Source organism: Novibacillus thermophilus, from assembly GCF_002005165.1.
GTDB lineage: Bacteria > Bacillota > Bacilli > Thermoactinomycetales > Novibacillaceae > Novibacillus > Novibacillus thermophilus.
The window spans coordinates 288,358-519,043 of the sequence record NZ_CP019699.1; the positions used below are offsets into that span (position 1 = coordinate 288,358).

At 50.1% G+C, this 230,686-nt stretch carries 198 protein-coding genes, 6 tRNA genes, 3 rRNA genes, 14 pseudogenes and 4 riboswitches (2 of these 225 running past the window's edge); of the genes and pseudogenes, 167 read left to right on the plus strand and 54 right to left on the minus strand.

Annotated features, from left to right (window positions below):
- A protein-coding gene (locus tag B0W44_RS01600; protein WP_077718491.1) for an aminopeptidase crosses the window boundary here: on the plus strand, positions 1-665 show its 3' portion. Its footprint begins 289 nt before the window's first position; only the last 665 of its 954 coding nucleotides appear in the window; its start codon lies beyond the left edge, outside the window; it ends in the stop codon at positions 663-665.
- Between the two features lie 177 nt (positions 666-842).
- Here B0W44_RS01600 and B0W44_RS01605 read toward each other — a convergent pair whose 3' ends face one another.
- Positions 843-1,697, minus strand: a complete 855-nt coding sequence (locus tag B0W44_RS01605) for a YihY/virulence factor BrkB family protein (protein WP_228441379.1) — start codon at positions 1,695-1,697, stop codon at positions 843-845.
- A 113-nt stretch (positions 1,698-1,810) separates the two neighbouring features.
- Between B0W44_RS01605 and uvsE the strand changes: the two genes are divergently transcribed.
- From uvsE to B0W44_RS01630, 5 genes are all read left to right on the plus strand, one after another.
- A complete protein-coding gene (uvsE, locus tag B0W44_RS01610; protein ID WP_077718492.1) occupies positions 1,811-2,773 on the plus strand; it encodes a UV DNA damage repair endonuclease UvsE in 963 nt (320 codons plus the stop codon).
- A gap of 83 nt (positions 2,774-2,856) precedes the next feature.
- A riboswitch (cobalamin riboswitch) is annotated at positions 2,857-3,057 on the plus strand.
- A gap of 157 nt (positions 3,058-3,214) precedes the next feature.
- Positions 3,215-3,586, plus strand: a complete 372-nt coding sequence (gene nrdI / locus B0W44_RS01615; protein ID WP_077718493.1) for a class Ib ribonucleoside-diphosphate reductase assembly flavoprotein NrdI — start codon at positions 3,215-3,217, stop codon at positions 3,584-3,586.
- An 8-nt stretch (positions 3,587-3,594) separates the two neighbouring features.
- Positions 3,595-5,646, plus strand: coding sequence for a class 1b ribonucleoside-diphosphate reductase subunit alpha (gene nrdE, locus B0W44_RS01620; protein WP_237087442.1), 2,052 nt, complete (start codon positions 3,595-3,597; stop codon positions 5,644-5,646).
- A gap of 32 nt (positions 5,647-5,678) precedes the next feature.
- Positions 5,679-6,641 carry a class 1b ribonucleoside-diphosphate reductase subunit beta gene (gene nrdF, locus B0W44_RS01625; protein ID WP_077721201.1) on the plus strand — a complete coding sequence of 321 codons (963 nt, stop codon included), beginning with the start codon at positions 5,679-5,681 and terminating at the stop codon, positions 6,639-6,641.
- A 60-nt stretch (positions 6,642-6,701) separates the two neighbouring features.
- Positions 6,702-7,649 (plus strand): NAD-dependent epimerase/dehydratase family protein, encoded by a 948-nt coding sequence (locus tag B0W44_RS01630; RefSeq protein WP_228441385.1) that lies wholly within the window; start codon positions 6,702-6,704, stop codon positions 7,647-7,649.
- A 58-nt stretch (positions 7,650-7,707) separates the two neighbouring features.
- Here the strand turns inward: B0W44_RS01630 and B0W44_RS01635 are convergent, their stop codons facing one another.
- Positions 7,708-8,532 carry a glycerophosphodiester phosphodiesterase gene (locus B0W44_RS01635; RefSeq protein WP_077721202.1) on the minus strand — a complete coding sequence of 275 codons (825 nt, stop codon included), beginning with the start codon at positions 8,530-8,532 and terminating at the stop codon, positions 7,708-7,710.
- A gap of 190 nt (positions 8,533-8,722) precedes the next feature.
- Between B0W44_RS01635 and B0W44_RS01640 the strand changes: the two genes are divergently transcribed.
- Positions 8,723-9,808 carry a DNA polymerase IV gene (locus B0W44_RS01640; protein ID WP_228441388.1) on the plus strand — a complete coding sequence of 362 codons (1,086 nt, stop codon included), beginning with the start codon at positions 8,723-8,725 and terminating at the stop codon, positions 9,806-9,808.
- A gap of 87 nt (positions 9,809-9,895) precedes the next feature.
- Here B0W44_RS01640 and B0W44_RS01645 read toward each other — a convergent pair whose 3' ends face one another.
- Entirely contained in the window at positions 9,896-11,191 is a 1,296-nt protein-coding gene (locus B0W44_RS01645; protein ID WP_149026900.1) for a Glu/Leu/Phe/Val family dehydrogenase, read from the minus strand.
- Between the two features lie 204 nt (positions 11,192-11,395).
- Between B0W44_RS01645 and B0W44_RS01650 the strand changes: the two genes are divergently transcribed.
- A complete protein-coding gene (locus B0W44_RS01650; protein ID WP_077718498.1) occupies positions 11,396-11,830 on the plus strand; it encodes a BrxA/BrxB family bacilliredoxin in 435 nt (144 codons plus the stop codon).
- 27 nt (positions 11,831-11,857) lie between these two features.
- Here the strand turns inward: B0W44_RS01650 and B0W44_RS01655 are convergent, their stop codons facing one another.
- The gene (locus B0W44_RS01655; RefSeq protein WP_077718499.1) at positions 11,858-12,727 is read right to left on the minus strand and encodes an alpha/beta fold hydrolase; all 870 of its coding nucleotides are present in this window, start codon (positions 12,725-12,727) and stop codon (positions 11,858-11,860) included.
- Between the two features lie 140 nt (positions 12,728-12,867).
- Between B0W44_RS01655 and B0W44_RS01660 the strand changes: the two genes are divergently transcribed.
- From B0W44_RS01660 to B0W44_RS01760, 21 genes are all read left to right on the plus strand, one after another.
- Entirely contained in the window at positions 12,868-13,782 is a 915-nt protein-coding gene (locus B0W44_RS01660) for an ABC transporter ATP-binding protein (RefSeq protein WP_077718500.1), read from the plus strand.
- Positions 13,782-14,879: an ABC transporter permease gene (locus B0W44_RS01665; protein WP_077718501.1), complete on the plus strand. Its 1,098-nt coding sequence runs from the start codon at positions 13,782-13,784 to the stop codon at positions 14,877-14,879. Before B0W44_RS01660 ends, B0W44_RS01665 begins: the two co-directional genes overlap by 1 nt.
- 2 nt (positions 14,880-14,881) lie before the next feature.
- Positions 14,882-15,244: a holo-ACP synthase gene (gene acpS / locus B0W44_RS01670; protein ID WP_335582663.1), complete on the plus strand. Its 363-nt coding sequence runs from the start codon at positions 14,882-14,884 to the stop codon at positions 15,242-15,244.
- A 57-nt stretch (positions 15,245-15,301) separates the two neighbouring features.
- Complete coding sequence (locus B0W44_RS01675) at positions 15,302-16,885, plus strand: NAD(P)H-hydrate dehydratase (protein WP_077718503.1); 1,584 nt, start codon at positions 15,302-15,304, stop codon at positions 16,883-16,885.
- A 25-nt stretch (positions 16,886-16,910) separates the two neighbouring features.
- A complete protein-coding gene (locus B0W44_RS01680; RefSeq protein ID WP_077718504.1) occupies positions 16,911-17,942 on the plus strand; it encodes an outer membrane lipoprotein-sorting protein in 1,032 nt (343 codons plus the stop codon).
- A 272-nt stretch (positions 17,943-18,214) separates the two neighbouring features.
- Positions 18,215-19,363, plus strand: coding sequence for an alanine racemase (alr, locus tag B0W44_RS01685; RefSeq protein ID WP_077718505.1), 1,149 nt, complete (start codon positions 18,215-18,217; stop codon positions 19,361-19,363).
- A gap of 202 nt (positions 19,364-19,565) precedes the next feature.
- Entirely contained in the window at positions 19,566-19,817 is a 252-nt protein-coding gene (locus tag B0W44_RS01690) for a CopG family ribbon-helix-helix protein (RefSeq protein WP_077721204.1), read from the plus strand.
- 4 nt (positions 19,818-19,821) lie between these two features.
- Positions 19,822-20,172: a type II toxin-antitoxin system PemK/MazF family toxin gene (locus tag B0W44_RS01695; RefSeq protein WP_077721203.1), complete on the plus strand. Its 351-nt coding sequence runs from the start codon at positions 19,822-19,824 to the stop codon at positions 20,170-20,172.
- Positions 20,173-20,253: 81 nt separating this feature from the next.
- The gene (locus B0W44_RS01700; RefSeq protein ID WP_077718506.1) at positions 20,254-22,398 is read left to right on the plus strand and encodes a Tex family protein; all 2,145 of its coding nucleotides are present in this window, start codon (positions 20,254-20,256) and stop codon (positions 22,396-22,398) included.
- Between the two features lie 61 nt (positions 22,399-22,459).
- The gene (locus B0W44_RS01705; RefSeq protein ID WP_077718507.1) at positions 22,460-22,933 is read left to right on the plus strand and encodes a SprT family protein; all 474 of its coding nucleotides are present in this window, start codon (positions 22,460-22,462) and stop codon (positions 22,931-22,933) included.
- 104 nt (positions 22,934-23,037) lie between these two features.
- Positions 23,038-23,112, plus strand: a tRNA-Asn gene (locus B0W44_RS01710).
- Positions 23,113-23,120: 8 nt separating this feature from the next.
- A tRNA-Ser gene (locus tag B0W44_RS01715) sits at positions 23,121-23,213 on the plus strand.
- A gap of 18 nt (positions 23,214-23,231) precedes the next feature.
- Positions 23,232-23,307 (plus strand) — tRNA-Lys (locus B0W44_RS01720).
- A 5-nt stretch (positions 23,308-23,312) separates the two neighbouring features.
- Positions 23,313-23,399, plus strand: a tRNA-Leu gene (locus tag B0W44_RS01725).
- A 16-nt stretch (positions 23,400-23,415) separates the two neighbouring features.
- A tRNA-Pro gene (locus B0W44_RS01730) sits at positions 23,416-23,492 on the plus strand.
- 122 nt (positions 23,493-23,614) lie between these two features.
- Positions 23,615-23,688: transfer RNA gene (locus tag B0W44_RS01735), tRNA-Gly, on the plus strand.
- A 96-nt stretch (positions 23,689-23,784) separates the two neighbouring features.
- Positions 23,785-24,249: a tRNA (adenosine(37)-N6)-threonylcarbamoyltransferase complex ATPase subunit type 1 TsaE gene (gene tsaE / locus B0W44_RS01740; protein WP_077718508.1), complete on the plus strand. Its 465-nt coding sequence runs from the start codon at positions 23,785-23,787 to the stop codon at positions 24,247-24,249.
- A complete protein-coding gene (tsaB, locus tag B0W44_RS01745; RefSeq protein WP_077718509.1) occupies positions 24,246-24,947 on the plus strand; it encodes a tRNA (adenosine(37)-N6)-threonylcarbamoyltransferase complex dimerization subunit type 1 TsaB in 702 nt (233 codons plus the stop codon). Before tsaE ends, tsaB begins: the two co-directional genes overlap by 4 nt.
- Positions 24,948-24,994: 47 nt before the next feature.
- On the plus strand, positions 24,995-25,420 hold the full coding sequence (gene rimI, locus B0W44_RS01750) for a ribosomal protein S18-alanine N-acetyltransferase (RefSeq protein WP_077721205.1): 426 nt from the start codon (positions 24,995-24,997) through the stop codon (positions 25,418-25,420).
- Positions 25,417-26,406 (plus strand): tRNA (adenosine(37)-N6)-threonylcarbamoyltransferase complex transferase subunit TsaD, encoded by a 990-nt coding sequence (tsaD, locus tag B0W44_RS01755; RefSeq protein ID WP_228441391.1) that lies wholly within the window; start codon positions 25,417-25,419, stop codon positions 26,404-26,406. Before rimI ends, tsaD begins: the two co-directional genes overlap by 4 nt.
- Positions 26,407-26,681: 275 nt before the next feature.
- A complete protein-coding gene (locus B0W44_RS01760) occupies positions 26,682-28,934 on the plus strand; it encodes a hypothetical protein (RefSeq protein ID WP_149026902.1) in 2,253 nt (750 codons plus the stop codon).
- Here B0W44_RS01760 and B0W44_RS01765 read toward each other — a convergent pair.
- Positions 28,919-30,838 carry an ABC-F family ATP-binding cassette domain-containing protein gene (locus B0W44_RS01765; RefSeq protein ID WP_077718512.1) on the minus strand — a complete coding sequence of 640 codons (1,920 nt, stop codon included), beginning with the start codon at positions 30,836-30,838 and terminating at the stop codon, positions 28,919-28,921. The genes B0W44_RS01760 and B0W44_RS01765 overlap by 16 nt on opposite strands.
- A gap of 159 nt (positions 30,839-30,997) precedes the next feature.
- On the opposite strand from B0W44_RS01765, the gene B0W44_RS01770 reads away from it, so the two are divergent.
- From B0W44_RS01770 to groL, 6 genes are all read left to right on the plus strand, one after another.
- Positions 30,998-31,609, plus strand: a complete 612-nt coding sequence (locus tag B0W44_RS01770) for a 5-formyltetrahydrofolate cyclo-ligase (RefSeq protein WP_077718513.1) — start codon at positions 30,998-31,000, stop codon at positions 31,607-31,609.
- Between the two features lie 103 nt (positions 31,610-31,712).
- Positions 31,713-32,396, plus strand: coding sequence for a redox-sensing transcriptional repressor Rex (locus B0W44_RS01775; protein WP_077718514.1), 684 nt, complete (start codon positions 31,713-31,715; stop codon positions 32,394-32,396).
- Positions 32,397-32,402: 6 nt separating this feature from the next.
- Positions 32,403-32,582, plus strand: coding sequence for a twin-arginine translocase TatA/TatE family subunit (tatA, locus tag B0W44_RS01780; protein WP_169835366.1), 180 nt, complete (start codon positions 32,403-32,405; stop codon positions 32,580-32,582).
- Between the two features lie 26 nt (positions 32,583-32,608).
- On the plus strand, positions 32,609-33,352 hold the full coding sequence (gene tatC / locus B0W44_RS01785) for a twin-arginine translocase subunit TatC (RefSeq protein WP_077718515.1): 744 nt from the start codon (positions 32,609-32,611) through the stop codon (positions 33,350-33,352).
- Between the two features lie 143 nt (positions 33,353-33,495).
- On the plus strand, positions 33,496-33,777 hold the full coding sequence (gene groES / locus B0W44_RS01790) for a co-chaperone GroES (protein WP_077718516.1): 282 nt from the start codon (positions 33,496-33,498) through the stop codon (positions 33,775-33,777).
- Positions 33,778-33,820: 43 nt separating this feature from the next.
- Positions 33,821-35,452, plus strand: a complete 1,632-nt coding sequence (gene groL / locus B0W44_RS01795) for a chaperonin GroEL (RefSeq protein ID WP_077718517.1) — start codon at positions 33,821-33,823, stop codon at positions 35,450-35,452.
- A 71-nt stretch (positions 35,453-35,523) separates the two neighbouring features.
- Here groL and B0W44_RS01800 read toward each other — a convergent pair whose 3' ends face one another.
- Complete coding sequence (locus B0W44_RS01800) at positions 35,524-37,452, minus strand: ABC transporter permease (RefSeq protein ID WP_077718518.1); 1,929 nt, start codon at positions 37,450-37,452, stop codon at positions 35,524-35,526.
- Positions 37,439-38,206, minus strand: a complete 768-nt coding sequence (locus B0W44_RS01805) for an ABC transporter ATP-binding protein (RefSeq protein WP_077718519.1) — start codon at positions 38,204-38,206, stop codon at positions 37,439-37,441. The genes B0W44_RS01800 and B0W44_RS01805 overlap by 14 nt, the downstream gene beginning before the upstream one ends.
- 207 nt (positions 38,207-38,413) lie before the next feature.
- On the opposite strand from B0W44_RS01805, the gene B0W44_RS01810 reads away from it, so the two are divergent.
- The 11 genes from B0W44_RS01810 to rrf all read left to right on the plus strand — a co-directional run bounded on the left by B0W44_RS01810 (position 38,414) and on the right by rrf (position 54,593).
- Positions 38,414-39,085, plus strand: a complete 672-nt coding sequence (locus B0W44_RS01810; protein ID WP_077718520.1) for a response regulator transcription factor — start codon at positions 38,414-38,416, stop codon at positions 39,083-39,085.
- Positions 39,082-40,107: a sensor histidine kinase gene (locus tag B0W44_RS01815; protein ID WP_077718521.1), complete on the plus strand. Its 1,026-nt coding sequence runs from the start codon at positions 39,082-39,084 to the stop codon at positions 40,105-40,107. The genes B0W44_RS01810 and B0W44_RS01815 overlap by 4 nt, the downstream gene beginning before the upstream one ends.
- 278 nt (positions 40,108-40,385) lie before the next feature.
- Positions 40,386-41,363, plus strand: coding sequence for an AAA family ATPase (locus B0W44_RS01820; protein ID WP_149026903.1), 978 nt, complete (start codon positions 40,386-40,388; stop codon positions 41,361-41,363).
- A gap of 1 nt (position 41,364) precedes the next feature.
- Positions 41,365-42,597 carry a DUF58 domain-containing protein gene (locus B0W44_RS01825; RefSeq protein ID WP_077718522.1) on the plus strand — a complete coding sequence of 411 codons (1,233 nt, stop codon included), beginning with the start codon at positions 41,365-41,367 and terminating at the stop codon, positions 42,595-42,597.
- A complete protein-coding gene (locus B0W44_RS01830; protein ID WP_077718523.1) occupies positions 42,590-44,770 on the plus strand; it encodes a transglutaminaseTgpA domain-containing protein in 2,181 nt (726 codons plus the stop codon). Before B0W44_RS01825 ends, B0W44_RS01830 begins: the two co-directional genes overlap by 8 nt.
- A 155-nt stretch (positions 44,771-44,925) precedes the next feature.
- Positions 44,926-46,464 carry a glutamine-hydrolyzing GMP synthase gene (guaA, locus tag B0W44_RS01835; protein ID WP_077718524.1) on the plus strand — a complete coding sequence of 513 codons (1,539 nt, stop codon included), beginning with the start codon at positions 44,926-44,928 and terminating at the stop codon, positions 46,462-46,464.
- 91 nt (positions 46,465-46,555) lie between these two features.
- Positions 46,556-46,657: riboswitch (purine riboswitch) on the plus strand.
- Between the two features lie 147 nt (positions 46,658-46,804).
- Positions 46,805-48,073 (plus strand): NCS2 family permease, encoded by a 1,269-nt coding sequence (locus B0W44_RS01840; protein ID WP_077721208.1) that lies wholly within the window; start codon positions 46,805-46,807, stop codon positions 48,071-48,073.
- Positions 48,074-48,205: 132 nt separating this feature from the next.
- Entirely contained in the window at positions 48,206-49,396 is a 1,191-nt protein-coding gene (locus tag B0W44_RS01845; RefSeq protein ID WP_077718525.1) for a peptidase MA family metallohydrolase, read from the plus strand.
- Between the two features lie 298 nt (positions 49,397-49,694).
- Positions 49,695-51,253 (plus strand): 16S ribosomal RNA (locus tag B0W44_RS01850).
- A gap of 157 nt (positions 51,254-51,410) precedes the next feature.
- Positions 51,411-54,442: ribosomal RNA gene (locus B0W44_RS01855) — 23S ribosomal RNA — on the plus strand.
- Positions 54,443-54,476: 34 nt separating this feature from the next.
- Positions 54,477-54,593: ribosomal RNA gene (rrf, locus tag B0W44_RS01860) — 5S ribosomal RNA — on the plus strand.
- Together the 16S, 23S and 5S rRNA genes form the textbook arrangement of a ribosomal RNA operon.
- Before the next feature lie 34 nt (positions 54,594-54,627).
- On the opposite strand, the gene tenA is transcribed toward rrf, so the two are convergent.
- Positions 54,628-55,329 (minus strand): thiaminase II, encoded by a 702-nt coding sequence (gene tenA / locus B0W44_RS01865; RefSeq protein ID WP_077718526.1) that lies wholly within the window; start codon positions 55,327-55,329, stop codon positions 54,628-54,630.
- Positions 55,330-55,426: 97 nt separating this feature from the next.
- A riboswitch (TPP riboswitch) is annotated at positions 55,427-55,532 on the minus strand.
- A 145-nt stretch (positions 55,533-55,677) separates the two neighbouring features.
- On the opposite strand from tenA, the gene B0W44_RS01870 reads away from it, so the two are divergent.
- Positions 55,678-56,703, plus strand: a complete 1,026-nt coding sequence (locus B0W44_RS01870; RefSeq protein WP_077718527.1) for a ThiF family adenylyltransferase — start codon at positions 55,678-55,680, stop codon at positions 56,701-56,703.
- A gap of 70 nt (positions 56,704-56,773) precedes the next feature.
- Here B0W44_RS01870 and B0W44_RS01875 read toward each other — a convergent pair whose 3' ends face one another.
- On the minus strand, positions 56,774-58,405 hold the full coding sequence (locus tag B0W44_RS01875; protein ID WP_077718528.1) for a thiamine pyrophosphate-binding protein: 1,632 nt from the start codon (positions 58,403-58,405) through the stop codon (positions 56,774-56,776).
- Positions 58,406-58,509: 104 nt separating this feature from the next.
- Positions 58,510-58,612, plus strand: a riboswitch (purine riboswitch).
- A gap of 136 nt (positions 58,613-58,748) precedes the next feature.
- Between B0W44_RS01875 and purE the strand changes: the two genes are divergently transcribed.
- The 11 genes and pseudogenes from purE to purD all read left to right on the plus strand — a co-directional run bounded on the left by purE (position 58,749) and on the right by purD (position 70,656).
- Positions 58,749-59,261, plus strand: a complete 513-nt coding sequence (purE, locus tag B0W44_RS01880; RefSeq protein ID WP_237087426.1) for a 5-(carboxyamino)imidazole ribonucleotide mutase — start codon at positions 58,749-58,751, stop codon at positions 59,259-59,261.
- 184 nt (positions 59,262-59,445) lie between these two features.
- Positions 59,446-60,744 carry an adenylosuccinate lyase gene (gene purB, locus B0W44_RS01885; protein ID WP_077718529.1) on the plus strand — a complete coding sequence of 433 codons (1,299 nt, stop codon included), beginning with the start codon at positions 59,446-59,448 and terminating at the stop codon, positions 60,742-60,744.
- Positions 60,745-60,762: 18 nt separating this feature from the next.
- A complete protein-coding gene (gene purC, locus B0W44_RS01890) occupies positions 60,763-61,482 on the plus strand; it encodes a phosphoribosylaminoimidazolesuccinocarboxamide synthase (protein ID WP_077718530.1) in 720 nt (239 codons plus the stop codon).
- Positions 61,475-61,729 carry a phosphoribosylformylglycinamidine synthase subunit PurS gene (gene purS / locus B0W44_RS01895; RefSeq protein WP_077718531.1) on the plus strand — a complete coding sequence of 85 codons (255 nt, stop codon included), beginning with the start codon at positions 61,475-61,477 and terminating at the stop codon, positions 61,727-61,729. Before purC ends, purS begins: the two co-directional genes overlap by 8 nt.
- On the plus strand, positions 61,726-62,406 hold the full coding sequence (purQ, locus tag B0W44_RS01900) for a phosphoribosylformylglycinamidine synthase subunit PurQ (RefSeq protein ID WP_077718532.1): 681 nt from the start codon (positions 61,726-61,728) through the stop codon (positions 62,404-62,406). The genes purS and purQ overlap by 4 nt, the downstream gene beginning before the upstream one ends.
- Positions 62,399-64,651: a phosphoribosylformylglycinamidine synthase subunit PurL gene (gene purL / locus B0W44_RS01905; protein WP_228441393.1), complete on the plus strand. Its 2,253-nt coding sequence runs from the start codon at positions 62,399-62,401 to the stop codon at positions 64,649-64,651. Before purQ ends, purL begins: the two co-directional genes overlap by 8 nt.
- Complete coding sequence (purF, locus tag B0W44_RS01910) at positions 64,621-66,033, plus strand: amidophosphoribosyltransferase (RefSeq protein WP_077718533.1); 1,413 nt, start codon at positions 64,621-64,623, stop codon at positions 66,031-66,033. Before purL ends, purF begins: the two co-directional genes overlap by 31 nt.
- 158 nt (positions 66,034-66,191) lie before the next feature.
- Positions 66,192-67,234 (plus strand): annotated as a pseudogene (gene purM / locus B0W44_RS01915) (phosphoribosylformylglycinamidine cyclo-ligase).
- On the plus strand, positions 67,231-67,833 hold the full coding sequence (purN, locus tag B0W44_RS01920; RefSeq protein ID WP_077718534.1) for a phosphoribosylglycinamide formyltransferase: 603 nt from the start codon (positions 67,231-67,233) through the stop codon (positions 67,831-67,833). Before purM ends, purN begins: the two are co-directional and overlap by 4 nt.
- A pseudogene (gene purH, locus B0W44_RS01925) lies at positions 67,830-69,364 on the plus strand (bifunctional phosphoribosylaminoimidazolecarboxamide formyltransferase/IMP cyclohydrolase). The gene purN and the pseudogene purH overlap by 4 nt, the downstream one beginning before the upstream one ends.
- Positions 69,365-69,378: 14 nt before the next feature.
- A complete protein-coding gene (gene purD, locus B0W44_RS01930) occupies positions 69,379-70,656 on the plus strand; it encodes a phosphoribosylamine--glycine ligase (RefSeq protein WP_077718535.1) in 1,278 nt (425 codons plus the stop codon).
- A gap of 84 nt (positions 70,657-70,740) precedes the next feature.
- Here purD and B0W44_RS18855 read toward each other — a convergent pair whose 3' ends face one another.
- Positions 70,741-70,875 (minus strand): hypothetical protein, encoded by a 135-nt coding sequence (locus tag B0W44_RS18855; RefSeq protein WP_257788058.1) that lies wholly within the window; start codon positions 70,873-70,875, stop codon positions 70,741-70,743.
- Positions 70,876-70,881: 6 nt separating this feature from the next.
- A complete protein-coding gene (locus B0W44_RS01935; RefSeq protein ID WP_077718536.1) occupies positions 70,882-71,151 on the minus strand; it encodes a YgaP family membrane protein in 270 nt (89 codons plus the stop codon).
- A gap of 219 nt (positions 71,152-71,370) precedes the next feature.
- Between B0W44_RS01935 and B0W44_RS01940 the strand changes: the two genes are divergently transcribed.
- The 7 genes and pseudogenes from B0W44_RS01940 to B0W44_RS01970 all read left to right on the plus strand — a co-directional run bounded on the left by B0W44_RS01940 (position 71,371) and on the right by B0W44_RS01970 (position 80,140).
- Positions 71,371-72,384: a DUF3048 domain-containing protein gene (locus tag B0W44_RS01940; RefSeq protein ID WP_077718537.1), complete on the plus strand. Its 1,014-nt coding sequence runs from the start codon at positions 71,371-71,373 to the stop codon at positions 72,382-72,384.
- A 50-nt stretch (positions 72,385-72,434) separates the two neighbouring features.
- Positions 72,435-72,776 (plus strand): YerC/YecD family TrpR-related protein, encoded by a 342-nt coding sequence (locus tag B0W44_RS01945; RefSeq protein WP_077718538.1) that lies wholly within the window; start codon positions 72,435-72,437, stop codon positions 72,774-72,776.
- Positions 72,777-72,877: 101 nt separating this feature from the next.
- Complete coding sequence (gene proS, locus B0W44_RS01950) at positions 72,878-74,329, plus strand: proline--tRNA ligase (protein WP_077718539.1); 1,452 nt, start codon at positions 72,878-72,880, stop codon at positions 74,327-74,329.
- A 321-nt stretch (positions 74,330-74,650) separates the two neighbouring features.
- A pseudogene (pcrB, locus tag B0W44_RS01955) lies at positions 74,651-75,342 on the plus strand (heptaprenylglyceryl phosphate synthase).
- 65 nt (positions 75,343-75,407) lie between these two features.
- The gene (gene pcrA, locus B0W44_RS01960; protein ID WP_077718540.1) at positions 75,408-77,603 is read left to right on the plus strand and encodes a DNA helicase PcrA; all 2,196 of its coding nucleotides are present in this window, start codon (positions 75,408-75,410) and stop codon (positions 77,601-77,603) included.
- Between the two features lie 41 nt (positions 77,604-77,644).
- A complete protein-coding gene (ligA, locus tag B0W44_RS01965) occupies positions 77,645-79,663 on the plus strand; it encodes an NAD-dependent DNA ligase LigA (protein WP_077718541.1) in 2,019 nt (672 codons plus the stop codon).
- Between the two features lie 102 nt (positions 79,664-79,765).
- Positions 79,766-80,140, plus strand: coding sequence for a hypothetical protein (locus B0W44_RS01970; RefSeq protein ID WP_077718542.1), 375 nt, complete (start codon positions 79,766-79,768; stop codon positions 80,138-80,140).
- A gap of 203 nt (positions 80,141-80,343) precedes the next feature.
- Here the strand turns inward: B0W44_RS01970 and B0W44_RS01975 are convergent, their stop codons facing one another.
- Both B0W44_RS01975 and B0W44_RS01980 read right to left on the minus strand, forming a co-directional pair.
- On the minus strand, positions 80,344-81,213 hold the full coding sequence (locus B0W44_RS01975) for a cation diffusion facilitator family transporter (RefSeq protein WP_077718543.1): 870 nt from the start codon (positions 81,211-81,213) through the stop codon (positions 80,344-80,346).
- 285 nt (positions 81,214-81,498) lie between these two features.
- Positions 81,499-82,292: pseudogene (locus tag B0W44_RS01980) on the minus strand (TIGR00266 family protein).
- A 224-nt stretch (positions 82,293-82,516) separates the two neighbouring features.
- Between B0W44_RS01980 and B0W44_RS01985 the strand changes: the two are divergent.
- Positions 82,517-83,629 (plus strand): GntR family transcriptional regulator, encoded by a 1,113-nt coding sequence (locus B0W44_RS01985; RefSeq protein ID WP_077718544.1) that lies wholly within the window; start codon positions 82,517-82,519, stop codon positions 83,627-83,629.
- A gap of 49 nt (positions 83,630-83,678) precedes the next feature.
- Here the strand turns inward: B0W44_RS01985 and B0W44_RS01990 are convergent, their stop codons facing one another.
- Positions 83,679-84,590 carry an ArsR/SmtB family transcription factor gene (locus tag B0W44_RS01990; RefSeq protein WP_077718545.1) on the minus strand — a complete coding sequence of 304 codons (912 nt, stop codon included), beginning with the start codon at positions 84,588-84,590 and terminating at the stop codon, positions 83,679-83,681.
- 220 nt (positions 84,591-84,810) lie between these two features.
- Between B0W44_RS01990 and arfA the strand changes: the two genes are divergently transcribed.
- The 13 genes from arfA (at position 84,811) to B0W44_RS02050 (ending at position 98,253) form a co-directional block, all read left to right on the plus strand.
- A complete protein-coding gene (arfA, locus tag B0W44_RS01995) occupies positions 84,811-86,319 on the plus strand; it encodes an arabinosylfuranosidase ArfA (protein WP_077718546.1) in 1,509 nt (502 codons plus the stop codon).
- Between the two features lie 45 nt (positions 86,320-86,364).
- The gene (locus B0W44_RS02000; protein WP_077718547.1) at positions 86,365-86,616 is read left to right on the plus strand and encodes an ABC transporter permease family protein; all 252 of its coding nucleotides are present in this window, start codon (positions 86,365-86,367) and stop codon (positions 86,614-86,616) included.
- A gap of 23 nt (positions 86,617-86,639) precedes the next feature.
- Entirely contained in the window at positions 86,640-86,909 is a 270-nt protein-coding gene (locus tag B0W44_RS02005) for a carbohydrate ABC transporter permease (RefSeq protein ID WP_169835367.1), read from the plus strand.
- Positions 86,910-87,084: 175 nt separating this feature from the next.
- Entirely contained in the window at positions 87,085-88,776 is a 1,692-nt protein-coding gene (gene araB / locus B0W44_RS02010) for a ribulokinase (protein ID WP_179947363.1), read from the plus strand.
- Positions 88,770-89,477, plus strand: coding sequence for an L-ribulose-5-phosphate 4-epimerase (araD, locus tag B0W44_RS02015; RefSeq protein ID WP_077718550.1), 708 nt, complete (start codon positions 88,770-88,772; stop codon positions 89,475-89,477). The genes araB and araD overlap by 7 nt, the downstream gene beginning before the upstream one ends.
- Positions 89,478-89,610: 133 nt before the next feature.
- Positions 89,611-91,095: an L-arabinose isomerase gene (araA, locus tag B0W44_RS02020; RefSeq protein WP_077718551.1), complete on the plus strand. Its 1,485-nt coding sequence runs from the start codon at positions 89,611-89,613 to the stop codon at positions 91,093-91,095.
- Between the two features lie 34 nt (positions 91,096-91,129).
- Positions 91,130-91,297: a beta-L-arabinofuranosidase domain-containing protein gene (locus B0W44_RS19170; RefSeq protein WP_149026905.1), complete on the plus strand. Its 168-nt coding sequence runs from the start codon at positions 91,130-91,132 to the stop codon at positions 91,295-91,297.
- 595 nt (positions 91,298-91,892) lie between these two features.
- Positions 91,893-93,206: an ABC transporter substrate-binding protein gene (locus B0W44_RS02025; RefSeq protein ID WP_077718552.1), complete on the plus strand. Its 1,314-nt coding sequence runs from the start codon at positions 91,893-91,895 to the stop codon at positions 93,204-93,206.
- Between the two features lie 336 nt (positions 93,207-93,542).
- Positions 93,543-94,466: a carbohydrate ABC transporter permease gene (locus tag B0W44_RS02030; RefSeq protein WP_149026906.1), complete on the plus strand. Its 924-nt coding sequence runs from the start codon at positions 93,543-93,545 to the stop codon at positions 94,464-94,466.
- Entirely contained in the window at positions 94,467-95,306 is an 840-nt protein-coding gene (locus B0W44_RS02035; protein WP_077718553.1) for a carbohydrate ABC transporter permease, read from the plus strand. It begins immediately after the preceding gene.
- Positions 95,307-95,691: 385 nt separating this feature from the next.
- Positions 95,692-96,330 (plus strand): YesL family protein, encoded by a 639-nt coding sequence (locus B0W44_RS02040; RefSeq protein ID WP_077718554.1) that lies wholly within the window; start codon positions 95,692-95,694, stop codon positions 96,328-96,330.
- Between the two features lie 230 nt (positions 96,331-96,560).
- Positions 96,561-96,734 (plus strand): hypothetical protein, encoded by a 174-nt coding sequence (locus B0W44_RS17955; RefSeq protein ID WP_169835368.1) that lies wholly within the window; start codon positions 96,561-96,563, stop codon positions 96,732-96,734.
- A gap of 16 nt (positions 96,735-96,750) precedes the next feature.
- Entirely contained in the window at positions 96,751-98,253 is a 1,503-nt protein-coding gene (locus tag B0W44_RS02050) for an alpha-N-arabinofuranosidase (protein ID WP_077718556.1), read from the plus strand.
- A gap of 194 nt (positions 98,254-98,447) precedes the next feature.
- Here the strand turns inward: B0W44_RS02050 and B0W44_RS02055 are convergent.
- Both B0W44_RS02055 and B0W44_RS02060 read right to left on the minus strand, forming a co-directional pair.
- Positions 98,448-99,493: pseudogene (locus B0W44_RS02055) on the minus strand (M42 family metallopeptidase).
- A gap of 240 nt (positions 99,494-99,733) precedes the next feature.
- Positions 99,734-101,278 carry a glycine betaine uptake BCCT transporter gene (locus tag B0W44_RS02060; RefSeq protein WP_077721212.1) on the minus strand — a complete coding sequence of 515 codons (1,545 nt, stop codon included), beginning with the start codon at positions 101,276-101,278 and terminating at the stop codon, positions 99,734-99,736.
- A 200-nt stretch (positions 101,279-101,478) separates the two neighbouring features.
- Here B0W44_RS02060 and gatC point away from each other — a divergent pair, with 200 nt between their 5' ends.
- Genes gatC through gatB form a run of 3 tightly spaced genes read left to right on the plus strand, consistent with a single transcriptional unit; the run spans position 101,479 to position 104,713 of the window.
- Positions 101,479-101,769 carry an Asp-tRNA(Asn)/Glu-tRNA(Gln) amidotransferase subunit GatC gene (gene gatC / locus B0W44_RS02065; protein ID WP_077718557.1) on the plus strand — a complete coding sequence of 97 codons (291 nt, stop codon included), beginning with the start codon at positions 101,479-101,481 and terminating at the stop codon, positions 101,767-101,769.
- A gap of 38 nt (positions 101,770-101,807) precedes the next feature.
- Complete coding sequence (gene gatA / locus B0W44_RS02070) at positions 101,808-103,283, plus strand: Asp-tRNA(Asn)/Glu-tRNA(Gln) amidotransferase subunit GatA (RefSeq protein ID WP_077718558.1); 1,476 nt, start codon at positions 101,808-101,810, stop codon at positions 103,281-103,283.
- Entirely contained in the window at positions 103,280-104,713 is a 1,434-nt protein-coding gene (gene gatB / locus B0W44_RS02075; protein WP_077718559.1) for an Asp-tRNA(Asn)/Glu-tRNA(Gln) amidotransferase subunit GatB, read from the plus strand. Before gatA ends, gatB begins: the two co-directional genes overlap by 4 nt.
- Before the next feature lie 297 nt (positions 104,714-105,010).
- Here gatB and B0W44_RS02080 read toward each other — a convergent pair.
- The 5 genes and pseudogenes from B0W44_RS02080 to B0W44_RS02095 form a co-directional block, all read right to left on the minus strand.
- A pseudogene (locus tag B0W44_RS02080) lies at positions 105,011-105,887 on the minus strand (metal ABC transporter permease).
- A complete protein-coding gene (locus tag B0W44_RS02085) occupies positions 105,884-106,936 on the minus strand; it encodes a metal ABC transporter permease (protein WP_418304066.1) in 1,053 nt (350 codons plus the stop codon). The pseudogene B0W44_RS02080 and the gene B0W44_RS02085 overlap by 4 nt, the downstream one beginning before the upstream one ends.
- Before the next feature lie 50 nt (positions 106,937-106,986).
- On the minus strand, positions 106,987-107,175 hold the full coding sequence (locus B0W44_RS18735) for a metal ABC transporter permease (RefSeq protein ID WP_237087428.1): 189 nt from the start codon (positions 107,173-107,175) through the stop codon (positions 106,987-106,989).
- A gap of 41 nt (positions 107,176-107,216) precedes the next feature.
- Positions 107,217-107,972 carry a metal ABC transporter ATP-binding protein gene (locus B0W44_RS02090; RefSeq protein WP_077718560.1) on the minus strand — a complete coding sequence of 252 codons (756 nt, stop codon included), beginning with the start codon at positions 107,970-107,972 and terminating at the stop codon, positions 107,217-107,219.
- A gap of 29 nt (positions 107,973-108,001) precedes the next feature.
- Complete coding sequence (locus tag B0W44_RS02095; protein ID WP_077718561.1) at positions 108,002-108,958, minus strand: metal ABC transporter solute-binding protein, Zn/Mn family; 957 nt, start codon at positions 108,956-108,958, stop codon at positions 108,002-108,004.
- 339 nt (positions 108,959-109,297) lie between these two features.
- On the opposite strand from B0W44_RS02095, the gene B0W44_RS02100 reads away from it, so the two are divergent.
- The 4 genes from B0W44_RS02100 to rlmD all read left to right on the plus strand — a co-directional run bounded on the left by B0W44_RS02100 (position 109,298) and on the right by rlmD (position 112,961).
- On the plus strand, positions 109,298-109,591 hold the full coding sequence (locus B0W44_RS02100) for a hypothetical protein (RefSeq protein WP_077718562.1): 294 nt from the start codon (positions 109,298-109,300) through the stop codon (positions 109,589-109,591).
- Positions 109,592-109,709: 118 nt separating this feature from the next.
- Positions 109,710-110,681, plus strand: coding sequence for an ROK family protein (locus B0W44_RS02105; protein ID WP_077718563.1), 972 nt, complete (start codon positions 109,710-109,712; stop codon positions 110,679-110,681).
- Positions 110,682-110,685: 4 nt separating this feature from the next.
- Positions 110,686-111,579, plus strand: coding sequence for a diacylglycerol kinase (locus B0W44_RS02110; RefSeq protein ID WP_077718564.1), 894 nt, complete (start codon positions 110,686-110,688; stop codon positions 111,577-111,579).
- Entirely contained in the window at positions 111,576-112,961 is a 1,386-nt protein-coding gene (gene rlmD / locus B0W44_RS02115; protein WP_077718565.1) for a 23S rRNA (uracil(1939)-C(5))-methyltransferase RlmD, read from the plus strand. Before B0W44_RS02110 ends, rlmD begins: the two co-directional genes overlap by 4 nt.
- On the opposite strand, the gene B0W44_RS02120 is transcribed toward rlmD, so the two are convergent.
- From B0W44_RS02120 to B0W44_RS02130, 3 genes are all read right to left on the minus strand, one after another.
- Positions 112,932-113,261, minus strand: a complete 330-nt coding sequence (locus B0W44_RS02120) for a hypothetical protein (RefSeq protein ID WP_077718566.1) — start codon at positions 113,259-113,261, stop codon at positions 112,932-112,934. The genes rlmD and B0W44_RS02120 overlap by 30 nt on opposite strands.
- A gap of 598 nt (positions 113,262-113,859) precedes the next feature.
- The gene (locus tag B0W44_RS02125) at positions 113,860-115,182 is read right to left on the minus strand and encodes an IS1380 family transposase (protein ID WP_077718401.1); all 1,323 of its coding nucleotides are present in this window, start codon (positions 115,180-115,182) and stop codon (positions 113,860-113,862) included.
- A 146-nt stretch (positions 115,183-115,328) separates the two neighbouring features.
- Entirely contained in the window at positions 115,329-115,835 is a 507-nt protein-coding gene (locus B0W44_RS02130) for a recombinase family protein (RefSeq protein ID WP_169835369.1), read from the minus strand.
- Between the two features lie 150 nt (positions 115,836-115,985).
- On the opposite strand from B0W44_RS02130, the gene B0W44_RS02135 reads away from it, so the two are divergent.
- A complete protein-coding gene (locus tag B0W44_RS02135) occupies positions 115,986-117,212 on the plus strand; it encodes an IS256 family transposase (protein WP_077718568.1) in 1,227 nt (408 codons plus the stop codon).
- An 841-nt stretch (positions 117,213-118,053) separates the two neighbouring features.
- On the opposite strand, the gene B0W44_RS02145 is transcribed toward B0W44_RS02135, so the two are convergent.
- A complete protein-coding gene (locus B0W44_RS02145) occupies positions 118,054-119,193 on the minus strand; it encodes an IS4 family transposase (protein ID WP_077718569.1) in 1,140 nt (379 codons plus the stop codon).
- A gap of 136 nt (positions 119,194-119,329) precedes the next feature.
- Between B0W44_RS02145 and B0W44_RS02150 the strand changes: the two genes are divergently transcribed.
- A complete protein-coding gene (locus tag B0W44_RS02150; protein ID WP_228441396.1) occupies positions 119,330-119,587 on the plus strand; it encodes a VanZ family protein in 258 nt (85 codons plus the stop codon).
- Between the two features lie 197 nt (positions 119,588-119,784).
- Here the strand turns inward: B0W44_RS02150 and B0W44_RS02155 are convergent, their stop codons facing one another.
- Together B0W44_RS02155 and B0W44_RS02160 are read right to left on the minus strand one after the other, a co-directional pair.
- Entirely contained in the window at positions 119,785-120,165 is a 381-nt protein-coding gene (locus B0W44_RS02155; protein WP_077721213.1) for a PH domain-containing protein, read from the minus strand.
- A 596-nt stretch (positions 120,166-120,761) separates the two neighbouring features.
- Complete coding sequence (locus B0W44_RS02160; protein ID WP_077718571.1) at positions 120,762-121,172, minus strand: DUF1259 domain-containing protein; 411 nt, start codon at positions 121,170-121,172, stop codon at positions 120,762-120,764.
- A 224-nt stretch (positions 121,173-121,396) separates the two neighbouring features.
- Here B0W44_RS02160 and B0W44_RS02165 point away from each other — a divergent pair, with 224 nt between their 5' ends.
- A complete protein-coding gene (locus tag B0W44_RS02165; RefSeq protein ID WP_077718572.1) occupies positions 121,397-121,582 on the plus strand; it encodes a hypothetical protein in 186 nt (61 codons plus the stop codon).
- On the opposite strand, the gene B0W44_RS02170 is transcribed toward B0W44_RS02165, so the two are convergent.
- Positions 121,567-122,430: a DMT family transporter gene (locus B0W44_RS02170; protein ID WP_149026907.1), complete on the minus strand. Its 864-nt coding sequence runs from the start codon at positions 122,428-122,430 to the stop codon at positions 121,567-121,569. The genes B0W44_RS02165 and B0W44_RS02170 overlap by 16 nt on opposite strands.
- Before the next feature lie 165 nt (positions 122,431-122,595).
- On the opposite strand from B0W44_RS02170, the gene B0W44_RS02175 reads away from it, so the two are divergent.
- The 7 genes from B0W44_RS02175 (at position 122,596) to B0W44_RS02200 (ending at position 128,072) form a co-directional block, all read left to right on the plus strand.
- Positions 122,596-123,381, plus strand: a complete 786-nt coding sequence (locus B0W44_RS02175; RefSeq protein WP_077718573.1) for a 2OG-Fe dioxygenase family protein — start codon at positions 122,596-122,598, stop codon at positions 123,379-123,381.
- A gap of 56 nt (positions 123,382-123,437) precedes the next feature.
- Positions 123,438-123,839 (plus strand): host-nuclease inhibitor Gam family protein, encoded by a 402-nt coding sequence (locus B0W44_RS02180; RefSeq protein WP_077718574.1) that lies wholly within the window; start codon positions 123,438-123,440, stop codon positions 123,837-123,839.
- 261 nt (positions 123,840-124,100) lie between these two features.
- On the plus strand, positions 124,101-124,970 hold the full coding sequence (locus B0W44_RS02185; protein WP_335582643.1) for a DUF418 domain-containing protein: 870 nt from the start codon (positions 124,101-124,103) through the stop codon (positions 124,968-124,970).
- Positions 124,949-125,287, plus strand: coding sequence for a DUF418 domain-containing protein (locus B0W44_RS19015; protein ID WP_335582644.1), 339 nt, complete (start codon positions 124,949-124,951; stop codon positions 125,285-125,287). The genes B0W44_RS02185 and B0W44_RS19015 overlap by 22 nt, the downstream gene beginning before the upstream one ends.
- Complete coding sequence (locus tag B0W44_RS02190; RefSeq protein WP_077718575.1) at positions 125,253-126,377, plus strand: sensor histidine kinase; 1,125 nt, start codon at positions 125,253-125,255, stop codon at positions 126,375-126,377. Before B0W44_RS19015 ends, B0W44_RS02190 begins: the two co-directional genes overlap by 35 nt.
- Positions 126,374-126,979, plus strand: a complete 606-nt coding sequence (locus tag B0W44_RS02195) for a response regulator transcription factor (RefSeq protein ID WP_077718576.1) — start codon at positions 126,374-126,376, stop codon at positions 126,977-126,979. The genes B0W44_RS02190 and B0W44_RS02195 overlap by 4 nt, the downstream gene beginning before the upstream one ends.
- Positions 126,980-127,109: 130 nt before the next feature.
- Positions 127,110-128,072 (plus strand): SPL family radical SAM protein, encoded by a 963-nt coding sequence (locus B0W44_RS02200; RefSeq protein WP_169835370.1) that lies wholly within the window; start codon positions 127,110-127,112, stop codon positions 128,070-128,072.
- 8 nt (positions 128,073-128,080) lie between these two features.
- Here the strand turns inward: B0W44_RS02200 and B0W44_RS02205 are convergent, their stop codons facing one another.
- Positions 128,081-128,353, minus strand: a complete 273-nt coding sequence (locus B0W44_RS02205; RefSeq protein ID WP_077718577.1) for an acylphosphatase — start codon at positions 128,351-128,353, stop codon at positions 128,081-128,083.
- 322 nt (positions 128,354-128,675) lie between these two features.
- On the opposite strand from B0W44_RS02205, the gene B0W44_RS02210 reads away from it, so the two are divergent.
- The 4 genes from B0W44_RS02210 to B0W44_RS02225 are packed head-to-tail and all read left to right on the plus strand — an operon-like array spanning position 128,676 to position 132,871.
- Positions 128,676-129,419 (plus strand): hypothetical protein, encoded by a 744-nt coding sequence (locus tag B0W44_RS02210; RefSeq protein ID WP_077718578.1) that lies wholly within the window; start codon positions 128,676-128,678, stop codon positions 129,417-129,419.
- A 26-nt stretch (positions 129,420-129,445) separates the two neighbouring features.
- Positions 129,446-130,711, plus strand: a complete 1,266-nt coding sequence (locus tag B0W44_RS17960; RefSeq protein ID WP_169835371.1) for an ATP-binding cassette domain-containing protein — start codon at positions 129,446-129,448, stop codon at positions 130,709-130,711.
- Positions 130,708-131,607 carry an ABC transporter ATP-binding protein gene (locus B0W44_RS02220; protein WP_077718579.1) on the plus strand — a complete coding sequence of 300 codons (900 nt, stop codon included), beginning with the start codon at positions 130,708-130,710 and terminating at the stop codon, positions 131,605-131,607. Before B0W44_RS17960 ends, B0W44_RS02220 begins: the two co-directional genes overlap by 4 nt.
- The gene (locus B0W44_RS02225) at positions 131,600-132,871 is read left to right on the plus strand and encodes an ABC transporter permease (protein ID WP_077718580.1); all 1,272 of its coding nucleotides are present in this window, start codon (positions 131,600-131,602) and stop codon (positions 132,869-132,871) included. The genes B0W44_RS02220 and B0W44_RS02225 overlap by 8 nt, the downstream gene beginning before the upstream one ends.
- 232 nt (positions 132,872-133,103) lie before the next feature.
- Here the strand turns inward: B0W44_RS02225 and B0W44_RS02230 are convergent, their stop codons facing one another.
- The 4 genes from B0W44_RS02230 to B0W44_RS02245 form a co-directional block, all read right to left on the minus strand.
- Positions 133,104-133,460, minus strand: coding sequence for a DUF5665 domain-containing protein (locus B0W44_RS02230; protein WP_077718581.1), 357 nt, complete (start codon positions 133,458-133,460; stop codon positions 133,104-133,106).
- A 107-nt stretch (positions 133,461-133,567) separates the two neighbouring features.
- On the minus strand, positions 133,568-133,966 hold the full coding sequence (locus B0W44_RS02235) for a globin domain-containing protein (protein WP_077721216.1): 399 nt from the start codon (positions 133,964-133,966) through the stop codon (positions 133,568-133,570).
- Between the two features lie 115 nt (positions 133,967-134,081).
- Positions 134,082-134,945 (minus strand): 2-oxoacid:ferredoxin oxidoreductase subunit beta, encoded by an 864-nt coding sequence (locus tag B0W44_RS02240; protein ID WP_077718582.1) that lies wholly within the window; start codon positions 134,943-134,945, stop codon positions 134,082-134,084.
- A complete protein-coding gene (locus tag B0W44_RS02245) occupies positions 134,911-136,680 on the minus strand; it encodes a 2-oxoacid:acceptor oxidoreductase subunit alpha (RefSeq protein WP_077718583.1) in 1,770 nt (589 codons plus the stop codon). The genes B0W44_RS02240 and B0W44_RS02245 overlap by 35 nt, the downstream gene beginning before the upstream one ends.
- Before the next feature lie 134 nt (positions 136,681-136,814).
- Between B0W44_RS02245 and B0W44_RS02250 the strand changes: the two are divergent.
- The 6 genes and pseudogenes from B0W44_RS02250 to mnmA all read left to right on the plus strand — a co-directional run bounded on the left by B0W44_RS02250 (position 136,815) and on the right by mnmA (position 143,553).
- A pseudogene (locus tag B0W44_RS02250) lies at positions 136,815-137,704 on the plus strand (LysR family transcriptional regulator).
- A gap of 74 nt (positions 137,705-137,778) precedes the next feature.
- On the plus strand, positions 137,779-139,584 hold the full coding sequence (gene pepF / locus B0W44_RS02255; RefSeq protein ID WP_077718584.1) for an oligoendopeptidase F: 1,806 nt from the start codon (positions 137,779-137,781) through the stop codon (positions 139,582-139,584).
- Positions 139,585-139,705: 121 nt separating this feature from the next.
- Positions 139,706-140,569, plus strand: coding sequence for a LysM peptidoglycan-binding domain-containing protein (locus B0W44_RS02260; RefSeq protein ID WP_169835372.1), 864 nt, complete (start codon positions 139,706-139,708; stop codon positions 140,567-140,569).
- Between the two features lie 140 nt (positions 140,570-140,709).
- Complete coding sequence (locus B0W44_RS02265; RefSeq protein ID WP_077718586.1) at positions 140,710-141,594, plus strand: DNA-3-methyladenine glycosylase family protein; 885 nt, start codon at positions 140,710-140,712, stop codon at positions 141,592-141,594.
- 116 nt (positions 141,595-141,710) lie between these two features.
- Positions 141,711-142,253, plus strand: coding sequence for a cysteine hydrolase family protein (locus tag B0W44_RS02270; protein WP_169835373.1), 543 nt, complete (start codon positions 141,711-141,713; stop codon positions 142,251-142,253).
- 184 nt (positions 142,254-142,437) lie between these two features.
- The gene (gene mnmA, locus B0W44_RS02275) at positions 142,438-143,553 is read left to right on the plus strand and encodes a tRNA 2-thiouridine(34) synthase MnmA (RefSeq protein ID WP_228441399.1); all 1,116 of its coding nucleotides are present in this window, start codon (positions 142,438-142,440) and stop codon (positions 143,551-143,553) included.
- 62 nt (positions 143,554-143,615) lie between these two features.
- On the opposite strand, the gene B0W44_RS02280 is transcribed toward mnmA, so the two are convergent.
- From B0W44_RS02280 to B0W44_RS02290, 3 genes are all read right to left on the minus strand, one after another.
- Positions 143,616-144,371, minus strand: coding sequence for a FixH family protein (locus B0W44_RS02280; protein WP_077718589.1), 756 nt, complete (start codon positions 144,369-144,371; stop codon positions 143,616-143,618).
- Between the two features lie 11 nt (positions 144,372-144,382).
- Positions 144,383-144,976, minus strand: coding sequence for a DeoR family transcriptional regulator (locus B0W44_RS02285; RefSeq protein ID WP_077718590.1), 594 nt, complete (start codon positions 144,974-144,976; stop codon positions 144,383-144,385).
- Positions 144,977-145,294: 318 nt separating this feature from the next.
- Positions 145,295-145,486 carry a hypothetical protein gene (locus B0W44_RS02290; protein WP_077718591.1) on the minus strand — a complete coding sequence of 64 codons (192 nt, stop codon included), beginning with the start codon at positions 145,484-145,486 and terminating at the stop codon, positions 145,295-145,297.
- A gap of 183 nt (positions 145,487-145,669) precedes the next feature.
- On the opposite strand from B0W44_RS02290, the gene B0W44_RS02295 reads away from it, so the two are divergent.
- Entirely contained in the window at positions 145,670-147,277 is a 1,608-nt protein-coding gene (locus B0W44_RS02295) for an ATP-binding protein (protein ID WP_169835374.1), read from the plus strand.
- Here the strand turns inward: B0W44_RS02295 and B0W44_RS02300 are convergent.
- The 4 genes from B0W44_RS02300 to hemE are packed head-to-tail and all read right to left on the minus strand — an operon-like array spanning position 147,274 to position 151,905.
- Positions 147,274-148,419 carry a trans-sulfuration enzyme family protein gene (locus B0W44_RS02300; protein ID WP_077718593.1) on the minus strand — a complete coding sequence of 382 codons (1,146 nt, stop codon included), beginning with the start codon at positions 148,417-148,419 and terminating at the stop codon, positions 147,274-147,276. The two genes, B0W44_RS02295 and B0W44_RS02300, sit on opposite strands and share 4 nt — an antisense overlap.
- A 34-nt stretch (positions 148,420-148,453) precedes the next feature.
- Positions 148,454-149,860: a protoporphyrinogen oxidase gene (gene hemY, locus B0W44_RS02305; RefSeq protein ID WP_077718594.1), complete on the minus strand. Its 1,407-nt coding sequence runs from the start codon at positions 149,858-149,860 to the stop codon at positions 148,454-148,456.
- A complete protein-coding gene (hemH, locus tag B0W44_RS02310) occupies positions 149,857-150,807 on the minus strand; it encodes a ferrochelatase (RefSeq protein WP_077718595.1) in 951 nt (316 codons plus the stop codon). The genes hemY and hemH overlap by 4 nt, the downstream gene beginning before the upstream one ends.
- A 48-nt stretch (positions 150,808-150,855) precedes the next feature.
- Positions 150,856-151,905: a uroporphyrinogen decarboxylase gene (gene hemE, locus B0W44_RS02315; RefSeq protein WP_077718596.1), complete on the minus strand. Its 1,050-nt coding sequence runs from the start codon at positions 151,903-151,905 to the stop codon at positions 150,856-150,858.
- Positions 151,906-152,112: 207 nt separating this feature from the next.
- Here hemE and B0W44_RS17965 point away from each other — a divergent pair, with 207 nt between their 5' ends.
- Positions 152,113-152,256, plus strand: coding sequence for a hypothetical protein (locus tag B0W44_RS17965; RefSeq protein ID WP_169835375.1), 144 nt, complete (start codon positions 152,113-152,115; stop codon positions 152,254-152,256).
- A 41-nt stretch (positions 152,257-152,297) separates the two neighbouring features.
- Here the strand turns inward: B0W44_RS17965 and B0W44_RS02320 are convergent, their stop codons facing one another.
- Positions 152,298-153,197, minus strand: coding sequence for a mechanosensitive ion channel family protein (locus B0W44_RS02320; protein ID WP_228441631.1), 900 nt, complete (start codon positions 153,195-153,197; stop codon positions 152,298-152,300).
- Between the two features lie 155 nt (positions 153,198-153,352).
- Here B0W44_RS02320 and B0W44_RS02325 point away from each other — a divergent pair, with 155 nt between their 5' ends.
- Both B0W44_RS02325 and mutY read left to right on the plus strand, forming a co-directional pair.
- Positions 153,353-154,723: a hypothetical protein gene (locus B0W44_RS02325; protein ID WP_169835376.1), complete on the plus strand. Its 1,371-nt coding sequence runs from the start codon at positions 153,353-153,355 to the stop codon at positions 154,721-154,723.
- A 40-nt stretch (positions 154,724-154,763) separates the two neighbouring features.
- Complete coding sequence (gene mutY, locus B0W44_RS02330; protein WP_077718599.1) at positions 154,764-155,831, plus strand: A/G-specific adenine glycosylase; 1,068 nt, start codon at positions 154,764-154,766, stop codon at positions 155,829-155,831.
- A gap of 71 nt (positions 155,832-155,902) precedes the next feature.
- On the opposite strand, the gene B0W44_RS02335 is transcribed toward mutY, so the two are convergent.
- Positions 155,903-156,961: an AzlC family ABC transporter permease gene (locus B0W44_RS02335; RefSeq protein WP_149026909.1), complete on the minus strand. Its 1,059-nt coding sequence runs from the start codon at positions 156,959-156,961 to the stop codon at positions 155,903-155,905.
- Positions 156,962-157,207: 246 nt separating this feature from the next.
- Here B0W44_RS02335 and B0W44_RS02340 point away from each other — a divergent pair, with 246 nt between their 5' ends.
- The 8 genes and pseudogenes from B0W44_RS02340 to B0W44_RS02370 form a co-directional block, all read left to right on the plus strand.
- Entirely contained in the window at positions 157,208-157,657 is a 450-nt protein-coding gene (locus B0W44_RS02340) for a GNAT family N-acetyltransferase (protein ID WP_077718601.1), read from the plus strand.
- A gap of 47 nt (positions 157,658-157,704) precedes the next feature.
- Positions 157,705-157,899 (plus strand): hypothetical protein, encoded by a 195-nt coding sequence (locus B0W44_RS17970; RefSeq protein WP_169835377.1) that lies wholly within the window; start codon positions 157,705-157,707, stop codon positions 157,897-157,899.
- A 139-nt stretch (positions 157,900-158,038) separates the two neighbouring features.
- Positions 158,039-159,154 carry a glutamate 5-kinase gene (gene proB / locus B0W44_RS02345; protein ID WP_169835378.1) on the plus strand — a complete coding sequence of 372 codons (1,116 nt, stop codon included), beginning with the start codon at positions 158,039-158,041 and terminating at the stop codon, positions 159,152-159,154.
- 17 nt (positions 159,155-159,171) lie between these two features.
- Positions 159,172-160,437: a glutamate-5-semialdehyde dehydrogenase gene (locus B0W44_RS02350; protein WP_077718603.1), complete on the plus strand. Its 1,266-nt coding sequence runs from the start codon at positions 159,172-159,174 to the stop codon at positions 160,435-160,437.
- Complete coding sequence (gene proC / locus B0W44_RS02355; protein WP_077718604.1) at positions 160,431-161,270, plus strand: pyrroline-5-carboxylate reductase; 840 nt, start codon at positions 160,431-160,433, stop codon at positions 161,268-161,270. Before B0W44_RS02350 ends, proC begins: the two co-directional genes overlap by 7 nt.
- Positions 161,271-161,421: 151 nt before the next feature.
- Entirely contained in the window at positions 161,422-161,946 is a 525-nt protein-coding gene (gene lepB, locus B0W44_RS02360) for a signal peptidase I (RefSeq protein ID WP_077718605.1), read from the plus strand.
- A 289-nt stretch (positions 161,947-162,235) separates the two neighbouring features.
- The gene (codY, locus tag B0W44_RS02365; RefSeq protein WP_077718606.1) at positions 162,236-163,012 is read left to right on the plus strand and encodes a GTP-sensing pleiotropic transcriptional regulator CodY; all 777 of its coding nucleotides are present in this window, start codon (positions 162,236-162,238) and stop codon (positions 163,010-163,012) included.
- A 187-nt stretch (positions 163,013-163,199) separates the two neighbouring features.
- Positions 163,200-163,847, plus strand: a pseudogene (locus B0W44_RS02370) (IclR family transcriptional regulator); the annotation flags it as partial.
- A gap of 442 nt (positions 163,848-164,289) precedes the next feature.
- Here B0W44_RS02370 and B0W44_RS02375 read toward each other — a convergent pair.
- Positions 164,290-165,633, minus strand: a complete 1,344-nt coding sequence (locus B0W44_RS02375) for an ISLre2 family transposase (RefSeq protein ID WP_077718608.1) — start codon at positions 165,631-165,633, stop codon at positions 164,290-164,292.
- 420 nt (positions 165,634-166,053) lie between these two features.
- On the opposite strand from B0W44_RS02375, the gene B0W44_RS02380 reads away from it, so the two are divergent.
- From B0W44_RS02380 to B0W44_RS02405, 6 genes and pseudogenes are all read left to right on the plus strand, one after another.
- Positions 166,054-166,518, plus strand: a complete 465-nt coding sequence (locus tag B0W44_RS02380; protein ID WP_077718609.1) for a RidA family protein — start codon at positions 166,054-166,056, stop codon at positions 166,516-166,518.
- Positions 166,519-166,568: 50 nt separating this feature from the next.
- Positions 166,569-168,032 carry a sodium:solute symporter family protein gene (locus tag B0W44_RS02385; RefSeq protein ID WP_077718610.1) on the plus strand — a complete coding sequence of 488 codons (1,464 nt, stop codon included), beginning with the start codon at positions 166,569-166,571 and terminating at the stop codon, positions 168,030-168,032.
- A 19-nt stretch (positions 168,033-168,051) separates the two neighbouring features.
- A complete protein-coding gene (locus B0W44_RS02390; protein WP_077718611.1) occupies positions 168,052-169,143 on the plus strand; it encodes an alanine racemase in 1,092 nt (363 codons plus the stop codon).
- Positions 169,144-169,201: 58 nt separating this feature from the next.
- Positions 169,202-170,809 carry an N-acyl-D-amino-acid deacylase family protein gene (locus B0W44_RS02395; RefSeq protein WP_077718612.1) on the plus strand — a complete coding sequence of 536 codons (1,608 nt, stop codon included), beginning with the start codon at positions 169,202-169,204 and terminating at the stop codon, positions 170,807-170,809.
- An 83-nt stretch (positions 170,810-170,892) separates the two neighbouring features.
- Positions 170,893-171,815, plus strand: a pseudogene (locus tag B0W44_RS02400) (sugar kinase).
- Positions 171,816-171,827: 12 nt separating this feature from the next.
- The gene (locus B0W44_RS02405; RefSeq protein ID WP_077718613.1) at positions 171,828-172,457 is read left to right on the plus strand and encodes a bifunctional 4-hydroxy-2-oxoglutarate aldolase/2-dehydro-3-deoxy-phosphogluconate aldolase; all 630 of its coding nucleotides are present in this window, start codon (positions 171,828-171,830) and stop codon (positions 172,455-172,457) included.
- On the opposite strand, the gene B0W44_RS02410 is transcribed toward B0W44_RS02405, so the two are convergent.
- From B0W44_RS02410 to B0W44_RS02425, 4 genes are all read right to left on the minus strand, one after another.
- Complete coding sequence (locus B0W44_RS02410) at positions 172,454-173,356, minus strand: AEC family transporter (RefSeq protein WP_228441402.1); 903 nt, start codon at positions 173,354-173,356, stop codon at positions 172,454-172,456. The two genes, B0W44_RS02405 and B0W44_RS02410, sit on opposite strands and share 4 nt — an antisense overlap.
- 183 nt (positions 173,357-173,539) lie before the next feature.
- Positions 173,540-174,532: a Gfo/Idh/MocA family protein gene (locus B0W44_RS02415; protein WP_077718615.1), complete on the minus strand. Its 993-nt coding sequence runs from the start codon at positions 174,530-174,532 to the stop codon at positions 173,540-173,542.
- Between the two features lie 41 nt (positions 174,533-174,573).
- Positions 174,574-175,743, minus strand: a complete 1,170-nt coding sequence (locus tag B0W44_RS02420) for a dihydrodipicolinate synthase family protein (RefSeq protein ID WP_077718616.1) — start codon at positions 175,741-175,743, stop codon at positions 174,574-174,576.
- Between the two features lie 14 nt (positions 175,744-175,757).
- The gene (locus B0W44_RS02425) at positions 175,758-176,909 is read right to left on the minus strand and encodes a Gfo/Idh/MocA family protein (RefSeq protein ID WP_077718617.1); all 1,152 of its coding nucleotides are present in this window, start codon (positions 176,907-176,909) and stop codon (positions 175,758-175,760) included.
- Between the two features lie 132 nt (positions 176,910-177,041).
- On the opposite strand from B0W44_RS02425, the gene B0W44_RS02430 reads away from it, so the two are divergent.
- The 7 genes and pseudogenes from B0W44_RS02430 (at position 177,042) to B0W44_RS02455 (ending at position 185,788) form a co-directional block, all read left to right on the plus strand.
- Positions 177,042-177,893, plus strand: a complete 852-nt coding sequence (locus B0W44_RS02430) for an AraC family transcriptional regulator (RefSeq protein ID WP_228441405.1) — start codon at positions 177,042-177,044, stop codon at positions 177,891-177,893.
- A 164-nt stretch (positions 177,894-178,057) separates the two neighbouring features.
- Entirely contained in the window at positions 178,058-179,704 is a 1,647-nt protein-coding gene (locus B0W44_RS02435; protein ID WP_169835379.1) for a sensor histidine kinase, read from the plus strand.
- Positions 179,705-179,708: 4 nt separating this feature from the next.
- Positions 179,709-181,271 (plus strand): response regulator transcription factor, encoded by a 1,563-nt coding sequence (locus B0W44_RS02440; RefSeq protein ID WP_169835380.1) that lies wholly within the window; start codon positions 179,709-179,711, stop codon positions 181,269-181,271.
- A 176-nt stretch (positions 181,272-181,447) separates the two neighbouring features.
- Complete coding sequence (locus B0W44_RS02445; protein ID WP_077718620.1) at positions 181,448-182,755, plus strand: ABC transporter substrate-binding protein; 1,308 nt, start codon at positions 181,448-181,450, stop codon at positions 182,753-182,755.
- A gap of 260 nt (positions 182,756-183,015) precedes the next feature.
- Positions 183,016-185,177: pseudogene (locus B0W44_RS02450) on the plus strand (rhamnogalacturonan lyase); the annotation flags it as partial.
- Positions 185,178-185,201: 24 nt separating this feature from the next.
- Complete coding sequence (locus B0W44_RS19175; RefSeq protein ID WP_418304083.1) at positions 185,202-185,450, plus strand: FIMAH domain-containing protein; 249 nt, start codon at positions 185,202-185,204, stop codon at positions 185,448-185,450.
- A gap of 26 nt (positions 185,451-185,476) precedes the next feature.
- Positions 185,477-185,788 carry an L-rhamnose mutarotase gene (locus B0W44_RS02455; RefSeq protein ID WP_077718621.1) on the plus strand — a complete coding sequence of 104 codons (312 nt, stop codon included), beginning with the start codon at positions 185,477-185,479 and terminating at the stop codon, positions 185,786-185,788.
- A gap of 59 nt (positions 185,789-185,847) precedes the next feature.
- Here the strand turns inward: B0W44_RS02455 and B0W44_RS02460 are convergent, their stop codons facing one another.
- Positions 185,848-187,101, minus strand: a complete 1,254-nt coding sequence (locus tag B0W44_RS02460; RefSeq protein WP_169835381.1) for an SGNH/GDSL hydrolase family protein — start codon at positions 187,099-187,101, stop codon at positions 185,848-185,850.
- A gap of 341 nt (positions 187,102-187,442) precedes the next feature.
- On the opposite strand from B0W44_RS02460, the pseudogene B0W44_RS02465 reads away from it, so the two are divergent.
- From B0W44_RS02465 to B0W44_RS19020, 26 genes and pseudogenes are all read left to right on the plus strand, one after another.
- A pseudogene (locus B0W44_RS02465) lies at positions 187,443-188,581 on the plus strand (IS4 family transposase).
- Positions 188,582-188,826: 245 nt separating this feature from the next.
- A complete protein-coding gene (locus B0W44_RS02470) occupies positions 188,827-190,842 on the plus strand; it encodes a beta-galactosidase (RefSeq protein ID WP_077718623.1) in 2,016 nt (671 codons plus the stop codon).
- 120 nt (positions 190,843-190,962) lie between these two features.
- Positions 190,963-192,267, plus strand: coding sequence for an ABC transporter substrate-binding protein (locus tag B0W44_RS02475; protein WP_077718624.1), 1,305 nt, complete (start codon positions 190,963-190,965; stop codon positions 192,265-192,267).
- Between the two features lie 68 nt (positions 192,268-192,335).
- Complete coding sequence (locus B0W44_RS02480) at positions 192,336-193,265, plus strand: carbohydrate ABC transporter permease (RefSeq protein WP_228441408.1); 930 nt, start codon at positions 192,336-192,338, stop codon at positions 193,263-193,265.
- Positions 193,265-194,098 (plus strand): carbohydrate ABC transporter permease, encoded by an 834-nt coding sequence (locus B0W44_RS02485; RefSeq protein ID WP_077718625.1) that lies wholly within the window; start codon positions 193,265-193,267, stop codon positions 194,096-194,098. The genes B0W44_RS02480 and B0W44_RS02485 overlap by 1 nt, the downstream gene beginning before the upstream one ends.
- A 249-nt stretch (positions 194,099-194,347) precedes the next feature.
- Positions 194,348-195,625: an ABC transporter substrate-binding protein gene (locus B0W44_RS02490; RefSeq protein WP_077718626.1), complete on the plus strand. Its 1,278-nt coding sequence runs from the start codon at positions 194,348-194,350 to the stop codon at positions 195,623-195,625.
- Positions 195,626-195,704: 79 nt separating this feature from the next.
- Complete coding sequence (locus tag B0W44_RS02495) at positions 195,705-196,643, plus strand: carbohydrate ABC transporter permease (RefSeq protein WP_077718627.1); 939 nt, start codon at positions 195,705-195,707, stop codon at positions 196,641-196,643.
- 94 nt (positions 196,644-196,737) lie between these two features.
- Positions 196,738-197,514 (plus strand): carbohydrate ABC transporter permease, encoded by a 777-nt coding sequence (locus tag B0W44_RS02500; protein WP_077721219.1) that lies wholly within the window; start codon positions 196,738-196,740, stop codon positions 197,512-197,514.
- A 21-nt stretch (positions 197,515-197,535) separates the two neighbouring features.
- On the plus strand, positions 197,536-198,828 hold the full coding sequence (locus B0W44_RS02505; RefSeq protein ID WP_077718628.1) for a Gfo/Idh/MocA family protein: 1,293 nt from the start codon (positions 197,536-197,538) through the stop codon (positions 198,826-198,828).
- A gap of 60 nt (positions 198,829-198,888) precedes the next feature.
- Positions 198,889-199,041 carry a hypothetical protein gene (locus B0W44_RS17975; protein ID WP_169835382.1) on the plus strand — a complete coding sequence of 51 codons (153 nt, stop codon included), beginning with the start codon at positions 198,889-198,891 and terminating at the stop codon, positions 199,039-199,041.
- 17 nt (positions 199,042-199,058) lie between these two features.
- Positions 199,059-200,636 (plus strand): sensor histidine kinase, encoded by a 1,578-nt coding sequence (locus B0W44_RS02510; protein ID WP_169835383.1) that lies wholly within the window; start codon positions 199,059-199,061, stop codon positions 200,634-200,636.
- Positions 200,637-200,650: 14 nt separating this feature from the next.
- Positions 200,651-201,229 carry a response regulator gene (locus B0W44_RS02515; RefSeq protein ID WP_169835384.1) on the plus strand — a complete coding sequence of 193 codons (579 nt, stop codon included), beginning with the start codon at positions 200,651-200,653 and terminating at the stop codon, positions 201,227-201,229.
- The gene (locus tag B0W44_RS02520) at positions 201,195-202,253 is read left to right on the plus strand and encodes a helix-turn-helix domain-containing protein (RefSeq protein WP_237087429.1); all 1,059 of its coding nucleotides are present in this window, start codon (positions 201,195-201,197) and stop codon (positions 202,251-202,253) included. Before B0W44_RS02515 ends, B0W44_RS02520 begins: the two co-directional genes overlap by 35 nt.
- A 171-nt stretch (positions 202,254-202,424) precedes the next feature.
- Positions 202,425-203,321, plus strand: coding sequence for a glycoside hydrolase family 43 protein (locus B0W44_RS02525; protein ID WP_077718632.1), 897 nt, complete (start codon positions 202,425-202,427; stop codon positions 203,319-203,321).
- Between the two features lie 20 nt (positions 203,322-203,341).
- Positions 203,342-205,405 carry a glycoside hydrolase family 65 gene (locus tag B0W44_RS02530; RefSeq protein ID WP_077718633.1) on the plus strand — a complete coding sequence of 688 codons (2,064 nt, stop codon included), beginning with the start codon at positions 203,342-203,344 and terminating at the stop codon, positions 205,403-205,405.
- A gap of 148 nt (positions 205,406-205,553) precedes the next feature.
- A complete protein-coding gene (locus B0W44_RS02535; RefSeq protein ID WP_077718634.1) occupies positions 205,554-206,840 on the plus strand; it encodes an ABC transporter substrate-binding protein in 1,287 nt (428 codons plus the stop codon).
- A 41-nt stretch (positions 206,841-206,881) separates the two neighbouring features.
- Positions 206,882-207,778, plus strand: a complete 897-nt coding sequence (locus B0W44_RS02540) for a carbohydrate ABC transporter permease (RefSeq protein WP_228441411.1) — start codon at positions 206,882-206,884, stop codon at positions 207,776-207,778.
- Positions 207,772-208,614, plus strand: coding sequence for a carbohydrate ABC transporter permease (locus B0W44_RS02545; protein ID WP_418304084.1), 843 nt, complete (start codon positions 207,772-207,774; stop codon positions 208,612-208,614). Before B0W44_RS02540 ends, B0W44_RS02545 begins: the two co-directional genes overlap by 7 nt.
- Before the next feature lie 122 nt (positions 208,615-208,736).
- Positions 208,737-209,810, plus strand: a complete 1,074-nt coding sequence (locus B0W44_RS02550) for a mandelate racemase/muconate lactonizing enzyme family protein (RefSeq protein ID WP_269466621.1) — start codon at positions 208,737-208,739, stop codon at positions 209,808-209,810.
- Complete coding sequence (locus B0W44_RS18965; protein WP_269466622.1) at positions 209,768-209,902, plus strand: hypothetical protein; 135 nt, start codon at positions 209,768-209,770, stop codon at positions 209,900-209,902. The genes B0W44_RS02550 and B0W44_RS18965 overlap by 43 nt, the downstream gene beginning before the upstream one ends.
- Before the next feature lie 37 nt (positions 209,903-209,939).
- Positions 209,940-210,760 (plus strand): annotated as a pseudogene (locus B0W44_RS02555) (sugar phosphate isomerase/epimerase family protein).
- Between the two features lie 82 nt (positions 210,761-210,842).
- A pseudogene (locus tag B0W44_RS02560) lies at positions 210,843-212,027 on the plus strand (Gfo/Idh/MocA family protein); the annotation flags it as partial.
- Between the two features lie 18 nt (positions 212,028-212,045).
- Positions 212,046-212,843, plus strand: coding sequence for a 5-deoxy-glucuronate isomerase (iolB, locus tag B0W44_RS02565; protein ID WP_077718636.1), 798 nt, complete (start codon positions 212,046-212,048; stop codon positions 212,841-212,843).
- A gap of 89 nt (positions 212,844-212,932) precedes the next feature.
- Entirely contained in the window at positions 212,933-214,435 is a 1,503-nt protein-coding gene (locus B0W44_RS02570; protein ID WP_077718637.1) for a UxaA family hydrolase, read from the plus strand.
- Positions 214,436-214,444: 9 nt separating this feature from the next.
- Positions 214,445-215,989: a tagaturonate reductase gene (locus B0W44_RS02575; RefSeq protein ID WP_169835386.1), complete on the plus strand. Its 1,545-nt coding sequence runs from the start codon at positions 214,445-214,447 to the stop codon at positions 215,987-215,989.
- Positions 215,977-216,276, plus strand: coding sequence for a hypothetical protein (locus B0W44_RS19020; protein WP_077718638.1), 300 nt, complete (start codon positions 215,977-215,979; stop codon positions 216,274-216,276). The genes B0W44_RS02575 and B0W44_RS19020 overlap by 13 nt, the downstream gene beginning before the upstream one ends.
- Here the strand turns inward: B0W44_RS19020 and B0W44_RS02585 are convergent.
- Positions 216,238-217,485, minus strand: coding sequence for an ROK family protein (locus B0W44_RS02585; RefSeq protein ID WP_149026910.1), 1,248 nt, complete (start codon positions 217,483-217,485; stop codon positions 216,238-216,240). The genes B0W44_RS19020 and B0W44_RS02585 overlap by 39 nt on opposite strands.
- A 298-nt stretch (positions 217,486-217,783) precedes the next feature.
- Here B0W44_RS02585 and B0W44_RS02590 point away from each other — a divergent pair, with 298 nt between their 5' ends.
- The 9 genes from B0W44_RS02590 (at position 217,784) to B0W44_RS02630 (ending at position 226,078) form a co-directional block, all read left to right on the plus strand.
- Positions 217,784-219,109, plus strand: a complete 1,326-nt coding sequence (locus tag B0W44_RS02590) for an ABC transporter substrate-binding protein (RefSeq protein WP_077718640.1) — start codon at positions 217,784-217,786, stop codon at positions 219,107-219,109.
- Between the two features lie 67 nt (positions 219,110-219,176).
- On the plus strand, positions 219,177-220,106 hold the full coding sequence (locus tag B0W44_RS02595; RefSeq protein WP_077718641.1) for a carbohydrate ABC transporter permease: 930 nt from the start codon (positions 219,177-219,179) through the stop codon (positions 220,104-220,106).
- Positions 220,107-220,141: 35 nt separating this feature from the next.
- Positions 220,142-220,936, plus strand: coding sequence for a carbohydrate ABC transporter permease (locus tag B0W44_RS02600; protein ID WP_169835387.1), 795 nt, complete (start codon positions 220,142-220,144; stop codon positions 220,934-220,936).
- 27 nt (positions 220,937-220,963) lie between these two features.
- Positions 220,964-221,503 carry a hypothetical protein gene (locus B0W44_RS02605; RefSeq protein WP_077718643.1) on the plus strand — a complete coding sequence of 180 codons (540 nt, stop codon included), beginning with the start codon at positions 220,964-220,966 and terminating at the stop codon, positions 221,501-221,503.
- Positions 221,504-221,517: 14 nt separating this feature from the next.
- A complete protein-coding gene (locus B0W44_RS02610; protein ID WP_228441416.1) occupies positions 221,518-222,312 on the plus strand; it encodes an SDR family NAD(P)-dependent oxidoreductase in 795 nt (264 codons plus the stop codon).
- Positions 222,313-222,328: 16 nt separating this feature from the next.
- Positions 222,329-223,477: a galactonate dehydratase gene (gene dgoD, locus B0W44_RS02615; protein ID WP_077718645.1), complete on the plus strand. Its 1,149-nt coding sequence runs from the start codon at positions 222,329-222,331 to the stop codon at positions 223,475-223,477.
- Between the two features lie 37 nt (positions 223,478-223,514).
- Positions 223,515-224,501 carry a sugar kinase gene (locus B0W44_RS02620; RefSeq protein WP_228441422.1) on the plus strand — a complete coding sequence of 329 codons (987 nt, stop codon included), beginning with the start codon at positions 223,515-223,517 and terminating at the stop codon, positions 224,499-224,501.
- 47 nt (positions 224,502-224,548) lie between these two features.
- Positions 224,549-225,427 carry an SMP-30/gluconolactonase/LRE family protein gene (locus tag B0W44_RS02625; RefSeq protein WP_179947365.1) on the plus strand — a complete coding sequence of 293 codons (879 nt, stop codon included), beginning with the start codon at positions 224,549-224,551 and terminating at the stop codon, positions 225,425-225,427.
- Between the two features lie 12 nt (positions 225,428-225,439).
- Positions 225,440-226,078, plus strand: a complete 639-nt coding sequence (locus B0W44_RS02630) for a bifunctional 4-hydroxy-2-oxoglutarate aldolase/2-dehydro-3-deoxy-phosphogluconate aldolase (RefSeq protein ID WP_077718647.1) — start codon at positions 225,440-225,442, stop codon at positions 226,076-226,078.
- A gap of 460 nt (positions 226,079-226,538) precedes the next feature.
- Here B0W44_RS02630 and B0W44_RS02635 read toward each other — a convergent pair whose 3' ends face one another.
- The 5 genes from B0W44_RS02635 to B0W44_RS02655 form a co-directional block, all read right to left on the minus strand.
- Positions 226,539-227,084, minus strand: coding sequence for a hypothetical protein (locus B0W44_RS02635; RefSeq protein ID WP_077718648.1), 546 nt, complete (start codon positions 227,082-227,084; stop codon positions 226,539-226,541).
- An 11-nt stretch (positions 227,085-227,095) separates the two neighbouring features.
- Complete coding sequence (locus B0W44_RS02640; RefSeq protein ID WP_169835388.1) at positions 227,096-227,611, minus strand: stage II sporulation protein M; 516 nt, start codon at positions 227,609-227,611, stop codon at positions 227,096-227,098.
- On the minus strand, positions 227,598-228,302 hold the full coding sequence (locus B0W44_RS02645; RefSeq protein ID WP_077718650.1) for an ABC transporter ATP-binding protein: 705 nt from the start codon (positions 228,300-228,302) through the stop codon (positions 227,598-227,600). Before B0W44_RS02645 ends, B0W44_RS02640 begins: the two co-directional genes overlap by 14 nt.
- A gap of 120 nt (positions 228,303-228,422) precedes the next feature.
- The gene (locus tag B0W44_RS02650; RefSeq protein ID WP_169835389.1) at positions 228,423-229,745 is read right to left on the minus strand and encodes a hypothetical protein; all 1,323 of its coding nucleotides are present in this window, start codon (positions 229,743-229,745) and stop codon (positions 228,423-228,425) included.
- A gap of 213 nt (positions 229,746-229,958) precedes the next feature.
- Positions 229,959-230,150, minus strand: a complete 192-nt coding sequence (locus tag B0W44_RS02655; protein ID WP_077718652.1) for a hypothetical protein — start codon at positions 230,148-230,150, stop codon at positions 229,959-229,961.
- A gap of 225 nt (positions 230,151-230,375) precedes the next feature.
- On the opposite strand from B0W44_RS02655, the pseudogene B0W44_RS02660 reads away from it, so the two are divergent.
- Positions 230,376-230,686 (plus strand): annotated as a pseudogene (locus B0W44_RS02660) (ISNCY family transposase); its annotated part runs 911 nt beyond the window's last position; the annotation flags it as partial.

Here is a 230,686-nt window from a genome sequence, read left to right on the forward strand (position 1 = left end):
AACGAGCAGTGAAAGCAGGGGCACGAGTGGCGACAATGCCGGGTTTGACCCTTGATATGCTCAGTGAAGGTGCGATCACTGCTGATTACGATGAAGTGCAGTCGCTGACGGAACGCGTCTCTGCTATTCTCGATGCTGGGAAGACAGTTGTCATAGAAAAAAATGGCGAAAGGCTAACTTTTGCGATCGATGGGCAGCGTGCTATGAGCAGTACGGGGATGTTTACGCAAAAAGGGCAGTCTGGCAACTTGCCGTCTGGGGAAAGCTATATTGCACCAGTTGAAGGGACAGCAGAGGGTACGGTGATCATTGACCAATCGATCGCTGGGATCGGAGTTGTACCGGAACCTGTCAAACTAAAAGTGATGGACGGTCGGCTTGTGGAAGCGAGTGGTCTTACGGGAGAACGGTTGCTGCAAATGCTCGGTGACGCAGACGGTCGACTGTTATGCGAGTTTGGAATTGGAACGAATAAGTGTGCGCGAGTGACGGGTAACGTATTGGAAGATGAAAAAGTGTACGGCACGGTCCACATTGCCTTTGGCAGCAACTCTACATTCGGTGGGACGATTGATGCCGGCGTGCATATTGATTGTGTTGTCGGCGAACCGAATGTGTGGGTCGATGGGGTGCGTGTAATTGATCGCGGAAAGTGGGTAAGGTGAATGGATCCTGCTATACTTTAAAATCGCGTAGGAGGGGGAGCCATCCTCTTCCTACGCGATTTTGTTTAACTAATAGATACAACTTCTTACGGAATATATTTTGAACCGCCGTATTTACCGAACGGTACGTACGGTGGTGGGAGAGATCGGGGGATAGCTGCCCCCTCCTACTCGATTTCATTGCTCTGTTTTGCGTTCACGTTTTAAGAAGTGGAGGGTGGCGTTGATCTCGCCGCCGACGAGCAAAATCAGGCCGGTTAAGTAAAACCAGAGCATCAAGACGATCGCGCCGGCTAAACCGCCGTACGTTGCCGAGTAGTGACCGAATTCGTTTACGAAAAAAGAGAAAGCGTACGATACAAGCTGCCAGCTCACCGTTGCGAAAAGGGCGCCGGCTGCAATGTCCCTCAAGTCGAGCCGTTTGTTCGGAGCGGCATAGTAAAGGAACACGAGGACCGAAAACAGAATTGTAAAACTGATCCCCCACCGCAGCACATTCCACACCGACCAGAAGGCTTCAGTCATGTGGAACAGTGAAAAGAAGAGGAGACCGATGGCTTGACCGAACACGGGAAGGATGAGCGCCACCAGCAAAATGCCGATGAGGGCAAACGTCAACACGATCGCCGTACCGCGCGCTTTCCAGAGTGGGCGGCTTTCTTCGACGTCGTACGCTTCGTTTAAAGCGCGTATGAGGGCGTTGGTCGCGTGAGAAGCCGACCAGATGGTGGCAACCATCCCGAAAGAGAGTAAACTTCCCCTTTCCACGTCCAACACATCCCGCACGTTTCCTTCAATGACGTCCATGGAGGCGCTGGGAACGTAACGGCTGAGGAGGGCTAACACTTCTTCGGAGGAGACGAAGTACCCGAAGAGCGCCATGGCAAAGATTAAGAAGGGAAACAGGGACAACAAGAAGTAGAAAGCGAGCTGGGCTGACAAATCCGGCAGGCGGTTGTCCAGTATTCGCTGGATCAGTTGTTTCAGAAACAATCGCGCCGACGCAATGTTGGGTTTTCCTTTCACCATCATGTTGGACACTTCCTCAACTAAGTGCATTTAAGATTAGTATGGTCCGCGGTGTGGATGACAAAAGCTTTCACTGCACACATTAAAAAGTATGACGAGAAGCGAGAGGGGATTGTGTGAACATACGATTCGGTTTCGTCGCCATGGCGCTGTCGTTACAAAATGCATCGCCGTCCCAGACGATGACGGTCACCCATTTCAAAAAGTTGGTCGACCGCGAGGCGGCTTTACGGAAAATAACCCGCATCGCTTCGTCCAATTTAACGAATACGTTGCGCATCCTTCGCCACGCCCATGCGTCCGGGATACACGTGTACCGTTTTTCTTCAAGGCTGATCCCCCTCTTCGGACACGATTTAACGAAGGAGTGGGATTTTTTTCGCTACTTGCATAAAGACTTTGAACAACTGGGTGATTTTATTCGCGAAAAACAGATGCGAACGAGCTTTCACCCGGAACATTTTACCCTCATCAATTCGCCCCGTGAAGACGTCGTGAACCATTCCATTGAGGACCTCAAGCGGTATGCCCAAATGTTGGAGGCGATGGGCTTGGACTCCCGCGCTAAAATCGTCCTCCACGTAGGCGGAGGCTACCAAAATAAAACCCGTTCCCTGGAGCGGTTTAAACGCCACTGGTCTCGCGTTCCGAACAACGTGAAGGAGCGGCTGACCCTTGAAAATGACGACAAGACGTACACCGCCGTCGAGACGTTGAACCTCTGCCAGTCACTCGGCGTCCCCATGGTGCTGGACATCCACCACCACCGTTGCCATCATGATGGGACGGATTTGCGGGACTTGGTTCAACCCATTTTTAAAACGTGGCGAGGGACGGGCCTCGTTCCGAAGATCCACGTCTCATCTCCGAAAGACGAAACGGATTTCCGCCGTCACGCAGCGTTTATCGACCCGGATGACCTCATTCCTTTTCTGGACATCGTACGGGAATTCGACCAGGATATTGATGTCATGATTGAAGCGAAACAAAAAGACGAAGCGCTGTTCCAGCTCGTGCAAGAGCTGACGAAGCGCCCCGGTTTTCGACGCATCGACGGCGGGACGGTCAGCTACTGCTGAATCTCTTGCCGGACATTGTCATTTTTTCTTGCGATTTAACACAATATATAGTATGATTATCCAAGAAAGGCTTCTACATATTGAATATAGGAGCGCATGCGGGTGTCTGCTTATAACAGCAGATGAAAAGGGAATCCGGTGAAATTCCGGAACTGCCCCCGCAACTGTGAGTGCGAGCGAAACCTCCGGACCACTGCACATGACGGTGACCGCTGCTTGTGTGGGAAGGGGAGGGAGTAGGATGAAGCACGAGTCAGGAGACCTGCCCGAATGCGATGCTTTTCCGACCTTCGGGGATGGAGCGTCGGTGGCGACACGAGGTGGTTAGCTGCTTTCGGTAGAGCGCCGTGGCAGTTCTGACCCGACATGGTGATCGATTGGTCGCTTGAAGCTCCATCCGGGAAGGATGGAGTTTTTCATTGGGAGAAAGGAGTGTGAAACATGCTCATTGCGTACGATTCTCGCACGGGAAACGTGCGCCGGTTTGTCCGAAAACTGGACGCTGAGAGCGTACAGATTGATGACGGGCTCACCGTCCGTCAACCGTTTGTCGTGGTGACGTACACGACGGGGTTTGGGGAAGTCCCGAAGAAGGTGGACGATTTCCTTAAGGTTAACGGCGAGCATTTAGTGGGCGTGGCGGCCAGCGGCAACCGCAATTGGGGTCAGTCGTTTGCCCGGAGCGCCGATGTGATTGCCGAGAGGTACGGCGTCCCCGTCATATGCAAATTCGAGTTGTCGGGTACGGAACAGGACGTAAAGCAATTTATGGAAAGGGTGGAGGAGCTTTGGCCAGCCGGCACGTTGAGTTGAACAACGAAATGATGATGTTAAAAGACGACTTTTTTCAACTGGACAAAGACCGAGAAGCGGTGGAAGTGTTCATGAAAGAAGTCGATGAGAAGATGATGACCTTCCATTCGCTCAAAGAAAAAATCGACTTCATGATCGAACAAGACTACTATTACAACGTTTACGAGGACTACAGCTTCGATCAGATCGCCCAGGTGTTTGAGACAGCCTACGCTTACGGTTTTACGTTTCAGTCGTACATGGCCGCTTCGAAATTTTACAACGACTACGCTTTGAAAACCGACGATCAAGCCCACTACCTTGAGTATTACGAAGACCGCGTGGCGATCACGGCCCTCTATCTCGGCGGCGGTGACTTGGACAAGGCGATGCGGCTCGTCCGCTCCATGATGGAACAGCGCTACCAGCCGGCGACACCGACGTTCATGAACGCCGGAAAGAAGCGGCGCGGGGAAATGGTCAGCTGTTTTCTCCTAGAGATGGATGACAGTCTCAACTCGATCTCGTTCAACATCGGCACGTCGATGCAACTGTCGAAAATTGGCGGCGGCGTGGCGTTGAACCTGTCTAAGTTGCGGGCGCGAAACGAAGCGATCAAAGGGGTGAAAGGGGCGGCGAGTGGCGTCATCCCGGTGGTGAAACTGTTGGAAGATGCCTTCTCTTACGCGGACCAGCTCGGGCAGCGAAAAGGGGCGGGCGCCGCCTACTTGAACATATTTCACTGGGACGTCGTGGAATTTTTAGATACGAAAAAAATTAATGCCGACGAAAAAATACGCATCAAGTCCCTGTCCATCGGCTTGATTGTACCGAGCAAATTTTTCGAACTGGCTGAAAAGGGCGAGCCGTTTTACGTCTTCGCACCGTATTCCGTCTACAAAGCGTACGGCAAGCATCTAGACGACATGGATATGGACGACATGTACGAGGCCCTCGTGCAAAACGAAAACGTCCAGAAGAAACGCCTCGATGCGAGGGAGATGCTGACAAAAATTGCCGTGACGCAAATGCAGTCGGGATACCCTTACCTCGTGTTCAAAGATAACGCCAACAGAGTCCACGCGTTAAAGGACATCGCCGATATCAAGATGTCGAATTTGTGTACGGAGATTTTTCAGTTGCAGGAGACGTCAACGATTAACGACTACGGTGAAGCAGACGTCATCCGCCGAGACATTAGCTGCAATCTCGGCTCCCTTAACATCGTCAACGTGATGGAATCCGGAAAAATACGCGAATCGGTGCACGAAGGGATGGAGGCCTTGACGGCGGTCTCCGACAAAACGCGCATCACCAACGCACCGAGTGTGCGAAGGGCCAACGAGGAGCTTCACTCCGTCGGATTGGGAGCCATGAATTTGAACGGATTTCTCGCAAAGAACCACATCATGTACGAAAGCGAAGAAGCGAAAGATTTCGTGCGCACCTTTTTCATGATGGTCAACTTCTACTCGCTGGAAAAAAGCAATGAATTGGCCCGGGAGCGCCGGACGACGTTCAAGGACTTTCACAAGAGTGAATACGCCAAAGGGACGTATTTCGAGCAGTACTTGAAGGAAGACTTCAGGCCGCGAACGGAAAAAGTAAAGCGGCTGTTTAACGGCATATACATTCCGGGGATCGCCGATTGGCAGGAGCTCAAAGAAAAAGTGCAGCGAGACGGGCTGTATCACGCGTACCGGCTTGCCATCGCGCCGACGCAAAGCATCAGCTATATACAGAATGCCACGTCCAGCGTGTTGCCCATCGTCGATCACATCGAAAACCGCACGTACGAAAAATCGACCACTTACTATCCGATGCCGTTTTTGTCGAAGCAGAATTACTACTATTACAAATCGGCGTACCACATCGACCAGTTTAAACTCATCGACCTGATTGCGGAAATTCAGCGCCATGTCGACCAGGGAATCAGCACCATTCTGTACGTCAACAGCAACATTTCCACGCGGGAATTGGTGCGCTATTACGTGTACGCCCACAAAAAAGGACTGAAGAGCCTCTACTACACGCGCAACAAACATATTGACGTCGCGGAGTGCACGAGCTGCGCCGTCTAACGAAAACGTTAAGAAAAGGGGAATGGAAAATGGTGGAAGCCGTCAACTGGAACACGCCGGCAGACGGGTTCAGCGAAGCCTTTTTGAAACAAAATATTGCCCAGTTTTGGACCGAAGAAGAAATCGGGGTGTCGCGGGACATTTCGACGTGGGTCACATTAAGTGAAGCAGAACGCGACGTGTACAAAAACGTCCTCGGTGGACTAACGCTTCTCGATACGGAGCAGGGGGGTGAAGGGATGCCGCTCATCCTCCTGCACGTCGACAACTTGCAGCAAAAAGCGGTTTTGTCGTTCATGGGGGCGATGGAACAAATTCACGCCAAAAGTTACAGCCACATCTTTACGACCCTGTGTTCGGAGGAGGAAATTCGGCGCATTTTTGACTGGGTGAAAACACACCCCCTGTTGCAGCGAAAAGCGACCCTCATTCAGCAGCACTACCGGAATTTGTTGAACCCGGATGTTTCGAAAAAGGCATTGTACATGGCGATGGCAGCCAGTGTGTTTTTGGAGAGTTTTCTGTTTTACAGCGGCTTTTTCTACCCGTTGTACCTTGCGGGACAAGGAAAGCTGACGGCGTCTGGTGAAATCATCAATCTGATCATTCGCGACGAGTCCATCCACGGTCTGTACGTGGGAACGATCGCCCAGGGCGTTTACAGCGAGCTGGATGAAAAAGAACAGCGCGCAGCCGACGACGAGCTGTATACCCTGTTGAACGACTTGTACGAGAACGAGATTCGCTACACTGAGGACCTTTACAGCCCGATCGACCTAGTCGACGACGTGAAAGCGTTCGTCCGTTACAATGCGAACAAGGCCCTCATGAATTTGGGGCGCGACCCGCACTTTGCCGAGGAAGACGTGAATCCCATCGTGCTGAACGGACTGAAGACCGATACGAAAAACCACGACTTTTTTAGTGTGAAAGGAAACGGCTACGTCATGGCACTCAACGTGGAGCCGCTCAGGGATGAGGACTTTGTGTTTTAAGACGATGAACTGGACGATCGAGACGTGTTACAATAGGGCCAGACAAACAAGACGGGTTAGGTGAAGCGATTGAAAATATTAGTGACAGGCGGGGCCGGATTTATCGGCTCCAACGTGGTGGACGCCTACATTCGGGAAGGGCACGACGTCGTCGTTGTCGACAACCTCAGTTCCGGAAAAAAGGAGAATGTCCATCCCGACGCTGCGTTTTACTTGATGGATATTCGCTCAGACGACCTTCGCAAAGTGTTTGACATAGAACGACCGGACGTCGTCAATCACCATGCGGCACAAAAATCGGTGCCGAAGTCGGTGGAAGACCCGGTGTTCGATGCCGAGCTGAATGTGGTCGGCTTGCTGAACGTGTTGAACCAGTGCGTCGCCTTTGACGTGAAAAAGGTGATTTTCATCTCCTCCGGGGGAGCCCTCGCCGGAGACGCCGATGTCATTCCGACAGACGAAGAGCACGTTTCAGACATGATTTCGCCTTACGCCATTTCCAAATACGTCGGCGAAAAGTACTTGCACTTTTACGCCGTGACGTACGGTTTGACCTACGTGTCACTGCGTTACGCCAACGTGTACGGTCCGCGCCAAGTGGCAGAAGGGGAGAGCGGTGTCGTTCCGATTTTCATGGAGAACTTTTTTCAAAATCGACCTTCTGAACTGTATGCGTACGCGGATCAGCCGCGGGGTACGACGCGCGACTATGTGTACGTCGACGATGTGGCCCGGGCCAACGTCCTCGCTTTGACAAAGGGCCGCAACGTGCCGATTAACATCGGCACCGGTGTGGAAATGCACATCGAAGACATCTACCGGCAAATGCAAGAAGTGCTGGGGCACGACTTGCCGCTCATTCGCAAAAAGGAACGTGTCGGGGACGTGCGCAGAAGCTGCCTCGACTGTACCCGGGCGAAAGACGTCCTGGGCTGGGAAGCCGAGGTCAGCTTTAAGGAAGGCATAAGGCGTCTCTATCGGTACATGTCGAAAACGAACAGCCCGTGAGTGAAAAGGAGGGGTCTGTCACAAAGACAGATGAAATTTGTGACAGACCCCTTTATTTTTAACGAGGATGAACGTAGTCTGGATAATCCGTGACAATCCCGTCCACACGGATGGATTTTAACCGGTCGGCTTCTGCTCGGTCACGTACCGTCCACGGTGTCGTTTTCATACCGAAACGATGGATGCGCTTCACAAGGGACCGGTCCACCATGTCCTTGTTCGGGTTGACGTAATCGGCGTACTTCGCAAAGTTCCTTAATTCTTTGTCGCTTATCCCTTCATCTCGGTAGCTGATCAGCACCCCGACGGGTACGGAAGGCAACAGTCTGTGGAATTTTTTGACTGAGTCGTGGTTAAACGATTGGACGATGATTTTCCCGTTTCTCGGTTTGTGCAAGTTGCGCTTTTTTAATGCTTTGGCCACTTTGCGCTCAATCCCGGGGTACAGCTCGGGATTTTTTATTTCTATCAAAATGCCGATTTTCCCGCGGTAGCGGTCTAACGCTTCTTCCAAAGTGGGGATGCGCTCTCCGGCAAAGGCAGGATCAAACCAGCTTCCCGCATCGAGGCGCCGAAGTTCTTTAAAAGTTAAATCACCGACCCGGCCAGTGCCGTCCGTCGTCCTGTCCACGGTGACATCGTGAATGAGGACGAGCTTGCCGTCTTTGCTCATTTGGACGTCGAGTTCAAAGTAGTCGGCTTTCATCTGTAAAGCCTTGTCAAAAGCGGCCATGGTGTTCTCCGGGGCATAGCCAGACGCGCCGCGGTGCGCGATGTTCATCACTTTGTGCGGAGGTCCTCCAGCAGCGGCACTGTTTGCGAACGGGGCGACGAGAACGGACAACAACAGGACAGTCACGACTAAAAGACGTTTGAGATTCAGACCCTTCACCAACCACGCCTCCTTTTGGTTCGTGTATTGAAATTTTAATCTGTGGTTATTAATTACTTATTAAGACTGTTTAAAAAATATGTTAAGTCCCTTTGTCTGGCAGGAGGCGTTGGTGAAGGAGGGTGCAATTTAGTGTCGAATGTTATAATAGTAAGGGAACATACATTCTTATACCCGTACAGTGAAAAACGACGGTGGTGGAAAAGCGATGTCCCTCAAGATCGCGCACGTTGACTGCGACTGTTTTTTTGCCGCGGTCGAAATGTTGGACAACCCGAAATTGCGGGGCAAGCCGGTTATCGTTGGAGGCAAGGGCGGACGGGGCGTGGTTGCGACTTGCTCGTACGAAGCTCGCAAGTTTGGCGTCCACTCGGCCATGCCGATGTTCATGGCGCGGCAAAAGTGTCCTCACGGCATTTTTGTCACGCCGAGGCGTGAGCGGTATAAAGAAGTTTCCCGCGCCATTTTTCGCATTTTTCGGCTGTTTACACCCCTGGTCGAACCGGTATCAATCGATGAAGCGTACATGGATTTGTCTCATTACGGGAGCGGGATTGTGGAGGCGGCGCGCAAAATCAAGGAACGAGTCAAAGAGGAGACAGGGATTACCATATCCGTCGGAGTTGCCCCGAACAAATTTCTGGCGAAGCTGGCCAGCGATTTGGAGAAACCGGACGGATTCACGGTCATTCGCAAAGAACAGGCCCAAGACGTGTTGCGCGATCTCCCGGTCAACAAGCTGCGCGGGGTCGGCCCGAGAACAGAGGCGAAGATGCACCGGCTCGGCTGCTACAAAATTTCCGACTTGTACCGGTACGACCTAGCCGAGATGAAGCGCATGTTCGGGAAGCACGGGGAAGTCTTGTACCACTACGCCCGCGGCGAAGATCACCGCACCATTGAAACGCGACGGGAGGCGAAGTCGGTCAGCCGGGAGAAAACGCTCGCCTACGACACGTCTGATCTGGAGGAACTCGCGAACTATTTGCGTGAATTTGCGCACGACGTCGGGAAGTGGTTGCACGAACGAGGGTACTTTGCCCGGACGGTGACAGTGAAAATAAAAGACAGGCGTTTTCGGGAACATTCCAAAAGTGTCACACTTCAGACGTTCACGCAGGATGAAACAGTCATCTGGCGGACCGCTCTCGAATTGCTTCACCAGTTTGAACTCGATGAGGATGTCAGACTGATCGGACTAGGGGTTTCCAACCTGGAGTTACACCCGACTGTTCAACTTAGTTTTTTCGACGGGGAGCTTTTCTAACCTAGAAGAACGTCGTGGTTCCTCTAAGTTAGAAAACAGAAGCAAGCCGTTTCCTCCAACGAACATCACAATTTCATGGAAAGGATCTTACGGGGTCATGAGTGAGGTGGCTTTACTCGCGGTGCTGACAGCCGTTTCATCCACCCAGCCGCGCGCAATCATAGCTTCGATAATGTGTTGGAGGGAGACGATGAAGGCCCCTGTGCGCAAGTCCGTGTCGTACTCTTTTGCTGCTTTGACGACCTTGCGGTAGGCAGTCACCATCATGTCCCGAAGTTTTTCGTTCACTTCTTCCTCTTTCCAGTAGTAGTTCATCAAATTTTGTACCCATTCAAAGTAGGACACGGTGACGCCGCCGGCGTTAGCGAGAATGTCTGGAATGACGAGGACGTCGTTTTCTGACAGTATGCGATCAGCTTCTGGGGTCGTCGGACCGTTTGCCGCTTCGGCGACGATAGTGGCTTTTACGCGGGGAGCATTTTGAGACGTAATGCTGTTTTCCATCGCAGCTGGAATGAGAATGTCGACGTCCAGCTCGAGTAGCTCTTCCAGCTCGATCGTGTATGGAGCTGGGTACTGTCTGACAGTGCCGCTGTCTTTGCACTGTTCCAGCGGTTCGAGCTCTAAACCGTCAGGATCGTAGACAGCCCCTTGCGAATCGCTGACTGCCACAATGCGACACCCGAGTTCGTGCAGCAGTTTGGCCGCAATTCTGCCTGCATTTCCAAAACCTTGTACGGCCACTGTCGCATTTTCCATCGGCTTGTTGAGGTCGTTCATCGCTTCGACGATGGTGTAGACGCAGCCGCGTGCGGTCGCTTCGTTCCTCCCTTCGGACCCGCCGAGAATTAACGGTTTGCCTGTAATGACAGAAGGAGAAAACGCACCGTTTAAACGGCTGAACGAATCTACCATCCACCCCATCACCTGCGGGTTGGTGTAGACGTCAGGGGCGGGAATGTCTTTGTCCGGACCGATGAGGCTGGAAATGGCTTCAATGTAACCTCGACTCACCCGCTGCAATTCGGCCTTGCTCAATTCCCGCGGGTCGCAAATGACGCCGCCTTTCCCCCCGCCAAACGGGAGCCCGATCACACTGCACTTGAACGTCATCCACATCGACAGCGCTTTGACCTCGTCCATCGTGACGTCGGGGTGGAAGCGGATGCCGCCCTTCGTCGGTCCCAGGGCGTCGTTATGTTGTGAGCGAAACCCTTCAAACACTCGTATCGAGCCGTCGTCCATTTTTACCGGAAACGAAACAGAGAGCACCCTCGCGGGCTTTTTCAGAATGTTGACAATGCCGTCGTCTACTCCGAGCAATTGGGCTGCACGATCAATCTGCTGTTTGACAATGTCGTATGGGTTCGTGTTTTCTAACATAGCATCCCGCCTTACGTTCATTTTTGTGAAGTATCAAAAAAAAATTATAAAAAGATTATAATATGATGCTGGCAACTTTTCAATTTACAATTAAGTTACAATGAATCGCCGAAAGGTTTCCTTCCTCTTTATATCGCGTTTGTGAAACGTTATAATAAACGAAGAGCAATGTCTCATATCGTTATGGCGAAGGAGGGACAGCATATGTCGATGTTTTATCACCAATACATGGAAGACATGGTAAAACCGATGCGCGAAGAGCTCACGTCCATCGGATTTAAAGAATTGAGAACGCCAGAGGAAGTCGAAGACGCTCTGGAAAACAATAAAGGCACAACGGTTGTCTTCGTCAATTCCGTTTGCGGTTGCGCTGCTGGACTCGCCCGTCCGGCGATGGCCTATTCCCTCAAGCACAAAGTGACACCAGATCATCTGGTGACTGTATTTGCAGGACAGGACAAAGAGGCGACAGCCAAGGCCCGCGAATACTTCACCGGGTACCCGCCGTCGTCACCGTCCATCGCCTTGCTTAAAGACGGCAAAATCCAGTGGATGATGGAACGCCACCAAATTGAGGGTCGCGAGCCCCAAGAAATCGTGAACGATCTCACGGCCGCCTACGATAAATACTGTAGTTGATTGAAGCTGTCCGATGCCCGGACAGCTTTATTGTCGGCGGGAGGGTGCATGACCGATCGCGGAATCGCCACTCGGAACCGGAATGTGGAGAAACGGGGCGAGGCGCTCCACGACGTCGAGTGGTTTTTCTTCCATCGGGAGGTGCCCGGTCTCTTCTATAATTTCTAAACGGGCGTTCGGGAGGTCCCGCAAGAGGCGCTTGCCGATGTTTAAAGGAACGATGCGGTCGTGGCGCCCCCACAGGAGCAGCGTCGGTTGGCGAATGTCACGCAATTCCATGCTGGACAAGTCGTCTTCACGCGAACGCCCAAACTGGAAGAGAGCGCGGTGAAAATCCCGTTCCTTTAACGGTGTGATGTAACCGTCGTACAGCTCTTCCACGTTCATGTTGCTCAGGTTGTAGTACACGCTTCGCAGCTGCTTGTCGATGCGCTGGGGTGTAAGTAGAAGAGGGAGTACGCAGTACGCGAAAGGCAGGCGAAAAAAGATTTTCTGCCACCGCTTGGCCGACCGCAAGTAGCCGGAAGGAGCAATGAGCACGAGGCGCTGAACCGTTTCCGGAGCGCGCTTGGCCAAGCGCAAAGCGACTTGTCCCCCCATGGAATGGGCCATGACGGTTACTTGACGAATGCCTTCCGCTTGAACGAATGCGTGAAGAGTTTGGGCAAACCCCTCTAAAGTGTAGTGGTAGCTTCTGTCTTTGGCGCTGCGCCCAAATCCCGGCAAGTCGACGGCGTAGACCGTAAAATGGGGGCTTAAGTACGGGAACATGTAGCGCCAAGTAAAAGTGGACGCGAGAAACCCGTGTACCAGCAAGATCACGCGGTCGGCTCTTCCGGCGCGCTGGACAAAGAGCTGTGTGTCAGGCAGTCGGTACATGTGCTCTCGAATGCCCATTCGATCACCCCTTCCTCATATTCTATACGTTACCGTTTCCTGTGGGTGAAACATTAAACCGATCTCTCTCGTGTGTCAAATGGCCTTTGAGTGGCCATAACGTTAAGATAGAGGTGTTGTTAGAAGCGAGGTGAGAGCGCTTGATACGCGTTCGACACATATCGAAACGCTACCGCGATACGGTAGCGGTGGACGATGTCAGTCTCGATGTGCGAGAAGGGGAAGTGTTTGGCTTACTCGGGCCAAATGGTGCCGGCAAAACGACGACCATGGAAATGGTGGAAGGTCTGCGCCCACCTGATACCGGGGAAATTGTCATTGACGGATTGGACGTCGTTCGTGAGCGGCAGCGCGTGAAAAAGGTTATCGGGATTCAGCTGCAAGCGACGGCCTTGTTTGAGCGGTTGACGGTGAGGGAGATGTTGCGCTTGTACGCCAGTTTTTACGGCGAGACACAGCCCACCCAAGACATTTTAAGCCGCTTCCACTTGGAAGAAAAAGCAGAAGACTGGGTGAAACATTTGTCGGGAGGGCAGAAACAGCGCCTCGCGATCGGCCTTGCCGTCATTCACGATCCGAAAGTACTGTTTTTGGACGAACCGACGACCGGTTTAGATCCACAGGCGCGCCGAGGACTGTGGGACATTATTCATACGTTACAGCAATCAGGGAAGACGATCGTTTTGTCGACCCACTACATGGAGGAAGCGGAAGCCCTGTGTGATCGGATTGCGATTATGGATGCCGGTAAAGTGATTGCCCTCGACACCCCTTCTGGCTTGATCCGGAGACTGGATTCTGACAGTGTCGTTGAATTTGTGGTGCCAGACGGCCTTGACGTGTCTCGCTTTCAGTCACTTGCCGGTGTAAAACGGGTGAAGAAAGTGGACGATGGAAAAGGGGTCCAGCTGTTAACGGATGCGTTACAACAGACGCTGAAAGAACTGATTGACCTTTCCGAGCATGGGACGTTTAAAATAAATGGATTGCGCACACGGACAGCCACTTTGGAAGACGTTTTTTTACACCTGACGGGAAAGAGGTTGAAGGATTGATGAAAGGATTTTGGCAGTTGACTTTAACACAGGTGCGGTTGTACGTGCGCAACAGGCAGGCGCTGTTCTGGTCATTTTTTTTCCCGGTCTTCATGATGATGTTGTTGGGCGGCGTCTTGGGAGATGGGAACGGATTCAGCCTTTCCCTCACCGTGGCAGACGACGATCAAAGCAGAGAATCCCGAAGCTTTCTGGCTGAGCTTTCGGAATTGGAGGGGATCGAGGTCCGGCAGGTGGATAGGGCAGGCGGGATGACAGCGCTGGAACAGGGCGATGCGGACATGCTGCTCGTCATTCCGTCCGGTTTCGGTGAAAAAGTTGAACACGGTACAGGTGTTTCAATGAAACTGTATCACGATAAAGAAAACCCCCAGGTGGCCGAAATCGGCAAAACGCTCGTCCACCAGTTCATAGACCGTTGGAACAAGCAGTTGACAGAATTTACACCGCTCATTTCAGTGGAAGACGTCAGTGTGCAAAGTGTGGACATCTCCTACACCGATTTTTTAGTGCCGGGCATTCTCGCGCTGCTGATCATGAACAACAGTCTGAACGGTGTGACGGCGACGATTTCGTCGTGGCGTGAACGCGGCATACTGCGCAGGCTACAGGGAACACCTCTCAGAAGTGCGACGTTCGTCGCCAGCCAGATTGCAGCGCGCTTCCTTTTTAACAGTGCGCAGATCGTCCTCGTGTTGCTCGTAGCGTTGTTCGTCTTCGGTGTGCGCAATAACGGGTCGTGGCTGCTGCTCATGGCCTATGTAATACTCGGAACCTTTACATTTATGGCGATTGGGTTCATCATCGCCAGCGTGGCGAAAAACCCGGAGAGCGCGTCTCCCCTTGCGGGATTGCTGTCTTTTTTTATGATGTTTTTAGGCGGCATTTTTTTTCCCATTCGCGATTTGCCTGTTTGGCTAGCACCGCTCATTCACGTGCTTCCGATCTCGTATTTGGCCGAAGCGCTTCGCGGGATAATGAATGCCAGTGCCGGATGGACGGATCTGTGGCGGGAAGGGCTCGTCCTGTTGGGTTGGTTGATCGGATCGTTTGTCGTGTCTGCGTGGACGTTTAAGTGGGAGGAGGAGAGAGGTTGATTGTGGGAATTGGGCTGGACATCGTGGAAGTGAGCCGCTTCGGCAGTGAAGCGCATCCCCGTCTGGAGGAGAGGATTTTGACCCCGGGAGAACGGGGGCGTGTGCCTGTCAGTGAACGGCGCCGACGAGAGTATGTCGCCGGCCGTTTTGCCGTCAAAGAAGCGACGGCTAAAGCGGCGGGGTGCGGAATCGGAAAAACTGTCGGCTGGCAGGATATCGAGGTGTTGACGGACAGGGCCGGGCGCCCCGCCGTGACTATCTCACCGGAAGTTTTGGCACTCCTCGGGTGGGAAGACGTGTCTATTCACTGCAGTATTACCCATTCTCAACGTCTAGTGGCTGCACAGGTCATCGTCGAGCGGTAGACATAAAGGGGACAAGGCGGACATACATATATAACGCAGGTCGAGGAGGGAAACTGTGTGTATGTGGTAAAGGCACAGGAGATGCGCGAGTTGGATCGCCAAACGATTGAGGATTTGGGCATTCCGTCGACCGTGTTGATGGAAGTGGCCGGTCGTGCCGTGGCGCAAGAAGTGAAGCGACGCAGAAGGGGGAGCTGTAAAGTAACGGTGCTTGCCGGTCACGGCAACAACGGGGGAGATGGTCTCGTTGCAGCACGTCACTTGGCTGAAGCGGGGTACGATACCCACGTCTGGCTTGTCGGGAAAGTAGAGCGGTTCAGTGACGATGCCAGACGTTTCTGGGAAGTCTGTCAACGCCTGTCTATCCCGACCCGTGTTTTTTCCGAAGATCAGCAAGAGGCGTTACAGCGTTCTCTCGACGAAGCGGACGTGGTCGTTGACAGTTTGCTGGGGATCGGTCTGAGCGGAAATGTGCGACCTCCCATGAAGGAGGTCATCCGCATGGTTAATCGTTCCGCCGTTCCCCTCGTCGTCGCCGCCGATGTACCAAGTGGCGTGAATACGGATAACGGAGCTGTGATGGGAGAAGCGATGCGGGCCCATTGTACAGTCACCTTCGCTTTTCCGAAGTGGTGTCACTACTTAGCTCCGGCTGCAGAGTTGGCAGGAGATTGTGTCGTAGCCGATATCGGCATACCGCAATCACTGGCCGCCCAGTACCCCGTCGCTTCCCGCGTCACTGACATGGCGCACTGGGCACAACACGTCGAGCGCCGCCCCGCTTTTTCGCACAAAGGATCGTTCGGTCACGTGCTCGTTGTCGGCGGTAAAGGAGGAATGTCCGGAGCACCTGCCCTCGCCTCCCGGGCAGCTTTAAAAGCCGGGGCGGGGTTGGTGACCACTGCTGTTCCCCGCGGCATTCAATCTGTCGTTGCCGGTTACACACCTGAAACGTTAACGTTAGGTTTCGGTAAAGGGAGTGACGACCGTTGGACGGCGGATTCAGTCATGCCACTCGTCGAACGCGTGAATGATTACGACTCGCTCGCTATCGGACCGGGTTTGGGGCGTTTTCACGGGGATGTCGAGTGGTTGCGAACGCTGTTGAGCGCTGTCGAATCTCCGGTCGTGCTGGATGCCGACGCTTTAAACATTTTGGCTGCCGATTTGCGGCTGTTGGACGATTGCCAAGCTCCTGTCATTTTGACGCCGCATCCGGGTGAGATGGCTCGTCTGTTACAGCGGGAAGTGCCGGATGTTGAACGACACCGTCCGGAAATCGCACGCGAGCTGGCCAGGGAGACAGGCGCCGTTGTCGTGTTAAAAGGGCGTTTTACGATTACCGCCTTTCCTGACGGGCGGCAATTCGTCAATACAACCGGAACGCCGGCCATGGCAAAAGCTGGATCTGGCGATGTACTGACAGGCATGATTGCGGCGAACATCGCTCAAGGAATGTCCCTGGATGTCGCAGTGCCCCTTGCTGTCAGTTTACACGGCTGTGCCGGAGAGGTGGCAGCAGAACGCGATTCGGAGTTCAGCGTCTTGGCTACGGACATCGTAGACCACATCGGAACGGCCTTCAGTGTGGCGAGATCCAACGAACCTCCAGGCTTTACCGACACATTTCCCGGGAAATAGACAATTTCCATAAGGGGATGATCACATGCCTCGGAGCGGGTGGACGATCACTCTCGTGGTTACGTTGGTGATCGTTTTGGTCGGGTGCGGGATGAAAAGTGAAGAAGATATTGTCGAGGATTTGCGTGCCCAATCTAATGAAAACAGCTACCGCTCTCATGCTACGATGAGTGTTCAGTCAGGATCAGAACAGCATCAATACGACATTGAGGTGTGGTACCAGCCACCGCACTATTACAGAGTCGCTTTGAAAAACGCTGCACAAGACGTGACACAGATTATTTTGCGCAACGATGAAGGGGTGTTTGTCCTGACACCTCAAGACGACAAACACTTCCGTTTCCAAAGTAATTGGCCAGATGCACACGGTCAGCCGTATTTATACCAGACCCTCGTGCAAAGTATCGTAGAAGATGACAACCGAGAATTTGAAAAGGCGGATGACAGCTACATTTTCAATGTCGCTGCCAATTACAAGCAAAATCAAGCGCTAAAACGTCAACAGATTCAGTTAAATAAAGATTACGAGCCCGAACGGATGGCGATATTGGACGCGGATGGAGAACCGCTAGTTGAAGTGGAGTTCGATAAGTTCGAAATGGGGGCAAATTTCGACAGCGATGCTTTCGATATGGAGCGCAATATGAAAGACTGGGGTGAAGAGACAGCTGAAGCATTGGCAACAGATGGAGAAGAAGAGACATCAGAAAAAAATGACGTCGGAGGGTTGACGCCATCGTACATTCCAGAAGGAACGCAGTTGGAAAGTGAGTTTAAAGTGGCAGGGGATAAGGGAGAAGGTGTATTGTTTCGCTATGGTGGCGACAAACCGTTCACACTGCTGCAACAGCCGGCAACCCAGACCGTCCCAGCCACGGCAGCTGCAGTGGGGGAACCAGTTCACCTCAGTTACGCCGTCGGTGTTCTTCTGGAGTTGGGAGATCAGAAGCAATTGAATTGGACTTACGACGGTGTCGATTTTCAGCTGAAGGGCGCCTTAACGGAAGAAGAACTCGTGCAAGTGGCAGAGTCCATCGAGAATCAATCGACGAAATAAACACGTCTCATCAAGGGTATGGCCGTTGTCGCCTCCCTTATTTTTTTGCACATTTGACAACTTCCCGCCTCCGTTCTAAGCTGAAAGCACAACCGTGTTACTTAAGGGGAAAGGACGACCGTCCTTTCCCTGAAAAAGTCGTACCTGTCGGACACACCCTTGCTGGTACGCCTAACCTTTCTGTTCGTTTTGTGGGCAAAAAGTTCGGGGCTGTCCCCTCTTGTGAGACTTTAACGACATGTGTTCGTGAAACTAGTAAAAGAGGTAAGACCATGCTAGATTCGTTTTATCGTGACACAGTTGCGGAAATTGACTTAGATGCTGTCGCTCACAATGTCCGCGCATTTCGCGCCTGGCTGCCTCCCCGTACAGCTATCATGGCCACCGTGAAAGCGAACGGATACGGGCACGGAGCGGAGCCGGTGGCACGGGAAGCGCTTGACAACGGTGCGACTTTCCTCGGTGTTGCCACGCTGGACGAGGCAATCGAACTGCAGGACGCAGGGATCCGCGCTCCCATCCTCGTCATGGGATACATCCCAGTACGGGGTTTGGCCGAGGCGATTGCGAGAAAGATCCGCATCACTGTCTACGATCCTGATCACGCGGCCCAAGTTAAAGAAGCATCGGCCGCCGTTGGGAAGCGGGCCGTCGTACACCTGAAAGCCGACACGGGAATGGGGAGGTTGGGGGTCCGGTTACATGAAGTTCCACCGTTAGTTGAACAGTTGCTAGATACTAGGTTCTTCGAGCTGGAAGGGTTGTTTACGCATTTTGCGCGCGCCGACGAGAGAGATAAACAGTACACCCATTGGCAGGCGAACAACCTTAAAATGATTTTACAAAAGTGTAAGCGTATGGGGGCGTCTTTTTCACTCGTCCATTGCGGGAACAGTGCTGCTGCCATAGATTTGCCCCAGTACGGCTTCAACATGGTGCGGATTGGCATTAGCTTGTACGGGCTTTACCCGTCTGCCGAAGTGAAGCGACAAAACGTGGCGTTAAAACCCGTCATGTCGCTCAAGACGAAAATCGTCCACGTAAAGCGCGTTCAAGCGGGAACGGGTATCAGCTACGGATCGACCTACCGTACGAAAAAGGAAGAAACGATCGCGACGTTACCCATCGGCTACGCCGATGGATACAACCGCCTTCTCTCTAACCGCGGCCAGGCCCTCGTCCAGGGGAAGCGCGTGCCCATCGTCGGACGAATATGTATGGATCAGACGATGCTCGCCTTGCCAGACGGATTGAAGGCCCGCGTCGGGGATGAAGTCGTTTTGTACGGCAAGCAGGGAGGCGAAGAGTTGCCCGTCGACGAAGTCGCGAAATGGTTAGGAACGATCAACTACGAAGTGACGTGTATGGTGAATCGCAGGGTCCCCGCGTCTACATGCGAAACGGCCGCCCGGTCGAGGTGAGAGTCGATACGGCAAAAAAATTGTGAGAAAATGACGGGATTAGCAGGATTTTTTCAAAAAGTGGCGAATAGAATGGTGGTGATGCGTTCAATTCCGTATATTTTTGCAAGTGATCCGACATAATGGTAGTATTGATAGGGGAAATTTGAACGGTGATGGTTGTTGGGGGTGTGAGTTTCCATTGTCAGAAACAAAGCGTATTATGATCAGTTTGCCGCAGCACCTTCTTCACGAAGTCGACGGAATGGTAGAAGCGGAGCAGTCCAGCCGAAGTGATTTTATACGTCGTGCGATGAAGCAGTATTTACAAGAGTTGAAAAAGCGCCACATTCGCGAAACGATGCAGCGCGGATACGTGGAAATGGCTAAAATTAACCTGAATATCGCTGCGGAAGCGTTTCAAGCGGAGGAAGAAGCGGACCTTACCCTAAACCGTCTGGTTAGCGGGGTGTAACGTGTTGATGGTGAAGCGCGGCGACGTTTACTTTGCGGATTTGTCACCGGTCATCGGTTCTGAACAAGGTGGAATCCGCCCCGTACTCATTATTCAAAACGATATCGGCAATCGGTTCAGCCCTACTGTCATCGTTGCCGCGATAACGGCACAAATTCAAAAGGCCAAGCTTCCGACGCACGTGGAGATCGACGCGAAACTGCACGGGTTTGACCGTGATTCGGTTGTCCTGCTGGAGCAGATTCGCACGATTGACAAACAAAGGTTGACCGACAAAATCACTCACTTAGATGAAGATATCATGGAGGAAGTCGATGAAGCCTTGCAAATCAGTCTGGGCCTCATCGATTTTTAACAGCATAGGGAGGTTCCCCCTTGCTTTTTTTGTGTACCTTACCCGTTAAAACGGGTGTATTTGTTCAGTTGGAGGCAAAAGATGGAGCTAGATTTCACTCAACTCATTGCAAAAGAACTCAGCATTCAATACCGGCAAGTTGACGCCGCGATTCGCCTGTTAAAAGACGGGAATACGATTCCGTTTATTGCCCGGTACCGGAAGGAAGCGACCGGTGAACTGGACGAGGAGACCCTGCGCGCCGTGGACGAGCGCTGGCGGTATTTAGAGCAACTAAGTGAGCGGAAACGAGAAGTCATCCGGCTAATCGACGAACAGGACAAATTGACGGATGAGCTCAGGGAGCAGATTGAGAAAGCGACCAAACTGCAAGAAGTAGAAGACTTGTACCGCCCGTACCGCCCGAAACGCAAGACGCGTGCCTCTGTCGCAAAAGAAAGAGGATTAGAACCTCTCGCCCGGCATATGGCAAAAGAGAACGACCTCAAACGCCTTCTGCGTGAAGCGCAAGCGTTCGTCTCCGAAGAAAACGGCGTTCCGACGCCAGAGGATGCGATCCAAGGGGCGAGCGACATCTTGGCAGAAGACATTGCCGACCGTGCCGACATTCGACAATGGGTTCGGCGCACTGCTTGGGCAGAAGGCGTGATCCGTACGGAAGCGCGGGACGCATCCGTAGAGTCCGTCTATGAAATGTACTACGATTACGAGGAAGCAGTGAAATCGATTCGTCCGCACCGCGTCCTCGCCATTAACCGCGGGGAAAGGGAAGAGATCTTGCGCGTGAATATGCGATTCCCTGAGAAACGCATTCTGTCGTACATAGGCGATCAAGTCTTTGGTCAAGGTGTTAAAGGCACAGTGTGGGAAGACATTGTCCGTGACAGTTACAAGCGGTTAATCGCTCCAGCCGTTGAGCGGGATATTCGCAAGTCGTTGACAGAAAAAGCGGAAGAGCAGGCGATTCGTATTTTTTCTGAAAATTTGCGCCACTTACTCCTGCAACCTCCGATTCGCCACCACGTCGTGATGGGAGTGGACCCGGCGTACCGAACGGGATGTAAACTGGCAGTCGTGGACGACACGGGGAAGCTCTTGCACGTCGAGGTGTGTTATCCGACACCCCCGCAGAACAAAATCAGTGAAGCGAAAGACATTTTCCACCGCTTAATCGAGCAGTACGGTATCAGTTTAATCGCCATCGGCAACGGAACCGCCTCTCGGGAGACGGAGAGGTTCGTGGCCGAAGTCATCCGCGAGTCCGACCGGGAATTGTATTACGTCATCGTCAGTGAAGCGGGGGCAAGTGTGTATTCTGCATCTAAACTGGCAAAGGAAGAATTTCCTGACCTGGACGTGGCCGAACGAAGCGCCGTCTCAATCGCCAGGCGCCTGCAAGATCCGTTGGCAGAACTGGTCAAAATAGAACCGAAAGCGGTTGGCGTCGGACAGTATCAACACGACGTCAGTCAAAAGAGATTGAGTGAAAGCTTGAAAGGAGTCGTCGAGTCGGCTGTCAACCACGTCGGTGTCGATGTGAATACAGCCTCTCCTGCGCTTTTGCAGTACGTTTCAGGCATATCGCCTTCCGTTGCCCAAAATATCGTCAAATATCGAGAGACGGACGGAAAATTTAAGAGCCGTCACGAGTTAAAAGCCGTCCCGCGCCTCGGTGAAAAGACGTACGAACAGTGTGTCGGGTTTTTGCGCATCTACGGTGGCGACCATCCGTTGGACAAGACGCCCATTCACCCGGAATCGTACGATCTCGTTGAATCTTTACTGGAATACCTCGGGGCTGACTATGAACTCATCGGCTCGGAACTGCTGAATGAACAACTGCGGCAGTTGGACTACTCGAAGGTAGCCGAGGTGTTGCAATGCGGGGTTCCGACGCTCAAAGACATTGTAGAGGCGCTGGAGCGCCCTGGCCGCGACCCGCGGGAGGATTTGCCTAAACCGATTTTGCAATCAGATGTGCTGAAGTTGGAAGATCTGCAAGAAGGGATGAAACTCAAGGGAACTGTGCGAAACGTCGTCGACTTTGGCGCTTTTGTCGATATCGGGTTGAAAAACGACGCCTTGGTGCACATCTCCAAAATGCGGGAGTACTTTGTCCGCCATCCGCTGGATGTGGTATCAGTGGGTGATGTTGTGGACGTGTGGGTGCTCGATGTGGACACCCGCAGAGAGCGAGTCTCCTTGAGCATGATTCCGTTGTCTTAGAAAAAAACGTCCAGTTTGGTTTGTGTTGTGGACGTTTCAGACGGTGTCGGAGGTTTTGACTGTGGACCAAGAGAGTTTGCAAAAGTGGGTCGAACGAATTTCCGAAGAAGATTTCGGCCTTCCGTTTCGCCATGAGGTGCGTTACAACCATCGCTTGCGGACGACGGGCGGCCGTTACTTTCCCCACGACCACTCCATTGAGTTAAACCCGAAGTACTGGGAGCACGGAAAAGAGGAAATGTTGGGCATTGTGCGGCATGAGCTGTGCCATTACCACTTGCATTTAGCTGGAAGAGGTTACCGGCACCGGGACAAAGATTTTCAAGCCTTGCTAACAAAAGTAGGGGGATCGCGTTACTGCCGCCCATTGCCGGGAACCCAAAAGCAGAGGGCGGCCAAATACGTCCTCGTTTGCCGTTCTTGTCAAACGAAGTACTTTCGCAAGAAAAAGATGAATCCCGACCGGTACCGATGTGGCAAGTGTCATGGCAAATTGCGTCTACACGTCTTGACCAACTGTGAGGGAATGTGGTAAATTAACATCACCCGTCTCAATAGATGGGAGCACACGTTTCCCAGTCATTTACTCTTGCACGTATCCCATTAAAGCTGTATACTAAAAGATGTGTCTCATTTCGTTCCTCCGTAGCTCAATGGTAGAGCGGTCGGCTGTTAACCGATAGGTTGTAGGTTCGAGTCCTACCGGAGGAGCCATCTTATGCGGAGAGATACCCAAGAGGCCGAAGGGGACGGTTTGCTAAACCGTTAGGGGGCCCTATGGCCCCGCGAGGGTTCGAATCCCTCTCTCTCCGCCACGAAGCTGGAAATTTTTTGAGCCATTAGCTCAGTCGGTAGAGCACCTGACTTTTAATCAGGGTGTCGCAGGTTCGATTCCTGCATGGCTCACCATTTTTGCGGTCGTGGTGGAATAGGCAGACACGCTATCTTGAGGGGGTAGTGGCCGAGAGGCCGTGCGAGTTCGAGTCTCGCCGACCGCACCATCACACTTGCTACTCTCGGGATGTGGCTCAGCTTGGCAGAGCGCCTCGTTCGGGACGAGGAGGTCGCAGGTTCAAATCCTGTCATCCCGACCAGACCGGTGTGGGGACCGTACCAGTGTTTGGGGTGATTGAGACATCTCTCGTCACTCCCTGGGCGTACGTCCTCCACACAACCATCACGAGGGCGAGGCACGGTAATGGCCCGCCTGTACCATGCGGGTGTAGTTCAATGGTAGAACACCAGCCTTCCAAGCTGGATACGTGGGTTCGATTCCCATCACCCGCTCCATAAACCAACGCGCGGATGTTGTATTCCGCGCGTTTGTTTTATGTTTGCCACGCCTTTGGCATGATGGATATAATAAGACGAACGGGTGGGAAACACATGGTGGAACTGACGTTTGACAGCAAGTCTGTAGAGGATACTAACCGGTTGGCCGAACAGGTGGCGCGTATCGTTCAACCGGGTGACGTCTTGGCGTTGAAAGGGGATCTCGGTGCAGGGAAAACGACGTTTACGCAAGCTTTTGCCCGGGCACTGGGTGTTCAAGAGCGTGTCAACAGTCCGACCTTTACACTCATCAAAGAGTACCGCGGGCGGATCCCCCTTTACCACATGGATTTGTACCGTTTGAACGGTGAGGAGGAAGCAGCAGCCCTCGGGCTGGAAGAGTATTTTGACGGCGAGGGCGTCTGCATCGTTGAGTGGGCCGATCGCCTCGGAGAGGCGTTGCCGAAAGATGTGGTTCACATTACGATGGAGGAGACATCCCCGCACACAAGGCGCATCCGGGTATGGGGGACAGACGGGCCAGGATGTGACCGGGTGAAGGAGTTGTTGGAGGCTTGAAATGGTTAGCAATGGATACGAGTACGTCGGTCCTCGCCGTGGCCGTCACGGACGAAGAGACCGTGTTGGGCGATACAGTGCTCCATTTAAAGCGCCATCACGCCGAGCGTCTGTTGCCTACGATTGACCGCATGCTTTCGGACACGAACGTTTCCTTGCGGGATATTGGGGGAATTGCGGTCACTCGGGGACCGGGCTCCTATACCGGCGTGCGCATCGGCGTAACGACGGCGAAAATGTTGGCGTGGTCGTTAAAACTGCCCCTTGTCGGCATCTCCAGCCTCGCGGCTCTGGCGGTCAACGGCCGTCGCTTTTCTGGCAGTCTCATTCCGATGTGGGATGCACGGCGCGAACGGGTGTACACGGGCCATTATCGCTTCGACAAGAATGAAAACATAACTGCCGTGCATCAAGACCGAGTGGTTCCTGTGAAGGACTGGGTCAAGCGTTTGACGGAGACAGAAGGGCCGTTTCTCTTTTTAGGAGACGGAGCCGTCCAGTACCGCGACATCATAGTCAACGTGTTAAAAGAACGGGCGTTTTTTGCCACACTGGAAGAAAATGTCGTTCGCCCGTCGTCTGTCGGTCGTTTAGCGATGGAACAGTGGAGCCGCGGGGGAAGTGACGACGTTGCTCGCTTTGTCCCTGAGTATTTACAAGTAACGGAGGCAGAGGCCAAGTGGGAGATTCAAAAATAGGTGGTCAGAACCTGCTGCTGGAAGGAAAATCCGTCGAGTTCCGCCCCATGGCGGAAGGGGACATTCCGGCCATCTCCGAAATAGAAACGCTGTCCTTCACAACGCCGTGGACGGAGGAGGCGTTTCGCCGGGAATTGAAACACAATCCGTTTGCCTACTACACCGTTGCTACACACAGGGAGCGCGTCATGGCTTATTGCGGTGTGTGGCTGGTTGTCGACGAGGCGCACGTGACAAACGTCGCTGTGCATCCAAAGTTCCGGGGAAAAGGGATCGGGAAACAGCTGTTGACGTACGTCATGGCCTTTGTAAAGGGAAACGGGGCGGACAGAATGACCCTGGAAGTGCGCCCGTCAAACAGAGTCGCCCGCCGTTTGTACGAGAGCCTCGGTTTTGTTCACGAAGGCACCCGGCCCAACTACTATCCGGACAATGACGAAGATGCGTGGATCATGTGGGTGAATTTAAAATGAAGACCATATTGGCCATTGAAACGAGTTGTGATGAGACGGCTGTCGCTCTAGTTCGCGACGGGAAGGAATTGCTCTCCAATGTCGTGTCCTCCCAAGTAGAGATTCACCGCCGGTTCGGTGGGGTCGTGCCCGAAGTCGCTTCAAGGCGTCACGTCGAACAAATGACGTTCTTGCTGGAAGAAGCTTTGCAGCAGGCTCAAATTAAAGCGGAAGAAGTGGATGCGGTCGCAGTGACGCAGGGACCGGGATTGGTTGGCGCATTGCTCATCGGCGTCACGGCAGCCAAAACGCTAGCCTACTCTCTCGGTGTACCCGTCATTCCCGTCCACCATGTAGCCGGGCACATTTACGCCAATCAACTCGTGGGAGAGATGCAGTTTCCCCTTGTCTCCCTCGTCGTTTCGGGTGGACACACTGAACTCATTTTGATGGAGGATCATTACGATTTCGAAAGGTTGGGACAAACACGGGACGACGCGGCCGGAGAAGCGTACGACAAAGTTGCGCGGCTGCTTGAACTGTCGTATCCCGGAGGGCCGGTCATCGATCAGCTGGCTCAAAAAGGGAAGGTCACTTACAACTTCCCTAGGGCGTGGTTAGAGCCGGGGTCCCTCGACTTCAGTTTCAGCGGCTTGAAGACAGCGGTCAAGAACGCCATCCAATCAGAACAAGAGGTCGTCGTTGAAGATGTGGCTGCCAGTTTCCAAACGGCGGTTCTTGACGTGCTGGTGGAAAAAACGCGCCGAGCGGTGGAACAGACCGGTGTCCGGCAGCTGATCGTCGCCGGTGGCGTATCGGCGAACACGGAGCTGCGCCGGCGGTTGCAGTCGTACGCCCGAGAGACGGGTGTCACATTGTCCCTTCCCCCCCTTGAATTGTGCACAGACAACGCGGCGATGATCGCAGCTGCCGCCTATTATGCAGAACAAAAAGGCATAAAGGCCGGCCTGGATTTAAACGCAGATCCGAGTCTGCCCCTTGAATGAATGCTCTGTAAAAAGTGGATGGTCTCCCTTTCCATCCCGACACCGTTGTTCAAAAACAGGTTACGGCTTAGTTTAAGCCGTTTTTTTGTGGGTAATTGTGATCCACAGCCTCCCTAAAGCTGTGGATCATGTGGAAAGTAGCGATGGAATCAGTCGGGAAAAGGATTAATTTTTCCACAAAAACAGACACGGTGATCCCCTTCTGGCTGTGGATAATGTGGATAAAACGGTGGATAACTGAAAAAACACGATTATTTTTGTGGATAAGGTTGTGGATGACGAGATTGGGATATAAAGGGGTGAAAATGGGGATTGTAAATAACGCAGAACGAGATGAGAGAGGCGGGAACCTGGTGCGTCGCATCGTGCTGTTATTCAGTGTCTTTTTGGCTATATCCTCCTTTTTTCCAACCGCATACGCGCAACATCATTCCCGCCCACAATCCGTGACCGTGATCTCGATTCCCGGTCTTTCTTTTGCTCATTTGGAACATGCAGACCTCATCCCCCATTTTAAACGTTTGGTGGATGAGGGGAGCATTGGGGCAATGAATTTACGCACAGCTGGTTCTGATACACTGGCGAACAGCTACGCCACGTTAGCGGCCGGCCGGCGCGTGACGGTTCCACAGCCGGAACCTTTTTACCAACTGAACGAAACGTTTCAGGGGCGTCCAGTGTCAGCGTGGATAAGTGAACGCATCGGAATCACCCCGCGTTCAGGGACGGTCTTTCCGAACCTCGTTCCGTTTGCCGAGAAAAATCAAGTAGGCGCCATGCACGTTCAACAGATCGTGCTCGGCGAGGTGTTGAGACAGGCAGGCCTTGGCACTGCCGTTTGGGGAAACGCCGATTGGGGTGAAGAACAGGTACGGTTTGCTCCGTTTTTGTCCATGAACCGTGATGGGCACACCGTGGAAGCTGCAGTCGACGACCGAGTGCTCGTCACGGCGAAAGGTTTTCCTTTCGGGGTGAAGACGAATTACGCTTACGTACTGGATGAGGTGAGGCATTCTGCCGCAGAGCTTCGCGTTGTGGAGTTAGGGGATTTGTACCGCTTGCAGCGAGAAGCTGCAAAGATGACGGAACAACGCGCGAAGGCCGTGGAGCAGGAGATCCTCCACGAGGTTGACCGATTTCTGCAACAATTTTTGGCGACGTTGTCGCCGGGGGACGTCGTCTGGATTATCTCCCCTTACACCCAACAGTCTCACCCCAAGTACAAGTCCCAGCTGGCCCCGGCGATCTGCTATCGGGAGGGCCAGGATGGAGGGATCCTGTATTCCCCTACGACACGCCGCGTCGGGATTATCGCCAATATCGATTTTGCTCCGACGGTGCTCGAAACGTTCCAGATTCCAAAACCTGCTTGGATGGACGGTCGGCCAATCACTGTGACAGACGGGGAGGAGAAGGACGCATTCTGGGAGACGCTGGAACAAGTGGAGACCGTGTTTCATCTCCGGCCTTACGTCATATACGCTTATGCCCTGTACCAGGTCGTGGCGTTCATCATAGCTCTCGGACTGCTCCTGGGCAAAAAGACCAGGGGGACAGGATTAGTGCAAATTGCGCTGTTGGCCAGCATTGTGACTCCTTTTTTGTTTTTAGTTCTGGCTGCCGTGTCGCCGTTCTCGTACCGGCTGTTTCTAGTTCTCTGGGTCTTTACAGCTTTGCTGATGGCACTCTCGTTAAAAAGGCTTCCGACGGTTCCCCTTTTTTTTATGCTCGGATTGGTCGGGTTTGCCCCGGTCATCGTGGACGGTCTTCTTGGCGGTCACTTGATTCGCCAGTCCTTTCTCGGCTACGACCCGATTATCGGGGCCCGTTATTACGGCATCGGAAATGAGTACATGGGCGTTGTCATCGGTGCTGTCTTATTAATGGTTGCAGCTTGGCTAGAGTGGAAACGTCCGACGGGGCGCTGGGTGAAGATCGGGACGGCTTTTTTGTTCGTTTTTTTGGTCCTTTACTTTGCTGCCCCCTTTTGGGGGACGAACGCAGGAGGGGCTTTGGCGGCTTCCGCCGGGTTCGGGGTAGCGTATGCCCGCTTTTTTCACTCGCGGATGGATTGGCGTTTTTGGCTCGCTTTTGCCGCGTTGGGCGTAGCGGGTGTCAGTCTGTTGTTCATCATGAATGTGGTGTTAGACGTATCGGCCCCGTCTCACATCGGACAGGCGTTCGGACACTTGCTGAAAGGAGATATCGCACAAATCGTCGACATCGCTTCCCGCAAATTGGCGACGAACGTTCGGTTGATCAAAGGTTCGCTGTGGGGGCGGGTGTTTTTTGTTTCCCTTTTGGCCATGGCCGTGCTCATTATTCAACCCCTTCGCGGGATACGTTGGCTGAAGACGCGTTATCCTTACATGTTCCACGGTTTTACCGCTATTCTCGTCTCGGCCCTCAGCGCGCTCGTCTTCAACGATTCAGGCATTGTCTCCGCAGCGACGGCTATCGCCTACGTCGTCATCCCGCTGTTGTTGATTGTTTGCCGGGAGTGGATGCCCCCCTACGAAAGGTCCTGATCCTCAGCCAGTTCGCTCCAGCGGTTCAGTTCCTCGTCCAACTGCCGCCTCAGCTCTTCCAACTCCCGCTGCAGGCGGGACGATTTTCGGTAATCCATGTAAACGTCGGGTTGAGCGAGGCGTTGTTCTCTTTCGGCCACATCGTTTTCTAGCTGCTCGATAAGCTGTTCGCTTTCAGCCAGCAGCTGTTCTCGCTGGCGATTTTTGTGACGTTGACGCACTACCTCGCTGTGTGAGCGTTTTGGGGTTTGGGTTTTCGTATCGGGTTTTGCTTGGGCGGTCAGCGCCGCTTTTTTGGCAGCGTAGTCGTTGTAGTTTCCGATGTAGGTGGAAAAGCCGTCGGTTGACAGTTCGAAGACGCGCGTTGCCACCTTGTTGATAAAGTAGCGGTCGTGGGAAATGAAGAGGAGTGTGCCCTCGAACTGAAGCAACGCCTTTTCCAGCTGCTCTTTGTGGTATATATCCAAGTGGTTGGTCGGTTCGTCTAAGAGGAGCAAGTTGCTTTTGCGCAACGCTAATTCCGCGAGGCAAAGGCGCGCTCTTTCTCCTCCCGACAGTTGTTCGACGCGTTTAAAGACGTCGTCGCCCGTAAACAGATACTGTCCGAGCACGGATCGGATCGTGTGTTCCGTTTCTCGCGGGTAGCGGTCCCACAGTTCGTCCAGCACTGTTTTGTGCGGGTGAAGGTGCCTCTGCTCTTGATCGTAGTACCCGATGGACACGTTGGTTCCAAGCTGGACGGTTCCGGAAAGGGGAGGCAACAGCCCGGCCACAGTCTTTAACAGCGTCGTCTTCCCGATGCCGTTCGGTCCGACGAGTGCCACGCGGTCCTTTCGTTTCAACCGGGCTTGCAGTTTGCGGCATAACGGCTTTTCACGCGTGTACCCGATGGTCACATTCTCTAGGGTCAACACGTCTTGCCCGCTCACCGAGCGAACGTCGAAGTGAATCGCCGCACACTTGCGTCCGGTTTGCGGGGGCTTAATCCGCTCCATTTTATCCAGCATTTTTTGCCGGGCCTGGGCCCGTTTTGACGTAGAGGCCCGGGCGATGTTTTTTTGAATGAAAGATTCCATCCTTTGTATTTCTTCCTGTTGGGCGGCGTACGCCTTTTCCAGGCGAGCCTGCTCGGCGTCTCTCTGTCGGACGAAGCGGGTGTAGTTCCCGCTGTAGACAGTCAGCGATTCGCGGTCGAGTTCCCAAATGGTGTTCACGAGGGCGTCTAAGAAAGAACGGTCGTGGGAGACGATGAGCAGGGCGCCCGGATACGTTTGCAAGAAGTTTTCCAACCATTCTAGTGTGGCGATGTCCAGGTAGTTCGTCGGCTCGTCGAGCATGAGTAGGTCAGGTTGCTTGAGGAGCAGTTTCGCCAGGGAGAGTCGCGTTTTTTGACCGCCGCTGAGTTGTGACACATACGTCTTGTGCGGCGGGTACTCTTTCAGCCCAAGGCCGCTTAACACGCTGCGGATACGGGCTTCATAACTGTATCCTCCGGCTTTTTCAAACGTTTCCTGTCTTTCGGCGTACCGTTCCATCACGCGGGCATAAAGCTTTTCATTGGCGAGAACACTTGTATCGCTCAACTGTCGTTCCAGTTCGCGCAGCTCGCGCTGCATCTTTTGGATGTGGGAAAATACGGTCAAACACTCGTCCCACAGTGTGCGATCGCTGGACAGGTCGGTCTCTTGGGAGAGATAACCGAAGCTCGCTCCTTTTGTCCAGTGGACGGTGCCGCCGTCCTGTTCCCGTTCACCTGCCAGCAATTGAAGCAAGGTCGACTTGCCGGCGCCGTTCACACCGACGAGGCCGATGCGTTCACCTCTCTGTATGCGAAAGTCGATGTCGTCGAAAACGGTCTCCGCTCCGTACGATTTCGTCAATCCTTTGCCTTGCAGTAACAGCATCGTGATTCGCTCCTCTGTTTCTTTCGTATAGTCTACAGGATCGTCAAAGCGGGAACAACCGGAGTTCGCAAAAGGGCATCCACTTTGGCACGCGGTAGCAGTAGACAGGGAATCGAGGTACAATCGAATTAAATGGCAGGTTAAGAGGGTGAATGTGACGTGGATAAGCGGGAATTGCGCCAGGCGTATCTGTCCAGACGCCGCGAGATGTCGCTCGATGCGGTAAAGCGTTCGTCGCTGGCCATCTGCAAGGACATCTCGTCGACAGCGTGGTTTCAACGGTCTAAACGGTTGCTCATGTACATGCCCATTCGCCGGGAGGTCGACTTACGTCCTTTAATGGACGTAGCGTGGAGAAAGGGGAAGACCGTGTATTTGCCGAAAGCTGACCCAGTCACGCATGCGATGGACGCGTACGCTGTCCACAGTCTGGACGAACTGAAGGCAGGGGCGTACGGGATTTTGGAACCGCCGGCAGATGCAACGAAAGAAGCCGACCTTGAAAAACTGGATTGCGTGTTCATCCCGGGAGTCGTCTTCGACCGGCAAGGCTATCGCATCGGCTACGGCGGCGGATATTACGACCGGTTTTTGCCGAGATTGACGTCATCGACACTGCTGATCGGAGTGGCGTACGCTTGGCAAGTGGTCGAACGCATTCCGCGCGATGCGTACGACGAGCCCCTCCACGTACTGGTGACGGAAAAGGAAGTCCTGACGTTCTCACTCCCAACGTTCACGAAACATTCACGCCGCACACGTCCTGAATAGGGTACAATGTAGACAGGGCACGCTTACTTGCGACGAACTAGGCTCAAGTGTATCATTAACTAGCAGAGAGGTTTTATATAGAGATTGTGTTTGGAGGGACCTCATGGCAGAGCAAAAATTGCCCCCGGTCACGGCTAAGCGACTTCCCCTGTACTACCGTTACTTGGAGAAACTGCACGCCGTCGGGAAAGGTCGAGTGTCGTCTGCCGAGTTGAGTGAAGCGTTGCAAATAGATTCTGCTACAATTCGCCGAGACTTCTCCTATCTCGGAGAACTGGGCAAAAAAGGCTACGGCTACAATGTCCAGTACTTGTTACAGTTTTTACGTGAGTTTCTCAAGCAAGACGAAGTGGCTAATGTCGTGTTGATCGGGGTCGGCAATTTGGGGACCGCCCTTTTGCGCTACAATTTTTACCGTAGTCACAACACGAAGATCGTGGCCGGTTTCGACATTGACCCGAATAAAATAGGAACGTACGTCGACGGAATTCCCATCTATCCGCTAAACCGGCTAAAAGAAGTGGCACTGTTGCACGACGTAGACGTCGCGATTTTAACCGTTCCGGTGAACGCCGCCAAGACAGTGTTCGACGAAGTCGTCAGTGCAGGTATTCACGGCATTCTCAACTTCACACCCGTCCGCCTGACGGTGCCGCCGCACGTGCGTGTCCATCATATCGATCTGACGACAGAACTGCAAACGCTGATTTACTTTTTAAAGAACTTTCCTCCCGAAGATGAAAGTTCGGAGCAAGAGCCGTTAGAAAACGACGCAAACAGGAGGTGAGGCGGGATGGGGATTACATCAATTGGTTTGCCCGGATTGATCTTAATCCTTGTCGTCCTGCTGTTACTGTTCGGGCCGAATAAATTGCCGGAATTGGGCCGGGCCATCGGGAATACACTGAAAGAGTTTAAAAAAGCGACAAAAGACTTGACGTCAGACGATGGGGATACCAAAAAAAACCGGTAGAAGATGTGAAGTGAGGGTAACCGCATATGACAGAGCAATCGTCTGAGCAACATATCCTTCAACACCTGGAAGAACTGCGCCGGCGTCTCATCTGGGTGTTGCTCTTTTTTGTGGTCGCCATCATTGTCGGCTTTATTTTTGCCGAACCGATTGTCCAACATTTAAAAAACGACCCAGCTGCCCGGGACATTCCGTGGAACGTCTTTGCATTAGGGGATGCGCTCCGCGTCTACTTGCAATTTGCTTTTGTCATCGCCCTCGTGATGACGACCCCGTTTTTTATGTTTCAATTTTGGAAATTCGTCAAACCGGGTTTAAAACCGCATGAACAAAGGGCAACCTTAGTGTATATCCCGTTTGCCTGTATGCTTTTTGTCGTGGGAATCCTGTTTGCATATTACGTCATCTTCCCGTTCGTCGTTCAGTTTATTTCGTCCTTCTCTGAACGATTGGGAGCACAGGAAATGTACGGCATCAGCCAGTATTTTGGGTTTATGTTCCGCCTGGTTCTCCCGACTGGCATCGTCTTTGAACTGCCGGTCATCGTCATGTTTTTGACCCGTATTCGCATCTTGACCCCCGGTCTGTTGCGGAAGTTTCGCCGTTACGCTTACGTCCTGCTCGTCGTCGTCGCGGCGATGATCACACCGCCGGACTTCGTGTCCAACATTCTCGTTGCCATCCCGCTCATCTTGCTGTACGAAGCGAGCATTTGGTTGTCGAACAGGGTGTACCGCAAAGTAGCGGCGGAAGATGCTTCATTCCGTTAGAGCACAACAAGAAAATTAAAAAAAAAGTAGGCAAACGACTTGCATTAGGATCACAAAATGAATATTATAAAAAGTGATGTTAGCACTCGACTTAAGAGAGTGCTAACAAACTTGACGACTCGACGAAAGAGGAGGGTTTTACCGTGATCAAACCATTGGGTGACCGTGTGGTTTTGGAGGCCATCGAGAAGGAGGAAACGACCGCTAGCGGTATCGTTCTTCCCGACACTGCCAAAGAGAAACCACAGGAAGGAAAAGTTGTCGCCGTCGGCTCCGGCCGTTACGAAAACGGGGAAAAAGTCGCACTGGAAGTAAAAGAAGGCGACCGCGTCATTTTCTCCAAGTACGCCGGTACCGAAGTGAAGGTCGGAGACAAGGAGTACCTGATTTTGCGGGAAAGCGATATTTTGGCTATCGTGGACTAAATGAAATCGACCATCACTACATATTAAGGAGGTCAACCTAAAGATGGCAAAAGAGATCAAGTTCAGTGAAGAAGCCCGTCGTGCCATGATGCGCGGCGTTGATGCGTTGGCAAATGCGGTAAAAGTGACGCTCGGGCCAAAGGGACGCAACGTTGTGCTGGAGAAAAAATTTGGTTCTCCGCTAATTACGAACGACGGTGTTACCATTGCCAAGGAAATTGAACTGGAAGACGCTTTTGAGAACATGGGCGCCCAATTGGTAAAAGAAGTGGCGACGAAGACGAACGACGTCGCCGGTGACGGGACGACGACGGCTACTGTCCTCGCGCAAGCCATGATTCGCGAGGGTTTGAAAAACGTGGCAGCTGGAGCAAACCCGATGGTCATCCGCAAAGGGATTGAGAAAGCGACGGCTGCAGCAGTCGAAGAACTGAAGGAAATCTCTAAACCCATCGGCGGTAAAGAATCCATCGCCCAAGCTGCTTCCATCTCCGCAGGAGACGAAGAGATCGGTCAACTCATTGCTGAAGCGATGGAGAAAGTCGGTAACGACGGCGTGATCACTGTCGAAGAATCCAAAGGGTTCGAGACAGAACTGGAAGTTGTCGAAGGGATGCAATTTGACCGCGGGTACATTTCCCCGTACATGGTCACGGACAACGACAAGATGGAAGCTGTACTCGAAGAGCCGTACATCTTAATCACGGACAAGAAAATCAGCAATATTCAAGACGTACTCCCGCTGTTGGAGAAAGTCGTCCAACAGGGCAAACCGCTCTTAATCATCGCAGAAGACATGGAAGGGGAAGCGCTGGCCACCCTCGTCGTCAACAAGTTGCGTGGAACGTTTACCGCTGTGGCCGTTAAAGCGCCAGGGTTCGGCGATCGGCGCAAGGCCATGCTGGAAGACATTGCCATTCTGACCGGCGGTCAAGTCATCACAGAAGACCTCGGCCTTGAACTGAAAGCGACAGAAGTATCGCAGTTGGGCCGTGCACGCCAAGTGCGTGTCACGAAGGAAGAAACGATTATCGTAGACGGAGAGGGCGAAAAGTCGGCTATCGGGTCCCGCATTACCCAAATCCGTCAACAGTTGGAAGAAACGACTTCTGAATTCGATAAAGAAAAGCTGCAAGAGCGTTTGGCCAAATTGGCTGGCGGAGTGGCTGTCATCAAAGTCGGTGCTGCTACTGAAACCGAACTGAAGGAGAAGAAATTGCGCATCGAAGACGCCCTCAACTCCACTCGGGCGGCTGTAGAAGAAGGACTCGTGTCCGGTGGTGGAACGGCGTTCGTCAACGTCATTCCGGCTGTCGAAAGTGTAGAGGCGACAGGGGATGAGGCGACAGGTGTCAACATTGTCAAACGGGCGCTGGAAGAGCCGGTTCGCCAAATCGCCCAAAACGCCGGTCTCGAAGGGTCTGTCATCGTCGAACGGCTGAAGAAAGAAGACAAAGGAATCGGATTTAACGCCGCCACCAGCGAGTGGGTCAACATGGTGGATGCCGGGATCGTCGATCCGACGAAAGTGTCCCGCTCTGCTCTGCAAAACGCTGCCTCCGTTTCCGCAATGTTCTTGACGACGGAATCGGTCATTGCCGACAAACCTGAAGAAGAAAAAGAAGCTCCAGGCGGCGGTGCAGGCGGCATGGGCGGCATGGACGGCATGATGTAAGCTAACACGGCGTCATTATAGAGGTCCTCCATTCATTGAATGGAGGACCTCTTCTTTTCATTTTATCCTTTTTAATTTCCACTTACAATTCGATGATACGTGTTCACAGTCAATGCGTAATAAATTGTGTAGATGATAATAAAAACAGAAATTGCAGTCAGAATGGGAACCGTGAGGTTGACTCCAATGAGATCCGAAATAAAATTGCTCGTAAAGTACAGTATTACAGAACTGTGCATTACGCCTACGGTTAGTGGCAATCCGAACACGAATAATGACTGCTTTTTCACTGATCTGCGTATGTCCTTTTTACTGACACCGATTTTTCGGAGGATTTCATAGTGTCCTGTCGCTTCATTCGCTTCGGTCAACTGTTTGAAGTAAATGATACTTCCGGTCGCCGCTAAAAACACAAGCCCCAAAAATCCGTAAATAAAGAGAGTCAGGGCGTTTCCTTCTTTTCCTTTCTTGTACTCCGTATAAAACGATGAAGAAACCTGAAAATCGTTGCCAACCAGTTTATTCACTTTTTCCGACGTGGCTTGTGCCGTCGTTTCATTTTCCACTTCGTAAACGTTATAAGTGAGTGGTGCCTCTTGTCTTTCTATCTCAGCAAACACGTCATGGCTGACCACGACATAGAAATCGGGATAATCGAAGGGGAGCACGTTTCCTTCAACCATATGGTCAAGTTGTAGTTGACGGCTTCCTCGATCCAATAGCAGCGTCACGCTTTCCCCTTGAAACGTCGCCTCCGTGTATTCCGTAAACCTTGGTTGGATCACGGCTGCTTCATCCCCGGTAAGTGAGACCGTTTCATCCCGGTTTAAAGCCTTCGCTGCTTGATTAAAAGTACTTTCTGAGATTAATTTTACAGGATTTATGTCGTAATCCAGTGGAAATGAGAGTGTTCCTTCTACTTGAAGAACGGGTATCTCCAGTTGGGCTTTGATCGGATGTTCATCGTCTGCTTCGATTACATTTTTCACCTGCGAATCAAATTCTGGGCCTCTTGACAAAAACGAATAGCTGAACGGGACAGCTTCCTTAGCGCTCTTTTCATTGCTGTAGTATCCACCGTAAGTTGCACCGAAAAAACTGATCGTTGCAGCACTCAACAATGCTATAACTGTAAAGGTACGGGCATTTCCTCTAATGCGATACAGTAACTGGGATGTTTCAATTAATTTTGTTCCTCTGTAATAGCGTGACTTGTTTCTTTGCGATAACTTCAGTAAATAGACCGTGACGGATCGGAAAAACAAATGGGTTCCGATAACGAGAGCCAAAAAGGCAACACCGTCATTTCTCAATAAATATTCCGTCGTCCAGTCGTCAGGAAGTGGCCGCAATATGAGCCAGTAACTCCCGACAAGCAATACAACGCCGATGACAGCGGAAATAGGTGAAACCTTTGGAATGGGCTCTCCTTTTTTCTCAGCGTGGAATAGTTCGATTAGTTTAAAACGATAAATCAAGCGATAACCTTGAACGGAAGTAAACAAAATAATGACCATAAAGACAATGACTGTCTGAATAATCGCCATAGCCGATATTCCGAAATCCACCTCAGTAGTGGAACCCATGAGTTTGACCAAAATCATTGCAAACAATTTGGACAGCAAGGTGCCCAGAATAATCCCAATGACTAATGCGATGATGCCCATCATCAAGTTTTCGTAAAACAACATTTTTGCAATCGTTTTCTTGCGTAAACCTAGTATGGCGTACAATCCGACTTCTTTCTTCCTTTTCCTTGTGAAGAATGAGTTGGAGTACAAAACAAAGACCGCTACGAATAAAATGAGGATAACCGATGATACCCCAAACATGAACCGCATCGTATCCGACAATTCAATGCTTTCCTGAATGTTTTCACTGTGTTGTAGGGCAGCAAACGTGTAATAAATCACCATGCTGAAGACGAGCGTCACAAAGTAGACGAAATAATGGTTGAAGTTACCCTTTATATTTTTCTTTGCTAAACTAAATAACGTCATGTGCACCACCCCCTAGCGCGGATAACACATCCAACACCTTGTTGAAAAAGGCTTTGCGGGATCTTTCCCCTTTCACAAGTTCTGTGAAGATGTTGCCGTCTTTAATAAAAAGGACGCGATTACAGTAACTGGCCGCATAAGCATCGTGGGTGACCATTAAAATGGTCGCCTTGTCATGTTCATTCAGATCCTTTAAACATTCTAACAAGTCTGTTGCGGACTTTGAGTCCAATGCACCTGTCGGTTCGTCTGCCAATATTAAGCTTGGGTTTGAGATAATCGCGCGCGATGCTGCCGTACGTTGCTTTTGTCCCCCGGAAATTTGATACGGATACTTTTTTAAAATGTCGCGAATCCCAAACGTATCTGCCACTTCATCGACCCTTCGTTCCAATTCTTTGACGTTCATCTTGGCCAGTGCTAACGGCAAGATCACATTTTCTTCCACAGTTAAGGTGTCTAATAAATGATAGTCTTGGAACAAGAAACCCAGTTTGTCACGGCGAAAGGCAGACAGTTGTTCCTCCGTCATCTTGGTCACATTGATTCCGTCAATGACGATGTCACCCGAAGTTGGCTCGTCAATCGTTGCCAAAATATTTAGTAACGTTGTTTTACCGGCACCTGAGGGGCCCATAATGCCGACGAATTCACCTTCCATGACAGTTAAGTCGATATCCTCCAAGGCTGAAAAGACATTCCCCTTTGAACCGTAGACTTTTTTTATTTGTTTTGCTTCGACGACCGTTTTCATGTATAAATCCTCCGTTTCGTGCTGATTTGTTTTACGGCTTTATTGTACAATAGGGACCCTTAATATAAACTTACAGCTTGATCGTACAACCTTACATTTTTGTCACATGGACAAAAAGAGACCTGTAAACGTGCTGTCGTTTTGTTTGTTAAGTCGGGATTCAATTAAAATAATGATGAAGCACGATGAATGTCTGGAGGGAAGAGGATGAAAGTGATGATTGTGGAAGATGATGTGACCATTCGCAATATGGTAGGGGAAGCATTAGAAAAATGGGGATTTGAAACCGTTAAGGTCGAAGACTTTGACCAAATCATGCAGGTATTTCTTCACCATGAACCGCACCTTGTCATCATGGATATCAATCTGCCATCGTTTGACGGATTTTACTGGTGTCACAAAATTAGAGAAGTGTCCAAGGTCCCCATGATCTTTCTCTCTTCCCGTGATACACCGATGGACATCGTCATGTCGATGAACATGGGGGGAGATGATTATATACAAAAACCTTTTCACACAGATGTGTTGATCGCGAAAATAAAGGCGCTCCTTCGCAGAACGTATTCTTACATGGAAACACAGTTTAAGACGATCGAACACGATGGGATTGTGTTAAACCTTGAGGACGGAGTGGCCTTACATGGAGATCGAAAATCGGAACTCACGAAAACAGAATTTCTGATTTTGAAAATTCTCATGCAAAACAAAGGGACGATCGTCAGCCGAAAGAAAATGATGCGCACCCTTTGGAAGGACGAAAATTTCGTGGACGAAAATACACTGACGGTAAATATTGCTCGCCTGCGTAAAAAGCTTGCCGAACTCGGAAAGGAACACTTTATAACGACTAAGAAAGGACAGGGTTACATTATCCAATGAGTTTCTTACAGTATCTGAAAGATCAACGTTCCTTTTTCTTGTTATACGTGATAGTGATGTGCTTCGTTTCTTTGATGATGATGGTGAGTGCAGATTCCAGATACGCTGTCAACGATATCGTATATGTCAATGTCGTGATCTTTATGATTGTAGCACTTTACGTCATCGTCCAATACTATTTCAACAAGGATTTTTATCGCGCACTTCATGAGTTGGTTGAAAGTCGCCATGAAGAATTTCTCGCAACGCTACCTAAACCGCGAAACAACGAACAGCAGATATATCTTGACTTATTAAAGAAAGTAAATGGCGTGTACGGCGATCAACTACAAAAGTTGTATAACGAAAAACGGGACCATCAAGATTTTATTACCTCTTGGATTCATGAAGTCAAGGTTCCGATTGCGGCTGCCCGCCTGCTTATGGAAAACAGTCGTGGTAGAACGGTTGAATCCCTTGTGGACAAGTTTGAAGATGAGTTGGATAAAATCGAACATTACGTGGAACAGGCCCTTTACTATTCTCGCATTGATTCGTTTTCCAAAGATTACTTTATTACCGAAGTCGCGTTGGATCAAATCGTTAAGAACAGTGTCAAGAAACACGCCAAATCCTTTATTAACAAACAAATTCGCTTTCATATGGACGATGGAAAGCAGGTTGTCCACACCGACAGTAAATGGCTTGGTTTTATCATAGACCAAATTTTTTCGAATTCCTTAAAATATACAGATGAAGGCGGGGAAATCTCCGTACAATTTGAGGCCGATCGAAAAGAAAAGAGGCTTTTGATTGAAGATACAGGCATTGGAATTAAGCCGGAAGATATCAGCCGCGTATTTGAAAAAGGATTTACAGGGTCTATTGGAAGAAGTCATGCCAAATCTACTGGGATCGGCCTCTACCTTGCAAAACAGTTGGCCCTAAAACTAGGACACGATCTTTCCATTCAATCGGAAGAAGGCAAATATACGAGGGTCATTATCCACTTTCCGAAAATCAGGAATTATTATCATCTATAAGTGTCTTTTTCTATATGGAAAAAGTTATGACGAGAACAGGCTTTGAGCAGTTGAAGGAGAGAATGCAACTAGATTTGAAGGAGTGTTCCCTTATTCAGAAATATAGGTGTTGTCGTACATTTCAGATGGTATAATAGGAAAAAAGATTGGCATGTATACTTCCAAGGCTATCCCAGCCAGAGGAGAGTCGCCTTGTCTTTCGTTCAAGCGGGTGTGAGGGTCTATCCGTTGCGTTATATATTGAGGCAGAGTGCTATTAGGGAGGAATAAATCTACACATGCCCAAAGCTGAGATGTCATCCGGTCGGTTTGACGAGTACAATGGAAAAATCGCTAAAGTTATAGACAATGTGGAAAAAGTGATGATCGGCAAGTCTGAGATCATCCAATTGAGCATCGTGTCCATTCTTTGCGGAGGACATACCTTGCTAGAGGACGTTCCAGGGGTGGGCAAGACGATGTTAGTGAAAGCGTTAGCTAAGTCGTTAGGCTGCTCGTTTAAACGAATTCAATTCACTCCCGATTTGTTGCCGTCCGATGTGACGGGAATGTCTGTCTATAACCAGAAAACGATGCAATTCGAATACAGGCCGGGTCCGATTATGGGCAATGTCGTACTCGCCGATGAAATCAACCGTACCTCTCCTAAGACGCAAGCAGCTTTGTTAGAGGCCATGGAAGAAGGAAATGTCACGATTGACGGCGAGACACACTCTTTACCGACCCCCTTTTTTGTCATGGCGACGCAAAACCCGATTGAGTACGAAGGGACCTTCCCTCTGCCAGAAGCCCAACTGGACCGTTTTCTCATAAAATTGCGCCTTGGTTACCCGCAGCTAGAGGAAGAAGTTGAAATGCTGTCGCGGCTGCAAGTTCATCACCCGATTGAAAGTGTCAAAGCTGTGATCAGCTCCGAAGAGCTCAAAGATTTACAGCAAAGCGTTCGGAACATTTATGTGGAAGATTCGATCCGCCGTTACATCGTGCGCCTGACGGAGGCGACGCGTACGCACCCCAAGGTTTACCTCGGGGCGAGCCCCCGCGGGTCTATCGCTTTGTTTCGCGCGGCGCAGGCTTTGGCACTCGTGCGCGGCCGTCAGTTTGTCGTTCCAGACGATGTAAAAGATTTAGCGGCAGCAACACTGGGACACCGCGTCATTCTCAAATCGGATGCCCGACTCGGCGGATTGACAGTGGAAGAGGTCTTGCAAGATGTGTTGAATCAAACGCCCGTCCCCGTTTTTCGGAGGTCGTGACATGAAACGAGTGTGGTCACATCCTCGTCCGTTTGGCTTGCCCGGAGTCTTGTTGTTGCTCGGGGCAGCTTTTATCTTTGGTAAAGTACAGGGAGGATTCGTCTCCTGGTTTCTCTTCTACGCCTTTTTGACCGTCGTTCTCTATGAAATCGCCGTCTTTTTGTTTGGACTGTACCGGGTGAACGTGACGCGGGAATTCTCTCGAACGCGTTTGAACGCCGGCGAAGAACTGGAGGTGCGCATTCGCGTTCGGCGCCCTGGCAGGTTTCCCTTCGCTTGGCTGTGGGTGGATGATCACGTGCCGGAAACGGTAAAGGCGCTTCCCCGAGCGGGGGGAAAGTTGTTGGTTTCGTGGTTTAATAGCGAGATCGTCTACACGTACACGTGTGGCCCCTTGCCGCGGGGACGGCACCGGTGGCAACGCGTCACGGCACAGGCCGGAGACGTGTATGGATTGGTGCGCCGTGAAAAAAAGTTGGACGTGACGGGTGACGTCCTCGTATACCCGACAGTGCGGGACATCACGGCTTGGCACACGTTGAACGAACAACACACGGGAACAGATTTCTCACAAAACCGCATCACTGAAGAGGCCACGTCTGTCATCGGAGTGCGGGACTACGTCCACGGCGACCGTTTGAGTCGCATCCACTGGAAGGCCTCAGCTAAGGGAAACGGCTTGAAAACGAAAGAATTTGAGTTTGAAACATCACATCACCTGATGTTTTTTTTGGACAGGTGTACGGCGCATTACGGAGCTGAACAGCACCCGCAGTTTGAGCGGGCGGTCAGTTTAGTCGCGTCATTGAGCCGGTATGCCCTGAATCGCACGTATGCTACAGGTCTCGTCTCGTATGGAAAAGAAAAATTTGTAATGCCGCCTGCACGGTATCCCCACACATTGCCGAAGATCTACGAACACCTGGCAGAAGTGAGAGCGGACGGCCGATTTCCATTTGACAAGGTGCTGTTGTGGGAAACGGTCGACTTGCCTTACGGAACGACGGTTGTCGGTGTCACACCTTTGCTGCACCGCCCTTTAGTCGAAGCGGTCTATCACCTTCGCGAACGGCGGGTAAAAGTAGAGCTGTTCTGGGTCTTTTCACCGTCACAACTGTCGGGAAGTGAGCAGTCTTACGTGCGTTCTCTCGGACTGCTCGGAGTTTCCGTTTATCGGATTGACCGGGAACGGTTTGAAGACATTTTGCGGGAGGGGGGTGCCACCGGTGCGTAAATCGATCCGCACGCTGCTGTACAGTGCGTTCGTTTTCGCCCTGTTTTTTGAATGGATGGCTCCCTTACTGACGACGACAGATACGGGGCGGATCGACATTTTTTTGACGGGGTTTGCGATTTTACTCGTGATGGATATTCTGCGTTTGCCCCTTTGGGCAAAAGTCGTCGTCACACCGCTAATTCTTGTATATATCGTTCACCACACCTTCTTTTCTCCCCACGGGGTATCCCTCGTCAGTCCTGACTGGTGGCTCATCGTCTGGCGAGAGTTGAAGGAAGATGCCCACCTCTTGTTTTCCGGCGAGTGGATGAACATGACTCCTCCGGTCCGAACGGCATGTTTTCTTCTTTTCATTTGGCTCATGGAAACGGTCATGTTCCAATACGTCGTGGCAAAGGGGCGTCTGTTGTGGATTTTACTGCTCACTGTATTCTACATCGCCGCAGTGGACAGTTTGACGCCGTACGACGGGAGAGCTGCCATCGTGCGCGTGTTTTGCTACGGGTTGATCGTGTTAGGTATCAGCCACCTGGATCATCTGGTCAGCCGTGTGCGCATCCCGGAGCGACCCCTCTACTGTTGGCGATGGTTGAGCGTTGTGTTAATCTTTGTTCTGATTGCTGCGAGTGTCGGCATTGTAGCGCCGAAGACGGAAGCGAGCTGGCCGGATCCCGTTTCATTTATCATCCGTCACAGTGATCAGGCCGACGATACTACCGGCGGTGTTCGCAAGGTCGGGTACGGCGAGGACGATTCGCGGTTGGGGGGACCGTTCGAAGAAGACAACACAATCGTCTTTCGTTCGTTGGTCGACGAGCCATACTACTGGCGCGGTGAAGCGAAAGATGTCTACGACGGACAGGGGTGGCACCGGAGAGAAATTGGGGAGCAGGTCATAGCAGTAGCTCGAGCAGGGTCGGACAGCGTCGGGCAGTTGTTTCACGATTTAGAGACGAAACAGATTGAACAGCTAACGACATTTGACCGTGGTGCCCATCATGTTCTGTTCACTGCAGGTGAGCTGGATCGCGTGGTGTCCGTTGACGGGATAGAAGAGCTCAAAGCGATTGAAGGTGCGGCCGGTTACCGTACCGTCGGGCATACCGCGCTTGAACGGTACCACATTGAAGTTCAGCAGCCGATTGTAAGTGAACAGCGCTTGCGGGAGACGTCAAACGAGTACCCTGACGAGGTGAAAGAAACGTATTTGCAACTGCCACCTTCTCTACCCGATCGGGTGAAAACACTGGCTCAAGAAATTGTAAAGGGCGAAGACCGTGTGTATGACCAGGTGAAAGCAGTAGAGAGTTTTTTGAAATTCGGCTGGGATTTTGCGTACGAAACAGAGGACGTGCCAGTACCCTCGCCAAGAGATGATTTCGTCGACCACTTCCTGTTTGAATCGCGGCGCGGTTACTGCGATCACTTCTCTACGTCCATGGTCATCATGTTGCGGGTGAACGGCATTCCGGCCCGCTGGGTGAAAGGCTTTGCTCCAGGTGATCAGCGTTTTGACGCTGAAGCGGGACAATACGACGTGACCGTTCGGAACAGTGACGCCCATTCGTGGGTGGAGGTGTACTTTTCAGGGGTGGGATGGCTGCCGTTTGAACCGACTCCTGGGTTCAGCAACCCGACGGAAGTGGCTGTGGAAGCAGGAGAGGCCGACGTCCCTGAGAGGGAGGTGACAGAGCCGACGATCCCCCAGGTTGACAACCTCGATCTCGGCGTAGAAGTAGAAGGGGACGCGGGCGCAGAGAGAGTGAATGAACGAGAGTGGACCATTGATTGGGCCTGGGTGGCAGGAGGTGTTGTCACAGTCCTTGTGGTGTTCCTCGCTGCGTTGTGGCTCGTCGTTCCCCGGTTGTGGGAATGGCAGTTCAACCGGCTGCAGCGTGTCGCCGAACGGGAGCGGGAAGGCAGCATGCTGACTTTTTACGAAAACCTTTTGAGTCTGTTAGAGAAGCGGTACGGTCGGCGTCAACCGCATCAGACCGTGCGGGAATACGTTCAACGGTTTCCGTACATGGGTGGGTCGAGTGAGGCGCTGGTGGAGTTAACGAAATATTATGAACGCATGCGCTACGGTATCCGGCCATTTAGTCATGACACGTGGCGCGCTGTTCGCAAGCAGTTAAAGCGGCTGAAGAAAGACATGCGGCTTCGTTAGTGAAACAGAAATGGATGGAGGGTGCTAACTACCCAAGAATCCGAGCGTCTTCAGTCGTGGGAGTCTCAACTTGTATTGGCACTCGGTTTTCGCGCTGGTATAATAGTTGCATTAATGACTTTGAGTATCTTGTACAAAAATCGGAAGGAGACACTATGCAGCAGCCGAACGAACGCATTGTCGTCCTCGACTTCGGGGGACAGTACAACCAGTTGATCGCCCGGCGCATACGGGACTTGGGCGTCTACAGTGAACTGTTGTCCTATCGAACGACGGCAGAGCAGTTGAAGGAGCATTTGCCGAAAGGGATTATATTTTCCGGCGGGCCGGCCAGTGTCTTTCGCGAAGACGCGCCCCAATGTGACCCGGCCATTTTTGAATTGGGCGTCCCGGTGCTGGGGATATGCTACGGTATGCAACTCATGGCGCAGCACTACAAAGCTAAAGTCGACAGGGCGCCAAAGCGGGAATACGGAAAAGCTGAGATCGAACGGACGTCCGACTGTACGCTGTTTCGCAGTTTACAGCGAAGGCAGACCGTGTGGATGAGCCACCGCGACGTCGTGATAGAGCCACCGGAAGGCTTTCAAGTGGACGCTCGGACAGAGTCGGCCCCTGTGGCGGCAATGAGTGATGAAAAGAGAAAACTGTACGCTGTACAGTTTCATCCGGAAGTGCGCCACACCGTTTACGGAAATGAGATGTTGCACAAATTCGTGTACGACATTTGCGGCTGCAGCGGCAACTGGAATATGAAGACGTTTGTTGACGATACCGTAGCCGAACTGAGACGACACGTCGGTGATCGCAAAGTGTTGTGCGCGCTGAGCGGGGGAGTCGATTCATCCGTCGTCGCCGCTCTCGTGCACAGAGCGATTGGAGACCAGTTGACGTGCATGTTTGTCGATCACGGCCTGTTGAGAAAAGGGGAAGCAGACAGTGTCATGGACACGTTCGCCGACCAATTTGACATGAACGTGGTGAAAGTAGATGCTCGGGCCCGGTTTATGAACAAGCTGAAAGGTGTTACAGACCCGGAAGAGAAACGGAAAGTCATCGGAAGCGAATTTATTCGCGTCTTTGAAGAAGAGGTCGCTCGATTTGGAGACCATGACTTTTTAGCGCAAGGAACGCTGTACACGGACGTGATCGAAAGCGGCACGGACACGGCGGAGACGATTAAATCGCACCACAACGTGGGCGGTTTGCCGGAAGATATGCAGTTTCAACTCATTGAGCCCTTGAACTCACTGTTTAAGGACGAAGTGCGCCGAGTTGGGGAAGAACTCGGTCTTCCAGAGACGATCGTGTGGCGTCAACCGTTTCCCGGCCCTGGACTTGGCATTCGCGTCCTCGGCGAAGTGACAGAGGAGAAATTGGCCATTGTGCGTGAATCGGATGCCATCTTGCGCGAGGAGGTCAAAAGGGCAGGGCTGGATCGCGATATTTGGCAGTATTTCACTGTGCTGCCCGATTTTCGAAGTGTCGGCGTCATGGGCGATTCGCGAACGTACGACTACACGGTCGGAATCCGGGCGGTGCATTCCGTCGACGGGATGACCGCAGATTGGGCCCGTATTCCGTTTGATGTGTTGGAACGCATCTCTAACCGGATTGTCAATGAAGTCGACGGTGTGAACCGGGTGGTGTACGACATTACGTCCAAACCGCCTGCGACCATTGAGTGGGAGTGATATTTACGAACGTTATATTTAATTTCTTAAAAAACGTTCGGATATTGTATTGACAATATGGGAGGAATGACGTTAAACTAAGGCTGTCATCATAAAACTTAATTTGTCGTTTCGTATAGTGCCGGTAATAGGGACCGGCAGTTTCTACCAGGCAACCGTAAATTGCTTGACTACGAAACACGTACCACCCCGTAGCTGGGCGGGGTGTAAGCCGTGATTTTTATGGTCGTAGTAAAGCCTGGAGGGAGTCCAGGCTTTTGTCATTTTTAGGGGAGGGATCGTGGTGTCCACAAATTCAAAAGTCGCGCGTTTTTTCCGTTTTCAGGAACACAACACGAAGATGCGCACGGAAGTTGTCGCAGGTGTGACGACATTTTTGACGATGGCGTATATTTTAATTGTCAATCCGGCTATTTTAGGGTATGACGGCGGGATGGATTTCGGCGCCGTCTTTGTCGCGACAGCCGTAGCGGCAGCCATCGGCACATTGCTGATGGGACTCTTTGCCAATTATCCCATTGCCCTCGCACCGGGGATGGGATTGAACGCTTACTTCACGTATACTGTCGTGTTGGGAATGGGAGTTCCGTGGCAGACCGCCCTCGGCGCTGTCTTTATTTCCGGTGTCGCATTTTTGATTTTGACGATGACCAAAATTAGGGAAACGATTATTAATGCCATTCCTTCAGGAATGAAGCACGCGGTATCAGCGGGGATCGGTCTGTTTATCGCCTTTGTGGGTTTGAAAAATGTCGGGATTATCGTCTCCAACGAATCAACGTATGTCGCCATTGCACCGGACTTGACAGACCCCAATATTTTGCTCACCGTGTTCGGACTGCTCGTGACCGTGTTGCTCATGGTGCGCAACGTAAAGGGTGCCATCTTTTACGGAATGATTTTGACGGCAGTTGTCGGAATGATTTTCGGAGTCGTCGATGTTCCGAAAGGGGTTGTTCAAACACCGCCGAGTCTCGCGCCGACGTTTATGCAGTTGGACGTGTGGGCGGCGTTGGAGATGGGGGTTTTCTCGATCATTTTTGCCTTTTTCTTTGTCGATTTGTTTGATACCGCCGGCACTCTCGTCGGGGTAGCCAATCAAGCCAAGCTACTTAAAAACAACAAACTGCCGCGGGCCGGTCGTGCCCTCATGGCCGACTCCATTGCCACCGTATCCGGTGCCGGTCTAGGGACGTCGACAGTGACGTCGTACGTCGAGTCGGCAGCAGGTGTCGCCGCTGGGGGGCGCACGGGAATGACGGCGGTTGTGACGGCTGGCTTGTTCGCCCTCTCGGTCTTTTTCTTTCCTATTGTCGAAACGTTTGCTGCCGTATCGGCGATCACGTCACCGGCCCTTATCATCGTGGGGGTTCTCATGGCGAAGAGCTTGCGGCAAATTGAGTGGGATGCGTTGGATGAAGCTGTTCCGGCATTCCTCACCATTGCGTTTATGCCGTTCGCGTTTAGCATTGCCACAGGCATCGCCATCGGGTTTATCGTCTATCCCCTCGCTAAAATGTTCAAAGGAAAGTGGCGGCACGTGCATCCGATCGTGTACGTGTTGGGGATCATTTTTATCTTGCGGTTTATATTTTTGGGAAGTATTTAAAAAAAGATGGTCCGTACAGGCCTTCGTTGACGATAGTATCTTTTTTTCAGCCCTCCTCTGTCAGGAGGGTTGTTTGCATGTTTTAGTCCGTTAGGTTCACACTATGGGATGTGAACCGAGGAGGAATCGACTTTGGAGAAGAAGGCTGCCAATGGAGTCAAAACAATGGGTGTTGTCCTTTGCGCTGTCGTATGGTGGTCAGTCATCGCGATGGGCACGGCAGCGGCACAACCGGACACTGCGCGTAGCGGTAGCGGACCAGAAATTGAACAGGAGATTCGACAGACCATCCGGATGCAAGCAGGGGCCGTTAACGCTGGAGACTGGGAACGGTTTAAGGAGTTGCTGTGGGAAAACGACCGTACTTACATTCAAGAGCGAAAACGGTGGTTTGAAGATGCTGTTTCCCACATTGACCGCGGAACGTTCCAGATGGAGGTAGAGTCTGTCGCTCCGTACAAGCCGGGGCTTCTGCTCGTCAACGTTCGCCAACATTACAAATTAGACGGTGTGCGCCATTCTGTGCGCCTTCCGTTGATTTATCAGCAAACCGCGAGGGGCTGGAAAGACGCGGATCTCTTATTTGATACGATGACGCGGAAGAACGTCACCGTGAAATTTTCTGATCGACTTCTGTCGGAGAAGGCCAAGGTGGCTTTAAATGTTGGGGAGAAAGCGTTAGAAGCGTTTAACGAACGGTTGCAGTGGGAGCCGGACGCACCGATTCAGATTAAGCTTTACCACGATATAGAAGTGTTTCGCCAATCGGTCAAACCGTCTCTACCGAAATGGGTAGTCGGATGGAATGAACGGGGACAAGCCATCAAATTCGTCGGTTCGCTGACAGCAGACAGTAATGACGAAACGTTCGCTTCCGGCATTGTGCACGAAATATCGCACCGAGTCATAAGTGACATGTCGCACGATAACGCTGCTTACTGGCTACAGGAAGGCTTGGCTGAGTACTACCAAAGACATTTGTTACCAGGATTGCACCTGGAAGGAGATGCTCAGCTAAAAAAACCGCGCTGGACCCTTCAGCAGTTGGAGGAGTTAAACTTGGAATCATTGTCGGCTCGGGAAGCAAGCCTGTACTATGCCCACAGCTATGACGTGGTGCGTTTTTTTATGAGAGAGTACGGGGAAAAGGACTTAGTTGAGTGGTGTGCAGCCTTAAAAATGTACCCAGACATTGATCAAGAGAGTGCGATCAAAAGGAGAGAACTTAACTTGCGTACGCGTGAAGCTTTTGAAAAAGCGACTAATCAGCCGTTTCGCGAATTTGCCAGAGCATGGATCAACCAGTACGAAAACTTGAAGTAATTGTTATAAACTTCCTCTTGCGATTAAGATAACCGCATGTTATATTATGTCTCGCCGTGAAAAAACGGCATTGCTTTTTGAACCGCGCAGGTGCGAATGGAAAGAAATAGCGTATTGACAGCAAACGCCCTGCGTGATAAGATGTAGGATGTCGCCTTTCAGGCGAGAGCGCGAATGTTCCTTGAAAACTGAACGAACAAGCCAACGTCCAAGAGCTTGGAACAGCTTGTTTCGTACAAGGAGCCTGTTTGGCTTCTGAAGGAAAGTGTTACGCAGCTGAGCTGCGGACAGACCATTTTTAATGGAGAGTTTGATCCTGGCTCAGGACGAACGCTGGCGGCGTGCCTAATACATGCAAGTCGTGCGGGTGAAGCCGACCACCCCTTCGGGGGCGGATGGCGGAACCAGCGGCGGACGGGTGAGTAACACGTGGGCAACCTGCCTGCAAGACCGGGATAACTGCGGGAAACCGGAGCTAATACCGGATAAGAGGCTTTTCCGCATGGGGGAGCCTTAAAAGGCGGCGGAAGTCGTCGCTTGCAGATGGGCTCGCGGCGCATTAGCTAGTTGGTGAGGTAAGGGCTCACCAAGGCGACGATGCGTAGCCGACCTGAGAGGGTGACCGGCCACACTGGGACTGAGACACGGCCCAGACTCCTACGGGAGGCAGCAGTAGGGAATTTTCGGCAATGGGGGAACCCTGACCGAGCAACGCCGCGTGAGCGAGGACGGCCTTCGGGTTGTAAAGCTCTGTCATGTGGGAAGAACGGCTAGGAGAGGGCATGCTCTTAGCGTGACGGTACCACAGGAGGAAGCCCCGGCTAACTACGTGCCAGCAGCCGCGGTAACACGTAGGGGGCGAGCGTTGTCCGGAATTATTGGGCGTAAAGGGCGCGCAGGCGGTCTCTTAAGTCTGATGTGAAAGGCCACGGCTCAACCGTGGGATGGCATTGGAAACTGGGGGACTTGAGTGCAGGAGAGGGGAGCGGAATTCCCGGTGTAGCGGTGAAATGCGTAGAGATCGGGAGGAACACCAGTGGCGAAGGCGGCTCTCTGGCCTGTAACTGACGCTGAGGCGCGAAAGCGTGGGGAGCGAACAGGATTAGATACCCTGGTAGTCCACGCCGTAAACGATGAGTGCTAGGTGTTAGGGGCGTCACGCCCTTAGTGCCGAAGTAAACACATTAAGCACTCCGCCTGGGGAGTACGGCCGCAAGGCTGAAACTCAAAGGAATTGACGGGGGCCCGCACAAGCGGTGGAGCATGTGGTTTAATTCGAAGCAACGCGAAGAACCTTACCAGGGCTTGACATCCTCTGACCCCTCTAGAGATAGAGGTTTCCCTTCGGGGACAGAGAGACAGGTGGTGCATGGTTGTCGTCAGCTCGTGTCGTGAGATGTTGGGTTAAGTCCCGCAACGAGCGCAACCCTTGAGCTTAGTTGCCAGCATTGAGTTGGGCACTCTAAGCTGACTGCCAGTGACAAGCTGGAGGAAGGTGGGGATGACGTCAAATCATCATGCCCCTTATGTCCTGGGCGACACACGTGCTACAATGGCTGGTACAGAGGGCAGCGAAGCGGTGACGCGGAGCCAATCCCTAAAAAGCCAGTCTCAGTTCGGATCGCAGGCTGCAACTCGCCTGCGTGAAGGAGGAATCGCTAGTAATCGCGGATCAGCATGCCGCGGTGAATACGTTCCCGGGCCTTGTACACACCGCCCGTCACACCACGAGAGTCTGTAACACCCGAAGTCGGTGAGGCAACCGTAAGGAGCCAGCCGCCGAAGGTGGGACAGATGATTGGGGTGAAGTCGTAACAAGGTAGCCGTATCGGAAGGTGCGGCTGGATCACCTCCTTTCTACGGAGTAAAAAAAAGGCGTTCGGCTTGTTCGTTTAGTTTTGAGGGAGACATTCTCAGAAGAGAATGGTCTCTGCCGTCCCGTGGAGGGGCGGATGTGTTCCTTGAAAACTGGATCGGAAGCATTCACCGGGATGACGAGAGTCATGTCGAGAACGATTAAGCAAGAAAGGGCGCACGGTGGATGCCTAGGCGCCAGGAGCCGACGAAGGACGGGGCGAACACCGAAATGCCTCGGGGAGCCGTAAGCAGGCGTAGATCCGGGGATGTCCGAATGGGGGAACCCGCTCTCTTTCATAGGAGAGCATCCGTTGCTGAATGCATAGGCAGCGGAGGGCAACCAGGGGAACTGAAACATCTTAGTACCCTGAGGAAAAGAAAGCAAGGCGGGCCCTGCGAAAGGGAACCTTTCGTGGGTGCTCAAAGCGATTTCCTGAGTAGCGGCGAGCGAAACGGAAACAGCCCAAACCCGGCACTCAACTGAGATCCACAAGACGCATTTATCATATGCGTAGTGGGTTTGAGTTGAGTGTCGGGGTTGTGGGGCGTCTCATAAGGAGTGAGAAACGGACGGGATAGCCGAAGCGGCCTGGAACGGCCCATCAGAGAAGGTAAGAATCCTGTAGGCGAAATTCTGTCCGCTCCGAGACGGACCCCGAGTACCGCGGGGCACGGGGAACCCCGTGGGAAGCAGGGAGGCCCACCTCCCAAGGCTAAATACTCCCTGGCGACCGATAGCGCACCAGTACCGTGAGGGAAAGGTGAAAAGCACCCCGGGAGGGGAGTGAAAGAGAACCTGAAACCGTGTGCCTACAAGCAGTCGGAGTCCGGGTAATCTGGATGACGGCGTACCTTTTGTAGAATGGACCGGCGAGTGACGATGCGTAGCGAGGTTAAGCGGGAGACGCGGAGCCGTAGCGAAAGCGAGTCTGAAGAGGGCGATTTTAGTTGCGCGTCGTCGACCCGAAACCGAGTGATCTACCCATGTCCAGGGTGAAGGTCGGGTAACACCGACTGGAGGCCCGCACCCACGTCTGTTGAAAAAGGCGGGGATGAGGGGTGGGTAGGGGTGAAATGCCAATCGAACTCGGAGATAGCTGGTTCTCCCCGAAATAGCTTTAGGGCTAGCCTCAGGGGAAGAATCGCGGAGGTAGAGCACTGATTGCGTGAGGGGCCCTCGACGGGTTACCGATCGCAGTCAAACTCCGAATGCCGTTGATTCGGTTCCTGGGAGTCAGACGTCGGGTGCTAAGATTCGACGTCGAGAGGGGAACAACCCAGACCATCAGCTAAGGTCCCGAAGTATCCGTTAAGTGGGAAAGGATGTGGCGTTGCCGAGACAACCAGGATGTTGGCTTAGAAGCAGCCATCATTGAAAGAGTGCGTAAAAGCTCACTGGTCAAGTGACGTCGCGCCGAAAATGTACCGGGGCTAAACGGATCACCGAAGCTATGGGCGGGACACCGTGGTAGGGGAGCGTACCCAGTGCAGCGAAGGATTTCCGGGAGGGAATGTGGAGCGCTGGGTAGTGAGAATGCCGGTATGAGTAACGATAAGAGGGGTGAGAATCCCCTCCGCCGAAAGCCTAAGGGTTCCTGAGGAAGGTTCGTCCGCTCAGGGTAAGTCGGGACCTAAGCCGAGGCTGAAGAGCGTAGGCGATGGAGAACAGGTGGAGATTCCTGTACCACCGCGTTCCGATTGAGCGAAGGGGGACGCAGGAGGGCAGGGGAGCAGGCGGATGGATGTGCCTGTCCAAGCGGTGAGAGAGCAGCGCGAGGCAAATCCCGCGTTGCGAGGATCTTGAGCCGTGATGGGGAGTGAAACTTAGAGTAGCGAAGTCCCTGCACCCACACTGACAAGAAAAGCCTCTAGCGAGGAGCGCGGTGCCCGTACCGCAAACCGACACAGGTAGGCGAGGAGAGGATCCTAAGGCGCACGGGAGAACTCTCGTTAAGGAACTCGGCAAAATGGCCCCGTAACTTTGGGAGAAGGGGTGCCCCGTTAGGGTGGCCGAGAGGTTGCCTGAGGGGGCCGCAGTGAAGAGGTCCAAGCGACTGTTTAGCAAAAACACAGGTCTCTGCGAAGCCGCAAGGCGACGTATAGGGGCTGACGCCTGCCCGGTGCTGGAAGGTTAAGGGGAGGACTTAGCGGAAGCGAAGGTCTGAACCGAAGCCCCAGTAAACGGCGGCCGTAACTATAACGGTCCTAAGGTAGCGAAATTCCTTGTCGGGTAAGTTCCGACCCGCACGAAAGGCGTAACGACTTGGACACTGTCTCAACGAGAGGCCCGGTGAAATTGTAGTATGCGTGAAGATGCGCATTACCCACGACAAGACGGAAAGACCCCGTGGAGCTTGACTGCAGCCTGATAGTGGATTTGGCGATGATGTGTACAGGATAGGTGGGAGCCAGAGAAATCGGTTCGCCAGGATCGAGGGAGGCGCCGGTGGGATACCACCCTCATCATGGTTAAATCCTAACCGACCGCCGTGAGCCGGTGGCGGGACATTGTCAGGTGGGCAGTTTGACTGGGGCGGTCGCCTCCTAAAAGGTAACGGAGGCGCTCGAAGGTTCCCTCAGCGCGGTTGGACATCGCGTGAGGAGTGTAAAGGCAGAAGGGAGCTTGACTGCGAGACTGACAGGTCGAGCAGGGACGAAAGTCGGACTTAGTGATCCGGTGGTTCTGAGTGGAAGGGCCATCGCTCAACGGATAAAAGCTACCCCGGGGATAACAGGCTTATCTCCCCCAAGAGTCCACATCGACGGGGAGGTTTGGCACCTCGATGTCGGCTCATCGCATCCTGGGGCTGAAGCAGGTCCCAAGGGTTGGGCTGTTCGCCCATTAAAGCGGTACGCGAGCTGGGTTCAGAACGTCGTGAGACAGTTCGGTCCCTATCTGTCGTGGGCGCAGGAAATCTGAAGAGGAGCCGTCCTTAGTACGAGAGGACCGGGACGGACACACCGCTGGTGGACCAGTTGTTCTGCCAAGGGCATCGCTGGGTAGCCACGTGTGGCCGGGATAAGCGCTGAAAGCATCTAAGCGTGAAGCCCCCCTCAAGATGAGATTTCCCACCAGGCACTCAGGTGCTTGGGTAAGACCCCTTGGAGAAGACGAGGTGGATCGGTCCGAGGTGTAAGCGTGGTAACACGTTGAGCTGACGGATACGAATCGGTCGAGGGCTTAATCGAGAGAATGCTTCCGACCAGTTTTGAGGGAATGCTGTCTGGTGGCCATAGCGGAGGGGACACACGCGTACCCATGCCGAACACGACCGTTAAGCCCTCCAGCGCCGATGGTACTCGGGGCGAGAGCCCCTGGGAGAGTAGGTCGCTGCCAGGCGAAACGAATGGCGGGAGCCGTAAGGCCCCGCCATTTAGTTTTGTTGAACGCCTTCTACTTTATCTGTCGGCCACATTGTGATGTTTTCCGCCATGTCCCAAAACATGTACTCAAATCGGCTTGTGTTCACGACGATGTCTTCTAATGTCGCTAATTCGTGTTCAGGTTTCCCGTCGGCCACTTCATTCATTAAGTCCTTGCAGTCATTTGCCAGTTGTGTGAACGCTTCGGAGGAATACGTCTGCACCCAGTTTCCGTAAAATTCGTGCTCTAAAGCACCGCGCCATTGCGCTAACGCTTGACCGACATAATTGTAACTCCAAGCACAGGTGAGAACGGCGGCAATGACGTTCTCAATTCCCCCCTTTTGCGACACATTCAGCATATAACTCGTATAGGCTATCGTCGTGGCCGATGGTTCGGTTGCTTCTAATTCTTCAGGGGAAATATTAAATTTCTTGGCGTATTGGCGGTGAAGCTCCATTTCAAAATTTAACGTCTCGTGCAACAAGTTGGCAAAGGTCGTCATCGTTTGCAAATCGTGGGCTTTTGCACTTCCCAGGGCAAAGACGCGGGAGTATTCAATCAAATAAACGTAATCTTGTTTCATAAAGTGTTTGAACTTTTCCCGTTCCAGCCAACCTTCCCCGATTCCTCTGACAAACGGGTGTTCTACATATGCCTTCCAGATCGGCCGCACTTTTTTCCACAGGCGGTCTGTAAATAAAACGGTCATGCTTCATTCACCTCTAGCTCAATTTTGATCGCAAACTGAAACTGTACACGAAAGACCCCACCCGCAGGAAAGGATGGGGTATAGGCTTACACATCAATAAGTGCATATACCACTTCCCTCCGCTAGTACGAACTAGATCAGGTTCTAAGGGTCAAGAGTGCGCTCTTTCTCAGCATCGAATCGATGCACCCCTAGTGGCTAAAATTATCAATTTTTTGTATCCTATTAGAACATATTATTTAAAGAAAGGCAAATGTTCTTAATTATTTACCGGCAAGAAATGTTTCGTTGTGTTAGTATTTAAAATGGAACAAAATGCCGTCAACAGTGGCTAGAGGGTGTTTTAAAATGCATGAACGATATTCAAGGCTTGCCCTTTTCACCCCGATTGGCAAGAAAGGGGTCGAGCACTTGCGCCGCTCTTCGGTGCTCGTCGTCGGTGCTGGCGCCTTAGGGGGACCGGTGTTGGAAATTCTTGTACGGGCAGGAGTCGGAAACATCCGTCTCGTCGACCGCGATTACGTCGACTGGTCCAATTTACAGCGACAAACGCTATTTAACGAACAAGATGCGCGCCGTATGCAACCAAAAGCGATTGCGGCTTACCACTACCTTTCTGCCGTCAACCGCGACGTCCATATCGAACCACTCGTCTCTGACGTGACGAAGGATAACGTGCGCGACTTCATTCAAGGCATGGATGTCATCATTGACGCAACAGACAACTTTGAAACGCGTTTTTTACTCAATGATGCGGCGTGCGAGGCGGGGATCCCTTGGATTTACGGCGCGGTAATCGGCGCTTACGGCGCTTCGTTAACAGTGATGCCCGGACAAACTCCGTGCCTTGTCTGTTTGTTCGGTGAAGAGACTCCACAGCAAAGGGAGACGTGCGATACGACGGGGGTCATCGCCCCCGCATCCCAAATGGTCGCATCCCATCAAGCGGCGGAAGCACTTAAACTGTTGACACACAACGAAGCCTCTGTCCGCGATACGTTTGTTGCGTTTGATCTGTGGAAAAACGAGCATGTGGAAATGAAAGTGTCACACAAGCGGAAGCCCTCATGCCCCGCGTGTGGGGATCATCCTTCATACCCTTACCTGTCGGGGCAAAAAGGAGCGAGCACCTCCGTCCTGTGTGGCCGCGACACCGTCCAGATCCGGTTGCGCAATGTGCGGGAATGGGATTTAGTGTCCATGGCTGCACGTGTTCGTTCGCTGGACAACGAGACGGTGTACAATACCCATCTCCTTTCTTTTCAAGTCGAAGGCCACAGAATTGTGGCGTTTAAAGACGGACGAGTCCTCGTACATCATACGAAAGACACGGCGACGGCACGCCGTTTGTGCGCGAAATACTTAGGGATGTAAATCGACGTGATTAAATGGTACGGCGTATTGAACGACGCTAGGGAAAGGGCAAGGGGTTCTTCCTTGGGAACTACTGAACGGCCTGTTTAAAATAGGTGAACGGTGGCATCGCGTCCGATGTGTGGACGTCCACTACGGCCGGTTCGCCGCATGTAAACGCCGTTTCCAACGCAGGTGAGAGCTCGTCTGCAGTCTCAACGTGAATGCCTTTGGCGCCGAACGCTTGAGCGAGATCGGCGAAATTCGGGTTGATGAGCTCGGTGCCGAAAGGTTGCATGCCTTGCGCATTCATGCTGTTTTTCTCCATGGAGAGGGAACGGTTGTTCATGACAATGACGGAGACAGGAGTGCGGTAGGTGACAGCAGTAGCCAATTCCATCATCGTCATGGCAAAACTGCCGTCACCGACGCATGCGACGACCTGGCGCTCTGGAAAGGTGAGTTTCGCCGCAATGGCGGCAGGGAGGGCAAACCCCATCGTTCGCCATTTTCCAGAGAAGAGAATGTCTTGCTGTGTGGCCCGGAAAACGCGGTTAAACCAAACCGTGTGGTCACCAGTGTCGACTGCGACGATGGCGCGATCGTCCACTGTTTCATCGAGGGCGGCTATGACGCGCTGTGGTGCAACGGGGTGGGCGTCGTTCTGGCGCTCCCTGTCCAGGAACGCGTCGAAGTGTGCTCTCGCTTCGTGAATGTGTCCTTGCCAAGAGGACTTCGGTCCTTGCGGCAGTTGCTGTTGGATGAGGGGGAGAATCTCGGCGGCATCGCCGACAAGGCCGCAGACCACTTCCGGATGGGCCTCAATACTGGCAGGCGCAGTGTCAATGTGAATCACTTGGGTGTCTTTTGGGACGAACCCCTCCGGCCACCAGTTGGCACCGACGGCGAGCACGCAGTCCGACTGCTGCAACAGATTTCGGCTCGCTTCACTTCCACCTTCTCCAATGCCGCCTACATTTAGAGGGTGTGAGTGCGGGACGGTGCCTTTCGCCCCCAACGTTTCGACGATGCCAGCCCCCATCGCCTCCGCCAATTCGGCGATCGCTCTGGATGCGCCCCTTGCGCCGGTGCCGATGAGTATCATCGGGGCTTCCGCAGCGGACAAAAGGTTGACAGCTTGCTCCAGTTGTTCGAGATTTTGGTATCGACTCGTTTTTAACACACCCGTCGGCTGGTGCGGTTCCCGTGAACAGGGGACATTCCACACATCCACCGGTACGGATATGTGGGCGACCCCTCGCTTGGAGTGAGCTTCGATGACCGCCTTTTGCAACACCTCCACAGTGGCATCGGGATGCAGGAGCTGGGCCGAGTAAACGGCGAGGGGGGCGATCATTTGCTGCTGTTCAATGTACTGTTTCGCCTCAGTCCCGACTTTTTTCAAAGCGATTTGTCCCGTCAGGACGAGCAAAGGGACGCGGTCGGCTGTTGCGTCGACTATGCCGTTTAGCATGTTCACGAGGCCAGGTCCGCTCGTGCCGAGGCATACGGCCATTTCTCGGGAGCACTTTCCTTCCGCAGACGCCATGAAGGCGGCCCCTGATTCGTGGCGGGCGGCGATGTACTGGACGGCCGTTTGCTGTCCGACAGCGTGTAGAAACGGCAAAACCGCATCCCCCGCAACACCGTAAATTCGACGAATCCCCCATAAGGACAACTGCCTTAAGATAATGTCAGAAACAGTTGGACTCGCACTCTGCATGATGTATAGACCTCCTAAAAGCGAACTTTTATATAAAATAATATAAAAATGTTCGTATTTAGCGTTGACAATAGGCTAGCTGTCTTGTTAGACTTAATGTGCACAGTGGAAAATCGAATATTTCTCGTATATCTTTGGGAATATGGCCCAAAAGTCTCTACCCGGGAACCGTACAATTTCCGGACTACGAGAAAAATCGTTTTTTCTGCCTAAACCTTTTGCGTGAAGGGTAACCCCAGGCGGCTGATTTTTCCGTGGTCATTCAATCGTCTGGGTTTTTTCATGTCTTATTGTGTTCGGAAACGTATGTCTTAACCATTCATAAAAGAAGGGAGCTGATGTTGTGGCCAAAGTGCTGATTGTCATGGGAAGCGATTCAGACCTTCCGGTGATGAAGAAAGCAGTCGACGCCCTCAAAGTGTGCGGCGTCGAAGCAGAAGTGCGCATATCTTCTGCCCATCGAACGCCGGACAAAACGGCAAAACTGGCTCGCGAGGCGGAACAGAAGGGGTTTCAAGTCATAATCGCCGGAGCGGGTATGGCGGCCCACTTGCCCGGAGTCGTGGCGGCTTACACGTCCCTTCCGGTTATCGGCGTACCGCTAGAGGGCGGAGCGTTGAAGGGCATTGACGCGCTGTACGCCGTGGTGCAAATGCCGAAGGGCGTACCGGTGGCGACTGTTGCGGTCAATGGCGCGTACAACGCCGGACTGCTGGCGGCGCAAATGTTGGCTGTTCACGACGAAGGTGTGCGGGAAAGAATGAAAAAAGTGCGCATGGACATGGCACAACAAGGGGAAGCAAAAGATGAAAAGCTACAGCAAGTGGGAGTGGAAGCGTATTTAAACAGCCGGTAGACGTCGCCTGTATCGAAAACTGTCTGCGGGGTTTAGACAGGTGCAATTGGTGTCATTCCGGCGTGCTGCTTATCATTGTGACGCGATGTCGGCAGTTTCCCTCTGCAAGTTGCAAACGTTGTGGGCGGCAGCAAAAGCCGCATCATTTAGGATAAACATTTGGTTCAGTAAAGGAGTTTCACCGATGATTGAACGTTACACCCGCCCGGAAATGGGGGCGATTTGGACAGAGGAAAACCGCTACCGCGCCTGGCTGGAGGTGGAAATTCTCGCCTGTGAGGCGTGGTCCAAACTAGGTGTCATCCCTGCAGAAGACGTAAAAGCTATCCGCCACAATGCTAAAATCAACGTCGGGCGCATTCACGAAATCGAGCAGGAGACGCGCCACGACGTCGTCGCCTTTACCCGGGCCGTCGCAGAAACGCTCGGACCGGAATCGAAATGGGTGCATTACGGTCTCACATCGACAGACGTCGTCGACACGGCGTTGTCGTATTTGCTTAAACAGGCCAACGCCATTCTGCTCAACGACTTAGACCACTTGATACACGTGTTAAAACAGAAAGCGCTGGAACATAAAGAGACGATTATGATGGGACGCACTCACGGCGTCCACGCCGAACCGACGACGTTCGGTTTGAAAATGGCGCTGTGGTACGCCGAAATGCAGCGGAACCGGGAGCGGTTCGTCCGGGCGGCGGAAACTGTGCGCTACGGGAAAATTTCTGGTGCCGTCGGGACGTACGCTAACATCGACCCATACGTGGAACAGTACGTCTGCGAAAGGCTGGGGCTCGAGCCATCTCCTATCTCCACCCAGACGCTGCAGCGGGACCGTCACGCCGAGTATGTGGCGACCCTTGCCTTGATTGCCACATCACTGGAGAAGTTCGCCGTCGAAATACGCGGGCTGCAAAAAACAGAACTGCGCGAAGTAGAAGAAGCGTTCGGCAAGGGGCAAAAAGGCTCTTCGGCGATGCCGCACAAGCGCAACCCGGTCGGGTCGGAAAACATCACCGGACTGTCCCGCGTCATCCGGGGCCACATGATGTCGGCTTACGAGAACGTGCCTCTGTGGCACGAGCGGGACATTTCCCATTCGTCCGTGGAGCGCGTCATCTTGCCCGACGCGACCATCTTGCTCAACTACATGCTGCGGCGCTTCGCCGGCATCGTGGAGCATCTGCGCGTCCTCCCGGACAATATGCAGCGCAACATGGAGCGGACGTACGGGTTGATTTTTTCGCAGCGCGTGTTGTTGACCCTGATCGATAAAGGGATGAAACGGGAGGCAGCTTACGACCTGGTGCAAAAGCGAGCGATGCAAGCGTGGGAAGAAGCGACCCCGTTTCGCGAGCTGATTGAAAGCGACGAACAGATTCGGAGTGTTCTCAGTCCTGATGACATTGAGGATTGCTTTGATGTCCGGTACCATTTGAAACACGTCGATACGATATTTAAACGGCTGGGCTTGACAGACTGACGAACGGAGGGAGAACCAATGGAGAAAGGTCAGTTGTTGTACGAAGGAAAGGCCAAAAAAATTTACGCCACTGATGATGAGCACGTCGTCTGGGTGGAGTACAAAGACGACGCCACGGCCTTTGACGGGAAGAAGAAAGGGCGGATCGGCGGGAAAGGCGAGTTGAACAACCGCATTAGCGGCATTTTCTTCAACTATTTAGCGGAAAAGGGTATTTCGACTCACTATGTGAAGGAGATCTCGCCTACCGAACAGTTGGTCCATCGCGTCACTATTCTCCCTATCGAGGTCGTCGTGCGCAATATCGCGGCCGGTTCCCTCGCCAAGCGGCTGGGGATGGAGGAAGGGACAGCGTTAAGCCACGCCGTCGTGGAGACGTATTACAAAGACGACGCTCTTGGCGATCCCCTCATCAACGATTCACACATTTCCGTGCTGGAGTTGGCGACGCCGGAACAAGTCCGCCAAATGAAAGAGATGGCTTTAGACGTGAACGAACACCTGAAGCAGTATTTACGAGCGCGGAACGTCCTCCTCGTCGACTTTAAACTGGAGTTCGGTGTCACGTCATCCGGTGAACTCCTCCTTGCCGATGAGATTTCTCCCGACACGTGCCGCTTTTGGGATGCGGACACGAAAGAAAAACTGGACAAAGACCGTTTCCGCCGGGACATGGGCAATGTGAGGGAAGCGTACGAGGAGATGTTGAGGCGGTTAGGAGGGCCAGCCCGTGTTTAAGGCTTCTGTTCGTGTCACGTTGAGGCAAAGCGTCCACGACCCCCAGGGAAACGCTGTCAAGCGTTCTTTGCACGCCTTGGGGTTTGACGGAGTAAAGGATGTCCGCGTCGGCAAACTGTTGGAACTAGAAGTGGATGTCCCCAACCGCGCGCAAGCGGAGGAACAGGTGGTCGCCATGTGTGAAAGGCTGCTGGCCAACCCGGTCATTGAAACGTACACCGTTTCGGTAGAGGAGGCGGACGCATGAAATTGGCGGTTCCGGTTTTTCCCGGTTCAAACTGTGACATCGACTGTGTCCGCGCGGTAGAAGACAGTTTCCCGGCAGACGTGACACACGTTTGGCACACCGAAACGAATTTAGACGCTTACGACGCCATCATTATCCCAGGGGGATTTTCTTACGGCGATTACTTGCGGCCGGGTGCGATGGCCCGCTTTTCTCCCATTTCGCCGTCCATTTACAAGGCAGCCGAAAGCGGTAAGCTCGTCATCGGCATTTGCAACGGATTTCAAGTGTTGTTAGAGATGGGACTGCTCCCGGGAGCGATGCGCCGCAACGACCATCTTCAATTCCGTTGCGAAACAGTGCCATTGAAAGTGGAGAACGGGAAGACACCGTTTACGCTGGATTACGAGCCGGGAGAAATCATCCGCCTCCCGATCGCCCACGGTGAAGGTAACTACTACTGCGATGAGGCCACGTATGCCCGGTTGAAAGAGGAAAGCCGCATCGTCTTCACGTATGTCGGGAGCAATCCGAACGGCTCAGTGGGAAACATTGCCGGCATCGTCAACGAAGGGTGGAATGTGTTTGGATTGATGCCTCACCCGGAGCGGGCTGTCCACGTGTGGATGGGATCAGAAGACGGACGGAGAGTGTGGACGTCGATGTACCGGTATTGGAGGGAGAAAATCTGTGCCTAAGCGCGAACCGTCTGCAGCAGAGATCGCCGACCAAAAACTGTATCGGGAGATGGGGTTGTCAGATGAGGAGTACGCACGCATTTGTGAAGATTTAGGGCGCAGGCCCAATTACGTGGAAACCGGGATTTACAGTGTAATGTGGTCGGAACACTGCAGTTACAAAAATTCAAAGCCGCTGTTGCGCCTTTTGCCGACGGAAGGTCCACGGGTGATACAAGGTCCGGGCGAAGGAGCCGGTGTTGTGGACATTGGTGATGGGCAAGCGGTTGTGTTCAAAATCGAAAGTCACAATCACCCGTCAGCTATTGAACCTTACCAGGGGGCGGCCACTGGTGTAGGCGGCATTATCCGCGATGTCTTCTCCATGGGGGCAAGACCGGCCGCCTTGCTCAATTCGCTCCGCTTTGGCTCTCTCAGCGACCGCCGCGTCCGCTACTTATTTGAGCAGGTCGTTAAGGGAATTGCCGGTTACGGAAACTGCATCGGCATTCCAACCGTCGGCGGTGAAGTTGTGTTCGACGATGCTTATCGCGGAAATCCCCTCGTCAACGCCATGTGTGTGGGCGTGACGGAGCACGAGCACATTCAAAAGGGAGTGGCGGAAGGGATCGGTAACGCCGTCATTTACGTCGGGGCGAGCACAGGCCGCGACGGCATTCACGGGGCGACCTTCGCCTCTGAAGCGTTGGACGAGGATGCGGAAGGGAGACGCCCTGCCGTACAAGTCGGGGACCCGTTTACAGAAAAATTACTCCTCGAAGGCTGTCTTGAACTGATTGAGAAGGGATTGATCGTCGGCATTCAAGATATGGGTGCGGCAGGCCTTACAAGTTCCAGTGTGGAGATGGCCTGTAAAGCGGGAAACGGGGTGGAGCTTAACTTAGACCTTGTGCCACAGCGTGAGACAGGCATGACCCCCTATGAAATGATGCTGTCTGAATCGCAGGAACGGATGCTCCTCGTCGTGGAGAAAGGGCGAGAAGACGAAGTGCGTGCCGTGTTGGACAAATGGGAGCTCAACATGGCGGTCATTGGCCGCGTGACGGGTAACGGGCGGTTGCGCTTGTACCACAAAGGAAAAGAAGTGTGTGATGTCCCCGTGCATACGCTGGTGGACGGGGCACCGGTTTACGTCCGTCAAGGTTCAGTTCCTGCGTATTACAAGGAAAACAGAGACGTCAACGTTAACCGAACGCTGGAAACGGACAACTGGGAAATGGCTCTGAAACAGCTGTTGCAGTCGCCGACCATTGCCAGTAAGCGCTGGGTGTACCGGCAGTACGATTACATGGTGCAGGCGAATACGGCAGTGCAGCCGGGTTCGGATGCAGCGGTCATCCGCCTGCGAGGCACGGGCAAGGCGCTGGCGATGACGACGGACGGTAACGGGCGGTATGTCTACCTCGACCCCCGGGTTGGCGGAGCCATCGCTGTCGCGGAAGCGGCGCGCAATGTCGTGTGCGCTGGCGCCGAACCTTTGGCACTCACAAACTGCCTGAATTTCGGCAGTCCGGAACATCCGGAAATATACTGGCAGCTGGAAGAAAGTATCAACGGGATGCGGGACGCGTGCCTAGCACTGCAGACACCGGTTATTGGCGGCAATGTGAGTCTGTACAATGAAACGGAAGGAAAGGCTATTTTCCCGACCCCTATTGTCGGTATGGTCGGTTTGGTTCACGATGTGTCACACACGACACAACAGGCTTTCCGCCGTCCCGGGGACGCGGTATTGCTTCTCGGGGAGACGTTTGCCGAACTAGGCGGCAGCGAATGGCAGCACATTCGGGAAGGGAAACCTTCCGGGCGCCCGCCGCAGATCGACTTGGAGAAAGAGAGGCGTGTTCAACAAGTGACGTTGCGCGCCATTCAGCGCCATCTCGTCCGTTCGGCTCACGATTTGGCAGAAGGCGGATTAGCCGTGGCTCTCAGTGAAGCGTGTATCGGAAACGGTTTGGGTGCCGACATCTCTCTCGAATCGTCGCTGTCAGTTACGGAGTGTCTCTTTAGTGAAAGCCAGTCCCGCATCTTGTTGAGTGTCGATGGCCACAAAGTGGATGAGGTGATCGCCTTGTGTGCAGAATGGGACGTACCCGTCGCGCGTATCGGAACAGTAACGGAACGCGGCAAGCCGCTCACGATAACAGTGAACGGTCAGACGGCAGTGACGGAAGATGTGCGTACTCTCACCGATGTGTGGGAAGGAGCGATCCCGTGTCAGATGAATCGGTCTTTGACGAGTTAAACGAAGAGTGCGGCGTTTTCGGGGTGTTTGGTCATCCGGACGCCGTCAATTTGACGTATTACGGACTGCATGCCCTGCAGCACCGTGGCCAGGAAAGTGCCGGTATTGTCAGTTCCGAGGGCGGGACGTTTACGTCGCACCGCGGTATGGGCTTGGTGACAGAAGTGTTTAACAGAGCAACATTGGAAAAGCTGTCCGGCGACACTGCCATTGGCCACGTGCGTTATTCGACGACGGGTGAGAGTTTGCTGTCGAACGCCCAACCGCTGGTGTTCAAATACCGGGAAGGCGATATCGCCCTGGCCACGAACGGGAATTTAGTCAACGCCATGCCGATCAAACACCAACTGGAACGAATGGGCTCCATTTTTCAAACGACGAGTGACACGGAAGTGATCGCCCACTTAATCGCCCGTTCCGGTTACAGCGACTTGCGTGAAGCGGTGAAAGAAGCGTTGCGCATGGTGAAAGGCGCGTACGCTTTCCTCATCATGACGAACGACCAATTGATCGCGGCCCTCGATCCCCACGGCATTCGCCCCCTTGTCATGGGCAGGTTAGGTGACAGTTACGTATTCGCTTCCGAGTCGTGTGCCTTTGACGCCATTGGAGCCGAGTACGAACGGGAAGTGGAACCGGGGGAAATGATTGTCATCGATCGAGATGGAATTCAGACGGACAGCATAACGGGTCAGACTCGGCGGGCTGTCTGCTCGTTCGAGTACATTTACTTTGCCCGTCCGGACAGTGACGTTGGCGGACTGAATGTGCACGCCGTCCGCAAGCGCCTCGGCAAGCAACTGTTCGAAGAAGCGCCAGCGGATGCCGATGTGGTGACTGGTGTCCCGGACTCGAGCATTTCCGCTGCCATCGGTTATGCAGAGGCGGCCGGGTTTCCGTACGAGCTCGGCTTGATAAAGAACCGCTACATCGGAAGGACGTTTATCCAGCCGAACCAGCAGCTGCGGGAACAAGGGGTGAAGATGAAACTGAGTGCCGTTAGACGAGTGGTGGAAGGAAAACGGGTGGTGATGATTGACGACTCGATCGTCCGGGGCACGACGAGCCGACGCATAGTACGCTTGCTGCGGGAGGCGGGAGCGGCGGAAGTTCACGTGCGCATCAGTTCCCCGCCTGTCAAAAACCCTTGTTTTTACGGCATCGACACGGCCGATCGCAATGGACTCATTGCCGCGAGCCACTCGGTGGAGGAGATTCGTGAAGCGATTCAAGCGGACAGTCTCGCCTTTTTGTCCATCTCCGGTTTACTGAAAGCCATCGGGCAAGGGGGAGGCGGGCCACATCACGGCATGTGCCTGGCCTGTTTCGACGGCGTCTACCCGACAGAGATTTACGAAGATGCGCTTGTGAAACAGGGGTAAATACCGCAATTATTTCAGGTGAAGTCGTTTATGCCACTAAAAGGGCATCAGAAAAAGTGATGAACACTGTGTGACGCCCTGCGGGAGGAGCACCCTCCCGGCACCCTTTTTCCCCACATGAACTTACGACAACTACCGCCGGAAAAGGAGCGAGGACGATGAGTGAAGCTTACCGGGAAGCCGGGGTGAACCTCGGGGCCGGGTATGAAACGGTTGAACGCATTAAAAGCCATGTAGCGAGCACGAAACGTCCCGAAGTGCTGAACGGTCTCGGCGCCTTCGGGGGCGTGATCGCTCTTCCATCGGGGTACCGTGAACCTGTACTCGTTGCCAGCACGGACGGGGTCGGGACGAAGTTGAAACTGGCCTTCGCTTTAGACCGGCACGACACGATCGGGATCGACTGTGTGGCGATGTGTGTGAACGACGTCGTCGTCCAAGGGGCGGAACCGTTGTTTTTTCTGGACTATTTGGCGACAGGGAAATTGGACCCCGACCAGGCGGAGTCCGTCGTGAAAGGGGTAGCCCACGGCTGTCGTCTTGCAGGATGCGCCCTCATCGGAGGGGAAACGGCTGAAATGCCCGGCATGTACGCGGATGGCGAATACGACGTCGCAGGTTTTTGTGTCGGTGTTGTGGAGCAGAGTAAGATTGTCACCGGCGAAAAGGTGCGAGCAGGGGATGTGTTGATCGGACTCGCTTCGTCTGGTTTACACAGTAACGGATTTTCCCTCGTCCGCCAACTGCTCGTTGACCCACACCCTGAACGGCTGGAACAGCCGGTTCCGTGGGAGGATCGAACGTGGGGAGATGTTTTACTGACTCCTACCCGCATTTACGTTCCGACCGTGCTCTCTCTCATCCAACAGTTTACGATCCACGGCATGGCGCACATTACCGGGGGTGGCTTATACGAAAATGTGCCGCGCATGCTGCCTGCAGGGACAGGGGCGCACATCCATTGGGGAGCTGGCCGATACCGGAGGTTTTCACGGCGATTCGGCGGGAAGGGAACCTGTCGGCGGAAGAAATGGCCTCAACGTTCAACGTGGGCATCGGGTTTGTGTTGGCCGTACCGGAGGAAGACGCCGACGCTGTGATACAAAGCGCCAACGCACTCGGTGAACGGGCCTACCGCATTGGAACCGTCGTGGCTTGTAACGGCGCCCCTCGAGTCGAAATAAAGGGGGAGTGGGTGTGACGATTGCCGTATTTGCTTCCGGGAGCGGGACGAACTTTGAACGTCTCGTACAAGTCAGCCGGGAGGAACGGTGGCTCGTTCCGATTGTCGTACTCATATGCGACCAACCCGGTGCACACGTACTAAAACGAGCCGACCGTCTCGGTGTCCCGTCTTATGTCTTTTCACCTAAGGCGTTTGAAACAAAAGCCGCTTACGAACAGGCTGTCTACGATGTGTTGCGCCGACACGACGTGACGTGGATCGTCTTAGCCGGCTACATGCGCCTCGTCGGTCCGACGTTGTTGGACGCTTATCCAAATCGTATCGTCAACATACACCCCTCCCTTTTACCTGCGTTTCCGGGCAAAAATGCCGTTGGACAGGCACTGGCCCACGGCGTAAAAGTGACCGGTGTGACGGTGCACTTTGTCGATGAAGGGATGGACACCGGGTCGATTATTGCTCAGCGGGCAGTGGACGTGAGCGAGACAGAAGATGAACACTCTTTGACAGCGAAAATACAGGCAGTCGAGCACGAGCTCTACCCGCATATCGTGCGTCAATTGACGGAAGAAGAGACAACGAAGTCGGATATAGTAGAAAGGGCGGTAACATGAGAAAGAGAGCGATCGTCAGCGTATCAGATAAAACGGGTTTGACTGATCTCGTACGGGAACTGGTGGCGATGGAATGGGAGATCGTCTCCACTGGCGGGACGCGCCGCACGCTTCGGCAAGCAGGGCTGCCGGTCACCACCATTTCCGATGTGACCGGTTTCCCAGAAATTTTGGACGGCCGCGTTAAAACGTTGCACCCGAACATCCACAGCGGTATTTTGGCCCGCCGCGACAACAGCGAGCACGTAAAACAGCTGGAGGAACTCAGGATCGATCCGTTCGACTTAGTCATCGTCAATTTGTACCCGTTTCAGGAGACAGTGGCGAGACCTGACGTCACGTGGGACGAGGCCGTCGAACAGATCGATATCGGGGGTCCGAGCATGCTGCGGGCGGCAGCCAAAAACCACCATGATGTGACGGTCATTGTCGATCCTCACGATTACCGAAAGCTCTTAGAGCAGTTGCGGGAACGGGGAGAGACGACGCATGAATGGAGGAGAGAACTGGCGGCCAAAGCGTTTCGCCATACCGCTGCGTACGACAGCCTCATCGCCGACTACTTGACGAAGGCAACCTCGTCGGACGATTATCCCGAGCGTTTAACCGTCACGTACGAGCGGGTACAAACGCTCCGTTACGGCGAAAATCCGCACCAGCGGGCAGCGTTTTACCGTCTGCCCAACACGCAGACCGGGTTGCCGGCCGCTGAACAGCTAAACGGCAAAGCGTTGTCATACAACAACATTAACGACGCCAATGCGGCATGGGAACTGGTGAGCGAGTTTTCTGTGCCGGCAGTCGTCGCCGTTAAGCATATGAATCCGTGCGGTGTCGGATTGGGGAACGATGTGTTGGAGGCCTTTGAAAAGGCGTATGCTGCCGATCCCGTCTCCATCTTCGGCGGGATCGTAGCCGCGAACCGGGTCGTGGACGAAGCGACCGCTGAGAAGATGCACGGGATCTTTCTGGAAATCGTCCTGGCCCCTGATTTTACGCCTGGGGCTCTCCGCATTCTCAAACAAAAGAAAAATGTGCGGTTACTGCGCATGCACGGGGAGTGTGAACGGGTCCCATACGGCAAGTTGCAATCGGTACAAGGCGGCTTGCTCGTGCAGGAAGCGGATGTCCACGACCTGACGAAGGAACAGTGCCGGGTGGCAACGAAAAAATCCCCGAGTGACAGCGAGTGGGAACAGTTGCTGTTCGCCTGGAAAGTGGTCAAACACGTCAAGTCCAACGCCATCGCCGTCGTGAAAGACAACCAGACAGTCGGCATCGGTGCCGGGCAAATGAACCGGGTCGGCGCTGCTAAAATCGCCCTCGAACAGGCGGGAGACAGAGCGCGGGGAGCCGTGTTGGCGTCCGACGCTTTCTTCCCGATGCCGGATACGATGGAAACAGCGGCGGCGGCTGGGATAGCAGCTGTCATTCAGCCGGGGGGTCAAAGCGCGATCAGGATTCCATCGAGGTGTGTGACTCGAGCGGTATGAGTATGGTGATGACGGGCGTGCGCCATTTCAAACATTAAGGGGGAGCAGGTTCATGCGTGTGTTAGTTGTAGGAGGAGGCGGGCGAGAACACGCCCTCTGCTGGAAATTGAAGCAAAGCCCGCGAGTGGAGGAGATTTTTTGTGCACCTGGTAACGGGGGCATTGCAGACATCGCCACTTGCGTCGACATCGACGCGGACGACTTTGCCGCCTTGGCCCAACTTGTGGAAAAAGAAGGCATCGGCTACACGGTCGTCGGTCCGGAACAGCCCCTCATCGACGGCATCGTGGACGACTTTCGCGACCGGGGACTGGCGATATTCGGACCAAACCGAAAAGCGGCACAAGTGGAGGGCAGCAAATCGTTTGCGAAAGATTTAATGGCTAAGTACGACATCCCGACTGCCGCTTACCGCACCTTTTCCGACTTTACGTCGGCACGCAAATACGTGCACGAAGTCGGTGCCCCCATCGTCATAAAAGCGGACGGACTGGCAGCGGGAAAAGGCGTGACCGTTGCCAAGACGTTAGAGGAGGCGGAAGCGGCACTCGAACGCGTCATGAAAAACCGGGTGTTCGGGGGAGCGGGAGGTGAGGTCGTCATTGAGGAGTGCTTGAGCGGTGAAGAACTGTCGCTGATGGCGTTTGTCTCCGGTCGCACCGTACTGCCTATGGTCGTGGCACAAGACCACAAGCCCGCGTACGACGGAGACAACGGGCCGAACACCGGCGGAATGGGAGCGTATTCCCCGGTGCCGCAGATCGGTTCTGACGTCGTGCAACAGGCGGTACGGGACATTTTGCAGCCGATGGCGGACGCCATGGCAGCGGAAGGTCTCGACTACCGCGGCGTGTTGTACGCCGGATTAATGGTGACGGCGGAAGGACCGAAAGTGATTGAGTTTAACGCCCGGTTCGGCGATCCGGAGACGCAAGTCGTACTGCCGCGTTTGAGGAGCGACTTGCTGGAAGTTTTGAGCGCGACGAGCGAAGGGAGACTGGACCGAGTCGAATTGGAATGGGAGGAACAGTCCGCCTTGTGTGTCGTTCTGGCTTCGGGGGGGTATCCCGGTTCGTACGAGAAAGGTTTTCCGATCAGCGGGCTTTCACCAGACATTGAAGCGGACGTCAAGGTGTTTCACGCCGGCACGCGGACGAGGAGAGGACAATTTGTCACGGATGGCGGGCGGGTGCTAGGCGTCACAGCTCTCGGCACCGATCTGGTGGAAGCCCGCGAAAAAGCTTACGCCGCCGTCGATGGCATCCACTTTTCCGGACGGCATTACCGCCGCGATATTGGTCACAAGGCAATCGTAATGCAGCATCTATAACGACTCAAAAAGGACATTTCCGGTTTTCTTGGCCTTGCGTCGGAAATGTCCTTAACCTTTACCCTCCTTGCGATCCTCGTCCACTCACTTTGGCTCTCCCGGTTCTTTTTTCCTTGTCTTGGTCACGACGATCAAACTCACGACGATGATGCCGACGGCAAGGGCGATGACGTAGCCGTAGTCGATGAGAAATTCGCCGATGATGGAGTTAACCCCCATGTGGCATCATGTCCTTTCCGGACTTGTGTCCACGGGTCGAAGTTTCGTTCCAACGTCGTTTCCTGTCCCCTTATCCAAAGTGTTTTTCCCCCTTAAGTGGAGAATCGGACAGAAACGAGTCACGCCTTCCGCTACACGCAAGGCGCACAACATCGCCATGCCCACGGGGAGTCCCCTTCTCGGATACTTGACCATACGGGACGTGGCCCAGGCTAATCCAGCGAGTCCGCACGTGATTCGCATGATGGCATCCATCGTTCCAACGTTTTTCTGCAACGTGTGCACCTCCTTCTGCAATAGCGTGCCTCAAAACGGTGCTTCTATTCGCGCGCCTGAACGGCACACGCCTCTGGCGCGTGTCCCAATTTTTTTTCGTTTGCCTCTGCTATCTATTTGCTAAAATAGATAAAAGACAGCCAGGACGGCAGGAAAATGAATTACTGAACGCGAAGTGGTTCAGACACAATCCATTTATGAGAAGAAGGTTAGATATTAATGAAGCGATTTGTCGTATTGTGGGTCACGATCGGCTTGCTAGCTTCCGGATGCAATTCCGATGAGCAGCCAACGAAAAACGTAAGCGACCCCCAAGCTGTGGAAGATGGGGCGGACAGCGAGGGGCGTACCATGCCGTTGACTGGTTTGACGGCAGATGGGGACATTTCCCATCCAGTTGTGATGGTGATGGTCAACAACCACCCGAAGGCTCGCCCCCAAACGGGCTTAGACCGGGCCGACATCGTGTTTGAAGTGCTGGCGGAAGGGGAAATTACCCGCTTTGCCGCCTTTTACCACTCCGAGACTGAAGGAACCGTCGGCCCGGTGCGCAGCGTGCGGCCGTATTACTTAGATTTGGCGGAGGGGTTGAACGCCGTCGTCGCCCATGCCGGCGGGAGTCCGGCGGCAAAGGAACGCTACAGCCAGTCCGGGTTTCCGAGTTTGGACGGCATAGCGGAAGACGGCAAGTACTTTACGCGGGAAGATTTTCGCCAAGCGCCGCACAACCTGTACACGAGTGTGGAACAGCTGTTACAAGGTGCATCTGAACAGGGGTTTGCGGACAGGGGTCCGCTCCCACAACTGACGTTTTCAGCAGCGGAAGACGTGGGCGGGGGTGCGACGGCAAATGACATTGACATCGTGTACGGTCCCCTTTACGCAGTTCGCTATACGTACGATACGGCTGCAGGTCATTACACCCGGTGGACGCAAGGGGAAATGCACGTCGACTTGGAAACGGAACAACCGCTAACGATGCACAACGTCCTCGCCATTAAAGCGTCCCACCGCGTATTGGACGAGCAGGGACGGCGTGAAGTCGGTTTGACTGGGAGCGGCGAGGGTTGGTTGTTTCAAAAGGGGACCGTCCGGGAAATACAGTGGAAGTACGTGGACGGATTTCCCCGTCCGTATGCAGATGGACAGGAACTGCCACTCGTCCCCGGCAAGACGTGGGTCAACGTCGTCCCCGAAGACGCTGATGTTCGCTATGGAGACGAGGAGGAATAATCTTTTACCGTGTCGAAGTAAAGGAGTAAAGTGAACAGGAGGAACTCATCATGCCATTGGAAAAATGGAAAGACCGCGAGATTGACCAACTGTTTGCTGCCGTTTTGGAACTGAAGACCATGGACGACTGCTATAAATTTTTTGACGATTTGTGCACGGTCAACGAAATCAAATCAATGGCACAAAGGCTAGAAGTGGCCCGGTTGTTGAGGTTAGGGTACACGTACAGCAAAATTGAAGCAGAAACAGGAGCGAGTACGGCTACGATTTCCCGCGTGAAGCGCTGTTTGAAATACGGCACGGACGGATACGTCTTGGCTCTCGACCGGCTGAAGCAAAAGGGGACAGTAGAGGGCAACGAGGCGAAACAGAGGGACGAGTCAGCGCCTTGATGAATTTGGGCCGCTGTTTCGTTATAATGGGGAGGCGTAAACCGATTACGGTGTAACGTCACGTGATTCAGAACAAATGAACGCAAGTTGGAGGCTGGGTTATGGCGAAGGGAAACGACCAATACGTGCAAAACATTACACCGCAAAGTGAGGACTTTTCCCGGTGGTATATCGACGTCATCCAAAAAGCGGATCTGATGGACTACGCTCCGGTGCGCGGCTGTATCGTGTTTAAGCCGGACGGGTATGAGCTGTGGGAAGCGTGCCAAAGGGAGCTTGATCGGAGGTTTAAAGAAACGGGTCACCGCAATGCGTATTTCCCTCTATTCATCCCGGAAAGTTTTTTTGAGAAAGAAAAGGAACACGTCGAGGGGTTTAATCCCGAGTTGCCGTGGGTGACGGAAGCCGGCGGCGAGAAGTTGGAAGAGCGGCTAGCCGTCCGTCCTACATCTGAGACGGTCATCGGGCACATGTACGCGCGCTGGATTCAATCGTACCGGGACTTGCCCGTGAAAATCAACCAGTGGGCGAACGTCGTGCGCTGGGAAAAGCGAACGTTGCCGTTTTTAAGGACGAGTGAATTTCTGTGGCAGGAAGGACATACGGCCCATGCCACGGCCGAGGAAGCAGAGAGCGAGACGCGCATGATCCTCGATTTGTATACGGACTTTGTGGAAGGCGTGCTCGCCATTCCGGTGTACCGAGGACAGAAGACACCTTCAGAAAAATTTGCAGGAGCCGTACATACGTACTCCATCGAAGCGATGATGAAAGACGGGAAGGCGCTGCAAGCCGGCACGTCCCACTACATGGGACAGAACTTTGCCAAAGGCTTTGACATCCAGTATTTGGATAGAGACAACACCTTGAAACACGTCTTCACCACGTCGTGGGGCGTGAGTACGCGCATTCTCGGTGCGATCATTATGGTGCACGGCGATGACAGAGGACTGGCTCTCCCGCCGTTGATCGCACCGAAGCAAGTGGTGATCATACCCATCGGCCCGAAAAAAGAGCGGGACCGTGTCGTGGCACACGCAGCTGCACTACATCAGCAGCTGGCAGATCGCAACATACGCGTCACGATGGATGACCGGGAAGATTTGAGTCCGGGTTGGAAGTTTAACGAGTATGAAATGCGCGGCATCCCAGTCCGCCTGGAAATCGGCCCCCGGGATATGGAAAAGGGACAGGTCGTGCTCGTGCGCCGCGATACCGGGGAAAAACTGTTCGTCCCAGAGGGAGAATTGACTGAAAGGCTTCCCCGTCTGTTGGAGGAGATACAGCACAACATGTTTGACAAAGCGAAAAAATTTCGGGACGACCATTCCCACGTCGCACACAGCATGGAGGAGCTGACACACATCGTCCGCGACCAGAAAGGGTTTGCCCTTGCAGGATGGTGTGGCGACGAGGTGTGTGAAAAAGCGGTCAAAGAACAGGCCGGGGCCACGAGCCGCAACATTCCGTTCGATCCGCCGGAGACGCTGTCGACTTGTGTTTCTTGCGGGAAATCAGCTGCACACTCCGTATGGTTTGCCAAAGCGTACTGACTGACAATATGAAAGGGTGAGCGTGCTCATCCTTTTTTTGTGCGATTTTATCGATAAGGCTTTTTATGGCACAGTGTCGAACTACAGGTAAAGCATTGCTCGTACAGGTAACCTTGCCCGCACGAAATTCTAGCTGATTCTATCGGTGTCTTGGGAGGGAAAGACACTTTCTACGAACCGGGATCACGACGCCGTGCCACTCGGCAGTTTGTGTCGTGCACTGTGGCCCTACCCAACTGAAAGGGAGGCATGAAATTGGGGAGCTGTTCCGCTATAATTGGGAAAGGAGACGAAAGGCTAGTAGAAAAGGGCGAAACGAAGATGTTGATCGACATGCTGCCCACGTGGCGTCACGTTTTTAAACTGGATCCGCAAAAGGAACTGTCCGATGAAGACTTGCACGAACTCTGTCAGTCTGGGACAGATGCGGTGATGGTGGGGGGGACGGACGGCGTCACTTTTGACAACACGGTCGAGCTGTTGGGGCGCATTCGGCGTTACGAGCTTCCGTGTGTACAGGAGGTATCGAGTCGGGAAGCCGTTGTGCCCGGGTTTGACGGGTATTTGGTTCCCGTCGTTTTGAACGCGTCTGACACCCAGTGGGTCGTCGGTGCCCAACACGAAGCGGTCAAGGCGTTCGGGGGATGATCCCTTGGACGGACGTCGTCGCCGAAGGGTATGTGGTCCTCAATCCCCACGCGAAGGTTGCCAAGTTGACCGGAAGCCGCACAGATTTGACTGGGGAAGACATCACGGCGTTTGCGGAGATGGCGGAACATCTGCTCCGCTTGCCGATCTTATATGTGGAATACAGCGGAATGTACGGAGATACCAAAATGGTGCAGGCTGCTCGTAAAGGGATAAGCAACACACAGCTCATTTACGGAGGGGGCATTCGCCACCCGGAGCAAGCGCGGGAAATGGCGGCAATCGCCGATACGGTTGTCGTCGGCAACATTTTGTACGAGAACTTAGGTCAAGCCCTTCGAACAGTGACAGCTGTTAAAAACTAGTCATTCCTTGTGCGTACGTCTCATTTTGTTACAATAGAACTAACGTTCGGTTAGGAGTGACGGCGATGGACCTCAAACAGCAGGCAGATCAATTGCTTGACAGTTTAAACGAAGCACAGCGGGAAGCCGTGGAGACGACGGACGGACCGCTGCTTATCGTCGCCGGAGCGGGAAGTGGGAAGACGCGAGTCTTGACACACCGAGTGGCGTATTTGCTTCAGCGCAAAAACGTGACGCCTTGGAACATTTTGGCGATTACGTTTACGAACAAAGCGGCACGGGAGATGAAAGAGCGCATCACCCAGATGGTCGGACCGGAAGCGGAGGATATATGGATTTTCACCTTTCACTCGATGTGTGTGCGTATCCTGCGCCGGGATCTCGACCAAATCGGCTACTCGCGCAATTTTACGATTTTGGACGGCGCCGATCAGTTGACGGTCGTGAAACAAATTTTGAACGAACAAAACCTCGACTCGAAAAAATTTGATCCCCGCGCCATTGCGGCGCACATTAGCCAGGCGAAAAACCGCCTTGTGAAAGCAGATGAGTACGGGAGAAAAGCGGGGGACGTCTTTCAACAAGTCGTATCCGAAGTGTACGCGGCATACGAAGAGAAACTGCGTGCCAACCAATCCCTCGATTTTGACGACTTGATCGTGAAAACGATCGATTTGTTTCAACAAGTGCCAGACGTTCTCCATTTCTACCAGAGAAAATTTCAATACATTCACGTCGATGAGTACCAGGACACGAACAACGCCCAGTACCGCCTCGTTAAACTGTTGGCTGATCATCATCACAACATTTGTGTCGTCGGGGACAGCGATCAGTCCATCTACGGGTGGCGCGGTGCGGACATTTCAAATATCCTCGACTTTGAACGAGATTATCCTGAGGCGAAAGTAGTCAAACTAGAACAGAACTACCGCTCCACGGAGACGATTTTGGAAGCGGCCAACCACGTGATCGCGTACAACAAACAACGGAAGGCGAAGCGCCTGTGGACGAACCTCGGCAAAGGGGAGCCGATTGAACGTTTTGCCGGCAGCAGTGAACACGACGAAGCGTACTATGTGGTGGACAGGATAGTCGAAGGGCACAAACAGGGAAGGCCGTACCGCGACTTTGCCATTTTGTACCGCACGAATGCCCAGTCGCGGGTGATGGAAGAAGTACTCGTCAAGGCGAACATCCCGTACCAAATAGTAGGCGGCATCCGATTTTACGAACGCAAGGAGATTAAAGACTTGCTCGCCTACTTGCGCCTGGTGGCCAACCCCCACGACGACTTGAGTTTGACCCGCATCATTAACGTCCCAAAACGCGGGCTGGGAAAGACAACTGTGGACAGACTGTCTCGGTACGCGGCACAGAACGGGATGTCCCTCTATCAAGCGATGGGGGAAGGAGAGCACATCGGGTTGCAGAAGCGCTTTGTCCAGACGTTGGAATCGTTTCGGTGCATGATCGGGGAACTGGCGGCGAAGGTTGATGAGTTGACAGTGACAGAGCTCACTGAAGAAGTGTTGGAACGGACGGGATACCGCTTGGAACTTGTGCGGGAAGGGACCATCGAATCGGCTACTCGACTGGAAAACGTGGACGAGTTCATTTCCGTCACGCAAAACTTTGAACAGCGCAGTGACGACAAGTCGCTCGTTGCGTTCCTCACGGAGTTGGCCCTCATTGCCGACATTGACACACTGGATGTAGACCATCCAGAAAAGAAAGGGGAAGACACCGTCACGCTGATGACACTCCACAGTGCGAAAGGGCTGGAATTCCCGCACGTTTTTCTCATCGGCATGGAAGAAGGCATCTTTCCCCACTCTCGCGCCTTGACAGAGGAAGCAGAGATGGAAGAGGAAAGGCGACTCGCTTACGTCGGCATCACCCGTGCCAAAGAACGCCTCTCCCTCACCCGCGCCCATTCGCGGACACTGTACGGAAGAACGATGATGAATCCTCCCTCCCGGTTTCTAAAAGAAATTCCGGAAGACTACATTCGCGACGTGGACAAAACTTCAGCTCAGACGAACAGGTCAAAACCGCTGTTGAAACCGCGGAGGCTGCATCAGCCGACGGCTTCTCCCGGGGACTGGCAGGTGGGGGACAGAGTGAGACACCGCACATTTGGGCAAGGGACGGTTGTCAAAGTGTCGGGAGACGGTGACGATGTCGAGTTGGATATCGCCTTTTCGGCACCGAAGGGCGTCAAGCGATTCCTCGCTCGCTTCGCCCCGATTGAAAAAGTGTGACGACGCGATACGACTTACAGTGAGAAAGGCAGGAAAGCAAGGTGAACAGATCCGAAGCAGAAAAAAGGATCGTCCAGCTGCGAGAAACGATCGAGGAGCACAATTACCGCTACCACGTATTAGACGATCCCGTCATTTCGGATGCGGAATACGATCAACTGATGCGCGAATTGGAGCGATTGGAGAAGGCTTTTCCCGATCTCGTAACCGAGGACTCCCCGACCCAACGGGTCGGCGGTGAGCCTCTCCCGTACTTCGAGAAAGTGGAGCACGACACCCCGATGCTCAGTCTCGGCAACGCCTTCGACGAACAGGAACTGCGGGACTTTGACCGGCGGGTGAAGCGGGCGGCCGGGGTAAGCGGCGACATGGCCTACACGTGCGAACTGAAAATTGACGGGCTGGCAATTTCACTTCGATACACAAACGGACGGCTGACACTGGGGGCTACGCGTGGTGACGGTACGACGGGTGAAGATATAACCCAAAACTTAAAGACGATTCCGGCCATACCGCTGCGCTTGAAGGAACCTGTAGACATCGAAGTGCGGGGGGAAGCGTACTTGCCAAAAAAGGAGTTCGTCCGCCTGAACGAAGCGCGGGAAAAAGCGGGCGTATCCCTGTTCGCCAATCCGCGTAACGCCGCCGCCGGTTCACTGCGCCAACTGGACCCGAAGATTGCGGCCGAACGGGCCCTCAGTGTGTTCATGTACAGTGTGGGAGATACGACCGGACACGGTATCGGCACCCAATGGGAAATGCTCGACTATTTGGTTCGCCTCGGATTTAAAGTCAACCCCGAACGGAGGCGAGTGGAGTCCATTGACGGAGTCATCGCGTACGTGGAAAGTTGGCGGGAACGGCGTGCCGAACTCGATTACGACATCGACGGCATTGTGGTGAAAGTGGACGATTTCTCGATACAGGAACAGCTGGGGACGACGGCGAAGAGTCCGCGCTGGGCCATCGCCTACAAGTTTCCTGCGGAAGAAGCGGTGACGATTGTCCGAGCCATTGAAGTGAACGTCGGTCGGACAGGGGCCGTGACACCGACGGCTGTGTTGGAACCGGTGACGTTGGCGGGGACGACTGTACAGCGCGCGTCTTTGCACAACGAAGACCTCATCCGGGAGAAAGACATCCGTATCGGGGACCACGTCGTCGTGAAAAAAGCAGGGGATATCATTCCGGAAGTGATCAAATCGATCCCCGAACGGCGGACAGGCGAAGAAATAGTGTACCACATGCCCGATGAATGTCCGGAATGCGGCAGTGAACTCGTCCACCTGGAAGAAGAAGTAGCCCTCCGGTGCATCAACCCCGAATGTCCGGCCCAGACCCGGGAAGGCATTATCCACTTCGTCTCCCGGGATGCGATGAATATCGATGGACTGGGAGAAAAAGTGGTCACCCAACTGTTTAACGAAGGCCTTGTCCGCAGCGTGGCCGATCTGTACTACCTTCAGCGGGATGAGCTGTTACAGTTGGAGCGCATGGCAGAGAAGTCGGTAGATAATCTTTTGGCGGCTATAGAGAAAAGCAAAGAAAATTCAGTGGAGAAACTGATTTTCGGTCTGGGCATCCGCTTTGTCGGGGCTAAGGCGGCCCGCATTCTCGCCCAGGAATTCGGCGACCTCGACACACTAGAGCAGGCCGATTACGAGCAAGTGCTGGCCGTGGAAGGCATCGGCCCGAAGATCGCCGACAGCATCATCACGTATTTTCAACAGCCGGAAGTGAAACAGACGTTGGCAAAGTTGCGTAAAGCCGGTGTGAACTTCACATACAGAGGACCGCGTTCGGAACAGGCGGTGTCAGACAGTCCGTTTAGCGGAAAGACCGTCGTCCTGACCGGAACTTTGCAAAACTGGTCGCGCAAAGAAGCCTCCGCCAAAATCGAAGCCCTCGGCGGCAATGTCACCGGCAGCGTCAGCAAACGAACAGACCTCGTCATCGCCGGGGAAAAAGCTGGTTCTAAATTGGCCAAAGCGCAAAAACTGGGGATTGAAGTGTGGGATGAGGAAAAGTTGATGGACGTGTTGAAGGAGTTGGAGGCGTAAATAAACTGAACGGACGTGCGGCGAGCAGGCGGAATGGTTTTAATCCATCCGCGGTTGTAATAAAATAATGACAGTGCGAGTGGCGAGGGGGGAAAAAGGGGATTGGGAATTATCATTGTGTCACTGCTCATCGCCGTCATCAGCTCTGTTTTGCTGTTTGTGGGGACTTTTGCCGTCCTGGCTGTTTCGCCGGCCGAATTGTGGGCGCATCCCGTGAGAACGTTACACGCTGTCGGTGAAATGGACCTTGGCACAGCCCAACTGCACGTTACACTTTTGTGCACGACGTTTGTCGTGCTTTTCCTTCTGGCAGCCGCCGTCCTCGTCGTCCACGTCGTAAAAAAAGGTGATCAAGACCGTAAAGAATGGTTAGAAAACGTGTTAAACGTATCATTTTATGTGACATTTCTCGTGTTTTTAGGGAACGGCATCTGGTACGTGTACCACTTGTTTACCAACTTTAATACGTTGTTTTAGTTTAGGGCTAAGCCCTGCTGTAGCACGTCACGGCCGTTGTACTCCCGTGCCGGTAAATACTCGTTGCCACTTGTAGAAGTTAAAAGGGATGTTGTCCCGAGATCATCGTTCCACGGCTTTTGCTGGCGCTGTGATGTCACATGACGGTCAGTGTTGGGCAAGTCGTTTTGAAAAGCCGTGCCGACCGGCCGTTATCGGGACGGCTATTTGTCTTTCCGCTCCGACTCCGGTTCAATGTGGATGAGCACTTGAGCTTTTGGAAAGACACGTCGAATGTCCGCTTCAATCCGGTCACACAGGTTGTGGGCTTCATCGACGCTTTTGTCTGAAGGGACGACGAGGTGAAGGTCGACGTGTTCTTCAGCGCCTGAACGGCGGGTACGCAAATTGTGATATTCAATGTACTCATCGGCGTAATGTTGGATAATCCGGTTGATTTGTTCCCGCTCTTTCCCTGTCAAGCTGGCATCCAAAAGGGGCATAAACGACTCTTTTCCCAGTTGAACTGCTTCTTTCATAATAAACAGGGCGATCCCGATGGCGATGAGTGGATCGAGAAAGTAGAATCCAGTAAAACTGACGAGAGTTAAACTGGCCGCGACACCGAGCGAGGTGTAAACGTCCGTCATTAAATGCAAGGCGTTGGATTTCATCGCGACAGATTTCGTCTCTTCCCCGACACGCCGGATTTTGCGCCCCACGAGCCAATTGACCAAGGCGCCGATCAGCATGACAGAAATTCCGAGGAACGGCATGCGGATGGGCTCCGGATGGAGAATTTTTTCTGCCGACTCTACGATAATCCAGATCCCGGCTACAAAGATGAGCAACGTTTCAATCGTTCCAGAGACGTTTTCGATTTTGCCGTGTCCGTAGGGGTGTGTCCGGTCCGGGGGCTGGTGGGATGTTCGCACAGAAACGTAGGCGATGACGGACGCCATGAGGTCGAGTCCGGAATGAATCGCCTCGGACAGAATGGCGACAGAGCCCGTTAACAGACCGACGACGATTTTTAACAGCACCACAAAGGTGTTACTGATAATGGACAGCGAGGCCACACGGGCTGGCCGCATCCCACTCACCTCGGACGGACAGTTGTTGAGAAAGGAAAAAATGATGCCGTGACCACATAATGTTGCACAGGCGAAACAAATCGGAAGAACCGCCCCGTACATCGGGCGGTTCTATTATGTCACATTTGGCCATCCATTTCATATGCATAAGCGACCCCTCGTTTCACAGCATTCCCATTATACTTCTTTCAAACGGAATTGCAAAGTGCTGATACGGGGGTTTTTTGGAGAAAGTTCGGTTTTTGGCTAAGTCAGCTTCGGTGATGGAAAGGTGTGAAGGGTCGCCTACCGCCCGCCAAGTTTATCAAACACAGTGCCTAACACGCTGCCTTCCCCTTTGTCACTTCCTCCGGGCACTTCCGGCATCGCGCTGAAGACGCGGCTGGCCAGTCGGCTGAAGGGGAGGACTGTACCCACACGCTGCCAGGGCCTCTTAATGTGGCAAAAAACAGACCTTCTCCGCCGAACAAGGCCGTCTTGATCCCAGATACCATCTCGATGCCGTAGTCAACCTCGCGGGTCAGCGCGACCAGACATCCCGTATCCACTCGGATCATCTCACCAGGGCCTAAATCCAATCGTTTCGTCGTTCCACCGACATGTATGAACGCCAGGCCATCCTCTTCTAATTTTTGCATAATAAACCCTTCGCCGCCGAAAAACCCTGTTCCCAGTTTGCGTTGAAAATCGATGCCGATGGACACGCCCTTGGCTGCACACAAAAAGGCATCTTTCTGACAGATCACTTTGCCTCCCAACTCAGACAAATCCATCGGAATAATTTTTCCCGGATACGGTGCGGCGAATGACACATGCTTTTTTCCCGTTCCGCGGTTGGTGAACGTCGTCATAAATAAGCTTTCACCAGTTAACAACCGTTTGCCCGAACTGAGAAGTTTACCCATAAAGCCCTTTTCTTTAGAGGATCCGTCGCCGAAGATCGTTTCCATCTCGATCCCGTCTTCCATCATCATGAGTGATCCGGCTTCAGCGACAGTCGTCTCTCCGGGGTCCAGTTCGATTTCAACGAACTGCATGTCATCGCCCACGATGCTGTAGTCAATGTCGTGGGTATTCAATTGTACCAACTCCTGTCTTCGCTAATCTTTTTATTTAGATATTAACATAGAAACGAGGCAGACGAGTTCTACGGTAGGTGTAATCTTTTACTTGAAGGCGCCGAGCGGCATTTTTTAGAGAAGCGCTCAAAGAGGTTAACATGACAAGTGAATTTTAATCATTTATAATAAGGATAATTATACGTACAAGTTAATGTAACCTTAATGTGTGAAGGATGGATGGCATGCGGGCAGACGCCAAGTACAAAGTCGTTAAAAACACGATCAAAACGTGGATTTTACAAGGGAAAGTAAAGCCAGGAGAGAAAATTTATTCGGAAAATGAATTAATGAAAATATTTGAAGTGAGCCGTCATACGGTGCGGAGGGCCGTCGGGGATTTAGTCCACGAAGGCTGGCTGTACCGGGAACAAGGATCTGGAACGTATTGTACTCACCGCTTTAAAAAAATAAAACACGGCGGCTCCGAGAAAAATATCGGTGTCATTACGACGTATATTTCGGAGTACATTTTCCCGTCCATTATTCGTGGAATCGAATCGCACTTGTCCGAGGAAGGGTACTCCCTCATCGTCGCCAGTACGGACAATGACATCGAAAAGGAAAAACAGTGCCTGGAGAACATGTTGAGCCGAAATATCGACGGCCTCATTGTCGAACCGACAAAGAGTGCCAGTGACAACCCGAATCTCAATTACTACTTAAACTTGGAGCAAAACGAAATTCCGTACTTAATGATTAACCAGTTTTATCAGAGCATCAGTCCGCCGCACATCATATTGGACGATGAGCACGGGGGATATATCGCGACAGAACATTTAATCAAGCTGGGGCACAAACGGTTACTCGGTTTGTTTAAAAACGATGACTTGCAAGGCGTGAACAGAATGAAAGGTTTCTTTCGCGCCATCCGGGAGCATCACCTGCCCTTTTTTTCTGACATGGTCATTACGTATACGACGGAAAACCGGGACGAAAAAACGGTCGATGAAGTGCGGGCGTTGCTCCGGTCGCCGAACAGGCCGACGGGCATTGTCTGTTACAATGACGAAATTGCTCTCAACGTGTTGCATGTGACGCGGGAGCTTGGATTGAAAGTTCCGGAAGATCTGTCCATTGTGGGGTACGATGATTCCCATTTGACCGAAGCGACGGAAGTGAAATTGACTTCCGTCACCCATCCCAAAATGGACATGGGGATTCAAGCGGCCAAATGGATCGTGTCCCAAATAGAAGACGGAGGCGACGAGACGTTCAGCCACTCAAAGGTGTACACGCCGGAACTCGTCATCCGGCACTCGACGCGAGAGATGGGTGAAGTGGTTCATACGAAATAGAAGGAGCACGTGGAGGCACTTCTTTCGCTGCTTCGAAGGAAGTGCCGTTTCAGTTCCGTTTCGTATAATACAGGCGGAAGCGCAAATCTTGGTCGTAGTTTCCGAAATTCGAACCGAACAGCGTGAGCCCTCCGATGTGTTCGGCGTCTTCCAAAACGGCGATGCGGAATGTCCACTGTTGTTTTTCCACGTCTACTTGATCCAACGTAACATCCGAAATTTTTTCCCCGTCTAGAAAACATCCGTCTTTCTTCACTCTTAATATTTTCATTAACCCGTATTGGTTGATGTTGATATCCCACCAATCCGGCGTGTAGCGACCCCGGTAACCTCCGAAATCCCCGGGGCTCGTCCACTTCCCTAAGTACACGCCGTTGAAAAAAAACGAGATGTCTGACGGCCAGTTGCTGTTGGAAAAGGGAGCTTCCGAAGATAATTCCATCGAAATTTCCAACTCTTCAGCAATCTCTGATCGCAACAAGTAATTAGGAACTTTGTATTCGAGAAACCCCTGTCCAAGCCACAAAATTTTCGCATCCACTCTTTCAGGCAACATAAAGCAGCGGGGGTCGTCAAACGTGCCGATGACTTTATCAGCTGTGGCCAAACCGCAGGTCGGCTTTACGTCAAAATCCGAATAGTGGCCGACAGGAACATCGGTTTGATGGTATTTTCGCGTGTCGCGGGTCAGGTCTGGAAACAAGATTTCAATCTTGTGCGCGTTTAAAAAACACATTTTCTGCCTGCCGCCTTTTCCAGGTCTCAACTCAGTCCGAATGATGTTAGCTCCCTCTAGCTTTCTGATGTGCATCGTCATAATCGCGCTGCTCAGTCCGAGTGTTTGGGCCAGCTCTTTGACATTCATGGGCCGTCTGGCGAGTAAATGGATGACGTCAAGCCGGACTTTGCTGGCCAACGCTTCAAAGACAGGCAGGCTGCGCTCGGATATGTCGATTTCCAACGACCATTCCTCCATTATCAATAATTAACATAAATATTAACATAGTGCTTCTTGAATAAACAATATTTAAGTGGGAGACGATTGACAACATTGCATAAAAAAACTAAAATGACTATGTAAATAAAATAATTAATAATTAATATATATATTAATGTTAGGAGGTGAAAGACGCGCAAGAGACGCTTTAAGCCGTTAAAAACGATAGGAGAGGAGAATCGTGATGGGGAAACGCAAAGCGACAATGACGGTTGACAAGCAGTACCAGATTGCTCCGGTTGATGACCGGATCTACGGGTCGTTCATTGAGCATTTGGGGAGGGCCGTGTACGGAGGCATATACGAACCGGGGCATCCTACAGCTGACGAACGGGGATTTCGCCAAGATGTGATGGAACTGGTGCGCAAACTCGATGTGCCGATCGTACGGTATCCCGGCGGGAATTTCGTCTCGGGTTACGATTGGGAGGACGGAGTAGGACCGGTGGACAGACGCCCCCGCAAACTGGATCTCGCGTGGAAAAGCGTTGAGACGAATGAAGTAGGGACGAATGAATTTATGGAGTGGTGTCGGGCCGTTGGGACGGAAGCGATGATGGCCGTCAACTTGGGAACGCGGGGAATCGACGCCGCAAGGCATTTGGTCGAATACTGCAACCACCCGGAGGGAACGTACTGGAGCGACCTCAGGGTTTCTCACGGGTACAAAGAACCGCACAATATTAAAACGTGGTGTTTAGGCAATGAGATGGACGGTCCGTGGCAAATCGGCCACAAAACCGCAGAAGAATACGGACGCATCGCGTGCGAGGCGGCTAAAGTCATGAAGTGGGTCGACCCGGACATTGAACTGGTAGCGTGCGGCAGTTCCAACTCGCAAATGCCGACTTTCCCGGAGTGGGAGGCGACGGTACTCGACCACACGTATGAATACGTGGACTACCTTTCATTACATACTTACTACGGAAACCGAAGTGGCGACACTGCGAACTACTTGGCCAAATCGCTGGACATGGACGCCTTTATCCGTTCAGTAATTGCGACGTGCGACTACGTAAAAGCGAAAAAACGAAGCAAGAAAACGATCCACCTTTCGTTTGACGAATGGAACGTGTGGTACCACTCCAATCAACAAGATCAGGCGATTGAGCCTTGGTCCGTGGCGCCTCCGCTCTTGGAAGACCGGTACACGTTTGAAGACGCCCTGTTGGTCGGGTGCATGTTGACGACGCTGCTCAAACACGCTGACCGTGTGAAAATTGCGTGTCTGGCCCAGCTCGTCAACGTAATCGCACCGATCATGACTGAAAACGGCGGTCCGGCGTGGAGGCAGACCATTTTCTACCCGTACATGCACGCCTCCCTTTACGGGCGCGGAACAGCCCTCCGCCCGGTCGTAAACTCCCCCGTGTACGACAGCGAGGATTTTACAGATGTCCCTTACCTCGAATCGGCGGCCGTCTATGACGAAGAACGGGAAGAACTGACGATTTTCGCCGTCAACCGGGACCTGGAAGGCAGTCTGTTGTTGGAGTGTGACGCGAGGAGTTTTGACGCCTACGGCCTAACCGAACACATTGTGCTGGAACATGACGACGTCAAGGCGGTGAATACAGCGAAAGAAGAACCGGTGAAACCGCACAACCGCGGTGTGTCGGAAGTGAACGACGGTATATTGACAGCCCATCTTCCGAAACTGTCCTGGAACGTGATTAGACTTAAGAAAACTTAACACGTCGTGTCGGGCATCTCAAGGTGCCCGATACAACTTGCAAAATTGGCAGAATTTATTGCAGTAAGTTTAACGGGAGTACTGGAAAAGGAGGAAACTTCAACTTTGCTGACGGCATTGTTCAGCATTCTGGCGCTGATTGCATTGTTTCCTTTGTTCTGCTGGCTTTTGGCATCGTTTAAGCCTTCGACTGAATTGGTGCGATTCAGTCTCAATCTGACGCTGCAGCCGGAACTGCTGAGCTTGGACAACTATATTTACCTTTTTACAGCAGTATCTATCTCAGATGGTACGTGAACAGCCTTTTCATTACGCTGATTGTGACAGTACTGTGCTTGTTTTTCTCATCGATGGTCGGATATGCCCTCGCTGTCTATCAGTTCCGGGGGCGAAACCTCGTGTTTGTCGCAGTGCTCTTTATCTTAATGGTTCCCTTTGAAATACTGATGTTACCGCTATTTAGGTTGATGACCGCTTTAAACTTAATTGACACGTATGCGGCCGTCGTCTTGCCCTCAGTTATCGCGCCGATCGCTGTTTTCCAGTGTTACTTCATATCCGGCCTCACTGTCGGCGGGGTAAAAGGTTAAATGAAAATAAACAATAAAAAACCTGTTGAAAAAATATAGAAGGATGCTACAATAATAGTGAAGTCATACGTACAAGTTGCAATTAAATGACAGTGAAAGAAAGGGCACGCTTAAATAACTGTCTATCACTGCCGTTTATGAAAGCGATTAAGTGATGGATGCAAGGAGGATGTACATGGCGACATACACTGTTGGCGTCGATTTTGGGACCCAGTCCGGCCGGGCCGTCCTCGTCGAAGTAGGGACGGGAAGTGAAGTCGCGACCGCGGTAAAAGCTTATCCCCATGGCGTCATCGATGATGTGCTGCCGGACGGTGTCACCCAACTGGAAGAGGACTGGGCCCTGCAGCACCCGGCTGACTACTTGGAAGTCTTACAGAAGACCATTCCTGAACTGCTCCAGCAATCGGGTGTGTCTAAGGACGACGTCATCGGGATCGGCATTGATTTTACGTCGTGTACGATGCTACCAGTTGATGCCGACGGCACCCCCCTCTGCATGACAGAAGCCTTCCGGCACAACCCCCACAGCTACGTCAAACTGTGGAAACACCACGCCGCCCAGGACGAGGCCAACCGCCTCAACGCCATTGCAGAAGAAAGGGGCGAGGCCTTTTTAAAGCGCTACGGGGGTAAGATTTCATCGGAATGGCTCATACCGAAAATCTGGCAGATCTTAAACGAGGCCCCCGACGTATACGAAGCGTCGGCCCACATGCTCGAGGCCGGGGATTGGGTCGTCTCCCAACTGACTGGCGTCATCAAGCGGAACAGTTGTGCGACGGGGTACAAAGCGATCTGGCACAAACGAGAAGGTTACCCTTCCCGGGAATTCTTTAAGGCCCTGGACCCGCGGCTGGAACATGTCGTGGAGGAGAAATTGAGCGAAACGATTTACCCCATCGGCACAAAGGCTGGAGAAATCACGGAGGAGGCGGCGAAGCTTACCGGCTTGAATCCGGGGACCGCTGTCGCCGTCGCCAACGTCGATGCCCACGTCTCCGTACCGGCCGTCGGTATCACCGAACCGGGGAAACTGCTCATGATCATGGGCACGTCCACCTGTCACGTCTTACTCGGGGAAGACGAAAAAGTCGTCCCCGGGATGTGCGGTGTCGTCGAAGACGGCGTCATCCCCGGTTACTTCGGCTATGAGGCGGGCCAGGCGTGCGTCGGGGATCACTTCGAGTGGCTGATTAAAAACGCCGTTCCTGAGCGTTACATGCAAGAAGCTGAAGCCAAAGGCATCGGGATCCATCAGCTGTTGACAGAAAAAGCGAGTCGTCTCAGCGCCGGTGAAAGCGGTTTGCTCGCCTTGGACTGGTGGAACGGCAACCGTTCCACGCTGGTCGACGCCGACTTGACGGGCCTGCTCATCGGAGCGACGCTCTGGACCAGGCCGGAAGACATTTACCGCGCCCTCATGGAGGCCACCGCCTACGGCACGCGCATGATTGTGGAAACCTTTCGGGAGGCCGGCGTTCCCGTCAACGAGGTGTACGCCTGCGGGGGCATCGCCGAAAAAAATCCGCTGATGATGCAGATTTACGCCGATGTTTTGAACATGGAGATCAAAATCTCCGCCTCTCCCCAGGCGCCGGCGTTAGGGGCTGCCATGTTCGGCGCTGTGGCGGCCGGCAAAGAGAGGGGCGGCTACGACAGCATTACCGAGGCCGCCCAGGACATGGCGAAACTGAAAGACGAAGTCTTCCGGCCACAACCGGAGCACGTACCTGTTTACGACCAGTTGTACCGGGAATACGCGACGCTGTACGACTACTTCGGGCGCGGGAGCAACGACGTGATGAAGACATTGAAGCGCCTTAAACGGGAAGCTTCAGAACAGAAGGTGAACGAACCGTGTTAGAACAGTTGAAAGCGGAAGTGTTAGAAGCGAACCTGTCCCTTCCGAAGTATCGGCTCGTGACCTTTACGTGGGGAAACGTAAGTGGAATCGACCGGGAAACAGGATACGTGGTGATTAAACCGAGTGGCGTCGAGTACGGCGAGATGACGGCAGAAGACCTCGTAGTCGTCGACCTTGATGGAACGGTCGTCGAAGGAGACTTGCGGCCGTCTTCCGATACGCCCACCCATTTAGCCTTGTACCGTGCGTTTCCTGACATTGGCGGAATTGTGCATACCCATTCGCCGTGGGCTACCAGTTGGGCCCAAGCTGGCCTTCCGCTCCCTGCTCTGGGGACGACTCATGCCGACTATTTTTACGGAGAGATTCCGTGTACCCGGGAGTTGACGGAAAGGGAAGTTGAGACAAACTACGAGTTGGAGACCGGGCGTGTGATCGTCGAGACGTATCAGAAAAACGGGTTGGACCCGACGGCGATGCCGGGTGTCCTCGTGAAAAACCACGCACCGTTCTGCTGGGGAGAGGACGCCCAGCAGGCGGTGCACCATGCGGTCGTTCTGGAAGAAGCGGCTAAAATGGCGTTCATCACGTATCAGCTGAACCCGGACGTCCGCCCCATCAGCCAGTGTTTGCTGGATAAACACTATTTGCGCAAGCATGGGGCAAATGCCTACTACGGACAAAAGGAAAAGAGGGGCTGATTGGCGGTTTTGGAGGAAGTTGTGCTGGTCAGACGTACGTGCCATTTTTTAGTCTATTTACTTGTACGACCAAGATAGGTATATTTATAGTTTTTAAACCTATTAATCCGAACAACCTAGAGGAGGAACTTGTGTGATAGCGTTAAAGCCGTATGAATTTTGGTTTGTGACAGGAAGTCAGCACTTGTACGGGGAAGAAACCCTTCAGGAAGTTGAGGCCCATGCCAGACAGGTGATCGACGGGCTCAATGCCGACTCGTCCATCCCTTTTCCCATCGCATTCAAGCCTGTGTTAACGGAGCCAGATGCGATATTGAGGCTTTGCCTCGATGCAAACCGCGATGAAAAGTGTGCTGGCATCGTCACCTGGATGCACACATTCTCTCCGGCCAAAATGTGGATCGCCGGCCTCTCTGCGCTACAAAAACCGCTGCTTCATCTCCACACCCAGTTTAACCGGGACATTCCGTGGAGCAGTATCGATATGGATTTTATGAATTTAAACCAGTCCGCCCACGGAGACCGCGAGTACGGATTCATCGGAAGCCGCATGAATGTCAGGCGCAAAGTGGTCGTTGGCCATTGGAAGAGTAAGGCTGTCCGGGAGCGGATTGGAGGCTGGATGCGTGTGGCCGTTGCCTATGTGGAAGGCAAACAGTTGAAAGTGGCCCGTTTTGGTGACAACATGCGGGAAGTGGCCGTCACAGAAGGGGACAAAGTCGAGGCTCAAATTCAGTTCGGCTGGTCGATTAACGGCTACGGAGTCGGGGACCTCGTACAGAGGATCAACGACATTCAAGAAGCGGAAGTCAATGCGTTACTGGACGAGTATGCTGAACAGTACGACATTGCACCGGAAGGGCTTAAAGAAGGTGCAGTGCGCGACTCCGTACGCGAACAAGCCAGGATCGAACTCGGTTTGAAAGCTTTTCTGCAGGAAGGGGGGTTTACAGCTTTTACGACCACGTTTGAAGATTTGCACGGCATGAAGCAGCTGCCGGGGCTTGCCGTCCAGCGTTTAATGGCGGAAGGGTACGGTTTTGGCGGCGAGGGCGACTGGAAAACAGCAGCGCTCGTCCGCATGATGAAAATACTGGCGGACAACGAAGGCACGTCCTTCATGGAAGATTACACGTACCACTTTGAACCGGACAACGAGCTCGTACTCGGCTCGCACATGCTGGAGGTATGCCCGACTGTCGCGGCCACGAAGCCGAGGGTGGAAGTGCATCCCCTCTCAATAGGTGGCAAAGAAGATCCGGCCCGCCTCGTCTTTGACGGGAAAAGTGGTGCGGCGTTAAATGCATCCCTCGTCGACATGGGGAACCGCTTTAGATTGCTCGTTAACGAGGTCGATGCCGTTCAGCCTGAGTGCGCCATGCCGAAGCTCCCGGTGGCGCGCGTGTTGTGGAAACCGGCGCCCTCCCTCAGCGAGGCGGCTGAGTGTTGGATTGTGGCGGGTGGGGCCCACCACACGTGTTTCTCGTACAGGGTGACTACTGAGCAGCTTATCGACTGGGCGGACATGGCTGGCATCGAATGTGTCGTCATTGACAAAGACACACGTCGGCACGCATTTCGCAACGAGCTTAAGTGGAATGAGGTGGTCTATGGGTAAAAGGTGCAGGATCGGGTAGAAAATAAGATTTTAAATGGAGAAACCTACCCGCTATACAAGAAACATTTATTACGTAGAACAAGATCAACTGTACGTTAATTTATTTATTGCCTCTCAATTAGAGATCGGAAATGGGGACATTAAAGTGATACAAAATACCTCCTTTCCGGAATCTGATAAGACAGACGACGTTACGTTTTGAGCAATCGAACGACGAGATGCTCACCGTTCGTATACGCGTCCCGTACTGGGTACAGCAACTGCCGTAGTAAACGGGCAAGATGTATACACAAGAGGAGATAGCGGCTATCTGACGATCAGAAAAGACAGTGGAGGGGGTGGTTGTATAAGTAAAACAATGAATCTACATCTGTACCAATCTATGGATAAATCCCGATAAGGGCGTTATTATGTACGGACTAGTTGTGTTGGCTGGAGTACTGCTGAAACTGATATAGTGGCAAACTATCAGGATGTAGGGTGACAACACGTTAATTGACGTTCCAGTCCTTGTGACAAACGAGGGAAGATCGAACTGCGGTAAAAAATACAGACTGACACGTAATCGGTCAGCACGGGAACATTTGCGTGACTCTTGTACCATTTATGTGTTGCACCACCGGTACACCTAATATTTTTTGGGAATTTGAGTAGAAATTTGTACGTATAATTTTATAGCCGTAAAAACTTTCTTTGAGCTTGAAAGGAAAATATTGATAATATATAATAAAAAAAGAAAATGTTATACGTACAAGTATCGTACGAAAATTGTTCGGAAAAATGATGGAGGTGCAGTTATGGGGAGGACGCTTCTGACTTTTGCTGCTATAACTATGTTGGTATTTTTACTGGGGGCTTGTGGTGGTTCTAATGAAGCTGATAAAACAGAAGAAGGGGGAGCTGAAGGAACTGAATTAACATTTTGGACTTTTGCAGGCACTCACGCAGACTTTTTTGAAAACGCTGCAGAAAGATGGAATCAAGAAAATCCTGAAAAACAGATCAATCTAAAAGTGGAAACGTACCCATTTGATCAAATGCATAATAATTTACTGATGGCTTTACAATCTGGAGAGGGTGCACCTGATATAGTTGATATAGAAATAGCCAAATTTTCGAACTTCCTAAAAGGTGAAGTTCAGTTGGTTCCGCTTAATGATATCATTGAACCGGAAATAGATAGTTTTATTCCTGAAAGACTAAGAATTTATGAGAAAGATGGGAACTATTATGGCGCTCCCACACATTTAGGTGCTACAGTGGTTTATTACAATAAAGAAATTATGGATGAAGCTGGAGTTGATATTGATTCAATTGCAACTTGGGATGACTATGTCGAAGCAGGAAAGAAAGTAGTAGAAACTACTGGGAAGCCAATGACTACAGTAGCGATTAACTGGTATTCTATATGGCCGTTTATTGTACAAAAGGGTTCTGACTTTTTTGACGAGAACGGAAATTTGACATTGGATAATGATACAAATATTGACACCTTAAGTTTTATTAATGATTGGGTGAACAAATATGGGATCGCAGAAGTCGCTCCTGGCGGTAATTACCATAATGAAGAGTTCTATGGATTTATGAATAATGGCGGTCAGGCGTCACTAATAATTCCATTATTTTATATGAAGGATTTTACCGAATACATGCCAGACCTCAAAGGCAAAATGGAAATACGATTAATGCCAGCTTGGGAAGATTCTGACAATGTCTCGGCGCCTATGGGTGGAACAGGTACAGCGATAACGAACCAAAGTGAAAGTGTAGAACTTGCAAAAGAATTTCTGTACTTTTCTAAATTGTCTAAAGATGGCAATATTCGACTATGGACAGAGCTAGGATTTGACCCGTACCGTTGGGATGCTTTGGAAGATCCGATTATGGAAGAAGATAATGAATACTATGAATATTTTCATGATGGGATTTTTGACATTTTACTTGAGGCGGAAGATCGTATAGGTAGTGTGAATATAACAGAATTTACACCTGATGTTTTATCAGAAATTGAATCTAATGTCATGCATAATGTAATTAGGGAAAATGCACAAGATCCAGAAGAAGCTTTAAAACAAACGGCCGATAATGTTAAAGAAATTATGGGGCAGTAGTTGAGAAACGGGGTAGACTTAGGCTCTGCCCCTCCTCTAAGTTTTTAAAATAGTGACGTTTTGTTGATTTTTGAATATGTGTCTTAGCAATATATAGAAATTAGAAGAATTCCCAAGTACGTGTCTTCTCGGGAATTTGCGGCGTCAGCATTATACACAAGTTGCTAACATTGAAAAAATACTCGGATGGAATTTTAACAGATCTCGGAAGACTGTGCAAATCACGCATGGCCTTGCATTGTATTCCGAATATTCCGAACATATAGTTACTTAGAAATTATACATATGTGTGGATAAACCGATTTTAATCGACAAAAGCGCATTGGGGGGAAGACGGTGACGTTTGAAACTGAAAGCAAAAAGAATTCATTTACATTATTATCCATACTGAATTCAAAAAAAGTAGCACCGTATGTTTTTGTTCTACCGTTTATCGTATCATTTTTACTTCTTACTTTATACCCAGCCATTCAAGCTTTTGTTATGAGTTTCCAAAAAATCCTACCTGGGCAAATAGAATTTATAGGATTGTCGAATTATGAAAGTGTATTTAATCCGACCTTTTTTGTTGCATTAAAAAACACATTAGTATACACCGTCTTAACAATAACAATATTAACGGTAATCCCAATAATACTGGCCGTTTTTCTAGACTCTAAGTTAATAAAATTTAGGACCTTTTATAGGTCAGCTTTATTTATTCCGGCTCTTACTTCAACTATTGTAGCAGGGATAATATTCAGATTAGTATTTGCGGATTCAGATAAGGCTATCGCGAATCAAATAGTAAGCTTTCTAGGTTTTGAACCATTTAATTGGTTAAGTACTGGCTGGTCAGGTATGTTTATTATGGTACTGATAGCTTCTTGGCGTTGGATGGGAGTAAATATTATGTACTTTTTAGCAGGTTTGCAAAACATACCTCATGAGCTCTACGAATCAGCGGAAATAGATGGTTCAAATTCCTTTCAAAAGTTTATGCATATAACTCTTCCTCAATTAAAACCAATTATTACTTTTGTAGTAACGATAAGTATAATTGGCGGTTTTAGGGTTTTTGAAGAAAGTTACGTATTGTGGGAAGCAAATTCACCTGGCGATATAGGCCTAACCTTAGTCGTTTACTTGTATAGAGAAGGAATACAAAAAAACAATTTAGGTTTTGGAGCTGCTGTAGGAGTTATTGTCCTGATATTAATATTTGTTGTAAGTTTAGTTTACCTCATTATGTCTGGTTCATTTAAGAGGGGGGATAAATAAATGAACAAATCTCGCAACATTGTTACATCATCGGCGATCAATATATTATTAATTATTGCTTGTGTGTTATCATTATTTCCGCTTATTAGCCTTTTGATATCTTCCTTCCAACCATCAACAGAATTAATGAGAAACGGTATCTCTTTTTCAATTGATTGGGATCAACTGTCTTTAGATAATTATTTATACATATTTACTCAAGAGACTCAATATTGGAAGTGGTACGGGAACAGCTTGATTATTACCTTTTTAACCATTATTTTATCGTTGTTTTTCTCATCCATGGTTGGTTACGCTTTAGCTGTATATAATTTTAGAGGTAAAATTTTAATATTTATACTTGTATTATTAATTAATATGATACCATTTGAAGTGATGATGCTCCCCTTATATCAACTAATGATAGATTTAAAGTTAATTAATACTTATACTGGTGTAATATTGCCTTCTATAGTTTCTGCATTTTCAGTTTTCTTCTTCAGACAGTATTGTCTTGGATTACCTTCTGAGTTAATAGATGCTGCTAGAATGGATGGATGTACTGAATATGGTATATTCTTTAAAATCATGGCACCTTTAATGTTACCAGCGTTTTCTGCAATGGCAATCTTCCAAGGGCTGAGTAGCTGGAATAATTTTCTTTGGCCGTTAGTAGTTATTAGATCAAATGACCTTTTTACGCTCCCGATTGGACTGGCAACATTATTAACGCCATATGGAAATAATTATGATATCTTAATTTCTGGTTCTATTATGACCGTAGTTCCTGTAATGATATTATATGTCGCTTTTCAAAAGTATTTTGTTGCAGGTCTGACAACAGGAAGCATTAAAGGATAAAGTAGTATAAATGAATTTCATATGTGTTAGCTCTTGTGTGGTCAGGGAATTAGTCCGAAAAAAGAGGTGTCTCCCAAAACTTGAAATAGTTAGCCGTGACACAAACGGTGACTGACATTCGTCCAGCTTTGCATACAGACCAAAGACACTGTGGCGATCGATGCCAGCGTATTGATTGAACACGTGATCGGGCGACGAAAACCAAAAACTGTGTTTAGCGTGTAGAACATGAGTCATAAAAGAGAAAGAGCAAGGCACACCCTATCTGGGAAAGCTTACAAACAGTTGGAGAAGTAACTAAAAATATTGTTTATTTAAAGGGGAAAGAAAGTACCCCATTACAAAAAAGCAGGATTACAAAGCCTGCTTAGGCATTATTTTATTCATGCTTCAAGGTGATTCAATGAATGAGCAACATATTGTAAATAAAATAAATAATATTTTTATCTGGACAACGAGATTAGCTTTTTTAAATTTATTATGGCTTGTTTTTATGATTTTTGGATTGGTGGTTTTCGGGGTGTTCCCAGCTACGGTAGCTTCATTGAGTGTATGTATGTATTGGATTAATGGAAAAACTGACTTACCAATTTGGAAAACCTTTAAAAGGGAATTTTTACATAATTTCTATATATCTAATGGTGCAGGATGGTTACTTTTGTTGGCTGGGTCTATTCTTTTTATAAATTACCAACATTTCGACAAAATTAGCGGTGTATTTTATTTTTTTTCTATATTTTCATTTTACTTCGTAATAATAATTTATATTGCTTTATGGATATGGGTGTTTCCATTAATGTCTCATTACAATAATAAATTAACAAAACACTTTTTTAATTCTCTTATATTGGGCTTTGGAAAAATTAAAACTACGTTATTAATTATTTTATTATTATTTTTAGTTATATATATTTCATTATCAATTCCAGGAATGATTCCATTCTTTTCTTTTAGTATTGGAAGTTATTTTTGGGCTTGGTTCTCCTTAAAAGTATTTAATGAGATTGATGAGGAAAACCCTTAAAATTCCATTTGTATGCAACCATACTAAGGGTTCTACATATATATTTAACCGTTACAAGATATCTCTTTACAGACTTTATATGGGGCGGCGGATAAGCTGATTAGCCACGCGATTTGCTAGCTACCCAAGCTGCGAAAGGGGGATGTGCCTTTTATGCAGGATCGTGAAATACGGAGAAGGACGAATGCGGTTGGTATTTTTTCGGTTTGTTCGTGTTTGTCGGCTCGATTGTGAACTTTCTTGTGGTCGACAAGCATTCAATACGGGATTTTAAGCTGGATCAGTTTCTGGAGTTGGTTCAGTGTCTTTCCATGGCCGTGGTACGGTTCGCCATATTTTTGACGGCTTTTGTCACGTATTTGGCGAGAAACAAAGCCGTCAGGCTGTCACAAGAAATTTCATAGGAAAGAGGGATGTAAAATGGGAGAACATACCATTGTCGTGAATGCGGACATTGAGCAAGCAACGATTAGCCGTTACATTTACGGTCATTTCGCAGAGCATTTGGGCAGAGGGATTTATGAAGGGATCTGGGTTGGAGAAAACTCTTCTATCCCAAACACGAAAGGGATACGCAACGATGTCCTCACTGCGTTAAAGCGGCTTGACATACCTGTCATAAGGTGGCCAGGGGGTTGTTTTGCAGACGAATACCATTGGAAAGATGGGGTGGGACCCCGGGAAAAAAGAAAGCGCATGGTTAACACACATTGGGGCGGCGTGGTAGAGAACAACCATTTCGGGACCCACGAGTTTATGCTGTTGTGCGAATTGCTGGGGGCTGAGCCGTACATTTGTGGAAATCTCGGGAGCGGGACAGTCCAAGAGATGTCGGAATGGATTGAGTATCTGACATTCGATGGCGAGTCACCCATGGCTAATTGGAGGAAAGCCAACGGGCGAGAACGGCCCTGGCAGCTGAAGTACTTTGGTGTAGGGAATGAGAATTGGGGCTGTGGCGGCAACATGCGGCCGGAGTTTTATGCCGATCTGTATCGAAGGTATCAAACGTATGTGAGAAATTACGGCGATCAAAAGATTTACAAAATCGCCTGTGGTGCAAATGTCGATGACTTCAGGTGGACTGAAGTGTTGATGCGGGAAGCGGGTCAGTTCATGGACGGTCTGAGCCTGCACTATTACACAGTACCAGGTGTTTGGGAAGAGAAAGGGCCAGCGACAGGGTTTACGAAAGACGAGTGGTTCATTACAATGCGGAAAGCATTGTACATGGATGAATTGATCAAGAGGCACAGCACGATTATGGACCAGTATGACCCGGTTAAACGAGTCGGCCTGGTGATTGACGAGTGGGGAGCTTGGTACGATGTAGAACCCGGTACGAATCCCGGTTTTCTCTTTCAGCAAAACACCATCCGGGATGCTTTAGTGGCCGGTGTCACATTAAACATCTTCCACGATCATTGTGAGCGGGTACATATGGCGAACATCGCACAAATGATCAATGTATTACAGGCCATGATTTTAACTAAAGGTGCAAAGATGATTGTGACCCCTACTTACCACGTGTTTGAAATGTTCAAAGTACACCAAGACGCCAAAAAGTTAGCCGTCACTTCGCAGGTCCAGCCTATCGATACCGGGGATTACGAGCTCCCGCAAATCAGTGTTTCAGCCTCCAGAGATCGTGAGGGGAACATCCATGTAAGTCTATGTAACTTGGATTGCGATTCAGGCGCAAACGTTCACATCGCATTGCGGGGAACGGAACAACTTGGTCACATAACAGGGCGAATTTTGACGGGGAAGGACATAGATGCCCACAATACGTTTGAAAATCCAAATGTCGTCACCCCAGAGGTGTTTGAGGATTTCAAAATTGAAAGCCACCGTCTCGACGTCTTTCTCCCGTCCAAGTCTGTCGCTGTAATAACTGTTGAACCCTGGAGCAAGGGGGCTTAATTATCTCGTGGAAAACGTCAGATCCTGGTTTGGTCACGGATACGGGCAAAATTAAGAGCCCAGAGGCAGGTTCTGAGAGTAAGCATCAAAAGTAGCGAAACTGGCACAGGCCGATAACTGACGACTGGGACATCGTACGGCGTTTACCGTACGATGTCTCTCTTGTAGAAACAGATTCTCATCCCGATGAAACCTTAAAGCGGCTCCGACTGGACGTAGTGGTACAGCAGGCGGTACGTGTTGTCCAGCGCTTCTTCATGGGTCCGCTCGTAGGCGTGGGATGCGTCAACACCGGGCCCGATAAGTCCGTGGATGAGATCGTACCCCGCTTTCACAGCGGCGCTCGCATCTGAAGAATAGTGGGGGTAAAGATCGACTTGGTAGTAAATGTCGTACGTTTTAGCCAAGTGAACCAATTTTTGTCTTAAGTCGTAATGGTACGGGCCGCTTGCGTCTTTGGCGCAAATGGAGACACAGTATTCGTCTGTTGCCTGTCCGTCCCCGATGGCCCCATGTCCACAGCTAAAAACTCCCGTGTGTGTTCTGGTATGGCCGCATTGGCACCGAAACCGACTTCTTCAAATGTGCTGAACATGACGTAGGTCGTACACGGGAGAGGCAGATTTTCCCTCACAACGCTGCGAACGAGTTCCATGAGCACGGCTGCGCTCGCTTTGTCGTCCAGATGTCGCCCTTTAACAAAGCCGGTATCTGTTTTTTCGGCGCGGGGAGCAAACGACACGAAGTCGCCGACGTTAATCCCGAGGGCGCGGACGTCATCGGCCGTTTCGACTTTGTGGTCGAGGCGTACTTCCATATTGTCTGTTGACCTTTTTTGCTTTTTGGCGTCGTCATATACGTGAACGGATGTGTGGGTGGCGAGAATCGTTCCGGTGATCATCTTTCCGTTCTGTGTCTCGACGGTGCAGTATTCACCGTCCACTGAGTGCCAAGAGAATCCGCCAATCTTGGAAAGCTTCAGCCGTCCGTTGTCTTTAATCTCTTTCACCATCGCTCCCAATGTATCGACGTGAGCTGTTAACACACGTCCGACAGATGGATCGCTTCCCGGAAGGATGACGGTCAGTCCGCCCTTGTTCGTCCGCTCATACGTCACATTCAAGTCAGACATGTGACGTTCGATGTACTGAATGGCGCGCTCTGCTCGGCCAGTTGGACTGGGTGTGTTTAATAAATCCAACAAGGTAGCGATAATTTCGTGTACAGGCGTTTTTACCATACGGACTTCTGACCTCCTTTCGTGGACAAATAACTTGACTCCATTATAAATGACCTTTGAAATTTTTAAAAATTACTTTCACATTTTTGAACATTCACTTTAGAGACGACATCACCTGACTTTCATTCCATAGTAAAGGATGCAGTGGGCCTGAGGAATCTTTAAAGGGGCGGTGTTGTCAGAATGGTCGTCAAAACGTTTATATGCGCCCGGAGACAGTTTTCTTCAGATGCCCGGAAGTTAACGATCACTGTTCTGAATGTTTTCCTCGATAAGTTCTTCCAATTTTTGAATGCGTAACTTCTCTCTCTGCCGCTCTTTCGCCACTTCTGATTTCAACGTGCGGTTGAGGGAGACGACCATGAGCAACATCACGATGGAGAACGGCAGGGCTGCGATGAAGGAAGCGGTTTGCAACCCTTCCAGGCCGCCGCTCAACAACAGTACGGCGGCAATTCCTGAGATGAGCAGTCCCCAAATAATTTTAACGTACGTTTTAGGCTGGAGAGTACCGCCCTTCGACGTGATCGTTCCCAGCACAAAGGTGGCGGAATCCGCTGAAGTCACAAAGAAGGTGATAATCAAAGCCGTTGCCAGAATACTGAGGGCCGTACCGAGAGGAAATTGTTGGAGAGTCACAAAAAGGGCGGCCTCCATGTTCTCGTTGACGACGTTGGCGAGATTGACGCCTTTTTCCATCTGCAAATGCAATCCGGAACCGCCGAATACGGCGAACCAAAGTGCGCCGAGCAAAGTCGGCATGACCATGACGGTTAGGACGAATTCTCGAATGGTCCGCCCTTTGGAAATACGGGCGATAAATGTTCCGACAAACGGTGCCCACGCAATCCACCAAGCCCAGTAAAAGAGGGTCCACGTTCCAATCCAGTCACTGCCCGTAAACGGGGTTAACCTGAAGCTCATCGTGACAATATTGCCGATGTAACTGCCCAGTGTCGTCGTCAACGTGTCCATCAGAAAGATGGTTGGACCGGCCATCAGTACGAACAGGAGTAACAGACTGGCAAGACTTAAGTTCACGTTGCTCAGCATTTTGATCCCCCGGTCTAACCCTGATACGGCGGAGATCATGAATAGCGCAGTGACGGCGACAATGATGGCGAGCTGCGTTCCCGCACTGTTCGGCAAGCCAGTCAGGTGTGTCAGTCCCCCGTTGATCTGCATGGCACCGAGTCCCAAAGATGTGGCAACGCCTGCTGCCGTTGCGATGGCCGCTAACACGTCGATTATTTTTCCGATCGGGCCGTTCACGCCATCTCCGATTAAAGGACGGAATGTGGCGCTGATCAAGCCAGCTCCCTCTTTGCGGAACTGTGTGTAGGCAAGTGCCATCCCGACGACGGCGTAGACCGCCCACGGGTGCAGGCCCCAGTGGAAAAAGGTGTAACGCAATCCAGTCCGCGCTGCTTCGACTGTTTCCGGTGTCACACCTTCCGGGGGATCGGTATAGTGCATGATCGGCTCGGCAACCCCCCAAAACACGAGGCCGATTCCCATTCCGGCAGAGAACAGCATGGCCAACCATGAAACGTACGAGTAATCTGGATCGTCGTCCTTTTTCCCCAATTTGATTCTTCCGTAGGGACCGAATGCGGCATATAGGGAAAACACGAGAAAAATGAAAGTGACCACTAAGTAAAACCAGCCGAACGTTTCCGTGATGTACGAGAAGGCAGTCGATGTCGTCGCGCCCAACCTTGTGGGAGATACAATCCCCCAGATGACAAACAGACTGACGATGATGACGGATAAATAAAAAACGATACCGACTTTTCTCGATCGTCTCTTCACGCTTATCTCCCTTTCATCCGAGGCAGAGTCTTCTCACCTGTAGTATGTCAATTTAATCAAAAAAAATGGACGGGGTTTGTGTCAAAAAACTGACCGGCCAAGTTGAAACTGGCTTCACAGTGTCGAATCGTTTATTATTATGGACAGGGTGTTTTTACAATGGAGGTGGGAATGTGAGTATTTCAAAAGAAGAGGTGCGGCACGTGGCCGAACTGGCTCGTTTGTCGCTCACTGAGGAAGAAACTGAGACGTTCAGCCTTCAGTTGAGTGACATTCTCGATTTTGCCGGGAAATTAAACGAATTGGATACAGAAGAGGTAGAGCCGACCAGTCATGTGCTGCCGATACAGAACGTCTTGCGAGAGGACGAAGTACGCCCTTCATGGCCCCGTGAAAAGGTTTTGTCCAATGCTCCCGATGTCGAGGCCGGGCAGTTTAAAGTGCCAGCCATTCTGGAGGAGTAGTCTCGTGTGCTTGTAGGAAAGGAGGAGAAAGAACGCGCATGTCATTGTTGAGTTTGCCACTCAAGGAGTTACATAAGCGATTGAGGTCAGGCGACCTCACTGCCGCAGATTTGGTAGACGAATCGCTCAATCGGATTAAAGAAGTTGACGGAGAGATTGAAGCCTTTCTGCTCGTGGACGAAGAAGGGGCACGCAAGAGAGCGAGTCAGCTGGACGAGCAGTTAGCCAAGACTGGTGAGCTTGGGATGCTCGCTGCCCTTCCGGCCGGCATCAAGGACAACATTTGCACGGAGGGGATTCGCACGACGTGTGCCAGCCAGCTGCTCGCCAACTACGAACCGATTTACAACGCGACGGTCATGGACAAGCTACGGGAGGCGCAGGCCATTCCCGTAGGTAAGCTAAACATGGACGAATTTGCCATGGGCTCCTCGACGGAAAACTCCGGCTTTAAGCGAACGTACAACCCGTGGGATAAAAAACGAGTACCAGGCGGGTCAAGCGGCGGTTCCGCCGCGTCTGTCGCCGCGGGAGAAGTGTATTTCAGCTTGGGATCGGATACGGGGGGGTCCATTCGCCAGCCCGCCGCGTTTTGCGGTGTAGTCGGACTGAAACCGACGTACGGTCTTGTCTCTCGCTTCGGACTCGTGGCGTTTGCCTCTTCCCTCGACCAGATCGGACCGCTGACGAAGAATGTGGAGGACAGTGCTTACGTGTTGCAAGCCATCGCTGGGCATGATCCGCACGATTCCACATCGGTCCACGTCGACATCCCCGACTATGTATCGGCACTGACAGGCGAGGTCAAAGGTCTCAAAATCGGCGTGCCCAAAGAACTCCTCGGCGAAGGCATTGATTCCGGTGTCAAAGAAAGAGTCAGGGCCGCGCTGCGAGAACTGGAACGTCTGGGGGCCGTGTGGGAAGAAGTGTCTATGCCACATGTCGATTACGCGGTGGCCAGTTTCTACCTCATCGCTACGGCGGAGGCGTCGTCAAACTTGGCTCGCTTCGACGGCGTACGGTACGGTGTCCGGGCGGACAAGGTCGAAAATCTCATCGATCTGTACAGAGAAACGCGCGGTCAAGGATTTGGCCCCGAAGTAAAGCGGCGCATCATGCTCGGAACGTACGCCCTCAGTTCCGGTTACTACGACGCGTACTACAAAAAAGCGCAAAAAGTGCGGACATTGATTAAACAAGACTTCGACCGCGTGTTCGAAAAGTATGACGTCATCATCGGGCCGACGACCCCGACGCCGGCGTTTAAAGTGGGAGAAAAAATTGCTGATCCGCTCACCATCTATATGGAAGACTACTGTACGATCCCGGCCAATTTAGCAGGTTTACCGGCCATTAGTGTACCGTGTGGATTTGTCGACGATTTGCCTGTAGGATTGCAAATTATCGGTAAAGCGTTCGACGAGTCGACTGTATTGCGCGTCGCCCATGCGTATGAACAGCAGACAGACCATCATACGAAGCGGCCGGTGCTAACAGGAGGGGAAGCGCAATGAACCGATACGAAACCGTCATCGGACTAGAAGTGCACGTCGAACTGTCCACGAAATCGAAAATCTTTTGCGGGTGTTCCACCGAGTTTGGCGCCCCTCCTAACACCCATACGTGTCCCGTCTGTTTGGGTCACCCAGGGGTGCTTCCGGTGTTAAACCGCCAGGCTGTCGAGTACGCCATGAAAGCGGCAATGGCGTTGAACTGTGACATTGCCACCCACAGCCAATTCGACCGCAAAAACTACTTTTACCCGGACAACCCGAAAGCTTACCAAATTTCGCAGTCTGATCAGCCCATCGGTGAGAACGGCTGGATTGAAATCGAAGTGGACGGGGAGAAGAAGCGCATCGGCATTACGAGGGTGCACCTGGAAGAAGATGCGGGAAAACTGATGCACGCAGAAGGGGGATCGGCGTCCCTCGTCGACTTAAACCGTGCCGGGTTGCCGCTCATCGAAATTGTATCCGAACCGGATATGCGTTCACCGGCGGAAGCGCGGGCTTACTTGGAAAAACTGAAAGCGATCATCCAGTACACAGGTGTGTCCGACGTCAAAATGGAAGAAGGATCGTTGCGCTGCGATGCCAACATCAGTTTGCGGAAGCGGGGTGACACGACGTTCGGGGCGAAGACTGAGATCAAAAACATGAACTCGTTTCGTGCCGTGCAACGCGGTTTGGAGTTTGAGGAGAAACGTCAGGCCCGCGTTTTGGACCAGGGGGGGACACTCGTTCAGGAGACGCGCCGGTATAACGAGGCGGACGGGACGACGATCTCCATGCGCTCTAAAGAAGAAGCCCACGATTACCGCTATTTCCCGGAACCGGATCTCGTCAGGCTCACTATTGACGATGCGTGGAAAGAACAGGTAAAAGCGTCCATTCCGGAACTGCCGGATTCAAGGCAAAAGCGTTACGTCGAGCAGTATGGATTGCCCCGTTACGATGCCGGCGTCATTACGGCGTCGAAGTCGCTGGCTGACTTCTTCGAAGACTGCCTCGAACATACAGAGAACGTCAAAGCTGTCGCCAACTGGATCATGGGGGATCTGTCGGCGCACTTAAACGCCAACGACCTCGACGTGACGGACGTGCCGCTCACACCGGAAGGACTGGGTAAAATGATTGCCCTGATCGACAACGGGACGATCAGCAGCAAGATTGCCAAAAAAGTGTTCAAAGACATGTTGGAAAACGGCGGTGACCCGGAACAGATCGTCAAAGAGAAGGGGCTTGTCCAGATTAGTGACGAAGGGAAGTTGAGAGAAATTGTGGCCGATGTGATTGCCAACAACCCGAAGTCAGTGGAAGACTTCAAGAACGGAAAAGACCGGGCCATCGGATTTCTCGTCGGCCAAGTGATGAAAACGACGAAAGGGCAGGCTAATCCGCAAATGGTCAACGAGCTCATCCGCGAAAAACTGAAGAAATAGCACTGAGAGCCTCACCTCCAAGCCGAGTTTTGGCAAAAGGGTGGGGCCAATTTCGACTTCAAGGGGAATTGACTCGGGGCGAACAGTTCGACATCTTCGGCCGGGAACTGTACCGACAGGATGACGCGTTTCTCCGAATGCACCGCCTCAATTATCTCCAGATTAGCCCTTGTGCCCCAGCAATGAATGAAAATTGTGCGACTTGAAAAGGCGGGATGTGTGAACACATCCCCCTTCGTTACGAATGACGCGACATGTGCTGGTGCGGTTAACATCGCCGGATGGCATTCATTTCGATCACGACGGTGTCGAGCTACGGCGCAAGCGCCACTGTCTAAAGAGAATGCCGTGCTTCGGAGAAAGGAACAAGGCGATGGCAAATAAGAGGCCAGCGACGCTCACCATCGCTCCGGAGATGGAGACGTTCAGCCATACAGCAGCCTGATAGCCGATGACGGCTGACAGAGTACCGGTGACAGCACTTCCAAACAGCATCCGGTTTAGGCGGTCGGTCAACAGGTAGGCCGTCGCTCCCGGTACGATGAGCATCCCGACGACTAAAATGGCGCCGACGCTGCTGAAGGCGGATACGGTCGTGAGGGAGACCATCCCCATCAACAAATAGTGCATCGCCACAGCCGAGATTCCAAGGGCAGAAGCCATCGCCGGATCAAAGGCACACAACTTCAACTCTTTGTAAAACATTGTCAACAGGAGCAAGTTCAAAAGGAGAACACCGCCCACGAGCCAAACGGCCGACGGCAGTTCCACCCCCCGATTACAGTTGTATTGAACGGGACAAAGGCAATTTCTCCGTACAGGACGTGTTGCACATCCAGGTGGACGTTTTTGGCGTAAAGTGAAACGAGGACCACCCGAGGGCGAACAACGCCGTAAAGACGATACCAATGGCAGCATCCGCCTGCACCCCCCGGTTGTTCAAACTTTGAACGAGAAAAGCGGTGAAGAGACCGACGATGACAGCACCTATGAGCATGGCGACCCCGTCTAACGTCCGGGTAACTAAAAAAGCGCCGACAATTCCGAGTAATACCGTGTGGCTGATCGCGTCCGACAGCATCGCCATCCGGCGCAAAATGAGAAAAGAACCGACGATGCCACATGAGATGCCGACAAGGGAGGCCGTCAACACAATCCATGCTCCGTGGCTCATTTGCTCACCGCTCCTTTCTCGTAGATGACATTTCCGACGTGTGGTTCTCCGCTAAAAGACGCTTCCAACCGCGGTGTCAAACCGTGCGTCTCCATCAACTCCTCCAACTCTTTTACGACAGAGGACGGAAGGGCGGCCACGAGTCCACGGGGATCGTCCCGCGCCACCCGCCATCCGGAAAAGCGGTGATCGTACATGAGAAGCAGTTGTTCCATCCGCTCTTCTTTCACGATCTGGTAGGCGCGGTTCAACCCTTGCCGGGTAAAACCGTACATATGCTCGCTTTGCGTTATCAAGTTGAGGCGTTCTGCTTGACGGGTCACTCGATTTAATTTGTGACGGGACCAGCCGGTCAACGTCCGGAGCACATCTTCTGTGACCGTTGATTGTCTCTGGTCTTCCATGTGTCGGGCCATGCCCTCTAGTAAAGTGCGCAGACGGTCTTCACGGCGCACTTTTAGCTGTCTCAGGGCAGTGACGACGAGTCCGCGCCGCGTGCCAAACAGAAGAGAGGCGACAAAGGCACAGGTCGCACTCAACACGATGAGCGGACCCGTCGCCAGCCCCTCGCCTAACGTGCTGACAAGCGTGCCGACTATCCCGCTGATTCCACCGAACAGTCCGGCGAGGACGGCGAGAACCCCGAGGCGCTCCGTCCAGTATCTGGCGGCGATTGCCGGTGTAATAAGCATGGCCGCCATCAGGACGACGCCAACGGCTTGCAGACCGACAACGACGGCACACGTGACGAGGATCATGAGGAAAGCTTCGATGACCCCCATCGGGAAACCGATCCCTCGCCCAAATCCTGGGTCAAAGCTCAGCAGCTTAAACTCTTTAAAAAAGAGGAACGAAGCGGAAAGCAACAGCAGCGAGACGGCGATCAGAACGTGGACGTCGCGGTCGACGAGGGAAGCCGCCTGTCCGAGCATATAGGCGTCGAGGCCGCTGTGGTTCCCGTACGGGCCGTTTTGAATGAGCGTCATCAAGACCACGCCGAATCCGAAAAAGACGCTGAGTACAATGCCGAGGGCGGCATCTTGTTTCATGCGGGACTTTCGTGTCATAAACTGTATCGCCCATGCCCCGAAGAGAGCTGTTACGGCCGCCCGAACATCGACAGCCCGACGGATTTCACCCCTGTCAATAAAAAGGCGAAACATATGCCAGGTAAGGCAGCGTGGGACATAGCATCTCCGAGCAGGCTCTGCTTGCGCAGGACGACAAAGCTGCCGAGCACGCCACTCGAAATCCCTAACAGCATCGTGCCGGCAAGCACCCAGCGCACGTTGGCGCTTCCGAAGATGCTAAGGATCAGCTCCATCCCCATCACCCTCCTTTTGCGACAGACTCCGTCTGTTTTGTCACGAACGTCAACCGGCCCCCGTACGTTTTTTGCAAGTTGTCGGGTGTAAAGGTGACGTCTGTCGGGCCGATGGCTATCTTGCGCATGTTGAGAAGCAGAACCCAGTCGAAGTATTCAGAGACTGTTTGCAGGTCGTGGTGTACGACGACGACCGTCTTTCCTTCCCCGTTCAGCGTTTTTAATATGTTGAGAATCGCCGCTTCTGTAGCCGCGTCGACTCCGGAGAACGGCTCATCCATAAAGTACAGGTCCGCTTCCTGTGCCAATGCCCGCGCGAGGAACACCCGCTGTTGCTGACCGCCGGACAACTGGCTGATCTGCCGCCCGGCGTAATCAGCCATCCCGACTTTGTCCAGGCATTCCATTGCTATCGCTTTATCCCGTTTTCCCGGCCGTTTTACCCAGCCGACATGGCCGTAGCGGCCCATCAACACGACATCCAAAGCGTTCGTCGGAAAATCCCAGTCAACGGATTCCCGTTGCGGGACGTACCCAATCCGTCGCCTCACGCGGCGGTACGGCTGACCGAACAGCTTCACGTCTCCGGCTGTTTTCGGCACCAGGCCGAGGATACTCTTTAACAGCGTGCTTTTGCCTGCGCCGTTCGGCCCGACGACAGCCAGCAATGTGCTGTCAGGTACAGAAAACGTGACGTCTTTTAACACGGGTTTATTGTGATAAGCGACCGTTAAGTGTTGAACGTCTAGCGGTTGCTCCATATCGCTTCCCCCTTGTCATGATAGATCTGTTATTTCAGCGCATCGACAATTGTGTCCACGTTATGTTTGATCATGCCGATATACGTCCCTTCTTCTGTTCCTTCCTCGCCCATAGCGTCGGAAAACAGCTCACCGCCGATGGTGAGGTCGTGACCCTTGGCTGCTGCTCCTTCCACGACAGCTTGAATCGCCTTTTCCGAGACACTCGATTCGATAAACACCGCTTTAATATTGTGTTCCGTGACCAGATCGACAATCGCGTTCACATCGTTGACACTGTACTCTGCGTCCGTGCTGATGCCTTGTAATCCTCGGACCTCCATGCCGTAAGCATTTCCGAAGTAGCCAAAAGCGTCATGGGCGGTAACAAGCATGCGGCTTTCCTCCGGAATTTCTGCAATGCGTTCCTGTATATACTCGTGTAAGTCCTGGATTTCCCTTAAATACGCCGCAGCATTTTCAGCGTAACGGTCAGCGTGATCCGGGTCTATCTCTCTCAAACGACTTTCGATCACTTTCACGGCTTCCTGCCACAACTTCAGATCAAACCAGACGTGGGGATCGTAAATCCCGTCCTCTACTTCGAGCAGTTGTTCCTCGGGTATCTGTTCCGTTACGGCGATGACCGGTTTGGACTGTGCCATGTTGACAAACATGTCGTTCATGTTGCCTTCCAAGTTGAGGCCGTTATAAAAGATGATGTCGGCCTCTTCCAGTTTGGAAATGTCGCCTTGAGACGTCCGGTACACGTGGGGGTCCGTTCCAGGTCCCATGATCGCTTGCACTTTGACTCGATCGCCGCCGATATGTTGCACGGCGTCGGCAATTTGGCCGATGGTAGTCGTCACGCGAACTTTGTCCTCTGATTCGCTGGCATCTCCCATGTCTGTTTCTCCAGTTCCATCACCTGTGCCAGCCGATGAGCTGCATCCGATTAAAGCAATTGAAAGGGCGATGGTCAGTAAGAAAAGTTTCCACCCATTCATGTTATGTTCGCCTCCAAGATAAATTTGTTTGATTAGGGAACCTTTGTTTCCTTAGTGCAACTTTATGCTCTAAGAGAACGCATGATCCAAAAAAACCATACGTGTTCACCTATTTTTTGTGGACTAAGGTTAAAATGTTTCCTTAGTACAACTTTGTTTATCATGATAATACGCTTTCGTTGTTTTGTAAATACATTTTTGGGTTCGATTGAACTTGATTGTCAAAAAAGGTATGATAAAGGCGACCTTGTAACGTCTGTCCAGGTTGTGCTGTCTATTGTGAAGAGATAGTGTGGGGGTTCTTGCGACACGCTTTTTCAGATGGAGTGAGGTGTTGGAATGGCGGTTTTTTACGGGTTGATCTCAGGCTTTTTCATAGTGCTCGGCATTTTTCGTCTGCAGGAAGCGCCAGCTGCAGCTATACATAACTTTTTGATCGGTCTCTATTTCTTTATGACGTTATATGCTCTGATCGGAAAACCGTTCCCGAGGCGCGCGCACATGGCTTTAGCTGTTGGACTGTTAGGGGATGCGGGGTTACAGTTTTACGTTCAGGACGTACTGAGCGGTGTCATCAGTCTGTTATTCGCGTACTTTGCGTACATAGACCGCAATCGCTTTGCGTCAAGTTAAATGAGAGTGGCGTTTACACCGTCTTCATCCTACTGTTGACACCCAGAGCGGCATTCCCAGAAAATCAGGGCGCATATGATAAAATGTAGGTGTGAGATGAATGTGTAGGAGGAGCGCCATGTCGAAGAGTGTTACATATATTGCCGGGGTGGACCTGGGAGGGACAAAAATTGCAACGGCCTTGTTGACGACGGAGGGGCACATCGTGGAACGGAAGCGACTGGATACGCTCGCAGAAGAAGGTCCCGATGCAGTAATCGAGCGCATGGCCCAATCCGTTAGAGACGTCCAAAAAGGCCGCCCCATTTTAGGTGTGGGGGTTGGAACACCCGGTCCGCTTGACAGTAAAAAGGGAGTCGTCTTGCACGGGCCGAATCTCGCCGGATGGACGAACGTCCCTTTGCGAGATCGCCTCCAAAATCTGCTGCAAACAGAAGTGAAGGTGGAAAACGACGCCAATGCAGCAGCTTGGGGAGAATACGTTTTCGGCGCAGGGAAAGGCACGAAGAACATGGTGTACATAACGATCAGTACAGGTATTGGCTCGGGCCTCGTGTTAAACGGAGAACTGTTTGTCGGGAGCAACTCGTTTGCCGGTGAGCTGGGCCATACGATAATCGATCCGTCCGGTCCAAAGTGTGGTTGTGGAAATGTCGGGTGTTGGGAAGCGTGTGCTTCAGGGACAGCCATTGGGCGTTACGCCCGTGAAAGCGCACAAGCGGGACAGACTAAAATGGCGGAACTGGCGGCAGAAGAAGGTGTGCCGGTGAGCGCCAAACATGTATTTGCAGCAGCTCAATTGGGCGATACTGCGGCACAGGCGATTGTCGACAAAACGGTGCACTACCTCGGCATTGGGCTGGCGAATACGGTCCATTCTTACAATCCGGAACGGATCGTCATCGGAGGCGGGGTGAGCAACGTCGGCGACTTTCTGTTTGACGCCCTGCGGGAAAAAACGGATTCCCTTGTCATGCCTCCCTACCGTAAGACGTATGAAATTGTACCGGCACAGCTCGGAGGCGATGTCGGTATATTAGGGGCTGCGGCGCTGTTTTTGGGGAAAACGAGCGGAACAGGCGTTAGGTGATCGTATGAAAGCGCGTCTCATCTACAATCCGACAGCCGGAAGGGAAGAAATCCGCCGACAATTGCCTGACGTTCTTGAAATCCTCGAGGATGCGGGGTTAGAAACGTCTTGCCGCGCGACGAAAAAGTCCGGTGATGCGGTAGAGGCGGCGCGCCAGGCAGCGTCCAGCGGTTACGACGTCGTCATCGCGGCGGGAGGCGACGGTACTGTTTACGAAGTGGTCAACGGGTTGGCAGGTTTGCCAAGGCGACCGAAGCTGGGCATCATTCCAGCAGGTACGACGAACGACTTCGCCCGCGCCAGCGGCGTCCCCCGCCAAATACACGAAGCGTGTCGAGTGATCGCCGCCGGCCACAGCAGGCCGATCGACGTCGGGAAACTGAACGACAAGTACTTTATCAACATTGCCGGCGGAGGATGGATGACCGACGTCACGTACGATGTCCCGAGTAAGCTGAAAACAGTTATCGGACAGCTGGCCTACTACGCCAAAGGACTGGAAAAATTGCCGTCCATCCAGCCGATTCGGGTGAGGATGGAAACAAACGATCAGGTGCTGGAAGAGACGGTCATGCTCTTTCTCATCGCCAACAGCCCGTCGGTCGGAGGGTTTGAGAAGCTCGCGCCGACTGCCGATTTGGGTGACGGCCTGTTCGATGTAATCGTCGTGAAAAAGACCAACTTGGCTGAATTTATTCGCCTTGCCGGTCTGGCCCTTCGCGGCGAGCATTTACACGATCCTCGCATCATCTACTTCAAGACAAACCGTCTCCGCCTAAGCTCCCCGGACAGAGTGTTGTTAAATCTGGACGGGGAGCTGGGTGGGGAACTGCCTTGTGAGTTTGAAGTACTATCGCACCACATTCAACTATTGATCCCCGAAGGAAATTCTACATGAGCCGACGAAAACCACCTGTCTGTTTACATCAAGAGATCACGCTGACCCTTACGGGACAGAGCCACACCGGTGACGGTGTGGGCAAATATGAAGGATTTGCCGTGTTCGTACCCGGTGGCATCGCGGGGGAGACGGTTCGCGCCAAAGTGACGAAAGTCAAGCCGACTTACGCCCATGCCCGCATCGTTCGCATTTTGAAAGAAAGTCCGGACCGGGTGACACCGCCGTGTCCGATTTTCGACCGTTGCGGCGGCTGTCAATTGCAACACCTGGCGTACGACGGCCAGTTAAAGATGAAAACCCGCCTCGTGCGGGACAACCTCGAGCGCATCGGTCAATTGAAAGAGGTCTCGGTCCGTCCAGTCATGGGCATGCGTGATCCGTGGCGCTATCGCAACAAAGCGCAAGTCCCGTTCGGCGAGGGCGAGGGAGGACTTGTGGCCGGTTTTTACGAACAGGGAACCCACGACATTATCGACATGGAATCGTGCCTCATCCAGCGCGAAGAAAGTGATGAAGTGGTGCGCACGGTGAAGGACATTGTCCGGGAACTCGGCATTCCCCCTTACCGGGAAAAAGACCACACAGGTGTCTTGCGCCACGTCGTCACAAAGGTGGGGGCCAATACTGGCCAGCTGATGATAGTCCTCGTCACGAACGGACCAGATCTGCCGCATCGGGACGAGCTCGTGAAGCGGTTCGTCGACCGCTTTCCCCAACTCCAATCGGTCATCCAGAACGTGAACAGCAAGCGGACGAATGTCATCATGGGGGAAGACAGCCGCACTTTGTGGGGAGAGGACACGATAATTGATACGATCGGCGATATCGCCTTTGCCATTTCCCCCCGTTCGTTTTATCAAGTTAACCCTGAGCAGACGGAAGTCCTGTACAGAGAAGTGCTCAAGGCCGCAGATCTGAAAGGCGGCGAGACCGTCGTTGACGCCTACTGCGGCATCGGGACGATCTCCCTCTTTTTGGCCCGGCACGCCCGCCGAGTGCTCGGCGTGGAAGTCGTCGATGAAGCCATTGCCGACGCAAAGCGCAACGCGAGGCTGAACGGCATCGAAAACGTGCATTTCGCCGTCGGCAAAGCGGAAGACGTCATGCCGTGGTGGTACGCCCAGGGCGTGCGTCCGGATGTCATCGTCGTCGACCCGCCGCGCAAAGGCTGTGATGAACGATTACTCGACACCATTGCGGACATGAAACCCGAACGTACAGTTTACGTTTCGTGCAATCCGAGCACACTGGCCCGGGATCTGCGCATTTTAGCCGATCACGGCTTCACTGTAGAATACGTTCAACCCGTCGACATGTTTCCGCACACGGTACACGTGGAGTGCTGTGTGTTACTCGAAAAAAATAGAAGATATGTATGAGTTCGAGAATCGGTAAAAGATTCTCGGACTTCCATCTTCTTTGATTTCAATACGTTCTATGAATTTGTGTAAGAATTCAGGTGTAAGTGTCGGATTTGCAATAAATTCTTCTAATTCTTTGTTCAGAGCATCAATGTTTAAAGCAGATGAACTTTCATTTAATGCTTCTTCAATTGACTGCTTTTTCGTGGTTAATTCTGTTAGCTTTTGGTTGTTATCTTCAATTAACAATTGATACTCTTCATCTCTTATCTCTTTTCTTACTTTCATCCGCAGAGCTTCGATCTTTTCGTTCTTCAAAGCCTCTAATTCCTTTTCAATCTTTGAAATAGTGCTTTATCCTTCTTGATGACTCTATTGACCTCTTTTTCAAGAATGGATAGATAATTGTCTTCATTGAGGCGTTGAAATAGGCTTTTTATTTCTAACGTCAGTAAATCCATTAATCCTGCTTCTTTAAAGTGATGGTCAGTACATAGAATGCCTTTATGCTTATTATAGTTACCACATACATATCCCTTTCAATTGTCTTTGTAGTGCATGCTTCTACCACAATCGGCACAGAAAGCTATATTGGTAAATAGATGTTTTTTAGCGTATGGTCTTTTTCGTTTACGTTGTTGTACTAATTGTTGAACCGTTTCAAAATTTTGTCTTGAAATAAAAGCTTCATCCTGAATTATTCATAACCGCGTCTCAAATGTTTTAAAAAACCAGTTTCAAGCCTGATTTTTGTAAGTTTTTGGTTTCCCTAGATGTTTTCTCAAATATATTACCTAATCTACTGGAAAAACAGCAGGAAGTCATACGCTAGCTTTCATAATCGGCTGTAAAAGGGCACACTGATCCTGTGGTCAATGTGAATGCTATGAGATTGACTTTTCTAATATCATCTCATTCAACCAAACCGTGGGAGGTGATGGATGGTTCGTAAAGTCTGCCAATAAGCCTTTTGATACAGACAACTGCTGCACAGTTTAAATGTCAGATATCTGCCTGAACGAACCAGCTTTCCCGCGATCTTAAGCAACTTCAAACGGATGTTGTCGATACGATTTTTGTTCATCGTTCTAGGTAGACACAGTCGACGAAACCAGTTGTTGAAGTTATAGGCGAGCACCATGAGTTGCAGCTTTGTGGCGTTGCTGTAAAACGATGGACTGCTCATCTGATCGAAAGCAAAGCCGTTCTTGGCTTCTTTGATAAAGTTTTCCATCGTGCCACGGTTCGCATAAAGCTTGACGATGTTTTTGGGTGAGAGCCCCATGTTGGTCACGATGAAGGTGTAGGTGAAGAAAAGCTCACCTTCCGGTTTCTCCATCTTGACCACCACACGACGCGGCTTATCCCAAGCACGTGCCTGGTAGTCAAATGATGTGTAAAACACCTTGGCTTCTGTCGTGTTCAGATCAAACTGTTTCCAGAGTTCATCTTCAAATGGCTGTGCTTTTTGTTTCAACACGTTGTTTGCTTTTAAGCGGATCACATAGTGGACATCATGTGTTTCCGCCAATTGATAGAGAGCCGGGATGGCAAAACCGCTGTCCCCGCGTATGCATAGCGTTGCCCATGGACTTTGCTTCCGATATCGCTTGATTTCAGGGCCGACAAAGCGGACGACTTGCCGGGATGTGTACACATGACCAGCGCGCAGTTCTGCTTTGAGACAATCTCCAGTCAGTCCATCAAACATCATCAGGGGATGGTAACCCTGGGCTTGATAATGCGTGTTAAAGGCGGATCCATGCTGTTCACCATAGGTGGCCAAGTTGGTCGAGTCCAGATCCATCATGATGTTTTCCTTGGGTTGGATGATATCGACTCGTTTTTGCATCAGTGAATTGACCGATTGCAACTGCTTCATCGTTTCCTTATCCAATTTCTGATTTAGCCGGGAAATGGTCGGTTGAGAAGCCAGGACTTCTTTACCCAAAATGGTGGTCAACACAGGTTCATGACGTAATTCATCGGCATGATCATCCGCATGATACCCGGCAATGTGCTGATAGATCTTTTGGATGATGACGTCATCGTTAAAATGGATGTGATGACGGTTTGGATCATTCACATTGAGGTGATCCGTGATCGCTTGACTGAGCCCGATTTTTTCATCAAATTCTTTATACAGTAACCAACCGGCATCTGAGGTCAGGTTTCCACCTTCAAAATTGACTTTCACACTTTTGTTGAAATGCATGGTCTGCTCGTTTACACTATGCATAAGGGAGCCTCCTTGGTTTGTATTGGTTTTGGTCACTTTTACAATACCAAAGGTTGGGCTCCATTTCTATTTTTCACCCATTGGGTGAAAAGGTGGAATGCTTTTAATGGCCTGGTATGACGCGCTTTTTGATATTTTAAGTTCAGCTATATGAATAATTCAGGTTCATGTGTGTTTTCGACTATGATTTGTTCACTTTTATCTACCTTTTTACGTCTTTTTGTAGTTACACTGGCAGTTGTTTCTCTATTTTGAACTAAATCGCCAGTATAATGTGGTTTTGATAAGATAATCCTTATTGTTGAATCGTGCCAATAGACACCACTATTTTTCCTACCTACGGTTTGACCAGGTGTAGGAATTCCTTCTTTAGATAATTCGTTTGCGATTTTTCCAAAGCCTTTGCCCGCAATATAGTCTCTAAATATCCGCTTTACGACATCAACTGTAAAGTCATCACGAACAAATAATTTTCCACTTACGACATGATAGCCAAACGGGGGGATTGAACCTTTAAAATTCCCTTGCTGTGCAGAGATTCGAAGGGAGTGTTTAACCCGTTCACTAATACGTTGGGATTCCTGTTCATACAACCAAGCGTAAATTCCAAACATATGTGATTCACCTTTAGTTGTATCAATAGCATTGTCCAACGTAATTATGTCGAATTCATTTTGTTCTGCAAGAAGTTAAGTCCTTATAATTGTGTAAAATGGATTCCTTAAAAATAAAGGAGCCAATTTCAAAATCCTCGGTTAGAATGGAGTTGTCGGAAATACCATTCTGGAGAGGAGAATTTTGAAATGGCTCAATACCAGATTACCGTAGATCAAGAACTTTTGCAGCAACTTTTTTTAGGACATTCAAAAGACGCTGGTGTAGCGAAATTACTGGAATCGGTATTAAACCAAATTCTCCAAGCGCAGGTGACCGAACAGCTGGCAGCTGAACGCTATGAACGCACGGATTCCCGTCAAGGCTATCGCAATGGATCCTATCCTCATCAATTAACCACTCGGGTGGGGACCATTACGTTACGTGTTCCACGGATTCGAAACGGTCAGTTCTCCACTGAACTGTTTGCCCGTTACCAACGGAGCGAGCAAGCTTTGGTGTTGGCTTTGATGGAAATGGTCGTGAATGGGGTTTCCACACGTAAAGTGACTCAGATTACCGAAGAGCTTTGCGGCACTCATTTTTCCAAGTCCACCGTTTCAGACCTGTGCAAAAGGCTTGATCCTATTGTGGAGGCTTGGAATTATCGTCCGCTTTCAGACCGCCGGTTCCCGTTTGTGCTGGTGGATGCCTTGTACCTCAAAGTCCGTGAGGATGGCCGGGTACGGTCCAGAGGAGTGATGATAGGAATCGGTGTCAACACAGACGGTTACCGGGAAGTCTTGGGGATCATGACCGGTGACACGGAATCGGAAGCCAGCTGGAGCGAATTTTTCAGTTGGTTAAAACAACGTGGTCTTGGTGGTGTCGATTTGATCACCTCTGATGACCATGGCGGTTTAGTCCGTGCCATTCGTCACCATTTCCAAGGGGTCACCTGGCAACGCTGTCAAACCCATTTGATGCGTAATATTCTGGATGCCACACCAAAAGCGCTGAGAGACGAAGTTCATCGCCATGTCCGTGGCATCCTGGATGCAGCGGATATCGAAACAGCCAGAATGCTTTTGAACGAAACGCTGAAAGTCTTTGAAGAGAAAGCGCCTAAAGCCATGCGTATTTTGGAAAACGGGTTTGATGATGCCACCGCCGTTTTGGCTTTCCCTGAGAAGTACCGTAAGCGACTGCGTACCACCAACAGCGTCGAGCGGTTGAACGAAGAAATCCGCAGACGGGAACGTGTGATTCGCATTTTTCCCAACCGCCAATCGGTGATTCGTCTGTTGGGGGCCTTACTCATGGAACAGGATGAGAAGTGGGCCAGTGGTCGGAAATACCTCGATATGGAAGATTACTTCACCTGGCGCAAAAGCCATTCAGCAAAAACACATAGTAAGGTGACACGCATCATGTAGGCAGCTTATCTAACCGAGGAGCTTTTTACACACAATTTTGGACTTGATCCATGGGTTTTATTTGGTCTATACTCATTTATTATACTATTTAATTTACTATTTCAACGTATCATCATTCGATTCACTGATTATTACATAAATGAAGACACATTTAACAGATATGTTTTTACTCCAATGGACTCGAATGGATATTTTTAATTTTTTGAAGTTTAATTCGAATATCATTCCGTTTAAAAATACGATTGAATACCTAACTGGATCTGATCGTTTCATACAATTGGCAGTATCCTTGGGTTCTTACTTTTAAAGATAATAAAAAGTGTCATAACTTTACCGAAAGAAAGTTTCTTCCGAAGGATTACAAATTGATTCTTTTAAAAGTCCATTTGGAGAGGATTTATAGATAGATTAAAAAACGGGGAGTTAGCGTTTATGAAAATTGTAATGAAATTAGGATTAACAATTGCATTATGCTTTTATCTGTTAATCCTTTCAAAGTTAATTCTGTTCAAATACCTTACGATTCCAGACATCATCGGTCACTTTACATTCAGTTACGAGGGCCCGTACTGGAATAGCCACAATTTTATTCCGTTTAAGACGATTACGTATTATTTGTTTTTGGCGAATGATATAAATTTCAATATACGGGTTGAAAATCTAACTGGAAATATTATTGGGTTTCACTACTGTTGCATAAAACTTGGCAATTACTTGATTGAATATTCAGTTATCCATATTTCATCTAATAGGGCTAAAAAGACAAATACCGCATAAAAGGTGGTGCTGCCCATTTGGTAATATTATACAGTTAGTCCTAGAGTGACAACGACAAACACGCTTATGTCGAGAGTTTTCTCTTTCGCCTCATCGAACGAAATTGGATGCGGTGAAACCATTTTTCATAGGATTTCCAAAGAAAAGATTTTAACCATCGTTTTAATTGCAAGATGGACTGCTTCGCTTTGGTCTCCATTTGCACGAGAACAAGCAGACAGTAGGCGATGAGTGCCATGAAAATCTGGTTTTGGATGGCTTCCTCACTCGTTCCGAAAAAGGTTTTGATTCGCACGTGTTGCTTAAGCCACTTGAAAAACAGCTCGATCGCCCAACGCGAACGATAGATGTCACCGATTTCTTCGGCGCTCAGGTCAAAACGATTGGTCACAAGGCGAATGACATTGCCTTTCGAATCAACGGTTTCAATGAGCCGGAATACATTTTCCGTTCGTTTCTGAGGGGTACCGATGACGACCATCGAATCTGACATAATGGGGCTTTCTTCCGCGACGGAAAACGTTTCAAGGGTGCGGATCACCGCGTTTTTCTTCAGACGCGAAGCGAAGAAAATCCCTTTATCACAATAGCGGTCAAATCTCTCGTAGTCGACATAACCGCGATCAAAAACGTACATCGCTTCTTTTTCGTCTATGAGAACCTCCAATTGGGTACGGTCGTGGATGTTAGCCGGTGTAACGATGGCCTTTTCCGGATAGACCGTTCCTTTGTCCATAAAGACAAGGCGTAAGTGTAATTTGACACCGGCCTTCGTCTTGCGAAAAGTGGCCCATTTATAGCGGCTTAAACTTAAAGGAATGGTGCTGGAGTCAATGATTTTGACCGGTAGATCCACCCGTTTCTTGCCTTGTTTGTGCCGATGGATTTGCTGAACGAGATGAAGAAACACATTGGCCATCAGCGATGGATCCACTTCCCTATTCTTTCGAGACAATTGGGAAGCGCTAATCCCATCGAGTCCGAGTGCCTGCCCCAAATCTTCATCGAGTACGGCATCCGAAATTGCGCGTAAACTCTCTTCTTCCTGAAGATGTGCATACAGGAAAAGCATCAGATAAGCCTTTGTCGTGAGCTTCTTGGTGTATTTGTCCTGATTGGTGGCGGCAACTTGTTTTTCAAAATGGGAAAAATTAATGGGTGCCACCCATTTACCAAATGATGAAATCAGTGTATTCTTGTCCATAACGGTATCCTTTACGTTGGATTTGGACAGGAACCACCCTGTACATCCATTGTAAAGGATTTTTTTGTCAGTTGGACAACCGAAATGTGAACATTGAGGGTATTATGAATCATCGGATTTAATTAATGCAACACCAGTGATTGGGTTTGTTCCATTTGGATTTATTCTTCCTTTATTGTCAAGCAAGTTTCATAGTTTTAAAGAGGTTACGATTGCAACGTTTTGTTTAAGTATGACATTCGAACTACTTCAACTTATTTTTAGATTTGGAAGTTTTGATGTCGATGATTTGATTTTAAATACCATTGGCGGAATGATAGGGTATATACCCATAAAACTTGCGAGCATGTACATAAAACATAGACGGGGAAAACAAAAGAGTGTAATGGATTAAATTTGAAGGTTTAGGTGAATTCCACTACTCTTGTTACAGGTTGACTACATTCAGCACTCTACGCATGTAGAGTGTGTCGCGCTACTATCCCTTATATAAAAGGATTTTTGCTCAGGAACTAACATCCTTCCACAGCAAATGTCATCACGATGCCATGCTGTTTTGGTTGCATTGACGAAAGCGGGTCATTTTGGGAATCACTGTCCGCATACGGTAGCCAGTATTTTTTGTATATCGTATATGCTCTTGTCTTTTCTAAACTGCCTACTTATTGTGGGAGTTGATGCACTGGATATCCAAATTTTTAATTCTGCATCTAAATCAAAGTGTCCGGCAGTTTCCACACTGAAGTGAGAGATGCTTTTGTAAGGAATGGAATGGTACTCAACTTTTTTGCCTGTTAGCCCTTGTTTATCAACTAATATAAGGCGTTTGTCAGTGAAGACAATTAAATCTCTTACCAATTTAAAAGCAACATCAACTTCTTCACCTTGTGCTAAGAGTTGGCCTATCTCCTTTGTTACCTCTTCTTGATTAGCGGTTGAAGCATTTCCCATCAGTCCGCTTAACAAACCCATATGAATTCCTCCCTTCTGTTGTTCCAACCATTCTCGGACGATCTGCTCGCGTTCTTCCTTTGATGCCGATAGGATGTCGTCGAAGAAAAGGGACTGGTACGGGTCCTCTTTGACACCCTCGGCGAATCGTTGTAAAAGCCCAAGGTCGATGTCCGCAAGAACAGGGTATTTTTTGGTTAGATCACCTGCCTGCTTGTCTGTCGGTGACTTTATACAAATAATACCACGTACTAACGCATTTCGATACATATGTAACGTAAGGAAAGTGTCTAAAGAAGTCTCGGACGTACTCGGCTTTGTTTATCCTGACTACGATACGGAGTTCAATCTATCAGGTGAAGGGCGCAAAAAAATTTTCTTACGCCCTTCACGATTGGGTGGGCCATCAGATTAGCTCAGACATAAGGATTGTACAGCGCGATCGTTTATTCGTGTGGTTTGGAAGCCTGCTGTTTCTTGGATGATGGTGAGTCTTATTCGGTTTGAACAGACTGCGCCGTGTGGAAGGCTACGATGATAAAAAAAGTTTGATGTTTTGTGCATAGTAGGTATAAGCCAACAGCAGATCAGGCAGACCTTTCGTCGGCAGACGCTGATTATTCACCGAGCACTCTTAAAGCTTGTCGTACTTTTCGCGCGAACGTAATGGGGTTTTCAACAGATTCGAAGTGGATGTAGAATAACCGCGGATTTTCAAACAGCCAGTGGTTGTGCAGAGCAGTCACGAGGATGCCGTTTTTGCGGAGGGCCGAGATAAAGGGGTTGATTTCTCGCTGCAAAATGACGGTTTCGCCTAAATTGAGCGCTCGGCCCCGCTGGTCAATATTTTCAAATGTAAAAAAGGTCGGGTTCACGAGGAGTGAACGGGTTCTGCGGCCGAGAATAGTGGGACGGATATTTCTGAATTTCTGAATAAAGCAGACGCCGTTTACAACACTGGGTGTTCCGTTTACAATTCTAGCAAATTCCCGACATAAGCGGTCAAGTGACGTATGTTGTCTACTCATGACGACACCTTCCTCTAAAAATAGTCTCATTTACATCGTTATATGACGGTGGACGTGTGACAGGAACGTTAAAAGTCTATGAAACGCAAAATGTGCCCTTGCTGATTGTCGGTATATAAACTCCCTTTTTCGTGACAAACCTTTCTGAATTCCGGGCGTTCCGTGATGTTTTCGTCGATTTATGCTAAGATAATGAGTGGAATCACACAGAAAGGAATATCCGCATGAGCTTTGAATACATCCGACATCACTTTTACGTGCCGGCGCGGCAAAACATGAAGGTGCTGGTGGAAGGGAAGATGGGGGTCATTAAAGACGCCATCGGGCCGTACATCATGGTTTTGTTTGAAGGGGAACAAGAGTTAACCCCCTGCCACCCGAGGTTACATGTCGATTACTTGGAAGGGTGAGACAGCACGCCCAACCCGACAAGTAACAACCCGACCCCGAGCCAGGCAAAGGGGGACAGCACCTCGCCTACGAGTACAATTCCGAGAACGGCGGCTGTCAGGGGCTCTCCCAGTGCAAGGGTAACGGCGTTAGCCGCCGGTACGCCTGTTAACCCTTTAGAGAAGAGGAGGTAGGCGAGGGCTGTGGCACACAGCCCGAGATGTAGTGCGACGGCCCATCCAGCTGTCTCTGCCAGCCAATGCAAGGGATACATAAACAGCACAGGGGACAAAAACAAGGCGGCCAGACTGAAGACGAGGGCTGTCACCGCTTCCGGGGCATGGCCATTGATGAGCTGTTTACTGACGAAGGTGTAAACGGCGAACGACAGGCCGGCACCGACGGCCATCGCCACGCCAGTTGGCGTGACGAGATGAGCGTCGTGCGGGTGTGTGAACAGAACGACGCACCCGCCAATGGCCAAGGATGTGGAGATCCACCACTTGTGTTCAGGTTTTTTTCCGCCGAATATGTACTCGAGTAACCCGGCCAAAACAGGGGCACTCCCAATGGCGACAACCGTTCCGACGGCCACCCCCGTCGTAGCTACTGCTGAGAAGAAAAGCGGCTGATACGCTGCCATACTGGCAGCTGCTATCGCCGTTGGAGCCACAGGCCAACCCTTGCCCTTTCTCAACTTTCCCCGCATAAGTACGAATAAAAGGAGGGCGCCTCCGCCGATGGCCAGGCGCATCGCCCCGACTGCCATCGGATGGGCGCTTTCGGGAGCAAACGCTTGCGCTGTTCCGGTCGTTCCCCACAGGACTGCAGCCAACAAAACGAGGAAACTCGACGCTCGTCGTGTCACGTTACCTTTTCCCACGCTTTCTACTAAGCGGACGATTTTCATACTGTATAGGTTAATATACCATAATTCTTCAGGGGAAGGAGTAAAAGAACTCGACACTGTCTTTTTAAGATACATACTGCCTTGCCCTTTGGAGTATGATGGTTTGATGGGAGAGGAAGTGCGTTGAACAGCCGTTATCAAGATGTACTTAGGCAAGAAGGATACGTCAAGTTCCAGTTGGCAGACGTCTTTACGGACATTCATCTGGAAGCAGAGCTGAAAGCGATAGGTGAAGCATTCGACCAATTGCCTGTTGATGCGTATGCCCCGGAATTCAATCGATACCGCCGGTATTCCCGGGCGGTTATACTGCCGAGAACCGGACAGGTGGAGTGGTTGCCGAATACGGTGGATGCCGCGGGCCAACCGGTGCAAGAATACTTCCAGGGGCCGTACAACCCGGAATATGCCGGATCGTATCGCCGCTTTCCGCCGCTCAGTGAGAAGATCAAAGCGAATCGACTGGTGGAGCGCATCATACAGTTTGACTTTTGTCAAACATTTTGGGATGAGCGGGATATTTTGCTCCCGGTTCATGTCGGGGTGCATTTCGTCAAGCTCAAAGTGGAAACGGATGAAGACGAAGCCGTGTCCTCACCTAACTGTCTGCATCAGGACGGTGAACCTTTCACCTTTGTCCATTTGATAAGGCGGAAAAACGTCACCGGCGGAGTGAATACGATCGCAGAGCCAGCCTGTGCGGGGAGATTGCCACATGAGATAAAAGCGGAAAGTGTACGAGCCTCCTTTACGTTGAAGGATTCCTTGGAGTCATACGGCGTGTGTGATCAGAAAGTCAGTCACTACGTCAGTCCCGTGAAGAAAGGTTCTGAGGATGCAGCCGGGGAACGGTCCGCGATCTTAATTGACTTTCAGCCGACGGTCGTCGCTCCCCTTGAACAGTCATAAACGAGCCCCATCTGCCATAACATGAATTAGATATTCAGGCGGATGGGGGGAGCGCGATGGAGCAGCCAGTTGACGGGGCTTTTTCAGTGACGGAAGACATGGTGGAACGTTACGTCAAGCTCAATCGGGAAATGAAGGCGATAGAAAAAGAGTTGGCGAAACTGAAAAGACATTTTAACCATTACTTCGACCACACTGCCGGGGTAAAGGAAAAAGGTGAGTTAATCCTCGGCAGTTTTAAGCTGCAGAGACAAGTGCGTCGGTCAGAACGGTACGTGGACGAGAAGACGGTTGAAAGATTAGAAGCCCTCAATTTGACGGACTGCATTCAAGTTGTCAAGCGCCCAGATGTAGAAAAAATAAAGGCAGCCATCTCCCTTGGAATACTGCCTGCTTCAGAACTTGAGGGGTGCAAGGAAGAGAAGGTCCAAACCGCCATTTATGTGCGGGAAGTGTGATGGAGGTTTCCCACATTTACGCGCTAGCGAGCTGATCGAACCGCGCTGTCAAAGCCTGAACGATGTCCTTAGAGATCCCTTTATCCAAGAAACGTGTCACAGACTTTGATTTTCGAATGTTTTGTTTGGAGCCGTCAGGCTCCTTTTTTGTGCAAAACGTGACAACTGTCATGTCGATTCCTTGACCGTTGTGAATATGCAAGGTGCTTAAGTCGGGGGTAAAATGCAACGTGACCAAACACGATGAAACGAGGGATTGACGTGAAAGTACAGCACGGACGCATCCGAATACTTGATATATTGCGGGGATTTGCCATTTTGGGTACCCTTGGAACGAACATTTGGCTGTTTGCCAACTTGGGAGATCTGTCGTACGTCCTTACGTTGGACCGTCCGGCTTGGTGGACCTCGCTGGACGAGTTCATCCGGGTATTTGTCCTGTTTTTCGTAAATGGAAAATTTCTCAGCATATTAGCTATCCTGTTCGGCGTCGGGTTAGAATTAAAGTACCGGCAATCGCTGCGGAAAGGATCAGTTTGGCCGGGCTTGTACATCTGGACGTCACTGATTTTGTTGGCGGAAGGCTTTATTCACTTCACACTGGTGATGGAATATGACATTTTAATGAGTTATGCCGTGACAGCGATCATCGTTTCATTTATTGTTAAACGTGGGGACAAAGCGATTCAACGGGTCATGGCTGCCGTTTTAGTCGCACACGTTTCGATCGTCGTGCTTCTTTTTGGCGCGATGATCGCTGCTCACCTTGCCGGGGCCAATCTTTCCCTCGGCGATATGAGCGAAGTGGTGACGCTGTACAAAGACGGTACGTGGATGGAGCAGGTCCATTACCGCTTGTCCGATTTCTGGATTTTGCGCAGCGAGGTCATTTTTGTCATTCCGCTGAATGTGTTTTTATTCCTGTTCGGGATTCGCCTGATGCGCGCCGGTGCGTTTTCTCCAGAGGAAAGGGGAAGACGCATCCGCCGGAAAATGCTGAACGTTGGACTCGTTCTCGGTCTTCCCCTTAATTTACTCATATTGGTTCCCGGGGGATGTTTGATCTGCCAATTCGGTATTTGTTTGCACCGCTCATGGCGGTCGGTTACATGGCCTTCATCGCTAAGCTAGTCGAGTGGAATCCGTCCTTCAAGTTGTGGGCTTCCGTGGAGCGGATCGGCAAGATGGCCCTCAGCTGTTATATACTGCAAAATGTGTTGGCATCTTTTCTCTTTTACGGTTGGGGCCTTGGACTCGGAGGAAAGGTCGATGCACTCACAACCGTCTTGGTTTGGCTCGCCATGAGTGTATGTCAACTGGGAATTGCTTCACTTTGGCTGCGATATTTCCGTTTCGGCCCGATGGAATGGCTCCGCCGCTATATCGCTTCCCTGCCAGCTGGAGGAAGGATGCATGATTCAAAAGCTGTACCCAAAAGACCAGATTGAAAAATATTTGCTCATTGATGTTGTAACGATCGCGATCTTTACTTATTTAGTGTTCGTCAAGTACAACACGTTCGGCTTTTTCGGAAGCTTCGTTTTGTACGCCATGTTTTTGGGCGTTTTTTACGTCAACTTATGGTATCGGGATTGGCGGTTGCTCTTTTCTTCCTTTGTCGCGTTCGGAGTTTTAACTGTATTAGGCATTTTTTACCATCATGGGTTGCTCACTTTTGCCTTTTTACAAGCCGATTTATTGGGCCGTTCCCGTTCAAAGAAGATGATCGGAATCGGGATGCTCGGCATTCTCGCCATGTACATGACGACGTACTACGGACGTGAGGGACATCCGTTTGCGTTCGTTTACACGGCTTACTTGCCGGTCCTCATTGTCATGCTATTACTCCCCGTCATTGTCTACATCAGACAGCAATCGTTATCACTGGAGCACGCCCTGGACGAAGCGCATGATAAACTGGAGCGGTACATTCAAGAGGAGGAACGGAACCGGATCGCACGTGATTTACATGACACATTGGGCCAAACGCTGACGATGATCAAGATGAAGAGTGAACTGGCGATGCGGTTAATGGATAAACAGCAGTCTGAACTGGCGAAAAAGGAGATGAAGGAGGTCATGGACGCTTCCCGTTTCGCCCTGAAACAAGTCAGGGAAATGGTATCGTCGATGCGGTATGTATCGATCGCGGAAGAAATTCGGCAAGCGGAAGAGTTGTTTCAGATGGCGGGAATAAAGCTTGTGATTCGAGGGATGAACGAGGTCCCGTCAAGTCTTTCCAGGGTTGCGGAAACGATGATCGCCTTATCGTTGAGGGAAGCTTTGACAAACGTCATCAAGCACAGCCAGGCGAAAAACTGTGCTGTCGAGATACTTGAAAGGGACGGAGTGTATGAAATCAAAGTTGTCGATGACGGAATGGGGATCGGGAAGGGGATAGAGGCCGGGAATGGAATCGAATCCATTCGTGAGCGAATGCGCTTAGTTCAGGGATCAGCTGTCATCACCGAATCTTCTGGTGGCGGCGTCACGGTGACGCTCAGCATACCGACTGGTGAAAGGAGAAATGTGCCATGATCCGTGTCGTGATTGCTGAGGATCAGCAAATGTTGCGAGGGGCGTTAACGTCGCTGTTGCAGCTGGAAGATGACATCGACGTCGTGGCCCAGGTGTCTAACGGAGAAGACGCCCTTGATGCCATTGAACGACATCAACCGGATATCAGCATCCTCGACATTGAAATTCCCGGGATGACGGGTCTCGACGTGGCTGAACAGATCAGACAACGCGGTATAGGGACAAAGATTATGATCGTCACGACATTTGCACGTCCCGGATATTTGCAAAAAGCGATGGACCTCAAGGTGGATGGATATGTGTTAAAAGATGAACCGATCGATGAATTTGTAGGAGCCATTCGAAAAATCATGAACGGAGGGCGTGTCGTTAGCCCTGATCTGATTGAGGCGCTCTTCAACCGGGAGGAGAATCCGTTGACGGAACGCGAACAAGAAGTGCTGCGCCTGGCGAAAGAGGGGAAAACGACGAGGCAAATGGCCAAAACCCTTTATTTGTCTTACGGAACGGTGCGCAACTACTTGTCTTCTGCCATCCAGAAGCTAGAGGCCGAATCTCGCCATCACGCCGTCTTAATAGCAGAAGAGAAAGGGTGGATCTGATGCGCGTTTGGGGTGGAAACTGTCTTTCGCCCCTTTATTTTGTAGCGCCTGTCTGCTATAGTAGTTATAAGGGGAACATATGTTCTATCCGAAAATCATGTTCTTTTTCCAGGTGAAAGGAGCCAAGAGAGTGGGCAAGAGGACATACGAAGTCATCATTGCAAAGCAGATGATGAACCGTGTGAAAGCTCCACAGATGCCGTTTAGCTATTCGATTAACCCGTACCGCGGGTGCGCACACGGATGCAGTTTTTGCTATGCGCGGACAACGCACACGTTCCTGGGCTTTCACGCAGACGACACGTTTCAACACCACATTCTCGTCAAATCAAATGCCGCAGAGGCTTTGGAGACACAGCTTGCCAAGCTGGCTGTGAAGTACCAAGGCAACGTACGTGCAGTCGCCCGGCATGTCGGCCTCGTCGCTGTCGGGACGGCCACCGATCCTTACCAGCCCATCGAAGGGAAGGCGAAATTGACCCGCGACTGTTTGCGGGTGCTGGCGAAATACCGCATCCCGACGTCCATCACGACACGGTCTCCTCTCATCTTGCGCGATCTCGACATATTGTGTGAAATGAATATAGCGGCGATCCATATCAGCGTCAATACGCTCAAGCCGGATGTTATTCAGCGACTGGAACCGGCTACGTCACCGCCGCGAAAGCGGTTGGACGTCGTTCGACAGCTGGCGGAAAGCGGTTTGCCCGCCGGTGTTTTCATCGCTCCGATCCTTCCGTATTTGACGGACGACATGGATGATCTGGAAGAATTAATCAAAGCGGCGAAAGAGCATCGGGCGCAGTTTGCAGTACCGTCTGTTTTGCGACTGTCGTCCGGAGTGAAGGTGTGGTATTTTCAAGCGGTACAACAACACTACCCCCATCTCCTCGCCGACTACGCAAAGCTGTACGCGTCCAAATATCCGGACGGGGACTACACGAACGCTCTATTGAAAGGCGTCCATCGTTTGCTCGAAAAGTACGGCTTGCCTTCGCTGTCGTCCGAGTTCCGTGTGGGGGACCGACAGTTCGCGCGCGGTGAAGACTCAAGGAGGCCGAAAGAAGGGGAGCAGCTCGCCTTTTCGTTTTAGTGCCGTTATCAATACTTCACTTGAAATGACGAATATCTGTTCATCCCATCGATCTCTTCCACGTGAATTCTTTTGACTTTGGAAGCGGGGCTGCCCTGTTTCACGGCGGCGGAAAGCCTATCCAGAGAAGCAGGATCACCCTGAGCGACAATCTCTACCGTGCCGTCCTGCACGTTTCGGACCCACCCTTTAACCCCGAGCTTGTTCGCTTGCCGAAGGGTGTAATAGCGGAACCCCACCCCTTGCACTTTCCCGTACACTTTGATTCTAACCGTTTTCACCGCAGTCACTCCTTCGTTCACGAAGTGGATGTCGACTCTTTTTTCATCAGCATCTGACTAAGTGAAACGTATCACAACAGGGAGGCTCTGGCAATCCCGGTTCAAGAACCTGACGGAGCCACGAGGTCGATCATGCATGAATTAATTTTGTATCACTGTGACAGGGGAACCGTATTTTTGATTTGTGAAGTGGGGCAGCCTCGCCTCTGATGTTAAAAAAAAGGGGTTGCAAAAGGGGAAGGAGTGTTATACTGTATATATTAACATTAACACGTAAACACTTTTGAAAGCATCATTCGCTTTTGTCCAAGGAGGATGGGCCGTGTCTGATCAACAGTTCATGTGGCAGCTGGTGAAGTTTGAGTTAACTGGAACGCCGTTCAAGCAGCTGCTGTTGCGGATGTTAACCGTTGTCGTAATGGGCGCAGCGTTTGAACTGATACTGTTAGTCTTGGTGGAAGACAATCCTGATGGTTATGGCGCGATCATATTTGATGTCGTTTTACTCAGTATCGTGTTGTATTATCCACTGCTGTTGCGCTTACCTCCTTTCCGTTCTGCCGATTTGAAAAGCGGCTTGTACGCTGCTCCGTTTTACGTCTATGCTACGCGGCTGCCGATTCCCCAACGTGTACTGATGAGGAGCCGGTTTGTCCTCTCCTTCGTGTATACAGTTGGAGCGACAGTGATAGCCATTGTCTTAGCCTACGTATACCCCGGCACGGTTCGTTCGCTTTTTACACCGGGGGAATTTGGGGCGTTTCTCACAATGTGGGGCCTAGTGGCAGCGGCTGCTTCCGGTTTGATCGTAGCGGGTGAAGTGGGGGGCACTTACACGAAAAAGGAGATTTTTGGTTACAGCACTGTCTTTTTGTTCGTCGTCATTGTCGCACTGTTCGGTTTGAAGTGGTTCACAGGCGATATTTTCGTCGGCTTAACGATTGAACTGTCGAAAAACGCTCCGCTAAAGGGAATGGCTGGCACATTCGGACTGGCTGTTGTCTTGAATGGGATATGGTACCTGGAAGCGAAAAGGTACGCGCGAAAGGTGGACTACCATGTGTAAGTTACCAGATGAAGGGGGCGGAGACGGTGAAATTGCCCATCGACCTCTCGGAAGACTCCCGCGAACCGATGTACCATCAGATTGAAGCGCAGATTAAAGCGCTGATCGTGTCCGGCTATTTGAAACCCGGAAGCCCGCTGCCGTCTATCCGCTCGCTGGCCAAAGATTTGTCGTGCAGTGTGATCACTACGGGACGTGCCTACAACAATTTAGAGCAGCAAGGCTATATCAAATCGGCACAAGGGAAAGGGACGTTCGTCGCCGACATGGATTCCGCTAAGATCGCTGAAGCGAAACGCGCGACGGTGATGCGGACGTTGGAACGGGCTGTGCAGACGGCATTGCAACACGACTACAGGGCACAGGACATCCAAAACATGGTTGCCGACATATTGAGAAAAAGGGGAGGTCGCACAGTGAAGGCGATTGAACTGGCAAACGTCAGAAAAACGATGGACACGTTTACGATCGGTCCTGTCAATGTGAGTATCGATGCCGGAAGTGTCATAGGAATCGTCGGTAACAACGGAGCGGGAAAATCGTCTCTGTTTCGTTTGATGGTGGGGCTCGTGAAGTGTGAAGCTGGTGACATCCGCCTCGTCGGATACGACGTGAAGAAAGACGCTGTCCAATTAAAGCGTGAAACTGCCTACGTCTCCCAAACGGTCAAAGAGCAGGGCAGTTTTACGTTAAACGATTTGGCCAGATTGCACCGGATCGCCTATGGCGACTGGTCGACCACCGAGTTTCAGAGGTACGTGAACATCTTTCAATTGCCATTAAATCAACGTTTGGATACTCTGTCCATCGGTATGCAAAAAAAAGCAATGCTCGCTCTCCAATTGAGCAGGGGCTCCCGTCTGTTACTCTTGGATGAGCCGTATGCGGGGCTCGATTTGACGGGGCAGCACATCCTCGATGAGGAAATTGTGGCTTATATGGAGCGGGGAGAAGGACAGACCGTCGTCTTTACCTCCCACTCGGGAGATGAAATTAAACGGATGGCCGATTACATCTGGCTTATTCGCGACGGGCAACATGCGGGGTTTTACGAGAAAGACAGCTTACAGCGCAGGTGGGGCAGAGTGTGGCTCAGTGAACCGCTTCCCCACGGACAGGATGTTCCCGGTGTCGTACGCGCGGAAGCATCCGGCACTGAGCTTGTCACTGACCGCCTAGGAGACACACTGGCTGCCCTTAACTCTAGCGTCGCCCACTGGCAGTCGATGGATTTGAGAGATATCGTGGCCGAACTGCTGCGGCAGCAGGGGAAGGGAGGAGTTAAGTTATGAGTTTATCTATACAAGAAGTGTCCAAGCGCTTCGGAACGAAGACGGTTGTAGACCGCCTGTCTCTGTCAGTCGGACGCGGCCAGATGTTTGGTCTGCTCGGAGCAAACGGCGCGGGAAAAACGACGACATTCCGCATGATTCTCGGTTTGATGAAGCCAAGTGAAGGGTCGATTCGCTGGTCTGGAAAGACCTTAGACTACTCAAACTGCGATGTTGTCGGGTACCTTCCAGAAGAGCGAGGCCTGTATCCAAAACTGACGGCAGAAAAGCAGATCGTTCTTCTGGGGCGGTTGCGCGGCATGAAGCGGCGCGACGTTCTGCAGGAAATGCACAAGTGGCTGGAATACTTTGGTATTCCCGAATACGCCAACAAAAAAATTGAAGAGTTGTCTAAAGGAAACCAGCAAAAGATTCAATTTATCGCCGCTGTGATTCATCGGCCCGAACTCATCATTTTAGATGAACCGTTCAGCGGCCTGGACCCCGTCAATGTAGAAATACTGAAACAAGCCGTTTTGCAGTTGAAAGAAAAAGGGGCGACGATACTGTTTTCCAGTCACCGCATGGAACACGTGGAAGAACTGTGTGAAAAGTTGTGCATTTTGGATCACGGGCGTCCCGTTGTGTTGGGAGAGCTACAGAAAATTAAGCGGCAGTATCGAAAGAAACACGTGGTGATTGAAGCAGATTTCGACCTCGGTTTTCTCCAGGGAATACCTGGTGTCATTCGTTTGAAACAGCGGACGTCTGGGGCGCGAATTCAAGTTGAAGATGAAGCGGTCGCCAAACGACTTTTTCACGAAGTGGCAAAAAAAGGATTTGTGCGGAAGTTTGTCGTGGAAGAGCCGACGCTGAACGACATTTTTATTGAAAAGGTAGGGAACAAGGATGCGTAAATACTGGACGATCGTCGGACACACGTTCTCCAAGTACACAGGAAACAAGTCGTTTTTTATCTCAACCGTGATCAGCATCGTGTTTATCGTGGGACTCATCAACGCAGATGTGATGATGTCTTGGTTTAAAGGGAACGACGGGCAACAGGAAGTTGCGGTTATTGACGACAGTGGGCTTGAACTGTATGAAGCGCTGCATGAAGCGTTGGCAGTACAGCATCAGAATGTGGCGTTAGAACCGTTCACAGGAACGGCAACAGAAGCGATCGCAAGTGTAAAAGAGGGAGAGGTCGGTGCATTTTTACACTTGGAGGCGTCTCAGAACGGTTTGCCGGAAGGGACTTTCCACGTGGCAGAGAGCGATGCGTTCGAACTTGCCCGACACATAGAGCAGGCGCTGCAAACAGTAAAAGAAACGGTCGCCTTAGAGAAGCTCGGAGTGTCTCCGGAGGTGCGAAAGTCAGTCAGCGAACCCGTTACTTTCCAGACACAAACTTATGACGAAGCCAATGGGATGTCCGAAGAGGCGCGGGAACAGACGCGTTGGCTCGTATATGCGCTGTTGTTTGTTCTCTATCTCGGGATTTTAACGTACGGGAACATGATTGCCTTGGAAGTGGCAACAGAAAAGTCCTCCCGCGTTATGGAACTGCTCGTTTCAAGTGTCTCGCCTGTTACGCAAATGTTCGGCAAAATTACGGGAATAGCCTTGCTCGGACTATTCCAATTTGGATTGATCGGGGGAGCAGGCGCCGTGTCCGTTTGGTATCGCCTCCAAAAGGACAGCGAAAGCGAATGGAGCGGGGTCATCGGTGCTCTCGGATTAGAACGCGTTCCGGTATCGACAATTGTGTACGTGGTCGTGTTCTTTTTGCTCGGTTACCTGCTCTACGCCACATTGTCTGCAACGCTCGGATGTCTGGTCAGCCGGTCGGAAGACGTCAACCAGGCCATTACACCCGTGATCTACCTTCTGATTACAGCTTTTTTCATCTCAATGTTCGGACTTTCGTCACCGGATTCGCCGTTCATCACCGCGATGTCGTTTATACCGTTCTTTACTCCGATGATCATGTTTTTGCGAGTCGGTATGACGGAGGTGCCGGCGTGGGAAGTGGGGCTCTCCCTTTTATTCCTGATCGGATTTATCGTGGCCTGCGCCGTATTCGGTGCACGTGTGTACCGGGGCGGCGTGATGTTGTACGGTAAGTACAGTTCCTGGAAGGACATCCGCAAGGCGTTTGTCATGAGTCAGGACACGTGATGTCCAGGGGCATTCTGTCGCGTAGCGAGACTCACGAAGAAGTGAAAATAGGGGGGATGGTATAACGTAATCGTTTCTGGGAATACTAGAGATGACCCCCTCAGGCGGTGGAATTCCGCCTGTTTCCCCATCCGGTTAGTCCCGGATTACGCCTCAAGAACCCCCATTGGACACCTCGTTTTGTCCAACCTGCCAGACGGTAGGTTCTTTTTTTGTTGACCCCTTTTTGAGATTAGTAGCGGTATATGTCACCGCGGTATTCGTCTATAATTTTTATCAGTTCGGCTATGTGTTCCCCGATAAACGGGAGCGAGACGAAGTTTTGTAAAATGAAGAAGAGGACGGCCAACACGATCGCAGTCCCGACAGTGAGCCCGAGGCCGCGGGCCACTCCGGCGATAAAATTGAGCCAGAGCAATCGGCGGGGATTGTTGATCGACATGAGGACGTCCCGCAAATTGTAGGCGTTCATCATCTTCTCAATGAACGTGATCCGCTCGTTGACCTTTTCAATTTCCGAAATTTTATCCCGGTGCACCACCGTCATGTGAGGCTTCTTTGGGCAGATGTTACCCGTTCGGTTCGGCATGTACAACAACCCCTCATCGATAGGGAATCTCAGTTCAGTATAAGAAAGGTCGACGTTCATTATGAGTAGGAATGTTGCAATGTGAACCACGGGGTGATCGCTGTGTTTTAACGGCTTGTGTCATCCGGTTGGTTGACCATGTGCCGGGCAACTTGTGAGAGACGGGCGAAGATAAAGTCCCGCACCGGGCCTTGGAGTCGAATGTCGTCCATTGCCCTGGACATGCAAGCTAACCAAGCTTTGGCTCTTCTGGGCGTAATCGGAAACGGAAGATGGCGCTTGCGCAACATCGGATGCCCGTGAACCTGACTGTACAGATGGGGCCCCCCAAGAAACTGGGTTAAAAACATGTACTGTTTTTCTCTCACTTCTGTAAAGTCGTCCGGGAAGATAGGGGAGAGGTCCGGGTCCTGGGCGACGCGCGCGTAAAAAGCGTTGACGAGATTGCGTACGGTCTCTGCTCCGCCAATCAGTTCGTACGGGGTTTGGTCTGGATCTGTTTGCATGTTTGACACCCTTTCCTCCTGTATCATAACATGAGCGTTCACGCGAACAAAGGCAATGTGAAACAAACAGGCCCCGTCTACTTTCCGCGGGGCCTGTTGTGTAAAGGACACCGTATTAGGCAAATTCGGCGACCAGTTCTTGGAACCGCTCTTCGCCGAGTTCTAATTCCTGTTTCACAATAGGTTTATGATTGGCGTTCGGGAGAAGCTCCGTGTACGACGGGCGCTGTTCCTGGTAAATAATACTAGTACACAGCTCGTTCGTGGACATCACTTTTTGCATCGCCATCTCTCGGCTGCTCGGATCGTAATCCGGGTCATCTTCCAGGCTCACAATGTTCTCTTTAAACCAGTCGTACGTGTTAATCTTGTTGTACGTGACACACGGGCTGAAGACGTTAATCATCGAAAACCCTTTGTGCTGAATGCCGGCTTCAATGAGTTTCGTCAGTTCTTTCGTGCTGCCGGAAAAACCTTGTGCCAAGAATGTCACACCAGAAGCGAGGGCCAGTTGCAGCGGAGAAATTTCGCGCTCCAGTGAACCGTCTGGGGTGCTCTTCGTCTTAAAACCTTGCGTACTTCGCGGTGACGTTTGGCCCTTGGTCAGACCGTACACTTGATTGTCCATGACAATGTACGTAATGTCGATGTTGCGGCGCATGGCGTGAATGGTGTGATTCGTGCCGATGGCGAAACCGTCGCCGTCCCCTCCTGCCGCAATGACCGTCAGGTCGCGGTTGGCCATTTTAATTCCTTGGGCTGCGAGTAGTGCGCGACCGTGTACACCGTGGAATCCGTACGCTTTCAAGTAGCCGGAAATGCGTCCCGAACACCCAATTCCGGAGACGATGGCCATCTGTGACGGATCGAGATCGAGATTGGCAGCCGCACGCTGCAAAGCGGCGAGAACGGAGAAATCGCCGCACCCGGGACACCAATTCGGTTTAACGGACGTACGAAAGTCTTTGACTGTTGCCATGAGCCATCAACTCCTTCACGTGCTCGGTAATTTCAGACGGGTAATACGGGTCTCCGTTAAATTTCGTCTGACTGTAAATGGTGCTTATGTCTCCAACGTACTGTCTTAACTGGGCTGCCAGTTGGCCGGTTGCATTGTTCTCGACGACGAGGACGCGCTCGTAGCGGGAGAGGACGTCTTTGACTGACTGGGTCGGAAACGGGGCGAGCACCCGAATGTGTAGGTGACTCGTGGGAATGCCGTCTGCCGCCAGTTGTTCTCGCGCTTCTTCGATCGGCCCGCGGGTGGAACCGAATCCGACGATGAGCCATTCGGCGTCGTCTTTCTCGCGAGTGATGAGGCTGTTAGGAAGTTGCACGTTCTCCAGTTTTCGCATCCGTTTTTTCATCATCTTTTCTCGGTTGGCGGTTCCTTCGAGCGGACGTCCGATTTCATTGTGTTCGACTCCGGTCACGTAGTGAATCCCGCCCTTTTGTCCCGGCATGGCCCGGGGGGAAATGCCGTCCGGTGAATCGGCGTAGCGGGGGAAGTACCCATTCTCATCAGTCAGTGCGGCCACTTCTTCGTCAGATAGCAGCTTGCCGCGGCTGATTTTGACCTGGCTGTAATCGAGTTGTTCGACGGTTTGCAGTGCCAGGGAAAGGGCCAGGTCGGTCATGAGTATCACTGGACACTGATATTGTTCGGCGTAGTTAAATGCGTGTACCGTGTCGTAGAAACATTCCTCTGCAGTACTCGGCGCGAGAACGATGCGCGGAATTTCACCGTGCGATCCGTAAAGAACTGTATTCAAGTCGCTCTGTTCATTTTTAGTCGGCAACCCGGTACTCGGTCCGCCCCGCTGGGTATCGACGATGACTAGAGGGGTTTCCGTCATGCCGGACAAACCGATGGCTTCCATCATGAGGGACAGTCCGGGCCCTGACGTCGCGGTCATGGCGCGGGCTCCTGCGTAAGAGGCGCCGATGGCGGTGATGACAGCCGCAATTTCATCTTCCGTCTGCAACACGACGCCGCCGATTTCCGGCAACCTTTTGACTAAACTTTCCATGATATCCGAGGCCGGTGTGATGGGATAAGCGGGCATGACACGGCATCCGGCAGCCATGGCACCGAGGGAAATGGCGTCGTTCCCCATCATTAACAACCGGGACTTGCCGTCGGCAGGGGCGAGTGTGAAGTCTGTTTTCGGATTGAGTTGTTCTTTCGCACTTTCGGCTCCTTTGCGGATGGCTTCAAGGTTCGCTTGTACGATTTTGTCCCCTTTGCGGGCGAACTGCTTCTTGATCATGTCGGTGAAGATGGATGGGTCGATGCCGAGTATCGCTGTCGTCGCTCCGATGGCGACCATGTTTTTCATGATGCGCGATCCCAGTTCTTCGGCGATTTCTGTCAGCGGAATGTGTAGCAGTTGAACATCGTTGCGGTCGACCGACGGTTTGAACTTGCTGTCTCCGAGGATGAGGCCGCCCGGCTTTAGTTCGCGGGCATTCAGGTCGATCGTCTCCTGGTCAAAGGCGACGAGCATGTCGAGCGCGTCGGCGTTGGACAGGCGAGGCTTCGTGCTGATCCGAACTTTGTAGTTGCTGTGACCCCCTTTTATGCGCGAAGAGAAGTGGCGGTAGCCGTAAATAAAATAGCCTTGACGGTTGAGCGCTTTAGAGAGGATGGACCCAGTCGGGTCGATGCCTTCCCCTTGCTGCCCTCCAACCATCCAAGACAACTGGTGTAACATTCCATCAACACTCCTTGGTGAGTACATGTAAACGTTATTACTATTATAGTACGTGACAAAAATCAATACGTCTAATATAATGTTTAGATAATAATGATCTCATTTTGAGATTGATAGAAAGGGAGCGACAGGGGTTGGAACTGAGGCAATTGGAATACTTTATTGAAGTGGCCAAACGGGAGCATTTTACCCAGACGGCCAAGGAACTACATGTGGCCCAGTCTGCATTGAGCCGGCAGATTGCCCAGTTGGAAGAAGAACTCGGTGCCGCGCTCTTTGAACGGGAGGGGCGGAATGTCCGGTTGACGCGAGTAGGGAAACTGTTTCTCACCCGTGCCGAAAACGCTTTAGGCGAGATTGAAAGGGGAAGGCGGGAAGTGCGCGCTTTTCTCGATCCCGAAATGGGGGAAGTGCGCATCGGGTTTCCCCACAGCTTAGCGATACAACTCATTCCGAATTTGATTGCTTCTTTCCGACGCCGACATCCGGGAACGCGCTTTTCCCTTCGTCAAGGACCGGCTGTTGAAGTGACAGACTGTATTGAGAGGGGAGAGCTGGACTTGGCCCTCGTCTCACCCCCGCCCAGAAGCACCCCGTTCATTGCCTCTGAAACACTGTTTACGGAAGAATTGTTGGCGATTGTCCCCCTGAACACCCCCTCGCGGTGAAAAAATCCATCCAGTTAAACGAGTTGGCGGACGAACCCTTTATTCTGCTGAAGTCCGGTTACACGCTGCGGTCAATCAGTTGGGAGGCGTGCCGGGCCGCGGGGTTTGAACCTCAGATTGCGTTTGAAGGAGAGGAGACAGACACGGTTCGCGGTCTGGTGGCCGCTGGGCTCGGGGTCAGCTTATTGCCGGAAATTGCCCTCGTCGAGAGGGCGTCAGAATTACAACCTGTCTCGGTAAAGGTGACTGAACCGAAAATTACGCGAAAGTTCAGTGTAATTTACAATAAACAGAGCGAACTTACACCAGCTGCCCGACTGTTTCGGGAGTTTCTCATTGAAGTTTTAAGAAAATGACCCCGGACGTTTTGTTGGATAAGGCGACAGTGGTAAGATATACAGAGACAGTTAATAGATGAGGAGTGACGTAGATGGGCGAATCAGATCAAGGATTGCTTGAACGGCACGAGGTACCGGAAGAATACCGCTGGCGCCTGGAGGACATTTACGCTTCCGAAGCGGCGTGGCAGCAGGACTACGACGAAGTCAAGAGTCAGTTACCCGACTTAGAGGCCTTTCAAGGTAAGCTGGGATCAAGTGCAGAAACGTTGCTTGCGGCTCTCAAGTTAAGAGATGAGATCAGTCAGAAAACGGGTCTTTTGTACGCTTACGCCAAAATGCGCAAAGACGAAAACACAGCGAACGCGAAATACCAGGCGCTAGACGACAAAGCGAGAGGGCTCTTGATCGACGTTCGGGGGGTTACTTCGTACATCGTGCCGGAATTGTTGGCGATCCCGGGGGAGAGAGTGGAGCAGTTTATTAAGGAAAAAGAAGAACTCGGCCTATACCGCCACTATTTGGAAGACGTCCTCAGACAGAAGGATCACGTGTTGTCCCTCGAAGAAGAGCGGCTGTTGGCCCGTTTAGGGGAAGTGGCCCAGGCTCCGTCCTACATATTCGGCATGATTAACGACGCCGACATCCAGTTCCCGAAAATTCGAGACGAACAGGGTCGAGAAGTTCAATTGACGAAAGGTCGATACCGGCAGTTTATCGAGAGCCCCGATCGCCGCGTGCGGCGGGAAGCGTTCGAAGCGATGCACCAAACGTACAAAAGGCAGGAAAATACGTTGGCCGCGACGTTACAGGCGAGTGTGAAAAAAGACGTCTTTTACGCTCGCGCGCGCAAATACGAGTCTGCCCGGCAGGCAGCCCTCGATGCTGACAACATTCCTCTCTCTGTTTACGACAACTTGTTGAAATCCGTGAATGACCACGTCCACTTGTTACACCGGTACGTCGCCTTGCGCCAAAAGCTCCTCGGGTTGGATGAGATTCACATGTACGACTTGTACACCCCGATGGTGCCGGACATGAACGTCAAAGTGACGTATGAAGAAGCGAAAGAGACGATCAAAAAAGCACTGCAGCCGCTGGGTGAGGACTATTTGGCCAATTTGGAGAAAGGGTTGACATCCGGCTGGATCGACGTGATGGAAAACAAAGGGAAACGGAGCGGGGCGTACAGTTTCGGTCCGTACGGCACGCACCCGTTCGTCCTGTTAAACCATCACGACACGTTGGATCACATGTTCACACTGGCGCACGAGATGGGTCACGCCCTTCACAGCTACTATTCCAACCAACATCAGCCTTACATTTACGCCGATTACACCATCTTTGTAGCAGAAGTGGCCTCCACGCTGAACGAAGCGTTGCTCATCCGCTACTTGCTGGACCGGTCTAAGACGAAAGAAGGTAAAAAGTATTTACTGAACCATTACATGGAGCAGTTCCGCACCACCCTGTATCGTCAAACGATGTTTGCTGAATTTGAAATGCTCACCCACCAGATGGTCGAGGACGGGGAGGCGTTAACGCCGGAGCGGTTGAGCGCACTCTATCACGACTTAAACGTGAAGTACTACGGCGATGACATTGTTGTCGACCGGGACGTGGACATCGAGTGGGGACGGATTCCCCATTTCTACTACAATTTCTATGTGTACAAATATGCGACGGGATTTTCTGCGGCGACGGCACTGTCGCAGCAAATTTTACAGGAGGGAAAACCGGCCGTAGAGCGGTATTTGGACTTTCTCAAGAGCGGGAGCTCCGACTATTCTATCAACTTGCTCAAGCGGGCAGGGGTGGATATGACGTCTCCCGAACCGGTCAACAAAGCGCTGAAAGTATTTGAAGAACTGCTGGACGAAATGGAACGACTGACATAGCGGTCGCTCTGGTTAACCCCCGCATCTGAAAAAAAGATGCGGGGGTGAGTCTGTCTCACGCAATCTAGTAATTTACATAGTATAAAAGGGTAAAAAACGGTCCATGTTGTTAACAAACCTTGTGGAAGAGGTGAACAGCATGGACCATAAACGTTGGATAGCCGCATTACTTACGCTTATCGTCTGTTTAGGGTTGATGAACATTGGGCACGCTGAAATGAACGTGCTCTATGAAAAAGTAAAAAAAGAGTTGGACGCGTTCAAAGATTTGGAGGAAACCTTTGTCCAAACGGTAAAGGTGAAAGAAGGGGACACGCTGTACAAGATCGCGAGAGAATACGAAACAGATGTCCGAACGATAGCCTTGGCGAACAATTTAAGTGACCCGAGTGTGATTCACGTCGGGGATGAACTGCGCATTCCGCAGGCGAAAGGGTTCTATTACAAAGTGAAAGAAGGCGACACATTAACGGAGATTGCCTCGCGGTACGGTGTATCCGAGGACACTATTCGGGAGATGAACCCTTTCGTCGACGCGAACTCACTGGCTAGCGGTGAAGAACTGTTTTTGAAAAACCCGAAGCGCTGGCCGGAAACGAAAGATTCAGGTGTCCAATTGGCATCTCGCCGCAGCGAAACGTCAGGGGACAGCACTGTGTCAGCTGCAGAAAGGGGAAGCTTTCTCGGTCACTTTACGTTGACGGCTTACACGGCAGGTCCTGAGTCGACTGGGAAGCGCCCCGGAGACCCCGGGTACGGGATCACCGCCAGCGGCGCGAAAGTGCAACCGGGTGTGACGATTGCCGCTGACCCTGACGTCATTCCGATGGGAAGTACCGTCTACATTGAGGGAATTGGCACCCGGGTTGTCCAGGATACGGGAGGTGCGATTAAAGGGAACAGAATCGACGTATACATTCCAAATCTTCTTAAGGCCCGCCAGTTCGGCGTAAAAAAAGGGGTTAAAGTGTACGTCATGAACTGAATGAGTACTTCCAGGGCGGGTTGTCGTATTCCCCCGCCCTTCACCCGTGCTAGTTGACGTGGATGGATCTCCCGTATTGATTGAAGATCGGGCACAGCTGCGGTATGATTGATTCCAGATACGAGTGAACGGGTGATGCCATGCCCACATTTGCCGTTAGTCCGACACAACCGTTCCACTTTCAGCGGATGGCGAGGCGGTTGCTTCAACTAGAGAAATCGACGTACAGGGAACTGAATGGATACGTCGTGCGCACTGTACGCTTGTCAAAGGAACCTTTTCTCATCGGCTTCCGCTATGACGAAGGGGGTCAACAACTGCAAGTAGACGTGAAGGGCCAGGTGACAGACGAACAGCTCTCTGAAGCCGAGCAGCTTGTGCGCCACATGTTTTCAACAGACGTCGATTTGTCCCAATTTTACCGGCACGCGGCGGAGGATTGTCACCTGGCCCCGTTGACCAACCAATTTGCCGGTGTCCGCATGGTGCGTGACCCTGATTTGTTCGAGTGTCTCGTCAAAACGGTGATCAGTCAGCAGTTGAATCTGGCGTTTGCCGGGACACTGACAAAACGCTTGATCGCGTTGGCCGGAGACACCCTCGAAGCAGAAGGAAAGACGTGGCGTGTCTTTCCGACTCCGGAGCAAGTGGCAAAACTCCGTTACGAGCAGTTGCAGCAACTGCAATTCAATCGGCGCAAAGCCGAATACATTATCGACATCGCCCGCAAAATTGTGGACGGCGCACTCGATTTGGACAGCTTGTTGAATATGGCGGACGAAGAAGTGGTGGCGACGCTCACCCGCGTTCGCGGTGTCGGCCGGTGGACGGCAGAGTGTTTGCTTCTGTTCGGCATGGGGCGTCCTGATCTGCTTCCGGCAGCTGACATCGGTCTGCGCAACGCTGTGCGCCGCGTTTACAAACTTGACCGCCAGCCGACGGAAACTGAGGTTCGGAACATCGGGTCAGCCTGGTCGCCGTGGAGCAGTTATGCGACTTTTTACTTGTGGGAGTCACTCGGATAAAGGGAAGGCTTGATCACGACCGCCCAATCACCTTTTTTCCGGCCGACCGGTTGTGTCGAGGAGGGACGTCGTACGACTTCACACGAGAGATTGTCTTTGGAGGAGGAATGAATGGCATGAGCAAAGCGTTGATCGTCGTCGATATGATTCACGACTTTGTCGCCGATGAAGGGTCGCTCACGTGTGGTAAACCAGGGCAGGCGATTGTACCGAACATCGTCCAGGAAATACACCGTACAGTCGATAACGGGGGGATCGTCTACTTGTGCGGTGATGCCCACGATCCGGACGATCCCGAATTTGATGCGTGGCCGGTACACGCGGTAAAGGGGACGCGCGGTGCCGCGTGGGTGGAGCCGATCGAGACCACTTTTCAGCAGCTCGAAGGGACAGGGCGGATAAAAAAAGTGAACAAAACGAAGTACGATGCTTTTTTCCGCACGGAATTGGAGGAAGAACTGAAACGGCGCGATCCGGACGAAGTGGAAGTGGCCGGGGTCTGCACGTCAATCTGTGTGAATGCGACTGTGGGAGGAGCTACATTTCGCGGCTATCCTGTCACGGTGCGACGCTCGTGTGTAGCCGACTTCGACCAGGAGAAACACGACATTTTCTTGGAACACATGGCGGCCATTTACAAAGCCAATATCGTCGATTGAAGGAAGGGAGGCTGCGCTCAGACTGCGCAGCCTTTTGTGTCGTTCATAGGTAATTTTGCCCATTTGTCAACGTGTCGTAAATTCGGTAACATAAGCGAAAGGCGTAAGTCTCCCGTTAAAGGGTGCAATGTCCTGACGGGGTTTAGCCCAGTCACTGCTTTTGCTGTAGTGGGAGATGGTTGATGTGCAAAACAGGCGTGGAGGTACGCGTGTGGTCGTCGGAATGTCGGGAGGAGTCGATTCGTCAGTCGCCGCTCTGCTCCTCAAACGACAAGGATACGACGTGATCGGCGTGTTCATGAAAAACTGGGATGACACTGATGAGTACGGTGTATGTACGGCAGACGAAGATTACGCCGACGTGCGGAGAGTCTGTCACCAGATCGGCATTCCGTATTACACGGTCAATTTCGAAAAAGAGTACTGGGATAAAGTGTTTACGTATTTCCTCGATGAGTACAGAAAAGGGCGTACTCCCAACCCGGACATCGTGTGCAACAAAGAGATCAAATTTAAAATGTTCCTCGAACGCGCTCTGTCCCTCGGAGCCGATTACATGGCGACGGGACATTACGCTCGGGTTGTCGAAAAAGACGGCGCGTACCAACTGTTGCGCGGTGTGGACGAGAACAAAGACCAGTCGTACTTTCTATGTGCCCTGAATCAGCATCAACTGTCGCGAACGCTGTTTCCCCTTGGAGAGTTGACGAAAAAAGAGGTGCGCAACATTGCCGAAGAGGCCGGTCTGGCCACGGCGAAGAAGAAGGACAGCACCGGTATCTGTTTCATCGGCGAACGCAATTTCAAGGAATTTTTGAGCGAGTACTTGCCAGCTCAACCGGGGGAAATGCGTACACTCGACGGTGAAGTGAAAGGGACACACGACGGGTTAATGTACTACACCCTCGGCCAACGCCGCGGATTGGGGATCGGCGGATCCGGAACGGGTGAACCGTGGTTCGTCGTCGGGAAAGATTTGGAGAACAATGTGCTGCTCGTCGCGCAAGGGGAAGACCATCCCGCCCTTTTCTCGAACAGCCTCACTGCCAGCGGAGTGAATTGGATCAGCGGCCGTCCACCGGACAGCACGTTTAGGTGTACGGCGAAGTTCCGTTACAGACAGAAGGATCGAGGGGTCACGGTGCACGTGAAGGGTGACGACACGTGTGTCGTAGAGTACGACGAACCGCAAAAAGCGGTCACACCTGGCCAAGCTGTCGTGTTTTACGCAGGAGACGTGTGCCTTGGCGGAGCGACTATCGATTCGACGGACAGTGTGTACAGTGTCGTTACCACATAAAAAAAGTGATACCCGACCCTCGACTGAAGGGTATCACTTTTTCGCAATATTTGCCTGCTTTTTTATGGGACGTTTACGACTTCTTCCTTATGTTCGTGCAACTCACCTTTTTCTACATGAACGGTCAACTGGTATTCTCCCGGTTCGGCAAAGGCTAGTTCTGCCGTGTACTTACCGTTTTGTCCTTCTGTCATGTCTACAAATTCGTGTTTTTCTTCACCTGTTTTCCAAAATTCCACCTTCACTTCAGCCTCCGATAGAGGGGCGCCATCTTTTTCAAGGTGAACCGCCCATTCAGCGCCCTCACCGGCTGCCAACGTTTCTGGCTCCATCAAGTGAATGACCAGAGCGTCGCCGTGCTCCCCGTGTCCGTGACCGCTCTCGTCACCCGCTTCCACATCGCCGACGATAAACTCTTTTTTCGGCATGGTGTGCATATCTCTCGCCGTAACGTGGGCAATCACTTCATAAATCCCGTCCTCATCAAATGTGTGCGTTAGAGTGTAACGCCCTTCTCCTGCATGTTCCGCATCAAAGTTTTCGGATTCATCCTCGTGCCCCTGCTTCCAAATTTCGAATACTACCTCATCTGCATCGTTGACCTGTTCGCCGCCTTGGGTCACCAAAACTTCTATCTCACCCGGTTCACCTGGTTTAAATGCGTCCGATGCAGTTAGAATCTCAACTTCTAACGGCAGTAGCGCCGCTTCGTTCCCTTGGTCGCCTTCAGCTTCCTGGTCTGAAGTGCTTTCGTTCCCACAAGCAACGAGTACCGTCAATACGACAACGGCAACGATCCACTTTAACTTTATTACCATTTTGTCATCTCCTAATTTTTTACGTGGTGTTCACAACGGGGTTCACTCCGTCCACCCCGCATTTTCTCGTAAACGACATCCATCGCCTTACGGAATTCGTATACGTGTCCGCCGAACCCTTTCACAAATTTCTCGGCGTGTTCACGCTCGGCGAACGGGAGAACGTGGGGGTGGCAACACGTGACGTTGAGGGAAGTTTCCATCACAAACCACGTCAGCGGAGCGCTCGTCGTCGTGTGCACGAAAAAGTCTTGACAAATCGCCTGTACGACGTCATCGCCAAGTTGGCGGTGGCGAAGTAAGCCGCAATGGGCACAACAAGCGGTTTCCACTTTGTCCTTTGGCAAAAATAAGCGGTAAGCCCACTTATCATGGTACGGCTTTTGGCAGTAAACACATCGGGTAGTATCGATCCCCTCTCGTTTTTCTACCAGTGAGACTCCGCCGAACGTTTTCTCGATCAGCCCTTCTTCAATTAAAGGCTTAATGTCGCGGTAAACGGTCATTTCCGACACTTGGAGGTACTCGCTCAACTCACTGATCTTTAACGTTTTTTTCTTTTGAATCAAGTCGCGTATGTGCTTTTGCCTTTCGATTGGCAGCATCGCATCCCCTCCCGTGTGAGTCTATGATAATCTCTGATATATTATCACAAAACTTCACAATGCTTTGGCACCATTAGTATACAATGAAAGAGGCACACTCCGTGTTTTCAATTATGACATTTGTATAAATCACGCGACTCGACGTCATGAGAGCAGGAGAGAGGACGAGGACCTGTTCGTCACGTGAGACAGGCAGGTACGTCAACGGGGTGGGGATACGGCAGAATGGGCATTGACGAAAAGGAGCAAAGGGAGGCGTCCGGAATCGGAAGGACTACACCCTTTGCTCGTATAGAGGTGACCTTGCGGAAAGCGATATTAGCGGCTTCTCTTCTGCACGCCTTTGTTCGTCGCAACACAGTGAGATTTGCGGTTGCCGTAGCAGTGATGCTGTACGCTTCCGCGCTGTGCCATGGCGACTGAACGCTTTCCAGCAGGTTTTTGCGCCAGTGCTTGATCGACGGGGATGTGTTTAAACAGACGTTGTATCCGTTTATGCGCCGTTAACAAAACAGTCACTCTCCTTTTCTAACTTCTCAATGACAGCGTATGAACGAACAGTGCTGGTGTAAAGGTTAGTGCCTGCTTCCCTATTTTTTGGGCAGACAACTTTTTAGAAACCAATCAAATGTGATATGATGGGATACAGAAAAAGACAATTTTAGAAATTTTCGCATGTGGAGTGGGTCGTTCGTGGCCATCAATGTAATGTGCACTTTGTACGTCGTTTCCGTGACAGTGTCCTCCATATGGATGGATCTGTCACGCAATCAAGCCGTTCTGATGTGGTTCGCTTGCCTATTTTTGTGCAGCTTGTTCTTTGAAGATAAGGTTCCCGTTCTCCGTTACGTGCAAATTGCTTTCTTGGCACTTTTTCACTGGAACAGTCAGTTGAATTGGTGCCAGCCCCTTTACATGTTTCTCGCTTTTAAGGAATGTTACCGCATTCAACATTTAACGCGCTCCATCGCACTTGCGTTTTTTATCGTCTCCATTTATTCGCTCATCCGTATCAGTTATGTTCCGGACACCCTTTACAACGTCTTAGTGACGTTTTTTGATGTCGTCAATGTCCTCGTGATCGTGTTTGCCGTTCATTACGTTGTCAAAGTAGAACAGGAAAAACGGTCATTGTTCAGAGAGAAAAAGCACCTCTCCACTCACGATCCTTTGACAGGCCTGTTAAACTACCAAGAATATCACAGACAGCTGGCGACACTCTTAAAAAAAGGCGAACGCTTTGTCCTGCTCATCATCGACTGTATCGACTTAAAGTCGATGAACGACCAACAAGGATACCAGGGAGGCAACCGCATTTTGATCAAAATGGCGAATTACTTGCGGACCTTCTTTTCAGAGGCGTACATTATGGCCCACTATGGAGGGGATGAATTTGCTGTGGTCATAAGTGTGAAGGATCGGCGAAATCCGGTCGATGAGCTGACCCGACTGCTCGTCCACCAGCTTCCGAGGGAGTTAAAGATTGGGGTAACATATGGATACGCCGTATATCCCGAGGACGGTGAAACGAAAGATGCGCTAATTTCGGCAGCGGAGCAAAAACTGTTTAATATGAAGCGGGAGATGTGGCTGAAGAAAGAGGAACAAGAGTTACGTGCCGAAAAGCTCCGCGTGGTGGGGGAACTGGCAGCCGGACTTGCACACGAAATACGCAACCCTCTGACGACGCTGCGCGGCTTTCTGCAACTGTCCAAAAAAAACAACTTCGACATTTCACCGTACTATGAGTTGATGATGCAGGAAACAGAACGCGTCAGCGAGTTAACAGCAGAGTTTTTACAGTTTTCCAAAAAAAATGCTGCTGAATTCAAAGTTCAGGCCTTACAGGATTGCATTCAGCGCGTGGTTCACTTGCTGGAATCAGAGGCGACGTACCTGGGCCACGAATTGCATTGCACCTTAGTTCCGACGCCAGTCCTGGTGCTCATTGACAAGGATAAAATGGTCCAGCTTTTCATCAATTTGGTGCGCAATGCCTTTGATGCGATGGTGCAGCCGGGGACGGTGACGATCCGGCTGAGGCGGGACGGGGAGCACGGAGTAATCGAAGTGTGTGATACAGGCAGTGGCATTCCAGAAGAGCGGTTAAACGACATTTTTAATCCGTTTTATACGACGAAAGAGACGGGGACAGGATTGGGGTTGTCTATTTGCTACCAGATTGTACACCATCACAACGGAGCGATTGAAGTTGAGAGCAAAGTGGGGGAAGGGAGCACTTTTACGGTGAAGCTTCCCCTCGCGCAAAACGAACAGAGGCCACAGGCGCAGTCAAGCTAGCTCTCTGCTGCGCTGGCAGCGTCAAGGGCGTTGTCGAATGCTGATATGATGTCTTCCGCATCTTCAATCCCCACTGAAATGCGGACGAGGTTCGACGTTATGCCCAGCCGGTCCCGCATGTCAGCCGAAAGGGTGCGGTGCGACGTTCCGGCGGGATACGATACGGACGTATCAACGCCGGCCAGTGTGGGAACGATTTTGATCCATGACAGCGATTTAAAAAATGATGCCACATCACACGCGTCCGCTAGTTCCATGCTGACGATGGCCCCGTTGCCCTTTGCCGATACGCCTTTCGGATAGTACACGCGTTTGACAGAAGGGTGCCGTTTCAAATGTTCAGCCAGCGTCGCAGCATTTTTTGCTTGACGTTCCATGCGGACGCTCAATGTTTTCAACCCGCGGCAAGCGAGCCAAGCTTCAAACGGGCTCAAGCTTGAGCCAAAGTTGACGACTTTCTCTTTCGCTGAAGCCATCACGTCTTCGTTTCCGACGAGAACGCCTGCGGTGACGTCACTGTGTCCGCCGATAAATTTTGTCGCGCTGTGGACGACTAAGTCTACCCCCATTTCGTACGGACGGATGAAATAGGGTGTCGCAAACGTATTGTCGATCATCGTTTTCAACTGGTGGGACTGGGCCAGTTGGACGATATGTTCGATTTGTTCCACACGCAGCAACGGGTTCGTGATCGATTCGGAATACAGGAGGACGGTGTTCGGGCGAATGGCCCGCTTCACTTGTTCGAGATCGGCAAACGGGACGAACGAAACGTCAATGCCAAACGCAGTCAGCTCCCGTGACAGAAGCGTGTATGTGCCGCCGTACACGTCTTCGCTGGCGACGATGTGGTCCCCGCCTTTGGCTACGGATAAAACGCCTGCTAAAATGGCAGACAGACCGGAAGAGGTCGCAACCCCTTTCGGCGCGCCTTCCAATCGGGCTACACCTTGGCCGAGATCTTGTGTGTTCGGGTTGTTAACCCGGGTGTAGTAAAAGTGATCGGTTTTTTGGAACGCGGCCTCCATTTCCTCTAAATCTTTAAATACAAAGGCGGACGTTTGGTAGACGGGACTGGCCTTGCTTCGAACGGATGCTGATATCTCTTGTTGAAAGTGCACAGTCTGGGTATCGAATTTCAATTTCGACTCTCCCTCCTCTAGAACCAGAGAATTATCACTGAGCCATAACGTACCGGAGTGTTTGCTCTGCAGCTGTTTTACCTTGCTGGATGCAGTCTGGGATGCCGATTCCTTCGTAAGCGGCACCGGCCAACACGATCCCGGGAAAATGGGTGTCGAGGTGACGCTTTAATTTTTCCACACGCGATCGGTGACCGACGGTGTATTGGGGCATGGCGTCCTTCCAGCGGGTGATGCGGCAAAATTCCGGATCTCCGCTGATGTCCAATATGCGCTTCAAGTCATGCAGGACAGATGTGATAATGGCGTCGTCCGATTGATCGACGATGCTGTCGTCCCCGGCACGTCCGACATAGCAGCGAATCAGCGCTTTCCCGTCTGGCGTGGTGTGGGGCCATTTTTTGTGTGTCCACGTGCAGGCAGTGATGGTGTAATTTTCTTTTCGGGGAACGACGAACCCTGTTCCTTCGTGCTCCAGACGAACAGACGTTTTCGAATAAGCAAGAACAACAGTGGCAACGGAGGTCGGAGCTACATCGGCCAAGGTGTGAGAAGCAGAAGGGGGTTTAAGCACTTTACTGGCGATTGGACCCGGTACTGCCAAGATGACCGCGTCTGTGTGTAGGTGGCGGCCGTCACTCAAGTGCAAACGATAGCCCTCCCCATCTTTTTCAATAGATTGAAGGGCAACGCTTTTCATGACTGACTGTCGAGGAAGCTCGCTTTCAATCGCCTCGACCATTGACTGCAACCCGGTTTTCAAAGTGAGGAACTGCCCTTTCGGTTTCTCCTTGCGCGTCGACAGCTTCCTCGACTGTTTCATGGCCAAGATGAGACTGCGATGCTCTTTTTCCAGCTTGTAAAACTGGGGAAACGTGGACATGAGACTCAACTTGTCGATATCTCCGGCGTAAATACCGGACAGTAGCGGTTCGATCAAATGATCGACAGCTTCATTGCCGAGACGGCGTCGGAAGAAATGCCCGACCGACTGGTCCCCGGACATGTTTGAGCGGGGCAGGATCAGATCGAAAGCTGCCCGGACCTTTCCCGCTGGAGAAAACAAGCTTGACCTCACGAAAGGGAGGAGGCGAGTGGGAACGCCCATGACAGCCCCTTCCGGGATGGGGCAGAGCCGGTTTCGGTGCAAAATGTACGATTGTCCTGTACGGTTGCGGACGAGCTGATTCTCCATGCCGAGATCTTTCACCAGTTCAACGGCACTGGCTTTTCTGGCCAAAAAAGAGTCCGGTCCCTTTTCCATGACAAACCCGTTGTGAACGTCAGTCTGCACCTTTCCGCCTAAACGGTTGCTGGCTTCTAACAGGGTAAAGTCAAGGGACAGGGACTGCCTGGCGATTCCCTTTTGTAAATAGTAAGCGGCGGTCAGTCCGGTGATACCGCCGCCGACAATGGTCAAGTGACGTCGTTTTCTGTTCATTGTCGATCCTTTTCCACGTCAGCTAGTTTTTTAGCGATGGCGTCGGCAAGGGCGTCGATAAACAGCGGATCACTGTTGGGCATGGACGGACGGTAGTAGTTTGCCCCCAGTTCATCTGTCACGACTTTACATTCGTAATCGTTGTCGTAGAGTACCTCCAGGTGGTCAGCAACGAATCCGACGGGACAGTAAATGAACGATGTGTACCCCTCGTGCTCGAACAAGTCGCGCGTCAAGTCTTGTACGTCGGGTCCAAGCCACGGCTCCGGTGTTTGACCTTCACTTTGCCAACCGACAGCGTAATGGACGATGTTTGCTTCCTGGGCGATGAGATCGGCCGTCTCTTTCAGTTGGTCTGGATACGGGTCCCCTTCTTGCAAAATTTTTTCCGGCAAACTGTGTGCAGAGAAGATGACGACCGTTCGCTCACGCTCCTGTTCCGGGATGCTGGCCATCGTTTGGTTAATCTGCTCTGACCAGTAACGGATAAATTTCGGTTCGTCGTACCAACTCTCAACGGAGTAAATTTCAGGTCCTCCCAGTTGTTGCGCCTTTTCGTGGGCTCGTCCGTTGTAAGACTTTACGCTGAACGATGAGTAATGAGGGGCGAGCACGATGCTCACGGCCTTTTCTATCCCGTCGCGGTGCATGTCGTGGACAGCGTCCTCGATAAACGGGGAAATGTGCTTCAATCCTAAATAACGTTTGAACGTTTTGTCTTCAAACCGTTCATTCAGTCTCTTTTCCAGCGCGTTGGCCTGTTCCTCTGTGATGCGCGCCAAAGGGGAGACGCCGCCGATAGCTTCGTAGCGTTCTTTTAAATCTTGCAAAAGGTCTTCCGGAGGTTTTCTCCCGTGACGGATGTGGGTATAATACGGCTCGATGTCCTCAGGAGTGCGCGGTGTTCCGTACGCCATCACCAAAAGGCCGAGGGTTTGTTTAGACATGTCTTCAACTCCTTCTAGAGGTCGTTCTACATCGTGGGCATCCACGAATCAATGTCCGATTGATTTGTTTGCACTGTATTCGTGTACAAAGTGCGTCAGTTTTTGCATCGTTTCGACTTTGACGTCGGGGAAAATACCGTGTCCCAAGTTAAAAATGTAACCGGGATGTTCCATGCCTTCATCTAGTATTTGCTTCGCGCGTTCTTCAATCATGTCCCAAGGCGCCAACAGTAACGACGGGTCCAAGTTTCCTTGCAGCGATTTGGTGATGCCTCGCTTTCTCGCTGCGCGAATCGATGTGCGCCAGTCCAGTCCAAGAACGTCAACGGGGAGTCGATTCCACTCGTCCAGCAGATGTCCGGCACCGACGCCGAAGTAAATGGTCGGCACTCCCGTCTCCCGCAGCGTGTCGAAGATGTACTCCATGACGGGGGCGATATAGATGCGGTAGTCGTCTGCATTTAAGGCGCCGACCCATGAATCGAATACTTTGACGGCGTGGGCACCGGCTGAAACCTGGGCTTTTAGATACGCGATCGTCACATTTCCCAGTTTTTGCATTAACGCTTGCCACCCGTCGTGTTCGGTGTACATGAACGCTTTTGTCTTGTGGTAGTTTTTGGACGGTCCTCCCTCAATCATGTAGCTGGCCAGCGTAAACGGCGCTCCAGCGAAGCCGATGAGGGGGACGGACAGCTGTTCGCGCAACATGCCCACTGCCTCTAAAATGTACGGCACGTGTTCCTCCGGATGAAAGGGGCGGAGCTGTTCTACGTCTTTTGGAGATCGGATCGGATTGGCGATGACGGGACCGGTTCCTGATTCAATCTCCACATCGATTCCAATCGGCTTCAAAGGGGTCATGATGTCGGCGAACAAAATCGCCGCATCCACAGACAGTTGTTCGACCGGAAGCCGCGTCACTTCCGCGCACACTTCTGGGATTTGGTTCATTTCGAAGAAAGAGTACTTCTCCCGTATGTTTAAGTACTCCGGTTGATACCGTCCGGCTTGGCGCATGTACCACACCGGAACGTAGGGGGTCGGCTCTCCGCGGCACGCCCTGAGAAATGTGTCGTTAAACGGCTGGTCACCCATGGCCACACACCTTTCTTATCTAGCAAGCCTCTACTTAATACAATATCCTTATACTCGCCAAATATATAGAGGGTACGCGCAACTGTCAAAAATTCGTCTCAAACGCTGTACATGACGGAACGCCCCGAAACGGGGCGCCGACTGTTCGTAACGGATGTTAAATTGTAGTCACCTCTTCGTGTATAATGGATAGCGAGGTGAAACACTGTGGCGAAAAAGAAGTCTAGAGAAAAGTACAAGCCAGATCCAGTGGCGACATTAATGACAGATCTCAAACGGACAGGCATTTGGATCGTCGTCTCGGTTGCCGTCGTCGCCGCCTTTGCCGTCGTCATCGAAAGTGTCTTGTAATCTGAGGTTCATCGCATTGCGTTCGATTCGTGAAAGGTCAGTCAGCTTTCTTGTCGCTCTGCATAAAGTTTCTCTATTGGGAGCGGCAGTCCGTTGTCTCCCTGGGAGCCGAAGAGGACGCGCCGCGGGTAGGAGATCTGGATGTTTTGCGATTTAAATGTGTAAATGATCGCTTTTCGCATTGCCCGTTCCACAAACCAGTACTGCTCTGGGACGGTGACTGCCATCATCGTGTAGTGCACGCCTTCACGGTCCAAATTCGTGATGCCGTAGACGGAAGGCTTTTCCAAAAAGTAAGGTTCATATTTTTCGAACAAATCGTGACAAATATTGTCTAAGGTTTGTTCCACAACTTTTTGGTTTTCTTCATACGGCACGACGACGGACACGAGGGGACGCATTCTGTCGCGATTGTAGTTCGTTATTTGGGAAATCTCCCCGTTGCTCAAGTAGTGCAGACGCTCGTTCCACTCGCGGATCTTGGTCACTCTCAGTCCGATCTCTTCTACGGTTCCGCTTATTTTTCCGTTGACTTCTACGTAGTCGCCGACGTGCAGTTGGTTTTCAAAGATGAGAAAGAAACCGGTGATGACATCTTTCACTAAGTTTTGTGCGCCGAAGCCGATGGCCAGTCCGACGATGCCGGCCCCGGCAAAAATGGGCATCAAATCGACGCCAAAGTTCAACAGGATAGTGACTGCCGCTACAAAGTAAACGACGTAGCGTACAACTGATTTTAACAGCTTGGAAAGTGTTGCTGCTCTTTTTTCATCGATGTGTCTCAACTTAAACAGCCGATCGATCCAGTTTCCGCTGTAGCGAAGAATAATGTACGAGATGACGACAATGACCGCAGTCTTTAGAACTGGGACGATATACGTCGTCAGCGGATCGTAACTTTCAAAGTGTTGTTGGATGAAGTTTAGCAGATGGCCACTCATGTCTTCCACTCATGTCACTCCAAACAATGTCTTTTTAAACTCCTTCAGACTACACCCCATTATAACAAAAAAGATTCGAGGGATGACACCCGGTGTCAAGCATTTAGCAGTGGCAAGAATCGTGCTACACTAGTAATGTCTTCTAATGTTGGTTAATGGATCACATTGAATATAAAGAGCAGAGGGTGTCCTTGATGAGACCGGTCATCCCCTTGACGTTTATGATCAGTTTAGTCGTGGCGGGTTGTTCGTTGTTAGGAATCGGGCAGCACGACGAATGGCAGACGGAAAACGTCCAGTTTGATCGCATAGACGTGTACAGCTTTGAACAAGACCGCCTTACGTTTACGGGAACGCGTGACGGTGAGACATCCGTCTACGTTTACGATATGAAGGCTAAAACTTTGATTCGCAAGGAGAACAGTGTGAACTGGGTTCAGTCGAGAGACCAGGTTTATTACTTGGGCGAACACGGAAAATTGACGTTAAACCGGGAAGGCGGGAGAGAACGCCTCGTGTTGACGAACCCAGACGGCATGGAAAAAGAGGTCTTACACGTGTCGCAAGGCCTATCGATCCGACTGTCCGTTTCCCCGAACGGCAAATACATCGTCTATTGGACAGAGGACGAGGGTGAAACAGAAGTTCACGTTTACGATGTCGTGCGGGATAGGCACACCTTGCTACAGAATATGTCTGGAACGCTGAAAAACGATGACGTGCAGTGGTCGGCGAACGGCGGATACGTCATGTTGAAGCAAAGGGACGTATACCGTGTGACAGTTGCAGAAAAAGTGCTCACCCTCGAAAAAGCGGCAAGCGCCAGTTGGTCTCCTGTTCGTGATCAGTTGGTTGTACTGGAACGGGACCAAGACGGAGTTAAACTTCCTAGAGAGGCAGACAAAAATTACGGGCACCGCGTTGTGACATTCGACTTGTCCAGTGGGGAAAAATTCGAGTTGTATCCTGCAGAAGGGGAAAAGCTTGAAATGCCTCCCCTCGTTTTGGACGAGGTTGTTTGGGACGACAGCGGGCGACTGTTTGCTTTTTCTACCGGATCAGTGAACGGGGGAGAAGTGACGTATGACAAAGTACACATCATGGACCCACAAGGCGGATTTCACCACGTCGAGAACGAACAAAATTTACGTCCTTCCACTGTGGAAGACTTGACGTTCAGTCCGGACGGCACCTTTTTTTCGTATACGGCGAACGGACTGCTTAAAGTGCTGTACATTCCGACCCAACAGAGTAAAGTGTACGACGTGTACACGCAGTTAAAGGACGACTATCGCTACCTCGCGTACAAAGCGAATGAGGCGTGGATACTGGGAAGTCACGAAATTAAAAGACTGGGCAAGGGCTTAGAGGAAAAAACGGTCTACCGCTCGTCTCATGAGCTCTTACAATTTTTCATCTCCGACAGCGGCGACCATCTCCTCGTCGTTGAACGGGTAGGCGATCACTTTCAGTTAAAGTTAGAACCGGTCCTTGAGGATGCAGAGGAGACGGAGCCGGTCTCTTAACCGGTGCTTTTTTATTAATGTTTTGTAGGGAGCGACTGTTATGGCATCGAGACGTGAAGAATACCCGTTACCGGATGGGGTCCGAAAGGCGGCGATACAACAAAATTTGCTCGACTGGTTTAAAGAAAATAAACGCGATCTGCCGTGGCGGCGCGATCGTGATCCGTATAAAGTGTGGGTCTCCGAGATCATGTTGCAGCAAACCCAGGTTGATACGGTTACACCGTACTTCAACCGCTTTATGAAACAATTCCCAACTGTGTTTGATTTAGCTGCTGCGTCGGAAGATGAGGTAATGAAAGCGTGGGAGGGCCTCGGCTATTACGCTCGCGCGCGAAATCTGCACAGGGCAGTGCGTGACGTCGTTGCACATTACGGAGGGACGGTTCCGGACAACAAAGACGACATCGCCAGGTTAAAAGGTGTCGGGCCTTACACGGCAGGTGCGATTCTAAGTATTGCGTACGGCAAGGCAGAGCCAGCCGTTGACGGAAACGTCATGCGCGTCATATCCCGCTTGTTCGCCATTGATGACGACATAACTAGACCCGCGACACGGACGAAGATGGAGCAGCTCGTGCGCTACTTAATCCCTGAGGAAGACCCTGGTGCGTTTAACGAAGGGTTGATGGAATTGGGGGCGCTCGTATGTACCCCGCAAAACCCGGCGTGCCTCATCTGTCCCCTTCTCGGTGAGTGCGTGGGCAGGGAACAGGGCGTTCACGAAGAACTGCCCGTGAAGAAGACAAACAAACGGGTGAAGGCAGTGTCGCTATCGTGCGGAGTCGTCGTAAACGAAGGGCGCGTTTTGCTCCGACAAAGACCGGAACGCGGCCTGCTGGCCGGGATGTGGGAATTCCCGAATGGTGAGCAGACAGAAGTGTCCCGGTTACTACCTGAGCTGAACGTGATGTGGCAAGAAGAGCCGCTGGGACGAGTGACGCACACGTTTAGCCACGTGCAGTGGAGGCTGTCCGTGTACCGCGGTGAGGCAGAGAGGCGTGACGTGACGTTGCCGTCACGGTGCCGGTGGGTCGACATAAGAGCGTTACCGGACTACGCCTTTCCGCGCGTATTTCACAAAGTCCGGGAGTTAGCGGGGATTTAAACGCGAGAGATGCGATGTGGGGTGACGGATGCGCTGAACTGAAGCGGTTGACAGGAGGAAATACTGGCCGATTACGTTAAAAACAGTTGCGCCACGTATACAGTCATGACCGCGCCTGCTACGACGACGAGGATCTGCTTTTGCACGAGTGCCAGTGCGACCGCAACAGCTCCCGCTGCCAGCCCGACCCACGGATGCTCTGGGATGACGGTCAAGATGCCGGGAAAGATGAGGGCCCCCAACGCGGCGTACGGCACGAACTGCAACCACTCTTTCAGCCACCACGGCAAGGTGAGGTCTTTCAGCAAGAGCATGGGCAAGAGGCGCGGAAGGAATGTGACCAGTGCCATGCCGGCGACGATCCACCAGTAATTATCCGGCACGATGATCCCCTCCTTTTTTCCGAACAGGATAACGCCGAGTGTTGACGCGACGACGGTGGCGACAATGATTCCCCAGCCGCCGCTCAATCCTGGCAGCCATTCGCTGCCCCACGCGATTCCGGCACTGATCAGGGCGACGGCTCCGATCTTCCACGAACGCCGTACGGACGGAACGAGCAGTCCGATAAACATGGCGTACAAGGCCACGCCGAGACTGGTAGCTAAGGTAACGGGAATCCATTGAGCGAATAGGCTGCCGACAACGGTTCCGGCAAACCACCAGCTGTACGCGATCAGCATGATGCCGCCCAAATACGCTGGAGACAGCGTGGCCCCCTTTTTGTTCGGAACGTCGCTGTCCGACACAGTGGACACGACAAACGTCTCGTCTGTAATGCCGAAGGAGAGGATGGAAGACCATTTGCTCGTTGCCTTCAATCGCTCGGCGATGACGGTACTCATGAGCAAATGGCGCAAGTTCAGTATAAACGTCGTCACGACGATCTCGGCCATCCCGGTTCCCGCTGCCATTAATTCCAGCGCGACGAACTGACTGGCACCGGCAAAGACGAAAAGGGACATGGCGGCTGCCTGCCACACATTCAAACCGACGCTTACCGCAATGAGGCCGAATGTCGTTGCAATGGCGAAGTACCCGACGGCGATGGGTAAGCCTTTCATCAATCCTGCTCGAAAAAGGGTCCATCCACTCTGTTCAGCTTGTCCTAAAGGCGTTGCCTTAGTCAATGTAAACCTCACAGCTGCAGCCTCTCCCGCTTACATAATTTGTCATATAACCCCATTAAATTCCATAAAACGTGTTCTGTCGCCCGGCCAGACAAAAAAATTTTTGTCACAATTTCGCCTTATTATAACAAATAGGTTGCGCTTTCAAAAAGTCGCGACAAATAAAAGAAAAATTGAAATAACGATACATGTCCTGTAAACTTAAATTGTGAACGGAAAGTGAACGGGAAGAGGAGGGGATACACCATGACGCGCATTCGCTCTTTTAAACTTTCTGATCATCGTGATGTCATGAAGATTTGGTCCCGGACGGCTACAAAAGAAAGAGAGGCCAAAACGTTACAAATGTTGGTTCAACAGCTAGCTTGTGATCGCGACCTCGTCGTAGTGGCTGAAGAGGATGGTGAAGTGGTCGGTGCCATCATGGGAACGAAGGATGGCAGCAGGGGGTATTTTTACTGTTTGGCCGTCAACCCCGACTTTCAATCGAGGGGAATAGGTCGCCAGCTTGTGGAAGAACTGGAACGTCGTTTTTACCAGAAAGGTGCTAAGCGGCTGTTGATTATGGTTGACGAAGGTACAGAAAAACTAATGAGTTTTTACCGTCACCTCGGATTTACGCAGACGTGTTCAAGTCTGTTGGAGAGAAAAGTGTACTGCCGATTCGATCCGGAAATCCCTTCCTTTTCTGTGTAAGTGCTTGACATAACGCTGTTATGACTGCATAATACTTTAATAATACAATGGATGAATACGTTGAATGCAATGAAGGGACCAGTAGAGGGTTTAACCTGTCAGAGAGCCAACTTCACCGGCTGAGAGAGTTGGCCAGAAGTGAACCTTCGAACCCATCCCGGATGCAGGCAGTGATTGAAACTGACTCAGGCACCGCCCTGTTATCAACGGACGCCGTCTGCTTGCGGCTGAAACGCTTTTAACAGCCTTTAGACGGTGAATGAGTGAACAGCGCCAGCTGTTTACAAAGGTGGTACCGCGGAAGCAACCCTTTCGTCCTTTGAGGAACGAGAGGGTTTTTTTTATATCGGTGTTTTTCTAACTGCGAAGAGGTGTGTCAAAGTGCGTAAACAGACGGTTGTCATTAAAATCGGCAGTTCTTCGCTGACGCATGTGACGGGAGAAGTGTCCGTCGACAAACTGTCACACATCGTCCAACAAGTGGCTACTCTTAAAAAAGTGGGTCATAAAGTGGTGATCGTCTCATCAGGTGCCGTCGCGTGCGGGTTCCGCCTGCTCAAACTGAACGGGCGTCCCCGGACCATTCGAGAAAAACAGGCTGCTGCCGCCGTCGGACAGGGAATTTTAATTCAACATTACCGACAACTGTTTCGCCAAAGCAGAATGGAAATTGCACAAGTCCTCCTAAACCGGAGTGACTTTTCCGATAGACAACGCTACATGAATGCATTGAGCACACTGGATCTGTTGTTGGTTCGCGATATTGTTCCCGTGATTAACGAAAACGATTCGGTGGCAGTGGAAGAAATTCGCTGGGGAGACAACGATTTCCTCGCCGCCCAAGTGGCTGGGCTTTTACAGGCAGATTGGCTGGTGCTCGTCACGTCAGCTGATGGGGTGTATACGTACAACCCGGAAATGGACCCCGAAGCGAAGCCTATCCCGTACATCAGCTCAGTTTCGCAGGAATTACTTGAACGAATGGACTGGACACACAGCAAATTCGGGACGGGCGGGATGCGCTCGAAGCTCGAGGCTGCTTCCCATGCCTCAGACTTTGGGACGAACGTTTACGTTGGAAAAGCGAAACCTGGGGACACGTGGCTCTTGGACGTTCTGGAAGGCAGAGGGACGGGGACTTACATTGGGACGCATGAGCCTCCTCCAAGCCGCAAGCGCCAGTGGATCGGATTTCATTCCGACATCAGTGGACGACTCACAGTTGACGAAGGGGCAGAACGGGCGTTGGAACGCGAACACCGCAGTCTGTTGCCGTGCGGCGTCGTTTCCGTCGAAGGCCAGTTTGAGGAGGGGGAAGTCGTCGAAGTGGTGAATAAGAGGGGAATGACAATCGGGAGAGGCGTCGTCAACATGCCTTCCCGCGTACTGGAGCAGGCGAAAGGGATGCAGACGAAAGACATTGTATCCAGGTGGAAGGGCGTACCTGAAGAAGTCATTCACCGGGACAACTGGGTTCAAACTTCTGTTAAATCTTGAAACGGGGGAGATCAGGCGTGAGTGAGGTTCGGGAAAAAGCAGAGTTAGCCAAGAAGAGTTCAGCACAGTTAGCAGTATTGACGACAGAGCAAAAAAACGAGGCGTTGTCCAGTATTGCGCGGTCGATAGAGCGTCACGCGGACCGCGTCTTAGAGGCAAATGAACAAGATGTGCAAAAAGGGATCGACAGCGGGTTGTCCAAGGCGCTCCTCGACCGGCTGCAGCTTACGGACGCCAGATTGAAGGATATGGTCAAAGGGCTGGAGACCCTGATCGAACTGCCAGACCCCGTCGGTGAGGTGTTAGAGTCGTGGGAGCGGGATGACGGGTTAAAAATCGAAAAAGTGCGGGTGCCGCTGGGCGTGATTGGCATGGTCTACGAAGCGCGGCCGAACGTGACAGTCGACGCGACTGGATTGGGTTTGAAGACCGGGAATGCGATGCTCTTGCGCGGCAGCTCGTCTGCTCGCCACTCCAACACCGCGTTAGTGGACGTCATCCGTCACGGCCTCGAGGAGACAGATGTCCCGGTGGATGCCGTTCATCTGGTGGAATCCGCCGAACGGAGTTCTGTGCAGGAGATGCTCACGCTGAACGACCTCGTCGACGTGATCATTCCCCGCGGTGGAGCTGCCCTCATTCAGCGCGTCGTCCGTGAATCGAGCGTCCCGGTGTTAGAAACGGGGGCGGGTATATGCCATATTTACATTGACTGCGACGCACGTGCAGAAATGGCACAAGACATTGTGGTCAACGCCAAAACAGACCGCCCTGCCGTCTGCAATGCTGTCGAAACTGTGCTTGTCCACACATCGTGGGCTGAGCGCCATTTGCGCTCTCTCTTGGAGCTATTGAGAGAGCGCGGCGTCGATGTGCGCGGCTGTCCCCGTACCCAATCCCTCGCCCCTTTCGTCAAGCAGGCGACAGAAGAAGACTGGGACATGGAGTACTTGGATATGGTCCTTTCCTTCAAAGTGGTGGACAGTTTGCGCGAGGCGGTCGCTCACATCCATCAGCACGGAACACGACACTCTGAGGGGATTGTGACAGATAACCGTGAGACAGCGGAAGCTTTTTTACAGCAAGTCGATGCGGCCTGTGTGTACCACAACGCGTCCACGCGGTTTACAGACGGTTTTGAATTCGGGTTCGGAGCAGAGATCGGCATCAGCACGCAAAAACTGCACGCGCGCGGGCCGATGGGCTTACCGCAATTAACGTCTTACAAATATGTGTTGCGCGGAGACGGGCACATACGCGGAGGAGGTCCGACGTCATGTTAAAGCAAACGATGTGTTTCATCGGGGCCGGCTCCATGGCTGAAGCGATAATAGCCGGTCTGCTGGAGAAACAGTTGACTGTGAAAGAGAACATTAGCGTGTTCAACAAAAGGGATCAAAGCCGGTTACAAAAGCTGAGACAGCGGTTCGGAGTCCGCTGTCCAGAAAATAAAGGAGAAGCCGTCACAAGTGCGGACATTGTTTTTCTAGCCGTCAAACCGAAGGACGTCCACGACGCCATGGCGCAGTGGGGCCCGTATCTGAAAGCTAGGAAGCACCTACTGGTGTCAGTCGTTGCCGGTATGACTACCTCTCACTTAGAAACGTACGTCGAAGAAGGAGTTCCGGTCGTCCGTACGATGCCCAATACATCGTGTACCGTCGGGCAGTCGGCCACTGGTGTCGCGCCGGGCCGATGGGCAGGTGAAGGGCATCGGCGATTGGTGGAACAGCTGTTTCGCTCTGTCGGAACTGTGGTGACCCTCGAGGAAGAGCTGCTCGACACGGTTACGGGACTTGCCGGGAGTGGGCCTGCCTATGTTTACTACCTCGTTGAAGCGATGGAAAAGGCCGGCATCGAAGCGGGTCTCCGCCCGGATATCGCCCGCCAACTGACGGTACAGACGTTGCACGGTGCGGCGGAGATGCTCGTGAAAACAGCGGAAGAACCGGCGTTGCTGCGAGAAAAAATCACATCCCCTGGTGGGACGACCTCTGCCGGATTAGAAGTGCTCAAGTCCCGCGACTTCACTGGAGTCGTACGAGACGCAGTGTTTTCCGCCCGTAATCGCGCTAAACAGTTGTCGGAGGAGTTGACGGCCTCCCCTGTCAAGTAATGCAGATACGACTGCTACGGCAAATTGACAACCCGTTCCACGTAGTGCTGGTGGAGCGGGTTTTTGCGTGGAAGCGAAAATCAGGTTTAAAAACCGCCTGAACCTGGCAATAAATAGGGACAACTGGAAGTACTGAGCGGAGTGAGGTTAGGTGAAGAAAGCGTTATTCCTAATGCGCTTAAGTATTGCCGCAGTGTTTGTATTCGTTTTAGTGTTCGCCGTCAACCAGCTCGGTTTTGCCTTTTCTGTCGTCAACGGCACGTCGATGGAACCGACTTTACAAGACGGCGACCGGTTGTTCATCAACAAATTTTACTTTTTAGTCAACACACCCCACCGAAAAGACGTCGTCACGTTTGAAGATCCGCAGCAAGAAGGGCGATACCTCGTCAAACGAGTTGTTGGCATTCCGGGAGATACCGTGGAAGTCCGCGACGGAACTCTGTACGTCAATGGTAAGAAAGTCACAGAACAGTACATTGATACCAGCATCGAAGACGGGAACTTCGGTCCGGTCAAAGTTCAGCCGGGAACGGTGTTCGTCATGGGAGATAACCGTCACAAGTACGCGAGTCGCGACAGTCGCTACGAAAGTGTCGGCCTCGTCCCGTTTGACCTGTTGGAAGGGAAAGTCGAATTTATTATTTGGCGTCCATCTCTCATGACACATTTGTAGTAAGCGGTTCCTATTTATTCATAAAATTATCACATTTTAGTTGTTGACCGAGTAAAGATTCTGGTAAAATGACCTTTTAGTGATAATCGTTTACCTATTCAAAATAAGGCGTCTTTCGTAAGCTCTACCGTAGGCCGTTGCGAAATTTTCCGATTTTAATGTATAAAGGAAAAAAAATACGGCAATAAAGTTGGTAAATGTTCAAAAATTAGATGTAACGATTGACCAAAGATTGCGATAATATGAGGGGTAGAATTTTGTCGAATTTTGTAGGAGGTTCAGAAATTCAATGAAATTGTTGGACAAGACACGGCGCATTAACAAATTGTTACAAAAAAACGTCGGATACCACGTCAACTTCGATGACGTCGCAGACGTTTTAAAAGATGTGATCGGTGCCAACGTATACGTCGTCGATCCAGACGGTAAACTGCTCGGCATCGCCATTCACCACGAGATTGCCAGTGAACGCATGCAGCAGTACATGCGCGATCGGCAATTTCCGAGAGAGTACAGCGAACAACTGATGGATGTAGAAAAAACGTCTTCCAACATCAGTGTCGATGATCCGTTAACCGCATACCCAGTGGAAATGAGCGATATGTTTAAAGAAGGGTATACGACTGTCGTCCCGATCATTGGCGGAGGCGACCACTTAGGAACGTTAGTGCTGTCTCGGTTGAAAGAGAAATTCGTCGATGACGACCTGATCTTGGCAGAGTACGGCGCCACCGTCGTCGGGCTGGAAATCTTGCGCGAGCGGGCTGGAAAAATCGAAGAAGAAGCGCGCAGCAAAGCAGTCGTCCAAATGGCTATCAATTCGCTCTCCTTTAGCGAATCGGAAGCCGTCGAACACATCTTCGACGAATTGGACGGGCTTGAAGGCCTTCTCGTCGCCAGTAAAATCGCCGACCGTGTCGGCATTACCCGTTCCGTCATCGTTAACGCCCTGCGCAAGCTCGAGAGTGCTGGGGTGATCGAATCTCGTTCCCTGGGGATGAAAGGGACTTACATTAAGATCTTGAACCCGAACTTAGTCCCGGCTTTAAGAAAAGCGCGGAGTTAAGATGTACCTGCGACCGTTCAAGGATGAATCGTAGGTCTTAAAAGGCGCCTATCGTTATTTGTGAACATCTAGTAGTTTTGAAAGAGCAAGGGAGAGACCTCCTTGCTCTTTTTTCGTTGACAGATGACGGCTCTCAAGATAAGCTAATCTTGGATTACAATTTTATCCAGTGAATGGAGATATTGCTATGACTGAAGAAAAATTAGTAAACGCCGTCGTTCGGTCGTTAAACATTCTTGAAACTTTAGCTGATGAAGAAGAAGGGCTCGGGATTACCGAGATTAGTCAAAGGTTGGGACTGGCAAAGAGTACGACCCACAGGTTGATGATGACGCTACATCATAAAGGATATGTTGTGCAAGATGAGAAGACAGAGAATTACAAACTCGGACTAAAAATACTATCCCTTTATTCTTCTTTGCTTGAAAACTTAAGTTTAAGGAAAGTCGCCCACAAACACATGGAAGAGCTCGCAAACAAAGTGGGAGAAACTGTCCATCTCGTGATACGCGACGATTGTGAAGTCGTCTATATCGACAAAGTTGAAAGCTCTAAAAATACGATTCGGGTGGCTTCACAAATTGGAAAGAGAGCGTATATGCATTCTACTGCTGTTGGAAAAGTACTGCTTTCAGAACTGAGCTGGGCTGAAGTCGAACATATCATTCGGGAAAAAGGGTTGCCGAGGTTTACAAAAAATACGATCACTGAACCAGGAGAACTGAAGCGCCACCTGCAAAATATTAAAAATAACGGGTGGGCGATAGATAATGTTGAAAACGAAGAAGGCATTCGATGCATCGCTGCACCTATTCGGGACAGATCAGGAAAAATTGTAGCTGCTATTAGCATTTCCGGTCCGGTTTTTAGAGTGACGGAGGAACGGATTCAATATGATTTAATACCGTCGATCACCAGAACGATTAAATTAATGTCGAATGAGTTGGGGTACAATATTGGCAAAATTCGCGCTTAACATACCTCCTTAAGGCCTGAGCCGAGGAGGTATTTCATCGTGAATAAAAATGGACCGAATCCACCGAGAAAAAACCGTTACTTTCTAAGGAATTTTAAGCGCCATAGCGATAACGTCTGCTTTATTTCCGAAACCAGAGTATACCCCTTTTTAATTCATTTGTGTTTCAAGTTTATGAAAGCCCGAGGTTCTTACAATGTTGAGTTTGAGTCAAGTATTTATAGGCAGTTTTTTTAACACCTTAAATTTGAAAGCGGATTCAAACCCTTAGGATACTCTCTTGGTAAGAATTTTGCCTTTTTTAAAAGCCAGACAACTCTTTTAATGCTTTGTAAACTGGTATGTTAGCTTTTCTTTTTAGATATAGAACATTGTCTCTAGTGGCTTCACCAATTGTGCTCGTAACTTTTTCTTTATAGTATCTTGGTGGGTTCTTTTCCACCTTTGTTTCAGTCCATTTTTCAATCCTGCCAAATAGTGTTTTTAAGGTCAATTTATCCAAGTAAGCTACCAAACCAGTGAACATGGCACTTACACCTTTATCCACCCAACTACGGCCATTTTTAAGTCTTTTGGCAAATACACTCATGGTTCCTTCTGCACTACCCATCGGACGCATTCCTGTTGTATCTATACCCTGTTCTTTAAGCCAGTTACGATAATCTCCCAAGGCTTCTGGATATTTCTCTAATTGGCGAATAAATGCTTCTAGACGTTCCTCTTGCTCATCATCCTCTAGCGTTCCGACTGCACTGTTAAGCTCTGTAAGCAATTTCTCATAATCATATGATGCAAGCGCCTTACGAATTGGACGATAACGTGGGTGATGACGGAACAAACTTCGAATCTCCCGTGCCACATGGAAACGATCAAGCGAAAAGAATGCACGATCTTTGAAATAGTCACGACAAGTTGTAATCCAATTTGCACCATCTCCATTTATTACCAACTTATGAAAGGTTGGATCATACTCAAAGTTTTCGATGAGAAAGTCCTCAAACGCCTCCCAAAATGGCTGGTTCCCTTCATGTACGAAATGGCGTTTATTCTTCAGTCTTACTCGTTTCCCATTGACTTCCCAGCCTTGATGAACTGCGGCTATTTTCTCTTCTTTTCCCTTTTTTCGTTTACCTTGACGTTTTACAAACAAACCATCGACCTCTACAAATAATACAGGTTGATGTACATGCTCACGCTTTTTTGGAATACTCGAAACTTGTAATAAGTGTTGACGGATTGCCTCATGACTAATAACCCGATAGCCTAAAAGGGTTTCTAACGTACTGGCTGCTTTTCGATAGGAAGGTCCCTGAACAGCTAATTCAATAGCTACCTCCTCAATCAATGGGCTAAAAGAACCTGCATCCTCAAACTCTAAATAACGATCAAGGAGAAAAACATATTCCCCTGTCTCCCGGTCACGGTAATAATTACGATTTAATTCAATCTCTCCGAAGAGACTAGTTATATGATATTTTCTTTTATCAATGAGTCGATAGCGTTTTTTATCTCGTTCTTCTGCAATCTGCTTGTCCATGTCCTCTAATAGTGTTTTCATGACCTTTGAGAAGGTTTCCTGTAATTGCCTCCAAACTAATTGCTCAATCTGTTTTAAATTTGGATATACTGTGTTATTCTTTTGCATGAGGGGTTACTCCTTTGTTTGTGATTTAGTTTTGGTTGACTAAGATTCTACCAAGGAGTAACCCTCTTTTTCATGTTATTTGCTTATTAACTACCGCGCTTTCGCTTGGTGGCCCCCTCATTTGTTGAGCGTTCTAACGTTCCCTCAACAAATGAGGGGGTTAAATTTTGCCCACAATAATTTTACTCATACAATGTTGACGGAAGCGTTGACATATTTAGAAAATAGTATACAATAGTTACGTATTAAATAGAACACAGTTCTACTATAAGGAACATGATTTAAAAATCAACACCCTATTCCTTGTGTTGAAACCATTTTATGATATAGAAGGAATGATAAATTCTAGACACAACGAAAGGTTTAGCTTTAAGTCTTTCGGAATTGGAACAAACTAGAAAAAAGGAAGGAGTTAAAGTGATGGGAAGTATTGAAGAAAGGTTAAATGCAATGGGTATCACGTTGCCTTCGGCACCAAAGCCAGCAGCTGTATACATACCGGTTCAACAAACTGGTAACCTCTTATTTACCTCGGGACAAGATTGTAGAAAAGATGGGAAGCTGATTTATGAAGGAAAAGTTGGACGAGATCTCACAATTGAACAGGGCCAGGAAGCCGCTCGGCAAACGATCATAAATTGCTTAGCGGTTTTAAAAAAGCATATAGGCGATTTAGACAAAATAACAAAAATCGTAAAAGTGTTAGGTTTTGTTAATAGTGCTCCGGGTTTTGTTGAACAGCCGTACGTTATAAATGGGGCTTCGGAATTTCTTGAAAAGGTTTTTGGCGAAAAAGGTAAACATGCTCGTTCTGCTGTAGCCGCAAATGAATTACCCTTTAATACACCAGTTGAAATTGAGATGATTGTCGAATTAGATGATTAACCACTCGTTGCAGTTTTTTTCAGCATGTTTACAAAGGGAGCGGAGAAGTTATGGGAAATCCAATCGTTTACTTGGCAGTTTTCCTCGTATTTATTGGATTGATGTTGGTTATAGGGATCCTCGTCTCTCGACACATTAAAAGCGGTGAAGATTTTTTGATGGGAGGAAGGGGATTATCTTCATTTCTTTTAATCGGAACTACTGTAGCTACTCTTGTAGGTACTGGTTCAAGTATGGGGGCGGTTCAATATGCCTTTACAAATGGTTGGGCAGGAGCCCTATACGGGATAGGAGGAGCTATTGGTATCTTTGTTTTGCTCCTACTTTTTGGGGATGTCAGAAGATTTAGTTTCATGACATATTCCGAAGAATTAAGCTATTACTTTGGAGCGAGTAAATTAATTAAAGGATTAACCTCGGTTCTGTTATATATCGCGTCTATTGGTTGGTTAGGAGCACATATTTTAGGTGGAAGTTTATATTTATCGTGGATAACAGGGATCGATCCTGTTACAGCTAAAATGTTGACAGCTATCGGGTTCGCTGGTTTCACCATTATCGGGGGTTATTTGTCGGTTGTTATCACTGACACGATTCAAGGGTTCATTTTGTTCTTTGGATTTATTTTTCTAACATTGCTATCCCTCGTTAAAATCGGTGGATATTCTGTCATATCTGAAAATCTGCCCAATGAAATGGTATCTTTCTTGGGAACACAACAGATCGGATGGATTCCGGCAATATCGTTAATTGTTGTAATAGCGGTTGGTGTTTTGGCGACGCCTTCTTACCGCCAACGAATATATTCGAGTAAAGATGTCTCAACGGTCAAAAAAGGTTTTATTGTTTCGGGTTTTCTCTTTGCAATCTTTTCGATATTTCCATCTATCTCAGGTATGGCTGCAAGAATTCTAAATCCCGATTTAGAGTCAGGGTATGCATTCCCTTACTTGGCAACGGAAGTTTTTCCGCTATGGATCGGTGCCATTATTCTGATTTCGGGATTAAGCGCTACGATGTCTTCTGGAAGTTCTGATTTTATTGCAGCCGTCACTATACTGCTAAGGGATGTTTACCAAGTACTTACAGGAAAACTTCCCCGAAAAGAACATATAGTGAAATACTCGCGAATTTCTTTAGTGATAACTATTGTTTTGGCTCTTATCTTGACAATCGGTTCGAGCAACATTATTGATTATATTTCTAACTTTATTTCAACGGTCATGTCTGGTCTGTTTGTTGCTTCAGTTTTGGGAAAATTTTGGTCGAGGGCCAATTGGCAAGGGGGACTCGCCAGTATGATTGGCGGCTCTTTAACATCCACCATCATCTTGATGAACGATTCGCTTCTTGCTTATTGGGGGAACCCAATTTTGCCGTCATTGGCGGGGGCGTTTATATTTGGAATACTAGTCAGTTTAATAACACCAAAAAATAACGTTACTAAGCAAGAAGCCTTAAGAAAGTTAAGTGAGGAAAGAGCGGTTATGGATACCGGTACGGAGAATATTTAGCTATAAGGGGAACGTAAATATGTTTGAAACACCATCCATTATCGTTGACGAAGACAAGGTTCGGAAAAATATAAAGAAGATGGCGGAAATTGCTAAAAAAAGAGGGGTTCGATTACGCCCTCATGTAAAAACACACAAGATACCCAAAATTGCAAAGATGCAAATAGAAGCCGGTGCTGTCGGGATCACAGTTGCAAAGACAACTGAAGCAGAAGTGATGGCATCAGCAGGAATTAATGATATATTTGTTGCCTACCCGATCGTTACCGATGCCAAAATTGATAGAGTATTGGAACTGAGTAAGAAGATTCGTCTAATTGTAGGTGTTGACAGTATTGAAGGAGCAAGAAAATTATCTGATAAGGCAAAAATGAACAATCAGCATATTGAAGTAAGGTTGGAAGTGGATACAGGTTTAAGGAGAACAGGTGTCAAGTATGAGAAAGCAGTAGACCTGGCCAAAGAGATTTCTATTTTAGACAATGTTAATTTAACCGGTATTTATACATATAAAGGGGCTTTGTTTAAAGGAAGGCCGACATTGGACCTGTATAAGGCTGGATTAGAAGAAGGAGAATTAATGGCCGCACTAGCAAAGCGACTGAGAAAAGACGGGCTTGAAATTAAAGATGTTAGTGGTGGGTCCACACCGACTGCTGAAAACGTTGCACAAGTGGAGGGAATCACAGAGATTCGTCCCGGAACTTATGTTTTTAATGACAGAATGCAAATGGGATATAAGGTTTGTCGTTTTGAAGATTGTGCGGCGAAGGTAGTGGCGACAGTAGTAAGCATACCGTCAGAAGATCTACTAGTCATTGATGGAGGAAGTAAAACGTTTGCCACAGATGTACAACCGAATTCTGAACCTTTAAAATTGGACGGTTTTGGAGAATGTGCAAACCATCATGAAGGGGTGTTAGAGAGGTTAACAGAAGAGCACGGGATGGTTAGAGTTCCACCGGGACAAAGCTTCCAAGTTGGTGATACAATCGAGATCATTCCAAATCATATTTGCAGCACGATTAATCTCCATGACGCTGTTTATTTTAAAAAGGAAGACGGTTCTTTAGAAAAGCTGGCTGTTTCCGCCCGTGGAAAACTATATTAAAATGGAAAATTTTATTATGGGAAGATGTGATTTTGTTCTAGTCAGGGAGCGAAATTGAATGCTTGATTACGTATTAAAAAACGGCCGAATTGTTGATGGGACTGGAAACCCATGGTTTATCGGAGATATTGCGATTAAAGACGGTAGGATCGTGCAAGTTGGTAGAGTTGAAACGGAAAGCAAAGAAGAAATTGATGTTGGACAACATATCATTTCTCCGGGCTTTATCGATGGTCATTGCCATTCTGATTTAATGATTTTGGATCATCCAGACTCCCGTATAAAATTGGAACAAGGTGTTACTACAGAAGTAGTAGGAAATTGCGGCTTGGCTCCGGCCCCTTTTTTTCCGCAATTCGGAAACCAACTCCAGGCGTATGTTGAACCAGTATTAGGTAAGACAAACCGGGAATGGAATTGGCACACTGTGGAAGATTATATGAACGTTTTGGCATCAGTTAACCCTTCTGAAAATGTATCGACCTATGTCGCACACGGTGCGTTGAGAATCGCAGTCATGGGCTTTGAAAAAAGACCTGCCAGACCTGCTGAGGTAGAAAAAATGAAGGTGTTACTTGAAGACGGTTTAAAGGCCGGGGCGATTGGTTTGTCGATTGGATTGCTTTACGCTCCTGGTAGTTATACAAGCAAGGAGGAGCTTGCAGAACTTTGCACTGTTCTGTCGAAATATAACGGATTGCTTGCTACACATGTTCGTGGTGAAGGAAACAATTTAGTTCCATCAATACAAGAAGTTCTCTGGATTGCTGAAAAGAGTGGAGTCCAACTGCATATCAGCCATCTGAAAGCTGCCGGTAAACGTAATTGGGGTAAGGTGTTAGATGCGATTGAAATGATTGAAGACGCAAGGAACAGGGGGATGGATGTAACCTGTGACGTTTATCCTTATTCAGCTGGTTCTACCATGTTGACCACACTGTTACCCCCTTGGTCACTGGAAGGAGGAATACAAAGAACAATAGAAAGACTAAAAGATAAAGTGACAAGAGAAGAAATTAAAAATGAGTTAAACCGTGAACAAGAGGACTGGGATAATCTCGTTGCATCTACAGGTTGGGAAAGCGTATTTGTCTCTTCAGTCCAAACTAGTAAAAATAAAGTGTTTGAAGGAAAGAATATCGCGGATATCAGTCGATCAACCGGAAAGGATCCTATTGACCAAATGATGGATTTACTAATTGAGGAGTTCGGCAATGTTTCCATCGTTTTTTTCCACATGTCGGACACTGACTTGAAGTCTGTCATAAAATATGATAAATCGTTAATTGCTTCAGACAGTCTCACTTGCTCAACGGGAAAACCACATCCCAGGCTGTTTGGAACTTTCCCCAGAATTTTTTCTAAATACGTTCGTGAAGAAAAAATTCTCAAGTTGGAAGATGCCGTAAGAAAGATGACATCTTTTCCTGCCAAACGGTTTAATCTCGGCAAACGCGGACTTTTAGTTCCTGGTTATATAGCAGACATTACTGTTTTTGACGAAGACCGCATTGCGGATAGGGCCACCTATGAACATCCTACTCAGTATCCGGATGGGATATCGTACGTATTTGTCAATGGCACCAAAACTAAAGAATTCAATACCTATACGAAAAGAAGAAGTGGTAAGGTTGTATTTTCTGAAACGATTTGTGTGGATGGCTGATGTCACGTTGTAGAAATAGACGAGTACTTTAAATGGCGGAGGTTTAGTATAGAAGTATGGACGTCGTGACGCTAGGAGAATCGATGGTATTGCTCACCCCGACAACAACAGGCCCGCTCCGCTACGCCCACACCTTTTCCCGCGGACTGGGAGGCGCCGAAAGTAACGTCGCCATCGGACTGGCCCGACTGGGAAAGAAAGCGGGCTGGATGAGTAGAGTGGGAAATGATGAATTGGGCGAATACGTCGTCTCCACCATTCGCGGCGAAGGAGTCGATACGTCGGCTGTAAAGCGCGACCCCCACGCGCCGACGGGGCTGTACTTGAAAGAACGGCGCACGCCCGATCAACTCCGCGTGTATTACTACCGCCGGGGTTCGGCGGCCAGTCGCCTCATGCCGGGCGATTTGGACGAAGCGTACATGAGACAGGCGAACGTATTACACTTGACCGGCATTACTCCCTCCTTGAGCGAATCGTGCCGGGAAGCGGTGGAGCACGCTTTTGCCATCGCCCTCCGTCATCAGCTCACCGTGTCATTCGACCCGAACATTCGCCTGAAATTGTGGACTCTCGAAGAGGCTGGTCCCGTCTTGCGCCGCTTCATTTCCCAGTCGGACATTGTGCTGCCCGGGTTAGAAGAAGGGAAGTGGCTGTACAGTGAAACGGATCCGGAACGTTTGGCGGAGAAGATACTGGACACCGGCCCCCATGTGTGCGTAGTGAAACTGGGAGCCCGGGGGCGTACTTTGCGACGAGGGACGGGGAGAAAGGGTTTGTCCCCGGGCTGAAATTTCGCGATGTCGTCGACCCGGTGGGAGCGGGGGACGGGTTTGCGGCGGGGTTGCTGGCCGGGTACGTGGAAGGAAAAACGTGGCGAGAAGCGGTTGAGATGGGGAACAAAGTCGGGGGGATCGTCACCCAATTTGCAGGGGACATGGAAGGATTGCCGACAAAGGAAGAGTTGGAAGCTGTAGACGCGGAACGAGAAGATGTCATGCGATAGGAGGTCAGAATCGTGAAGCAGAGATTACTCCGTCAGTTGTACGAACAGCGCATCGTCGCCATCATTCGCGGCATCACCGGGGAAGGGTTGGACAGTCTCGTCGGCACCTTGGTGGAGAGCGGCATTCGCATCATGGAGGTGACGGTCGACACCCCCGGGGTGTACGACAAAATCCAGCGAATCAAAGACGAGTACGGCGACGAAGTGGCCGTAGGAGCGGGGACGGTGTTGGACAGCGAAACAGCGCGCACCGCCATCAGTGCGGGAGCGGAGTTTCTCGTATCCCCGTCGCTCAATGTGGACGTGATCAAAACAGCGAAGCGTTACGGGAAGGCGGTCTTTCCCGGATGTATGACGCCGACAGAGATCGTGCAGGCGTTTGAGGCTGGGGCCGATGTGATCAAAGTGTTTCCGGCCAGTGTGGTAGGGCCGCGGTATTTCCGCGAGTTGTCGGGGCCGTTGGGCCACATTCCGCTCATGCCCACCGGCGGGGTCAACCTAGACAACGCCTGGGACTATGTGGAGGCCGGTGCAGCTGCTGTCGGCCTTGGAAGCGCCCTGGTCGGGCGCGGCGGACGGCAGGTGGACCTGGCGGACGTGAAAGAGAGAGCCCAGGCGTTTCGTGGATTGGTGAGGAACTAAAATAGAATCCGCACAAAGTAGATCGTAGCCGAGACGGTGACGGAGCTGAGCAAGGTAGAAAATATAACGGCCTGTGTGGCGAACGCCGGCTCGTTTTCATACTCCTGGGCAATGATGGAGCTGTTGACGGAGGTCGGCATAGCCGATGAGATGATGAGAGCCTGGGCGACGACGCCGTCAAGGTGTAGCAGGAGCACGAGTGAAAAGGCGATGACTGGTCCGCACACGAGACGGATGAAAACACTGGCATACACTGAAAAAAGGTGCTCCGAAAAACGCAGTTGAGCCATTTGTGCACCAAGGGTGAGTAAAGCGATGGCAATCATCGCATCTGCACTGTACTGAGCGGGCGTCTCGATGAATGCAGGCAATTGGATATTGGTGACATTCAACCCGACGCCAAATAAGACGGCGTACAATACTGGCATTTTAAAGTAGCCGAGGGCTGCTTTCAGCTTTCCGCCGTTAATCGCTTTGAGGACAAAGATGCCGTAGGAGAAGGTTAGAATGTTTTGGAAGGTTAGGATCAAAATTTGGATAGACAGAGCGAACGGGTCGTGTCTGAACACGAGGTCGTTAACTGGTACGCCGTAATTGCCCGAGTTGTAAAAGAGAACGCTGTTGGAGAAAGCGACTTTCATACTTTTGTTATAATGAAACAACAGGCTGGCCAAAAGTGAAAATACGTAGAGCGAGACAATGAACAAGGCGAAAAAAATGAAAACCTGTTGAAATACATCCCAAGACAGTTTTGCCTCGTAAAGTTTAACAAAGATGATGCCAGGAACGAGGAAATAAATATTTATTTTTGCTAAAGTGTACAAATCGAGTGAAAATTTACGCTGCAGTGCGGCGCCGATGCCGATCAAAACAAATACAGGTAAAATGATGTCGAGCATGATAGTGATGAATGCGTTCATTCCACATGGTCCTTTCTCCGGTGCTGATCCGACACTCTTAAACGTAAGTGTATCACACCTGTTACTCCCGGGGCCTTGCGACGATGAAAAAGAAAAGGAGGCGAACCACATGTTTCGCCTCAATCGTTTTATTTGGACACGCTTTTTTAGAAGTCTTGAGATTCACCGGCTCAATTCCACCACTCTGTTTTCGTCGGCAGATTGACGTGCCCTCAGACAGATTTCAGTGACGTAAAACGAATCTTCTGCGCCGATGAGACACTCTTTATGGCCGCGGATGTGCTGTACAAAATCTTGAAATATATTCCCCGGGTCCTTCGGTTCCAATTTTCGAACCCCTTCCACGCCGCTTATTACGTGCACATCCCCGTTTCGCACCTCAACGACCCCTTTTGTTCCAGCTACGCGAATGCGGTCGTCTCCGTGTGAGGGGGCCGTTTCAGGACGCAAGTAATCGATAGAAGCAGAAGCGAACACGCCATCTTCCATCGTAAAGTGACAAAGGGCCGTCGTCTCCAGTTCTCCGTGGTCCTGGTTGCCCTGACGTGAGTGGGATGCAAAGACAGAGCGAAAGCGTTTGGCGGAAAACCAGTAAATCCAGTCAATGGCGTGGCTTCCCACCCAAGGGATGGTTCCGCCGTACGAGTGTCTGTGTTTGAAAAACGGGGGTCTACTTCCCAGGCGGTACGATTTTTGTGTGTGGATTAAGCGCGGTTTTCCAATGTCTCCAGATCTGATTACGCTCCACGCAGTGTAAAACGCAGGCGCGTACCTTAAACCGTGCATCGCTGCTAGGTGGCAGCCGGACTCTTCGTAAGCTCTATACAACGCCTCCAAATCCTTTAAAGTGGTGGCAATCGGTTTCTCTATGAACAGGTGAGCCCCCCGCTTGAGCGCCGCTATCCCAACGTGCGCGTGATCGGAAAAAAAGTTGTCGACAACGACGACGTCAGGTCGCTGTTCATCCAGCATCTTCGTGTAATCGTCAAAAACAGGCGGTGCGTAGCCGTCTTTGTGCAGCTCGTGCACTAACGGAGAAATATCTTCCCCCTTTGAACCGGGGGAGACTCCGCAGATTTGAAGCTCGTCTTCCGTTTTTATGCCGTTCACGGCGTATTTCCAATGTCCGGAAGCTCCGATAAACGCCACTTTCACGTCTAGCCCTCCTTGAGGAACCGTTTCAAATCAACATCCCCTTACGATGAAGAGACGCCCGCTAAGGAAAGCGCGAGGTTCATTCGCTGAACGGCCAACTCCGGATCACGTAACAGACCGGCCTTGTCGGCTAGTACAAAAAGCTCTGCGAGATGGATGATAGAACGGGCGCCTTCCGCTCCGCCTATCATGCGGAAATGGGGTTGATGGCCGTTTAAGTAAGCCAAAAAGACGATGCCCGTTTTATAGGCGTAAGTCGGTTTTTGAAAAATGTGCCGCGCCAGGGGGACGGTCTTGTCTAAAATGGCGTGGTAACGGTCGACGTCTCCTGCATCTAAGGCGAGGAGCGCTGCAGCTGCTGCCGGAGCAATGGCATCGAAAATACCGAGCAGCGCGTCACTGTACCCCTCTTCATCTCCCCGTATGAGTTCAGGATAATGGAAGTCGTCACCGGTGTACATGCGGACACCCGGGGGAAGGAGCCTGCGCATGTGTATTTCTCGATGTTTATCGAGTAGGGATATTTTGATTCCGTCAATTTTTTCCCGGTGTTCCCGGATAATGTCCAAACAGACGTCCATGGCGGCATCCAGATCCCGGTGCCCCCAATATCCGGTCAAGGCTGGATCAAACATGTCTCCCAGCCAGTGCAAGATGACCGGTCGGGAAACTTGTGTCAATATGTTTCCGTACACGCGGCGATAATCTTCCGGACTTTTTGCGCACGCTGCCAGGGCGCGACTGGCCATAATAATGATTTGACCGCCCTGTGCTTCTACGAATTCGCACTGTTCTTCATAGGCTGCTTCTACTTCCTCCAGCCGGACGCCGTGATGCGGCGTTAGCTGGTCCGTCCCGGCCCCACAGGCAATTCGTCCTCCCACCGTTTTTGCTTCAGCAGCCGATCGCTGTATGAGCTCCTTTGCCCGGTCCCAACGGAGTCCCATCCCTCTCTGGGCGGTGTCCATTGCTTCCGCCACGGCAAATCCGTGAGACCACAGGTGATGTCTGTATGCCAGCGTACCTTCCCAGTCGATTTTTGATTCGTGAAGGGGATCTGTATCCGCGAACGGGTCGCAAACGACATGAGCCGCTGCAAAGGCGACCCGCTTTTGGAACCGTTCCGTCGGTGTTGTGAACGGACGCGCCTGTTGCAAGTGATACGTGTACAAAGTCCCCCCCTCACGGGGTAACGTCACTGTGTACGCCATCGTGTCCCCCTCCTTTAAATTTTGAGTTCTGGAACATCAACCCAGCGGCGCTCGTGCCAGGATTGAAGGGCTAATTCTGACAGTTGCGTGCCTTTCGCCCCTTCCAGCAAATCCCACGGGAAGGGATCATCGTTGACGACGTGTTTGAGAAACGCTTCCCACTGCACCTTGAAGGCGTTGTCGAACACTTGATTGTCTGGCACGTATTCCCACTGTTCTTTGAAATCGAACGGATTGGGAATATCCGGATTCCAGGTCGGTCTCGGCGTGTTGACCCGATGCTGCGTTTTGCAGTCTCTGAGGCCGGCGACCGCACTGCCTTCTGTCCCGTCTACCTGGATTGTGAGCAAATCTTCCCTGTTGACGCGGACAGCCCAGGAAGAATTGCACTGGACAATAATCCCTCCGTCCAGCTCAAATGTGGCGTACGCCGCGTCATCTGCCGTACACGTGTAGCTTTGCCCCTGTTCGTCGACGCGTTTGGGGATGTGTGTCGCACCGAGGGATGAAACGGCGCGCACATTTCCGAACAAGTTGTCTAAAATGTAGCGCCAGTGGGCAAACATGTCGACAATCATCCCACCGCCGTCTTCTTTCCGGTAATTCCAGGAGGGACGCTGGGAAGGCTGCCAATCCCCTTCAAATACCCAATAACCGAATTCCATCCTAACGGATAAAATGTGGCCAAAAAAGCCGGAGTCGATGAGGCGCTTTAATTTGATCAGTCCCGGAAGGAACAGCTTATCTTGAACGACACCGTTTTTGACGCCGGCTTCACGGGCCAGCTGAGCCAGTTCCAGCGCACTGTGGAGGTCAGTGGCTGTAGGCTTTTCACAGTAGATGTGCTTTCCATATTTGATGGCCTTTTTGATACTGTCTGCTCTTAAACGAGTCGTTTGCGAGTCAAAGTAAATAGTGTTGGCTGGATCTTTCAGACACTGGTCCAGATCTGTGCTCCAACGGGAGAGGCCGTGTTTTTCGGCCAGGGCTTGCAGCTTTTTTTCATTGCGTCCCACGAGTATCGGTTCCGGCATGATGACATCTTCATTGGGGAGGAGGACTCCCCCTTGTTCCCGAATCGCCAGTATGGAGCGAATAAGATGCTGGTTCGTTCCCATACGCCCGGTAACCCCATTCATCACAATCCCTACAGTGTGGGTAGCCACGTGAAAAACTCCTTTCGCGTTCATTTGTTTAAGATTCTAGTAATGAAAGGCGGCACTGTCTTATGAATATGGGAAATACATTCTTATAATCAGAACCGTTTCTCCTTGAAAGGGAAAGGAGGAAACTATAGAATGATGAAAAGACTGTTGTGGGGAATTGGGGTTATGGCCTTTCAGCACATCGAATTGCCGTCGTGTGGCATCTCGCTTTACGAGAGCAAGCATAAAGAAAAAGATCGGGTACGTGAGCACCATCATGCCGTTCATCAAATACTGTACGCCATTGAAGGTAGGGGAAGGATTACGATTGACCGCAGTTCTTACGAAGTCGCGCAAGACAATGCTGTTGTGATTGCCCCGTACACGAGACATTCCGTCATTTCGGACTCCCGCTTAACCTTACTGGTGCTCGCTTTTGACGAAAAATCTTTAGACTCTTTTGTGCAGAGAGACATCATGAACAAATTTTTTAAGAAATCGCGGTATTTCACATTAAACCCGATGGTGAGCGGGGAGTTAAGGCAATTTCTAAGGAAAATACTGTTTGAACAGTCCCAGCGTTTTCCTTTGGGCAGCTACGCCATTAAAATACATTTACTGCACTTCTTGCTGGTGCTCGCTCGCTTTCAGGAGGCCCCCCAACATACGGACACGAATACGCTAAGGGCTGAACGGATCAAACACTATATCGAAACGTTATACTACGAACCGCTGACGGCTAAAGATATTTCGTCCAGATTAGGGATTAGCACACGCTACGTCAACAATATTTTCAAAGAACAGTACCACATGACGCCCATGCAGTATTTGGCCGAAGTGAGGATTCAAACGGCTAAGAAACTGCTCGCGGAGACAGATAAAGATATTGCCACGATATGCTTCGAGGTCGGGTATGAAAATCTGTCCACCTTTTACCGCGTTTTTAAAAAAACCGTGAATATGTCGCCGAATCGTTACCGGCAGTTGTACCAGCCTGTTGATTAGCGTTTGTTGACATAAATGTTTTCGTTTATAATTTGCTGTAAACGCAACCATACGGTCATTTCACCGTATGAAGGGGGAGGGTAATGAGAATATGTGTAAAAACGATCTATAAGAGACTTAAAATTAAGCAAAAAATATTTTGGATGACGTTTTTTTTAATGCTGATGATTGGCGTGTACAGCCTGATCGCATTTCATTACGTGACGGAGTTGTATCAAGGACAAATCTATGACGAGGCTGCGGAAACGTTAAACATCTCTTCAAATCTAGTGGACAATGAATTGAGAGAGTTGGAACAGCTCTCTTTCCAAATGATTACCGACGACAGAATTCAGACGTATTTGCAGTTCCTCAACCGCTCTGAGCACAATTATGAGGCACACAGAATGACCACTTTAATGCAGTCTAGAATTCTCCACTACGAGCAACAGGAGAAGTATATTGTGGCGATCCAAGTATTGAGCGGCGAAGGTTCGACGTATACGATTGGCGATGAGAGGCCCGCTTTTGAAAAGCGTACAGAGTGGCTGTCTGCGGCCTCTCGCGCCGAGGGCCGAATTGTTTGGCTCCCCGTGCCGGGAGAAGAAAACGTTGTCGTCGCCTTGAGAGAAATCAGGGCGATGGAAAATGTCAGCATGGAGCATTTAGGGTATGTCTTGATTTACATGGACATGAAAAAATTAGTAGATGAAACGTTGAACTTATCCCCTGGGAAGCATTTTCTCATCAGTTTACAGGATGAACCTGTTTTTTCGACCGACGAGGCATTCGTCGACTTGACTCATAACCGACAGCCACCGGGCAAAGGTTACGAGATTGTACCGTTTCAAAGCGGAAGGTATCTCGTGGCATACAGTATGTCGAGCTCCCAGCCCCTAACCTACTTTAACATTTTGCCATATGAAGTGATCGCCGAAAAAACTGGGATGGTCAAAAATGCGATGCTCTTTATTTTCATGATGGTCTTTCTTTTGGCCCTCGCCATCGGTCACAAAGTTTCCCACGGCATTACGCGGCCGCTTGAAAACTTAACTTTGAGAATGAAAAAAGTTCAGGAAGGGCAGTTCGATACGGTAGAGTCCCGTTTTGAGCACGACTCTGAGGACGAGACAGCCCAATTGCACCGCAATTTTCGGACGATGCTGGAGCAAATCAACACCTTGATTAAAGAAAATTATGAAAAACAGCTCATCATAAAGGAGACAGAGTACCGAGCGCTACAGTCGCAAATCAACCCTCATTTTCTCTACAACACGTTGAATTCCGTGACTTGGATGGCGAAAGTCAACAAGCAGGAACAAATAGCGTCCGTCGTCGAATCCCTTGGAAATATGATGAGGAGCATTGTCAGCAAAAAGGAGCCGCTGATCCAGATCGGTGAAGAACTCCAAATTGTAAAAGATTACGTTAACATTCAACGTGTTCGGTATAAAGAGAGGTTACAGTTTTGTTTGGAAGTCGACCCGGGACTGGAGCAGTTTTTCATTCCCAAGCTGACCATTCAGCCGATTGTCGAAAACGCGATTCTGCACGGCGTGGGAGCCGTCACGAAAGGGAAGGTGTCGGTTTCTGTCCTTTCTCGCCAAAAAGACATTTTTGTCGTTGTCGAAGACGACGGACCGGGAATGAATGAAGCGACCGTTCAAGACATTTTTGCTGGAAAGGTGAAGTCGAAAGGGACAGGAATCGGGTTGAAAAATATCCATGATCGGCTCCAGTTGATTTTTGGTGAACGGTACGGCATCGAGGTCGAAAGCGAACTCGAAAACGGAACAAAAGTCATGTTCAACATCCCGTATGAGAAGAGGTGAGACCGTGTACAAAGTGTTGCTGGCAGATGACGACGAAACAGTCCTCGAAGGCATGTCTCATTTGGTGGGGTGGAAAGACTTAGGAACTGAACTTGTCGGAACTGCGACAAGTGGACAGACAGCTTACGATCAAATATTAGAAAAAACGCCCGACATCGTCATCAGTGACATCAAGATGCCGGGGATGAGCGGCTTAGAATTGATTGAAAAAGTGAGCAATGAGGAGCTTTCATTTATCATTCTTTCCGGATATGAAGAATTCGACTTTGCCAAGACAGCGATGCAGTACGGGGTTAAACACTACTTGATCAAGCCGTGCAATGAACGCAAAATAGAGAACGTGCTCCGCGAAGTGGTGCAGGAGCTAGACGAAAAAAGGCGCCATGAACGTTACGTCCAGAAAATATTGAAAGAATTTGAAAGGGTTAAGCCTCACATCGGAGAGCAGTTTTTAAAGGAATGCATCACCAGAAAAACGCGTGATGCCCGAACGTGGGCTGACTTTGCCCAGCTGCTTGAGGTGGAGCTGAAAATCGAAAAGTGTCGATTGATGGTCTTTAACATTGAAGGGACGCATGACATTGAACATGTCATGTCATTGAACAATTTAGTGAAAGGTGTGTTGAACCAGAGGAATAAAGCCTACTTAAACGCGGCAATGGGAGGACACGTTGTCGCATTAATAGAGGAGGTCGAGGTAGAAGACCTTATCGCATGGCTGGAAGAGGTTCAACACCTCTTTAAAAGATACCACCGGTTAAACATGACAATTGGGATCAGCCGTTCAGCTAGCGTTGAACACGTACACGCGCTGTATAAGGAAGCGAAAGGTTACTTGAACTACCGATTTCATCTAGGATACGGCAGCATCGTCACACCCCAAAACGCTCCTGCGGAGAAACGGCTCAGTGACGTTAAATTTAACCACGCTCATCTCGCAGCAGCGATTCAAAGCGGGGATCTGAAAGAGGTCGACTGTTGCCTTCACAGCTTTTTCGACACACTCAAACAGGAGAAAGTCGAGGAGCGTTTAGTCAAAGCGTATGCATTGGAAATTTACTCGACGATCGTCCAACAGACGAACAAAGAAAAGATGGATTTATCCATTAAACAGGCTGCGTCATTTGAAAGGTTTGACACTCTCTCGGCCATACGCACATTTTTGACGCAAAAAGCGCGGGACGTGACGGAAGCGATCGGTGAAGCTCAGCACAGCCGCAAAAATAAAATCGTACAGCAAATGTTGATGTACGTGGACCAGCACTACGCTGACGAGTCGTTAACCTTGTCCAAGTTGGCCGGTGAAGTGTTTTACATGAACGCGGATTATCTCGGCAAGATATTTAAACATGAGACAGGCTACAAATTTTCCACGTATCTCATGAAGATAAGGATAGAGCAGGCAAAAAAACTAATCCGGAACCAATTTAAAGTGTCCAAAGTGGCGGAACAAGTTGGATTTGGCAACAACCCCCAATACTTCAGCAAAGTGTTCAAAAAGTGGACGGGGTACACCCCTTCAGCCTACAAAAGGATGTGCCACTCAAAAACTTTTGTTGAAGCCTGACAGAGCTGGTTTGTCCTGCGGATCGCCTTTGAAAAACAAAGGCGGTCTGTTTTTTTTGTTACAATGACGTATCGAATTTTTGCACATAAACAACCGGATTAATACATTAACGTAGCAATCGACCTCTAATAAACTAAAAATGGGAAATGTAAAAAAATTGACAAGGGGGAAAATAATTGAAGAAGTGGATAGTGTTTTGTCTGTCATTAATGTTAGCGCTATCTTTAGTCGCTTGTGGGAACTCATCAGGCGATGACGGAGACGCAGCGGCCGATGGAGGAGAGGGGGATGGGAACACACAAAAGAACATCACGCTGCGTGTCGCGTGGTGGGGTTCACAAACCCGTCACGACAGCACTTTAGAGGTCATTAAAATGTATGAAGAAGAAAACCCGAACGTCAAGATTGAATCTGAATTTACCGGCTTTGACGGATACTGGGAGAAGATGTCGGCCCAAGCAGCAGGAAATAATTTACCGGATGTGATGCAACAAAACTTTGGTGAATATTTGACGCAGTATGCCGATAAAGAATTGTTAGCTGACATGAATGAATTTGTGGATGACGGTACGATCGATTTAAGTCAATTTGACGAGCTCATCGTTGATTCGGGTGTCGTGGACGGGAAATTGCTGGGGATTCCCTTAGGTATGAACGCGTATGCGGCTATGTACGATCCGGAGATGATCGAATCGGCTGGTGCAGAACTTCCAGACATGGATTGGACATGGGACGATTTTAAAGACATCGCGGGAAAAGTTGCGGAGACATACGACTACGGTTCAGGTGCGATCGACGATGGGATTCGAAACGGTTTTGACTACTTTTCCAGGCAACGCGGCCAAGCGATATTTAATGACGACGGGACAGGTTTAGGGTACGAGGACGACGTGTTAATCGACTACTGGAATCTCTTGTTAGAGCTGCAAGATGAAGGGATCACGCCCCCGCCGGACGTCGCCCTTGAACATCAGGACGTCGAAAATTCCCTTTTAGCCCACGGAAAGGCTGCTTTTCAGTTCCGTTGGTCTAACCAAGGAGTCGCCATCGCTTCGTCTGCCGGAAAAGATCTGAAAATGGCGACGGTTCCAGGCGGTCCGGAAGCGATGTTTGTGAAGCCCGCCATGTTTTTTTCCATCAGCGAAACATCGGATAAAAAAGAAGAGGCGGCAAAATTCATCAACTTTTTCGTAAACAACGTCGAAGCACAAAGAGCACAAAAACTGGATCGGGGAGTGCCGCCTTCGTCCGTTGTCAGAGACGAGATGAGATCTGAGGTAAGCACGATGGACCAAGAGATTTTTGAATACGTGGACTACATTCTTGAGAACGGAAGTCCGATTGACAAGTCGTATCCTGTCGAAGCAGCTGAAGTGTTCGTCCTGATGGAGGAATTTAACGAGCGCGTGCTGTACAAAGAGCTTGCACCGGAGGATGCAGCCAAACAGTTCAGGGAACAGGCAGAAGCGTTGATTTCCAAATAGTCACATCAGCCGATTGACAACAACGGCACTGGAGAGAAAGTGGCGGGCAAAACAACAAACAGGATGACCGGCTATTGTCAAGATTAATAGAGGTTGAAGCGTGCGGTGGATAAACCGTAGCTGGATAAAAACAAGGAGCGTGGTGATTCATGCTTTTCAAAAGACGTTCATTGATCGTCTTTGTGACGGCCCTCATATGTTCGAGTGCGATTGTCGGACCGACTTTTGCTCAGGACGGTGGCACGGGTGCGGAAAACGGCACTCAACTGGAATACCTTGACAGAGGGCTCATCGCTGTTCCGACTTCGGAAGGGGTGTTTCTAAGTTGGAGGTTGTTGGCGAACGAGGTGACGGGTAACACTGAAGAAGGCTTGACAGGCGCGAATTTCAATGTTTACCGTGACGGAACGCTGATCGCAACCGTTGAGGACAGTACCAACTACTTAGACCGCGAAGGGACGGGGGTTTCTCAATACCGTGTCACTTCAGTCGTCGACGGACGAGAAGTGGACAAAAGTGTTTCCGTCACCCCTTGGGATCACGCATACTACGATTTGCCGTTGCAAAAACCGGCTGACGGTGTAACGCCTGCGGGAGAAGAGTATACGTATTCTGCCAACGACATGAGCGTCGGGGATGTAAACGGTGATGGACAATATGAATTTTTTGTCAAGTGGGACCCGTCAAACTCTAAAGACGTCTCACAAAAGGGGTATACCGGCAATGTGTACATTGATTGCTACACGTTTGACGGAACGCTGCTGTATAGAATTGACTTAGGGGTTAATATTCGAGCAGGGGCGCACTACACGCAATTCTTAGTTTACGATTTTGATGGGGACGGTTTGGCAGAGCTGATGTTCAAAACAGCTCCTGGAACAAAAGTTATAAAATACGATCAGCACGGTAATGTCATGTCCGAAAAGTATATTACGATGCCCCAAGAAGACATTGAGGCTGGATTTAGCCACAGTGACGACTACCGGATGAACAGCGAAGATTATTACCGTCACCTCGTTCGCGTGTTTATGAATTGGCATGAACACGAGGAAGTGGTGAAGGGACATTGGCCGGAGACACTTGAAGAGTGCTTCGGGATCGAAAAGCAGTACGACTATCCGCTGACAAGGGAGGACGCCGAGGAGCTGGTTGACTACTTTATGGATGTCTACGCCCCGAGTCGAAGCAGTCGCAATGACTTGAGGACATTCGAAGGGTTTATATTGGATGGACCTGAATACTTGACAGTGTTTGACGGCACAACAGGCGACGAACTGGAGACGATCCCCTATAAACCCGGCCGTTATGACGACGGTCTGATGTGGGGCGACTACGCCATGTCGCGCATTGAGCCTGGAAACCGTGTCGACCGGTTTCTGGCCGGAGTGGCTTACCTTGACGGAGAAAAACCGTACGCGGTCTTTGCACGTGGCTACTATACGAGAACGACTCTCGTCTCTTACAGCTGGGACGGCAAACACTTGAAGGAGCACTGGTACGTGGACAGCGGATGGACGCCTATGACCAATCCGTTTAATGACAGTCCCCATGGAAGGGACGGTACCGATCCTGAATTCGGGACGATTACAACTCAAGGGAACCATTCGCTCAGCGTGGCAGATGTGGACGATGACGGGAAGCATGAAATTGTATACGGCAGTGCGACGATAGACCATGACGGCTCCCTGTTGTACAGTTCAATGGATGTCATGCCGCCAGAAAGTGCCGATCCCGGAACGGTAGCGCGTCTTGGGCACGGTGACGCGCTCCACGTTGCTGATATCGATCCAGCTAGACCGGGACTGGAGATTTTCGGGGTTCATGAGGGAGGTGTCTGGGCGCCTTACGGTTATTCGTTGCGGGATGCCCGGACAGGAGAAGTGATTTACGGCGGTTATACGGGAAGGGACACTGGGCGCGGCATGGTCGGCGACGTTGACCCTGACCGGAGAGGGCTGGAAACGTGGGCGGTCGGATTGTGGACAGCAGACGGGGAGAAATTGAGTGACGACATGCCGGGAACCAACATGAATATTAAGTGGGGGCGGACATGACGACCCAAATTGTCAACGGCGCCCTGGATGAGACTCCTACCATCGATGATTGGAAGAAAGGGAGACTGCTCACGGCGACAGGCACCAGGACGAATAATCACACGAAAGGCAACCCTTCTCTCGTCGCCGATATATTCGGTGACTGGCGGGAAGAGCTGCTGGTGCGGACCGTCGACAGCTCTGCCGTTCGCATTTACGTCAGCACAGAAGTAACGGATCGAAAATTGTACACTTTGATGCACGACCCTCAGTACAGAACGGGCATTGCTTGGCAAAACACGGCTTATAACCAACCGTCGTACCCCAGTTTCTACTTTGCCTCTGACATCGACTGGTCCAACGTTCCGATACCCGATTATTGGACACCGGGTTCCAAGCCCTCCAGTCAAGGCATGAAAACACTCGTCGAACGGTTCAGAGAAGCAGGGGAAATCGCAAACGATAGCGTTGCCCGTTCTTTCAAAGTGCACTTAATCTCAGTGGAGCACTTCGAGAAAAGTGGACAGAAAGACAAAGTGGTCAAACACTTAGAAGGATTTCAGCGGTTACTCGACCGCCAGTTTGACAACGCTTTGATCTCAGAGAAAGCGTATCGGGTGCTCCAGGCTCAAGCTGATGTCGTCATCGGGAAGTGGCAATAGAAGGTTCAGGAGGGAATGGTGATTAGATGGCGCGCTATATATTTCTCATGAATTGCAAGCCCGGATTTGAAGAGGAGTACAAAAAGAGGCACAAAGCCGTACATCCGGAAATGTTGAAAGCGTTGAAAGAAGTCGGGATCAGCAATTACAGTATATTCATGGATGGAACGAAGCTGTACGCTTACTTAGAAGTCGACGACTTCCACAGGGCGATGGCAGATTTGGAAAAGCATCCCGCCAACCGACGCTGGCAAAAATTTATGAGCGACATTTTAGAACAAGAAAACGGCGGGCCAAAGATGACGCTGATCCCAGAAGAAGTTTTCCACCTGGACTAGGGGGTGTCTGGCGGGGCATTATTATCCGCTTCCCTTCGTCAGGGAAGCGGTGTGCTTTTTTATTTAAACAACGACAAGTTAACAGCTTCCGCCATCGCTTTGTACCCTTTGTCGTTCGGATGGAGATGGTCTCCAGAATCAAATTCCGGCTTTAACCGGAGGGGGTTCTCAGGGTCGCGCAGAGCTTTGTCGAAATCAATGACACCGTCAAAGTAACCGCCCGTGCGAATCCAACGGTTCACTTCTTGACGCGTTTGCTCCCCTTCCTCCGTATAATAACCTTCAATAGTAGTACCTTCGAAGGGAGTTAAAGTACCGCCGTAAACTTTTAAGCCGGATGCGTGGACTTGATCGACGATTTGTTTCATTCCGGCGATGATCTTGTTTGCGTCGAATGTATGCGGTTCGTGCCCAATATCGTTGATGCCCTCCAAAAGAATGACGTGAGTTGCGCCCGATTGGGTCAAGACATCCCGATCTAACCGGGCCAGGGCATTTACGCCGTACACAGGAGAATCGCGCAGAATTTTATTGCCGGAGATACCAGAATTGAGAACAGAATACTGTCTTCCTTTACCTTGCCGTTGAATTCTTTCTGCCAAGTAATCCGGCCATCGATGGTTGGCATTCAGCGTCGAACTGTGGCCGTCGGTAATCGAATCTCCAAGCGTGACAATCGCCCCTTTGACCGATGGTTGAGCTAACACGTCGACAGCTTCCAAGTAGAACCATCCCTCGACTTCAGTCTTATAGGCGACCCCATTTAACTCTGCCGTATGGTCACCGGAGATGGAAATATAGGAGGTTTGTCGGGACAATCTGTGCCACGTTGAAGGGCCGGTCTCGCCGGGGAAATAGACGCTTACGGTTAAATCTTCTCCGTATGATACAGGAAGCTTGACGGGGTCACTTAAAGCTCGTGCACCTGCGGGAACAGTGATAGATTCTGTGCCTCCAAACGTCACATCGCGCAATGTACCTGGCCGTATGTGTGATCCCTTTTTCGTTTTGGCAACGGTCACTTTTCCAATCGTTAAAGGATTTTCGCCAAAAGCATTCGAGAATTTTAGACGAATTGCCTTTCCGCTTAGATGAGGGTGGACAATCATGCGCACCGTCTCGTTATTGAACCCACGATGAGATACGCCCTCTCCATGCGGTTGTTGTGGGCTCGCTGACCAAGTTCCGATCCAGTGGCCATTTTTGTGACGGGTACTGTTGACAGGGCTGGACATGTCGTCATGGTGCATGGCCTGTACAGAGTTTGTACCATTCGGCTTGGGAACCGTGAGCAAACCAAACAGACTTCCCATAAGCAAGAGAAAAACTGTCAGGAGAGTAAAATGTCGATGCCACCTCATGTTTAAACACTCCTAAAAGTATTATATTAAAATTATATTTTATATTTTACTTATTTAAAATTTAATATCAATAATCAGATTCTGTTCGAGTTCTTCCTATTTTTAATGCAAATATTTAGACATTCTTGTATTTTGTATCAAAAATACTTGACACCACTGGTGTTGCATTAATTAAATCCGATGATTCATAATACCCTCAATGTTCACATTTCGGTTGTCCAACTGACAAAAAAATCCTTTACAATGGATGTACAGGGTGGTTCCTGTCCAAATCCAACGTAAAGGATACCGTTATGGACAAGAATACACTGATTTCATCATTTGGTAAATGGGTGGCACCCATTAATTTTTCCCATTTTGAAAAACAAGTTGCCGCCACCAATCAGGACAATACACCAAGAAGCTCACGACAAAGGCTTATCTGATGCTTTTCCTGTATGCACATCTTCAGGAAGAAGAGAGTTTACGCGCAATTTCGGATGCCGTACTCGATGAAGATTTGGGGCAGGCACTCGGACTCGATGGGATTAGCGCTTCCCAATTGTCTCGAAAGAATAGGGAAGTGGATCCATCGCTGATGGCCAATGTGTTTCTTCATCTCGTTCAGCAAATCCATCGGCACAAACAAGGCAAGAAACGGGTGGATCTACCGGTCAAAATCATTGACTCCAGCACCATTCCTTTAAGTTTAAGCCGCTATAAATGGGCCACTTTTCGCAAGACGAAGGCCGGTGTCAAATTACACTTACGCCTTGTCTTTATGGACAAAGGAACGGTCTATCCGGAAAAGGCCATCGTTACACCGGCTAACATCCACGACCGTACCCAATTGGAGGTTCTCATAGACGAAAAAGAAGCGATGTACGTTTTTGATCGCGGTTATGTCGACTACGAGAGATTTGACCGCTATTGTGATAAAGGGACTTTCTTCGCTTCGCGTCTGAAGAAAAACGCGGTGATCCGCACCCTTGAAACGTTTTCCGTCGCGGAAGAAAGCCCCATTATGTCAGATTCGATGGTCGTCATCGGTACCCCTCAGAAACGAACGGAAAATGTATTCCGGCTCATTGAAACCGTTGATTCGAAAGGCAATGTCATTCGCCTTGTGACCAATCGTTTTGACCTGAGCGCCGAAGAAATCGGTGACATCTATCGTTCGCGTTGGGCGATCGAGCTGTTTTTCAAGTGGCTTAAGCAACACGTGCGAATCAAAACCTTTTTCGGAACGAGTGAGGAAGCCATCCAAAACCAGATTTTCATGGCACTCATCGCCTACTGTCTGCTTGTTCTCGTGCAAATGGAGACCAAAGCGAAGCAGTCCATCTTGCAATTAAAACGATGGTTAAAATCTTTTCTTTGGAAATCCTATGAAAAATGGTTTCACCGCATCCAATTTCGTTCGATGAGGCGAAAGAGAAAACTCTCGACATAAGCGTGTTTGTCGTTGTCACTCTAGGACTAACTGTATAATATTACCAAATGGGCAGCACCACCTTTTATGCGGTATTTGTCTTTTTAGCCCTATTAGATGAAATATGGATAACTGAATATTCAATCAAGTAATTGCCAAGTTTTATGCAACAGTAGTGACTTGACACACTTTGTGTAAACGGATACTATAAAGTAAATTAAATTAATTAATTTATTTATGTGAAGTTAAAAACGGAGGGGCTGCTTATGAAGTCGGACAGTGTACTGCCTTCCATATGTTACGGCGGCGATTATAATCCGGAACAGTGGCCGGAAGAAGTTTGGCATGAAGATGCGCAATTGATGCGAAAAGCGGGTGTCAATCTCATATCCGTAGGCATATTCGGCTGGAGTAAACTTGAACCCCAGGAAGGCAAATATGATTTTGGTTGGCTGGATACCGTGATGGACATCTTGTACAAACACGGCGTGTACGTCAACTTGGCAACGGCAACAGCCACCACCCCCGCCTGGTTCGTCAAAAAGTATCCCGACTCACTACCGGTGGATAGAAACGGTGTTCGCTCCTTCAACGGGAGCAGACAGCACTACTGCCCCAACCATCCTCACCTACTCGAACATATGAAGACACTGGTGCGGGCTTTGGCGGAACATTTCAAAGAGCATCCCGCGTTGAAAATGTGGCACGTCAACAACGAATATGCCTGTCATGTTTCCAGATGTTACTGTGAAAACTGCGCCCGGTCCTTCAGAACGTGGTTACAAGAGCGGTACCAAAGTATCGAACGTTTAAACGAGTGTTGGGGGACCAATTTTTGGGGGCAGCGGTATAACGATTGGGAAGAAATCAACCCGCCCAGAAAAACCCCAACGTTTGTCAACCCCTCTCAAGAATTGGATTACTACCGTTTCATGAATGATGCGATTTTTAAGCTGTTCGCTGCTGAAAAGGAAATTTTGCGGGAGATCACGCCAGACGTTCCTCTTTCAACGAACTTTATGTCTTCCTTTAAACCTTTAGATTATTTCAGTTGGGCCCAAGAAGTCGATATCGTCACGTGGGATTCCTATCCCGACCCGAGGGAAGGGTTGCCCATCAATCACGCGATGATGAGTGACTTAATGCGCAGTTTGCGTGGAGGACAACCGTTTTTGTTAATGGAACAGGTGACTTCCCACGTCAACTGGCGGGACATTAATGTGCCTAAGCCTCCAGGGGTGATGCGCCTGTGGAGTTACTCAACCATCGGCCGGGGAGCGGATGGCATTATGTTTTTCCAATGGAGGCAGAGCCGTGCCGGGGCGGAAAAATTCCACGGGGCTATGGTTTCCCATTCCGGTGACGATCAAAGCCGGGTTTACCGCGAGGTTAAAGAGTTAGGGCATGAGTTGCAAAAGTTGGACGAGCTGGTCGGATCGCGGGTGAAGTCTGAGGTGGCTATTCTTTTTGACTGGGAAAATTGGTGGGCCGTTGAGCTGGATTCTAAACCTCACAACAAGCTGAACTACATTTCAATCGTCGAAGATTACTACCGTGAATTGTATAAACGAAACATTCGTGTTGATTTTGCCCGTCCTCAAGACGACGTGTCCGCGTATAAAGTCGTCATTGCTCCCCTCCTGTACATGATGAAAGAGGGAGAAGAGGAAAATCTCAAACGATACGTGCGCGATGGCGGGACACTGCTCGTTTCTTTTTTCAGCGGCATCGTGAATGAAAATGACCACGTTCACCTGGGAGGCTACCCTGCTCCCTTGCGGGACATTTTGGGAATATGCGTGGAAGAATGGGTTCCGTTTGCAGAAGAACAGTCCAACTTCTTGCAGGACGGAGGCGAGACGTACCGATGCACGACCTGGGCTGATATCATCCGTTTGGAAGGGGCAGAACCGCTTGCGCTATTTGGCGAGGAATGGTATGTGGGGAGCCCGGCGGTTACCGTTCACCGATTTGGCAAGGGCAAAGGAATTTACGTCGGAACCCGTCCTGAGTCTCGTTACTTGGGTCGGCTCATGGAATCTATATTGAAGGAACGAGACATTACCCCTGCCCTTCAGGTGCCGGCCAAGGTGGAGGTAACGGAAAGATACACCGACAAAGAGCGTTATGTCGTGATTGTCAACCACAATGCCCACCCGGTTCGGATTACACTTCCGGCCGATGAAACGTTTCTCAACGTCTTTAACGGAAAAAAGCATGATAAAGAGCTGACTGTCAAAGGGATAGACGCCGTGGTGCTCAAAAAGAGACGAAGGACGTAGAGCGACAACACTTTATGTCACGTGCCAATCGAGTTCTAAATGATGGAGGTGGTTGCCTGATCACATCTACTCAATCTCGTATCAATCGGTTGTTCTAACCCACTAAGGAGGGTGACTAAAATGAACAAACGTTATTTGTCGGTTTTCTTAACGGCGAGTCTTCTTCTCCCTCTGTTAAGCGCTTGCGGAGGGGGAGAAGGCGATCAAGAAGAATCAAATGTGAGCGGAGACGGTTTTTCCGGTGAAATTACGGTCGCTTCGTGGAACGTCGCCGCAGACGCTCTGACAGATGCAGCTGAAACGTTCATGGAGCAACATCCTGATGCCACGATTCACGTTGAGTACGTCACTAGCGATTATGACAGCATTATCCCACCCCTTACAGCCGGCCAGGGTGCTCCAGACGTTATTCAAGTTCAACAACGGGACTTTCCAAACTTTTTAGAGATATTCCCGAATCAATTTGTCGATTTAACTGAAACGTTAGATGGACGGGAAAACGAGTTTGCTGAAGTTGCCCTCAATTTGACACAAAAAGATGGACGTATATTCGCTCTGCCCTGGGATCTTGGGCCTGTCGCCGTGTATTATCGTAAAGATTTTTACGAAAACGCAGGCGTGAATCCTGAAACGATCACCACTTGGGACAAGTTTATTAAAGCCGGGAAAAAAATACAGGAAGCTAATGACGGAGTGAAAATGCTGGCTCTGAGTTTGAGTTCTGATGATATTGCCGAGATGTACAGAAAGCTGATGAATCAATTGGGAGCACAGTATTACGATGAAGATGGACGTATACAGTTTGCGACTGAGGAGAACATTAAAGCGATTGAAATGTACAAACGGTTTGTAGATGAAGATTTGGTCATGGATGCACCTACGTGGGACGACCGCATCCGCGCTTTTGTCAACGATCAAGTTGCGACGGTGGTTGATCCCGTTTGGTATGCCGGCACCATTAAAACCCAAGCAGAGGATCAAAAAGGGTTATGGGGATTAATGCCATTGCCGGCTTTTGAAGAGGGTGGACCGAATCAAGCCCACTCCGGAGGTTCAGTGTTGGCGGTTACAACTCAGTCTGACGATCAGGAGCTGGCATGGAATTTTATAGAGTTTGCTCTCATGACGAACGAAGGACAAGATATTCAGATGAAATACGGTTTATTTCCTTCATGGCAACCTTATTATGACACTGACAATTTTAAAGTCGAAGATGAGTACTTTGGGATTGCGTTATCTGAGTTTTTTGGAGAACTCTCTACAGATATTCCGCCATTAGAATACGGTGCCCATTACATGGATATTAACAATGCCATCGTCGATGCTTTAGGGGAAATTGTCATTGACGGCAAAGACATCACGGAGGCGCTTAGAGATGCTGAACAGAAAGCTGCGCGAGACACCGGCTTGGAGATTGCCAACTAAAAACTTCACCCCCTCCTCGGTTACCTGGGAGGGGGTAAGTACGGATATTGGGGGGGGGTGAACAAAGCGTGGCAGCAGTGCCAAGAGTAAGAAGGAGACAGGGTCCAGACTTACATCTAGACGAAAAGGGGGACAGAACATACTGGCTCAACTGGAGCCCGTATGTCTTTATTTCGCCGTTCTTTATCTTGTTTACGGTCTTTATGTTATACCCGATGCTTTACTCTTTGGTGCTCAGTTTCAGTGAATGGAGGGCCGGCGTAAGCACTTTTGTAGGGTTAGACAATTATCGGAAACTCCTTACAGACCCGCTGTTTTGGAAAGCTTTAGCCACTACCTGTTTAATTTTGTCAGTTCAAGTTCCGGTTATGCTCATGTTAGCGACAGTAGTAGCAGCAGTATTAAACACTAACCATTTAAAGTTTAAAGGCGTGTTTAGATTGGCGTTTTTCATGCCAGTCTTAATCGATCTTGTCACTTATGCCCTCGTATTTTCATTAATCTTTAATGAAAGTTACGGTATGATTAATCAATTAACCGCCTTGTTAGGCCTTGAGCCCATTCCGTGGTTTTCCGACGGTTTTTGGGCTAAGGCTCTCATCATTGTGGCACTGACGTGGCGTTGGACCGGTTATAATTCTGTCATTATTCTCTCCGGTCTTCAAAATGTACCGAATGATTTATATGAATCAGCCAGTATTGACGGAGCTGGAAAGGTTACCAGCTTCTTTAAGATAACCATCCCGATGTTAAAACCGGTTTTGTTGTTTTGTGCCGTTTTGTCCACAATTGGTACCTTGCAGCTGTTTGCCGAGCCCTTTGTTTTAACCGGAGGAGGACCAAGACACGAGACAACGACCGTCATTTTATATCTTTACGATAAAGCGTTCGGTACGTTTGACTTTGGGCTTGCTTCAGCCGGTGCTTATGTCGTCACAACAATGATTGCCATGTTGTCCTATCTGCAAATTCGGATGTCGAGGGGAGGGGAGATTTAGTGAAGAGAGAGAGAAGGGAATTTAACACTATCCTGATATATATACTCGCTCTCGTAGGAGCTACAATTTCAGTTTTTCCGTTCTATTGGATGTTCACGGCGTCAACGTTAACTGAATCTGAAATTTTTAAAATCCCTCCAAATTTGATACCCAGCTCCCACTTTATGGATAACTTAGATCAGCTGCAGAATGCCTGGCCCATATGGAGAGCCTTGTTTAACAGTGTTTTCGTTTCTGGTATTACAACGGTCTCCACAGTGTTTTTTTCAGCTTTAGCTGGTTTTGCCTTTGCCAAATATGAGTTTAAAGGTCGCGAACTGCTATTTTTTGTTGTGTTGTTAGTCATGATGGTGCCTACCCAAGTGATGTTGGTGCCAATGTTTATCATCATGATGAATTTTGATTGGATCGACACGTATTATGCTTTAATTGTCCCATTTCTTGTCACTCCGTTCGGTGTCTTTTTAATGAGACAGCAGATGATGGGCTTACCTACAGAGTTAATTGAAGCGGCACGTATTGATGGATGTCAAGATATAGGCATTTTTTTCAAGATTGTGTTACCCATCATGAAACCAGCTTGTGCTGCCTTGGGTATTGTCACGTTTATGCAACAGTGGGGAAATTTTATTTGGCCATTAGTCGTCGTAAATTCAAAAGAAATGTACACCTTGCCTTTGATGTTGGCCATGATGGTGCAGCCAGGGCAAGTCGTTCAATATGGACCGATTATGGTAGGAGCCGTATTGGGATTGATTCCAATGTTATGCATATTTCTGATATTTCAAAAGTATTTTATTTCTGGTATCTTTAGCGGCTCTCTAAAAGGATAGAATGGGAGAAACACTGGGACTTCCAACTAGAGTGAGATTTTCCATGTCGGGTTTATGTTGAGCCATTTCAAAAATGTCTCTCAAGAGCGGGATTGAACTCCGTTCTGACTGAGGGTCTTGAAACGGGCTCTTTTTTTTTTATCCTCTGTTTTTTACATATTATCGTGCAGATTTGTGCATTAACAGTATCAAAATACTTCTTATAAAATAAAGGGCGTCGAAGGTTTACAGGAGGAGGAGAGAAAGCAGATGAGAAAAATACTGTTAGTGTTAATGGCGCTGTTGATGGCGTTTTCATTGGCGGCGTGCTCCAGTAGCTCCGATGATGCAACAGCCGATCAAGAAGACGGCAACATTACTTTACGGGTCGCGTGGTGGGGGTCTCAAACGCGGCATGACAAAACGATGGAAGTTATAAAAATGTACGAAAAAGAAAATCCGCACGTGACCATTGAGACCGAATTTACCGGCTATGACGGATATTGGGAGAAAATGGCGGCCCAAGCGGCTGGCGGAAACCTTCCCGACGTTATTCAGCAAGACTTCGGAGAATACATGACCCAGTATTCGGAAAAAGGTCTCCTGGCCGATTTGGATGAGTTTGTTGACAATGGAACGATTGACGTGAGTCACTTTGATGACCTTTTAATCGATTCGGGGGTCATGGACGGACAGTTAAAGGGCATTCCCCTGGGCATGAATGCGTACGCCGTGATGTACGATCCGGAAATGCTTGAATCGGCTGGAATTGAACTTCCGTCAATGGAGTGGTCCTGGGACGAGTTTAAGGACATCGCGAAAAAAGCAGCCGAAGTCTATGATTACGGTTCAAGTGACTTCGCGGACAACAGACACGGATTCGAAGTTTTTGCGAGACAACACGGACAAAGCCTTTTTACAGAAGATGGATCAGCTTTAGGATTTGATGACGAAGTGTTGACCGGTTATTGGAAGTTACTTCTTGAACTACAAGAGGAGGGAATCATTCCGCCCCCCGATGTGGCCCTTGAGTACGTGGAAGTCGAAAATTCTCTGCTCTCCCATGGAAAGGCTCCATTTCAGATCCGCTGGTCCAACCAAGCCGTCGCGGTTGCTTCCACTGTGGGAAAAGATTTAAAAATGGCGACGATACCTGGAGACGTGAAAGGATTGTTTGTGAAACCGGCGATGTTTTTCTCAATCAGTGAAACGTCCGACAAAAAGGAAGAAGCCGCAAAGTTTATTAACTTCTTTGTCAACAACGTGGAAGCGCAGAAAGTGCAAGAATTAGATCGCGGCGTTCCCCCTTCTTCAAACGTAAGGGAGGAAATGGTAGACAACTTGAGTGCCACGGACCGGGAAACGTTTGACTACATTGACTACTTACTCGAAAAGGCTAGTCCCATCGACAAAGGGTATCCCCTGCAAGCCGCTGAGGTGTTTAAGCTGTTCGATGATTTAACCGAACGCGTTCTGTATCAGGAAATAACGCCTGAGAAAGGTGCAGAAGAATTTAGGACTCAGGCTGAAGAAATCATTTCGCAATAAAAACTGGAGGAGCCGATCTTCACATTGGTATTAAAGCCATTAAGGTCGGCTCTTTTGCAGACAAAAGGGTGACTGAAAGATGCAAACGGAAACGACAAAACCGAGAGTGCTGAAAAGGCGAACGGGATTGAAGTGGTTGCATTCTGACAATGTGGTGGGCTATGTTTTCATCTTCCCTTTTATTTTCAGTTTTTGTGTGTTTACCATTTTTCCAATGCTCACGTCGTTATACATGTCTTTTACCGACTATGACCTCCTCGGAGCTCCCAGGTGGGTAGGCTTTGACAATTATGTCCACATGTTGACGAGCGACAGTAAATTTTGGCAAGCGATGAAGGTCACGTTTTTTTACACGTTCACCGCTGTTCCGGGGAGACTGATATTTGCATTAATTGTCGCGCTGTTGTTGGTGAAAGTGACCCGGTTCGCAGGCATGTACCGCACGGCTTTGTACATACCATCTATTATCGGAGGTAGTGTAGCTGTCGCAGTGATGTGGCGGCAGTTGTTCGGCAATGAAGGGGCCATTAATTCGTTCCTTGAATTGATGGGATTTGAACCAGTGAGTTGGCTGGGGAATGCGTCGACAGCCATCTGGACTCTGGTCGTTTTGTACGGCTGGCAGTTTGGTTCGTCCATGCTCATATTTTTGGCGGGTTTGAAAAACATTCCGCAGACGTACTATGAGGCGGCGAGTGTGGACGGTGCCAATGCGTGGCAACGATTTTACAAGATCACGATTCCGCTCCTTACGCCGGTTATTTTGTTTAACGTCGTCATGCAGACGATTCAAGGCTTTATGGCATTTACACCGAGCTACATCATTACAGAAGGCGGACCGATGAACAGTACACTCCTGTACGTCCTCTACATGTTTGAGAGAGCTTTTACCTTTTTTGACATGGGTTACGCATCCGCTATGGCGTGGGTGATGTTAATCATTATCGCGATTTTGACGGCTCTCATCTTTAAGAGTTCTCCCTATTGGGTGCACTACGAGTCGGACAACTCTAGATAATTGACGGAAACGGAAGGTGAATAACGTGAAGTTGAGCAGGCGGAAAAAGGCGAGAATCGCAAATCAGATCCTCCTATTCATCCTGACAGTCGTGATGCTGTACCCGATTCTTTGGATGGTCAGCAGCTCTTTAAAGGACAGTTCGTCCGTTTTTGTCGATGCTCACTCTCTGTGGCCGAAGGATTGGAAAATCAGCAATTATATCGAAGGCTGGCAAGGGTTCGGAGGGATCAGCTTTTCCACGTTTTTTACGAACTCCTTTATTATCGTCACGGTTGCCACAATTGGGTCGATCGTATTTTCGACGATTATTGCGTACGGGTTTGCGCGTCTCCAATTCAGGGGGAAAACGTTTTGGTTTATCTGCATGATGGCCACCATGATGTTGCCGTTTGAGATCATCATGGTACCGCAGTACATCATGTTTAACTGGGCCGGGCTGATCAACACGTACTATCCGATCATCCTCCCTTACTTTTTTGGATATCCGTTTTTTGTCTTCCTCATCATGCAATTTATACGCACGATCCCGAGGGAATTGGATGAAGCGGCTTACATTGACGGTTGCAACAAATTTACGATATTTTCCCGGATCATCGTTCCGTTGGTTCGACCGGCGGTAATGACGGCTACGATTTTTTCCCTTTACTGGCGCTGGGACGACTTTATGGGGCCGCTCATCTACTTAAACGATCCGAGCAAATATCCCGTCTCTCTCGCGTTGAAGCTGTTTTCCGACCCAGATAACGTGACGGACTGGGGTCAAATGTTTGCGATGTCGACAGCTAGCCTCATTCCAATCTTTATCATCTTCTTGTTTTTCCAACGCTATATTGTAGAAGGAATCAGTACGACGGGATTGAAATCTTAGAAAAGGGAGGTCGTTTGAACGATGAAACGATATGTCGTTTGCGGTGTGAGTAAACGTGCCATGGACATGTTTATCGCCCCGATCGTGCACACCTTTTCAGATAGGGGCGAACTGGTCGGATTGTTAGACGTCGATGCCAGACGCTATCAAGTGTGCAAACAGCGCTTTCCTGAACTGTCTAACGTCCCGGAGTACCGTCCGGATGAATTTGACAGAATGATCCGCGAGACGAATCCCGATGTGGCCATTGTGGCTGGACGGGACGACACACACGTCGATTACGTGATTCAAGGGCTCAAGGCTGGTTTGGACATCATTACAGAGAAGCCGATGGCGACGACGGCAGCGGATTGCCAGCGCATCATCGAAGCTGAATCACAAAGCAACGGACGGGTGACGGTCACGTTTAATTACCGCTACAACCCGATCCACATGAAAATTAAAGAATTGATTTCGTCCCGTCGCCTCGGCCGCGTTACATCGGTGGATTTGAATTGGTACATCGACACGTTCCACGGCTCGAGTTACTTTCAGCGCTGGAATCGGAAGCGGGCGTTTTCAGGCGGGTTGTCGGTCCACAAAAGTTCCCATCACTTTGACCTCGTGAACTGGTGGATAGATCAGAAGCCGATAGAGGTCTTCGCCTATGGCGCCCTCAACTATTACGGTCCGGAAGGGGAAATGAATCCTCGGAAGGTGAACGGTCGGTTTTGCGGGACGTGTGAAGATCAGATGCATTGCCGGTATTACCGCCGCTGGAATACTCGCAGCGAGAGTTCCGACGTAGCCGATGACCACATCGCCGGGATGAAGCAACAGGGCAAGGAACAGTATACAGGATACCGCCCGGACCAGTGCATCTTTGATGCAGAAATCGATATTGAAGATACGTACACAGCCACTGTCAAGTACGATCAAGGAGCTCTCCTCAGTTACTCCATCAATTTCTCTTGCCCTTATGAAGGATACCGTCTCGCCATAAACGGCACTGAAGGTCGGATTGAAACGATGGAGTACCACATGCCTGAACGCGTCCCCTTTTCTGTTCCTGAGCAAACTGTGGACTTTTTTCCCCTTTTTGGGTCAAAAGAAGTGATACATGTCGTGAAGCGGGAAGGAGGGCACGGCGGAGGAGACCCGGCTTTGCTCGAAGATCTATTTCTGGGCGAAGACCCCACTCGGCCGTACCCCGTGCTGTCAGGAAGTCGGGACGGCGCTTATGCCGTCGCCACCGGGGAGGCCGTTTGGCGTTCGGTCGAAGAGCACCGGCCAGTACAGGTGGAAGCGTTACTGACCTGTAAATCGCAAACGTGAGGACGTTCCCCCTAGAGATAAGGCTAAGCGTTTAAGAGATACCATGGAAGGAATGGTATCATGAAAAAAATAACGAGTGTCATCGTGGCCAGTTTTGTTGCGGTGAATGCGTTTTTTATCGCTGGCGTGAGTATTCTGTCCTACATAAAGTATACTAACTTTAGTTTTGATGAAATTAGTCAAACACATCTGGCCTCAATCAACGAGAAATGAATGAAGTTTCTGCATTGGTGACGAGCGTCAGCGATGCCGCTATTTACATCGTCACGAACAGGTCCGTTTTACAAGCACTTTCACGGTCTCGGATCACCGATTATGACGCCATCGTTGAGCAAAGGGAACTTTCCAAGCTGATGAATGACATCGCTAGCTTAAATCAATCGATCCATTCCATTGAACTGTACACAGACCGTTACGAACTATTTCCAAAATTAAAGGAAGGGAGAATTTATCCTATTGAGGGATTAGAGAGTCAACGGTGGTTTAAACCGCTTGCCGACATGGATAACGGTTGGGTACCCAAACATCAATCAGTAAACGGGGAGCAGGAATTTGTAAGTTACATCCACTCTTTGCTTAATCTGCACGGAAAAACTGTGGGGTATGTGAAAGTCAATGTTTTAATCGATACGGTCGAACAACTGCTCAGTGACCGAGACGGACTCCTCCTGGTGTTGGATTCCGGCGATCGCATCATTTTACAAAAGAATGTAGAACCTTATGCGGAAGTGCTAGATGAAGTTGCCCGTGATGCCACACTTAAACAGACGTATGCCGAAATGTTTAACACGTATCAAACGGTCGAAAAGGACGGTAAGCAGTATTTGCTGATACTGTCTGAAAGGAGCAGCAAACATTGGCGCTTAGCTTATCTCATTTCTAGCGATTTTTTGTACACAGAAACAAAAAGAATCGGACTGTTTGTCATGGCATTGGGCGGCATGAGTTTGCTCTTATCCATTCCTGTCGTCTATTTCGTAGGGAAAAAGATTTTCAAACCGATTGACGACATCATGGGCGGTTTGAAGGAAATTGAGAAAGGAAACTTTCTATTCCGCACTAAACCGCATTTTATTGAGGAGTTTAAATTGATTTCAGAAAATTTTAATAAAATGGCAGCCCAATTGGATCAAACGTTAAAGGAATTGGAACGTAAAAATCGGGCGAAACGAGAAGCGGAGATAAAAACACTACAACATCAAATTGCTCCGCATTTTTTGTACAACACGTTGGATGCCATTCATTGGAAGGCCCTTGATTATAAAGCGGAAGACATCAGTTATATGGTCAGCCAACTTAGCAAGATGTTTAGGATCAGTCTCAGCGGCGGGGATATGTTTATCCCTTTAAGGGACGAAATGGAGCATGCGCGAAGTTACATGAATATTCAACGTGCAAGGTTGGGTGTCAACGTGACATACAGTGAAAACGTTCCAGCGGAAATCAAAGACTTTTACGTCCCAAAAATCATGTTGCAGCCATTCATTGAAAACAGCTTCAAGCATGGGTTTCCTGACCGTTCGAACCAAATCGCCAAAATAACGGTTGAGGCAAAAGTGAAGGCGGAAGATTTAGTGATCAACATTGTGGACAACGGCATCGGGTTACAGTCGGGTTGGGATCAAAAGGAGTCCAAAGGCATTGGCATACAGAATGTTCAAGAACGCATTAAGCTGTACTGTGGTCCAGCATACGGTGTAACGCTTTGTAACCGCAGTCAAGGCGGCACTGCTGTTCACATTCGGCTGCCGATCGTTCAAAACATAAAAGAGAAGATTCCGTCTGATGAAAGGAAGAAACCTTTATGAAATCGGTGTTCATCGTGGATGACGACCAAAATGTAATTAACGGCCTAAAAGAGCATATCCCCTGGCGTCAATTGAGTCTTAACGTGCAGGGGTCAGCTCTAAACGGTGGAGAAGCGTTGAAGAAAATTCGAGAGCGCAAGCCTGACATTGTCATTACAGATGTCTATATGCCTGCATTAAACGGGTTGGAACTGATTCAGAAGATAAGGAAAGAATTCCCCGACATACACGTGATCATATACAGCGCTTATGAAGACTTTGAAAACGCGCGACAAGCTATGAAATACGGTGTGCAGCACTTTCTGTTGAAACCTGCTGCTGTTTCCGAGTTTGAGTCGGTTTTGGACACTGTTGTAAACGAAATCAAAGTTGAGGAAAAACAAAACAAGTTATTGCAGTATGACCGCGAACAGATAGACAAGTACATCGGTCATGTGAGAGACTCCTTCTTTCGAGACATGCTTAACAAAAAACGCCATGAACTGCATATTTCAAAAGAAAAAGCTAGAGCTGTTGGGCATCCCGCTCAACTCCAAAGTAATCGTGGCAAGCATTTCAATGATCCGATCTCCGTATTTGAAAAAGTCCGATGAAAGAGAATGGCAGCTATTAAAATTTGGTGCCAGTAACATCATTTTAGAAACGATTGAACAGACCAGTATGGCGGAAATGTTCCATACACATCTCGTTGATTACTCTGATTCAACGTTTGTCCTGATCTTTTTGTCTAACCGGTCAGACAGAATGGATGAAACCGTGATGAAAGTATCTGAACATATGATTACCAACATACTATCCATCCTAAAACTGTCGCTGGCCATTGGGGTTGGCGGTGTAAAAGACGACATTCGCGAGATAAAGAATTCGTTTGTCGAAAGTCAGAGAGCTCTCGAAATGGCAGATTACGAAGAGATCAACCGGGTTTACTCGTATCGAGAAGTTAAAAGGGACTCGAGGGAATCATTTCAGTATCCGCTTGAGATCCTGAAGGAGATAAACGGCATCATGAACCGCAAAGAGTGTGAGAACATTATGGACGGCTGGGCAAAACTTGAAGATTACTTATTAAAAAATAAAGCCCCGACGTTCATCGTACAGAATATTTGCGTCAGCCTCGTCAGTTCGTTACTCATACAGGAGTATTACGAAGAAAAAATAGATGACGATGGCCAAATGATCTCCGCGTACATTTCAGACATATACAACATGCACTCGAAAAGACAGTTGTTCGACTGGATGAGACATTTGTTGATCAAGTGGTCGGAGAAATTGAAGGAACAGCTAACAGGGAAAAGAAGCCATTTCTTAATCCGCGAAGTAAAAGAGTACGTTCAACGACATTATGATCGGGAGATAAAGTTGGCAGAAATAGCTGAATTACTGCACGTAAACAAAAACTATTTATCTCAGCTGTTCAAAAAAGTGACAGGAGACACTTTCGTTTCGTATTTAAACAAGTACCGCATTGAAAAGGCGAAGACAAAATTAAGAGAAGGCCGCTATTTAATTTATGAAATAAGTGAAATGGTGGGCTATCAGAACCCAACGTACTTCAGTCAGGTGTTTAAATCGATTACCGGTATGAGCCCTTCAGAATATGTGTCTAGAATAGGATGAGAGACTGCTGTTAAAACATGTAACGCCGAAGAACGTGACCGAGAGTGACGAAACCTGGGGTTCTCTAAGGTTACTTTTTTTGAAAAACATCTGATTTTTTTTTATTCCCCTCATGACGTAAACAGTATAAATTAAAGGGTGTCATCCCGTCATGAGTGGGAAGGTGTTCATATGCTCAAAAATCAAGACATTCAGATCCGTGATCCCTTTGTCCTTCCGGATAACAGGGAAGGCAAGTACTATTTGTACGGAAGCACTGATACGAACGTTTGGGGAAAGGGAACGGGATTTAGTGTCTATGTCGGAACCGATCTAAAACATTGGCAAGGGCCTTTTCCAGTCTTCTCCCCAGACCGTGATTTTTATTCTGAAGAAAATTTTTGGGCTCCGGAAGTTCATCCGTTCCGCGGAAAGTATTATATGTTTGCCTCCTTTTTGCGAAAAGACAATAAAAGGAGAGGAACGGGGATACTGGTTGCAGACAGCCCGATGGGACCTTTTGAGCCACACAGTGAAGGGCCTGTGACTCCGAAAGACTGGGATGCTTTGGATGGAACGTTTTTTGTCGATCCACAAGAACAGCCTTGGATGATTTTTTGCCGTGAATGGGTACAAGTAGGGGACGGAGAGATTTGTGCCGTGAGATTGAGTCAAAACTTGAAAGAGACGTTAGAAAAGCCCCGGCGCCTTTTTCGCGCTTCGGAGGCTCCTTGGACGACCCCTTTCTATCATCCCACGAAAAGATCGGCCCAAGCGAATTACGTCACAGACGGTCCGTTTCTTTTTGTGTCTTCCAGCAAAAAGTTAATGATGTTGTGGTCCAGTTTCGTGAATGATAAGTACGCTTTGGGGGTTTCCCATTCTCTGACAGGTGACGTAACGGGTCCGTGGACACACGAGTCGTCCCCTCTTTTTAAAGAGGATGGAGGACACGGCATGTTATTTAAAACATTTGAAGGAAGTCTCAAACTAACCTTACATTGTCCAAACCAGACACCGATGGAACGGCCGCTTTTTATAAACGTAGAAGAAGAAAATGGAAAGATAAAACGGTTAGACGAACAATAAAAAGCGTGAGGTGTTCCAAGTTGAAGACAGCTAAAATTGACAGAAAACAGTTGGTTGAGCGGCACCACCCATCCGTGGCTAAAGTCGATCCCTTGTCTCCGCTATCCGTTGGGAATGGGGATTTTGCTTTTACTGCTGACATTACAGGGTTGCAAACGTTTCCAACCCACTATGGGGTTCCTTTGGGAACACAGTCCAACTGGGGATGGCATTCGACTGGGAAATCAGACCGTTTTAGTCTCGACGACCTTCAGATGCAGACGCTAGATACTTACGGGCGCGGGGTGCAATATCCGTTGTATCCCGGTAATAGGGGCGAGGTCTACCATTGGTTGAGGCAAAATCCGCACAGAATTCAACTGGGGCAGCTAGCGTTTTATCTTTTAAAGGAAAACGGAGAACAGGCGACGATCGCGGATGTAAGAGAGGTAGAGCAGGAGTTAAATCTTTGGGAGGGATGTCTCTACAGTCATTTTAAATTGGAAGGGCAGGAGGTACAGGTCGTGACAGTCTGCCATCCGGAGAAAGATGAAATAGGTGTCAAAGTCACATCCCCTTTAATTGTGAGAGAACAGTTAGGCATCGTATTGCGATTTCCGTCTCCACCTTTAGGATCACAAAAGTGGAAAGAAACAATTGATTTGAATTGGAACGAATGTGACCGACATCAGACCGTTTGGATAAAACGGTCTGGGAACGCGGCTTCATTTAAACGCATCATGGATGAAGACGAGTATGAAGTCGCTTGGGGGTGGAGCGAAGGCAGGTTAGTCCAAACGGGAGCTCACGAGTACACGCTAAATCCGGGCCCCTGCCACGAACTGACCTTTACCGTGTCTTTTGCCTTAAGACAACCAGAATTGGGGTGTTTTCATGAGGTGCGAGAGGCGAGTAAAAGACACTGGGAGTGTTTCTGGTCTACCGGTGGAGCTGTCGATTTCTCCATGAGTTCAGATCGGCGTGCCGTTGAGTTAGAGAGAAGGGTGATTCTCTCACAGTATTTGACTGCCATCCATTGCGGAGGATCTCTCCCTCCTCAAGAGACGGGTTTCATGTACAGCAGTTGGTTCGGTAAGTTTCATTTGGAGATGCACTGGTGGCACGCTGCGCACTTTCCTCTTTGGGGAAGGGGGCACATCTTGGAGAAAAGTTTACAGTGGTACTTATCGATCCTTCCCGTAGCGAAAAAATTAGCTGCATCCCAAGGTTATGAAGGAGCCAGGTGGCCTAAAATGGTCGGGCCCAACGGAAGGCAGAGCCCGTCTGAAATTGCTCCGGTTCTCATATGGCAACAGCCTCACCCTATTGTGCTGGCAGAGCTTTGTTATCAGAGCAACATGAAGAAAGAGACGTTGAGACGCTGGAAAGAGCTCGTCTTTGAAACTGCCGAGTTTATGGCTTCCTTTGCCGTTTGGGAACAGTCCCAAAACAGGTACGTCCTCGGCCCCCCGTTAATACCGGCTCAAGAGTGCCACAATCCGCAAGAAAGTAAAAATCCAACCTTTGAATTAGAGTATTGGGCGTTTGGATTGGAACTGGCGGTTAAATGGAAGAAACGGCTCGGTGAAGCTGTTCCTTCCGAGTGGATCAAAGTGGCCAAGGCGATTGCACACCCTCCGCAACGAAACGGGATGTACCTCGCCCACGAAAATTGTCCCCTTACTTTTGAAAAGTACAACCGAGATCATCCTTCGATGGTCGGGGCTTTCGGAATGTTACCTGGGGAACGCATCGATCTGGATGTTATGAAGCGGACGTTGTCAAGAGTGCACAGGGAATGGAGATGGGAAACGGCGTGGGGTTGGGATTTTCCAATGTGTGCGATGACCGCCGCGAGATTAGGAGAGCGGCAACAGGCTGTAGATTTTTTGTTGATGGAAACGCCAAAAAACACCTATCTGCCCAACGGACACAATTACCAGGGAAAGCATTTAACGGCCTATTTGCCGGGCAACGGAGGACTGTTGACAGCTGTCGCCATGATGGCCAGTGGGTGGAGAGGGTCGACAACTGATGACGCCCCAGGTTTTCCGGACGATGGCAGTTGGGTCGTCCAATGGGAAAACCTTCAGCCTTTTTTGTGAGGCCAAGTGAACCCGTCATAACTTGAGACCTTACTTTTTTGTAATATTGTATAACTTCTGTTTATTCATTTGCCGTGATCTCCATTTTACAATTTTTTTAAAGGGGTGTCTAAAAAAAACACAAGGGTTGAGCAAGGAGGCCGCGATCGTGAAAAAAGTTGTATTACTCTGTCATCTGGTGTTGCTCGTGTTGTTATTGTGTGCCTGTAGCAACGATGAGGACGTATCTTCAAGCAGTGAAACCGCAGAAGACGATACGGTTGAACTGCGAATGGCCTGGTGGGGCGGGCAAGAAAGGCACGACCGGACGCTGCAGGTGATAGAACTATACGAAGAAAGGAACCCCCACGTCAAGATTGTGCCGGAATACTCAGGCCTTGACGGATATTTTGAAAAACTGTCCACCCAATTTGCGTCTGGAGATGCACCGGACATCATTCAGTACGGGGGAAATTTGAACGATTACGTGTCAAAAGGGGTTGTATTGCCTCTGGATGATTATGTGGGCAATGAAATAGATGTAAGTCAACATGACCAGAGTATGATTGAGGCTGCAACGTTTGACGGAAAGTTTTACGGCGTCACGTTAGGGACAAACGCCTGGGGAGTACTTTTAAACAAAACGCTATTTGACAGAGCCAGGGTTGACATACCTGATGATGAGTGGACGTGGGAAGATTTTAAAGAGATTGCCGTCACATTAAGCGATTCTTTAGATGGAGCGTACGGAACAGAGTATTTTGATCACAACGGCTTTGGAATCTTTATCGATCAAAAAGGTAAAGTGCTGCATGAAAACGGAGAACTCGGTTTCGAACAGGAGGATGTGGAAGACTGGTTCACCCTTTGGGAAGACTTTCGGAACAGCGGAGCAGTCGTGCCGCCTGACATTCAGGCAGCTTCATCGACTACACCTGAACAATCGATGATTGTAGCCGGTCAAGTGGCGATGCAGCTCATCCCCAGTAATCAATACGGGGCGTTTACGAATGCTTCTCAAGACGAGTTTGTCTTTCACAGTCACCCGTACGGCGATCTTGGGAGAAGCGGCGTTTCCATCAGACCGAGTCAATTTTTGGCAGGTTATTCTGAGACGAAGCACCCAGAAGAAGTCGCAAAATTTCTCGACTTCATGGTGAACGATGAAGAAGCTACAGCCATACTGGGAAGCGACAGAGGGGTGCCTGTCAATTCGGAAGTAAGGAGTCAGTTGATGTCTGAAGCGAGTGAAATCGATAAAGTGGTCTATGCGTATGTGGATTGGGTCAGTCGCACTTCAGATTCCCCTTACGTCCCCAATCTGCCAGCCTATAATGAGACGGAAGCGTTGTTCAAAAAGATGAGTGAGCAAATTGCTTTTGGGCAACTGTCAGTTCAAGAAGGAGCAGAGCGTTATTGGCAAGAATTGAATGAAGTCTTGGATGCAGCAAATTAACGTTGTGCTATCCCTTTTGAGGAGAGAGGTGTCAGGAGGAAGTGAGCCACACAAAAAAACATTACATCATTGCCTATCTCTTCTTGTTGCCGTGGTTTGTTGGCTTTTTCGGCCTCGTTTTGGGGCCGATGATCAGTTCCCTCTATTTGTCATTTACGGAGTACCGATTGTTAACGCCACCGGAGTGGATTGGCCTGCAGAACTATACGGACATGTTCCGAGACAGCGACTTTATCAGTTCTGTTAAAGTGACCGCAGTGTTTGTATTGATTGGCGTTCCTTTACAGTTGTTAGTCGCGTTGTCGGTCGCACTCTTGTTGAATAAAGGCTTGAGCGGGATCGGGTTTTACCGAACAATTTACTACATTCCCTCTTTGCTGGGCGGGAGTGTGGCCATCGCGTTACTGTGGAAGAACATATTCGGTACGGACGGTATTGTGAACGATTTCTTATCGCTATTTGGCGTTCAGGGGAGGGGATGGGTCTCCCACCCGGACTATGCGATCTACACCCTCATCCTTTTGTCGGCGTGGCAATTTGGGTCTTCTATGGTCATTTTTCTTGCGGGACTAAAGCAAATACCGCCTGAGTTGTACGAAGCGGCCGCTGTAGATGGAGCGAATGGCTTCATGAAATTTAAGGACATTACGCTTCCGCTGTTATCTCCTGTCATTCTCTTTAATTTGGTCATGGTTTTAATCAAGTCTTTGCAGGCTTTTACGTCCGCTTACGTCGTCAGCGAAGGAACGGGTGGACCTGCCAACTCAACGTTATTTTACACACTGTACCTCTATCTAAAAGGGTTTTCCTTTTTTGACATGGGCTATGCCTCTGCCATGGCATGGCTGTTGCTGGTCGTGTTGGCGCTGTTGACCTTCATCATATTCTTGTCTTCTAAATATTGGGTTTACTATGAGTATGAGGGGAGATCATCGTGACGTTTGCGAAAGGTCAAAGACTGGTATTGCACCTGTTTTTACTCGCTTTCGGATTACTGATGATTTACCCGGTCGCGTGGATGTTTTTGAGTTCGTTGAAGCCCGAATACTTGATTTTTTCCGATCCGGGGTTGTGGCCAAAGGAGATCACGTTGGAACATTATGTGAAGGGCTGGCATGTCGTTCGAGATGCGACGTTTGGGATTTTTTTTAAAAACTCGTTTATTATCAGCCTTTTAGCTGTCATCGGGAATCTCGTGACGTGTTCAATGGCAGCTTACGCCTTTGCGAGAATGGACTTTCCGCTCAAAAGGCTCTTATTTGCTTTAATGTTAATGACGATTATGTTGCCGACGCACGTTACGTTGATCCCTCAGTACGCTATTTTTTATCAGTTGGATTGGATTGACACGTTCTTACCTTTAACCGTTCCAAAATTTCTTGCAACCGACGCCTTTTTTATTTTTTTAATGGTTCAATTTTTCAGGGGGATCCCAAAAGAATTAGATGACAGTGCAATCATTGACGGGTGCGGCCCCATTAAAATCTACTACAAGATTATTTTGCCGCTAGCGTCTCCCGCATTGCTGACGACCGCTATTTTTACGTTTATTTGGACGTGGGATGATTTTTTCAGTCAGATTATTTATATAAACTCGGTCCACAACTTTACCGTGCCGCTAGGGTTGAGGTTGTTTTTAGACGCTCAGGGCGAGTCTTCCTGGGGTTCAGTGTTTGCCATGTCTGTTTTGTCTCTGTTGCCCATCGTCGTCCTTTTTTTCTTTTTCCAGCGACACATTGTAGAGGGGATTGCCACGACAGGAATAAAAAGATGAGACAGAACGTGTTCTTACTGAGTAGGTTCCAAAATTGAGAATTTATTTCCTGGACTCATAAGATTTCAAAAAGGTCATGAGTTAGATTGGAAGTAGGGAAGTCGCAGGGAGAGGGTCGTAAAATGAAAATCGTCGATATTGTGGAAAGAACCGTGCCCATTCAGTCCAATATCCGCAATGCCTATATAGACTTCGGTAAAATGACGTGTTCGGTCGTGGCCATCGTCACGGACGTCACGAAGAACGGAAAGAGAGTCGTCGGTTACGGATTTAATTCAAACGGGCGTTACGCCCCGACGGGACTGCTTCGGGAACGTTTCATTCCAAGGCTTCTAGAGGCAGATGCGGATGACATTTTAAACGATGACGGTACAAATTTAGATCCACACCGCATTTGGGACGTTTTAATGACCGGAGAGAAGCCGGGAGGGCACGGAGAGAGGTCTGTGGCTGTCGGCGTGCTGGATATGGCGGTTTGGGACATTGTCGCGAAGATCGAGGAAAAACCGCTGTATCAGGTGCTGGCTGAACGCTACAGGAGCGGTGAAGTGGATGACAAAGTTTTTGTGTACGCAGCAGGAGGATACTATCAGCCCGGTAAAGACTTAAAACAACTCCAGGAAGAGATGAAACGCTACCTTGAGCTCGGGTATACCGTAGTCAAGATGAAGATTGGCGGAGCGCCGCTGGAAGACGATTTGCGGCGCATCGAGGCGGTGCTCGAGGTGGTGCCAGACGGCCAGTCGCTGGCGGTAGACGCGAACGGGCGTTTCGATTTGGAAACAGCTTTGCAGTACGCTGAAAAGCTGGAACCTTATAACCTCCGCTGGTACGAAGAGGCTGGAGATCCTCTCGATTACGAACTTCAGGCAATGTTAGTCAAGCATTACAGCGGGGCTACAGCGACAGGGGAAAATCTTTTTTCCGTTCAAGACGCACGCAACCTCATCCGTTACGGCGGGATGCGGCCGGCCCGGGACATTTTGCAATTTGATTGTGCGCTGAGTTACGGGTTGGTGGAGTACATGCGAATTCTCGAAATGTTGAAAGATGAGGGCTGGTCCCCGCGGCAGTGCATCCCACACGGCGGGCACCAATTGTCCCTTAACATCGCCGCCGGTCTCGGACTCGGGGAAATGAGTCGTACCCCGGGGTGTTCGAGCCGTTCGGCGGGTTTGCAGACGACATTCCGGTAGAGAACGGATACGTCCGCTTGCCCGATGTCCCGGGTGTCGGCTTTGAAGCTAAAAGCGATCTGTACACTTTGTTGCGTTCTGTCGCCCATTAATCCAGACGTATGGGGCTCGTGACACAGGGGGAGTTTCATGCATCAGCTCACTTCGTTTGAACGGTTAAGTTTAAATCAAATGACGACAGAGCAGTGGAATTTGCGGGAGGCCGTCGAAGGTTGCGTCCAGGCTGGCGTTCCGTGGATCGCTCCGTGGCGTCATAAAATCGCGGAGATCGGACTTTCTGAAAGCAAAAAGCTCATTCGCGAAGCGGGGCTCCGTGTGTCCAGCATTTGCCGCGGCGGCATGTTTCCGGCGGCGACAGATGCTAAACGCAGAGAAGCCCTGGAAGACAACCGACGAGCGGTAGACGAAGCAGCTGAATTAGAGGCAGAAGTGCTCGTGCTCGTTTGCGGGCCAGCTGCCGACCGCGACATTTCGGAAGGCAGGAAAATGGTGGAAGAAGGAATCGCAGAACTCGTGCCGTACGCCGAAGAAAGGGGGTCAAACTGGGAATTGAACCGCTCCATCCGATGTATGCGGCGGAACGATCCGTCATCGTCACGTTAAGTGAGGCTTTGACATTGGCTGAAAAATTCACGCCTGACCAGGTAGGCGTCATTGTCGATGTGTTCCACGTCTGGTGGGACCCGGAGCTGTACACACACATTCGGAGGGCGGAAGGGCGCATTTTAGGTTTTCACGTTTCAGACTGGATTGTGCCGACACCCGATTTATTAAAGGGACGCGGCATGATGGGAGATGGGGTGATAGAAATTCGGCGAATTCGTCAGGCAGTAGAAGAAGCGGGTTACGACGGTCCCATCGAAGTTGAAATCTTTAACGAAAAAATTTGGAGTACACCGGGAGACGAGGTACTTTCTTTGATGAAAGAGCGCTATTTGGAGCACGTTTGATAGCCCTAAAGAAGTTTTTTGAAGGTGTGGTCATGATGGTGGATGTTGTTTTAATAGGGCTCAGGGGTACGGAGCCCAATTTTTTCGAGAGTACGTCCAAAGGGCGGAACAGGGGAAGGTGCGCATCGTAGGGGCAGTGAACCGCAGCGCCCCGGAAGGGGAAACGAAGAAAGACATGGAGCGTTTGGGGATTCCGTACTTTTCTTCGCTGGATGCGTTTTACCGTGAGAAGAGTGCAGACCTCGTGAACATTTCGTCGCCGATCCAATACCACTGCGAACAAACGTGCCTTTCCTTAAAACACGGCAGCCATGTGCTGTGTGAAAAACCGACAGCTGCCACGGTTGAAGAAGTCATGAAAATGATCGATTGTCGGGACGCCTATCGGCGAAACGTTCTGATCGGTTACCAATGGGCATTCTCAGACGCCATCCAAGCGTTAAAAAAAGATATACTGCAAGGAAAGTTTGGGAAGCCTTTGCGGCTTAAAACGGTTGTGCTGTGGCCACGTAACGACGACTATTACGCCAGAGGGTGGGCAGGCAAGATAAAGGACGCATCCGGTAGATGGGTGCTTGACAGTGTGGCGGCCAACGCGACGGCCCACTTCTTGCAAAACATGTTTTACGTACTGGGGGAATCGTTGGAAAAAAGCGCTTTACCACAATACGTCATTGCGGAGACGTACAGGGCGAACCGCATTGAAAATTTCGATACGGCTGCCATCCGCGCGTACACCGAGCGGGGGACAGAACTTCTCTTTCTCGCGTCACATGCCGTTCACACACGTGACGTGTACGGGCCGGTGTTCGAGTACGAGTTCGAGGAGGCCGTCATCCACTTTCGCGATGAGCAAAACCGTTTTCAAAAAAATGGCAAGCAAGATGAAATTACAGCGGTTTACCGGGACGGGAGAGAAGTCCATTACGGTTCTCCTTTCGACAATCCATTCCACAAAATAGATGTCGCCCTGGAGGCGGTTCAGAAGGACGAACCGTTCGTCCCGTGCGGATTGGAGACGGCCTCCGCTCAGACGTTGTGCATCCACGGTGTGCACGAATCGGTTCCACAACCGGTATCATTTGCCGAAGACGTGATTCGATACGATGGAGCAGATCGCATCGTTTGGGTGGATGGGCTCGTCGAGGCGTTCAAGCAATGTTATGCAGAGTGGAAGATGCCGCACGAACTCGGGTGTGACTGGGCCCGCAGGGGGCGAGAAGTGAATCTGTCAAGTAACGCACTGTACAAGAGAATGATTGAATGAGGAGAGGGAGGTCGACACATGACAGACCGTCTGGTGAAAGCTGTAGAAGGAGAAGGTTATCAAGAGATTATTAGCGAGGAAGATGCACGCCTCGACTACCTGTCGCTCGGCAAATTGTCGCTTCAATCTCAGCAGACATACTGTGGCGAGACGGGTGGCAATGAAGCCGTTCTCGTCATCTTGTCTGGTGTCGTTGATTTTTCCAGCGGAGATCAGCACTATACTGAACTGGGCGGCAGAAAGAACGTGTTTGACGGAAAGGCGACAGCGGTCTACGTGCCGTGCCGATCTCAGTATGAGATAAAGGCAAGGACAGAAGCAGTCCTGGCTGTTTGCAAAGCGAAAGCTTCCGAGCGGTACGAACCGTTTGTCGTGAAACCGGAAGACGTCATCGTCCACCACCGCGGCAAAGACTCCTGGAAACGTGAAGTGCACGACATTATTACGGATAACGGAGAAGGCCGCGTGCAACGCATTATGATCGGGGAAACATTCAACGAGCCTGGGAACTGGTCGAGTTATCCGCCGCACAAACATGATCGCGATCACCTCCCTGAAGAGTCAAAACTAGAAGAGATCTACCATTATCAGCTATCCCCTGAACAAGGATTCGGCGTTCAATTACGGTACAACCAGGACCGAAGCATCGACGAAGCCTACATCGTCAGACACGGGGACAGTTTTGCCATTGATCAAGGGTATCATCCCGTTATCGCCGCAGGCGGGTACAAAATCTATTACTTGTGGTTTTTAGCAGGAGAGGGAAGGACGTATAAGCTCTACGACGATCCAGAACACAAATGGTTAATGGAGTAGTTTTGAGGGACGTGACACGGCATTCCAAAGTAAACACTGTTTCGTTTACTTTGGGTTTTTTTGTACTCTAACGACGAGGAGGATGCCTTGTGACAGACGAACCTGTTTTCACCGTCATACAGCCTGATGACTCCGTGTGTGTCGCGCTGAGAGATTTAGCGAAAGGTGACACAGTGGAGGTCAACGGGCACTGCGTCACAGTCAGAGAAGACGTTCCGTTCGGGCACAAGGTTGCTGTCAAAACCGTTCATCCTGGTGAGGATGTCCTAAAATACGGCTATTCCATCGGCGCAGCGACCCAAAAAATCGAACCCGGCGAATGGGTGCACACGCACAACGTCAAAACAAAGTTGGAAGGCCATTTAACCTACACGTTTCAACCTCTTCCGAAAAAAAATCTTAAGCGTCGCGTACCGAATGAAACGTTCGCAGGCTATGTGAGGAAAAACGGAGACGTCGGGATCCGAAACGAAATATGGATCATCAACACCGTCGGTTGCATTAACAAAACGGCAGAAGTTTTGGCGAAAATGGCCAATGAGACGTTCAAGGGCGCCAATATTGACGGGGTCTACCATTTTCCACATCCGTATGGCTGTTCGCAGTTGGGAGATGATCTCCAAAATACACAAAAAGTGTTAAGCAATCTCGTCCAGCATCCAAACGCAGCCGGCGTCCTCGTCTTGGGGCTCGGCTGTGAGAATAACCACGTCGATGCGTTTAAACGCGCGCTCGGTGAATACGATTCTGAGAGCGTCAAGTTTTTAGTCAGTCAAGAAGTGGATGATGAACTTGAAGCAGGGATGGCCTTGATTGAAGAATTGGTCGACTACGCCGCTTCGTTTACACGGGAGCCTGTGCCGATTTCTGAGTTGAAAGTTGGGTTAAAATGCGGCGGATCGGACGGGTTTTCCGGCATCACCGCCAATCCGTTAGTCGGCCAATACTCCGACATGTTAGTTTCTGCCGGCGGAACGACAGTGTTAACGGAAGTGCCGGAAATGTTTGGAGCCGAGACGATTTTGATGAACCGTGCCGTCAACGAAGACGTGTTTACCGACATCGTCCGCCTCATTGACGGATTTAAGGACTACTTTATCAAACACGGTCAAGAAATTTACGAAAATCCTTCACCGGGTAACAAGGATGGCGGGATTACGACCCTCGAAGAGAAATCGCTGGGCTGCGTCCAAAAAGGCGGTACGGCTCAAGTGGCCGGCGTGTTAAGATATGGTGAACGCGTCAAGGAAAAAGGGTTAAATCTTGTGCAGGGGCCTGGAAACGATTTAGTTTCCGTGACGGCACTAGCCGCTGCTGGTGCCCACATCGTACTCTTTACGACCGGAAGGGGAACTCCCTTTGGCGGGCCGGTACCGACGGTAAAAATTTCAACGAATACCCACCTTTACGACAAAAAGAGGAATTGGATCGACTTCAATGCCGGCAGTTTAATCGAGGGTACCCGCATGGATGCGTTGTCAAACCGTCTGTTTGAATACGTGACAAAAGTGGCTTCGGGCGAAGTGCAAACGAAAAACGAAGAGCACGGGTTTAAAGAGATCGCGATATTTAAAGACGGTGTCATACTGTAGGAGGAAATGATGTTGAAAAGACTGAACCGACAATTGCTTAAACGAGCAGAACTGCCGAAAGACGTTATAGTCGAGTGCCAGACAGATCTTCCGGAACGCGTCATCCAGTTCGGGGAGGGGAATTTTTTGCGGGGGTTTGTCGACTGGATGATCCACCAGTTGAACCGTGCCGGTAAGTTCAGCGGTCGCATTGTGGCCGTTCAACCGACTCCTTTTGGCAAGGTTGTGCCAAAGTTAAATAAACAAGACGGGTTGTACACGGTGGTCCTGCGGGGAGTGGTGAATGGTGACGTCGTCGAAACTTATGAAATCATTTCCTCCGTTAGCAGAGGTGTCAATCCGTACACCGATTGGCAGGAAGTGTTGAAAGTCGCGGAAAACAAGGAGGCTCAGTTCGTTTTCTCCAATACGACGGAGGCTGGCCTCACGTATCTGAGAGAGGACTATCGTGGATCTTCGCCCCAGTCGTTTCCGGGTAAACTGACGGCATTTTTGTATCACCGCTACCGTGCCTTTGATGGAGACCCGGAAGCCGGCATGACCGTCATACCTTGTGAACTCGTCGAAGACAATGGCGACACGTTGCGCGACATTGTGTTGCAGATCGCCCAAGATTGGAATTTCCCAGAAGACTTCATACATTGGATTCAAGCCCACAACCGTTTTTGTAACACGCTCGTCGACCGTATCGTGACGGGGTATCCCGACGATGCGGCGGTGTTACACGAGCGGCTCGGATATTATGATGAACTGCTGACCGTTGGGGAACCGTACCACTTGTTTGCCATTGACGCCGATGGGCCCGTTCAACAGGCGCTCCCTTTTCACGAAATCGGGCTGAATGTGTCATGGGGGGCGTTCGATGTGTTGCGGGATTTAAAAGTGCGCATTCTCAACGGTGCCCATACGATGATGTTTGCCGTGGGCTACCTATCAGGGGCCAATACCGTGCGCGACGTTATGGACGACGACCTCTTGAAACAGTTCGTACGGCAGGGCATTTACGAGGAGGTCCTTCCGTCCCTCAACATAGAGGCGGAACGAAAGACGTCCTTTGCCGACACGGTGTTAGAGAGGTTTTCCAACCCGTTTAATGCCCATTTTCTCGTCGACATCGGGATGAACGCGACGAACAAATTTAGAACGAGGTTGCTGCCGACACTTGCAGATTGGGTGCGGCACCGGAACACCTTACCTGACGTGACCGTCTTTTCGCTGGCGGCTCTCATTGCCTACTACCACCCGGTTCGCTTAGAGGAGGCACACCTCATCGGTTCCCGCGGAGAAGAAGAATACCGCATTCGGGATGGTGGAGAAGTCATTCGCTTTTTCTACAACGTTTGGGAGGATTATAAAAACGGAAAAACGGATTTGTCCCTGTTCGTCCAAAAAGTTCTAGGGAATCGGACGGTATGGGGAACCGACTTGAATGAACTTCCAGGCCTTTCACAAGCGGTTCACGACAACTTGCGTAAGATTGAAAGGACAGGTGTGAAGCAAGCGGTCAAACAAATAATAGAGGAGAAAGGGAACGGAACAACATGGACGTCGTGACGTTAGGGGAATCGATGGGACTGCTCCCTCCACGACAACAGGCCCGCTCCGCCCACACCTTTTCCCGCGGACTGGGAGGCGCCGAAAGTAACGTGGCCATCGGACTGGCCCGACTGGGAAAAAAAGCGGGCTGCGCGCCGCTTCATTTCCCAGTCGGACATTGTGCTGCCCGGGTTAGAAGAAGGGAAGTGGCTGTACAGTTGTATGAACAGCGCGTCGTCACACTACATTCATGGCGCGAGTCCAAATTAGTCCTGAACCACGCGTTTGTCGAGTACCTTCTCTAAAGGTGTGTTTCCGCTAAAGAGCTCATTGATCCACAATGTGGTCGCTCCGAGCACATTTGCTGCCTCCCCTAACTTTGACGGAGTCACGTTCAAATCTTTGATGTTTGGTTTTAAAGAATGCTGTTTTACCGATTCGTAAAGAGGTGTCAACACGTGTTTACCCCCCTTTAGTATTCCGCCCGTTATAAATACTCGCTGGGGATTAAACAGATTCACAAGTGTCGAAATGGCGATTCCGCTAAAGCGACCAGCTGACTCTAATAACTGTACGGCCATGCGGTCATTTAACTTTGCGGCTTCGTACAAATGCTCGATGGAAATGTTTTCGGGACTTCCCGCCAATTCAAGTATTTTTGTGGGGAATCCTTTTTTTACCTTTATCACGACTTCCTTCAGCAAAGCAGGTTCACTTGCGATCGCTTCTAAGCAGCCGTAGTTGCCACAGGAACAAAGGGGCCCGTCATCCTTGACGACAGTGTGACCAATTTGACCAGCCCCATAGTTTCCTCCATAAAATAACTGGTCCCTGAGCATAATGCCCGCTCCGATACCGTAGTCAATGTTTACAATGATAAAAGATTCCACATCTTTTCCTTCACCAAACCACCGTTCCGCTAAAGCTTTCGTATTACAATCGTTGTCCACTTTAACAGGTAACTTTAGTTTATCTTCAAGGAGTTTAGCGATGGGAACATTACCCCAGTTAAGGTGTGGAGGATAGATCGATATCCCTTTTACGGGATCAACAATTCCGTGCATACCCAACCCTGCCCCGATCAGATCCCCTCTGGAAAGGTTCGATCTCTCGAACATAATGTGTACGGATCGATAGACCTCATTCACGACTGATTCAGGCGTTTTCAGTGTGGGAAGGGGGACCGTCACAGACTCGAAGATGTCGCCGTTTAAATTCACAATAGCGGTCTCGATAGTTTCTGATTCAATGGTGATGCCTACTATCTTATAGGCATCAGCATTCAGCTTTTGTAAAATGGGAAAACGGCCTCTCTTAATTGGAGTTTGGCCGTAATCTTCGATTAAATTGTAATAACTCAACTCTTCCAATATGTCGCTAATCGCCGGTATCGTTAACTGCGTGATGTGTGACAGCTGGGTCTTTGATAGAGGTCCGTGATCTTTTAACACTCTCAGTATTAATTTTTGATTGAATTGGCGCATCATATTCCTGCTAATTTTTTTAGTGTTCAAATGATTACTCCCGCCCTTGCATATTTATCTAAACTAATTTTAATTAATAAAAAAGTTAGTTGCAACACCTTGCGGTGAAGTTGCTATAAATTACTATCTTAGATCAAATCCACTTTCACTGTTGACTTATTAAAGTAAGTTAAATAAAATAAATACAGTACTTTATCAAGAAAGCATTTTCAACACTGATCTTATTTTTGGATTGTGATGATTTCCTCTGACAATCTCATCTACTATCTTAATGGATTGTTAAGGGGTAAATCATAATAAAATCTATCAAACAAAGGGAGGAAAAGCGATGAGGAAAACTAAATATTTCTATGTCAGTCTTTCTCTCATTTTGGCACTTAGCTTCGTAATAGCTGCGTGCGGCAGTGGACAGACGACTGACGAGAGCAGTTCAAATTCTCAATCCGCTGACGAGGAACAGGTCACTATCAAGTTTGCAAACTGGGTATCCGCTGAAGATGCGACAAAGGAAAATGTTTCTAAAGTGATTGAAGCGTTTGAACAAGAACACCCGAATGTCACGGTAGAAAACGTTGCTATCCCATTTGATCAGATGAGACAGCAGCTTCTAACGATGACAGCAGGGGGTAACCCGCCTGATGTGATGATGTTAAATGGACCGTGGTCCCAGGAACTCGGTGCTCAAGGGGCGCTCTTGGACCTCACTGAGATCGCGGGTGAAGATTATTTGAATGACAATTGGCCAGGAGCGTTGGATGCTGGGAAGTACAAAGATCAACTGTATGCTGTACCGTTTGGATTGTCACCACATGCTTTTTGGTATAACAAAGATTTAATGGAGAAAGCTGGCCTGGATCCTGAAAATCCCCCGAAGACGATGGACGAGTTGAATGAAGCGATGGCACAGATAAAGGACAAATTGGGTCCAGATGGTGTTTACCCCATAGGACTTGATACATCGAAAATCGACTATGCTCTCGTCCATTTTTGGCCGTGGTTTTACGCTTTTGACGCTCGTCCCCTCTACAATGACGAATCTAACTTTAATACTGCTGAAGTCAAAAATGCTTTAGAGTGGATGCGTCAAGCCGTCAAAAATGAATACACCCCGACTGGGCTTCAAATTAAAGAGTTACGTGAACTGATGGCAAAAGATAATATCGTTTTTCAAATGGACGGTCCGTACCTGGTCGGTATTTTGCGGAGTTTAAATCCTGAGCTTGAGGGAGATGCCTTTTACGAAAAATTTGGTGTAACGACCGTCCCAGTAGGGGATAACGGCAAGTCAGAAACGTTGGCGGATCTGCACCAGCTCGGCATCTCTGCGGAATCAGAACACCAAGAAATTGCATGGGAATTTGTTAAGTTCCTTACATCGAGTGAAACGTCTATTAACGATTACCAGATACCGTACGGTGTTATTCCGCCGTTAAAGTCGTCCGTTCAGGACAATGAGCAACTGTCTGATCCTGTCAGTCAGGCGTATATAAACGAAATTTTCTCAACTATGGTAGGTGGTCCGTACGGTCCAGAGTATGGTCAGGCGCAGCAACTCGTGATACAAGCGATGCAAGAAGCAGCTTTGTCAGATAAGCCCATTGAAGACATTGTTCGCGAAACAGACGAACAACTGAGTGGCATATATGGACAGTAGAGAGTGAATGGCAGATGTCGGCTACATTAACGCCGGCATCTCGCCATCATTTTGGAGGAGATTGTAGATGGAAAAAACTGAAAGAAGGTTTTCTCATTTCCAAGCATATCGTTCGAAGAAACGTCGAAATGAAGTGTTGTTCGCCTGGGGCTTAATTCTCCCATCTCTTGCGATTTTAGTGTTAGTGATTTTTTATCCGCTTGTACAATCTCTGTTATTGAGCTTTTCTAATGCAAACATGCTGAACATTGAAGGCGCACTATTCGTTGGACTGGATAACTTTAAAAAAATTATTCAGGATAGTGTGTTTTGGGTCGCCCTAAAAAACACCGTAATCTTTGTCGGTTGCTCAGTAGCAGGTGGTTTAATCATCGGGATGGCATTGGCACTCATACTTAATGAAAACATTCCGTTTCGCAATTTTTTTAGAGGGATTGCTCTCATCCCTTGGGTTGTGCCGGGCGTCGTCGTTGCCCTTCTCGTGCTCTACATGTTCAATTCACAAGCTGGAATTGTCAATTGGGTGCTCGTCCAGTTGGGCCTTGCAGACCAGTTTATTGACTGGTTTGGGTCAACTGAATACGCTTTGTGGGCAGAAATTATTGCAAATATTTGGAACCAAACTCCCTTTTACATGTTAATGATTTTAGCCGGTTTACAGACAGTGCCTCGACATCAGCACGAGGCGGCAATGATAGACGGTGCTTCAAGCATTCAGAGGTTTTTTTATGTGACACTGCCTAACATTCGCGGAGTTTTGATGATTGTGACGAGTTTAATGGTCATTTGGAATTTTAATAACTTTGATCTCATATGGACGACTACTCAAGGTGGACCCGTCAATGCGACAATGACGCTTTCCGTCTATGTATACCGAAATGCGTTTGTAGGCCTGGATGTTGGTTACGCTGCTGCCATCGGTATGGTGTGGCTTGCGATACTTCTGAGTTTTTCATCGTTTTACATTCGGGCACTGAAAGGAGCAGATCATCAGTGATTACGGGGTTCAAGAGAGTAGGCCTTTTCGTTGCCTTGGCAATTATTTTGCTCTTTATCTTCTTGCCGATCTACTGGATGGTGGTGACATCGATAAAGCCGAATGAAGCGGCTTTTCAAATTCCGCCTGAATTGTTTCCGTCTGAACCTTCCCTCATGAGCTACATCAACCAATTACAAGATCGGACTGGTTTTTTAACTTATTTTGTCAATACGCTGATCGTTTCTTTAGCGACAACTTTGTTGAGTATTGTCGTAGCAGTGTTCGCTGGATATGCTTTTAGTCGTTTTCAGTTTCCAGGCAAAGGCCCACTGTTTATCGTGATCCTTGCGTCACAAATGTTTCCTCTAACTCTAATCGTCGTTGGCATATATGTACTCTTTAATCAATTAAACCTGTTAGACACTTATTTGGGGTTAATATTGGCATTTACGTCCTTTTCTCTTCCCTTTGCGATTTGGATGATGGAGGGATTTTTCAACACGATTCCACGAGACCTTGAAGAGGCTGCAATGGTTGACGGATCAGGGCGTTTTGGGACGCTTTTCAAGGTGATTCTCCCCCTAACTCGACCGGGGATCATTGCGGTAGGCGTTTACTCGTTTCTTAACTCGTGGAACAACTTGTTGTTTGCCCTAAGTTTAACGAGTAGTCAGGACATGAGGACGATTGCTCCAGGATTTCTGCTCACTTATGTCGGTGAGTTTCAATATTTTTGGGCAGATGCCATGGCGGGTTCGGTGATCGTCACACTTCCTATGATCGTTATTTTCATTATGTTGCAGCGTCATCTCGTTCAAGGCATGACTGCCGGAGCGGTAAAAGAATAACGAAATTTTGGTTGGAGGGTTTCGCATATGAAACGCATTACATTACAACCGCAGCCGATCTCCAAAGGTCTGTTGGAGCATCTGGAAGATAAAGGTCTTATTCAGATGTTCCGGCCTACGGAACTGACCTTAAATCCGCCTGCAGGAACAAATGTGGGAGAGTCCTTGTATGAATCAGATGAAAAATATGGGCCACATAAACTGATAGCTGTGGGAATAAACAACCATAATGTGGCGCTCGGATTACATCCGGACAATGAAGAATTTCTGTTGCCTTACTACGATTCAAGTGTTAAACCAGTGTATTTAGTCATAAGCTACCTCTCTGAGGAAGAAATTAGAGCAAAAGATCGAGAAAACAGTTTGTCGGCTGAAGATTTTGTCTGTCTCAGCTTGTATCCGGCTCCAAGGGGAGCGGAAATGTTTACGGTGTTAGGCGGAACCGTTCATTGTGAGGTGACTAAACCTGGCGAAGGGGAAATAGGGTGTTTCTTTGTAACAGAATCCCGGGATTTGCCGCTAATTAGCGTTGATTTGGAAAAGACGATGATTGACGTAGAACAATAATTAAGAATGAAAGAGTGGATGACATCATGAAACTAAAACATCAAGTTGCCATTGTAACGGGCTCTGGCAGAGGAATTGGTCGTGGCATTGCTGAAGTGTTTTCCCGCGAGGGAGCAAAAGTCGTGATCGCCACACGAACCGTTGAAGAAGGAAAAGCAGTGGAACACAACATTCGGCAGTCAGGGGGAGAGGCATTTTTTGTACAAACAGACGTTGCTTCTGAAAGTAGCGTCCAACAAATGGTTGAACAGACGACTGAAAAATACGGCAAAATTGATGTTCTTGTCAACAATGCAGGAATTACCTTGTTTAAACCGTTGCTCGAGGCCACAGTTGAAGATTGGGAACACGTCATTAACATTGATTTGCGCGGGACTTTTTTGTGTAGTAAATATGTTCTACCGGAGATGATGAAACAACAAAAAGGGTCTATCATCAATATCTCTTCAAACCATGCCGTCGCGACGCTTCCGGACACGGAGATTTACGCTGCTGCGAAGGCCGGAGTTAACGGAATGACACGGAGCATGGCGTTGAGTTTAGGAAAGTACGGCATACGTGTTAATGCCATCTGCCCGGGATTTACTGATACGCCACATTACCAGAACTGGCTTTCTGAAACAGGTGACCCGGACAAAGTTGAAGAAGAAGTCAAGCATTTTCACGCCACCTCGAGAATCTGTAAACCAGAGGATATTGGAAAGTTAGCCGTCTATTTGGCATCCGATGATTCGGCCATGATGACGGGAGAAGCGTTGATTCTTGACGGTGGATTAACTGCACGGCTCTACAAATCAAAAATATGTTAACTAGGAGCGACTAACAATGAAAATAAAATCGATGGAGCTGTTCAAAGTTCCGCCGCGCTGGCTTTTTTTAAAGGTGACGACGGATGACGGCATTGAGGGTTGGGGAGAGCCGATTGTCGAAGGAAAAGCCGACACGGTGGAGACGGCGGTACACGAAATGAGTGAATATCTCATCGGTAAAGATGCTTCATGTATTGAAGATTTGTGGCAAGTGTTGTACCGCGGCGGGTTTTATCGCGGTGGTCCTGTTTTGACAAGTGCTATCTCCGGAATTGAACAAGCCTTGTGGGACATTAAAGGAAAAAGCTTAGGGGTTCCAGTGTACGAGTTGATGGGTGGAGCCGTTCGGGACAAAATGCAAGTTTACGCGTGGATAGGTGGTGATAGGCCCGCTGATGTTGTGAACAGCGCAAAAAAACAAGTGGACGCAGGTTTTCGCGCACTTAAAATGAACGCAACGGAGGAAATGGGATGGATCGATTCTTTCGGAAAAGTACAAAAGGCAGTTGAGCGTGTGGGAAAGGTTCGCGAAGCTGTCGGCTATGATGTAGGAATAGGAATCGATTTTCACGGCCGTGTTCATAAAGCGATGGCGAAATTGTTGCTCAAAGAACTGGAACCTTTCAAGCCTCTATTTATTGAAGAACCTGTATTACCGGAAAACAACGAGGCGTTGCTGGAAATATCTAGGCATTCTGTCATCCCCATTGCAACAGGAGAAAGGATGTACACGAGATGGGGATTTAAGACAGTCCTCACCCAAGGTTGTGTCGATATCGTCCAACCAGATATCAGTCATACGGGAGGTATTTGGGAAACGCGGAAAATTGCGGCGATGGCTGAATCATTTGATGTGGCAGTTGCGCCCCACTGTCCTCTCGGCCCCATTGCACTGGCTGCTTCCCTTCAATTGGACTTTTGCACACCTAATGCTTTTATACAGGAACAAAGTTTGGGGATCCATTACAATCAGGAATCAGATTTATTGGACTACCTCGCTGAACCTGAGGTGTTTGAATACAAAGACGGGTACGTCAGTCGACTGACGAAGCCCGGTCTCGGCATCGAGATTGACGAACAAAAGGTAAGGAATATGGCCTTACAGGGGCACAACTGGCGCAACCCTGTATGGCGGAACGAGGACGGGAGTGTCACGGAGTGGTAAGACGCAGAAGAAAATAGACGATGAGCGGAGGAGAACAGTGAAAGCTGATGTCGTAACAGTTGGGGAAAGTATGGTATTATTTCAACCGATGCAGGAAGGATCTCTTGCATATGTTCCGCTGTTTACTCGGACGATAGCGGGTGCAGAGTCCAACGTCGCTATTGCCCTCACGAGGCTGGGCATCAAAACCAGATGGATCAGTCGGGTTGGCAAGGATCCCTTCGGAGATGCGATTATTTCCACATTAGCTGGCGAAGGAGTGGACACATCGCTTGTCATACGAGACGGGTCGGCACCGACATCTGTCTTTTTCAAAGAGTACAAGGGTTATGGGGATCCAAATGTTTATTACTATCGCCAAAATTCGGCGGCCAGTCGCTTATCTGTCGAAGATGTTTCGGAAAACTGGTTTAAAGGTGCGAGATTGCTCCACGTGACAGGAATTACGCCTGCATTAGGATCCAATGCGAGAGACATGGTCATGAAGACTATGAAATTAGCGCGCAAGATGGGATTAATTGTATCATTCGATCCCAATATACGCCGTAAACTTTGGAGCGAAACAACTGCAAGAAAAACGTTGCTCTCGTTAGTACCGCTGTGTGACATTTTCTTACCTGGATTGGAAGAGGCGGAATTTCTCTTAGGTGCACGATCGATCGATGATTATGGCTCGTGTTTTTTAGAGATGGGAGCCAAAGTCGTCGCACTTAAATTAGGAACAGCTGGATCAAAAGCGTTTATACAGGATGCTGCGGTAAAAGCGGACAGCTATCCCGCTGACAGAGTATTGGATACGGTCGGTGCAGGAGATGCCTTTGCTGCAGGATTTTTGTCTACTTTGTTGGACGAAAATGCCATGCTGGACGAGGTCACAAGACTAAAAGATCTCCTGAAACCTGCTTTGGAACGCGCTAACCTAATGGGATCGCTGGCTGTTCGATACCGTGGGGACTGGGAAGGGTATCCGAGATTAGACGAAGTGAGAAGAATACAAGCCGGGTCTTGTCAGACGACACGTTGATGTACCGATATTTTCAGGCAGAACAAACAAGAGGAGGGGATGGCGGATTGAACGAAAAATTGGAATTGATCGTCGATGCAAAAGCTGACCTTGCTGAGGGCCCTTGTTGGGATCGTGAGCGGAAGGTGCTTTACTGGGTCGATATCGTTGGGAAAAAAGTACACATGTACGATCCGACTCAACTTCAAAGTCGAACCATCGAGGTTGGACAGTACGTAGGGGCCGTGGTTCCGCGGAAATCTGGAGGCCTGATGCTCGCCATGCACCACGGTTTTTATTCATTGGATTTGGAAACGGAAGCACTGGTTCCGATCGCTGATCCCGAAAGAGAAAAAGAAAACAACCGTTTTAACGATGGGAAGTGTGATGCTTCCGGCCGTTTCTGGGCAGGGACGATGGAGCTAGACGGGAAAAAGGGCGAGGGTTCCCTTTACTGTTTGGATCGAAACCTTGACGTCCGAACCGTCTTGCAGAACGTCAGTATTTCTAATGGGCTAGGGTGGAGCCCCGATCATAAGACCATGTACTACATCGACACACCTACACGACAGGTTGCCGCATTTGATTATGACTTAGATACAGGAACGATATCGAATAAGAGGACGGTCGTGTCTATTCCAGAAGGCGATGGAGATCCTGATGGTATGACAGTAGATGAGGAAGGCATGATTTGGGTCGCCCATTGGGGAGGGTCCCGGGTTTCTAGATGGAATCCTAGTACAGGCGAATGTCTTGAAGAGATTCCCGTCCCGGCGTCTCAAGTCACGTCATGTGCTTTTGGGGGAGACCATTTAGACGAGTTGTATATTACGACGGCTCGGTTAGGCCTTGGACAGAATGACCTGCTAAATGAACCGCATGCAGGTGGACTTTTTCGTATCAAGGTGAATGTCAGAGGGCTACCATCACATCCTTTTGCGGGGTAGGAGGTTGACATCGTGAAGCAGAGATTGCTCCGTCGGTTGTACGAACAGCGCATCGTCGCCATCATTCGCGGCATCACAGGGGAAGGGTTGGACAGTCTCGTCGGCACCTTGGTAGAGAGCGGCATTCGCATTATGGAGGTGACGGTCGACACCCCCGGGGTGTACGACAAAATCCAGAAAATTAAAGACGAGTACGGCGACGAAGTGGCCGTAGGAGCGGGGACGGTGTTGGACAGCGAGACAGCGCGCACCGCCATCAGTGCGGGAGCGGAGTTTCTCGTTTCCCCGTCGCTCAATGTGGACGTAATCAAAACAGCGAAGCGTTACGGGAAGGCGGTCTTTCCCGGATGTATGACGCCGACAGAGATCGTGCAGGCGTTTGAGGCTGGGGCCGATGTGATCAAAGTGTTTCCGGCCAGTGTGGTAGGGCCGCGGTATTTCCGCGAGTTGTCGGGGCCGTTGGGCCACATTCCGCTCATGCCCACCGGCGGGGTCAACCTAGACAACGCCCTGGCCTATGTGGAGGCCGGCGCAGCTGCTGTCGGCCTTGGAAGCGCCCTGGTCGGGCGCGGCGGACGGCAGGTGGACCTGGCGGACGTGAAAGAGAGAGCCCAGGCGTTTCGCGATTTACTGCGCACGAGATTCGGCTAAAGAAATACCAATGTTGATGAGGGAAAGAAATTGTGAACCGGCACATTGGCAAGATGGCCTGGACGAAGTCGACCACCTGCGTCACACTCGGGAAAATCGAGCATCTCTACCATGCGGAAAGGAACGATTGAACGGGTCTATGCCAACCGTGGCGTGCGTTGGAGGTTTATCTGCAGTCTGGGCGAGTGAAAGGCTCGCCTTCGGCAAACCGTACGTTCAGCATAAATCTGATACAAATCTATCTAAAGGGGGAGAGACATATTCACAACAGGATTAGCGTTACAGAATCCGCCGATTCTGATCAACTTTAAATCCACCGTATGACTTAACCCTGTAAACTAATATAGCGTGCCACTGCAACAATTCCCAAAATGATAGAAATAATTAACACGACTATACTAATCCGAAACGACTTTTTCGGGTCCATATGCGTCTTCCTCCTCTTATTTGAAAAATCAACTTACCCAACAATACGAAAAAATGATAGTAGTAAAACACCCGGTAAATACGTCACAGCAAGATAAACCCCGCCCACAGTCAACCACTCCAACGGCCTTTTGGAAATAAGACCTTGTTGGTACAGAAGGAACAGCACCACGAGAGGCTTCAGCAAATAATTGACTGGCGAAGCGATCACAATTCGGTACACCGTCTCAACATCATCTACCAAAGGTAAGTAATAGAGGGAAATAAAGATATTTATCACATAGACAAGCACCATACTCAACAGTACCACATTCACATATTGCCCTAAGTAACTATCTCTTTTCAAAAAAAGAGTTACGGCAAGGAAAAGTGAAAAGGTTTCAATCCCTAGCACTATCAACAAAATAAACAGTTGTATAACAACGGAAACAAGCAAAATTGAGATCAAATATTCTTGTATAAAATCGCTGAATTGCGGCAAAAATTTTTCATAGATCCCCATTTGGATATACGTGGAGATGCTGATCAAAACGAGCAGAATCAAGAGGATGTAACGCCCCTGAATTTTGTCAATTCTCATATTTCACACCTTCAGATTCTGATGAAATGTGGTGATACAAACGTCTCGACTATTGCAGCAATGAATGTCAGGACGATGATAATGGCAACGAAATAAACGATCTTTTTGATTTCTTCCACCACGACTTTCTTCTTTAGAATCATCAGAACGACTTTGGAGGGGATATAAAAACCTACAGCAGCTGAAAGCAACATCGCCGGCACTTCGAAAACTCCATGAATGACAAATGCGCTTAGCGCATCCAGCCAAGTATGCTCCGTTCTCAAATGAGAGACGATTAGACCCATTGAAAAAAAGTTCAATACGAGATAAATAAGAGCGTAAATACCTAATGTTATTGGACTAAAAACCACACAGTATAGATTCACTTTCAAATTGTGAAAAAACAGTTCGATGAAAACAGGTGAAGAATCGATTTCTAATCCACTACTAGCTTCTTTCAAATACAGAGGAGAATAATACCCCACCGTGAAAAAGAGACAAGCCAACAACAAAACGACCCGACCTATGTTTTTAAACGAAAACATCCCGAACATCCCGATCTTTTCTTATTTCGGTAACCGTTATCGTTCTTGCATCTTTAATATGAAGGTTGTGGGTAATGACCTGCTGAATTCGATGGTCTTGGGAGTGAGTAGAGAAAATGGTAATCGCTTGTTTCTGTAAGAGATAATCACGAATAAAACGTAACACCACCTTTAACGATTTTTGGTCAAAATTCACAAACGGTTCATCCATCAAAATTAACTGGGGTTCATCCAAATAAGCTGTGACTATTGCCACTTTCTGTTGTGTCCCGAGAGACATGTTCTTAATGAGAACGTGCTCATACTCTGTCAAAGCTAGCTCCTCCAGCAAATTTTGCAGGTAGGTCGGCGGTTGTTTCCTTCCGGAAACGGTCAACAGTAATTCCACCATCTCGGATAATGTTAAGTAAGGATAAAGAAACGGATCATTGGGAATGTATGCTGTCTTTTCGATGTATTTTTCCATACACTGGTCATATTGGTCAGAAGATGTTTGCAAACAAATATCGGCAAAAACAAACTCACCCTCAAAAGATGTTATACCGGCCAAGATATTAAGCAGTGTCGTCTTTCCGATTCCGTTTTTTCCAGTAAGGGACACAAAAGAACCAGCAGGTAACGAAAACGAAACACTCTCGAATACTTTTTTCCCCTGTTCGTAACTTTTATTCAAATGGGTGACCTTTAACATGATCCCTCTCCCTACTCTTAAGATTGAATCGAATCAGTAAACGGTATAAACCGATATATAAAGTCAGTCCGATAAAGCCAAAATAAAGCAGATCATTCCACTGTTGCGTGATATAGAGGACTAACAGGGCCCAGCCAAAATGACAGGAACCCCGAAAAGAATGACCGTGTCCATAAAATTGGTTGTGACCATTTGTGGAGTTAGTGCGACAAACTGTTCAATCGAATACCTTTCCAGTTGATACATTCTCACAATCATGATACGCACCAACAACAGGTAACTGATAGAATAACAAATGATCCCAAGCCACATAGACGCATTGAAAGGATGATACAAGACAACTAAGAGGAATGTCGGCAAGACCGTAAACGGGGCTGTCTTCTTTACCGTCATACGGAAAACTAGGGGAGAAGCGAATTTGTAAAAGTTATACTTTTTTTGCAAATAGTAAGTGGCATACGTGTTTTTTTTCTCCATTAAATCTTCGTACAAGTAATGCGTAAGTAAAATATAAAGCCCATAGGGAGTATAGCAGAACAGCACAAGGATTGCAGATCCGGTTATGTACGGGCGTTCAGACAGCCAAGGATACAGTATAGCTACCAGCAAAGTCAAACCCAAACTACCTAATCGAAATTTAATCAGTCTACCTTGATATTGAAGGGACTTCATTAACAGTTTCTCATACGGAAACTTGGCTGCACTTGTCAAACTTTTACTATGTTCAGCCATGTGCAAGGGGCAGATGTTGCTTTGGGATATCAGTCGGGGAGTCACACTAACCGCTAGATAGACCAAGAGGAATGCCAACAAACTCATCATAGACCAATGACGGGCAGAAATCTTTTGAGTTTCAAAACCCGTAATATCTAGCGGGCTGAATTTGAAAAAAGGGGAATAATCTAATAGCGACAACAGTATAAAGAAAATAATAACAGAAGGAACCACTCCAACCGTCATCGGTAACCACTGGCGTCGATGATGGTACAAAAGAGAATGCAGCAGTAACAGTGCAAGAAAATAATGGATGAACACAATAATAACAACATTTAACCATATCCACCATACAGAACTGAAAGGTACAATGACAGCAAGTAACGTTGACGACAACACCAAGGGCGAAACAGTCAAACACAAGCATTCTTTTGCAATTTCATAAGAAAGTTTTTCAACGACGAACCTCTTTTTTCCATGAAATTTCAACCTCAGCAAAAAGTTTAGCTCTGAATACAAATACTCTATTTTCCCTTGATGGAATCGATGGTTCATCATATACAGGGTGTGAATGACGCTTAGAAAACCAACTATAAAAATGACTTCCATGTAACTGTAAACCAAAAATAACATGATGTAGATCAGTGTAAACAAAGCAATCGTAAAAATGTTCGTAAACTTTGACAAACGCCATAACAACGGGAAAATCCACTTGCGATCCTTTTCCATGAACAAATTAAGAAACGGCGCCAACACAATTTGCAGGGATTCTTTCTGTTTACGGTGGTCCATTAAACGGTCAAGTTGAATATACTGCATCAGCCTGTTCAAAGGGTTTCCCGCCTTTATCCACCAATTAATTTATAAAAGATACGGAAGAGCATTGTGATTCTTCCGTATCTTCCGTCCATTTAGTTACTTTGAAATTAAAAATTCTCCCCATTACAAAGCAATAGCGGCCTGCTTCGACAAGTTTCGAATTGTCGCACGGTAAGCTATTATAGCAGAAGCAGCTGTCAGGCCGATACCCGTAAGAGACATCAATAATCCAACTGTAGAAGCGACATCAATAAACAGCAAAACAACCCCGGCAGCTTGAGCAGATAGACCCGTCAACTCCATAATTCGAGCCATGATACTCCCTCCTTTCCCTACAGCGTTAGAAATATATCATCCGGTTACACGTCTATTCTATTAAATATTTTGTGAACCGTTTGATATATTATATATTCCTAAAATACATTATAGTAAAATATAGATATAATTTCAATAATTTTCCCAATATAATGTTAAACGTCCGTGATATTGTCATATTGTAACGCGTCAGTGAAAATGTCACATATGGGAGAGAACATATTCATGAGCAAACAAGAGCTGAAGCATTACACCGTCATGGACAGATGGATGAAAGGTCTGGTCACAGGAGGTGAAGCTACTGAACTCCTTGGGTTAAGTTACCGCCAGGTTTGTCGCCTCAAAAAACGGGGGCTTCAGGAGGGGAAACTGGAATCATTCACAAAAACAGAGGTCGCAAACCGGCACATGCGCTTTCTGACGATACGCGCCAAAGGTTCCGGATCTCCACCAAAGCGATGCGTCTCAAGGGTGCAATGATGTGCACTTCGCTGAACGACTAGCCAGGCATGAAGGGATTCACGTCAGTCCGTCAA

Coding starts and splice junctions, on each gene's coding strand:
- B0W44_RS01605 (WP_228441379.1), bottom strand. CDS start 1,697: ATGATGGTGAAAGGAAAACCCAACATTGCGTCGGCGCGATTGTTTCTG.
- nrdI (WP_077718493.1), top strand. CDS start 3,215: ATGCTCATTGCGTACGATTCTCGCACGGGAAACGTGCGCCGGTTTGTC.
- nrdE (WP_237087442.1), top strand. CDS start 3,595: ATGATGATGTTAAAAGACGACTTTTTTCAACTGGACAAAGACCGAGAA.
- B0W44_RS01645 (WP_149026900.1), bottom strand. CDS start 11,191: ATGTTAGAAAACACGAACCCATACGACATTGTCAAACAGCAGATTGAT.
- B0W44_RS01650 (WP_077718498.1), top strand. CDS start 11,396: ATGTCGATGTTTTATCACCAATACATGGAAGACATGGTAAAACCGATG.
- B0W44_RS01655 (WP_077718499.1), bottom strand. CDS start 12,727: ATGGGCATTCGAGAGCACATGTACCGACTGCCTGACACACAGCTCTTT.
- B0W44_RS01665 (WP_077718501.1), top strand. CDS start 13,782: ATGAAAGGATTTTGGCAGTTGACTTTAACACAGGTGCGGTTGTACGTG.
- B0W44_RS01680 (WP_077718504.1), top strand. CDS start 16,911: ATGCCTCGGAGCGGGTGGACGATCACTCTCGTGGTTACGTTGGTGATC.
- alr (WP_077718505.1), top strand. CDS start 18,215: ATGCTAGATTCGTTTTATCGTGACACAGTTGCGGAAATTGACTTAGAT.
- B0W44_RS01690 (WP_077721204.1), top strand. CDS start 19,566: ATGATCAGTTTGCCGCAGCACCTTCTTCACGAAGTCGACGGAATGGTA.
- B0W44_RS01700 (WP_077718506.1), top strand. CDS start 20,254: ATGGAGCTAGATTTCACTCAACTCATTGCAAAAGAACTCAGCATTCAA.
- tsaE (WP_077718508.1), top strand. CDS start 23,785: ATGGTGGAACTGACGTTTGACAGCAAGTCTGTAGAGGATACTAACCGG.
- rimI (WP_077721205.1), top strand. CDS start 24,995: ATGGCGGAAGGGGACATTCCGGCCATCTCCGAAATAGAAACGCTGTCC.
- tsaD (WP_228441391.1), top strand. CDS start 25,417: ATGAAGACCATATTGGCCATTGAAACGAGTTGTGATGAGACGGCTGTC.
- B0W44_RS01760 (WP_149026902.1), top strand. CDS start 26,682: ATGACGAGATTGGGATATAAAGGGGTGAAAATGGGGATTGTAAATAAC.
- B0W44_RS01765 (WP_077718512.1), bottom strand. CDS start 30,838: ATGCTGTTACTGCAAGGCAAAGGATTGACGAAATCGTACGGAGCGGAG.
- B0W44_RS01775 (WP_077718514.1), top strand. CDS start 31,713: ATGGCAGAGCAAAAATTGCCCCCGGTCACGGCTAAGCGACTTCCCCTG.
- tatA (WP_169835366.1), top strand. CDS start 32,403: ATGGGGATTACATCAATTGGTTTGCCCGGATTGATCTTAATCCTTGTC.
- tatC (WP_077718515.1), top strand. CDS start 32,609: ATGACAGAGCAATCGTCTGAGCAACATATCCTTCAACACCTGGAAGAA.
- groL (WP_077718517.1), top strand. CDS start 33,821: ATGGCAAAAGAGATCAAGTTCAGTGAAGAAGCCCGTCGTGCCATGATG.
- B0W44_RS01800 (WP_077718518.1), bottom strand. CDS start 37,452: ATGACGTTATTTAGTTTAGCAAAGAAAAATATAAAGGGTAACTTCAAC.
- B0W44_RS01805 (WP_077718519.1), bottom strand. CDS start 38,206: ATGAAAACGGTCGTCGAAGCAAAACAAATAAAAAAAGTCTACGGTTCA.
- B0W44_RS01810 (WP_077718520.1), top strand. CDS start 38,414: ATGAAAGTGATGATTGTGGAAGATGATGTGACCATTCGCAATATGGTA.
- B0W44_RS01815 (WP_077718521.1), top strand. CDS start 39,082: ATGAGTTTCTTACAGTATCTGAAAGATCAACGTTCCTTTTTCTTGTTA.
- B0W44_RS01820 (WP_149026903.1), top strand. CDS start 40,386: ATGCCCAAAGCTGAGATGTCATCCGGTCGGTTTGACGAGTACAATGGA.
- B0W44_RS01825 (WP_077718522.1), top strand. CDS start 41,365: ATGAAACGAGTGTGGTCACATCCTCGTCCGTTTGGCTTGCCCGGAGTC.
- guaA (WP_077718524.1), top strand. CDS start 44,926: ATGCAGCAGCCGAACGAACGCATTGTCGTCCTCGACTTCGGGGGACAG.
- B0W44_RS01840 (WP_077721208.1), top strand. CDS start 46,805: ATGCGCACGGAAGTTGTCGCAGGTGTGACGACATTTTTGACGATGGCG.
- tenA (WP_077718526.1), bottom strand. CDS start 55,329: ATGACCGTTTTATTTACAGACCGCCTGTGGAAAAAAGTGCGGCCGATC.
- B0W44_RS01870 (WP_077718527.1), top strand. CDS start 55,678: ATGCATGAACGATATTCAAGGCTTGCCCTTTTCACCCCGATTGGCAAG.
- B0W44_RS01875 (WP_077718528.1), bottom strand. CDS start 58,405: ATGCAGAGTGCGAGTCCAACTGTTTCTGACATTATCTTAAGGCAGTTG.
- purB (WP_077718529.1), top strand. CDS start 59,446: ATGATTGAACGTTACACCCGCCCGGAAATGGGGGCGATTTGGACAGAG.
- purC (WP_077718530.1), top strand. CDS start 60,763: ATGGAGAAAGGTCAGTTGTTGTACGAAGGAAAGGCCAAAAAAATTTAC.
- purQ (WP_077718532.1), top strand. CDS start 61,726: ATGAAATTGGCGGTTCCGGTTTTTCCCGGTTCAAACTGTGACATCGAC.
- purD (WP_077718535.1), top strand. CDS start 69,379: ATGCGTGTGTTAGTTGTAGGAGGAGGCGGGCGAGAACACGCCCTCTGC.
- B0W44_RS18855 (WP_257788058.1), bottom strand. CDS start 70,875: ATGGGGGTTAACTCCATCATCGGCGAATTTCTCATCGACTACGGCTAC.
- B0W44_RS01940 (WP_077718537.1), top strand. CDS start 71,371: ATGAAGCGATTTGTCGTATTGTGGGTCACGATCGGCTTGCTAGCTTCC.
- B0W44_RS01945 (WP_077718538.1), top strand. CDS start 72,435: ATGCCATTGGAAAAATGGAAAGACCGCGAGATTGACCAACTGTTTGCT.
- proS (WP_077718539.1), top strand. CDS start 72,878: ATGGCGAAGGGAAACGACCAATACGTGCAAAACATTACACCGCAAAGT.
- pcrA (WP_077718540.1), top strand. CDS start 75,408: ATGGACCTCAAACAGCAGGCAGATCAATTGCTTGACAGTTTAAACGAA.
- B0W44_RS01975 (WP_077718543.1), bottom strand. CDS start 81,213: ATGCGGCCAGCCCGTGTGGCCTCGCTGTCCATTATCAGTAACACCTTT.
- B0W44_RS01985 (WP_077718544.1), top strand. CDS start 82,517: ATGCGGGCAGACGCCAAGTACAAAGTCGTTAAAAACACGATCAAAACG.
- arfA (WP_077718546.1), top strand. CDS start 84,811: ATGGGGAAACGCAAAGCGACAATGACGGTTGACAAGCAGTACCAGATT.
- araB (WP_179947363.1), top strand. CDS start 87,085: ATGGCGACATACACTGTTGGCGTCGATTTTGGGACCCAGTCCGGCCGG.
- B0W44_RS19170 (WP_149026905.1), top strand. CDS start 91,130: ATGGAGAAACCTACCCGCTATACAAGAAACATTTATTACGTAGAACAA.
- B0W44_RS02025 (WP_077718552.1), top strand. CDS start 91,893: ATGGGGAGGACGCTTCTGACTTTTGCTGCTATAACTATGTTGGTATTT.
- B0W44_RS02035 (WP_077718553.1), top strand. CDS start 94,467: ATGAACAAATCTCGCAACATTGTTACATCATCGGCGATCAATATATTA.
- B0W44_RS02040 (WP_077718554.1), top strand. CDS start 95,692: ATGCTTCAAGGTGATTCAATGAATGAGCAACATATTGTAAATAAAATA.
- B0W44_RS02050 (WP_077718556.1), top strand. CDS start 96,751: ATGGGAGAACATACCATTGTCGTGAATGCGGACATTGAGCAAGCAACG.
- gatA (WP_077718558.1), top strand. CDS start 101,808: ATGTCATTGTTGAGTTTGCCACTCAAGGAGTTACATAAGCGATTGAGG.
- gatB (WP_077718559.1), top strand. CDS start 103,280: ATGAACCGATACGAAACCGTCATCGGACTAGAAGTGCACGTCGAACTG.
- B0W44_RS02085 (WP_418304066.1), bottom strand. CDS start 106,936: ATGAAACAAGATGCCGCCCTCGGCATTGTACTCAGCGTCTTTTTCGGA.
- B0W44_RS02090 (WP_077718560.1), bottom strand. CDS start 107,972: ATGGAGCAACCGCTAGACGTTCAACACTTAACGGTCGCTTATCACAAT.
- B0W44_RS02095 (WP_077718561.1), bottom strand. CDS start 108,958: ATGAATGGGTGGAAACTTTTCTTACTGACCATCGCCCTTTCAATTGCT.
- B0W44_RS02100 (WP_077718562.1), top strand. CDS start 109,298: ATGGCGGTTTTTTACGGGTTGATCTCAGGCTTTTTCATAGTGCTCGGC.
- B0W44_RS02105 (WP_077718563.1), top strand. CDS start 109,710: ATGTCGAAGAGTGTTACATATATTGCCGGGGTGGACCTGGGAGGGACA.
- B0W44_RS02110 (WP_077718564.1), top strand. CDS start 110,686: ATGAAAGCGCGTCTCATCTACAATCCGACAGCCGGAAGGGAAGAAATC.
- rlmD (WP_077718565.1), top strand. CDS start 111,576: ATGAGCCGACGAAAACCACCTGTCTGTTTACATCAAGAGATCACGCTG.
- B0W44_RS02125 (WP_077718401.1), bottom strand. CDS start 115,182: ATGCATAGTGTAAACGAGCAGACCATGCATTTCAACAAAAGTGTGAAA.
- B0W44_RS02135 (WP_077718568.1), top strand. CDS start 115,986: ATGGCTCAATACCAGATTACCGTAGATCAAGAACTTTTGCAGCAACTT.
- B0W44_RS02145 (WP_077718569.1), bottom strand. CDS start 119,193: ATGGACAAGAATACACTGATTTCATCATTTGGTAAATGGGTGGCACCC.
- B0W44_RS02155 (WP_077721213.1), bottom strand. CDS start 120,165: ATGGGTTTGTTAAGCGGACTGATGGGAAATGCTTCAACCGCTAATCAA.
- B0W44_RS02160 (WP_077718571.1), bottom strand. CDS start 121,172: ATGAGTAGACAACATACGTCACTTGACCGCTTATGTCGGGAATTTGCT.
- B0W44_RS02165 (WP_077718572.1), top strand. CDS start 121,397: ATGAGCTTTGAATACATCCGACATCACTTTTACGTGCCGGCGCGGCAA.
- B0W44_RS02180 (WP_077718574.1), top strand. CDS start 123,438: ATGGAGCAGCCAGTTGACGGGGCTTTTTCAGTGACGGAAGACATGGTG.
- B0W44_RS19015 (WP_335582644.1), top strand. CDS start 124,949: ATGGCCTTCATCGCTAAGCTAGTCGAGTGGAATCCGTCCTTCAAGTTG.
- B0W44_RS02190 (WP_077718575.1), top strand. CDS start 125,253: ATGATTCAAAAGCTGTACCCAAAAGACCAGATTGAAAAATATTTGCTC.
- B0W44_RS02195 (WP_077718576.1), top strand. CDS start 126,374: ATGATCCGTGTCGTGATTGCTGAGGATCAGCAAATGTTGCGAGGGGCG.
- B0W44_RS02220 (WP_077718579.1), top strand. CDS start 130,708: ATGAGTTTATCTATACAAGAAGTGTCCAAGCGCTTCGGAACGAAGACG.
- B0W44_RS02225 (WP_077718580.1), top strand. CDS start 131,600: ATGCGTAAATACTGGACGATCGTCGGACACACGTTCTCCAAGTACACA.
- B0W44_RS02230 (WP_077718581.1), bottom strand. CDS start 133,460: ATGCCGAACCGAACGGGTAACATCTGCCCAAAGAAGCCTCACATGACG.
- B0W44_RS02235 (WP_077721216.1), bottom strand. CDS start 133,966: ATGCAAACAGATCCAGACCAAACCCCGTACGAACTGATTGGCGGAGCA.
- B0W44_RS02240 (WP_077718582.1), bottom strand. CDS start 134,945: ATGGCAACAGTCAAAGACTTTCGTACGTCCGTTAAACCGAATTGGTGT.
- B0W44_RS02245 (WP_077718583.1), bottom strand. CDS start 136,680: ATGTTACACCAGTTGTCTTGGATGGTTGGAGGGCAGCAAGGGGAAGGC.
- pepF (WP_077718584.1), top strand. CDS start 137,779: ATGGGCGAATCAGATCAAGGATTGCTTGAACGGCACGAGGTACCGGAA.
- B0W44_RS02265 (WP_077718586.1), top strand. CDS start 140,710: ATGCCCACATTTGCCGTTAGTCCGACACAACCGTTCCACTTTCAGCGG.
- B0W44_RS02270 (WP_169835373.1), top strand. CDS start 141,711: ATGAGCAAAGCGTTGATCGTCGTCGATATGATTCACGACTTTGTCGCC.
- B0W44_RS02280 (WP_077718589.1), bottom strand. CDS start 144,371: ATGGTAATAAAGTTAAAGTGGATCGTTGCCGTTGTCGTATTGACGGTA.
- B0W44_RS02285 (WP_077718590.1), bottom strand. CDS start 144,976: ATGCTGCCAATCGAAAGGCAAAAGCACATACGCGACTTGATTCAAAAG.
- hemY (WP_077718594.1), bottom strand. CDS start 149,860: ATGAACAGAAAACGACGTCACTTGACCATTGTCGGCGGCGGTATCACC.
- hemH (WP_077718595.1), bottom strand. CDS start 150,807: ATGTCTAAACAAACCCTCGGCCTTTTGGTGATGGCGTACGGAACACCG.
- hemE (WP_077718596.1), bottom strand. CDS start 151,905: ATGGGTGACCAGCCGTTTAACGACACATTTCTCAGGGCGTGCCGCGGA.
- B0W44_RS02320 (WP_228441631.1), bottom strand. CDS start 153,197: ATGAGTGGCCATCTGCTAAACTTCATCCAACAACACTTTGAAAGTTAC.
- B0W44_RS02325 (WP_169835376.1), top strand. CDS start 153,353: ATGGATCACATTGAATATAAAGAGCAGAGGGTGTCCTTGATGAGACCG.
- mutY (WP_077718599.1), top strand. CDS start 154,764: ATGGCATCGAGACGTGAAGAATACCCGTTACCGGATGGGGTCCGAAAG.
- B0W44_RS02340 (WP_077718601.1), top strand. CDS start 157,208: ATGACGCGCATTCGCTCTTTTAAACTTTCTGATCATCGTGATGTCATG.
- B0W44_RS17970 (WP_169835377.1), top strand. CDS start 157,705: ATGGATGAATACGTTGAATGCAATGAAGGGACCAGTAGAGGGTTTAAC.
- proC (WP_077718604.1), top strand. CDS start 160,431: ATGTTAAAGCAAACGATGTGTTTCATCGGGGCCGGCTCCATGGCTGAA.
- codY (WP_077718606.1), top strand. CDS start 162,236: ATGAAATTGTTGGACAAGACACGGCGCATTAACAAATTGTTACAAAAA.
- B0W44_RS02375 (WP_077718608.1), bottom strand. CDS start 165,633: ATGCAAAAGAATAACACAGTATATCCAAATTTAAAACAGATTGAGCAA.
- B0W44_RS02380 (WP_077718609.1), top strand. CDS start 166,054: ATGGGAAGTATTGAAGAAAGGTTAAATGCAATGGGTATCACGTTGCCT.
- B0W44_RS02385 (WP_077718610.1), top strand. CDS start 166,569: ATGGGAAATCCAATCGTTTACTTGGCAGTTTTCCTCGTATTTATTGGA.
- B0W44_RS02390 (WP_077718611.1), top strand. CDS start 168,052: ATGTTTGAAACACCATCCATTATCGTTGACGAAGACAAGGTTCGGAAA.
- B0W44_RS02395 (WP_077718612.1), top strand. CDS start 169,202: ATGCTTGATTACGTATTAAAAAACGGCCGAATTGTTGATGGGACTGGA.
- B0W44_RS02410 (WP_228441402.1), bottom strand. CDS start 173,356: ATGCTCGACATCATTTTACCTGTATTTGTTTTGATCGGCATCGGCGCC.
- B0W44_RS02420 (WP_077718616.1), bottom strand. CDS start 175,743: ATGGCGTACACAGTGACGTTACCCCGTGAGGGGGGGACTTTGTACACG.
- B0W44_RS02430 (WP_228441405.1), top strand. CDS start 177,042: ATGATGAAAAGACTGTTGTGGGGAATTGGGGTTATGGCCTTTCAGCAC.
- B0W44_RS02435 (WP_169835379.1), top strand. CDS start 178,058: ATGATTGGCGTGTACAGCCTGATCGCATTTCATTACGTGACGGAGTTG.
- B0W44_RS19175 (WP_418304083.1), top strand. CDS start 185,202: ATGAAAACACTCGTCGAACGGTTCAGAGAAGCAGGGGAAATCGCAAAC.
- B0W44_RS02455 (WP_077718621.1), top strand. CDS start 185,477: ATGGCGCGCTATATATTTCTCATGAATTGCAAGCCCGGATTTGAAGAG.
- B0W44_RS02460 (WP_169835381.1), bottom strand. CDS start 187,101: ATGGGAAGTCTGTTTGGTTTGCTCACGGTTCCCAAGCCGAATGGTACA.
- B0W44_RS02470 (WP_077718623.1), top strand. CDS start 188,827: ATGAAGTCGGACAGTGTACTGCCTTCCATATGTTACGGCGGCGATTAT.
- B0W44_RS02475 (WP_077718624.1), top strand. CDS start 190,963: ATGAACAAACGTTATTTGTCGGTTTTCTTAACGGCGAGTCTTCTTCTC.
- B0W44_RS02490 (WP_077718626.1), top strand. CDS start 194,348: ATGAGAAAAATACTGTTAGTGTTAATGGCGCTGTTGATGGCGTTTTCA.
- B0W44_RS02495 (WP_077718627.1), top strand. CDS start 195,705: ATGCAAACGGAAACGACAAAACCGAGAGTGCTGAAAAGGCGAACGGGA.
- B0W44_RS02500 (WP_077721219.1), top strand. CDS start 196,738: ATGCTGTACCCGATTCTTTGGATGGTCAGCAGCTCTTTAAAGGACAGT.
- B0W44_RS02505 (WP_077718628.1), top strand. CDS start 197,536: ATGAAACGATATGTCGTTTGCGGTGTGAGTAAACGTGCCATGGACATG.
- B0W44_RS17975 (WP_169835382.1), top strand. CDS start 198,889: ATGAAAAAAATAACGAGTGTCATCGTGGCCAGTTTTGTTGCGGTGAAT.
- B0W44_RS02520 (WP_237087429.1), top strand. CDS start 201,195: ATGATCCGATCTCCGTATTTGAAAAAGTCCGATGAAAGAGAATGGCAG.
- B0W44_RS02525 (WP_077718632.1), top strand. CDS start 202,425: ATGCTCAAAAATCAAGACATTCAGATCCGTGATCCCTTTGTCCTTCCG.
- B0W44_RS02550 (WP_269466621.1), top strand. CDS start 208,737: ATGAAAATCGTCGATATTGTGGAAAGAACCGTGCCCATTCAGTCCAAT.
- iolB (WP_077718636.1), top strand. CDS start 212,046: ATGACAGACCGTCTGGTGAAAGCTGTAGAAGGAGAAGGTTATCAAGAG.
- B0W44_RS02575 (WP_169835386.1), top strand. CDS start 214,445: ATGTTGAAAAGACTGAACCGACAATTGCTTAAACGAGCAGAACTGCCG.
- B0W44_RS19020 (WP_077718638.1), top strand. CDS start 215,977: ATGGACGTCGTGACGTTAGGGGAATCGATGGGACTGCTCCCTCCACGA.
- B0W44_RS02590 (WP_077718640.1), top strand. CDS start 217,784: ATGAGGAAAACTAAATATTTCTATGTCAGTCTTTCTCTCATTTTGGCA.
- B0W44_RS02595 (WP_077718641.1), top strand. CDS start 219,177: ATGGAAAAAACTGAAAGAAGGTTTTCTCATTTCCAAGCATATCGTTCG.
- B0W44_RS02605 (WP_077718643.1), top strand. CDS start 220,964: ATGAAACGCATTACATTACAACCGCAGCCGATCTCCAAAGGTCTGTTG.
- dgoD (WP_077718645.1), top strand. CDS start 222,329: ATGAAAATAAAATCGATGGAGCTGTTCAAAGTTCCGCCGCGCTGGCTT.
- B0W44_RS02635 (WP_077718648.1), bottom strand. CDS start 227,084: ATGAGAATTGACAAAATTCAGGGGCGTTACATCCTCTTGATTCTGCTC.
- B0W44_RS02640 (WP_169835388.1), bottom strand. CDS start 227,611: ATGTTTTCGTTTAAAAACATAGGTCGGGTCGTTTTGTTGTTGGCTTGT.
- B0W44_RS02645 (WP_077718650.1), bottom strand. CDS start 228,302: ATGTTAAAGGTCACCCATTTGAATAAAAGTTACGAACAGGGGAAAAAA.
- B0W44_RS02650 (WP_169835389.1), bottom strand. CDS start 229,745: ATGGAAAAGGATCGCAAGTGGATTTTCCCGTTGTTATGGCGTTTGTCA.
- B0W44_RS02655 (WP_077718652.1), bottom strand. CDS start 230,150: ATGGCTCGAATTATGGAGTTGACGGGTCTATCTGCTCAAGCTGCCGGG.